This window comes from Microbulbifer maximicatervae (SeqCode), from assembly GCF_052467695.1.
Map to the genome: position 1 here is coordinate 3,590,573 of NZ_CP174320.1, position 230,686 is coordinate 3,821,258.

197 protein-coding genes and 1 pseudogene (1 of these 198 only partly in view) are annotated in these 230,686 nt (G+C 45.9%); 133 read left to right on the forward strand and 65 right to left on the reverse strand.

All coding sequences use genetic code 11. From position 1 onward, the window contains the following. Nucleotides 1–195, forward strand: the 3' end of a protein-coding gene (locus ACJJI8_RS15840) for a hypothetical protein (RefSeq protein WP_444932960.1). The gene continues 2,349 nt to the left of window position 1, outside the view; only the last 195 of its 2,544 coding nucleotides appear in the window; the start codon falls outside the window, past its left edge; its stop codon occupies nt 193–195. Here ACJJI8_RS15840 and yciH read toward each other — a convergent pair. Next, nucleotides 192–515, reverse strand: a complete 324-nt coding sequence (gene yciH, locus ACJJI8_RS15845) for a stress response translation initiation inhibitor YciH (RefSeq protein WP_444932961.1) — start codon at nt 513–515, stop codon at nt 192–194. The genes ACJJI8_RS15840 and yciH overlap by 4 nt on opposite strands. Before the next feature lie 166 nt (nt 516–681). Between yciH and ACJJI8_RS15850 the strand changes: the two genes are divergently transcribed. Next, the gene (locus ACJJI8_RS15850) at nt 682–1,515 is read left to right on the forward strand and encodes an ion transporter (protein ID WP_413665480.1); all 834 of its coding nucleotides are present in this window, start codon (nt 682–684) and stop codon (nt 1,513–1,515) included. A 63-nt stretch (nt 1,516–1,578) separates the two neighbouring features. Here the strand turns inward: ACJJI8_RS15850 and ACJJI8_RS15855 are convergent, their stop codons facing one another. Beyond that, complete coding sequence (locus tag ACJJI8_RS15855; RefSeq protein WP_282933171.1) at nt 1,579–2,043, reverse strand: PaaI family thioesterase; 465 nt, start codon at nt 2,041–2,043, stop codon at nt 1,579–1,581. Nucleotides 2,044–2,153: 110 nt separating this feature from the next. Here ACJJI8_RS15855 and ACJJI8_RS15860 point away from each other — a divergent pair, with 110 nt between their 5' ends. From ACJJI8_RS15860 to gad, 11 genes are all read left to right on the forward strand, one after another. Then, nucleotides 2,154–3,296 (forward strand): serine hydrolase domain-containing protein, encoded by a 1,143-nt coding sequence (locus ACJJI8_RS15860; RefSeq protein ID WP_444932962.1) that lies wholly within the window; start codon nt 2,154–2,156, stop codon nt 3,294–3,296. Next, nucleotides 3,296–3,523: a SlyX family protein gene (locus ACJJI8_RS15865; RefSeq protein WP_282933169.1), complete on the forward strand. Its 228-nt coding sequence runs from the start codon at nt 3,296–3,298 to the stop codon at nt 3,521–3,523. Before ACJJI8_RS15860 ends, ACJJI8_RS15865 begins: the two co-directional genes overlap by 1 nt. Before the next feature lie 615 nt (nt 3,524–4,138). After that, entirely contained in the window at nt 4,139–4,786 is a 648-nt protein-coding gene (locus ACJJI8_RS15870) for a YiaD family glycine zipper/OmpA-like lipoprotein (protein WP_413665482.1), read from the forward strand. A gap of 2,169 nt (nt 4,787–6,955) precedes the next feature. Next, complete coding sequence (locus ACJJI8_RS15875) at nt 6,956–7,969, forward strand: GlxA family transcriptional regulator (protein ID WP_444905544.1); 1,014 nt, start codon at nt 6,956–6,958, stop codon at nt 7,967–7,969. 150 nt (nt 7,970–8,119) lie between these two features. After that, nucleotides 8,120–9,205 carry a PQQ-dependent sugar dehydrogenase gene (locus tag ACJJI8_RS15880; RefSeq protein ID WP_444932963.1) on the forward strand — a complete coding sequence of 362 codons (1,086 nt, stop codon included), beginning with the start codon at nt 8,120–8,122 and terminating at the stop codon, nt 9,203–9,205. A gap of 199 nt (nt 9,206–9,404) precedes the next feature. Beyond that, nucleotides 9,405–9,869 carry a netrin-like domain-containing protein gene (locus ACJJI8_RS15885; RefSeq protein WP_413665485.1) on the forward strand — a complete coding sequence of 155 codons (465 nt, stop codon included), beginning with the start codon at nt 9,405–9,407 and terminating at the stop codon, nt 9,867–9,869. A 309-nt stretch (nt 9,870–10,178) separates the two neighbouring features. Next, on the forward strand, nt 10,179–10,745 hold the full coding sequence (locus ACJJI8_RS15890) for a hypothetical protein (RefSeq protein ID WP_444897586.1): 567 nt from the start codon (nt 10,179–10,181) through the stop codon (nt 10,743–10,745). Nucleotides 10,746–10,826: 81 nt separating this feature from the next. Continuing rightward, complete coding sequence (locus ACJJI8_RS15895) at nt 10,827–11,195, forward strand: SpoIIAA family protein (protein ID WP_413665487.1); 369 nt, start codon at nt 10,827–10,829, stop codon at nt 11,193–11,195. Nucleotides 11,196–11,231: 36 nt separating this feature from the next. Beyond that, nucleotides 11,232–12,035, forward strand: a complete 804-nt coding sequence (locus ACJJI8_RS15900; protein ID WP_444932964.1) for a class I SAM-dependent methyltransferase — start codon at nt 11,232–11,234, stop codon at nt 12,033–12,035. Between the two features lie 220 nt (nt 12,036–12,255). Beyond that, the gene (locus ACJJI8_RS15905) at nt 12,256–13,776 is read left to right on the forward strand and encodes an amino acid permease (RefSeq protein ID WP_444905540.1); all 1,521 of its coding nucleotides are present in this window, start codon (nt 12,256–12,258) and stop codon (nt 13,774–13,776) included. Nucleotides 13,777–13,790: 14 nt separating this feature from the next. Then, nucleotides 13,791–15,164, forward strand: a complete 1,374-nt coding sequence (gene gad, locus ACJJI8_RS15910; RefSeq protein WP_444932965.1) for a glutamate decarboxylase — start codon at nt 13,791–13,793, stop codon at nt 15,162–15,164. 53 nt (nt 15,165–15,217) lie between these two features. Here gad and ACJJI8_RS15915 read toward each other — a convergent pair whose 3' ends face one another. After that, the gene (locus ACJJI8_RS15915) at nt 15,218–16,786 is read right to left on the reverse strand and encodes a multicopper oxidase family protein (protein WP_444932966.1); all 1,569 of its coding nucleotides are present in this window, start codon (nt 16,784–16,786) and stop codon (nt 15,218–15,220) included. A 129-nt stretch (nt 16,787–16,915) separates the two neighbouring features. Further along, on the reverse strand, nt 16,916–17,602 hold the full coding sequence (locus tag ACJJI8_RS15920; RefSeq protein WP_444905537.1) for an alpha/beta fold hydrolase: 687 nt from the start codon (nt 17,600–17,602) through the stop codon (nt 16,916–16,918). Nucleotides 17,603–18,400: 798 nt separating this feature from the next. On the opposite strand from ACJJI8_RS15920, the gene ACJJI8_RS15925 reads away from it, so the two are divergent. Then, nucleotides 18,401–20,203: an aconitate hydratase gene (locus ACJJI8_RS15925; RefSeq protein WP_444932967.1), complete on the forward strand. Its 1,803-nt coding sequence runs from the start codon at nt 18,401–18,403 to the stop codon at nt 20,201–20,203. Between the two features lie 302 nt (nt 20,204–20,505). Here the strand turns inward: ACJJI8_RS15925 and ACJJI8_RS15930 are convergent, their stop codons facing one another. Further along, nucleotides 20,506–21,519, reverse strand: coding sequence for an ELM1/GtrOC1 family putative glycosyltransferase (locus ACJJI8_RS15930; protein WP_444932968.1), 1,014 nt, complete (start codon nt 21,517–21,519; stop codon nt 20,506–20,508). Between the two features lie 648 nt (nt 21,520–22,167). Here ACJJI8_RS15930 and ACJJI8_RS15935 point away from each other — a divergent pair. Next, on the forward strand, nt 22,168–22,917 hold the full coding sequence (locus ACJJI8_RS15935; protein ID WP_444932969.1) for a sporulation protein: 750 nt from the start codon (nt 22,168–22,170) through the stop codon (nt 22,915–22,917). A gap of 296 nt (nt 22,918–23,213) precedes the next feature. Here the strand turns inward: ACJJI8_RS15935 and ACJJI8_RS15940 are convergent, their stop codons facing one another. Continuing rightward, the gene (locus ACJJI8_RS15940; protein WP_444913539.1) at nt 23,214–23,573 is read right to left on the reverse strand and encodes a winged helix-turn-helix transcriptional regulator; all 360 of its coding nucleotides are present in this window, start codon (nt 23,571–23,573) and stop codon (nt 23,214–23,216) included. A 110-nt stretch (nt 23,574–23,683) separates the two neighbouring features. Here ACJJI8_RS15940 and ACJJI8_RS15945 point away from each other — a divergent pair, with 110 nt between their 5' ends. Further along, nucleotides 23,684–24,094 (forward strand): GFA family protein, encoded by a 411-nt coding sequence (locus ACJJI8_RS15945; protein ID WP_444894122.1) that lies wholly within the window; start codon nt 23,684–23,686, stop codon nt 24,092–24,094. 413 nt (nt 24,095–24,507) lie between these two features. On the opposite strand, the gene ACJJI8_RS15950 is transcribed toward ACJJI8_RS15945, so the two are convergent. Next, nucleotides 24,508–24,837, reverse strand: a complete 330-nt coding sequence (locus ACJJI8_RS15950) for a winged helix-turn-helix transcriptional regulator (RefSeq protein WP_444927584.1) — start codon at nt 24,835–24,837, stop codon at nt 24,508–24,510. 87 nt (nt 24,838–24,924) lie between these two features. On the opposite strand from ACJJI8_RS15950, the gene ACJJI8_RS15955 reads away from it, so the two are divergent. Next, nucleotides 24,925–25,224 (forward strand): YciI family protein, encoded by a 300-nt coding sequence (locus ACJJI8_RS15955; RefSeq protein WP_444905530.1) that lies wholly within the window; start codon nt 24,925–24,927, stop codon nt 25,222–25,224. 381 nt (nt 25,225–25,605) lie between these two features. Further along, entirely contained in the window at nt 25,606–25,899 is a 294-nt protein-coding gene (locus ACJJI8_RS15960) for a YciI family protein (protein ID WP_444897576.1), read from the forward strand. Between the two features lie 54 nt (nt 25,900–25,953). Here the strand turns inward: ACJJI8_RS15960 and ACJJI8_RS15965 are convergent, their stop codons facing one another. Continuing rightward, complete coding sequence (locus tag ACJJI8_RS15965; protein WP_444932970.1) at nt 25,954–26,688, reverse strand: SDR family oxidoreductase; 735 nt, start codon at nt 26,686–26,688, stop codon at nt 25,954–25,956. A gap of 108 nt (nt 26,689–26,796) precedes the next feature. Here ACJJI8_RS15965 and ACJJI8_RS15970 point away from each other — a divergent pair, with 108 nt between their 5' ends. Then, a complete protein-coding gene (locus tag ACJJI8_RS15970; RefSeq protein ID WP_444932971.1) occupies nt 26,797–27,399 on the forward strand; it encodes a TetR/AcrR family transcriptional regulator in 603 nt (200 codons plus the stop codon). A 49-nt stretch (nt 27,400–27,448) separates the two neighbouring features. Here ACJJI8_RS15970 and ACJJI8_RS15975 read toward each other — a convergent pair whose 3' ends face one another. Further along, nucleotides 27,449–27,997: a DUF934 domain-containing protein gene (locus ACJJI8_RS15975; protein WP_444897573.1), complete on the reverse strand. Its 549-nt coding sequence runs from the start codon at nt 27,995–27,997 to the stop codon at nt 27,449–27,451. Further along, the gene (locus tag ACJJI8_RS15980) at nt 27,981–29,642 is read right to left on the reverse strand and encodes a nitrite/sulfite reductase (RefSeq protein WP_444905527.1); all 1,662 of its coding nucleotides are present in this window, start codon (nt 29,640–29,642) and stop codon (nt 27,981–27,983) included. Before ACJJI8_RS15980 ends, ACJJI8_RS15975 begins: the two co-directional genes overlap by 17 nt. Nucleotides 29,643–31,333: 1,691 nt before the next feature. On the opposite strand from ACJJI8_RS15980, the gene ACJJI8_RS15985 reads away from it, so the two are divergent. From ACJJI8_RS15985 to ACJJI8_RS15995, 3 genes are read left to right on the forward strand one after another with little or no spacing between them, the layout of a single operon-like run. Further along, nucleotides 31,334–32,329, forward strand: coding sequence for an ATP-binding protein (locus ACJJI8_RS15985; protein WP_444932972.1), 996 nt, complete (start codon nt 31,334–31,336; stop codon nt 32,327–32,329). A 15-nt stretch (nt 32,330–32,344) separates the two neighbouring features. Then, nucleotides 32,345–33,526, forward strand: a complete 1,182-nt coding sequence (locus tag ACJJI8_RS15990; RefSeq protein ID WP_444932973.1) for a vWA domain-containing protein — start codon at nt 32,345–32,347, stop codon at nt 33,524–33,526. Nucleotides 33,527–33,528: 2 nt separating this feature from the next. Beyond that, nucleotides 33,529–36,600 carry a hypothetical protein gene (locus ACJJI8_RS15995; protein WP_444932974.1) on the forward strand — a complete coding sequence of 1,024 codons (3,072 nt, stop codon included), beginning with the start codon at nt 33,529–33,531 and terminating at the stop codon, nt 36,598–36,600. Between the two features lie 377 nt (nt 36,601–36,977). Here ACJJI8_RS15995 and ACJJI8_RS16000 read toward each other — a convergent pair whose 3' ends face one another. Both ACJJI8_RS16000 and metH read right to left on the reverse strand, forming a co-directional pair. Then, nucleotides 36,978–37,196, reverse strand: a complete 219-nt coding sequence (locus ACJJI8_RS16000) for a DUF2970 domain-containing protein (RefSeq protein WP_413665506.1) — start codon at nt 37,194–37,196, stop codon at nt 36,978–36,980. Nucleotides 37,197–37,200: 4 nt separating this feature from the next. After that, complete coding sequence (gene metH / locus ACJJI8_RS16005; protein WP_444932975.1) at nt 37,201–40,896, reverse strand: methionine synthase; 3,696 nt, start codon at nt 40,894–40,896, stop codon at nt 37,201–37,203. Between the two features lie 220 nt (nt 40,897–41,116). On the opposite strand from metH, the gene ACJJI8_RS16010 reads away from it, so the two are divergent. The 8 genes from ACJJI8_RS16010 (at nt 41,117) to ACJJI8_RS16045 (ending at nt 48,122) form a co-directional block, all read left to right on the forward strand. After that, a complete protein-coding gene (locus tag ACJJI8_RS16010) occupies nt 41,117–41,710 on the forward strand; it encodes a TetR/AcrR family transcriptional regulator (RefSeq protein ID WP_444932976.1) in 594 nt (197 codons plus the stop codon). 119 nt (nt 41,711–41,829) lie between these two features. Continuing rightward, nucleotides 41,830–42,861: an NADPH-dependent curcumin/dihydrocurcumin reductase gene (gene curA / locus ACJJI8_RS16015; RefSeq protein ID WP_444932977.1), complete on the forward strand. Its 1,032-nt coding sequence runs from the start codon at nt 41,830–41,832 to the stop codon at nt 42,859–42,861. Nucleotides 42,862–42,894: 33 nt separating this feature from the next. Then, nucleotides 42,895–43,575 carry a type 1 glutamine amidotransferase domain-containing protein gene (locus tag ACJJI8_RS16020; RefSeq protein WP_444932978.1) on the forward strand — a complete coding sequence of 227 codons (681 nt, stop codon included), beginning with the start codon at nt 42,895–42,897 and terminating at the stop codon, nt 43,573–43,575. Between the two features lie 108 nt (nt 43,576–43,683). After that, on the forward strand, nt 43,684–44,274 hold the full coding sequence (nfuA, locus tag ACJJI8_RS16025; protein ID WP_282933143.1) for a Fe-S biogenesis protein NfuA: 591 nt from the start codon (nt 43,684–43,686) through the stop codon (nt 44,272–44,274). 256 nt (nt 44,275–44,530) lie between these two features. Then, the gene (locus ACJJI8_RS16030) at nt 44,531–45,403 is read left to right on the forward strand and encodes a patatin-like phospholipase family protein (RefSeq protein ID WP_444897566.1); all 873 of its coding nucleotides are present in this window, start codon (nt 44,531–44,533) and stop codon (nt 45,401–45,403) included. A 316-nt stretch (nt 45,404–45,719) separates the two neighbouring features. Beyond that, nucleotides 45,720–46,589, forward strand: a complete 870-nt coding sequence (locus ACJJI8_RS16035) for a patatin-like phospholipase family protein (RefSeq protein WP_444932979.1) — start codon at nt 45,720–45,722, stop codon at nt 46,587–46,589. 239 nt (nt 46,590–46,828) lie between these two features. Then, nucleotides 46,829–47,704: a patatin-like phospholipase family protein gene (locus ACJJI8_RS16040; protein ID WP_444932980.1), complete on the forward strand. Its 876-nt coding sequence runs from the start codon at nt 46,829–46,831 to the stop codon at nt 47,702–47,704. Then, nucleotides 47,688–48,122: a nuclear transport factor 2 family protein gene (locus tag ACJJI8_RS16045; RefSeq protein WP_444932981.1), complete on the forward strand. Its 435-nt coding sequence runs from the start codon at nt 47,688–47,690 to the stop codon at nt 48,120–48,122. The genes ACJJI8_RS16040 and ACJJI8_RS16045 overlap by 17 nt, the downstream gene beginning before the upstream one ends. Nucleotides 48,123–48,155: 33 nt before the next feature. Here ACJJI8_RS16045 and ACJJI8_RS16050 read toward each other — a convergent pair whose 3' ends face one another. Together ACJJI8_RS16050 and hrpB are read right to left on the reverse strand one after the other, a co-directional pair. Next, nucleotides 48,156–49,151 carry an endo alpha-1,4 polygalactosaminidase gene (locus ACJJI8_RS16050; protein WP_444932982.1) on the reverse strand — a complete coding sequence of 332 codons (996 nt, stop codon included), beginning with the start codon at nt 49,149–49,151 and terminating at the stop codon, nt 48,156–48,158. 202 nt (nt 49,152–49,353) lie between these two features. Beyond that, on the reverse strand, nt 49,354–51,918 hold the full coding sequence (gene hrpB / locus ACJJI8_RS16055; RefSeq protein WP_444932983.1) for an ATP-dependent helicase HrpB: 2,565 nt from the start codon (nt 51,916–51,918) through the stop codon (nt 49,354–49,356). A gap of 125 nt (nt 51,919–52,043) precedes the next feature. Here hrpB and ACJJI8_RS16060 point away from each other — a divergent pair, with 125 nt between their 5' ends. After that, nucleotides 52,044–52,508: a cupin domain-containing protein gene (locus tag ACJJI8_RS16060; RefSeq protein WP_444897561.1), complete on the forward strand. Its 465-nt coding sequence runs from the start codon at nt 52,044–52,046 to the stop codon at nt 52,506–52,508. 200 nt (nt 52,509–52,708) lie between these two features. Continuing rightward, complete coding sequence (locus ACJJI8_RS16065) at nt 52,709–53,659, forward strand: D-alanine--D-alanine ligase family protein (RefSeq protein ID WP_444932984.1); 951 nt, start codon at nt 52,709–52,711, stop codon at nt 53,657–53,659. A gap of 153 nt (nt 53,660–53,812) precedes the next feature. On the opposite strand, the gene ACJJI8_RS16070 is transcribed toward ACJJI8_RS16065, so the two are convergent. Next, on the reverse strand, nt 53,813–54,931 hold the full coding sequence (locus ACJJI8_RS16070) for a KamA family radical SAM protein (RefSeq protein WP_444932985.1): 1,119 nt from the start codon (nt 54,929–54,931) through the stop codon (nt 53,813–53,815). A 996-nt stretch (nt 54,932–55,927) separates the two neighbouring features. On the opposite strand from ACJJI8_RS16070, the gene ACJJI8_RS16075 reads away from it, so the two are divergent. The 5 genes from ACJJI8_RS16075 (at nt 55,928) to ACJJI8_RS16095 (ending at nt 59,265) form a co-directional block, all read left to right on the forward strand. Then, nucleotides 55,928–56,257, forward strand: coding sequence for a DMT family transporter (locus ACJJI8_RS16075; RefSeq protein WP_444913555.1), 330 nt, complete (start codon nt 55,928–55,930; stop codon nt 56,255–56,257). A gap of 315 nt (nt 56,258–56,572) precedes the next feature. Next, a complete protein-coding gene (locus ACJJI8_RS16080; RefSeq protein ID WP_444932986.1) occupies nt 56,573–57,079 on the forward strand; it encodes a DoxX family protein in 507 nt (168 codons plus the stop codon). Between the two features lie 95 nt (nt 57,080–57,174). Beyond that, a complete protein-coding gene (locus tag ACJJI8_RS16085; RefSeq protein ID WP_444913556.1) occupies nt 57,175–57,612 on the forward strand; it encodes a cupin domain-containing protein in 438 nt (145 codons plus the stop codon). Nucleotides 57,613–57,785: 173 nt separating this feature from the next. Beyond that, nucleotides 57,786–58,532 (forward strand): putative adhesin, encoded by a 747-nt coding sequence (locus ACJJI8_RS16090; protein WP_444932987.1) that lies wholly within the window; start codon nt 57,786–57,788, stop codon nt 58,530–58,532. Between the two features lie 220 nt (nt 58,533–58,752). Then, complete coding sequence (locus ACJJI8_RS16095) at nt 58,753–59,265, forward strand: DUF2059 domain-containing protein (RefSeq protein ID WP_444932988.1); 513 nt, start codon at nt 58,753–58,755, stop codon at nt 59,263–59,265. A gap of 95 nt (nt 59,266–59,360) precedes the next feature. On the opposite strand, the gene pcp is transcribed toward ACJJI8_RS16095, so the two are convergent. Continuing rightward, nucleotides 59,361–60,029 (reverse strand): pyroglutamyl-peptidase I, encoded by a 669-nt coding sequence (pcp, locus tag ACJJI8_RS16100; protein ID WP_444913559.1) that lies wholly within the window; start codon nt 60,027–60,029, stop codon nt 59,361–59,363. Nucleotides 60,030–60,124: 95 nt separating this feature from the next. After that, on the reverse strand, nt 60,125–60,544 hold the full coding sequence (locus tag ACJJI8_RS16105) for an ester cyclase (protein WP_444932989.1): 420 nt from the start codon (nt 60,542–60,544) through the stop codon (nt 60,125–60,127). 277 nt (nt 60,545–60,821) lie between these two features. Between ACJJI8_RS16105 and ACJJI8_RS16110 the strand changes: the two genes are divergently transcribed. The 3 genes from ACJJI8_RS16110 (at nt 60,822) to ACJJI8_RS16120 (ending at nt 66,049) form a co-directional block, all read left to right on the forward strand. Beyond that, nucleotides 60,822–62,189: an efflux RND transporter periplasmic adaptor subunit gene (locus ACJJI8_RS16110; RefSeq protein ID WP_444932990.1), complete on the forward strand. Its 1,368-nt coding sequence runs from the start codon at nt 60,822–60,824 to the stop codon at nt 62,187–62,189. Further along, on the forward strand, nt 62,186–65,311 hold the full coding sequence (locus ACJJI8_RS16115; protein ID WP_444932991.1) for an efflux RND transporter permease subunit: 3,126 nt from the start codon (nt 62,186–62,188) through the stop codon (nt 65,309–65,311). Before ACJJI8_RS16110 ends, ACJJI8_RS16115 begins: the two co-directional genes overlap by 4 nt. A 291-nt stretch (nt 65,312–65,602) precedes the next feature. Continuing rightward, nucleotides 65,603–66,049 (forward strand): GNAT family N-acetyltransferase, encoded by a 447-nt coding sequence (locus tag ACJJI8_RS16120; RefSeq protein ID WP_444932992.1) that lies wholly within the window; start codon nt 65,603–65,605, stop codon nt 66,047–66,049. Nucleotides 66,050–66,077: 28 nt separating this feature from the next. On the opposite strand, the gene ACJJI8_RS16125 is transcribed toward ACJJI8_RS16120, so the two are convergent. After that, nucleotides 66,078–66,950, reverse strand: a complete 873-nt coding sequence (locus ACJJI8_RS16125) for a LysR family transcriptional regulator (protein WP_444935173.1) — start codon at nt 66,948–66,950, stop codon at nt 66,078–66,080. 141 nt (nt 66,951–67,091) lie between these two features. On the opposite strand from ACJJI8_RS16125, the gene ACJJI8_RS16130 reads away from it, so the two are divergent. Further along, the gene (locus tag ACJJI8_RS16130; protein WP_444932993.1) at nt 67,092–68,033 is read left to right on the forward strand and encodes a peptidyl-alpha-hydroxyglycine alpha-amidating lyase family protein; all 942 of its coding nucleotides are present in this window, start codon (nt 67,092–67,094) and stop codon (nt 68,031–68,033) included. A gap of 31 nt (nt 68,034–68,064) precedes the next feature. Continuing rightward, nucleotides 68,065–68,421, forward strand: a complete 357-nt coding sequence (locus tag ACJJI8_RS16135; RefSeq protein WP_444932994.1) for a 5-carboxymethyl-2-hydroxymuconate Delta-isomerase — start codon at nt 68,065–68,067, stop codon at nt 68,419–68,421. Between the two features lie 111 nt (nt 68,422–68,532). Here the strand turns inward: ACJJI8_RS16135 and ACJJI8_RS16140 are convergent, their stop codons facing one another. Next, on the reverse strand, nt 68,533–69,297 hold the full coding sequence (locus ACJJI8_RS16140; RefSeq protein WP_444932995.1) for an SDR family NAD(P)-dependent oxidoreductase: 765 nt from the start codon (nt 69,295–69,297) through the stop codon (nt 68,533–68,535). 139 nt (nt 69,298–69,436) lie between these two features. Here ACJJI8_RS16140 and ACJJI8_RS16145 point away from each other — a divergent pair, with 139 nt between their 5' ends. Further along, nucleotides 69,437–70,357, forward strand: a complete 921-nt coding sequence (locus tag ACJJI8_RS16145) for a LysR family transcriptional regulator (RefSeq protein WP_444932996.1) — start codon at nt 69,437–69,439, stop codon at nt 70,355–70,357. Between the two features lie 19 nt (nt 70,358–70,376). Here the strand turns inward: ACJJI8_RS16145 and ACJJI8_RS16150 are convergent, their stop codons facing one another. After that, nucleotides 70,377–70,529 carry a hypothetical protein gene (locus ACJJI8_RS16150; protein ID WP_444932997.1) on the reverse strand — a complete coding sequence of 51 codons (153 nt, stop codon included), beginning with the start codon at nt 70,527–70,529 and terminating at the stop codon, nt 70,377–70,379. Between the two features lie 72 nt (nt 70,530–70,601). Continuing rightward, entirely contained in the window at nt 70,602–71,300 is a 699-nt protein-coding gene (locus ACJJI8_RS16155; RefSeq protein WP_444932998.1) for a hypothetical protein, read from the reverse strand. 164 nt (nt 71,301–71,464) lie between these two features. On the opposite strand from ACJJI8_RS16155, the gene ACJJI8_RS16160 reads away from it, so the two are divergent. The 3 genes from ACJJI8_RS16160 to ACJJI8_RS16170 all read left to right on the forward strand — a co-directional run bounded on the left by ACJJI8_RS16160 (nt 71,465) and on the right by ACJJI8_RS16170 (nt 73,740). Continuing rightward, entirely contained in the window at nt 71,465–72,340 is an 876-nt protein-coding gene (locus ACJJI8_RS16160) for a metallophosphoesterase (protein ID WP_444932999.1), read from the forward strand. A gap of 8 nt (nt 72,341–72,348) precedes the next feature. Next, complete coding sequence (locus tag ACJJI8_RS16165) at nt 72,349–72,783, forward strand: metallophosphoesterase family protein (RefSeq protein WP_444933000.1); 435 nt, start codon at nt 72,349–72,351, stop codon at nt 72,781–72,783. A 243-nt stretch (nt 72,784–73,026) separates the two neighbouring features. Continuing rightward, nucleotides 73,027–73,740 (forward strand): ion transporter, encoded by a 714-nt coding sequence (locus ACJJI8_RS16170; RefSeq protein WP_444933001.1) that lies wholly within the window; start codon nt 73,027–73,029, stop codon nt 73,738–73,740. A gap of 54 nt (nt 73,741–73,794) precedes the next feature. On the opposite strand, the gene ACJJI8_RS16175 is transcribed toward ACJJI8_RS16170, so the two are convergent. The 4 genes from ACJJI8_RS16175 to ACJJI8_RS16190 all read right to left on the reverse strand — a co-directional run bounded on the left by ACJJI8_RS16175 (nt 73,795) and on the right by ACJJI8_RS16190 (nt 78,128). Continuing rightward, on the reverse strand, nt 73,795–74,403 hold the full coding sequence (locus ACJJI8_RS16175; protein WP_444933002.1) for an OsmC-related (seleno)protein: 609 nt from the start codon (nt 74,401–74,403) through the stop codon (nt 73,795–73,797). 150 nt (nt 74,404–74,553) lie between these two features. Then, entirely contained in the window at nt 74,554–75,009 is a 456-nt protein-coding gene (locus ACJJI8_RS16180) for a hypothetical protein (protein WP_444933003.1), read from the reverse strand. A gap of 250 nt (nt 75,010–75,259) precedes the next feature. Next, the gene (locus tag ACJJI8_RS16185) at nt 75,260–76,333 is read right to left on the reverse strand and encodes a 3-deoxy-7-phosphoheptulonate synthase (protein ID WP_444905494.1); all 1,074 of its coding nucleotides are present in this window, start codon (nt 76,331–76,333) and stop codon (nt 75,260–75,262) included. 1,069 nt (nt 76,334–77,402) lie between these two features. After that, on the reverse strand, nt 77,403–78,128 hold the full coding sequence (locus ACJJI8_RS16190) for a YoaK family protein (RefSeq protein WP_444905493.1): 726 nt from the start codon (nt 78,126–78,128) through the stop codon (nt 77,403–77,405). An 892-nt stretch (nt 78,129–79,020) separates the two neighbouring features. On the opposite strand from ACJJI8_RS16190, the gene ACJJI8_RS16195 reads away from it, so the two are divergent. Together ACJJI8_RS16195 and ACJJI8_RS16200 are read left to right on the forward strand one after the other, a co-directional pair. Next, entirely contained in the window at nt 79,021–82,509 is a 3,489-nt protein-coding gene (locus ACJJI8_RS16195) for a sialate O-acetylesterase (RefSeq protein WP_444933004.1), read from the forward strand. A 774-nt stretch (nt 82,510–83,283) separates the two neighbouring features. Further along, nucleotides 83,284–84,585: an MFS transporter gene (locus ACJJI8_RS16200; RefSeq protein ID WP_444897543.1), complete on the forward strand. Its 1,302-nt coding sequence runs from the start codon at nt 83,284–83,286 to the stop codon at nt 84,583–84,585. Nucleotides 84,586–85,019: 434 nt separating this feature from the next. On the opposite strand, the gene ACJJI8_RS16205 is transcribed toward ACJJI8_RS16200, so the two are convergent. Together ACJJI8_RS16205 and ACJJI8_RS16210 are read right to left on the reverse strand one after the other, a co-directional pair. Next, nucleotides 85,020–85,313, reverse strand: coding sequence for a hypothetical protein (locus ACJJI8_RS16205; RefSeq protein ID WP_444897542.1), 294 nt, complete (start codon nt 85,311–85,313; stop codon nt 85,020–85,022). Further along, nucleotides 85,274–85,843: a nitrogen fixation protein NifB gene (locus tag ACJJI8_RS16210; protein ID WP_444897541.1), complete on the reverse strand. Its 570-nt coding sequence runs from the start codon at nt 85,841–85,843 to the stop codon at nt 85,274–85,276. The genes ACJJI8_RS16205 and ACJJI8_RS16210 overlap by 40 nt, the downstream gene beginning before the upstream one ends. 804 nt (nt 85,844–86,647) lie before the next feature. On the opposite strand from ACJJI8_RS16210, the gene ACJJI8_RS16215 reads away from it, so the two are divergent. After that, complete coding sequence (locus ACJJI8_RS16215) at nt 86,648–87,364, forward strand: aspartate/glutamate racemase family protein (RefSeq protein ID WP_444933005.1); 717 nt, start codon at nt 86,648–86,650, stop codon at nt 87,362–87,364. A 196-nt stretch (nt 87,365–87,560) separates the two neighbouring features. Here the strand turns inward: ACJJI8_RS16215 and ACJJI8_RS16220 are convergent, their stop codons facing one another. Beyond that, nucleotides 87,561–88,457 (reverse strand): fatty acid desaturase family protein, encoded by an 897-nt coding sequence (locus ACJJI8_RS16220; RefSeq protein ID WP_444933006.1) that lies wholly within the window; start codon nt 88,455–88,457, stop codon nt 87,561–87,563. A 23-nt stretch (nt 88,458–88,480) separates the two neighbouring features. Then, nucleotides 88,481–89,284, reverse strand: a complete 804-nt coding sequence (locus tag ACJJI8_RS16225; protein ID WP_444933007.1) for a hypothetical protein — start codon at nt 89,282–89,284, stop codon at nt 88,481–88,483. A 712-nt stretch (nt 89,285–89,996) separates the two neighbouring features. Here ACJJI8_RS16225 and ACJJI8_RS16230 point away from each other — a divergent pair. From ACJJI8_RS16230 to ACJJI8_RS16240, 3 genes are all read left to right on the forward strand, one after another. Next, nucleotides 89,997–90,353 carry a VOC family protein gene (locus ACJJI8_RS16230; RefSeq protein ID WP_444933008.1) on the forward strand — a complete coding sequence of 119 codons (357 nt, stop codon included), beginning with the start codon at nt 89,997–89,999 and terminating at the stop codon, nt 90,351–90,353. A gap of 151 nt (nt 90,354–90,504) precedes the next feature. Then, a complete protein-coding gene (locus ACJJI8_RS16235; protein ID WP_444933009.1) occupies nt 90,505–91,047 on the forward strand; it encodes a hypothetical protein in 543 nt (180 codons plus the stop codon). A gap of 392 nt (nt 91,048–91,439) precedes the next feature. Then, nucleotides 91,440–91,625 carry a hypothetical protein gene (locus ACJJI8_RS16240; RefSeq protein WP_444933010.1) on the forward strand — a complete coding sequence of 62 codons (186 nt, stop codon included), beginning with the start codon at nt 91,440–91,442 and terminating at the stop codon, nt 91,623–91,625. Between the two features lie 66 nt (nt 91,626–91,691). Here the strand turns inward: ACJJI8_RS16240 and ACJJI8_RS16245 are convergent, their stop codons facing one another. From ACJJI8_RS16245 to ACJJI8_RS16265, 5 genes are all read right to left on the reverse strand, one after another. Further along, complete coding sequence (locus tag ACJJI8_RS16245) at nt 91,692–92,726, reverse strand: IS481 family transposase (RefSeq protein ID WP_444932638.1); 1,035 nt, start codon at nt 92,724–92,726, stop codon at nt 91,692–91,694. Nucleotides 92,727–93,102: 376 nt separating this feature from the next. Further along, a complete protein-coding gene (locus tag ACJJI8_RS16250) occupies nt 93,103–95,346 on the reverse strand; it encodes a xanthine dehydrogenase family protein molybdopterin-binding subunit (protein ID WP_444933011.1) in 2,244 nt (747 codons plus the stop codon). A 2-nt stretch (nt 95,347–95,348) separates the two neighbouring features. After that, nucleotides 95,349–95,807 carry a (2Fe-2S)-binding protein gene (locus tag ACJJI8_RS16255; protein ID WP_444933012.1) on the reverse strand — a complete coding sequence of 153 codons (459 nt, stop codon included), beginning with the start codon at nt 95,805–95,807 and terminating at the stop codon, nt 95,349–95,351. 157 nt (nt 95,808–95,964) lie between these two features. Continuing rightward, complete coding sequence (locus tag ACJJI8_RS16260; protein WP_444933013.1) at nt 95,965–96,651, reverse strand: nucleotidyltransferase family protein; 687 nt, start codon at nt 96,649–96,651, stop codon at nt 95,965–95,967. Further along, nucleotides 96,648–97,679, reverse strand: a complete 1,032-nt coding sequence (locus tag ACJJI8_RS16265; RefSeq protein WP_444933014.1) for an XdhC family protein — start codon at nt 97,677–97,679, stop codon at nt 96,648–96,650. Before ACJJI8_RS16265 ends, ACJJI8_RS16260 begins: the two co-directional genes overlap by 4 nt. A gap of 870 nt (nt 97,680–98,549) precedes the next feature. On the opposite strand from ACJJI8_RS16265, the gene ACJJI8_RS16270 reads away from it, so the two are divergent. Next, nucleotides 98,550–100,877, forward strand: coding sequence for an N-acyl-D-amino-acid deacylase family protein (locus tag ACJJI8_RS16270; RefSeq protein ID WP_444933015.1), 2,328 nt, complete (start codon nt 98,550–98,552; stop codon nt 100,875–100,877). Between the two features lie 375 nt (nt 100,878–101,252). Here the strand turns inward: ACJJI8_RS16270 and ACJJI8_RS16275 are convergent, their stop codons facing one another. Further along, nucleotides 101,253–102,305: a DMT family transporter gene (locus tag ACJJI8_RS16275; RefSeq protein WP_413665550.1), complete on the reverse strand. Its 1,053-nt coding sequence runs from the start codon at nt 102,303–102,305 to the stop codon at nt 101,253–101,255. Between the two features lie 429 nt (nt 102,306–102,734). Beyond that, nucleotides 102,735–103,229 (reverse strand): DoxX family protein, encoded by a 495-nt coding sequence (locus ACJJI8_RS16280; RefSeq protein WP_444933016.1) that lies wholly within the window; start codon nt 103,227–103,229, stop codon nt 102,735–102,737. Between the two features lie 2,847 nt (nt 103,230–106,076). On the opposite strand from ACJJI8_RS16280, the gene ACJJI8_RS16285 reads away from it, so the two are divergent. After that, nucleotides 106,077–107,339: a M12 family metallo-peptidase gene (locus ACJJI8_RS16285; RefSeq protein WP_444933017.1), complete on the forward strand. Its 1,263-nt coding sequence runs from the start codon at nt 106,077–106,079 to the stop codon at nt 107,337–107,339. Between the two features lie 1,059 nt (nt 107,340–108,398). Here the strand turns inward: ACJJI8_RS16285 and ACJJI8_RS16290 are convergent. Beyond that, nucleotides 108,399–109,226, reverse strand: coding sequence for a DUF2306 domain-containing protein (locus ACJJI8_RS16290; protein ID WP_444933018.1), 828 nt, complete (start codon nt 109,224–109,226; stop codon nt 108,399–108,401). 188 nt (nt 109,227–109,414) lie between these two features. Between ACJJI8_RS16290 and ACJJI8_RS16295 the strand changes: the two genes are divergently transcribed. From ACJJI8_RS16295 to ACJJI8_RS16320, 6 genes are all read left to right on the forward strand, one after another. After that, the gene (locus tag ACJJI8_RS16295; protein ID WP_444933019.1) at nt 109,415–110,698 is read left to right on the forward strand and encodes a sensor histidine kinase; all 1,284 of its coding nucleotides are present in this window, start codon (nt 109,415–109,417) and stop codon (nt 110,696–110,698) included. Beyond that, nucleotides 110,686–111,360 (forward strand): response regulator, encoded by a 675-nt coding sequence (locus ACJJI8_RS16300; protein ID WP_444933020.1) that lies wholly within the window; start codon nt 110,686–110,688, stop codon nt 111,358–111,360. Before ACJJI8_RS16295 ends, ACJJI8_RS16300 begins: the two co-directional genes overlap by 13 nt. Further along, complete coding sequence (locus tag ACJJI8_RS16305; RefSeq protein ID WP_444933021.1) at nt 111,347–111,796, forward strand: hypothetical protein; 450 nt, start codon at nt 111,347–111,349, stop codon at nt 111,794–111,796. The genes ACJJI8_RS16300 and ACJJI8_RS16305 overlap by 14 nt, the downstream gene beginning before the upstream one ends. Before the next feature lie 706 nt (nt 111,797–112,502). After that, complete coding sequence (locus tag ACJJI8_RS16310) at nt 112,503–119,618, forward strand: FG-GAP-like repeat-containing protein (protein WP_444933022.1); 7,116 nt, start codon at nt 112,503–112,505, stop codon at nt 119,616–119,618. A gap of 2 nt (nt 119,619–119,620) precedes the next feature. After that, nucleotides 119,621–120,016, forward strand: coding sequence for a hypothetical protein (locus ACJJI8_RS16315; RefSeq protein WP_444933023.1), 396 nt, complete (start codon nt 119,621–119,623; stop codon nt 120,014–120,016). 374 nt (nt 120,017–120,390) lie between these two features. Next, nucleotides 120,391–120,546 carry a hypothetical protein gene (locus tag ACJJI8_RS16320; RefSeq protein WP_444933024.1) on the forward strand — a complete coding sequence of 52 codons (156 nt, stop codon included), beginning with the start codon at nt 120,391–120,393 and terminating at the stop codon, nt 120,544–120,546. Between the two features lie 1,075 nt (nt 120,547–121,621). Here ACJJI8_RS16320 and ACJJI8_RS16325 read toward each other — a convergent pair. Continuing rightward, nucleotides 121,622–122,760, reverse strand: a protein-coding gene (locus ACJJI8_RS16325; RefSeq protein WP_444933025.1) for an IS3 family transposase whose coding sequence is annotated in 2 segments (ribosomal slippage) — nt 121,622–122,511 and nt 122,511–122,760 — 1,140 coding nt in all. Because the reading frame shifts where the segments join, the coding sequence is not laid out codon by codon here. Between the two features lie 120 nt (nt 122,761–122,880). Between ACJJI8_RS16325 and ACJJI8_RS16330 the strand changes: the two genes are divergently transcribed. The 13 genes from ACJJI8_RS16330 (at nt 122,881) to ACJJI8_RS23145 (ending at nt 133,032) form a co-directional block, all read left to right on the forward strand. Then, complete coding sequence (locus ACJJI8_RS16330; RefSeq protein ID WP_444933026.1) at nt 122,881–123,447, forward strand: undecaprenyl-diphosphatase; 567 nt, start codon at nt 122,881–122,883, stop codon at nt 123,445–123,447. A 595-nt stretch (nt 123,448–124,042) separates the two neighbouring features. Then, nucleotides 124,043–124,384 carry a hypothetical protein gene (locus ACJJI8_RS16335; protein ID WP_444933027.1) on the forward strand — a complete coding sequence of 114 codons (342 nt, stop codon included), beginning with the start codon at nt 124,043–124,045 and terminating at the stop codon, nt 124,382–124,384. Nucleotides 124,385–124,624: 240 nt separating this feature from the next. Next, the gene (locus ACJJI8_RS16340; protein ID WP_444933028.1) at nt 124,625–125,224 is read left to right on the forward strand and encodes a dihydrofolate reductase family protein; all 600 of its coding nucleotides are present in this window, start codon (nt 124,625–124,627) and stop codon (nt 125,222–125,224) included. Between the two features lie 99 nt (nt 125,225–125,323). Continuing rightward, nucleotides 125,324–125,749 (forward strand): N-acetyltransferase, encoded by a 426-nt coding sequence (locus ACJJI8_RS16345; RefSeq protein ID WP_444933029.1) that lies wholly within the window; start codon nt 125,324–125,326, stop codon nt 125,747–125,749. A gap of 76 nt (nt 125,750–125,825) precedes the next feature. Then, nucleotides 125,826–126,152 carry a hypothetical protein gene (locus tag ACJJI8_RS16350; protein ID WP_444897070.1) on the forward strand — a complete coding sequence of 109 codons (327 nt, stop codon included), beginning with the start codon at nt 125,826–125,828 and terminating at the stop codon, nt 126,150–126,152. Between the two features lie 947 nt (nt 126,153–127,099). Next, on the forward strand, nt 127,100–127,906 hold the full coding sequence (locus tag ACJJI8_RS16355; protein WP_444933030.1) for an AraC family transcriptional regulator: 807 nt from the start codon (nt 127,100–127,102) through the stop codon (nt 127,904–127,906). A gap of 86 nt (nt 127,907–127,992) precedes the next feature. Continuing rightward, the gene (locus ACJJI8_RS16360) at nt 127,993–128,352 is read left to right on the forward strand and encodes a YbhB/YbcL family Raf kinase inhibitor-like protein (RefSeq protein ID WP_444933031.1); all 360 of its coding nucleotides are present in this window, start codon (nt 127,993–127,995) and stop codon (nt 128,350–128,352) included. Continuing rightward, the gene (locus ACJJI8_RS16365) at nt 128,250–128,552 is read left to right on the forward strand and encodes a YbhB/YbcL family Raf kinase inhibitor-like protein (protein WP_444933032.1); all 303 of its coding nucleotides are present in this window, start codon (nt 128,250–128,252) and stop codon (nt 128,550–128,552) included. Before ACJJI8_RS16360 ends, ACJJI8_RS16365 begins: the two co-directional genes overlap by 103 nt. Before the next feature lie 657 nt (nt 128,553–129,209). Next, on the forward strand, nt 129,210–129,695 hold the full coding sequence (locus tag ACJJI8_RS16370) for a GNAT family N-acetyltransferase (RefSeq protein ID WP_444933033.1): 486 nt from the start codon (nt 129,210–129,212) through the stop codon (nt 129,693–129,695). Between the two features lie 474 nt (nt 129,696–130,169). Next, the gene (locus tag ACJJI8_RS16375; RefSeq protein WP_444913601.1) at nt 130,170–130,874 is read left to right on the forward strand and encodes a hypothetical protein; all 705 of its coding nucleotides are present in this window, start codon (nt 130,170–130,172) and stop codon (nt 130,872–130,874) included. 97 nt (nt 130,875–130,971) lie between these two features. Then, nucleotides 130,972–131,682 carry a DUF4386 domain-containing protein gene (locus ACJJI8_RS16380; RefSeq protein ID WP_444933034.1) on the forward strand — a complete coding sequence of 237 codons (711 nt, stop codon included), beginning with the start codon at nt 130,972–130,974 and terminating at the stop codon, nt 131,680–131,682. 576 nt (nt 131,683–132,258) lie between these two features. After that, a complete protein-coding gene (locus ACJJI8_RS16385; protein ID WP_444917002.1) occupies nt 132,259–132,504 on the forward strand; it encodes a hypothetical protein in 246 nt (81 codons plus the stop codon). A 351-nt stretch (nt 132,505–132,855) separates the two neighbouring features. Next, the gene (locus ACJJI8_RS23145) at nt 132,856–133,032 is read left to right on the forward strand and encodes a DUF4279 domain-containing protein (protein WP_507021829.1); all 177 of its coding nucleotides are present in this window, start codon (nt 132,856–132,858) and stop codon (nt 133,030–133,032) included. 415 nt (nt 133,033–133,447) lie between these two features. Here ACJJI8_RS23145 and ACJJI8_RS16390 read toward each other — a convergent pair whose 3' ends face one another. Further along, nucleotides 133,448–133,615, reverse strand: a complete 168-nt coding sequence (locus tag ACJJI8_RS16390) for a carbon storage regulator (RefSeq protein WP_444917004.1) — start codon at nt 133,613–133,615, stop codon at nt 133,448–133,450. 772 nt (nt 133,616–134,387) lie between these two features. On the opposite strand from ACJJI8_RS16390, the gene ACJJI8_RS16395 reads away from it, so the two are divergent. The 5 genes from ACJJI8_RS16395 (at nt 134,388) to ACJJI8_RS16415 (ending at nt 140,422) form a co-directional block, all read left to right on the forward strand. Further along, nucleotides 134,388–135,716 carry a hypothetical protein gene (locus tag ACJJI8_RS16395; protein WP_444913605.1) on the forward strand — a complete coding sequence of 443 codons (1,329 nt, stop codon included), beginning with the start codon at nt 134,388–134,390 and terminating at the stop codon, nt 135,714–135,716. An 8-nt stretch (nt 135,717–135,724) separates the two neighbouring features. After that, nucleotides 135,725–136,795 (forward strand): immunoglobulin domain-containing protein, encoded by a 1,071-nt coding sequence (locus tag ACJJI8_RS16400; RefSeq protein WP_444933035.1) that lies wholly within the window; start codon nt 135,725–135,727, stop codon nt 136,793–136,795. A 140-nt stretch (nt 136,796–136,935) separates the two neighbouring features. Continuing rightward, complete coding sequence (locus ACJJI8_RS16405) at nt 136,936–138,006, forward strand: hypothetical protein (protein ID WP_444933036.1); 1,071 nt, start codon at nt 136,936–136,938, stop codon at nt 138,004–138,006. Nucleotides 138,007–138,146: 140 nt separating this feature from the next. Then, the gene (locus ACJJI8_RS16410; protein WP_444933037.1) at nt 138,147–139,217 is read left to right on the forward strand and encodes a hypothetical protein; all 1,071 of its coding nucleotides are present in this window, start codon (nt 138,147–138,149) and stop codon (nt 139,215–139,217) included. A 125-nt stretch (nt 139,218–139,342) separates the two neighbouring features. After that, the gene (locus ACJJI8_RS16415; protein WP_444933038.1) at nt 139,343–140,422 is read left to right on the forward strand and encodes a hypothetical protein; all 1,080 of its coding nucleotides are present in this window, start codon (nt 139,343–139,345) and stop codon (nt 140,420–140,422) included. Nucleotides 140,423–140,847: 425 nt separating this feature from the next. Here ACJJI8_RS16415 and ACJJI8_RS16420 read toward each other — a convergent pair. The 3 genes and pseudogenes from ACJJI8_RS16420 to ACJJI8_RS16430 all read right to left on the reverse strand — a co-directional run. Continuing rightward, nucleotides 140,848–141,363, reverse strand: a pseudogene (locus tag ACJJI8_RS16420) (IS3 family transposase); the annotation flags it as partial. A gap of 53 nt (nt 141,364–141,416) precedes the next feature. Next, the gene (locus ACJJI8_RS16425; protein WP_444933039.1) at nt 141,417–142,703 is read right to left on the reverse strand and encodes an NRAMP family divalent metal transporter; all 1,287 of its coding nucleotides are present in this window, start codon (nt 142,701–142,703) and stop codon (nt 141,417–141,419) included. Beyond that, nucleotides 142,675–143,580 (reverse strand): LysR family transcriptional regulator, encoded by a 906-nt coding sequence (locus tag ACJJI8_RS16430; protein ID WP_444905454.1) that lies wholly within the window; start codon nt 143,578–143,580, stop codon nt 142,675–142,677. The genes ACJJI8_RS16425 and ACJJI8_RS16430 overlap by 29 nt, the downstream gene beginning before the upstream one ends. A gap of 183 nt (nt 143,581–143,763) precedes the next feature. Here ACJJI8_RS16430 and ACJJI8_RS16435 point away from each other — a divergent pair, with 183 nt between their 5' ends. The 4 genes from ACJJI8_RS16435 (at nt 143,764) to ACJJI8_RS16450 (ending at nt 147,738) form a co-directional block, all read left to right on the forward strand. Further along, entirely contained in the window at nt 143,764–145,431 is a 1,668-nt protein-coding gene (locus tag ACJJI8_RS16435; RefSeq protein WP_444933040.1) for an amidohydrolase family protein, read from the forward strand. A gap of 18 nt (nt 145,432–145,449) precedes the next feature. Further along, nucleotides 145,450–146,586, forward strand: coding sequence for a dipeptidase (locus ACJJI8_RS16440; protein ID WP_444905452.1), 1,137 nt, complete (start codon nt 145,450–145,452; stop codon nt 146,584–146,586). Between the two features lie 16 nt (nt 146,587–146,602). Next, complete coding sequence (locus ACJJI8_RS16445) at nt 146,603–147,187, forward strand: hypothetical protein (RefSeq protein WP_444933041.1); 585 nt, start codon at nt 146,603–146,605, stop codon at nt 147,185–147,187. 116 nt (nt 147,188–147,303) lie between these two features. Next, nucleotides 147,304–147,738, forward strand: coding sequence for a hypothetical protein (locus ACJJI8_RS16450; RefSeq protein WP_444905450.1), 435 nt, complete (start codon nt 147,304–147,306; stop codon nt 147,736–147,738). Between the two features lie 95 nt (nt 147,739–147,833). On the opposite strand, the gene ACJJI8_RS16455 is transcribed toward ACJJI8_RS16450, so the two are convergent. After that, nucleotides 147,834–148,256: a PACE efflux transporter gene (locus ACJJI8_RS16455; RefSeq protein ID WP_444927630.1), complete on the reverse strand. Its 423-nt coding sequence runs from the start codon at nt 148,254–148,256 to the stop codon at nt 147,834–147,836. A gap of 113 nt (nt 148,257–148,369) precedes the next feature. Here ACJJI8_RS16455 and ACJJI8_RS16460 point away from each other — a divergent pair, with 113 nt between their 5' ends. Further along, entirely contained in the window at nt 148,370–149,275 is a 906-nt protein-coding gene (locus ACJJI8_RS16460; RefSeq protein ID WP_444933042.1) for a LysR family transcriptional regulator, read from the forward strand. On the opposite strand, the gene ACJJI8_RS16465 is transcribed toward ACJJI8_RS16460, so the two are convergent. Then, nucleotides 149,270–150,151: an SDR family oxidoreductase gene (locus ACJJI8_RS16465; protein ID WP_444905447.1), complete on the reverse strand. Its 882-nt coding sequence runs from the start codon at nt 150,149–150,151 to the stop codon at nt 149,270–149,272. The genes ACJJI8_RS16460 and ACJJI8_RS16465 overlap by 6 nt on opposite strands. A gap of 698 nt (nt 150,152–150,849) precedes the next feature. Here ACJJI8_RS16465 and ACJJI8_RS23150 point away from each other — a divergent pair. Both ACJJI8_RS23150 and ACJJI8_RS16470 read left to right on the forward strand, forming a co-directional pair. Beyond that, on the forward strand, nt 150,850–151,203 hold the full coding sequence (locus ACJJI8_RS23150; RefSeq protein ID WP_507021828.1) for a DUF6559 family protein: 354 nt from the start codon (nt 150,850–150,852) through the stop codon (nt 151,201–151,203). A 107-nt stretch (nt 151,204–151,310) separates the two neighbouring features. Next, nucleotides 151,311–151,553: a hypothetical protein gene (locus tag ACJJI8_RS16470; RefSeq protein WP_444933043.1), complete on the forward strand. Its 243-nt coding sequence runs from the start codon at nt 151,311–151,313 to the stop codon at nt 151,551–151,553. 197 nt (nt 151,554–151,750) lie between these two features. On the opposite strand, the gene ACJJI8_RS16475 is transcribed toward ACJJI8_RS16470, so the two are convergent. Then, complete coding sequence (locus ACJJI8_RS16475; RefSeq protein WP_444933044.1) at nt 151,751–151,903, reverse strand: carbon storage regulator; 153 nt, start codon at nt 151,901–151,903, stop codon at nt 151,751–151,753. Between the two features lie 583 nt (nt 151,904–152,486). Here ACJJI8_RS16475 and ACJJI8_RS16480 point away from each other — a divergent pair. The 3 genes from ACJJI8_RS16480 (at nt 152,487) to ACJJI8_RS16490 (ending at nt 155,709) form a co-directional block, all read left to right on the forward strand. Then, entirely contained in the window at nt 152,487–153,794 is a 1,308-nt protein-coding gene (locus ACJJI8_RS16480) for an AAA family ATPase (RefSeq protein ID WP_444933045.1), read from the forward strand. Between the two features lie 242 nt (nt 153,795–154,036). Beyond that, nucleotides 154,037–154,816 carry a hypothetical protein gene (locus tag ACJJI8_RS16485; RefSeq protein WP_444933046.1) on the forward strand — a complete coding sequence of 260 codons (780 nt, stop codon included), beginning with the start codon at nt 154,037–154,039 and terminating at the stop codon, nt 154,814–154,816. Between the two features lie 374 nt (nt 154,817–155,190). Further along, on the forward strand, nt 155,191–155,709 hold the full coding sequence (locus tag ACJJI8_RS16490; RefSeq protein ID WP_444933047.1) for a hypothetical protein: 519 nt from the start codon (nt 155,191–155,193) through the stop codon (nt 155,707–155,709). A gap of 121 nt (nt 155,710–155,830) precedes the next feature. On the opposite strand, the gene ACJJI8_RS16495 is transcribed toward ACJJI8_RS16490, so the two are convergent. After that, the gene (locus ACJJI8_RS16495) at nt 155,831–156,064 is read right to left on the reverse strand and encodes a carbon storage regulator (RefSeq protein WP_444933048.1); all 234 of its coding nucleotides are present in this window, start codon (nt 156,062–156,064) and stop codon (nt 155,831–155,833) included. Nucleotides 156,065–156,232: 168 nt separating this feature from the next. Between ACJJI8_RS16495 and ACJJI8_RS16500 the strand changes: the two genes are divergently transcribed. The 4 genes from ACJJI8_RS16500 (at nt 156,233) to ACJJI8_RS16515 (ending at nt 159,366) form a co-directional block, all read left to right on the forward strand. Continuing rightward, nucleotides 156,233–156,655, forward strand: a complete 423-nt coding sequence (locus ACJJI8_RS16500; RefSeq protein ID WP_444933049.1) for a hypothetical protein — start codon at nt 156,233–156,235, stop codon at nt 156,653–156,655. A 999-nt stretch (nt 156,656–157,654) separates the two neighbouring features. Further along, nucleotides 157,655–158,626, forward strand: a complete 972-nt coding sequence (locus ACJJI8_RS16505) for a 5'-nucleotidase (RefSeq protein ID WP_444933050.1) — start codon at nt 157,655–157,657, stop codon at nt 158,624–158,626. 48 nt (nt 158,627–158,674) lie between these two features. Further along, complete coding sequence (locus ACJJI8_RS16510) at nt 158,675–159,208, forward strand: hypothetical protein (RefSeq protein ID WP_444901484.1); 534 nt, start codon at nt 158,675–158,677, stop codon at nt 159,206–159,208. Next, complete coding sequence (locus ACJJI8_RS16515; protein ID WP_157954055.1) at nt 159,205–159,366, forward strand: hypothetical protein; 162 nt, start codon at nt 159,205–159,207, stop codon at nt 159,364–159,366. The genes ACJJI8_RS16510 and ACJJI8_RS16515 overlap by 4 nt, the downstream gene beginning before the upstream one ends. 204 nt (nt 159,367–159,570) lie before the next feature. Here the strand turns inward: ACJJI8_RS16515 and csrA are convergent, their stop codons facing one another. Beyond that, complete coding sequence (csrA, locus tag ACJJI8_RS16520; RefSeq protein WP_282932586.1) at nt 159,571–159,759, reverse strand: carbon storage regulator CsrA; 189 nt, start codon at nt 159,757–159,759, stop codon at nt 159,571–159,573. A gap of 947 nt (nt 159,760–160,706) precedes the next feature. Further along, nucleotides 160,707–161,657: an IS5 family transposase gene (locus tag ACJJI8_RS16525; RefSeq protein WP_444932661.1), complete on the reverse strand. Its 951-nt coding sequence runs from the start codon at nt 161,655–161,657 to the stop codon at nt 160,707–160,709. 96 nt (nt 161,658–161,753) lie between these two features. Here ACJJI8_RS16525 and ACJJI8_RS16530 point away from each other — a divergent pair, with 96 nt between their 5' ends. Together ACJJI8_RS16530 and ACJJI8_RS16535 are read left to right on the forward strand one after the other, a co-directional pair. Continuing rightward, the gene (locus tag ACJJI8_RS16530) at nt 161,754–163,136 is read left to right on the forward strand and encodes an AAA family ATPase (RefSeq protein ID WP_444933051.1); all 1,383 of its coding nucleotides are present in this window, start codon (nt 161,754–161,756) and stop codon (nt 163,134–163,136) included. Then, nucleotides 163,137–163,802, forward strand: coding sequence for an HNH endonuclease (locus tag ACJJI8_RS16535; RefSeq protein WP_444897104.1), 666 nt, complete (start codon nt 163,137–163,139; stop codon nt 163,800–163,802). Between the two features lie 257 nt (nt 163,803–164,059). Here ACJJI8_RS16535 and ACJJI8_RS16540 read toward each other — a convergent pair whose 3' ends face one another. From ACJJI8_RS16540 to murI, 3 genes are all read right to left on the reverse strand, one after another. Further along, a complete protein-coding gene (locus ACJJI8_RS16540; RefSeq protein ID WP_444933052.1) occupies nt 164,060–167,518 on the reverse strand; it encodes a UvrD-helicase domain-containing protein in 3,459 nt (1,152 codons plus the stop codon). After that, entirely contained in the window at nt 167,515–170,214 is a 2,700-nt protein-coding gene (locus ACJJI8_RS16545; RefSeq protein WP_444933053.1) for a PD-(D/E)XK nuclease family protein, read from the reverse strand. Before ACJJI8_RS16545 ends, ACJJI8_RS16540 begins: the two co-directional genes overlap by 4 nt. 98 nt (nt 170,215–170,312) lie before the next feature. Continuing rightward, nucleotides 170,313–171,146, reverse strand: a complete 834-nt coding sequence (gene murI, locus ACJJI8_RS16550) for a glutamate racemase (RefSeq protein WP_444933054.1) — start codon at nt 171,144–171,146, stop codon at nt 170,313–170,315. A 155-nt stretch (nt 171,147–171,301) separates the two neighbouring features. On the opposite strand from murI, the gene ACJJI8_RS16555 reads away from it, so the two are divergent. The 9 genes from ACJJI8_RS16555 to ACJJI8_RS16595 all read left to right on the forward strand — a co-directional run bounded on the left by ACJJI8_RS16555 (nt 171,302) and on the right by ACJJI8_RS16595 (nt 178,321). Beyond that, nucleotides 171,302–172,780, forward strand: coding sequence for a DNA recombination protein RmuC (locus ACJJI8_RS16555; RefSeq protein WP_444933055.1), 1,479 nt, complete (start codon nt 171,302–171,304; stop codon nt 172,778–172,780). A 6-nt stretch (nt 172,781–172,786) separates the two neighbouring features. Next, the gene (locus ACJJI8_RS16560; RefSeq protein WP_444897109.1) at nt 172,787–173,716 is read left to right on the forward strand and encodes an AEC family transporter; all 930 of its coding nucleotides are present in this window, start codon (nt 172,787–172,789) and stop codon (nt 173,714–173,716) included. Next, on the forward strand, nt 173,716–174,180 hold the full coding sequence (locus ACJJI8_RS16565; protein WP_444933056.1) for a DUF2489 domain-containing protein: 465 nt from the start codon (nt 173,716–173,718) through the stop codon (nt 174,178–174,180). The genes ACJJI8_RS16560 and ACJJI8_RS16565 overlap by 1 nt, the downstream gene beginning before the upstream one ends. A 232-nt stretch (nt 174,181–174,412) precedes the next feature. Then, nucleotides 174,413–174,766, forward strand: coding sequence for a hypothetical protein (locus ACJJI8_RS16570; RefSeq protein ID WP_444933057.1), 354 nt, complete (start codon nt 174,413–174,415; stop codon nt 174,764–174,766). 870 nt (nt 174,767–175,636) lie between these two features. Beyond that, on the forward strand, nt 175,637–176,086 hold the full coding sequence (locus ACJJI8_RS16575; protein ID WP_444933058.1) for a hypothetical protein: 450 nt from the start codon (nt 175,637–175,639) through the stop codon (nt 176,084–176,086). A 204-nt stretch (nt 176,087–176,290) separates the two neighbouring features. Beyond that, nucleotides 176,291–176,692, forward strand: a complete 402-nt coding sequence (locus ACJJI8_RS16580) for a hypothetical protein (protein WP_444905420.1) — start codon at nt 176,291–176,293, stop codon at nt 176,690–176,692. An 87-nt stretch (nt 176,693–176,779) separates the two neighbouring features. Then, complete coding sequence (locus tag ACJJI8_RS16585; RefSeq protein ID WP_444905419.1) at nt 176,780–177,037, forward strand: hypothetical protein; 258 nt, start codon at nt 176,780–176,782, stop codon at nt 177,035–177,037. 132 nt (nt 177,038–177,169) lie between these two features. Continuing rightward, nucleotides 177,170–177,709, forward strand: a complete 540-nt coding sequence (locus tag ACJJI8_RS16590) for a hypothetical protein (RefSeq protein WP_413665608.1) — start codon at nt 177,170–177,172, stop codon at nt 177,707–177,709. A 138-nt stretch (nt 177,710–177,847) separates the two neighbouring features. Then, entirely contained in the window at nt 177,848–178,321 is a 474-nt protein-coding gene (locus ACJJI8_RS16595; RefSeq protein WP_444933059.1) for a hypothetical protein, read from the forward strand. Between the two features lie 436 nt (nt 178,322–178,757). On the opposite strand, the gene ACJJI8_RS16600 is transcribed toward ACJJI8_RS16595, so the two are convergent. Continuing rightward, nucleotides 178,758–179,444, reverse strand: a complete 687-nt coding sequence (locus ACJJI8_RS16600) for a sterol desaturase family protein (RefSeq protein WP_444933060.1) — start codon at nt 179,442–179,444, stop codon at nt 178,758–178,760. A gap of 119 nt (nt 179,445–179,563) precedes the next feature. Here ACJJI8_RS16600 and ACJJI8_RS16605 point away from each other — a divergent pair, with 119 nt between their 5' ends. The 3 genes from ACJJI8_RS16605 (at nt 179,564) to ACJJI8_RS16615 (ending at nt 182,239) form a co-directional block, all read left to right on the forward strand. Beyond that, entirely contained in the window at nt 179,564–180,475 is a 912-nt protein-coding gene (locus ACJJI8_RS16605; RefSeq protein ID WP_444933061.1) for a LysR substrate-binding domain-containing protein, read from the forward strand. 211 nt (nt 180,476–180,686) lie between these two features. Beyond that, the gene (gene lepB, locus ACJJI8_RS16610) at nt 180,687–181,334 is read left to right on the forward strand and encodes a signal peptidase I (protein WP_444933062.1); all 648 of its coding nucleotides are present in this window, start codon (nt 180,687–180,689) and stop codon (nt 181,332–181,334) included. Between the two features lie 101 nt (nt 181,335–181,435). Further along, on the forward strand, nt 181,436–182,239 hold the full coding sequence (locus ACJJI8_RS16615) for an amidohydrolase family protein (RefSeq protein ID WP_444933063.1): 804 nt from the start codon (nt 181,436–181,438) through the stop codon (nt 182,237–182,239). A 69-nt stretch (nt 182,240–182,308) separates the two neighbouring features. Here the strand turns inward: ACJJI8_RS16615 and ACJJI8_RS16620 are convergent, their stop codons facing one another. The 3 genes from ACJJI8_RS16620 to phhA form a co-directional block, all read right to left on the reverse strand. After that, nucleotides 182,309–183,478 (reverse strand): cation:proton antiporter domain-containing protein, encoded by a 1,170-nt coding sequence (locus ACJJI8_RS16620; RefSeq protein ID WP_444933064.1) that lies wholly within the window; start codon nt 183,476–183,478, stop codon nt 182,309–182,311. A 96-nt stretch (nt 183,479–183,574) separates the two neighbouring features. Then, the gene (locus tag ACJJI8_RS16625; RefSeq protein WP_108733441.1) at nt 183,575–184,045 is read right to left on the reverse strand and encodes an Lrp/AsnC family transcriptional regulator; all 471 of its coding nucleotides are present in this window, start codon (nt 184,043–184,045) and stop codon (nt 183,575–183,577) included. Between the two features lie 268 nt (nt 184,046–184,313). After that, entirely contained in the window at nt 184,314–185,117 is an 804-nt protein-coding gene (gene phhA, locus ACJJI8_RS16630; protein WP_108733440.1) for a phenylalanine 4-monooxygenase, read from the reverse strand. Between the two features lie 112 nt (nt 185,118–185,229). Between phhA and ACJJI8_RS16635 the strand changes: the two genes are divergently transcribed. Next, nucleotides 185,230–186,741, forward strand: coding sequence for a TyrR/PhhR family helix-turn-helix DNA-binding protein (locus ACJJI8_RS16635; RefSeq protein WP_444933065.1), 1,512 nt, complete (start codon nt 185,230–185,232; stop codon nt 186,739–186,741). Nucleotides 186,742–186,746: 5 nt separating this feature from the next. Here ACJJI8_RS16635 and ACJJI8_RS16640 read toward each other — a convergent pair whose 3' ends face one another. Then, nucleotides 186,747–187,064 (reverse strand): Mpo1-like protein, encoded by a 318-nt coding sequence (locus ACJJI8_RS16640; protein ID WP_444897123.1) that lies wholly within the window; start codon nt 187,062–187,064, stop codon nt 186,747–186,749. Nucleotides 187,065–187,204: 140 nt separating this feature from the next. Here ACJJI8_RS16640 and ACJJI8_RS16645 point away from each other — a divergent pair, with 140 nt between their 5' ends. The 4 genes from ACJJI8_RS16645 to ACJJI8_RS16660 all read left to right on the forward strand — a co-directional run bounded on the left by ACJJI8_RS16645 (nt 187,205) and on the right by ACJJI8_RS16660 (nt 190,942). Next, a complete protein-coding gene (locus tag ACJJI8_RS16645) occupies nt 187,205–188,428 on the forward strand; it encodes a CaiB/BaiF CoA transferase family protein (RefSeq protein ID WP_444933066.1) in 1,224 nt (407 codons plus the stop codon). A gap of 65 nt (nt 188,429–188,493) precedes the next feature. Next, complete coding sequence (locus tag ACJJI8_RS16650) at nt 188,494–188,859, forward strand: VOC family protein (protein ID WP_444933067.1); 366 nt, start codon at nt 188,494–188,496, stop codon at nt 188,857–188,859. Nucleotides 188,860–189,166: 307 nt separating this feature from the next. After that, the gene (locus ACJJI8_RS16655; protein ID WP_444913636.1) at nt 189,167–190,054 is read left to right on the forward strand and encodes an AraC family transcriptional regulator; all 888 of its coding nucleotides are present in this window, start codon (nt 189,167–189,169) and stop codon (nt 190,052–190,054) included. 504 nt (nt 190,055–190,558) lie between these two features. After that, complete coding sequence (locus ACJJI8_RS16660; protein WP_444933068.1) at nt 190,559–190,942, forward strand: hypothetical protein; 384 nt, start codon at nt 190,559–190,561, stop codon at nt 190,940–190,942. A 197-nt stretch (nt 190,943–191,139) separates the two neighbouring features. Here ACJJI8_RS16660 and ACJJI8_RS16665 read toward each other — a convergent pair whose 3' ends face one another. Next, on the reverse strand, nt 191,140–191,961 hold the full coding sequence (locus ACJJI8_RS16665) for an alpha/beta hydrolase (RefSeq protein ID WP_444913637.1): 822 nt from the start codon (nt 191,959–191,961) through the stop codon (nt 191,140–191,142). A 558-nt stretch (nt 191,962–192,519) separates the two neighbouring features. On the opposite strand from ACJJI8_RS16665, the gene ACJJI8_RS16670 reads away from it, so the two are divergent. The 4 genes from ACJJI8_RS16670 (at nt 192,520) to ACJJI8_RS16685 (ending at nt 198,693) form a co-directional block, all read left to right on the forward strand. Then, nucleotides 192,520–193,212 carry a TetR/AcrR family transcriptional regulator gene (locus ACJJI8_RS16670; RefSeq protein ID WP_444905407.1) on the forward strand — a complete coding sequence of 231 codons (693 nt, stop codon included), beginning with the start codon at nt 192,520–192,522 and terminating at the stop codon, nt 193,210–193,212. Beyond that, nucleotides 193,202–194,563 carry an efflux RND transporter periplasmic adaptor subunit gene (locus ACJJI8_RS16675; protein WP_444933069.1) on the forward strand — a complete coding sequence of 454 codons (1,362 nt, stop codon included), beginning with the start codon at nt 193,202–193,204 and terminating at the stop codon, nt 194,561–194,563. The genes ACJJI8_RS16670 and ACJJI8_RS16675 overlap by 11 nt, the downstream gene beginning before the upstream one ends. Next, complete coding sequence (locus tag ACJJI8_RS16680) at nt 194,560–197,697, forward strand: efflux RND transporter permease subunit (protein ID WP_444933070.1); 3,138 nt, start codon at nt 194,560–194,562, stop codon at nt 197,695–197,697. Before ACJJI8_RS16675 ends, ACJJI8_RS16680 begins: the two co-directional genes overlap by 4 nt. 603 nt (nt 197,698–198,300) lie before the next feature. Then, nucleotides 198,301–198,693, forward strand: a complete 393-nt coding sequence (locus ACJJI8_RS16685) for a DUF3224 domain-containing protein (protein WP_444913639.1) — start codon at nt 198,301–198,303, stop codon at nt 198,691–198,693. A 287-nt stretch (nt 198,694–198,980) separates the two neighbouring features. On the opposite strand, the gene ACJJI8_RS16690 is transcribed toward ACJJI8_RS16685, so the two are convergent. Next, the gene (locus ACJJI8_RS16690) at nt 198,981–201,098 is read right to left on the reverse strand and encodes a TonB-dependent siderophore receptor (protein ID WP_444933071.1); all 2,118 of its coding nucleotides are present in this window, start codon (nt 201,096–201,098) and stop codon (nt 198,981–198,983) included. Between the two features lie 224 nt (nt 201,099–201,322). Here ACJJI8_RS16690 and ACJJI8_RS16695 point away from each other — a divergent pair, with 224 nt between their 5' ends. Beyond that, on the forward strand, nt 201,323–201,823 hold the full coding sequence (locus tag ACJJI8_RS16695) for a GNAT family N-acetyltransferase (RefSeq protein WP_444933072.1): 501 nt from the start codon (nt 201,323–201,325) through the stop codon (nt 201,821–201,823). Between the two features lie 37 nt (nt 201,824–201,860). Then, a complete protein-coding gene (locus ACJJI8_RS16700; RefSeq protein ID WP_444933073.1) occupies nt 201,861–202,415 on the forward strand; it encodes an RNA 2'-phosphotransferase in 555 nt (184 codons plus the stop codon). Between the two features lie 167 nt (nt 202,416–202,582). On the opposite strand, the gene ACJJI8_RS16705 is transcribed toward ACJJI8_RS16700, so the two are convergent. Next, nucleotides 202,583–202,837: a DUF1330 domain-containing protein gene (locus ACJJI8_RS16705; protein ID WP_444933074.1), complete on the reverse strand. Its 255-nt coding sequence runs from the start codon at nt 202,835–202,837 to the stop codon at nt 202,583–202,585. Nucleotides 202,838–203,457: 620 nt separating this feature from the next. On the opposite strand from ACJJI8_RS16705, the gene ACJJI8_RS16710 reads away from it, so the two are divergent. Further along, the gene (locus tag ACJJI8_RS16710; protein ID WP_444933075.1) at nt 203,458–204,141 is read left to right on the forward strand and encodes a hypothetical protein; all 684 of its coding nucleotides are present in this window, start codon (nt 203,458–203,460) and stop codon (nt 204,139–204,141) included. A gap of 83 nt (nt 204,142–204,224) precedes the next feature. Here ACJJI8_RS16710 and ACJJI8_RS16715 read toward each other — a convergent pair whose 3' ends face one another. Then, a complete protein-coding gene (locus ACJJI8_RS16715) occupies nt 204,225–204,602 on the reverse strand; it encodes a hypothetical protein (protein ID WP_444933076.1) in 378 nt (125 codons plus the stop codon). A gap of 682 nt (nt 204,603–205,284) precedes the next feature. On the opposite strand from ACJJI8_RS16715, the gene ACJJI8_RS16720 reads away from it, so the two are divergent. Next, nucleotides 205,285–207,246, forward strand: coding sequence for a GMC family oxidoreductase (locus tag ACJJI8_RS16720; protein WP_444933077.1), 1,962 nt, complete (start codon nt 205,285–205,287; stop codon nt 207,244–207,246). Nucleotides 207,247–207,292: 46 nt separating this feature from the next. Here the strand turns inward: ACJJI8_RS16720 and asnS are convergent, their stop codons facing one another. The 3 genes from asnS to ACJJI8_RS16735 all read right to left on the reverse strand — a co-directional run bounded on the left by asnS (nt 207,293) and on the right by ACJJI8_RS16735 (nt 209,842). Beyond that, on the reverse strand, nt 207,293–208,699 hold the full coding sequence (gene asnS / locus ACJJI8_RS16725; protein WP_444933078.1) for an asparagine--tRNA ligase: 1,407 nt from the start codon (nt 208,697–208,699) through the stop codon (nt 207,293–207,295). A 199-nt stretch (nt 208,700–208,898) separates the two neighbouring features. Further along, the gene (locus tag ACJJI8_RS16730; protein ID WP_444933079.1) at nt 208,899–209,372 is read right to left on the reverse strand and encodes a L,D-transpeptidase family protein; all 474 of its coding nucleotides are present in this window, start codon (nt 209,370–209,372) and stop codon (nt 208,899–208,901) included. Nucleotides 209,373–209,545: 173 nt separating this feature from the next. After that, entirely contained in the window at nt 209,546–209,842 is a 297-nt protein-coding gene (locus tag ACJJI8_RS16735; RefSeq protein ID WP_282932628.1) for a hypothetical protein, read from the reverse strand. Nucleotides 209,843–210,106: 264 nt separating this feature from the next. Between ACJJI8_RS16735 and ACJJI8_RS16740 the strand changes: the two genes are divergently transcribed. The 5 genes from ACJJI8_RS16740 (at nt 210,107) to ACJJI8_RS16760 (ending at nt 215,523) form a co-directional block, all read left to right on the forward strand. Then, complete coding sequence (locus tag ACJJI8_RS16740) at nt 210,107–211,741, forward strand: alpha/beta hydrolase (RefSeq protein ID WP_444913647.1); 1,635 nt, start codon at nt 210,107–210,109, stop codon at nt 211,739–211,741. 51 nt (nt 211,742–211,792) lie between these two features. Next, nucleotides 211,793–213,034 (forward strand): lipoprotein-releasing ABC transporter permease subunit, encoded by a 1,242-nt coding sequence (locus tag ACJJI8_RS16745; protein WP_444933080.1) that lies wholly within the window; start codon nt 211,793–211,795, stop codon nt 213,032–213,034. Between the two features lie 62 nt (nt 213,035–213,096). Continuing rightward, complete coding sequence (gene lolD, locus ACJJI8_RS16750) at nt 213,097–213,849, forward strand: lipoprotein-releasing ABC transporter ATP-binding protein LolD (RefSeq protein ID WP_413665861.1); 753 nt, start codon at nt 213,097–213,099, stop codon at nt 213,847–213,849. Beyond that, entirely contained in the window at nt 213,842–215,101 is a 1,260-nt protein-coding gene (locus ACJJI8_RS16755) for a lipoprotein-releasing ABC transporter permease subunit (protein WP_444933081.1), read from the forward strand. The genes lolD and ACJJI8_RS16755 overlap by 8 nt, the downstream gene beginning before the upstream one ends. Nucleotides 215,102–215,151: 50 nt before the next feature. Then, nucleotides 215,152–215,523 carry a hypothetical protein gene (locus ACJJI8_RS16760; RefSeq protein ID WP_444933082.1) on the forward strand — a complete coding sequence of 124 codons (372 nt, stop codon included), beginning with the start codon at nt 215,152–215,154 and terminating at the stop codon, nt 215,521–215,523. Here the strand turns inward: ACJJI8_RS16760 and ACJJI8_RS16765 are convergent. Next, a complete protein-coding gene (locus tag ACJJI8_RS16765) occupies nt 215,520–216,044 on the reverse strand; it encodes a DUF2062 domain-containing protein (protein WP_413665638.1) in 525 nt (174 codons plus the stop codon). The genes ACJJI8_RS16760 and ACJJI8_RS16765 overlap by 4 nt on opposite strands. A 312-nt stretch (nt 216,045–216,356) precedes the next feature. Here ACJJI8_RS16765 and ACJJI8_RS16770 point away from each other — a divergent pair, with 312 nt between their 5' ends. The 8 genes from ACJJI8_RS16770 to ACJJI8_RS16805 all read left to right on the forward strand — a co-directional run bounded on the left by ACJJI8_RS16770 (nt 216,357) and on the right by ACJJI8_RS16805 (nt 228,659). Beyond that, nucleotides 216,357–217,037, forward strand: a complete 681-nt coding sequence (locus tag ACJJI8_RS16770; protein ID WP_444933083.1) for a GntR family transcriptional regulator — start codon at nt 216,357–216,359, stop codon at nt 217,035–217,037. A gap of 3 nt (nt 217,038–217,040) precedes the next feature. After that, nucleotides 217,041–217,919: a methylisocitrate lyase gene (gene prpB, locus ACJJI8_RS16775; RefSeq protein ID WP_444933084.1), complete on the forward strand. Its 879-nt coding sequence runs from the start codon at nt 217,041–217,043 to the stop codon at nt 217,917–217,919. A 110-nt stretch (nt 217,920–218,029) separates the two neighbouring features. Continuing rightward, nucleotides 218,030–219,157, forward strand: coding sequence for a bifunctional 2-methylcitrate synthase/citrate synthase (prpC, locus tag ACJJI8_RS16780; RefSeq protein WP_444933085.1), 1,128 nt, complete (start codon nt 218,030–218,032; stop codon nt 219,155–219,157). Nucleotides 219,158–219,283: 126 nt separating this feature from the next. Next, complete coding sequence (gene acnD / locus ACJJI8_RS16785; RefSeq protein ID WP_444933086.1) at nt 219,284–221,881, forward strand: Fe/S-dependent 2-methylisocitrate dehydratase AcnD; 2,598 nt, start codon at nt 219,284–219,286, stop codon at nt 221,879–221,881. 3 nt (nt 221,882–221,884) lie between these two features. Continuing rightward, on the forward strand, nt 221,885–223,063 hold the full coding sequence (gene prpF, locus ACJJI8_RS16790) for a 2-methylaconitate cis-trans isomerase PrpF (RefSeq protein ID WP_444933087.1): 1,179 nt from the start codon (nt 221,885–221,887) through the stop codon (nt 223,061–223,063). A gap of 626 nt (nt 223,064–223,689) precedes the next feature. Next, the gene (locus ACJJI8_RS16795) at nt 223,690–226,329 is read left to right on the forward strand and encodes a TonB-dependent receptor (RefSeq protein ID WP_444933088.1); all 2,640 of its coding nucleotides are present in this window, start codon (nt 223,690–223,692) and stop codon (nt 226,327–226,329) included. A 386-nt stretch (nt 226,330–226,715) separates the two neighbouring features. Further along, on the forward strand, nt 226,716–228,269 hold the full coding sequence (locus tag ACJJI8_RS16800; protein WP_444933089.1) for an alkaline phosphatase D family protein: 1,554 nt from the start codon (nt 226,716–226,718) through the stop codon (nt 228,267–228,269). Between the two features lie 144 nt (nt 228,270–228,413). Continuing rightward, nucleotides 228,414–228,659 (forward strand): DUF2164 domain-containing protein, encoded by a 246-nt coding sequence (locus ACJJI8_RS16805; protein ID WP_444912950.1) that lies wholly within the window; start codon nt 228,414–228,416, stop codon nt 228,657–228,659. A gap of 58 nt (nt 228,660–228,717) precedes the next feature. Here the strand turns inward: ACJJI8_RS16805 and ACJJI8_RS16810 are convergent, their stop codons facing one another. Then, nucleotides 228,718–229,650, reverse strand: coding sequence for a DMT family transporter (locus ACJJI8_RS16810; protein WP_444933090.1), 933 nt, complete (start codon nt 229,648–229,650; stop codon nt 228,718–228,720). A 103-nt stretch (nt 229,651–229,753) separates the two neighbouring features. Here ACJJI8_RS16810 and ACJJI8_RS16815 point away from each other — a divergent pair, with 103 nt between their 5' ends. Then, nucleotides 229,754–230,659: a LysR family transcriptional regulator gene (locus ACJJI8_RS16815; protein WP_444933091.1), complete on the forward strand. Its 906-nt coding sequence runs from the start codon at nt 229,754–229,756 to the stop codon at nt 230,657–230,659. Nucleotides 230,660–230,686: the final 27 nt, after the last annotated feature.

Sequence of the window (230,686 nt, forward strand, 5' to 3'; positions counted from 1 at the left end):
GAGCCTTTCAGGCAGCTGCCACAAGGGCGACAGGAAGTGCTGGATTCTCTGCAGGTTATGGAATCGCGTTGCAAACACATTCGCGCTGCGATTCTGGAGCACTATCATATCCAGCTAGCCGCCTTGCTGAGTCAGTGTTTGGAGCGGGAAAAGCAGTTGCAGTTAAAGCCACTGCGACTGCTTAAGGCCGGCTAACCGCCGGCCAGTTTTACCGTGTGGTTGCGAGATTCCAGGAATGTTTTGATCTCAGTACGCTTGTCACCCTGAATCTCAATCACCCCATCTTTGAGGGCGCCACCGCAGCCACAGCGCTTCTTGAGCTCTGCCAGGAGCAGCTTGAGTTCGCTGTCAGTGCCTGGCAGCCCGCGCACGCAAGTCACCCCTTTTCCTTTGCGGCCCTTGGTTTCCCTTTGGATTCGAACTATGCCATCTCCATCACGGCGCTTCTCTGTCCTGGATTCCTCTTTAATTCGACCGAGGTCAGTTGAATAGACGAGACGATTCTCCTTAGCCATGGCTGGGAATACTCCGTTGGTATTTGCTGAAAATGCCGGGAATTGTGCCCGAGGTGCGCAGGATATCAAAGCCGCTGTAAACGATGTTGAAAATGGGGCGACCCCTGGGGCTTGAGAGGTTAGAATTTTGCCGCAATATGAAACAGCAGCGTAGTTGAGGTGATAGATGGCGTTGACGGGACGTCGCAAACTGCTCAATGAGGTAATTTTCGGAACCGAGACCCGGGCAGGGCGGAATTTTGATGTTTTTTTGATCTGGGCGATCCTGATCAGCGTGGGTTTGGTGCTCCTGACCTCCATAGGTACGGTGCGCGACCGCTATGAGCACTTACTCATCGGCCTGGAATGGGTATTTACTGGTCTCTTCACCATTGAATATATCGCCCGGATATATTGCACGGTGAATCGCCGCAAATATATTTTCAGTTTCTATGGGATTGTGGACCTGCTCGCAATTCTCCCCAGTTACTTGGCGCTTCTCTATACCGGCGCCACTTATCTTTTGGTGATTCGCCTGTTGCGGGTGCTGCGGATCTTCCGAATCCTGAAGTTGGTTCGCTACTTACGTGATGCCAACGTCTTGTTGCGAGCCCTCGGGCTGGCCCGGCGCAAAATCCTGGTCTTTTACTCCAGTGTTTTGGTTATGTGCATTATTTTTGGTTCCCTGATGTTTGTGGTGGAGGGGCCAGGCCACGGATTTACCAGTATTCCCACGAGTGTTTATTGGGCCATTGTGACCATCACAACCGTTGGTTATGGCGATATCTCTCCGCAAACGCCTTTGGGGCAGGGCATTGCTGCAATGACCATGCTGATTGGTTACTCAATTATTGCAGTGCCTACCGGCATTCTAACGGCGGAGTTGGCTGGAGAAATGCATCGGGAGCGAGTGCAACAGCGCTGTGATAACTGCAGCCGTAGTGCCCATGACCCAGATGCGGAATACTGCAAATTCTGTGGCCATCGCCTGGAGGATATGGAAGAGAGCGAAGCACTGTAAGTTATTCGTACTTTGTCACTGCCGGCCAAAACAGGGCCGGCAGCCATTTATCAGCTTATGGTTTTACCATTCATCAGGGACGCGGACTGCTATGACTTCTGCCTTGGCGCAGAGGCGTCCATTGCTGGTGAGATTGCAGTGCAGAACAGTTTTCTTGGAGGAGCGCTGAACAATAGTGGCTTCGAGAATGACTGGTTTATCGATGGCAGCCGGTGCCAGATAGCTAATATCCAGTTTGCCGGTGGCATACCAGATCTTGTCACCAGTGCCGACAGCTCGTCCGGCTTGCAGGTAACCATCGGCGATGGCTGTGCATACGGTATGGCAGTCGATAACCGTAGCGATAATTCCACCGTTTAAATATTGAGCAGGTCCAGCATTGTGATGGGAGCTGGGAAGGAACTCGCAGCGGGTTTGATCCTTCTCGGTCCAGTAGCTTTTAATACGCAGGCCCTGGTCATTGTCTGGGCCACAGCCGAAGCAATGATTGCCCTGGATCTGATCTTGAATTGCGCTTTCCTGAGTCATATTTATCCCTCGCTATGAGCGCGCAATACTACCGATTTGCGCCGCAGAGTGGAAGAAACTACCCTTGCGGGCTTGCAACAGAGTTATCCGAATTATCTGGACGTAAATACATGGACATATACGGCTTTTGTGCCCCTGGTTTAGAGGCTCTTTACGATGCTTTTGCCAGAAATTTTCGCGAGTGCGGTGATACAGGAGCGGCCTTTGCCGTGCGCCAGCATGGAGAATTAATCTGTTCCTTATGGGCGGGAAGTGCGGATCGGGGTGCAGAGAGGCCATTTACTGAAGACACATTGGCCAATGTCTTCTCATCTTCCAAAGGCGTTCTTGCAGTTTTGGCGATGCAGCAAGTTGCCGCAGGCAAACTGGATTTGGATCGCCCGGTAGCGGATTACTGGCCTGAATTTGCCCCAGGCAAAGAAACTGTCACCGCACGCCAATTGCTGTGCCACCGCAGCGGACTTGTCGCTTTCCGTGAGCGGGTAAAAGACAGTTTGATTTACGATTGGCAGGCGGCTTGCGACCAGGTGGCTGGCAGCGAGCCTTGGTGGAAGCCCGGAAGTGCACAGGGTTACGCCCCATTTTTATACGGCTGGAGCTTGGGTGGATTAATTGAAAGGGTTGCCGAAAAACCCTTGTTGGAACTTTATCGGGAATTGCTAGCCAAACCCCTCAATCTTGATGGGGGCTTTGGGGCAAACGGACACCTCTCGCAGAGAATTGCCGATGTCAGCCCGCTGAAACAACCCTTGCCAGAGCTTCGAGAAAATGCCATTGGCCGCGCCATAAAAGAAGACCGCAAAGGGCCTGTTGCTATGGCATTTAGCAACCCGGTGAGCTTGATGATGGGTACCAATAGCTCCGAGTGGCGCGGTGCTTTAATTCCTGCAGCCAATGGCCACTTTAGTGCGAGAGACCTGGCAGCGGTTTACGGTGAACTCACCTGTGACGAGCCGACTATTTTGCCCAAGCGGTTGATAGATGAAGCGGCAAAGGAGCAGAGTCATGGCCGCGATAAAGTATTGCAAGCTGAGGTGAGTTTTGGTTGTGGTTTTATTCGCAGCAGTTCCGCTGCGGACTTGCGCTTTGGGGGTAGCCAGGGCTTTGGACATCCGGGAGCGGGTGGTAGTGTCGGCTTTGCTGATCCGGAAAGAGGGCTGGGATTCGGATACGTGACAACTCGTTTGGGGCAGAGCTTATTTATGGATCGTCGAGCGGTCGGTCTGGTAGATGTTCTTTACGGGTTGTTGTGATGACTGAAGAAATAAAGGCTCTGGTAGAGCGGGTCGATGAACTGGAGAGCCGTTTGGCTTTTCAGGAAGACACTATAAGCCAATTAAATGATGTGATTACTCGTCAGGATACGGATATTCGCACTCTACTCGCACATATGCGCGAGTTGGGCGAAAAGTATCGGACGATTGCTTTTGAGATGCAGGGGGCCGGCAAGCCGCTGGATGAAAAACCTCCGCATTACTAATTCAGTGGTTACAAAAGGGTTTTTATAGAAGTCCACAGGGGCTGGCATGAAAATCTTTTTTGTTACTAAGTGACAGACATAGAGGTATTCGCTGCCTCTTGGGGGCGTCTTTAAAAACAAAAGCGTCTAAAAAATTGCCTCAGTGGAGTGTGGGGCTATTGACAAACTTTTCCACATACGCAGTTGGTAAAATTTGCCCTCAAACAAGAAGATATCCACCGTTATTTTACGTCAAGGCAAATTTTTAACTTGTTGTTTTTTAAAGGAAAACTGAAGAGTTTAAAAAATGTGCAAAACGCTGTAGGCGAGAGTTTACGCCGGCTGGCGCCATGGATAGCTTATTAGTGCACAGTTTTATCCACAGATTTTGTGGAAGACCGGAAAGCTGATCACTTCTTGCTCGCTACTTTGTCCGTCATTGGTACGTAGTTATGAATAGTTAGTACGTAATGGGGACTAGTCAGTAGAACTGACAATAAATTCGCTTTAGTCTATGGAAAATTTCATTGGGTTGGTTCAGCCGCCAGTCAGATAGTGTGTTGAACAATACAGAGATTGCACAAGACATGTGTAGCTCAATACCCGTTACTTAAAAATGCGTTAGGAGAGCCAATAATGAAATATTGGGTAGCAGCCCTGGCACTGGGTTCGATGGTTGGTTGTTCCACATTGGACCCTTACACAGGTGAAAGTAAGACCAGTAATGCCGCCAAGGGGGCTGGAATTGGAGCTGTAACTGGAGCGATCGTTGGTGTCGCTACTGCCAGTAAGAAAGACCGTGGTAAGGGAGCCTTGACTGGTGCCCTGGGTGGCGCGGCGATCGGTGGTGGCATTGGTTACTATATGGATCGTCAGGAAATGTTGTTGCGTCAGCGCCTGGAAGGTACCGGCGTACGTGTTGAGCGTGAAGGTGATAATATTCGCCTGATCATGCCTGGTAACATTACCTTCGGTACTAACCGCGCAGATATTCGTACAGACTTCTATGACACTCTGGAATCGGTCACTGTTGTATTGCAGGAGTTTGATAAAACTGCAATTCGAGTCAGCGGCCATACCGATAGCACTGGTTCAGATGTGTACAACCAGAGCTTGAGCGAACAGCGTGCTAATTCCGTTGCTGGCTTCTTCAGCGGTCAGGGCGTTTCTGCAGGTCGGGTACAGGCGGTAGGTTACGGTGAGCGTTATCCTATTGCCAGTAATGACTCTGAAGCTGGGCGTCAGGCCAATCGCCGAGTTGAGTTGGAACTACTGCCTTTATAACGATCAGGTCAGATAATTTCTACCTTTAGTCGTTCTTTTGTTGATAGTGCCCAGATTGTTCGGTTTGGGCACTACACCCCTTCATAAATTCCCTTTATTATTCTGCTCAATTTCTTAACTATTCCCTTAATCCGCAATTTGTTTGTCCCTGCAAAGAGTTTCCGGCTTTGATCCCTGATTACTCAGAGGATGACGTATTGAGAGAAAGCTTTCTCACTTATCCTCTTGCCATCTTCAGAATCTTTTCCGAACTGTTTTTGTAGTTGCCGCTCAAACCATTCTATTTAGATCAAGGCTCATCTTTGGATTTCCGTGTTGTCTTGTTTTCAGACTTATATAAATCTAGCGACCCTAAGATTTAGCATTAGTTTGATTTCAGTAAATTTTTAGAGAATGTTTTGTGAGCCAAACGAGAGTGGTTATCAGTTCTTTGATGTCTCAGTTTGTTCGACTGCTAAAAATTAGACGTGCCAACATTTTTATAGAGATCATTTGCCAATCATATTTTCTACCTATGAATAATTGATTTTGTGGCCATGTATGCAGAGATAGATTTGCTTGCTTTTTGATTTTTAGAGCATTGGCCGTCAAGTAAGCAGGAAAGTCCGAAAATTAAGTTGTCTAGGGTTGGGTTGGCGCTAATAATAATTTCTTAGTTTTATTATTTTCTGGATTTGTACTTTATGTGATTTATATTTTTGACCAGCTTTTTATGTTGGTACACCTGTGCAAGTTGAGGTGGTGTGAGTCGTAAGTTTTTATTGTTTTTTCTGTCGCGGATATTTTTAGGTGTTTAGTTGGTGGAATCAGTTTTGATTGGTACCCCCAGGCAAAGGATCGCATAAATACTTCTAATTCGAAGGGTGTAGCGCCAGATTTTAGGGCTGTGTTAATAGTGGAGGTTGTTCCTTCCCTCATTCGCCACTTCGATTGGTAATTTAGTTGATGGATGGATGGATGGATGTTTGTGTCTGTCTCGTCGGAGAATCAATTCGACACATTGAGATGGGTAAAGAATTCCATAAGTATTGTTTTTCATAGTTTCACTGCTGTAAATAGCTGATCTATACGCTGCAGAAATATAATAATGGTGATTGTGAACCTGGCTGGTTTTAAGAGACGATAAAGTAAAATTTTTCAGGAAGCTTGTCCTTTTGGTTGGAAATGATGAGTCTTAAGATGTGGGCCTGTGATGATCGTCAAGCTTCATTACTTAAATGTTTTGTGAGATTCATATTGGGGCTGAGGGCTTCAATCTCTTTTTATGAAGGTCTATGTCATTTTCAGTTCTTCACTAAAAGATTTTATCCATAAGATGGAAAGGCTATCTCGATAACTTTTGGTTGGTAATTAATAAGGGGTAGCGATGATCTTGGCAGAAGGTGTTGGCTAAAAGTAGGTTCTGAGAAGAGTACACAATGAGTTCTTAACTTAAAGCCTTGACTCTCTTCTTAAGGGAAGAGTTTAGAATTTTAGTGGCTCAGGTAAAGATAGGGGTCAAACTTAACATGCGGTAGATGTAGTAGCTGCGCCTAATTGTTGAATCGATCGTAAAATTATTGATTGAGTGGTTGGATGTTAGAGTTGGTAAATAGTTCTTAGCTTTAGTGTTTTATTGCAATTTTATTACATTTAAATTTTTCTAGTAGGTTTTTGTTCTTTTTTTGTTTGTGATTTGGAGTTTTTTTAATTTTGGGTGATTGTTTTACACCCAGGCCAGGTCTGTGGGGCGGGGTGGAAAAATTGAGGCAGTGTTGTGGGTCCTTAATTGGCATTTTATTTAGATGTGTCAAAAAAAACAGTCTTCAATCATTTGCTGGTGTGCATGCAAAAGACGCCAAAATTTTTAGGGTGGAAAATACTATTTATCGTTGTATGAGCGAAATAATTATTGGTTCATCTGTACCAATTGAGGTTGTTAGTTTTATTGGTACAGCTTGTAAGTACAAGTGGGATGAAATTTGATCAGTTAAAAGGCCCCAAATTTTGGGTGACTGGTTATTCTTTAAGGTAATATCAATATTACTTTACAGAATATGTAAGGTTAGTACATCCTAACGCAAAGTCACTTAATTCCATCGAGTTATTTTGCCTTTTTACGCCAAGTTAGATTTGCGAGAAAACATAAAGAACCCTTCTGGGTTGATAAGTTAGTTGTAGGTGTTTGCCGTGAAAAGTAGTCTTCTATCGCCATACCAGGGCCTTAAAGAAAGTAAAAAGAGAACGATATCGATCATTATTTGTTCTGGTGCCCAGTGCCTGGATATCACAGGTCCAGCTGAGGTGTTTACGTTTGCTAATAAACAAATGGCCGATTTTGGGTATGGCGAAGATCAGCTGTATAAAATTGAATTTTTGGCTGCAAGCAAGGAGCCGAGGCAAGTAACTACTGGCCTGAAAGTACATCCAGATAAATGTTTTTACGAGGCCGATTCCATCCATACTCTTTTAGTTGGAGGTGGTACTGCGAAAAGTTGCCTTGATTTAACGGATGACAGTCTGTTTCTTGAGTGGTTGAAAGTTAAGGCAAAGGAAGTTGAGAGGATAGGGGTTAGCGGAAGTGGTACATTGGTACTTGCTAAGGCTGGAGTTTTATCAGGGCATCGGGCTACAACCCATGAAAAATACATCGGTGATCTAAAAAAATATAAAGATATTGAAGTAGATGACAAAGCGATTTTTGTGAGAGATAAGAAAATCTACAGTTCTGTAGGGCGAAGTGCAGGGATAGACTTGGCCTTAGCTATGGTTGAGGAGGACTTCGGTCGAAAACTGGCCCTTTTAGTTGCTCGGGAAATGATTTTGTACCTGAAGCGTGATGGTGATCAGAGTCAGTACAGTAGTTATTTACAGGCACAATTAAAAAATAATAGGTTCTCCCCGTTGTTGGAATGGATAAACCTTAACTTAGAGCAGTCTCTCAGTGTTGATTTTTTGGCCAAAAAACAAGCAATGAGCCCCCGAAATTTTTCTCGCTGCTTCACAAGCGAGATAGGTGTAACTCCGGCTCGGTATTTGGAGCAGGTTAGAGTTGAGAAGGCCTGTCAGTTAATCTTGGAGGCAGGGATTAGTCAGGATGTAGTGGCAACCCAGTGTGGCTTTTCGTCGCAGGAACAAATGAGAAGGGCGTTTCTCCGGCAGAAAGGTATTCTTCCCAGTAAATACCGCAAACAGTTCGCTTGAAAATGCTGGATTTCGTTGATTTTCGGCTTATCTTCGATATGGGAGGCGGCTTTTCAGGGTTTAAGCATGAGTGCTCATGTATGTCTGAACCTCTGAGTTGATCAACATCTTCACTTTTAGTTAATATTTATATTTTGCAAGAATATAAATATGAAATACTTACTTTTGACCAGTTTGCTATTTGCAGCTTCTGCAAGTGCTGAGATAGACCTTGATTACCTCAAGGTACCCGAGGGCTTTAAGCTCAGCTACTTTGCAGAAGATGTTGAGACGGCTCGTCAATTGGCACGTTCTGAGTCGGGTACAGTATTTTCTGGTTCTTTCAGCGCGAAAAAAGTTTATGCTTTCAAGGATACAGATAATGATGGTGTAGCTGATCAGCGTTGGCTATTGATGGATGATTTAAAAGCGCCGACAGGTATTGCCTATAAAAATGGCGATTTATATGTGGCTGATGTCAATAAGATTATTCGCTTCCCCCAGATTGATAAAAATCTTGACAAACCGAAGTCTGAGGTTGTTTACGATCAGTTTCCAGCGGACAGGCATCATGGTTGGAAATTTTTGCGTTTTGATAGTGAAGGGCAGCTGATAGTGCCTGTCGGCGCACCTTGTAATATCTGTGATGCCAACGAAAATTACTCAAAAATATTTTCGCTGGACTTGCAATCTAAGAAAACAAAAGTGATTGCAAATGGGGTGAGAAACTCCGTTGGCTTTGATTTTCATCCGCAAACTAATGAATTGTGGTTTTCAGACAATGGTCGGGACATGATGGGTGATGATATCCCACCCTGTGAAATCAATAAGGTAAGCTTTGCAGGAGAGCATTTTGGCTATCCTTATTTCCACGGTGACGATATTGCGGATCCGGAATTTGGTCAGGGTAAGAAGGTCGCTGATTATTCCAAGCCGGTATTAAATTTAGATGCCCATGTGGCGCCTCTTGGAATTCACTTTTATCGCGGTGGGCAGTTTCCCAAGGAATACCAACAGAACTTGTTGGTTGCTGAGCACGGGTCCTGGAATCGAAGCAAAAAATCAGGTTACCGAGTAATGATGGCGACAGTTAAAGATGGTGAGGTCACGGATTACAAGCCGCTGGTCACTGGTTTTATGCGGGATGAAACCACCTATGGGCGCCCTGTTGCATTTTTAGAAATGCCTGATGGCAGCGTATTAATTTCTGATGATTTTGCCCATAAAATCTATCGCTTAACCTATACCGGTATTTAAATGGCCGATTGTATAGCTATCAGGGCTGCTCATTGAGCAGCCCGCTTGGTTATCCACTGTATTGGTTTTCACGCTAGAGGAATTTCTGCCAAATTTCCTCACCTCTTAGCTATCCTTCAGACTCTGTAAAAAAGAGTAAGCCGATCCTAATTACTTGTGCTATGTCTACTGCGATAAGAGCATAAGTAAGGAGAGGGTTGTGACGCAAAAAATATCCTGTGAGACATTTTCCAAAATCGTGAGTGTTATTTTATATCTCCTAGTGAGTAGCACGGCGCATGCGACTGAGGACATAGCTTCGGCATCTACTGCTCATTTGGAATTACGTTTTGCCCAAGCTGAGGTTGTGGCGCAAGTAGAAATTATTGATGTTCACAGGGATGTGGATAGCGCACTGTCTGAGGAGGGAATTACAGCCATATCAGGCTATATCTACTCTGCCGTTCCCAGCCAGGTTTGGAAGGGGCCAATGGGTGGAGAGATCACCTTCCGCCTGGGATTTGAATCCTGCGATTTAAAGCTGGAGCAAGGTGAAAACTATCTGATTTTTGCGAATTTGGATAGCTACGGAAGGTTACACCTGAGGAGTTGTGAGGCGGTTATTGCTGAGTCAGACGCCACCGCGATACTTGCCCAACTTAATAAGTTTATTAAACAGGGCTAAGAAGTTGCTTTCTTGCAGACCTGTTAGAACTATCAGTTGTAACTGGTTCTTTCTTTACAGCAATCCAACCTGCTACGAAGTGGCTCTCCCCCTTGAAGAACCCCAAAGGAGGGTTATTCTTATCAGTATTGGCGCGACCTTCTTTTACAGGCGCTGCATCTCATTAAGTTGCGCACCGTTGTAAACAGGCTGGAGTGTCAGGGTTTGGGATTGTTATCGAGAAAGTACACCGACCAGCACTGTGTAACCGGCTCGATTTTAATGATTAATGTCTTCTTTTGAGTTTGCCTGGGGTCGAGAGGTCCAGATATGAAGAAGTTACTGATTCCCCTGATCATTTTATTACTGATCATCGGTTATTTTATGTCGCGCAGCGGCGAGCATAAGGCTAAAGAAGCCTATAACTCGATGGAGCAGGAGCAGAAGAGTGAACAGATGAGGGGATCCTCTACCCCCTCTAGTGGAGGAAGTAGCGGTGGCTCAATGGCCCCAGCAGATACCTCGGATTCCCCTGATGGTATGGGTAATCCCGATTCCCAAATGCCCCAGGACTCTGACTCAACCGATCCCGCTCCTCCGGGGTCTTCAGATAACGGGAGCTCACCTGACGCTACTATGTCTGGGTCCGACAATATGGGTGCAGATGGCAACATGAGCCCGGATGCTAATGATTCTAGCGCCATGCCAGACGCGAGCAATAACTCGGGCGGCGACCTAAATCAGCAAGCGGATAAGGTCGTAGATGATGCTACGAAGGAAGCCAATGATGCTGTAGAGGGAGCGACTAACGATATGGATGCCTCTGCCGATGGCACTGAAACAGATACAGAGGCAGATACCGGTCAGGATGAGGGAATGGAAAGTAATGATAACTGACCAATAGTAATGACTCAGCTACATCGAGCTAAGCGAAAAGCAGGGCCGCACAGAAGTGTGGCCCTGCCGCATTCTCAAAATATGATTGAGCATATCTGGCATCAGGGTGATCGAATACTTGAGGTTAGACCAGTTGGGAAGTTAACCGTTGAGGACTTCCAGTTGCTAGCCGCGCAAGTTGATCCGATCATCAGTAAGCGGGGACGTATAGAAGGGTTGCTAGTCAATGCGGGAGATTTTGCTGGCTGGGAGAGCTTCGTCGCAATGATCTCTCATTTTCGCTTTATTCGAGAGCATCAACGACATATCCGCCGGATAGCCGTGGTTACCGATAATCCTATCCTCCGCTTTATGCCCAACCTTGCCTGTCACTTCATCAGTGCTGAGGTGCGTCCCTTTCCCGAAGAGGAGTCCGCTCAAGCTCTGGAATGGTTACAAAAACCGGGTTAGCATCGCCTCCCTTTTTCAATGTTACCTGGAGGGCAGGTGAGTCCATCGTTGGCTATTGTCGCTGCGGCGCCAGAATATGTTTCCGCAGCGGAAGAACTATCCGCTCAGTTAGATTACCCCCTCCTTGGAGCTATTTCTCCTGCTGATGTGGTCGACTTTCCCCAAGTGTTGTGTCTCGGAGAGCAACTGCAGGTATGTGCGACCGGGCGCAAAGCAGCCGGGCCAGTATGGGTGGATTTTGTTGCTGGAACACTTGCTCATCGCCGCAAGTATGGCGGCGGTAAAGCTCAACCGGTAGCAAAAGCTGTTGGTTTGCGTTCTGGCTTCCACCCCAAAGTCCTCGATGCCACCGCTGGTTTGGGTAGAGATGCCTTTGTTCTGGCGGCGCTGGGATGTGAGGTGCAGATGCTGGAGCGCAACCCGGTTGTTTTCCAATTGCTGAAAGATGGAATACGCCGGCTGCGACAGGCGTCTATCGGGGATGCTGAGTTGGCTGCAATTTCTGAGCGAATGAGCTTGGTGGATTGCTGTACGGCGGCGTCAGAGTGGCTCGCGCTGCAATCGGAGGAATCCATCCCTGTTATTTATCTGGATCCAATGTTCCCTGCGCGGGGGAAAGCTGCCAAGGTCAAAAAGGAAATGGCTGCCTTCCATCATTTGGTTGGGACTGATGAGGATGCGGATAGCTTATTGAGCCCTGCCTTGGCGGCCTGCTACTACCGCACAGTAGTTAAGCGCCCTAAGCTTGCCCCCTATTTGGCTGATATGAAGCCCAACCTTTCCTTGGAGGGGAAATCCGGACGCTTCGATATCTACACCAAACATGGGGTTCCAGGCTAACTGCCACATACCACTGCCCTAGCCGATTTCTCCTTGGGTGAAAGATGGTGTGGGCACCGACTTGCTATGAATTCTATGTTTCCATAAGTCCGTTGCTAAAAGGGCGGCTTATGCCTTGGTAGCGGCACCTCTGTTATCCCATCTATCCCGCAGGCTCCCACGATAGGCTTTGCTTCTTTGTACTGCCGCAAAAATATTGCACTCCAGGGAGGTCCCATCAGTGCGACCAAAAGGGAGCAGTGCATCGAGCACCCCGGATATTGCCAACAGAAAGATGTTTTCTGTGGCTGCTCTCGGGCTCCTAACTGCCGCAACGGTCGTTACCAGCTTGCGTACCCTGCCGATGATGGCGCAAGAAGAACTGACGATGTTTTTCTATATCGGCTTTGCGGCATTGTTGTTCTTGATTCCTGCAGGGCTCGTGTCGGCAGAACTTGGCAGCGCCTTTTCAGAGCGCACTGGGGGTGTCTATACCTGGGTTGGTGAGGCCTTCACCCCGAAGGTGGGTTTTGTCGCTATATGGTTGCAATGGATCGAGTGCATTGTTTGGTATCCCACAGAGTTGGGTTTTGCCGCAGCGGCGGTGGCTTATGCGGTGGGCGATAATACCATCGCCCAGAATACCTACTATATCGGTGGGTTTTGCATCCTTGCCTATTTGCTAGCGACCCTGATTGCTCTTACTGGAACCCGCTTTCTGGTAAAAGTGGCACAGTTTGGATTTCTGGTGGGTATCGTATTTCCCTGTTTGATTTTGATTATCCTGGCTGTTTGGTGGGTGGTGAGTGGTAATCCTATTGGCTGGGAGACCTTGACCGACCCGGAAGTAGCAGTGCGTCGGGATGGTTATGATCACCCGCGCTGGTTTCCCCATATTAACGGTTTGGGGGCTATTGCTTTTCTCGGGGGTATTTTACTTGCCTTTGCTGGGGTGGAAGCACAGGCCACGCATGTGTCGGAACTACGTGATACCCGTCGAGGATATCCAGCTGTAATCGCCATCGCCGCCGTTATTTCCATCCTGGTGTTCACTCTCGGCGCACTCTCTATTGCTGCAATTTTGCCCTATAAAGAGATATCTGTAGAAACTGGCTTATTTACAGCTTACGAAAGAGCTTTTGGGCAGCTACTTGGGGTTCAATGGCCCGTGCAAGCACTTTCCTGGCTAATTGGCTATGGTGCACTAAGTGGTGCCTTGGCATGGTTGGCTGGCCCCAGTCGAGGGCTACTGGCTACGGCCCAGGATGGGATGTTGCCGCCCTGGTTTCAGCGAGAAAACCGGGTGGGTGTACAAAAAAATATTCTCCTCGCACAGTTTGTAGTGGTAGCGGCAATCTCGTCCATTTATATTTTAATGGATAATGTATCTACAGCTTTTGTTTTGATTTCAGTGATGGCTATTAGCTTATATATCATTATGTACATAATGATGTTTGCTGCGGTTATTCGGTTACGGATCACGCAACCAGACTTACCCAGAAGTTTTCGTATCCCCGGAGGGCTGCCAGGGGTTTGTATTGTTGCTGGAATAGGCTTAATTTCCGTTGTTTTTGCCTTGGTAGTTTCATTTTTCCCGCCAGAACAGCTCACGATAAAAAATCCTGTAACTTATGTTGCTCTCAACCTGGCTGGAATTGCTATAGCGATCACCGTTCCCTTGTTAATTTTCTATTTTCACAATCCCTCCTGGCGGGGGGAGGGTGGCCATCAACAGCAGTCATTTTCTGATATTGATGAGTGAGCCGGAGGTAGGTAGTGAAAGAGCAATCTCCATTTGATAGGTTCTTTGACGAATACAATGAAGATATTCCAGAAAAGCACTTTCCCCGGTGTAGTATTTCAGCAGAGGCTGCCGAGGCTATCGTAACCAGTGAAACCTGGGCTGACGCAAAGCCTGCGATGAACTTATCTTCGTTTGTCACAACTTTTACTGAGTCAGAAGCATTTGAGGTCGCCAAGAAACATTATCTGAAGAACTATATTGATCACGACATGTATCCTCAGCTGTTTGCGATGGAAGCGCGAATGGTTCGCTGGTTACACAACCTCTGGAATGGACCTGAGGGAGTAGAGCCATACGGCGCAGCGACCATAGGCTCGTCAGAGGCCTGCATGTTGGCTGGTTTGGCGCACAAGTGGAATTGGCGTAAGAAGAGGCAGCAAGCCGGCAAAGACGGCTCAAAACCTAACCTGGTTACCGGAGCCAATGTGCAGATCGTTTGGGAAAAATTTATGCGCTACTTTGATGTGGAGCCGCGCATAGCACCGTTAAAGCCTGGTCATTACCGCTTTACCAGTGAACATCTGGATGAATTGGTCGATGAGAATACCATCGCTGTTGTCGCTATCGCCGGGCAAACCTTTACCGGTGAGGATGATGCATTTAGGGCGATTCAAAACTGGTTGGATAAGTATGAAGAGAGAACAGGAAACGATATCCCTATGCATATTGATGGGGCGTCGGGAGGATTTGTTAATCCATTTCTCTATCCGAATTACAAATGGGATTTTCGTTTGCCAAGAGTGAAATCTATCAATGCCTCCGGGCACAAGTTTGGCTTGGTGCCGCCGGGATTGGGGTGGATAATTTTTCGTGAAAGAGCAGTTTTTGATGAAGACTTGATGTTCTATGTTAATTACCTGGGTGGGGAGATGCCTACAGCCACATTGAACTTTAGCCGAAATGCATCGCCGGTTGCCTACCAGTATTACAACTTTATACGTCTAGGCTATGAGGGTTACAGGCAGATTATGCAGCACACCTTGGAGAATGCGCAGACTCTTCGTCAACTTCTGGTGGCCAGTGGGTACTTTGAAATAATGAATAAAACCCAGAGAATCCCGGTTGTTGCCATGACCCTGAATAAAAAATATAAGAATTTTAATGAATATGATATATCCAATAAAGTACGTGAACGGGGATGGGTTCTTTCTGCCTATTCGATGCCGCCAAACGCTCAGTCTGTAAACTCTCTGAGAATTGTTGTTCGCCCTCATCTCAATCAGAATGCAATCAGTGGCCTTGCAAAGGATATTATCCATGCTTGCGATTGGTTGAGTAAGCATTGTGGTAATGCAACTCCGCCCAAGTTACATGACCCGCAAAAAGTGGCCCCCAGTAAGTGTTAATTCTTACGGGACTTTAACGATCCTTGCATTCAATGACTGGATAGATAAGTGGGCTATTTTGGAATCTCAGAGGCATCTTTGACAACTCTAACATGCTGCATCATGCCCCCATCCTCATGATAAAGTAAGTGGCAATGCAGAGGATACTTTCCGGTAAAATCCTTGAAACGAGTACGGAATTTGACATGTCCATGGGGCGGTACTTGAAAGGTGTCGCACCAAAACGGTAGTTTGAGTGTGTGGTGCATGGGATCTTCTCCAGCCACCTCGATAACATAATACGGATTAACATGTATATGGATTGGGTGTGGGAATTCACTCTCATTAACCAAGGTCCACTCCTCTACTGCATCAAGCTCTACGTAATGATTAACCACTTCACATCCTTCGAATGGTGAATGATCAATACTGACATTCAGCCCGCGATAATATTTTTGGGGGTCATCAAGCGTGTTGGCCTGGAAAGTGAGTCGACGTGTATTGGTGATCTCATCATCTGTAATAGGTTTCAGTAAGTCCACTTTAAAACTGCTGGGAAAGGGTGGGGGTGCACATCGGGCGGGTGGTTTGCTGGGAGCATAGATTGCCGTTCCGATTTCCTCTCCCTGGGCAATAGCGATAACAAAAAGAGGACTGTTGTTATGGTACTTATAATGCGGCATTTGTTGGAACTCAATCGCATTATTGTAAATGTAAAAATGAGCTCCCGGAGTGGCGGCTTCACTGACTTTTAAGAAAAGGGAGGCTCGATTAGCGGGGCCCAGGCTTACTCCGTCTTGTAGGCGGTAGTCATCAGTAGGGTTTCCATCAAACCCGTAGATGTACATTTGCGCGAACCAAGGGCAATCGATATCTATCGATGTCCTTGTGGTAGCATTGAGAAGTCTCAGATTGAGAAGCTCACCCACCGTTGCATGAATGATAGGGCAGTATTGTCCGTTAACGGTAATACAGTATTCACTATCTGGGAACTTAGCGACCTGGTGTTGATCCTCTACTTTTCCGTGCTCATCTACGGCAATATTCTGGAAGACAAGAATATGTTCCTTAACTCCCATTGCCTCAAGTTCATTGTCAAATTCATCCCTTACGATTAGGGCACCTGCCATCCCGCTGCCGACTTGTATAGCGACAGAGCCGTGCTTATGGGGGTGATACCAGTAGAGTCCTGGGGGTTGGTCCTTGGGAATGTCGTATTCGTAGGTATAACTTTCCCCTGGTTTGATCTTCATGCAGACATTGTCGGCCGGAGATTCTGGGGAGACGTGGAGCCCGTGAGTATGTAAGTTGTAGGTATTGAACTCATGGGGGAAGTTTATTGTAGCGGGTGTATTGAGGGGGTCTTCCTCTGGCAGCAGGTTGTTTGTCTGGATAGTAAGGTGGCTATCAGCGCGAATTTCAATGGTAGGGCCTGTCAGTGTGAAACCTGCTTCTTGAGTGATTGATGATGAAAATACACGGGTCCAGGTTGGTGTGTCATGGGTTTTGTAAAAACTGAAAATGTTATTCTTTTCGTACTGTACATCAAGTTTAAGTTCTAGTTTTCTATTTTCTTTATCCATTGAGTAAGCGGGTGGATTTTTTATGGGTTCTAGAAAGGAAATATGCTCTCTATTGCTCACTGTTAACTCCGAGGATTTTGTGGGAAGCAAGATTGGTAAGGGGTATTTTATGAACGAATATCAGTTTAGATTCTAAGGCTGGATTATTTGTGGATTTGCTCGCCATATGATTGTTAATTGATAGGCAAGTTAGGGTAGCAATAATCCTTCTGCAAAATTCATAATAATTCTCGCGACTTTGTTGGGGTGTGCCTGAGCAATAAAGTGCCCACCTGGAATATCAATGACATTAAGGTTGATGTATATCGCAGATATATCGATGACAGCTTTTTTACTTACAAGTCGATCTCTATCCGGGCGGATATAGACGGCAGGGATTTCCAATTTTTGGGATGGTTTGGAGATAGAGGCGATATTATGAAGCCTTTGCTTTAGTTTGCCTCTGTTGGTATTTAGTAGGGCGTTATAGGTGCTGTCAATGAGTATGTCACTGCCTTTGCCATTGAAACCAAAGAAATTTAGTGTGATTTTGGTTAAAGATGGGCAGTCTATAAGCGAGATTGGAGCTAGTTGTGTCGCCTTGGATAGCAGCGAAGGAGAGCTTATAAAGCTAGCTATAAAGGTAATGCCTAAAATTTTCTCGGGAGCTAAAAGGGATAGCTCATATGCAACTCTTCCTGAATAGGATTCAGCAATAATGTAAGTCTTCTCATTGAGATAGCTCTTGGCGATTGATTGAGCTTGAGCCAGGTAACTATCCCCTGGGAGCTTGGAAAGGCAGATAGTTTCGGTTGTCCATTGTTTTGGCAGTGCCTTAATCAAACCTGAAAACAGTGTTCCTGTTCCATCAAGTCCTGGTAGAAGTAAAACTTTCAATTCCGAATATCCTGTTGGAATTTCCTATTAATTGAATATTAACATGCTTATGTTGAGTATTTCTCTATATATGACATTCAGCCAGGGTAATTCTTCTTGATGTTTGTACGGGACAACCAATCTGGTAGTGCCAAAAGGTGAAGTTTTCTATCGTATGAGGCGGTTTGAGTTGCTGTGAAAGCTGTTGGGTGTACATGTTTTAAATAGAAATAGTTTCTTTGATTTGGGCTTCTAAATATATTTAATTATTCTAATGGATATTTATTTATACTAATACGTTATTTCTAGTTATGTCGATAACGAAAACAGAATTGCTAGGCCAATAAGTTGTCCAGGTAGGTAAGTATTAGTGTTCGATAGTGTAACTTAATGACAGGCCTAAACGTAACTAGAAAGTTAATTGAAAGTCATTTGGTCAAGGGGAATATGGCTCCCCAAAGTGTTATCGAGCTTAAAATTGACCAAGGGAGCCTCTGAATAACTCCGTAATGCCTCTGCGGGTCTTGAAGGCTGCAGATGTTAGGCGCAGCTCGCCGCGAATGGCCGTAGCCCTTGGCAAGAGCTGCAACGCAGCAGCTGTGGCCTTCAAGGCCCGCCCTTCGGGGCTTGCAGAGCGATTCACACTCCGCGTTGCGACTTCTTGAAAGGTCTAGACATTCCTGCGAAGCCGCGCCTTGATTGTGAACCGCTCTGCATGCCAGAGGTATCATGGAGTTATTCAGAGGCTCCCAAGTCCTCAGTGAGGATGCCACCGGCACGTTAGTGATGTAGGAGCTTGAAGCTTTGGGGGCGAGGCAGGTGAAAGCAGAAATCTGTGCTCAGTATGTGGATCACAATGTATTGAGGGCAGACCATAAGAATGGTGATGACCATGTGTTCCTGCAAAGTTCCTGTCGAAACTACGGGATATGGTACTCGCGACCAGGAAATAGTATTAGTCATCCTGTCCATATGGCTTGTTTTGGTATCCCCGGTAAAACCCTTTTGGGTGGGGATAGCCACTCATGTGCTGCGGGCTCGTTAGGTATGTTAGGAATAGGAGCCGGAGGAATTGAGGTTGCGCTTGCAATGATGGGATTTCCGCTTTCTCTGGTAATGCCAACTATTTTGGGGGTGCGTTTAGAGGGGGAGCTACAGCCATGGGTAAGCGCTAAAGATGTTATTTTGGAGCTTGTACGTAGATATACATTGAGAGGTTGCTGGAACAAGATTGTTGAATATCACGGCCCTGGATTGGCAAACCTTACAGCAATGGATCGTCACGTAATCGCCAATATGGGGCAGGAAATGGGGGCCGTAACAAGTGTCTTTCCTGCTGATGATCAAGTGAGGCTTTTCTTGCGGCAGCAGTCGCGCGAGAACGACTTTGTCGAGTTGCTTGCCGATAAGGATGCAACCTATGATGAGGTTGCAACTTTAGACCTATCGAAAATTGAACCGATGATCGCTTGCCCCTCGCGGCCGGATAAGGTTGTTAAAGTTCGTGAAGTTGAAGGTAGGCCAGTTTCTCAGAGCTATATCGGTTCTTCGGCTAACCCTGGGTTGCGTGATTTTTCTATTCCCGCCCGGATGGTAAATGGTCTCTTTGTACCGCACGAGGTTTCTTTAGATATTAATCCCGCGTCGCGCCAACTACTTCATGAGCTGACTCATAATGGTGACCTTGAAAAACTGCTTGGTGCAGGGGCTTACTTGCATGAAACCGGCTGTGGTGGCTGTATCGGTATGGGGCAAGCCCCAGATAGCGGGCACAATAGTCTTAGAACTGTGCCGAGAAATTTCCCTGGGCGTTCGGGAACTAGAGAAGATAGCGTCTATTTATGCAGCCCAGAGACTGCGACGGCCAGCGCCCTGAAAGGAAAAATAACTGACCCCAGAAATTTAGACATGGATTATCCGGTATTTGAAGAGCCTGAACATCTAATGGATATGCGATCACTATTGGAGCCACCGCAGGAAATACCAGTGAAAGTTGAGGTGAGAAAGGGCCCCAACATCAAGCCTTTGCCAGTTCTGGAAAAAATGTTAAGTGTGATCGAAGGCCCAGCTCTTTTAAAGCTGGAGGATAATGTCTCAACCGATGATATTATTCCCGGAGGTGCGGATGCTTTGCCTTATTGGTCAAATGTCCCAGAGTTAAGCCGCTTTGCTTTTTCAAATGTAGATGAATCTTTTTATCAGCGGGCTTTGAGCACCAAGGAGGATATATTTCTTATTGCCGGCAACAGTTTAGGTCATGGGTCGAGCCGGGAGCATGCCTCAATTACACTGCGATACTTGGGAGTGCGCTGCGTCATAGCCAAAAGTGTAGCTGGACTCTATCGCAAGAATCTTATTGACCACGGAATTCTCATTTTAACATTTTGTAATCCAAGCGATTTTGACGCCTTTAGTAAAGATGATCAACTTCAATTTTATGATCTTTCAAGCTGTACAGGGGGTAACAAGATACTAGAGCTGAGAAATGTGACTAAAGGTATTAAGATTTGGTTGGAAAATGACCTTTCTCAAGAAGAAATTGAAATAATTAAATTTGGAGGCCGCATCAACTATATTAAGGGGTTGTTGAGAAGGTCTCTGGAAGATATGGGCTCATTTTAACAGTGTGCAGGGTGGTGTGGGGTTGGCTCTCCACGCAAAATACTTGCTTGTATTTTTTAGAACGGTATTTTTAATTGTGAGTTGGCAGTTGATGTATAGATTAAAATTTAGGTTGGCTTTTGATGAAGTTCTACTCGCTTGGTGAGGCTAGAGAGAATATTATTTTCTGCTAGTAGTTTTTGCTACTGCAATTGACTAGTTTGAATATATAGGGTCTCTTGCTGTTAAAAATTTTTATGTCAATAGATCTTTGTGTTGAAATCTCTGTCGTTATGATGGTCAATTTGAGGGGTTGAGATCGCTCACCTACCATTGCTACTGATGTTAAGCGCAGAGATAATTTCATCGTATCTTGCTTTAGAATGGTATCCATAATCTAAGTTGAAATCTTTTGATAGAGAATCATTAAAGGTCTTGGCCAGTTCGAAAATCTCCATTCTCTTTATATAAGTTTCACTGTAAAGTTTATTAATGAGAGTTTTGTGGGCTCCGTAGATTTTATTCTCTTGGGGGACTAAAGTATATATAGGTTTAGATAGGGCAAGGGCCTCAGAAATCATTGATGAACTGTCTTCGGTTATAAAGACAGCTTCACTTGCACCGAGTATTTCTTCGAGGCTGGCATTGGGGGCCTCATAATCTAGCAAGTTGAAGCATGTATCAAATGGCATGTTGCTTTCAATTAGCTCAGCCACATATTTAGGGGTTCTTCTTGAGGTGCTAATTAGCCATGAAATATTTTGATAGATCGCTATTTTTTTTAGCTCTTCTATCAAGTCTATATAATCCTTTCGTGTGTATTTATAGCCGCTTCCATTGCCTCCGATAAGTAAAGTATAAAAGGGTTTGTGGTGTTTCTTCTTTAAGTTGTCGCCCAATGCTTTGCATAAATTTACATCTATGCGGCTAAATGGAAGGTATTGCCTAGATTTCTTAATATCCTCTTTGGTAGATAGGGTTAGAGAGAAGTCGGTTTTCCTGAAGCTGTAAATATTTCCTATGGCAATATTCATGCATTGTGTTTTTTTGGTTAGTGCAACGTTCGCAGCAACGCTATTTCCACCAAAGGAAATAATTAGATCTGGTTTTCTTTTGAAGGAGGGGTTTCGGTGAAAGAGCATGATAAATTTGTGTGTGTTTCTGGCGAGATGCCTAGTCAATAGTCTTATTGGTTTGTTTAGGGCCTTTAAAGCTGGTTTACTGGTGGTGATTTCATAAGAGTAATTGCCCTTGGAGTAGCGGGACAGCAGTTGATATAGCCCCAGCGAAGGACTGAGATGGCCCGGTTTTCCATCGTAAATAATTAAAATGTGCATAACCTTGCTTAATGGTTTGAGAAATGTTTCTAGGGGATTTTAAGTGAATAGGAGTACCCTAAATTGATTATTCTCAATTTTCTGTAGATGGAGTTTCTATACGTAGTTGTTGAGATTGAGCACCTCAATCTGAAGGCTTAAGCCCACAGGCAACCTTTGGTTTGTTATCGACTTCTGGTGCTACGGATAATGGTCTCGCCCTTGCAGCATGATGTAGGTATGAGAGGGTGTGATTTTGAAATTATCACTGATCATATTTTTACTTCTTCGGTATAAATAGGACTCAGATACTATGGTACTGCTGGAATTTCCTTAACAACAGTTAGGATTTTGCCGATATTCCAACGAAAAATGACACATTTAGAAAAGTAAGTGGCCTTATTCAAGCATTAAATTTTTTACTGTTGGGGAGAAATATGTAATAAAAATATCTATTTTTAACCCGGCAAACTCTCCCTGAGTCTGGTAGGGGTAGGTATGGGTGTTATCAATTATTTATGTGGAAGTTCCAGATATAAATGAACTTATTGGGTCTGGTATTACCTAAATTGGATTTATGTTAATGTTGGACTCTATTTATTGGGCTAAGAAATAGGTTAAAGTTCATATTTTAAGGCTAGGTTGTTTGGTTAGGTGAGTACCCCAAGTATGTCTATGTTTCAAAAACTCAAAGCGTCAATAGGTATTGGTGCAGCTAAAGTTGATACAGTTCTACAAAACTCTGAGCAAGTTCAGGGTGGAATCATTGAAGGGGCTATCCATATCATTGGTGGTGATATCGACCAGCAGGTGGATGCTATAAGTTTAAAGCTCTGCACCGAGATCAAGGTGGAGACTGATGAAGGGGTAAGCCATGAGCGTTTTGTACTGAATGAATTACAGGTACAGGACCCTTTCACTATCGACGCTGGAGAGAGCCGGGAAGTTCCTTTTCAGTTGGCGTTACATGAAGAGACGCCAGTTACTGTTTTAAACACCCGTAAAAATAAAAGCTATGTATGGCTGGAAACCTCCTTGGATATTGATTTTGCGCTGGATCCGAAAGACAGGGATCCCTTGCGGATAAGACCTTTACCTGTTGTAGAGAAGGTACTTTCCATGATCGAGGAAAGTGGCTTTAAAATGGTAAAAGCGGATGTTGAAAAGGGGCATTTGCGTGGAAGCAATTTTGTCTCCCGGTCTGGTTGCTACCAGGAGATAGAGTTTAAGAGTAGTGGCTTATTGACTTCAAAAGAGATTGAACTCTCTTTTATCGTTGAAGGTGAGCAGGTGCACTGTTTGGCAGAAGTTGATCGAAGATTTGGCCTGCGGGGCGATGAATATCATTCGTTTTCATTAGCGCATGATGCGAGTGATAATGAGGTTGTCGCAGCGGTTCAGTCTATTTTGTCTCTATAGTTGAGCTGATCCATAGAGTCTGGCGGCACTGAGCTGCCGGGCCCTTAGGGGCAAAAGTGTTCAAGTAAAATAGTACACTCTTAGTATCAACTGCCGCCAGGTTCGTTAGTGATTCAGGAGGGTTTCTTAATGAGATTGGGGGGGGAGCATAACAGGCAGAGTCAATATCATAAGCTTCTGGCCATTTATAGAGAGCAATTACAAAGTAAAAATGCATAACAGTTGCTGTTATCGCTAAATTTTCAGCTTAGCTCGGTCCTGTGGAATTGTTGCGCTTCTGGCCCCGAATCAAAGGGTTAGGTTTCCATAAACCACTTCGGGGGAATCCATGAGCCTTCAAAATATGTATTTCCCCATTTGGCGATTGCCTGAAGAATCGGTAAAACATCCTTGCCTTTCTGTGTTAGCAGGTACTTATATCGCTTAGGCTTTGATTGATATTGTTCCCTCACCAACATTCCCTCTGCTTCTAGCATTTTTAATCTTTCTGCGAGTCTATTGGTTGGTATTTTCTCTGGTGAGTCAGCTAGCTCGCTATAGGTCTCTTTACCACACAGTAAGTCTCTTAGAATAACTAATGTCCATTTATCGCCGAATACGTCCAGTCCGTTCACGATAGGGCATCCGGAACGCATAAATTGATTATCAGGGCTCATGCTCACACTCTTACTGCCAGAAAATGAAATACTAGCCTAGCTACTTGCGAAATTGAAGTTATTGATTTAGGCTAAGGTTACTTCAACTTCGTAAGTAACAGGAGAAATTTATGTCCAAAATATCTGGAGAATGCCTGTGCGGTTATATTAGTTATTCTTGCTCCGAAGAGCCGGTAATGGCGGGTCATTGCCAATGTACAGATTGTCAGAAAATTAGTGGGGCTGGACACATCGCTAACATTGCTATTCCTCGCGGAAGCTTAACCATTAGTGGCGATCTTGCATTTCATGAGAAGCAGACAGATAGCGGCAATACAGTAAGGAGAGGTTTTTGCCCTCGCTGCGGTTCGCATATTTATGCGGAAAATAGCGGTATGCCGCAGTTTGAATTTATCCGCGCTGGAAGTCTTCATGACCTGGAGCAATTCAACCCGACAATGGTGGTATATGCTGGTAGTGGTGCATCTTGGGACTATATGGACCCGGAATTACAAAAATTTGAAAAAATGCCAGAAATGTGACCTTAACAATCAAAAGTAGGGGATGCAGCGCATAGCTGTTTTTGGGCTAAGGAAACTTCTGAAAATCACATTTCTCTCAATTTATCTCCCTGCAATCCCCATGACTCGCTACTTACGGGCACAAAAAGGTAACTCATAAGAGTGCCCTTAAGAGCAGTGGTTTGTTGACTTCTAAAGAGATTGAACCCTCCTTTACCCTTGATGGTGAGCAGGTGCATTGTTTGGCAGAATTATTCGTAGATTTGATTTGCGCGGCGATAAATATTATTCGTTTTCGCTAGCGCATGATGCGAGTGATAATGAGACTGCCCCATCGGTTTAGTCCATTTTTTCGCGATTGTTGACCTGCCTCCAAGAACCCAGCGGCATCTAGGCTGCAAGGCTCTTGGGTTTTGGCTTTTACAGAGTGTCTATTAGGCCTTGAGGGATTCCTCCCAGTTATTAGCCCATTCCCTCAGTGGATCAAGGGTTTCCATTAACGAAACTCCCAGATCTGTCAGTTGATATCCGTTCGTACACTTATTAATCAATTTAGCTTCACTCAACTGTTTGATTCTTGTATTTAGTACCGAAGGGGACATGGCATCACACTGGGCTTGGAGTTCCCTGAAGCTCCGGGGTGTGTTCCTCAGTTCCCACAGTATTCTCATATTCCATTTTCGCCCGAGCAGATCGAATACAGCCATAATGGCTATGCCGCTAGTCGAGCCTCTGACAGTTTTTTTCGGTAGAGGAGTTGCCATAGTTCTTGCGCTTCTAAATTAGTAGCGTTACAGTTGCTACGAAATCAGTAGCAATTTTATGGTATTTTTAGAGAAGAGGGAATGGGTATGTTTTTAGTGGATATGCATTTTAAGGATATGAAAAAGCTAACCCCAGAACTGACTGCGGAGCATAGGCTTTATCTGGAAGGAGAGTACAAGTCTGGAAGTTTGCTCTTTGGAGGAAGGAAAAACCCCAGGACTGGAGGGGTTATTGTTTCTCGCCACAACAGTGAAGAAGCATTGCGGAGAGTGCTTGATGAGGACCCTTTTATAAAAAGTGGAGTGGCAGTTTATTCGCTAACCGAATTTGAGCCTGTTATGGCCTCTGAACAGTTTTTACACCTTCTAAAGATGAGTTCGCATTAACAGTCTAAAGAGTGAGCTCAAAGAGGGAGTGCCATCGCATTAATCCCCAAATGTTTTGAGGGGAGTTTGGTATGTGGCTTTGAGGGGGATACCATAGCCTGGAAGGCAGATGAAGCTCTTCAGGCCACATGTAACTTGATTAATCTGAAGTATCGTCTATTTAGCACTTTTGCCTAAAGAAAGGTACGTGATGGCACCATTAAATTAAATGATGCCCGATCATCAATCTCCGATGGTTTCCATTTAAACTACTGCTTGGGGATTATCCTCTACCGCCAAGATGAAAAGATTAGCTATCTATTAGTTTGGTGGAGGTTATTTCTGCAAGCTTAAAGTGGTGTAAAGAGTTGATATATAGCCCCTAAGGAGGGGGGAGACGTTATGTTTTTAGTGAACTTGAATTTCCCGGATATTAAAAAACTGACCCCAGAGTTAATGGCGGAGCATGTGAGCTACCTGGAGGGACACTATAAATCGGGAGACCTGCTTTTTGGGGGAGCGAAAGAGCCTAGAACTGGCGCGATAATTATTTCACGTCATCCCTCTGAGGAAGTGCTGCGAAAGGTTCTGGAAGAAGACCCTTTCACAAAACATGGGGCGTCGACTTTTACGATCACTGAGTTTGTACCCGTTATGGCTTCAGAGGAATTTTCCAGCCTCTTGAAAGAACCCTAGATCGGGTTCCTTCGAGGCTTGTGTTACTTCTTACTCAGACAATCTTCGGCCGTGTTATTCGCTAAGGTCTGCGGTGATCACCGAATCAGAGAAGCTCTGATAAGCGGCTTCAAAAGTCTGCGACATGGCATCCGGGAAGAGGTGAAAATCCCCATTTTCTAGCGCGCCAACAATTTCCTCAGCCACTGCACCGGGGGATTCTCCGTCCTCCAGCCCAGCCTGTTTGGCCATATCTGTTTTGATGGGGCCGGGGTGAACACTCAATACTTGTACGCCTCGCTCCTGAAGCGTTTCTCGAAGTGCCTGGGTAATTGCGTAGCTGGCGGCTTTGGATGCGGAATAGGTGCTAACGTGTGGGAAGGTACGCAAGGATACTACCGAATTCATTTGTACCAGGGCGCCTTTGCTCTTTTCCAAATGCGGGGTGAATGCTTTGGCTACACGGACAAGCCCAAAGGTATTCACTTCCAGTTCCTGCTTAAGAGAGTCCTCTACATGGTCGCTAAGCGGGTCTGCGGGCGCAAGTACCCCGGCATTGTTCACCAGAATATCCAATTCCTGAATCGCCTTTGCCGCCGCCCCTACACTTTGGGCATTTGCCACATCGAGTTTCAATGTGATTACTTTGTCGCCATATTTTTCTGTCAGCTCCGTCGTTGTCTCCGGGTTGCGAACGGCTAGATAGACTTTTTTTGCGCCACCGTCGAGAAAGCGCTCAACAATTGCCTTGCCAATTCCGCGATTCGCTCCAGTTACAAGGGCAGTTTTTCCTTCGATTGAAATGCTCAATTCTGTTCTCCTGTGAAGGGTTGATCAATATTGTACCGATCGGTAAGGTTTGAGCTAAGTCTTACCGATCGGTACAATATTGTCAAAACAATTTTTGGGAGATTGCCAATGGCGGGTCGCAAGCCGGAGTTTGATAAGGCGCATGCGCTGGAATCAGCAACGAAAGTCTTTTGGAAAAAGGGCTATGTGGGCGCCTCAATGGCCGACCTGACCAAGGCTATGGGGATTAATAAGCCAAGTCTGTATTCTTCTTTTGGCAATAAAGAGAAACTGTTTGTTCTTTCATTGGGGCAGTACCTGGATAGATATGCCAAAGATCGTATGCAGTTCCTGACGGAAGAGGGAGTGCCGTTGCGGCAGCGATTGCATAGTTATTTGCTGGCTACCGTTAAAGGACAGGGCGGGGAGGGAACCCCGAGGGGTTGTTATCTGGCGTTTGGATTATCGGAAACTGCCGGTGATGCTTTGCCTTCTGATGCCATTGACGCTTTAAAAGCTGCTGACGCAGAAGCGGTAAAGCAACTGGTTGACTTGTTTCGTTTTGATAAAGAGTCCCAGGCTATAGGGCTGGATCGGCGTGCCGAGGAGTGCGCTATGTACCTGATTACCTTGTTGCATGGCACAGCATCGGTATTGCGATCCGGGCGGGAACTCAAGGAGGTGGAACCCTCTTTGGAGTTTGCACTTAATGGATTGGGGTTGGAGGCGTGATGGAAGTGGAAATTTAGACCTCTGAGTATTCAGAGGTCTAAATTGAGCTTTAGAAGCGGCGACGGAACATGGGCAGCGGTTGGTCTACCCCTGTTTGGTAGCTATCGCCAAAATCGCTCATCGAGTCTTTAAGGCTTGCCAGAGGCTGCTCGCCTTCAAATGCGTAGGCATTGAAGCCGCAGCGTTGTAAATAGGTCAGCTGGTCTCGCATAAACCCGCCTACTGCGCGTAACTCTCCGGTAAAGCTGTAGCGCTCGCGCAGCATACGGCCTGCGGTAAAGCCTCGACCGTCGGCAAATGCCGGGAAGTGCACGGCAATTACCGGCAATTTGGGAGCTTCTTCCGCAATTTGCTCGGCACCTTCTTCACTGTCCAGCCAAACACCGACTTCGTCACTGCGGGATGACAGCGCATCGCGATGCGCCAGCCACTGTCGCAGTGGCAGGATAATTTTGCCGGAGGGCAGGGTGCTTGGGTCCAACTCCTCTCCCGCTTCCAGTTGGGGTACCAGCTGCCATTCGTTGGTCTTTACTTCACCATCGATGATCAGTTCTGCGGGGTTGCCCGGCTGTGGGCCCAGTTTAGCTGGCTTTGGCATAAACTCTCTCCTTGAAGGGCTGAAGGCCGATGCGGTTGTAGGTGTCGATAAAGGGCTCTTCCGTTTGGCGTTGCTCGACATAGAGGTCGAGGATTTTGCTGATCACGTCTGGCACTTCAGCGCGGGAGAAACTGGGGCCCAATACCTTGGCCAGGCTGGCCTCGTTGGATGCACTGCCGCCCAGCTGAATCTGGTAGAACTCTTCCCCTTTTTTGTCGACGCCGAGGATGCCGATATGTCCCACGTGGTGGTGGCCACAGGCATTCATACAGCCAGATATATTGAGGTTGAGATCACCCAGGTCGTACAGGTAGTCCATATCGTCAAAGCGACGCTGGATGGCTTCGGCTACCGGGATGGACTTGGCATTGGCAAGTGAGCAGTAGTCACCGCCGGGGCAGCAAATCATATCGGTCAGGGTGCCGATATTCGGTGTGGCGAAACCGTGCTTGCGGGCCTGTTGCCAGAGTTCAAACAGTTTGTCCTGTTCGACGTCTGCGAGTACCACATTCTGGTCGTGAGTTACCCGAGCTTCACCAAAGCTAAAAGTATCGGCGAGATCGGCAATAGCCTCTAATTGGGCATCGGTTACATCACCTGGGGGGACACCAGTGGGTTTGGTGGACAACTTAATCGCGCGATAACCGGGTACCCGGTGCGGGTAGGTGTTGCGTTCAAGCCAGCGGGCAAAGGCTTTGTCGCTGTCAGCTTGTTGTTGCAGTGCAGCTTCAGCAGCTGATCCGTCAAACTCGCGATATTCCGGGGCTGTGAAGAAGGATTTAGCCCAATCCAATGCTTCCTGGGTTAACTTTTCAGCGCCGTCTTTAATATGTTGCCACTCTTCTTCCACGCGGCGGCCGAACTCTTCCGGGCCGAGGGCCTTGACCAGAATTTTAATGCGCGCTTTGTACTTGTTGTCGCGACGACCCAGCTGGTTGTAAACGCGGACAATCGCTTCAAGGTAAGAGAGCAGGTCTTCTTCCGGCAGGAAGTCGCGGATGGTCTCGGCAATAACCGGTGTGCGGCCCTGACCGCCACCTACCAATACCTGGAAGCCAATCTCTTCACCGCGCTTGACGATCTGCACACCGATATCGTGTACACGGATGGCGGCGCGGTCCTGCTCTGAACCACTGACGGCAATCTTGAACTTGCGCGGCAAGAAAGCGAATTCCGGGTGGAATGTAGACCACTGGCGAATCAGCTCGCAGTAGGGGCGGGGGTCGGCAATCTCGTCGAGCGCAATGCCGGCGTAGGGGTCCGAGGTGGTATTTCGGATACAGTTGCCGCTGGTTTGTACCGCGTGCATTTCCACTTCCGCCAGCTCATCGAGAATAGCGGGTACATCTTCCAGCTGCGGCCAGTTGTATTGGAGGTTCTGGCGCGTAGTGAAGTGGGCGTAGCCTTTATCGTAGTCGCGGCTTACGCGGGCGAGACGGCGTAACTGGGCACTGTTGAGTAGGCCGTAGGGAACGGCAATACGCAACATGGGGGCCAGTCGCTGAATATAGAGGCCATTTTGCAGGCGCAGCGGCAGGAATTGTTCCTCGCTCAACTCGCCGGCAAGGTAACGTTCCGTTTGGCCGCGGAACTGGGCTACGCGATCGTTGATGATGGCGCGGTCCCGGTCGTCGTATCGATACATAACAGCTTGATTCCATTGCCTTTGTGCGCTGATGGTGGAGAAAGGGGCAGGCCCCGGGCGATTCTCCGCTGGCGCATAACATACCAGCGCTCTTATGCAATAAATAACAATATTTTCCGCTATATCTGTAACCAATAGTTATAAGGGGTACTTTCTGTGGCGCTGGTTTGTGGTGTCGGGCGCTTAGAGGCTAACTGCCTTGTATTTGATAGTACTTTGATGGCGGGCCTATATGTTGATTATAGCGGCTTTGGTTTCCCGCTCTTTGGGTCGTGACCCCTGGATTTGTTTTGGCTACTATCGAGAAAGTTCTTGACGACGTGTAAGCTGGGGCCAGCCGGTAAGCTAACAGATGTCGCTATAGCTAACCTTTAAAGGCAATGAGATCAGCAAACGTCTCCAAGCCCAAGGGCCCTATGCAGCTGGGCATTACTTATCGGTTTGTAGTGGTGAATTAGCCGTTTGACTCTTCGTAATTAGTTCATAACTTATGTACTTTGGGCATCGATTCTGTAGCCTGCTTGGTTTCTAAAGTGGTGGGGGACGCGCATTCACTCAGGTGTTGGTGTGTAGAAATGAAAACTGTAATTTTGTGGTTGGCTGTAAAGATAATATTCACATAAGGTAGCCAATTGTCGTACGCTAACTTCGATTATTAATGATTATCTAAGAAGTCTCCTCAAGCCTTGGCGGAGGTGCTAGTGAGAATCAGATGGCTATTGCTGTATTATCGAAAGTTCTCCTTTTTTGCTACTATCTCTTGGGAATGATTCTTCACTAATTGTTCAGATTATGATGTCTGCAGGACCATTGGACCAATAAAGATAAAGGGCTTTTTAGTTATTAAGTTTGTATGACTAAATAGAAGGTTATAGCGTTATTTTCTTATCCTTTATTGTCGCAGCTCTTTGGGGGAGGTAAGGCCACCCATTAATGTGAAGTTATTATCTACTGATGTCTATGTGTCAATTGGAGGCCGCACTTTATTGCTATCTCTGGTTGATTATACCTGCGGGCAAAAGAGCTTTTCTTTAATTGAGATACGAAAATATGATGGGCTAAGAGCGCATTTTATGAACTTTTAGCTAATTCCCAGCCCAAAGCCTTTTTGTGAATTTTCGGTTGATGGTAGGAATGACGTAAATATGGCTCGATTAGGTTTTGCCTATTATGAACCACGAAAGAGAGCATAGTCTGCGTGTAATGATTCTTGGTTTGCAATTCACATGGTCGGTTTTCGCTGTAGACTTGCGCGGCCGACATCTTAGTTAGGCGTTTGCGGGTAGTGATGGTTGTGATAATGCAAAAGTGTCGCCTATAAGTTTTGGAAAAGTGTGAGATTTTTAATAGAAAAACATTTGCTGCCGTCCATCTGCTAGTGCAGATTTCATATGGTGAGAATGTAATTCTCTGTAATGGGGGTTTCTCTTGTATTCACTTCTCCGTTCAGGCTAAATCCGTCGGCTATATATTGCGTCGAATTCAACCGGTAGTTCCCGGAAGTAGGTCATGACGACTTCAGTATTTTAAGTATTATTGTCGTCGTTACTCAGGCTCTTTACCTTGGATCTGCTTTCAATTCCTCATCCCCAAAAATCTCTTGAGGGCAAAGTGTTACCCAGTTGTTAGCTATTGGAAATGTAGTGCGTGCGTGACAAAGGTTTAGAACATTAAGGATAAGTAGTTAGCGAATGACCCCCTTAGCATTAAAAAATTATCTATCACGCCTCCTTGAGGCTCGGTTGCGTCATGCGGTCATGATCTGGGGCAAGCCTGGTATTGGTAAATCATCTATCGTACTGAACCTCTGTCAAGAGAGGGGGTTGGACTTCGTCGATTTGCGACTGAGCCAGTTGATGCCAAGTGACTTACGCGGTATCCCGGTTCCCGGCAAGGGGGCCACTCATTGGTTTCCGCCGTCATTCCTTCCCACTCAAGGAGCTGGCGTTTTGTTTATGGATGAGCTAAATATGGCTCCGCCTGCACTGCAGGGTGTGGCTCAGCAGCTGATCCTTGATCGGCGAGTTGGCGATTACCAGTTACCTGAGGACTGGGTTGTTTGGGCTGCAGGAAACACAAAGAGTGATCGTGCTGCCGTATATGAGATGCCAGCTCCGCTGGCCAACCGTTTTTTGCATCTCAATGTTGCAGAGTCGCTGGATGACTTCAAGCAATACGCCTATCGCCAGCGTCTGTCTGCAGAGATTATTGGCTTTCTGTCGTTCCGCCCCGATTTGCTACACAAGCCTCATCCCAACGAACCTAACTGGCCGTCACCTCGAAGTTGGGAAATGGCCGCTAACCTGCATACCGCAGGCGTCAGTGTTGAGCCGGCAGTGGGCGCTGCAACCGCAATGGAATTCGATGCCTTTGTACAGTTAAAAAGCCAGTTGCCGGATATCGAGGCTATCTTCGCTGGAAACGGCCCGGAACAGCTCACGGTGGAACCCTCCGTTCGTTATGCCACTATATCGACGTTAGTGAGCCGTGCGGAGCAGGTGTCGCATTCAGTTAATGCTTTTAAGTGGCTGATTGATCGAGTCGGAGAGGAGTGGGTCCACCTCTATGCAAGCGACCTGTTCCCACGCTTGCGAGAGACAGGCCAGTATCAGGAATTTGCACGCGACATAATACAGGATGACAACGCAAGTCGTTTCCTGCGTGACTTTGTTGCCCTGGCATCCTGATTTTGCAGGCGCTTTATGAGTAATGCGGTAAGTCTTGAGAAGGGCTGGGCACGATTTATTTTGGCTTTGCAGCGAGAATTTCCGTTCTTCGCTGTGCTGGCGATGTTCGCGCGTTTGCAGTTCGATAATGAAGTAGAGATTTCGAAAATTGACGGTCGCGCACTGCGGGTGTCGCCACAGTTTTTTCTTGGTATGGAAGAGCACGAGCGTCACGGCTACCTGCTACATCAGGTGCTACATCTAGCCTTGGGCCACCCCCATCGCGGCACCGGTCGAGACCCGTTGCTTTGGAATATGGCTGCGGATATCGTCGTCAACAACATCCTTACTGAAGAAACATCCTGGCCAGTGCCGCCCACGACGGCGTGGGATGGGCGTTTTGCAGGGTATTCTGTTGAGCGGGTATATGCCCGTTTATTAAAAGATCGTCCTAAGGATGGCGGGCAGGGGGGGGATGGCGTTGGGGACGACCCTATTGCCAATTATGCTCGAGTTCTGGTCCAGAGATACCGCTGCCATGACGATTTTAGTCCTCAGTCTGGCAGCCAAGCCACGGCTGAGCAGGCCTACTGGCAGGGGGCTTTGGTCAAGGCGCGACAGCTACCCCAAAATAGTAAATCTGCGGGCACTAAATCCAGCTCCCTAAAGCGTGAAACAGAAATTGTTATCGGTGGTCAGTTGGATTGGCGTTCGTTGCTGTGGAAGTACGCCACACCTGCAGCGAATGATTATGAGGAATTTGATCGCCGTTTTTTACACCGTTCCTTGTATCTGGAGCATCTACAGTCCGAGGATTTACCGGTAGAGGTGGTGGTGGATACTAGCGGTTCCATCTGCGGTCGTACTTTGTCGCGCTTCTTGGAGGAGCTATTTGCTGTTCACCAGTGCCACCCCAATACCCGTATTAATTTTTATTACGCGGATGTTGCACTACACGGCCCCTACGGAATACCACAGGACCTGTCCGATTTTCCGGTACCTATTGGGGCTGGCGGGACAAGTTTCACCACGTATTTTTCGGATTTGGAAAAGCGTGACTCGCTATTGGAACAGCCGGTGGCCGTCCTCTACTTCAGTGATGGTTTTGGTACTTTCCCAAATACCTCCCCCTCAATACCAGTGCTGTGGTTGCTAACCGAAGATGGCCAGGAAGATGAGCAAATTCCCTTCGGAACTGTTGTAAGAATTAAGGTATAGATATGGAATTGACCGAACTGTGCACCCAGGAGGATCCCGCCTATAAATCGCGGATTAAACTGATTCGTCAGGCGCAGTCTGAGGTGCTGGAGGCATGTCTGGCCTTGCCGGATTGTCGGAGCTGGTTTTTGGAAGCGGCTTTTAAGTTTCGTAAGGACACGAATTTAGAGCGGACTAAGCGCATCATGGGGCATATAAACTGCCCCTTGGAGCTGATTGCGTTAGTAGACGCTATTTACCCGGAGATGGTCGCAGATGTACCGGCAATGCGTGAGGTACAGTTGGCCATGTTGGAGCCTGGCGGCGGGCAGAGGTGGAATTGGTTGCAAAGCCTTACTCGCAAGGCAAGCCTTGAAAGCCTTGTGGAGCACTATCTCTATAAAGGGTACATACGATTTATTAGAACTACAGCAGATGGAGTTGAGCTTAACAGCAGCCAGACTCGAGGAGAGTTACTGTGTCTCACCCCCGGCTTTGTTATTGAGCACTTCCTGCAATACCCAGAAAATGAGGGGTATGTCGCGGCCTATATGGGATTTGATCAACTTGAGCACTATGTAGAGCGCTTAAAACCAAAGAATGCCGCACGTGCTTTGAAGCGGGAGGGAGCCCCTCAGGAATGGTTTGAACGTTTCGCGCTGCATAAGTCTGTGGTGGTGCGAAAAGCTGTAGCTGCTGACATACGCACACCGCAGACGATACTGCGTAAGTTGGCGCTAGATAAGCATGCTGGCGTTAAGGCGACTGCCTTGGACAAGCTGCCCGAGGATGTCCGCAGCAGTATGCTTGGAGAGAGCTTGACGGATACCCAGCAGGCCTCCAAAGCTGGCCCTGGTGATGCAGGCTTTCTCACAGTTTTGCGCCTGGCAGGGGCGGATGACAGTCAATTAGCGACAGTGGCCTCGAAAGCCGATGATCTGCTAGCTTGTGCAGCTTCCTTGCATCCGCAGGCGGGTGAAGCGGTGCTGCAGGCTTTGCGCCAGCGGGCCGATTTGCCTCTGTGGGCGCGGATTGGCCTAGCGATGAAAACGCAGCTGCCGGAAGAGATTGATGGCTTGATTGCTGAGGGCGATTACCATCTGTGGATTGGTCTTAGCGATAACCCGCATCTGAGCCTCGACCAGGCTATGGCATTGATGCAAAAGCTACCGGAAGAACGGGTTCTGGCTAATCTGGTAAATACGTATATCGATCAGCCGGAGGCGATTGACGCCCTGTCCAAATTGGCGGTAGATAAGTCGCCGCTGGCGACGGCCCTTAAGAGCCTACTCAAGGACACGACAAGTGAGAAAAAGTTGTCTAGCATCCACGGTTCACGTAAATGTCGTGCTCGTGTGATGCACCGCTTGGTCGCGCGCCATCAAAATTGTCCAGAGAAATTGTATCGTCGCTATGCCTGCTACTTGTCGGAAGATTTGGCCCAGAATCCAGCTTATAGCTTGGCTGTGCTGGAGTCGGCAAAGCCTATCAAGCCTGAGGCTTTTGATGAGTGGAAGTACGATGACTATTTGGATCGTGGTCATGCGCCGGAGTTTTTATGTGACTGGGTGCTGCGTAATGGAGAGCGAAGCTGTCAGCGCAAAGTAATTGCTTGTTCCGAAGTCAACCCGAATAGTGTCCGTCATCTGGCAGTGCTAGATGATTCCCATGTGCACCGCCGCTTTGTACATTATCGTACGATCAGGTTTAGCGAATACGAATATCGGATGCTGGCACGTATTGGTAGCGCATCGCTTCGCAAGAAGTTGGTGGAGGAAGGTTATGTCTACAATGGCATGCTACAAGAGCTGGCACAGGATAAGGATAAATCCGTTGCTAAGGAGGCTCAGAAGTTAGCGCGGAAACGCGGTGTGCCACTCGCAGCTATAAAACCCGATAGCAAACCGCGCAAAAAAGGACTGGGAAATAAAGCTGCGCGGCTAGAGTTGGCGGAAATAAGCCAGGATTTTGAGATTTTGTCCCTGTTGGCAAAGGATAAATTAAAGGATGTACGCCGTGAGGTGGCACGGCGGAAGGATTTGCCACCAGACCTGATTTTACAGCTTTTGGATGATCCCGAGGAGCAAGTATTGTACTCGGCGCTTTCACAGCTGTGTCGTCGTAATTTTTCTGAGGCCGATCAGTCGCGTCTACAGCAACGATTACTAGCTCTGGTGGCCGATATTCACAAGGGTGAGCAGTTGCGTAGGCGTGCTATGGAAAACCTTCCCGACCCGACCGCAGGAGATGCCTGGTACGGGAGGGAGAATGGGCGCTTCGACAGTGCAATTTTTACGATCACTGCGGACTCTGGGATTATCGACAACCTCCTGTTTCGGCTCGAGCGCGGAGAGAAGGTTTGTGGTTGGAGTAGTGTTTTTAATAACCCTAACCTCTCTCTCGAGCAATGCGATGCCCTGTTATTGAGCTTTAAAAGAAGCGGCACTCCTGAGAGGGAGCTGGCAAGGTTGATTCGTCAACACCCGAATCTCGACCTAGTTGTTGCATTAATCAAGAAGTATCGCAAGTTACTCGATGAGTACCACTTTTGGGAGCGAGAACAGGAATGTTCTCCGGAGCAGGTGTTGGCGCTGAGTACTGACTCAGATATTCCCCTAGGTACGCTAATCTCCGTCTGGTCTGATCAGCTGTGGAAACTGCCCGAACCTGAATATAGGCAATTGTTTGAGCGGGCATTGCAGCAAGGGTTGGGCAGACGTATGTCATTTGACAGTAATATGCCTCCTGTGCGACAGGCATTTATTCTCAAACGATTGCTGGAGGTGAATGATGACGATTTGCTCCAATCTTATTTCTACCGTGTTAAGTTAACAGAAAGGGAGGTAGATAATTTCCTCGAAACGGGTGGTGAGCCCATACGCCACGGGATCGCAGAGGGACAGGATTTGAGCGATACACAGATCCGCCGAATCGAGAATGATGAGTCGAATATTGTCAGGACGGGGCTTTATTACTCTTGTAGGACGTCTCGTTCACGTCTGAGTAGCGATTTTCTTCGAGGCTTTGTCCGTATTGATCGCACTGCAAGGTCAGGGGTTATAGAGGAGTTGCGGCTGCGAGGAGAGGAGCTTTGAGGCAATAGCCACTTAGCAGTTTAGTTTCACTCTAATTTAGGTTTTCGGTCGGCTTCCGGGCCAGCCTTGCAACTGCGGGCTCAATTTGCTCTACTTGAGTGGCCGTTTATGACGGCCCAACTACTTTAAATAACAATAAAGAACGATCGGAGAGATTCGATGAATGATGAAGTAGCTGTAGTTTCTGAAGACGATAATGTAGTGGATGCAATTGCTGCTGTAGCACTGGTCGCAATTTTCGTAGCCACCTGTATTTTTTGGGTGGCCACGCGCTAGCCCGCCGCTGGCCCGGAGTTGTGTAGTCCCGGGCATTAGCGATAGACATTTCGCTCGGCTTATTTGTGTAGCTGCTAGCTGATGGAAAGCACTCTGCGCTTTTAGCCCATATTGCCGAGTACTATTTTCACAATTAGAGCCAATCCGATTACAAATACGGCGGTAAAAACAACGCCGGCAATAACGTACGTCATAATACTGCCACTTTGAAAATCCCTTTCGCGGTTTTTATCACTCTGCACGCCAATCGCGGCGGCCAGGGTACTGACTACCACCTGGCCGAAATTGGGCTTTTTCGCTTTCTTATTATTATCTTCCACAGGCTCACTCCTCGAGGTTGGGACGTAGCCAGCGCTCCAATTCCGGTTCGCTGACCCCTTTTCGTTTAGCCAGGCTTTGCAGCTGATCCCTGCCGATCTTGCCCACATTGAAGTACTTTGCCTGGGGGTGGGCGAAGTACCAACCGCTCACCGCAGCTGCGGGCATCATGGCAAAGTGCTCGGTAAGGCTGACGCCTGCATTTTGCTCCGCTTGTAGCAATTTGAACAGGGTAGCTTTTTCCGAATGATCGGGGCAGGCGGGATAGCCCGGGGCTGGGCGGATGCCCTGGTAGGCTTCCTTGATCAGCTCCTCATTGCTCAGAGTTTCGTCTTCGGCATAGCCCCAATATTCTTTTCGCACCAAACGGTGCAGTGTCTCAGCAAAGGACTCTGCCATACGGTCTGCCAGGGCCTTTACCATAATGGCGTTGTAATCGTCGTGCTTGGCTTCGTAGGTGTCTGCCAACTCGTCTGCGCCGATGCCAGTGGTTACTGCGAAGCCGCCCACATAGTCTATTTGGCCTGACTCCAGCGGCGCGACGAAATCTGCCAGGGAGCGGCACAGGCCATCGCCACCGCGTTTCTGTACCTGCTGGCGCATATGGTGAAGGCGAGCCAGCTCCTCACTGCGGCTTTCATCCTTGTAGACGATGATATCGTCGCCGACGCTATTGGCGGGCCATAGGCCGAATACGGCCCGTGCGCGCAATAGCTTTTTATCGATAATCTCTTTCAACATACGCTGGGCGTTGTCGTAGAGATCGGTAGCGGCTTCTCCCACAATTTCGTCTTCAAGGATTGCCGGGAATTTACCCGCCAAATCCCAGGAAATAAAGAAAGGTGTCCAGTCCATAGTGTCGAGCAGTTTCTCCAGAGGGAAATCGTCGATCACGGTAAGGCCCAGCTTGTTGGGTCGTGCTGGCTGGTAGTTTTTCCAATCAAATTCCGGGGCAGTATCCCGCGCTTCCTCGTAGGTTAAGCGGGTGTCATTGCGCTTGCGGTTGGCGGTGCGGGTGCGTACCTTGTCATACTCTGCCTGGATTTTTTCCACAAAGGCTGGGCGCAGCTCATTGGAAATCAGGCTGCTGGCCACGCCTACGGCGCGGGATGCATCGGCTACATACACCACCTGGTTGCGGTGGAATTGGGGATCAATTTTTACGGCGGTATGGGCTTTGGAGGTAGTGGCTCCGCCGATCAATAATGGGATATCAAACCCCTGGCGCTCCATCTCGGCGGCTACATGAACCATTTCATCCAGGGATGGGGTGATCAGGCCGGACAGGCCGATAATGTCACACTCCTTTTCCTTTGCAGTTTGCAAAATGGTTTCCGCTGGCACCATCACGCCGAGGTCGATTACTTCATAGTTGTTGCAGGCCAGCACCACGCCCACAATATTTTTGCCAATATCGTGCACATCCCCTTTAACAGTGGCCATCAGGATACGGCCGTTGGAGCGGCTGTCTTCGGTTTTTTCCGCTTCAATATAGGGTTGTAGGTAGGCTACCGCCTGTTTCATAACCCGGGCGGATTTCACTACCTGGGGCAAGAACATTTTCCCTTCGCCAAACAGGTCTCCGACGATATTCATACCGTCCATCAGTGGACCCTCGATCACATCCAGTGGGCGTGAGGAACTTGCGCGGGCCTCTTCGGTATCTTCCTCGATATAGTTGTTAATGCCTTTCACAAGGGAGTGTGCCAAGCGCTCCTTCACGGGCAATTGGCGCCAGCTAAGGTCCTCTTTGCGTGTGGCACCGCCGCCATCCCCTTGGTATTTGGGGGCAATTTCCAGCAGGGCTTCAGTGGCATCCGGGCTGCGGTTGAGGATCACATCCTCAACTTTTTCCCGCAGCTCCTCTGGGAGTTCGTCGTAGACCGCCAGCTGCCCGGCGTTCACGATACCCATATTCAGGCCGGCTTTAATAGCGTGAAACAGGAATACTGAATGAATGGCTTCACGTACCGGATTGTTGCCCCGGAAAGAGAAGGAAACATTGGAGACGCCGCCACTGATCTGGGCACCGGGCAGGTTTGCGCGAATCCAGCGGCACGCCTCAATAAAGTCCACCGCGTAATTATTGTGTTCCTCAATACCGGTGGCGACAGCAAAAATATTTGGGTCGAAAATAATATCGGTGGGATCGAAGCCGACTTCATCGACCAGCACATCGTAGCTGCGCTTGCAGATCTCAATTTTGCGCTCGAAAGTATCCGCCTGGCCATCTTCATCAAAAGCCATCACCACCACAGCTGCACCGTAGCGCAGGCACAGTCGAGCCTTTTCGATAAACTCCTCTTTGCCTTCCTTGAGGCTGATGGAGTTCACAATGGGCTTGCCCTGGATGCATTGCAGGCCGGCCTCGATCACCTCCCACTTGGAGGAGTCCACCATAAATGGCACCTTGGCGATATCCGGTTCGGTAGCGGCAAGGTTGAGGAAGCGGCGCATAGCGGCGAGTGCATCCAGCATCGCCTCATCCATATTGAAGTCGATTACCTGCGCCCCATCTTCCACCTGGGCGGCAGCCACTTGCAGGGCGGTGTCGTAGTCCTCTTCAAGTATCAGGCGCTTAAATCGGGCGGAGCCAGTGACGTTGCAACGCTCGCCCACATTGACGAATAAGGCGTTTTCATCGGCGACAAATGGCTCCAGTCCGGACAGGCGCAGAGCAGGTTTTATTTCCGGCTGCTGTCGTGGGGGTATATCGGCCACTGCGTCGGCAATTGCACGAATATGATCGGGGGTGGTGCCACAACAGCCGCCGAGGATATTAATAAATCCGCTGCGGGCAAATTCCGCTACGATTGCGGCGGTCTGCTCAGGGGTTTCGTCGTATTCGCCAAACTCATTGGGCAATCCCGCGTTGGGGTGGGCGGAGACATTAGAGGTACAGGCGCCCGATAAGGCTTCCACATAAGGGCGCAATTCGGTGGCGCCCAGGGCACAGTTGAGCCCCACAGAAATTGGCTTTGCGTGGGCAACGGAATTGTAAAAAGCTTCAGTCGTTTGGCCGGAAAGGGTGCGGCCAGAGGCATCGGTAATGGTGCCGGAAATCATAATTGGCAATTCGAAACCCAGCTCCTCAAAGAGCTGCTGCATGGCATAGATAGCGGCCTTGGCATTGAGGGTGTCGAAAATGGTTTCGATTAAGATCAGGTCGCTGCCGCCTTCGACCAAAGCGCGGCCCGCTTCTACATAGTTTTCTACCAGTTCATCGAAAGTGACATTGCGTGCCCCTGGATCATTGACGTCTGGTGAAATACTGGCGGTGCGGGAAGTGGGGCCGATGACCCCGGCTACCCAGCGCGGGCGCTCTGGGGTAGAGAGTGCATCTGCTGCACGGCGCGCGATCTCTGCGGAGGCCCGGTTGATCTCTACTACCAAGTGTTCCATATCGTAATCAGATTGGGACAGCTGGGTCGCGTTAAAAGTATTGGTTTCGATAATGTCCGCGCCCGCCTCAAGGTACTCCCGATGAATCTTTTCGATTAGCTCCGGGCGGGTCAGGCTGAGCAGGTCGTTATTGCCTTTCAAGTCGCGTGGGAAGTCGGCGAAGCGCTCACCCCGGTAATCGGCCTCTTCCAGCTTCTCCCTCTGGATCATCGTCCCCATAGCGCCATCCAGGATCAGGATACGCTGCGCAAGCGCGGCATTAATTTGCTCGAGACGTTGGTCGCGGGACTGCTGGGACATTTACCAATCCTTATGTTGTCGATCTTTTGCCGATGGTGGGAATGGCGCCAATCTTAGCACAGTCACGCCCACTCACTGGCTGCGACTTACGCCTTTTTGGTTGATCCACCACAATAACAGAGCAGTTTTGATTAAAGTTGAGCAATTTATAGATACTTCACAGCGCCTAATCACTATAAATCCCTAGACGACCGGTCTAGTTTTGCGTAGAGTGCTAGGCATGAAAAGCAGCTATGAAGATACTCGCCAACATTTGTTGGATACCGGTTATACCGTGATGGCCGTAAAAGGTTTCTCCGGTGTGGGTTTGAGTGAAATTCTCAAAACCGCCGGTGTGCCAAAGGGATCCTTTTATCACTACTTTAAGTCCAAGGAGCAATTTGGCGAGGCTCTGCTGGAAGATTATTTTCGCAGCTACCTGGAACAGATGGACGTTGGCTTTTCCTCCCGGGATCAATCTGCCGCCGATAATTTATTGGCCTATTTTGATGCTTGGCAGAAGAGTAGTGGGGAGCGTTACGATGCACACCGCTGCCTGGTGGTTAAGCTTAGCGCTGAGGTGGCAGACCTGTCTGAATCGATGCGGGTTATCCTCAGAGATGGGACTGAGCATATTATTCAGAAGCTCCAGAATTGTATCGAGTTGGCGGGGGAAGACGGTTCTCTGCCGCCTAGTACCCTCAATGCCCGTGCCACCGCAGCTTCCTTGTACCAGCTGTGGCTGGGAGCCAGCCTGTTGGCCAAGTTAAACCGCAACGATACGCCAATGGCAGAGGCGATGCTGGCGACCCAGGAGATACTGGGGAAACACTGAGTTTTTTACTGAGCCCGCGAGGGGAAAACCGTTGCGGGTATTTTTATGGCGCCTTTCTAGACGACCGGTCTAATTTGGTGACTTTGACTTCCGTTTTATGAAGTTATGGAGAATAGAGAATGCAATCGAGCGATATAAACCGCCGCCTGGTATTGGCATCCCGCCCTGAAGGCGCCCCGACGACAGATAACTTCCGCCTGGAGCATGCCCCGGTGGTCAAGCCGGAGGTCGGCGAGGTGCTGTTGCGCACAGTATTCCTATCGCTCGATCCCTATATGAGGGGGCGAATGAGTGATGCGAAGTCCTACGCAGAGCCTGTTTCACTGGGAGAGACCATGGTTGGAGGGACGGTGAGCCGTGTGGTTGAGTCCCGATTGAATGGATTCGAGGAGGGGGATTGGATACTCGGTTATAGCGGCTGGCAGGACTACGCCATTTCTGATGGTACTGGGCTGATTAACTTGGGTAAAAATCCGGATTACCCCTCCTTCTCCCTGGGAGTGCTGGGTATGCCGGGAATCACCGCCTACTTTGGCTTGCTGGAAATTGGGGAGCCAAAAGAAGGGGAGACTCTGGTAGTTGCAGCTGCTACCGGTCCTGTGGGGGCAACAGTTGGACAAATCGGCAAGTTGCAAGGGTGCCGGGTAATCGGTGTTGCTGGAGGTGAGGAAAAGTGTCGCTATGCGGTAGAGGAGTTGGGCTTCGACCTGTGCCTGGATCACCGCGCCGAAGATTTTGTCGATCAATTGGCTGCGGCTTGCCCTGAGGGTATCGACATCTATTTTGAAAGTGTTGGTGGCAAGGTCTTTGATGCGGTGCAACCGCTATTAAATGATTTTGCGCGGATTCCTGTATGTGGGCTTATCTCTCAGTACAACGCAACCTCATTGCCGCAAGGCCCGGATCGCACCAGTTTGCTAATGCGGGATGTACTGACCAAACGCTTGAAAATCCAAGGCTTTATTATTTTCGATTACTACGAACGTTTTCATGAAGCGGTACGTACATTAAGTCAGTGGGTTGCGGAAGGCAGTATTAAGTATCTTGAGGATATGGTCGAAGGGTTGGAAGAAACACCCAATGCATTTATCGGGCTTCTGGAAGGAAAGAACTTCGGCAAGTTAGTTGTGCGCATAGGAAATGATGATTGAAGCAAAGCTGACAAAGTTTATAAGGACAGAAATATGAAAATACTGATGGTTTTGACTTCCCACGATGAACTGGGGAATACCGGCAAGAAAACGGGGTTTTGGCTGGAGGAGTTTGCCGCACCTTACTACATCTTCAAGGGCGCCGGTGCTGAAGTGACCCTAGCCTCTCCAAAAGGCGGGCAGCCGCCTCTCGATCCCAAGAGTGATGAACCGGATTTTCAGACGGAGGCGACTCATCGCTTTCAGGATGACGCCGATGCTCAGCAGGTTCTGGCCAATACCCACAAATTGGCTGATATGAATGAGTCTGATTTTGATGCAGTCTTTTATCCCGGTGGCCATGGTCCCTTGTGGGATCTTGCGGAAGATCCGGTCTCAATTGCACTGATTGAGAACTTTTTTGCCGCAGACAAGCCGATCGGTGCTGTGTGCCATGCTCCGGGCATTTTCCGTCATACACGCCGCCAGGATGGCGCTTACCTGGTGTCGGGAAAAGGTGTGACCGGGTTTGCCAACTCGGAAGAGGCTGCGGTTGAACTGGTGGATGTCGTGCCTTTCCTGGTTGAGGATATGCTCAAGGGAAATGGTGGAAACTACTCCAAAAGTGGTGATTGGGCACCCTACGTAGTGGTAGACGGCAAACTGGTAACTGGTCAAAATCCGGCCTCTTCAGAGGAAACCGCCCAGACTCTTATGGGATTTATCCCCACCTAGGAGAGTGGTGAGGCCGGTCGGTCGAAAGGGTTCCAACTGACCGGTTTCCCTTGAGTCTTTCTGAGAGTAGAATACCCGACAAAGAAGCTTGGTTATTTGAGAGCCTATATGTCTGATTTGAATGTCACTATTACTGAACCCGCTCAGGAATACCTGAAAGAGCTGTTGGCCAAACAGGACTGTGAGGGAATTGCCATTCGCATGTTTGTTTCCAGTCCCGGCACGCCTAACGCCGAGACCTGTATCGCCTACTGCCGCCCGGGAGAGGAGGAAGAAGGTGATGTGATGTTGGAAATGAACGGTCTCAAAGCTTACTTCGAAGGGCGCAGCGTTCCCTATCTGGATGATGCTCGGGTTGATTACTCTTCGGACAAGATGGGCGGGCAGTTGACGATTCGCGCGCCCAACTCCCGTATGCCGAAAATTACTGACGACAGCCCTATCCAGGATCGTATTAACTATGTTTTGTACAACGAGGTTAATCCGGGCCTGGCAGCTCACGGTGGCCAGGTAAGCCTGGTAGAAGTGACCGAGGATATGTTTGCTGTGTTGAAGTTTGGTGGCGGCTGTCAGGGTTGTGGCATGGTTGATATGACCTTAAAGGAAGGCGTGGAAAAGACTCTCAAAGAGAAAATCCCCGAATTAGCAGGCGTGAAAGATATTACTGACCACACCGACAAGTCCCAGGCTTACTACTGAGTTCCTGAGACCATTCTGAGTCGGCCAAGTGGCTCAAAAGAAAAAGGCGAACCTTGTGTTCGCCTTTTTTATTGCAGTGAACCTCTCAGGTTAGATCCCGCGTAAGCCTCCCTACGAACTACTCCCACACTGTATATATTTGAAATATTCCTCGGTGCTTTTGAGGCGCTGGGGCAATGTAAAGTGCCGGTGCAGCGATCCAGTGATTGGTCATGCTAGTGATTGCTTGTGCGCCAACTCCAGGGAAGAACAATCTATGTTTGACCAAGTGGTGTTTGCCGGTGGCGGCGTGCGCTGTACCTGGCAGATCGGCTTTTGGGAGTCGGTTGCAAAGGAAATTGATCTGGCACCTCGGGTGGTCAGTGCAGTATCCGCTGGCTCCCTGGTTGCCAGCCTGGTTCTGATGGACAGGTCACTCGACGGGGTGGATTACTTCGTTTCGGCATTTAAGTCCAATGGGAAAAATATCCATTGGGGCAATATGTTTCGCAAGGACCCAGTATTCCCGCACTATACAATTTATCGGCGAGCATTAAGCGACTTATTTTCTGGAGGCTTTGATCAACTTAGGGAAGCCGCAGACCTACGTATAGGAGTCAGTACTTCGCCGAAATGGCTGCCTGGTCCAATCGCATTAATGATTGGAGCTGCGATTGATTACTCTGATACTTATATTTTCCCGAACCTTCACCCCACTACTGCACTTAAATTGGGCTTCCGCCAATCTTTTTATAAAGTTCGTCACTGTTCAGATCCGTCCCAGTTAGAGAAGTTGGTTATTACTTCATCCTGCACGCCACCTCTGACACCGCGTCTGAAGCAGGGCGGTGCAGAGGTATTGGATGGAGGGGTTGTAGATAGTGTGCCTATTGGTGGGCTGGATACTGGTGAAGGACGGGTGCTTATTTTGCTAACCCGACGTTTCCCGCAGCTGCCGGACCGTTTTACGGTACAAAAATTTAACCAGGAATGGACATATGTTCAGCCCTCTGGACATGTTCCACTTAATGTTTGGGATTTTGCCAGTCCGGAAGAGGTGAAAGATACTTTCCGTATGGGGATTGCAGATGGCCGTGCATTTTTAGCGGCACTGAGTGGCGAAGGGCGGTTAATTGAGAGTCCTCCCTGATGTGACTGGGGATATCTTGAATTACTGATTGGAAGGTTACGATCTTAAAGTTACTCATAGGTTTGCACTGAGTGTTGAGATAAAGACACCTTTAGTCTCAATGCCTAGTTGGTTTGAAAAGTGAAGCCTTTTTTATATCTATTTGTATCAAGGTGGTTGGCAGGTTCGCTGATTGTGATGCGTAATAGTTGGGAGAGAGCCATTAACTGTGATCTCGCTTTAACGCTTGGTGGCGATAGAGACAAAAACTCCTGCCTAAAATTAAAATCAAAAATACCCGTATCTATTTCGATAGCCTTTTTTAGAGGGTGTCGTCATGTTTGATCAAATGGTTTTTGGTGGCGGTGGAAGCCGTTGCACTTGGCAGCTTGGTTTTTTGTTATCCCTAAGTCGCGAATTACCGATCCGGCCGAAAGTTGTTTGTGCTGCATCCGGAGGCAGCATGGTAGCGGCACTCATGCTTACGGATCGCTGCCGTGAGGGTGTTAATTACTTTCACTCTGTTTGCAAAAAAAATGAAAGGAATTTCTACTGGAATAATTCATTCCGCAAAGAACCAATTTTTCCGCACTTTGAGATCTATCGCAAAGGGGTACACGAATTTTTTCACGATAGTCTTGAGCCTCTACGTCAATCTGCCGACCTCAGAATTGCAGTGACTTATCCCCCGGAATGGTTGCCCGTGCCTCTGGCACTGACGCTGGGGCTGGCAATTTTCTATTCTAACAAACACATCTTTCACGACTTGCATCCAAATACAGCGTTACATCTTGGGTTTCGCCAGATGTTTCACCCCGTGAGTAAATGCAAAGATGGGACAGATCTTGAGCAGCTTATTTTGAGTTCCTGCTGTGCCCCCCCCATATCCCCAAGGTTGTCGCTTGATGGTGCAGAGGTGCTGGATGGAGCTCTGGTAGGTAATGCTCCGGTCGCCGGATTGGATGCTACCAAAGGGCGGGTTCTGATTTTGGATACAGGGAGCTTTCCACACCTACCGAACAGTTTCAGTGTGCAAAGGGGGGATCAGGTGTGGACTTATGTTCAGCCTTCCAGTCCGTTGCCCATCGGGATGTGGAATTTTGCTGACCCCAGTGCGATGAGGCACACCTTGAAAATTGGGGTTGCAGACGGTTATGCCTTTCTTGATGCGCTTGTGTCCGGTAAGGAACGCCTGGTGGAAATTTGAGTATTCAGTGAGTTCAGGATCAAGACGATCAGTTGCACAATGCTTGTGATTCGATTAGCTTATGCAATTAGTTGCATATTGTTGTCGTCATCAATATGTCATCATGAAGGCTGAAACTAATTGGTCAAAAGTGTCGGCGGTAACGCAAAGGGCGGCCTGAAACTGCACTTGAGAGGATGTAAAACACAGAATGGACTCAGGAAGTTCCAGCCGGAAGGCTGCTGCAGGGAAGCGCGATCATGTTTGACCAAGTTGTTTTTGCCGGTGGTGGTGGGCGGTGTACCTGGCAGATTGGCTTTTGGGAGTCCATAGCCAACGAAATTAGTCTTTCTCCGAAGGTGGTTACTGCGGTTTCGGCAGGGGGCCTAATGTCGAGCCTGGTGCTGATGGGTAAGACGGAGGAGGCTCGAGAGCATTTCTGGACTGCGTTCGAGACTAATGAAAAAAATGCTTATTGGGGAAACCTTTTTGGTAAAGAACCTGTGTTCCCCCAATATGGAATCTACCGCAATGCGATGTTAGAGCTGTTTCGCGATGGACTGGAGACCCTTCAGCAGGGCGCAGAGTTGCGAATTGCGGTTGTTCACCCACCAAAAGGCCTATCTGGAGGTTTGGCTTTTGGAGTGGGGGCCATGGCCTACTATGCCGATAAGCATTTTTTACGCAGCCTTCACCCCAAGATCGCCCAGCGCTTAGGTTTTAAGCAGCAATTTTATCGAGCCCGGGATTGTTCCAGTATTGAGGAGTTGGTGGACCTGATTTTGTGCTCCTCCTGTACGCCGCCATTCACTCCAAGACTTAAGTTGCGGGGGCGAACAGCGCTCGATGGTGGGGTGGTAGATAACATCCCGGTGGCAGGTTTGGATGATGGAAAGGGAAGGGTGCTGGTGTTGTTGACCCGTCGTTACGATCAGTTCCCAGACATATTTACACAGCGTAAAGGCGATCAGGATTGGACTTATGTCCAGCCCTCGAAACCGCCATTCATCAGTGTTTGGGACTACACAAATCCTGAGCTGGCCCAAAAAACTTACGAGTTGGGGTGTGCTGATGGGAGAGAATTTTTACAAAAACAAGTGAGTGAAGAGGAAATCTCCAATGAACAATTCCAATAAAAAAATAGCGGAATCGATTGCCCTATGGCACGAGATGGTCGCTGCGCGGGATCTGAGTCGCTTACCAGCGATCGTTGCAGAAGATGCTGTTTTCCGTTCACCGGCATTTTTTAAGCCCTACCACAGCTCCGCTGCTGTGTGTCTGATTCTCAATACAGTGATGCAGGTTTTTGAGAGCTTTGAATACGACCGTGAATTTACTACCGAATCGGGACACGATCTGGCTCTTGAATTCGCAGCCTCCATCGGTGATAAGAGCCTGAAGGGATTGGATATTATCCGCTTTAATGATGAAGGCAAGATTATTGAGTTTGAGGTGATGATACGCCCGCTCAACGCCCTGCAAAAATTGGCAGAGGAAATGTCCGGGCGGCTTTCCCAGTATGTGACTCAATATAAGGAAACTCAGCAGGCCTGATGCCTGCTAAGTTAAAGCGTTGGGGCCTTGTGATTACTCATCGTCGGAATCGAAGTATTCAAATGCATCGATTCCATCCATATAGGCCCCATCGAATCCTGCATCAACGATCATATAAATATAAGAATCATCGTTGCCGAAGATAATTTTTTGCCAGCCCTCCTGCCAGTACTTCACGTAGTAATTACCTGGCTCGTCGGATATTTCCCCCAGTAGCCATTCGGGAGGGGTGTTGTACCAATAGGATTTCCAGTAATAGCGATCGTCTTGTGCCTCGCCGACATTGACATAGGCCAGCACTAGGCGGCGCCCACCATTTTCTTTTACCCTGAGCTGCTCAATTTGTTCTTCTGTGTAAGGTTCACCGTCAAAGAAAAAGTCGATTATCAATATGTCGTAATCGGTTTCACTCAGTTTATCGATGAAATCTTGAGGCGTAGAGTAGTTGCTGGTATTGGTGATATTGATAAAGTTTTTGGCTTCCTCAAGGTCATCAATGTCCAGAGAGTTAACATTGAAGGGCTCATCGTGATATAGCGGTACATCGTTCAGGAGTTCGCTATCTGCGGCAAAAGAAATATACCCAGCTTCTTCGTTATTCTCATATGACTCTTGAATATCCCGCTCAATATTGGTGAAGTCCGTGATTAGGATTGTATTCCCTTCATCTTTCGCCAAATCAAGGTATGTTTGCAGGCGCTTGGTTTCTGACTCGCTGGTGGGCTCGTTGACAACACCATTTGCGCCAAAGAAGAGGGCCTCCTGTGCAATGCCGTCTGTGGCATCAAGGTAGGCTTCATCGACGGGGCCAGTGGTAGTGGTTGTCGTAGTAATCAACTCAACCCCATTCTGGGGTACGATGAGAAAGTGACGGTTGATGCCCTTGGCGTAGGCGCTGATATCTTCTACCAGGTAACGCATTTCCTTATCGTACTTGATAGTTGACTGATTCAAATCATCGGGAAGATCATCGAGGCTACAGCCAAATATCAGTAATGGGCTGAGAGCGGCTAAGAGTATTCGGCGCAAAATACATCTCCATTGCTACGAGTTAGAGTTTGTTCTGGTTTTGGGGCGTCGCTGCGGGCCAAAATAATTCAGACTATCTCTATTGGCGCGAGTTCCTATCCCTTGCGGCAGCTTATGCTATCCGGTTGTTGCTGAATGTTAACTTAACCGCCGCCCAGAAAGTAATTTTGCTGCCTCAGGGGCAGTGAATCTAAAAAAAGAACTACCGTCCCATGTCCATTCTCTTCTTCGTTTTAGTAGTAGCCTCAGCCGTCAGGGGATCATCGGGCCAGTAGTGTTTCTGGTATTTGATACGCAACTCCTTCTTTACCTCTTGGTAAGTATTGGCCCAGAAATTCACCAGGTCACGGGTAATTTGAACGGGGCGCCGTGCCGGAGATAGCAAATGAATCATCAATGGATAGCGGTTTTTTAGAATTGTTGGAGTTTGTGCCAATCCAAATAGCTCCTGCAGGCGCACAGCCAAAACAGGTGGGGTTTCTCCGTAGTCGATTCTTATCCGGGAGCCACTGGGAACCAGGTAGTGACTGGGGGCCAAGTCATCGAGTTTTTGTTGCAAGTCCCACTCAAGCTGTCCGCGCAAGATGCTTTGCAAGTCAAGCTGCCCTAGCTGCTCAAGTTTGCTGAACCCCTGCAAATGAGGCAGCAGCCAATCCTCCATGGTCTCCAATAGAGCCTCATCACTCCAGTTTGGTACTCGAGTGTCGCCGAGCAAATCCCCGCACTCTTCATTTTGGCGTAAAAATTCCACTCGAAAACGTAACTGGTTAGCTTCTGTGTTCCAGGGGAGGGAGGAGAGACCTTTCTTTCGTACGGCTTCTAATAATGCGCGACTGAGGGTCTCCGGTGGAATATCTGCTGCAGGCCGCTGGTGTAAAACCAGCGCCCCCAATTGCGTTTGCTGTAGGGCGACAGCGCGGCCGGTAGTCTCGTCCCAGCGAACTGAAATCTCTTCCTTGATCTGGGCGGCGAAATGCGACTTCAAAGCGGGCAGGGAAATCTCTGCTGCCAGCTGGATACTTGCATCTCGGCCCTGGCCATCCAGTTCGGCAATGACCAGGTATTCGCTTAAAGCTAGGGCGTCATCATGGGAGAAATGTGCGCCTCGGCCACTGGAGAGTAGAAACCGGCGGCCGGTATCACTGCGCGATTTCGCAATACGGTCTGGGTAGGCGAGTCCAAGCAGGGCACCAGTTTCATCGGAGTGATCGATACTCTGTGGTGCAGGACTTGAACTTGACTCAAATTTCTTTAATTGAGAGAGCCAGGTTTTAGACTGCTGGCGTACTCTGTGAGCAGTACCGCGATCTACCCGCCGATCGTTGCCTTGGGACTGCAGAGCCTGAATCCGTTTGCTAATGTCCCTATCCCATCGGGCTTCGCCACGAAAAATATCCCGTTCAGATAGTAGCGCTGCCAGCAGGCAGGCCTGTTCCTGCAATCCCCAGCTGACACTGGCAACTAACATATGTGCGAGGCGAGGGTGGGCGCCAAAAGCCAGCATGGTATTCCCGTGAGGGGTAATACGCAGTTTGTCATCCAGTGCCCCCAGTTGCTGCAAGAGCTGTTGGGCCTGGGCCATAGGTCCTGGGGGTGGTGTGTCGAGCCAGTTGAGCTCGCTGACATCGGTAACCCCCCATTTGGCTAATTCAAGTGCCAGGGGAGCCAGATCACTGCGGGTGATTTCCGCTGTATTATTGGTGCTCAATGACCGTTGCCGGCCCTCACTCCAGAGTCGCAGACAGTAGCCGGCGCTGAGGCGCCCGGCACGCCCTGTGCGCTGGTTAGCTGAGGCCTGGGAAATCGAGCTTGTCACCAAACGATTCATGCCACAGTTGGGATTAAAGCGCGATTCACGCATTAATCCTGAGTCGATAACTATTCGGATGCCCTCAATCGTCAGGCTGGTCTCGGCCACATTTGTAGCCAGTACGATTTTTCTCGTGCCTGGTGCCGTTGGTGCTATCGCCTGATCCTGCTGCTCACGGCTCAGATCCCCAAAAAGCGGTGCAATAATAATGCGGCCCTTTTCGGTTTCCTCAGATAGTCGCTCCCCCAATAAGCTCTCAACCTGTTTGATTTCGGCGACACCAGGAAGGAAGGCGAGAACACTACCTTCTTGTTTGCCTAAGGATGCGACAACTTTACTTGCCATCAAAGCCGGGATTTGTCGTTTGTCCTCGGGCTCTTCTCGTTGGTTTAAGTATTCAATATCGACGGGATAGCTGCGTCCTTCACTGGATATGATGGGTGCGTTATTTAGTAGTGAGGAGATGCCGCTGGTATCCAGGGTGGCAGACATCACCAGAATCTTGAGATCCTCGCGAAGATACTCCTGGGACTGAAGACATAAGGCGAGGGAGAGGTCGGCTTGCAGGCTGCGCTCATGAAATTCATCGAATATGACCAGAGCACTGGATGCCAATTCAGGGTCAGCCTGTAAGAGGCGCGTGAGAATTCCCTCGGTTACAACCAGGATGCGAGTCTTCTTGCTTGACTTCCGCTCGCCCCGGACCTGAAATCCAACGGTATTACCAACTTTCTCACCCAGCTGGTTAGCCATGCGCGCCGCTGCCGTTCTAGCGGCCAAACGTCGCGGCTCCAGCATAATAATATTCTTTCCGCTCAACCAAGGCTCATCTATTAATGCCAGTGGTACGGCGGTCGTTTTACCCGCTCCGGGGGGTGCCTGGAGCACGACATTACTATGCCCTCTCAAGGCCTGGAGCAGTTCGGGGAGGATACTGTGAATAGGTAACTCAGACATGGGCGCGATTATAGTGATTTCGCAACATCGGTGATACCAGCACTGTCCGGTAAGCTGGCTAGCTGCTGGCTGAACTATATTCTCCCGTAACTAGATGGTTGCTTCCCAGGAGAAAGGAGAGTGCGATGAGTGTGAATGTCCGGCGAGTTGTTACAGGGCACGACCCAGAGGGAAAGCCAGTAGTGCTCATAGATGATCAGGGTTTGCATACCAGTAGTTGGCGGCCTCATATGGTTCAGCAGCAGTTATGGACTACTCAGGACTTGCCCGTAGAGCTTTGTGAAGATGGTAGAGACAACGGCGGGAGAAAATTTGATGGAACTACGATTCCGGGAGGCTCGGTTTTTAAGGTCGTAGAATTTGGGCCGGGAGTTACGCCACGATCTCACCAAACTGACAGCATTGATTATGCGGTAGTGATGTCTGGGAATATCGAGATGGAAATGGGAGATGAGGTTGTTGTGAAGCTGTCTGCGGGAGATGCACTTGTCCAGCGGGGGACAGTTCATAATTGGGTCAATCGAGGTGAAGAACCTTGCGTGATAGCTTTTGTGCTAATTAGCTCTACGGGCAATACGGCATTTGGTTAGTTGTCTTTATTAATGGTTACTTGCAAGTACTTTCGACTTCAACCCTATCCAAAACTCAGTACTAATGAAGGTTATTAACTTCTTTTTTACGTTCACTTTTCCGGGTAGGGGCTGGGGGGCGTTAAAGTGAAAATCAGTTGCGTAGCTAATATTCCAGTCCGGCATTCGATAGATTGTGTAGTGGCAGCGGAGCATGATTGATGCGTATCGGTATAGTCTACGACCTTCGTGATGATTATCTCGGGATGGGGTTTAGTGAAGAGGATGTCGCTGAACTTGATCACCTGGAGACGATAGATGCGATTCACAATGCGCTTACCAGCGCTGGCCACCATATCGAACGGGTCGGCAATATTCACAGGTTGGCGCAGCAACTGGTTGAAGGTAACACCTGGGATCTAGTCTTCAATGTTGCTGAGGGCATATACGGAACCGGGCGCGAAGCACAGGTTCCCGCTTTGTTGGACGCCTGGAAGATACCGTACACATTTTCTGATCCATTTGCCAACACAGTGACCCTTAATAAGGAAATGACCAAACGCATATTGCGGGATATGGGTATACCAACGGCACAGTTTGCAGTTGTTCGAAGCGTTACAGATGTCAATCGAGTGGAGCTTGAATACCCTTTGATGACAAAGCCGCTCAGGGAGGGAACCAGTAAGGGGATATCGCCTGAATCTAAAGTTATCGACAAGGCAGCTTTGAAAAACCGCTGTGAATACCTTTTGAGTCGGTTTAATCAGCCAGTACTGGTTGAAACATTCCTACCTGGCCTAGAGTTTACTGTGGGCTTTTTGGGGACGGGTGCAACTGCCGAGTGCATTGGGGTGATGGAAAAGTTATTGGGCGATGAACCTGTGTATTACAAGTATGATGGAGCTTTCCCCGGCCGGCTGGTTGACGATGATCAGGCGCTAAAGGTCCGAGCAATTGCCCAGAAGACTTGGGAAGTACTTGAGTGTCGTGATGGTGGTCGAGTTGATATTCGCTTTGATGCACAGGGGGCCCCCATGGTTATGGAGGTCAATGTCTTACCGGGTTTGCGGCCTGAAGTTTCTGAACTGCCCGTGATGTGTGAATTGGCGGGTATTCAGTATGGGGCCATGATCAACCGCATTGTGGAATCAGCTATAAGCGGTTATCTATAGATATCCTGGGTTCCGAAAAATTTTGCGATATATTTCGGTGCATACTACCGTTGCCAAACACTTGGTGTTTTGGATATCTCAGGAACATCCAAAAAGGCATCAGCGCAATAAATTTATGATTTTTGATGACCCTCTCTGGTAGTTAGCACTTTGTTACTCCAGATAAATACCCGTGTGCCCTCTGAAATTTCGAATGTGCCATTCGCCTTCGATATCACCTTGTTTTACATATTCGTAGGGCATGACCGGGTTTTTGCCCAGCTCGGTAGTAAGTACATATTGAGGGACCGCAAAACCCGTGATGTGCCCCTGCAATGATTCATAAATCGCCTGTCCTTCCTTCAGGCTTGTCATAAAGTGAGAGACACCGACCACATTATCACAGTGATAGAGGTAATAGGGCCTGACTCGTATTTTTACCAGAGCGAGCATCAATTGGCGCATAACATCCGGTGAATTGTTCACGCCTTTTAAAAGCACTGTTTGATTTCCTACCGGAATGCCTGCTCTCAGCAAGCGGTCGCATGCAGCGGCGGCTTCTTCTGTGACTTCTTTGGGGTGATTAAAGTGTGTGTTCAGCCACACCGGATGAAATGATGCGAGCATTTCGCACAATTCGTCGGTGATACGTTGGGGGGCCAGTACGGGAAAGCGTGAGCCAATACGAATAATTTCCACATGATTTATTGCCCTCAGCTTCTCCAATAGTCTGGCCAAGCGGTCGTTGGAATACATCAGTGGGTCGCCACCGGTGAGTAATACATCGCGAATCTGTGGATGTGATTCTATGTAAGCAATATCCTCATCCCAGCTGGTTGCTTCGCCTTGTTCAAAATAACTTTCCGGGCCCACCGTTGTGGTGTGAAATTTCCTTGTGCAATGACGGCAATAAACAGGGCAAACAGACGTTACCAGAAAGATGACGCGATCTGGGTACTTATGTACGACGCGGTTGGTTTTACGAAAGTACTGATCACCTACAGGGTCAACGTCTGCACTGTCGGGTACGATGGTTTCCTCTAGTGAGGGAACTGCCTGCAATCTAATTGGACAATTAGGGTCCTCAGGGTCCATTAAAGAGGCGTAGTAGGGTGTAATACTCCACCGATAGATTCCTTTGAGCTTTTGGATAGCGTCAGATTCAGAAGTAGAAACATTGATCCATTGCTTCAGGCCATCTAATGTGCTGATGCGATTGCGCATCTGCCAGCGCCAATCAGACCAGGCCTCGTCAGAGTTTCCCGTTACGGAACGGACTATAATGTTGCGCATAAGTATCGCCGCTTTGTTGTGCATTCATTTGTTGCTGATGGTCTGCCTCGATATCCGAGATTGCCTGTAAGGGGCTTGAACATGGATTGCCTGTGAAGCAATCATTATGTGTAATGAAATCTGTGGAAGGATTTGATCTTCGTAATGCCTCAAATCTCTGTAGGACTTTCTGCGATATTTTGAGCAGCCAACTTCTGAGCAACCAATTCCAGTGCATTTTGAGACCATACTACTTAGTTTCTTCAATACCCTTGTGAAGTAGGGGGGTGTATTTTATCTACCGCCCTTCTAATAAAAATAGAAGATACGATTTTCAGCTGGTAGGTGCTAAGAATACTGCTCTGTCGATAGCTTGGTAGAAAAGTGTTTTGCGATCTAAACGCTAAATCGAGAAATTTGTAATTATCGTGATTGTATGCCTGTAGTAACACAGGTCTAAAAAGGGGTACGTCATTGGCGATATAGGGTGTAACCACAAAAATTATACCAAGTATCGGTTTCACGATATTTCAATCCTATATCCCAAATATCGTTTAGTTGTTGCTCGATGCAACTTGCCTGCTACGTGAGGTAGATGTTATTTGGTCCGCACTCCTCTGTTTAATAAATATTTGCACACATTGAGTATTTTTCAACAAGTCAGTAATCGCAGGTATGGGGCCAATATGAGTGTAAAATTAGTCACGATTTTTTCTGGAGGAGTATAAGAAACAGCTGTAATACTACAATTAGATCTATTGGTATCGATAGGCTAGGTAGTTGTCGGGGCTGAAATCTAGCTCTTCTTTTATTGCTGATTTGTCAATGGGAAGACATGAGTTATCTTGAGTAGCCAGAGGGCTGACTGTTGACTGTAAAGTCCAGCATTGTATTTCGTACAGCCGCATAGTAAATAGCAGAATCCCCGCTATTTTCCAATAGCGCTATTCGTCATAAATTTGATAGTATCTAGCTGATCAAGTGATTTGACTACAATAAATTCTAATGGAGTAGAACTTGACCTATTTGTTTTTATTTTTTGCAATCATTACCGAAGTTACAGCTACCCTACTACTTAAGGCCTCCAACGGTTGGGAAAAGTGGTGGCTGGGAATGGCCTCTATCTTTTTTTATTCTCTGGCGAGCCTATTTCTTGCGTTTGTACTAAAAAATATGAATGTGGGAATGACTTATGCCATCTGGTCAGGCGTCGGTATTGCTCTTGTTTGTGCAGCTTCTGTGGTTATTTGGCAGCAGAAGTTTGACGTATACGCTGTGAGTGGTATTACTTTGATATTTATGGGTACGGCTCTAATTACTATAAAATCCACTGTGTTTGAGCAGTAGCTTTTTCCTGAAGCTTTTATAGGGCGGCTTTGCTCAGAGAAAGGCTGGTGAATTTGGTTTTACGGTGTAAGTGCATCGATGAACTGCTGGCCTCCTCTAGAGAATAGGTTTGAGGCACTCTTTGAAGGGTGTCTCTTGTCATTTAGGTAAACCTGGCTTACCGCAATAATAAATACGGCGTTGCGAATTAGGCAATTTTTGCGGCTCAACAGGGTGGGCTTGGCCTATTATTATAGATAACTGTAAACCCTTATATGATATCTCTTAAAAGGGAAGGTATGCCTGTGGTTGAGTTGTGTGTTAAGGAAGTGTTATATGAAGCAGAGCACGCACGAAAGCTATGAGACTGCAGCTGATTTACAGTTGGCCTTGATTCGAATTTATATCGGGCTCAATTTTACCCATCACTTTGCTGAGAAGTTTGGTCTGCTGGGCGCAGACGCTTACAATTTTGTTGTTCATTATTTTGAGGGGATTGGATACTCATCCTCTATGGTGATTATCTCTGGTATTTGTGCGTTCTCTGCATTTGTTGGATTTACTTTCGGTTTGTTTACGCGGTTTGCCGCTGTTGGGACTGCTCTTTATTTGATGATTGCATTATTTGAAGGGCGGCATTATCTCGCAGGTTTTTCATGGGCAAGTCATGTCAGTGGTATAGATATTAGTGGAAATATACAAACCGTTTATGGTGGGTGGGAATACCCTCTTTTTTGGGCTTTTATTTGCTTGTCTTTTGTGTTAACTGGTGGCAAAAAGTGGTCTGTAGATCAATATTTGAGGAAGACAAATTCTTCGGTGTTACAGTTTCTAAGTAGGTGATCTGGATTGTCTGAAACTAGGGGTAACCTATGGATAATTAGTGATTTATCGATGAGGCAATTTTTAGCTTTTGCTGATGAGGTGAGATACTTGTAGTGCAAGAAGAAATCGTTCGCCAAGATTTTTATCATCTTTGGTATGATAAAAGAGGAAGGTCAAGAACCACTGTAGGACATTTTTCAGATTTTGAATTGATTCAATACTCCAATCCTGTGCCCGAATATCACTATCGTGATTTGCCTAAAGTTATTCGAAGTGAGTTTGCAATTTTGCCTCCTTGGTGGAAAAGCGATTTTCACTCTACTCCGAACCCTCAATGGGTTATTACATTATCTGGCTGTTGGCGTACGACAACTCGGGACGGTGTTGAGGTGACATATAGGCCTGGAGATGTTCATTTTGGGGGAGATACGCCTGTTAATGGTATAGCTATTGACCAGCAGGGGCATTGTACGATTAATCCCTCCAAAACAGATCCCGCGAAATTACTTATATTAACTGTCGACTCTTTGCTTCCTGCTCCTGAAGAGTGAGTATCTGATAGTTTGCCTAATAGACTCCGGATCATATTTCCTGTAGCTATTGAAAGCTATTTTTGATTAAAAAACGCATATTTTAAACATTTACTTTGGCTGTTGGGTGGAATACGATTTTTCTCGAGATAATTCTATTTGTTAACTTAGGCTTTGAAAGCTGGGGAGGGTTTATGCCTGCAAAGGAGTTTATCAGTAATGTCAAAAGTGCTTTAAAGGATTATTTTGGTAATAAGGCAACAGCGCTTTGGCATACCTTTGATGATTCTGAAGTGGCGGTGGCAGGGAACTATCAGTGTATAGATCTTGATGGTCGTGCTTGGTTGTGGACTCCTCGTGGAATGACAACGAACCGGTTAATTGTAACTGCTCACGGGTATCGCAGAACTACATCCAGTTTCAAAATAGAGCACAATGTTAACCTGCATTTTTACTCGCGTGATAAATTCAGTGTGAATGATCCTGGACTTGGGAGGTTTTATGATCGGGGGGCCAATTCTGTTGAAGATTTAGGTTTAAATGATACTTGTTTTAACTACATCCTGACGAAGTATACCAGTAGCGCTACTAATAGACACAATACTAACAATGAAACTTATACTTCGATTAATGCGATTATGTCTCACAATGATAGTGATAGTCGAAGACGCAGAATTCAGAATGCTAATAATATCGGAATGGTTGCCAAGGCAAATAGCATTCAGTCCTTTCAGCCGCCCAGTATTCTAACCATAAGAAATAGACAGTTTATGGCAGCTGTAAACCTGAAGTGGGTTTTGGATACCTTGGCGAAAAAGGGGCATCACTTTAATGACATTGATTGTCTCTTCTGTAGAAATACTCTTTGGACTGGCACGGTAGCTGTGATGTCGGGTCTATCTGGAGGGGACAAATATAGTGATGATGTTGCTATAAATTAGTAGTACTAGAAGGGTTTGATTTATAGTGTCGATATAGCCTTTTTTTGTGCGGCAAGAGCATTTATTGATCTACTTGGTACTTTGAAATATCTCGTTGATATTTCCTTCTTTTCTGGATCTGCAGGTTGATTGCATAAAAGTTACTAGTAGGGTTAATATGACCTTACTTTCTTCGTCGAAAGTAAGGTTTATATTTATAGAATAAAATTAGGACGATTTAATGAAGAAGTTGTTGTTGGGCGTTGTTTTAAGCATTTTTTCATCTGGGGTGCTGGCAGAAGATAGTAAACGAGAAAGTGTTGAAGAGCTGCTGGAAGCCTCAAATGCTGAGGCTATGGTCGATACGATTTATGCGCAAATGGATCAGATGTTTGTAGGTATGTCTGGTCAGTTGGGAGTAAAGCCTTCAGAGCGGGAGCTTTTTGATCAGCATATGAAAAAAGTTGTAGCTTTAATGAAGGATGAAATGAATTGGGAGAAAATTAAGGAGCCAATGATTGATGTTTATCTGAAGCATTACTCCGAAGAAGAGGTTCAAGATATGCTGGCATTCTTCCGTACTGAAACTGGCCAGTCGATGCTGGTTAAAATGCCTGCGGTGATGAATGACTCAATGGCTATTTCGCAGCAGATGGTGCAAAGTTTTATGCCAAAGCTGAGGGAGCTTTCTCTAGCCTTTAAGGCGGATTTAGAAGAACAAAGAGGCGCTGTGAGTGAGACAGTACAAAATTGATACTTCAACGTTCTCTAGTGGCTTATAAAAGTGGGGCCCTAGAGAACCAGTGAGGGGAACCCCCTCACTTTATACCCCTAAACAGTTCAATTTGATTAGATTTGTAAGTGAGAAGGGATCGGATCGTCAGTGTCCCGCGGGTTAGCTAGTGCGGCTTCAATGGCAGCCTGTATCCCAAGGGCGGCAGTTTCTTTTGACATGCTGGGATTGCCGATATTTTCGGGTAGTGCGGCAATCTGGGGTAGCTGAGGAAGGTGTATCCAGCCGGCGGGGATATTTAGTTGATTAGTCGCGATATAGTGAAGCGCGCCATACATCATATGGTTGCAACAAAAAGTACCCGCAGTATCAGAAATGTCGGCAGGAATACCAATATTGCGCATTGCCATAACCATTGCGCGGATAGGGAGTGTGCTGTGATAAGCGACAGGACCATTTTGTACAGTCGGCTCACCCTGCATTTCAACTCCCCGGTTATCTTTCAGGTTATATCTGGTGGAGTCATTATAATTTTGTGCAATTCTCTCAGCCGTAATGATTGCACGGCCACTGTACTCTCCTAACATCACCACTAATTGCGGTTCTATTTCTTCAATAGCATCTGTGACAACTTCAATGCTTTCAAAGAAATTGTTGGGTATCAAAAGACCATGAATATCACCATTGGCTATTCGTGTTCCGTCCAGCATACGCATAACTGACTCAGCTGGATTTATCGGTGTGTTACCAAAGGGCTCAAAGCCAGTCAATAAAACTTTTGCCATAGAGATATTATCGTAAATAGATACAGAAAGATTGATATATTGTTAGTTGTCAAAGGTAGCGTTGTGCAGGCTACCTTTGACTGGTTCGTGGTCGGCTATTCAACTAAACCTAATTGCTCCAGGAAAGTGTATTTATCCCAGTCCACCCAGCTTTCCACCATTTTTCCATCTTTATATCTATCGGTATGCACGCCAGTCCAACTGCTGGTTTTTCCTGTTGCGTCATACTGTAGGAATTTTCCCGTATGGGTGGCGGTTATCCTCCAGCGGGTGCAGACGTAATCTCCCTCAGAAATTTGCAGCAGAATTTCTAACTTTGTATTGGAGAATCCCTGGTGAAAATCTGCGACAAGTTGCTGCCATCCTTGTACTGTTAGCGCTGAAGTGTCGCCTCCAGCATAAGGCATTTGGTGGTTTTTATAATCCGGTGATAAATAATCTGTCGCTTTGTCGGGGAAGTTGTCCCCCCACAATTCCAGTATCGCTTTTGATGTCTCTTTGTGATTGTTCGTCATTTTTGTCCCACTGTCAGTTAGGTCGGAATTTGGTAGCCCAAGCATAGTTCAGTGAATTTAAGGGGGGAGTGAATCGAAGTGGGATTGAATTCAATATTGATAGTCGATTGATATGAGTTGGCGCAGATTACATGATAAATAAATATATTGAGTAACTACTTTAAGCTTTATAGGGTGTTGTGCGTTCTGCGAACTTTAATAGAGTATTCAACTGCTGGGTTTTAGTGGCACTAGGCTTTTTAAGGTCTGGTTCGGCCAGTTCTTTATGGGTAAAACTATGACAAGTAGCGCAATCAAAGCCTTACTAAAGCGTCGTCGAATGCTACCCGTTTTGATACTTGGTGGAATTTTAATGGCTGTGTCGCTGGTGGCCAGTCGACAGAAACCACAAAGATACGAAGGGCAAGTTCCGGAGCTGCTGGTGGAAGCTATCGAAGTGAAGCGAATGCCTATTCGAGCTGAAACTGTTGCTTTTGGAGAGGTGATGCCGAGCCTTACCCTTGAGGCAAACTCTGAAGTTGGTGGTCGTGTGGTTTCAGTGTCGGCTGATTTGGAACCTGGCGCAATAATATCTGCCGGGGCACCAATCCTAAATATTGACGAAACCAGCTATCAATTGGCCGTTGCTCAAGCGGAGAGTGACCTGGCTGTTTATCGCGCAAAATTGCAAGAACTGGAGGTTGAAAAGGCTAATAGACAGCTTTCGTTGGAAATAGCTCAGAGGACACTGGAATTAGGGGAACAGGAATTACAGCGAAAAGAGCAGTTGGCGGTTAAGGGGATTGTTTCTCGCTCAGCGGCTGATGCGGAGGAGCAACGGGTATTGAAGTTGCGACAAGAAGTTGAACTTCAAAAGGGTAATCTCTCCCTATTTCCCACTCGTAGGCAGGTGATAAAGGCCCAGATAAGTCGTGCTGAAGCGCTGCTTGGTGAAAGTCGCTACCAGTTATCGCGAACCCGGATAAGCCTGCCCTATAACGTGCGGATCGGTGATGTCTATGTGGAGGCTGGCCAGTCTGTTGCCCATGGGACTCGGCTTTTTGTCGCTTATGGTATGGATCAGGTGGAGGTTTCAGCCGAACTGACGATGGCTCAAATAGTGCCTCTTTTTCGGAGTATTGAATCTCCCAGTGATCAAACTCTCTCGCCTGACGACTTCTCAGATGCCTTATTGGGATTGGAGGCCAGGGTTGGGCTGGTAGGTGGTATTAAACCGGTGGAATGGCGGGGCAGGGTAGTGAGAGTTGGAGGTACCATGGATACCACAAGCAGAACTCTATCCGTAGTGGTTGCAGTGGATAACCCTTATCGAAATATAGTAGCCGAGGGTCGGCCGCCCCTATTTCGTGGTATGTATGCCCGGATTAAGCTTGTTGCACCTCCTTCGCCAGCTTTGGTTATCCCTCGCAGAGCCATGCATGAAGGGCGGGTCTACTTGGCTGAAAATAATCAATTGAAGATTCGCACCATAACGGTGGACTACTACCTGGGTGATCTAGCTGTTATCCGCTCTGGCTTGGTGCCTGGAGATCAGGTGATAACTACTGATGTTATCCCAGCAATCAGCGGGACGGCAGTATCTGTCATCGATGTCAAAAAGGGAGTTTCAGACCTGGCCGTGGCAGCAGAGGAAGTTGGCGAGTGATTCGCTTTTTTGCGATCCACCCAACTGCTGCCAATTTGCTTATGGTGGGTTTAATGCTGGCTGGCTTTTTCGTATTGCCGACGATGAAGCGAGAGACTATGCCGGAAATCGACAAGTTCGAAGTACAAGTCTCAGTATTTTATCCTGGTGCAGCTACCGCTGAGGTCGAAGACAGTATCTGCCTCCCCCTCGAAGAGGCAACGGATGGCATCCCATTTATTGATGAGCGCCGTTGTGAAGCTGCAGACAATCTTGGCGTGATGAAACTGAAAATGCAGGAAGCAGGTGATATGGGGCAGTTTCTTGCCGACATTGAATCTGCAGTAGATGCGATAGACTCCCTTCCTGCTGAGAGCGAAAGGCCAGTAATAGAAGAGCTGGGACGTACCCAGCCGGTGGTGAGTGTTGCCCTAAGCGCAGATTTGCCTTTGATCCAGCTCAACCAATTGGCCGAGCACTATCGCCGAGAGTTACTTCGTCATCCGCTGGTGCCCATTGTCAAAATTTCCGGTTTTTCAGACCATCAATTGCAAGTGGAAATTTCAGATTACAATTTGCGACAGTATGGACTGAGTGTTGCCGATCTTGCCGCAATTATCGATAAGCAGGCAATTGATATGCCCGCCGGTAAGGTAACTGCACCTGATCGGGAGTATCAGGTTCGTTTTACCGAAAAGCGGCGCACCGCAGCTGAGCTTGAAGCACTTATTGTTGTAAAAGGGGTGGCTGGCGCAGAGGTGCGCTTGGGCGATATTGCCACTATCCACGACAGTTTTGAAAAGGAGGAGGACAAAATCACTTTTGATGGGCAGCGAGCCGCATTGCTTGTTGTTCAGAAAAACAGCGTGGATGACAGTTTGAGGGTGTTGGAAGCGGTTCGCGAATTTGTCCAGGCGGAAAATGCCCGTTTACCGGAAGAAATGCGGTTGATTCTTACTCAGGATAGCGCCTCAATTGTTGCTGATCGTTTAAGGATGATTATTACCAACGCCTGGCAAGGGCTTATTCTTGTTGCGCTGACCCTTTATTTGTTTTTTAGCGGGCGATATGTGTTTTGGGTGGTGATGGGCTTGCCCGTTTCATTTCTCGGCGCCTTTGCTGTGATTACTGCTTTGGGTATATCCATCAATATGATCAGCTTGGTGGGGCTGCTGATTGCAATTGGCATCTTGATGGATGATGCCATTGTGCTTTCGGAAAGTATCGCCACCGAATACCGAGATGGCCGTACACCTCTTCAGGCGGTGGTTATCGGAACCAAGCGTGTTGCAAGGGGGGTTATCTCCTCATTTGTTACTACCGTGATCGTTTTTTCTGGATTAGCTTTTATCAAAGGGGACATGGGGCAGGTCCTCAAAGTTTTGCCAGTTGTTTTGATCTCTGTACTAGTGGTTAGCCTGATTGAAGCCTTTCTTATTCTCCCCGCCCATTTGCGTCATGCCCTTTCGCACAAGGAAAACCCATCAGCCTGGAAAGTCGCTTTTGCTCAGCGATTTGAGTTGTGGAGAGAGTATGTCGGGCGTGTCGCTGATAAAGCGGTTGAATACAGATATGCTTTTGTCGGCGGCGTAGTGGGACTATTTTTTGTTACGGTGAGTTTACTTCCTGCGGGGTTAGTTAAATTCCAAGGGTTTCCTACATTGGAGGGAGATTTACTACAGGCCCGAATTCTAATGCCCCAAGGAACCTCCCTCGTAGAAATGGAAAAGCTGGTGGCGTATCAGAAGAAGGCCCTGTATTTAGCTGCTGGAAACCTCTCAGGGAAAGAGGTAGCGCCACTTATCGAGCACATTAGTGTTACTTACGGTGTGAATGGCGATGCTTTTGAGAGTGGAGCTCATGTAGCCACAATAAATGTCGACCTACTGGCTGCAGAGGTTCGCCATACAAGTATCAGTGAGTTACGTCAGGCCTGGAGTAAGGCTGCTGGCGATATACCTGGTGCGATCGCGATTTTGTATAAGGAGCCATCGCCTGGTCCAGCTGGACGAGCTATTTACCTTCGCTTGGCCGGGCTGGATATTGATCAGCTAAAAGGAATATCTATACGTCTACAAAACTGGCTGCGCAGTTACGAAGGAGTGGTGAATGTACTGGATGACCTGCGTCCTGGTAAGCCACAGCTGACGGTCCGAATGCGGGAGGGGGTTTATGCTTCTGGTATTGATGCCAGTGTTGTGGCCACTCAATTGAGAGCTGCCTATCAGGGCACAGAGATTGATGAAGTGCAGTATCAGGGAGAGACTTACGAAATTCGTGTTCGAATGGATGAGCCATCTCGCAGTGCGCTGTCACGATTTGACGAGCTTGTCATTATCCACCCTGAGACAAGGCAGCGTGTACCCTTGATGGCAATTGCCGATATTGAAATGCACCGGGACTATGCGCGTATCCAGAGAATAAATGGTGAGCGTGTTGTTACGGTCTTTGCAGATGTTTTTACAGAGAGGGCCAATGCCAGTGAAATCCTGCTGGATACCCAACAGAACTTTTTTGCACCATTGGAGCAGGAATTTCCGGGCCTAAGGGTAACCATGAAGGGAGAGATTGAAAATAGTCTCATTACAGGTCTATCGATGGGTAAGGCCTTGTTGATCGGGGCAATAGGAATCTATTTACTACTGTCGCTTCAATTTCGTAGTTATACCGAACCTGTAATTGTGATGATGGCGATTCCCCTGGCTTTAATAGGTGTAGTCTGGGGACATATTATTATGGGGCAGAATATGACGATGCCCAGCATGATGGGATTTGTCTCTCTCACTGGAATTGTGGTGAATGATTCAATCCTGTTAGTAGAGTTTGTGAAGCTTCGCGTCCGAAAGGGAATGGACGTTCACACGGCGGCAAGTCAAGCCAGTCGCGACCGGTTCAGGGCTATTTTTCTTACCTCACTGACAACAGTAGCCGGCTTGCTGCCACTGATGTTCGAAACCAGTCTTCAAGCCCAGATACTGATTCCACTGGTAACCAGTATTGTATTTGGGATAAGTAGTTCAACCGTTTTGATTCTGTTAGTCCTGCCAGCCCTTTATGGCATTCTCAAGGACTTTGGCTTAACTGAGCGAATTCAGGAGCCGCTAGACCGATTACCTGAAGATATCGCCGCTTCTACGACTTAAATAATCTTAATTGTTGAAGTGAAAAAGTAGCTGGAATGAGTGGTAGAAGAAGGAAGATAAAGAGAAAGCAGTGGTAATACTTTGAGCTCCGGGAAGAATTATTCATCAATTCTTAATTAGCGCACTTGTACGAGTATCCAACATAGGGTTTCGGAGTTGTTTTAAGTAGTCGAATGTTTCATGTACGTCACGGAATAAGTAGCGAATAGTCCTTGTTGTCCCCTTTACTTCAATTGATAATCAGGAAGATAAATTTGAACTTGCCTTCTTTTGTACAGATTCACGCTCAAAATGATTAGAAAATACAATGAAAATGACTATCCACGTGTGCTGGATATATATGCCCGTTCAAAACTCGATGAGCTACGGTTTGAAAACCGGAGTTTCAATCTGCTGCCGCTGGATAAAGATCAAAAACGTTTGGCCCAGCTGATGGAGTCGGATATTTATGTGTACGAAAAAGGTGATGTTCTTGGCTATGGTGCGCGGTATAAGAATGAGATTCGTGCACTGTTTGTGCATCCTTCGTTTAGAGGTCAGGGGGTAGGGCGGGAGTTGCTGGAGTACCTGTTAGGGGAAATCAGTGGCGCTGTACACCTGCAGGTTGCCAAGACCAACGACCCGGTGAAAAACCTGTATCGCAAATATGGCTTTGTGGTGACCAGGGAGCTGCAAACTACCTACAGCGGGGTCCCAGTACTTGCCAATGAGATGGTTCGCCCCCCCAGCGCCAACTAAATACACAAACACCTATGCTACAGGAGTGTCAGCAGGCGTTGTTCTGAAAACATTCCTCCAGAGATCTCCAAAAGGCATCCAGCTTGGCGGAGGCGGCTCTTCTCTGCTGATACACCGCAAAAAGTGGCCTGCTTGATTGCTGCCAATCCGGCAGAACCTGAACCAAGTTACCCGCCGTCATATCCCGCTCTACCAAATAATCGTAAAGGCAAGCTATACCGGCGCCAGACAGGGCTGCTTGGTAGAGGGAATAGTAGTTATTACTTGAAAAGTAGGGCTTGGGGGCAATCGTGATCGATTCCTGCCCCTTTTGAAAAGTCCAGGAAAGTGGATCGCGGCTGTACTTGTAACACAGTAGTTGGAATTTATTGAGTTGGTCCGGGGAGGAAAAAGACTTAATCCTTGCCAGGTATTCGGGAGATGCTACCAGGAGCCGATCGTGCCGGCCGATTTGATGAGAGTAGAGTGTTGACTGGGGCTGCGCAGGTTGGGAGCGCAATGCCAGGTCAAACCCTTCACCGGTAAGATCCCGAAGCTGATCATCCAGAATCAGATCCAAACGGATATCTGGGTGCTCAGTTGTAAACTTCGGGAGCCTAGGTGCCAGCCAGAACTGCCCCAGAGCCGTTGGGGCGGTAATCCGCAGCAGTCCAGAGGGCTGCCCCTTGGAGCTGGTTAGGCGCTCTTCCACTTCCCTTAGATCATTAAGGACGCGCTCTGTGGTTTCCAGGTAGTCCCGCCCCGCATCCGTAAGGCTTTGGGATCGGGTAGTACGGTGAATTAGCCGAGTACCCAGTCGCTGCTCTAGCTGTTGGATGGCCTTGCTCACAGCGGACACCGTGGACCCCAATTCCCGAGCAGCACGGGTAAATGACCCCAATCGCGCCACCGTAGTGAACACCTGAATTAAGTGGAACCGGTCCAGAGGAACCTCCAATACTTTCCTGGCAGGAAAAAGTGAATATCAAATTTATGCTATTAACGCATTTATAGGAAAAAGTCACAATATCTTGGCAGATTGACAAGTTAAGAAGGGTTTCTGATGAGAGTGATTGTATTGCTATGCCTGATTTTGGTTCCCAGCGCCTTTACGCTGGCCGAGGCACCGCCAAACAGCCAGCCATTTCACGTCAAGGGGGGTGATTTTAAGTTGCCAGTGGGTTGGCACTTTGGGGAGGTTGCGGGGGTGGTCCGCAGGGAGAATGGCCACTTTGTTGTGTTTCACCGAGGGTCTCATTCGCTGTTGGAGTTTGATGGACAGCGGCGCTTTGTTCGCGAAATCGGCGCGGGACTGTTTGAAAATCCGCATGGTCTTCGTATAGACCATAAGGGCAATATTTGGACTACCGATACTGCCACGCACCTGGTATTGAAATTTGCACCTGATGGCGAAGTAGCCATGGTATTGGGGAAGCGAGGAGCAGCCAGTGAAGGCTGGTTTGATCGCGACTACAACTTGGTGCTGTTCGATCAGCCCCAAGATGTTGCGGTGGATAGAAATGGATTTATTTATGTGGTGGATAAAGGCAACAGCCGTATCGTAAAGCTGGATAAGAATGGCCTTTTGGTAACCACCTGGGGTGGTCAGGGGGAGGCCCCTGGAGAGTTTAATTTCCCTCACTCCATTGTGATTGATTCTGAGGGGCAGTTATATATTGCCGATCGTGAAAATCGCCGGGTACAGATCTTTGATTCAAAGGGTAAATATTTAACTCAATGGAGTGGAATAGGTTACCCCTATGTCCTGTTTCTCAAAGGTGATGCTTTGTGGATGACAGATGCACGGGCCGAGGAAGTGCGACAGTACGACCTGTCTGGTGATCTCAAGATGCGCTATCAGGGCCAGCCTGGGCGGGGACAGAAGCAATTTGGCTTTGTACATGGGATCTATGTGGATGACGACGGACTTTGGGTGTCCCATATCTTGAATTGGACCATCAATCGCTTACTGCCAGCGGATACACTACCCGCTCCGGTCATGTAGCTTTTCTTTCAAAATTCACCTGGGAGTATTTATGCCTCACTGTGTTATCCAGTATCCTTCTAACCTATTTGAGTCGGTAGATGTTGATAGCTTACTGACTTCTATCCATGCCGCTGCAGATCAGTCTGCACTCTTTGAGTCGGGGGATATTAAAGTTCGTTTGTTACCTGTCGAGCACTATTTGGTTGGACCTGAACCAGCACCGTTTGTACACCTGGAATGCAGTCTGCTTTCTGGTAGAAGTATTGAGCAGCGACAAAGCTTGGCTCGTTTACTAGCCAAGGCCCTGTGTGAAGCCGTGCCCGATGTGGAGATGGTTTCTGTAGAGGTCCGCGAGATTGTGCGAGCTACATATTGTAATCGCGCTGCATTGGAGCTTGCAGTGTAGCTTATTTCCCGTGTTTAAGAGTGCCGGGGTGAACTACAAGAAAGCTTCGGCAAAAGGTACTCATTCGCACAAGTGGAGGGCTTGGCCCCCACTTGTGCACTTTCAAGCCGGTTAGAGGCAGTAGCCCCCATCAACCTTCAGGTGTGCATTTCGCATACCGACTGAGTGATCTGTGGCCAGGTAGTGGATTGCTGGCACTATGTCATCTACCTCAAGTGCCCGGCCCAGTGGCGTTACCATCATACTCTCTGTGAGATTTTGAATGTCTGATTGGCTCATGCCGGCTTTTTCCTGGATTTCGGTCAGTGTGACTCCAGGGCGTACGCTATTTATACGAATACCCCTCACCGCTAACTCTGCATTCAGGACCTGGGCATAACCTTCAATGGCAGACTTACTCGCGCTATAAGCGGAAGTTCCCGAGAAGGTTTTCTCTACGGCAATACTTGAAAGCAAAACCACGCTGGAGGGGTTATTCATCACCGGTAGTAATTTTTGCAGCGTGAAAAAAGGTCCCTTCACATTGATATCAAAAGTGTGATCGAAGAGGGCTTCATCGGTTTCCTCAAATATCCCAGGTTTGAAAATACCGGCATTCAAGATAAGGGCATCCAGTTTAACCTCATCGTTTTGCAGTTTGTTTCCCAGTTGATCAATTTGGTCGAGTTTTCCGCTATCACATAGGTGGCAGGTCAGCTGGCCGCCACTCCCAAAGAGTCCCCCGATGTCCTCGGCTGTTTGTTCCAGTTTTTCTGCATTTCGGCCCGTGATGATGACTTGCCAGCCCTCAGATAAAAAGTGCTTAGCTGTTGCAAGTCCAATACCGGCAGTGCCACCAGTGATTGCGATGGTTTTTGTTTTCTGCTGGTGTCCCATAGATCCTCTCTTGCGATTGTAATGGTGCAATGAATGGCAGTTGCCAAGATTAGGCTTAGGAGGATATGTTGTTAGACTGGTATCAATAAGGCACCGTTAGGGCAACACTTTGGTTCTATTTTGGAAACAATGAGACAGAATGCAGCATCTACATCAATACTTGGGACATTTGTACGTCTTCCGGTTGGTCATTGAGCAAGGCAGTTTTCAGGGGGCTGCTAATCAGCTGGGCTTACCTCGCTCATCAGTCAGCAAGAAGCTGGCACAGCTGGAGGGGTTTGTTGATCAGCGTCTATTGCACAGAAGTACGCGGCAATTGCGCCTTACGGATGCCGGTGCTGCTTTGTTGGAAGCAACGGAGACTATGGCTCAGCTAATGAGCAATACCGAACACCTGATCCTCTCCCATCAGGATGAAGCTGTTGGTAGAGTTAAGATAAGTTGCTCTACCTTAATGGGGCAGCGGTACTTATTGCCATCCATACCATTACTAAAGCAACGCTACCCAAAAATTACTTTTCAAGTGAACTTAAGCGATAGGGTTGTGAACTTACTGGATGAAGGCGTTGATATTGCCATTCGCACTGGGCACTTGCCGGACTCTTCATTGGTAGCGCGCCGAATAGGTGAAAAGCGTTGGGGGTGGTTTGCCAGCCCGGATTATTTGGCTAGTTGGGGTGAGCCTAATTCTCCAGATCATTTAAGCCAGCATCAATGCTTAGTGTTTAGTAACCAAACAACAACCATTGACCACTGGCACTTTTCTAACGATGGTAACGAAATAAAGACTGTTGCCATTGATCCGGCGATGGTAGTCGATGATGGCCGTACATTGGTTGAATTAGCTACAATGGGTCAAGGTATAGTTATGATTGATCCTCTTCTGGTGCGCAGGGAATTAGCGGAGGGCAAGTTGATGCCTATCTTTCAGCAATGGAGAAGCCCTGAGCTGCAACCGATCCATCTAGTGTGCTTGGGAAGGTCTATAAGAAGTAAAGCGGTAGAGGTAGCTTGGCAGGCATTGGTTGAGGGCTTGCAGAGGGATTTAATTCAGCCTTAAAAGCAAATATGGCAGGGTTTTACGTATCATCTCTTTTTTTCTTTTGAATTTCCTGAAGCTTCTTTCTTTTTAATTCTCTTTTCTCTTGGTAGTAGCGCTTGTCGACATATCTAAGCAGTAGCCATAAGACAAGCGCAGCAACAATGCCAATCAGGTATCCTTTCCCGTACATACTATGTGCGCCCCGCTGCTGGCCAGATTGATACTCTGTTCAACCAATCTGGTCTTTTTAGAAAACTGGTTATTAGTAGGCAAAATAGGGCAGGTAGGAACTCCAGTCGGTCCATACGAGCTGCTGGACAGTTCTGTTCACACCATTGGTTTGCATGTAAAAGTTCCACTGGCCAGTTTCCTTAACACCTATTACGTTTTTATTTTGCAGATTAATGGCCGCAAAGTTTGATTGAATCAAAATGTAACGATTAGGGTCCAGGCCGCCAACTTTAGAGGCATCGATTAGCTGAGTGACGTCTGTTCGTAAGTAGCTTCTCTGCGTGCTGGCAAATACGCTGAGAGGCGTATTATTGATAATAGTTTGATTTACCTGGTTGTAACTATTAAAGGGATGGGGTTGCAAGTGTCCCATAGAGAGCTGACCACCACCCCAGTCAAGAATGATTAAGCTACAGCCAGTTTGACGCTCGGTTACCCAAAAATCCGCATTTGCCGTATTGGGCCGTAATAGCGCGGTATACCGATTCACAGAACTGTGCCCTCGTGTTGGGGTTGTGAGAGCCTGAATATAGATTCTACTGTCGTTATTTGGTGCTCCTGGGCCGATATTGATATTTCCCAAGTTGAGTGAGAATGGAACTCGAGCCAGCTGCGTTTGATGTCCAGGTTGGAGGCCGACTTGCAACCGATAATTTTGTAGTGCAGTTTGCGGGTCAGCTTTCAGTTCTCTCAATGCATTACGCGAATTTAGTTGATCTTGCAGCGGCATAGTTTTGAACTCCATTTCATTTATGCTTGGCATAATACCGCATATTTTTGGCTGTTTTCACAGTATTTTTCTTTTCAAATTTACTCGACTTGTATTTGGCTGGTAGAGAGTTTCTATCGAATTAATTTGTACTGAGGTGCAGGTTAAATTTTGCCATGAGTTGAATGATTTTGACTCAGAAAATCTTTGTCTTGATAATGTTCGAATTGATTCAGGTTATGTTAAAGGTTTTTTTTGTGGTCGGAACGGTTGTTAAGCGAGATATCACCTTATTTTTCGTCATATTTATTTTTGGGGCAGCAGGTATAACCTACCTGCTAAGTGGTAGTGAGGTTATTAAAACTACAGGACAAGTCTTTCAAGGGATTAAGATTTCTATTGGTGATTCGGTTATTAGATGGCGTGCCGACTTGAGTAGAATTGCTGAAAACCCGCTTCTAGAAAGGATGCAGGGGCCGGTGATCATTCAAAGCACAGATGGTTATATTTCACGGTGGTTCTGTGACGATAAAGTTAAAGAGCAGAGGTTCCTTTCTAAGGAAATTGTATTGGAATGTGGGGGCGATCAAAGAACTTATTCTTTGAGGGGTGGTGAGGTTGAGTTTGTCCCCTATGATGGGGTAAGCCCTATTGCTGTGGTGAGTGACTTGGAAGGAGATCTAGACTTCTTTAAAAATTGGGCGAGAAACCTGGGTATTATTGATGCCGATGGAAAATGGACTTATGGCTCAGGCCAATTAGTGATTGTAGGTGATGTCTTTGACCGGGGGCGATATGTTTATGATTTGCTCTGGTTTATCTATCATCTTGAGGAGCAAGCGGCCAATAGTGGTGGAGCTGTACATCTTCTACTAGGAAATCATGAACAGTATGCATTTACTTATAGAATTAAATCTGTAGAGGCTGAACACTTATGGGCTATAGAGCAGTTGAGGCCATATGATCAAGCTTTGGCAGAAGATACAGTTTTAGGAGCTTGGCTAAGGAGTAAAGATGTAATACTGAAGCTTGATCAGTACTTTTTACCCATGGAGGTATAAGCCCTCAGGTGCTCAAGCAGGGGCTGAGCACCAGCGAATTTAATGATGCCCATAGAGCCTATTTAACAGAGGCCAAGATAGATAATAGCCTGTTAGTTGGGCCACACTCTCCAACGCAATATCGTGGCTATGCCTATGCGATGGATCAATATCCGGAGGCCGATCAGCAGTTAGTTAATGCTACTATGGAGCACTTTGACGTAAGCTATATTGTGGTAGGTCATAGCCATCAGGAAGAATTGGCTTCCAAGTTCCAGGGTAAGGTGTACTTGGTGGATAGCACTTTGTATGTACCAAAAGCACTGGTCTTTGAGTCGGGTAAACCAGTAATTCGTAATACTGGCGTAGTGCGTAAAAGTTTTATTGACAAAGATACAAAGGAAGAGCCATTTGATGTTCTAAATACTGTACATTGGATGGCTTTTTTGGGGATATTTTTGTAAGTATGCCTGTATAAAAAAAGAGCATTTGAGGTCGTTGTTGGGAGCTGAAATAGAGTGTTTAGACCGACTTTTTGGTATTGGCATGTTTCAACTCCATTAAGCAAATTGCCTCTCTAATCATGATTTTTATTGTTTGGTGTATCGCTTATAACTTACAAAATGATAAAGCCAAACATGTATGTACATTAGTAGGTGGTGTTAAAATACGGTATATATTCAATATGATACGAGCTGGGTGATTGTGTGGAGCAGGGTATTAGAAAGCTGGTTGATAATTATGAGAGCAAAGAGGGGCGATTTTTTTCCATATTTATTCAGTGTCTGATAGTTGTATCGCTAATTTCTTTTTCTGTGGGTACTATCCCTGATTTAACACCAGAACAGAGAGCTGTATTGGATCACTTCGAATTGTTCTCAGTGATTGTGTTTACTTTGGAATATATATGTCGCGTGTACGCGGCGAGAAATAGACTGGGCTTTATCTTCAGTTTTTATGGTTTGATTGATCTTATGGCGTTCTTGCCATTTTATATAGCTTCGGGAATGGATTTAAGGGCGCTTAGAATTGTTCGCTTATTTCAAGTGTTTAGGGTTTTAAAGCTGTTGCGCTACAGTAAGGCAGTTGCTCGATTTAGCCGTGCATTTCGTATGGTTAAAGAGGAGCTGGTATTGTTTGGAGTAACAGCTCTGATCTTGCTTTATTTGTCATCTGTAGGTATCTATTATTTTGAGAGCGCTGCTCAGCCGGAACAATTTAAATCTATCTTTCACAGTTTGTGGTGGGCAGTTACAACCTTAACCACTGTGGGTTATGGTGACATGTATCCAGTTACTCTCGGTGGGAGAATATTTACTTTCTTTGTGCTTTTGATTGGTTTGGGGGTGGTTGCAATTCCGACAGGTCTTGTCGCTTCTGCCTTATCTAAAGCCCGGATTGAGGATGTAGAAAACGATTAGTAACAAGCGCTATTAGGCTATGGCCTCTTCATCTGTGAGGCCATCCCAGGGTATTTAATTGAACTCAATCGCTTTACTATTGATAAAGAGCTGGGTATCAACGGGTGTAGCACTGGAAACGGTTTGAAGTGACATACAGGCCTGTCGGCAACAATGCATAAATTTTACAAGTTTTTCTTCTGGCTCATCACTTTCAACAATCAAATGTATTTCCACTCTATCCCCCTTGCCAAAGACTTCTTCCGGTTTGATACCCCCAAAATTCAAAGTGGTTGAGAACTCAGTTTTTTGCTCTAGCCTTACACTTTTTAATTTGATCCCGCCAAGTTTAGCCAGCATTTCGATGTGAGACATCATGCAAAGGGCTAGCCCAGCAGAGAAGTACATAATTGGAGATGGGGCGCTGCCTCTACCGCCAACGGCTGTGCCTTCATCACAGATAAGCTCCCATGTTCCACCATTAGGAACGTTGGAAAATATGGTGGCTTTTTTTAGGTGATGCCCCTCAGGCATTTGTTCGACATTAATGTGAGCGTGAAACTTCAGCAGCTCGCCTTGTTTCACCTTATCGAGGTGAGGGGGAGGGAAGGTTACTTGGTGCGCATTCTCGTCCAACTTGCGAACGATGGTAGAACTCGACATTTCCCATTGAATTGGGTCCATTTCGAGGCTCCTCTGTTTTTGTGTCTCGACTGGAGGGTCGAGTAGAGTTGATTTGTGCACCCCTGCGGAGTTGGGTGGCAACAGCTTTAACAAAGGAGGTTAGGGTGAGAAGGGCTATATCCCCACTTGTGCCTTAAGAGTACTGGCTCTTTAGTCCAGTAGGGGGAGCGCGGTAAAGAGCGCGAGTTCATGCGCGTAGGCCAGCGCATCTTTCTTGGAGTGGAAGGCCTGGGCCTGGACACTATTGCTACCGTTACTTTGGCGGGGGACCAATATTACCTGCCAGCTGGAGTGGCTACTTTTACGGTCTGTGGTATGGGATGAGTAGGAGACAACCTTTATCCCCTTGAACGCCGCTAGCGATTGCCTCTCGGTCCAGCTATGCCAGAGGGCTTGTCTCTTGGAAACATAGCTTTTTGATTCTCCATCAATGTAATGTGTTGCCCGAAAGGAGAATGTGATTACCGCGAGAAGAGTGCAGAGAGCGGTGGCCAGCCAGGAGATGGTGGAGCCCCCATCGAGAGCAAAACTTAGGCTTACAAGTAGCCAGGTCAGAGTAAACCCACCAAAGATATAGATTGGTACTTTGTTGGACTGCAGTTCCATATGTGCTGCTTTCCTATTTCCCATAAATGAAAAAATTAGGTGCCAGATTTCAACCTCAATCTAGTAGGCCGCTTATTTTTATTTAGCTGATTGAAGGAAGCATACGACAGCTATCTGTTACGGCAGGGCAAAAGTACTCTTTTTGTAGGGTCTTTATCAAGTGAATAGCGTAATTTGTAGGGAGATCAAGCTGTGGCGGTTATCTTTTCGGCAGGAAAGAGGCCCGCTATGGGCCTCTCCAGGGGGAGATCTAAGAGGAGCGTGCTTTAAGGGGCTCGCGCAGCTGTTCGGCCATGCCTAACAGCAGGGACTCAGTAGTTTCCCAATCAATACATTTATCGGTTACCGAAACGCCATACTCCATATCGCTCAGGTTTGGCAGAATTTTCTGGTTGCCGGCTTTCAGGTTACTTTCCACCATAATGCCAATAATCGACTGATTGCCATCGAGGATTTGGTGAGTCACATTGTCGACCACCAGGGGCTGTAATTCGTGGTTTTTATTGGAGTTGGCATGACTGCAGTCGACCATAATGTTTGGCACGATATTGGACTTACGCAGCTCCTGCTCGCACATTGCAACACTCACTGAGTCGTAATTTGGCTTGTCATTGCCCCCGCGAAGTACAACGTGACCGTATGGGTTTCCTGCGGTGTGGATAATCGCAACTTGACCGTGCTTATTGATGCCGAGGAAACGATGGGGGTTGGCGACTGATTGCAGGGCATTGATAGCCACCTCCAGGCCACCATCGGTACCATTCTTGAAGCCCACGGCAGAGGATAGGCCGCTGGCCATTTCCCGGTGAGTCTGTGACTCTGTGGTTCGCGCGCCAATGGCAGACCATGAAATTAGGTCCTGCAGGTACTGAGGGGAGATTGGGTCTAGTGCTTCTGTTGCAGTAGGCAGTCCTAGCTCGGCAACATCCAATAGCAGCTTGCGGCCAATATGCAGCCCCTCCTCAATCTTGAAGGAGTCGTTCAAGTGAGGGTCGTTGATCAAGCCCTTCCAGCCAACAGTGGTGCGGGGCTTCTCAAAATAGACGCGCATTACAATTAGCAGGGTATCGGAAACCTTGCCCGCTATCGCCTTCAAGCGCTTGGCATAATCCATTGCGGCGTTCACATCGTGAACGGAGCATGGCCCGATTACCACCATCAGGCGGTGGTCTTTGCGATCTAGGATGTCGCGCACGGCGGCGCGTCCTCCAGCGACAGTCGCCTCGGCGGCATCGCTAATGGGGAGCTCTGCTTTCAGCGTCTCCGGGCTGATCAGTACTTCCTGGGAGACAACATTTAAGTCGTCGAACTGCTGTGTGGTCATGGCGTCTTCTGGTTTCTCTATTCCTTAGTGCCGCGCTGCACCTGCAGGCGGAGTACCTATCCTACTTTGCCATCAAGAATAGGGCGAGGGTTTCATTTGCAACCAAATAATTGGACTTGGTTTGGGATGTTCATTTGTATTCACCCTTTAACAGTTTGGCACTTTCAAAGCGGTTGAGGTGGCTCTGCTGGGGCGGGCTGAGTGATGCGGGGTGCTACTTATCCATCGGTGAGTAGGTCTTCTGGCGTGTTTAGAGAGGCTTGATGTTACGAAAGAAATACGGATAACTGACACTGCAATGGCCTGCTGCCATGATATAGAGATCCCTTTAGACAGGGAATCCTTTCCAGGCGCTATTGGAACAATATATGAGTACGCTCAAAGTTCCGCAAAAGAAATTGTTGGAACAAGATTCCTGATCAATAATTTTTGTCAGTCACCAGCGGGGGTGGTAAACGGGGGGGCTCTATCCAATGAAGGAGTTTGGTTTAACTGATGCGGGGCTTTTATTTCAACATAGCGAAGGCTATCTCCTAACACTAGGGATCATGGTATTCAATTAATTGTGACATGTGCAAGGGGAGATGTCAGTTTAGACTAAATAATTGTATTTGATGAAGGCTTGTTTAATACGGATATTTCATTGTGAGGTGACTATTTAGAGCAGATGAAGTTATGGCGAGCTACATAGCTGTGTTTTTTGAGTAAAAAGTAAGAGCTCATGTACAGTGCTTTCTTATGGATTGTTTATGATAAAGACTTGTACTAAAAAAGGTCGTTTTACGTAACGATTTCTGAGTTACCACAACGGTAAGATATACGGTGGATTGAATTTTTGTGTGGACTGGCCTTTTGGATTTACCTGTTAAAAATTAGTGCGGATTTTTTTGCGTATCTATACAGAATATAATAAGCAGGGTATTCGAGGCTATGGTGTTCTGAGGAAGCATGCTTCCGTCTAGGCTTAAGCACAACCGATAGTAGTTTAGATGAGCATTCCCATACTGAATTACACGTAGATCCTAGCCCTTTGTTTGATATCTTAAAGTGAGCTTCATATTCATTAATATCAAGAATCGGTCGCGGGAGGAGGGTCGTGTCGTTGAGTCGATACAGCTGTGAACAGTGTCATGACTACGGGTAATGCAAGAGAGAGGAACCCCCAAATTTTATATCCAATAGTGCCAAGAATTACACCAGTTATAAACCCCATAATTACCCCCAAATAGTACTTAGCTCTACGAGAAGCCTTAGGATAGGGCGGAGCGTTCGTGCTTTTGTCAACACGATAGTTATCCAGCATTTCGAAAGCAGCAGCGAAAAGATTAGTAGAGTTTCCTGTCATAAAGTGTGTAGGCGCCTTCTTATTAAGTACCCTGAAGAATATTGTACTGTGAAGAGACATGGTTGCAATTGCAAAAAAAGAGATGATGAAGGTATTTGCAGCATAGGGAGATGAAAGTTTTCCTATATAGCTGCCACTAACAAAAAATAGTAGCATTAGTCCACTCTCTAAAAATAGCATGATAGTTGCTGGGTTTCTCTTTTGTAAATGTAATCTTCTGATGAAATAAATCCAAAATATTTGAAGAAGGATAAAGGCGAAGAGGATAAAAGTTTTTGTGATGTAGTTTGGATTGTTGCTTGCAAAATCGGTGATGGCGAGAACAATTGTGCCGGTAATAAAAGTTGTAAAGCTTCCGAATAAACCCAAAATGCATACAGCTTCAGAAAAGCCGGCAACTAATGCCAGGGTGTACTCTATATTTGTCTCTTTATTGGACCTTTGATTCATGGCGTATAATCTACCCTATACTGTGATAGCTTATCTAATTGACTATTTGGTATTTAGATGATTATGAATGATAGTTTATCTTGATTTTGGATAATAAACGTTACTGGAAAGAGAGCCTCAGTTATCAGAGATATAATCCAAAGTATTACCATTCGGTAGTGGTCTTGAATTCGCTTGCCATGAAACGATTGCGGAAGGTTTGAAAGCTGACGTTTAATTTATCCGCTCACTCATTTAGACAGGGTGGTTAATGCAAATGCTAGCGGCCTCATTCAACCATATTTCCCATAGAGTACTGGCTTTAACGATGTAACAGGCGAGCAGGTTAGATTTGTGACGGGTTGCTTGGATAGTAGACCAAGAATGAGTCGAGCTGGGCAGTCACCGAAAGGGTTCTTTGTGGGGCTGCAAGTGATTTGCTTGTAATATTAAGAATTGCAGCTATTACTTGAGGTCAATTTATAGCCCCTAAATCACTAGATTAGCGCTGGTAACTTTGTCTATTCGCTTGTTTATTGATGAGTTTTCTCAAATTTCAACAGATTAAAGTTATCTACTTAATCGAGCAATTGCCGAGCAGTTGCTCATGAGCGATGTTAATTTTATAGATTTCTGTGATATAGCAAGCGAATATTGAAGGGCAGTCGCATAGTTTGGTTATGTTTGCTGAATTGGAGCACATGGTCTCATATTCACATCCAGGCCAGATCCTTTGCTTGAAAAATCACTTTAAGATCAAAGAATAAATCAAAGAACTGGTTCACGGCATTTGTTTTTATATCTCTCTAAAATTTCTGGTTAATTTCAGCTCTTTAAATGACTACTAATGTTTATAAATGCTAATGAAAATCTTCAATCAAAAAAAATATTGAAGGCTCCGCTTTTAATACTATTGAGTGCACTACTTTTTGGCTGTGGGGGAGGTAGTAGTAACGATGAGACGACACCGCAAGAGAACACTGGCGGTGATAACTCGGGCGGTGGAAATTCGGGTGGGGGAGTGGTAGATACCCCGGATGAAGGTGATGATTCTAACACTTTACCCATTGCCAATGATCAGTTGGTACAGATGGCCGCACACGGCCGACTTGGAAAATCTATATTTCTTGCTGCGTATGATGAAGATCTGGATTCTCTAGAATATTCTATTCAGTCGGAGCCGGCGCATGGCACTTTAACAGGAAGTGGGCGTCGCTGGGAGTACCTCCCTGCAACAGACTTTACGGGTACTGATAGCTTCTCATATCTAGCGTCAGATAGTAGTGGTGCTAGTAATATTGCGACAGTTACTATTGAAGTTGCGGCAAATGATTGTGCCAGCGATTTCCTGGATGGACCAGCTGACAGCCTTCTGGTGCATGTTCCGTCTCACTTGGAATTCCGTGATGTAGCGGGTGGAAATTCTGTGATTGTTGAGGGCACTGCGCTAACAGAAAGTGCATCTTCGGATCCAGATGTAGAAGGGCGCACAATGTTTGTCAGTCGCAACGACTTTAATAATGCAGACATGACGGTGGCTCTTCCTGAGAAAGATGGCCTCGCGCATTTTAGCTTGTCTTTTAAGTTCATCCCGGATAGTACTGAAGGCGATGAAGTGATGGTGAGATCAATTGCTGATCCTAATGGTGATAATAACTCCGGCAGCTTTTATATAGGCATCAGTGATGATGTTGTTGTAGGGCAATTGGGTGGCCAAGACAGCCAGCAGTTTTCTAACGCAGAAAGTACTTTAAAAACCCGTAGCTGTAATCATGTCGCAGTTACGGTGGACAATGGCACGTTAACCGTGTACGTAAACGGTGAAGCTTCTTCTTCGATATCTGTTGATGGTGATAGCTATCCTTACTTGGGCGACATGCTGCAATTTGGGCCCTTTGCGGGAAAAATCTGGGATGCGCGACTCTATGAGCGTGTGCTGACATACGATGAAGTCATGGACCTGGGTGGCAGTAAGTGCAATGAATCCATGATTGCTACCAGCCCCTATGATGGTTACAACAACTATCTTTGTTCAACGTACCAGTGCCAATGGTGGTCGGATGATACCGACAAAACCATGGCTAATTTTGAGCATTATATTGTGGCTCAAGAGCGGGTATGGGAAAGGAATATCTTTGAAGCCGGCATGTATGGAAAAGGCGAGCTTTGCACTTACTTCAGTGATGAAGGTTCCACCCGTGATTTAAAACTCAATGACTCAATCAGTAATACGTTCGTTAAGAATTACACCCTGGAGGATAACCCGCTTACCCAATCTAACGCTCAGCACTGGATGCATGAGAACTTCCACTCCTATCAGGGTAAGCTAAACAGGGTTACAGGTGAGTCCAGTGGTAAGTACACCCTGGAATCCTCCGCAAGCTGGGGCGCGGATCACAATATCCCGGGCGTTAAAGATAGCTTGCTGGGTTACTACACCCTCCACCCACATATTACCCTTTGGGCCATTCAAGACTCTCCCGTCGATCACCAATATGGTTATGACTTTAAAGGTGGGCATCAATACGGCGCTTATATTTTCTGGTCTTGGCTGACTAATTATGCTGTGAGTAAGGACCTGATGGGGGGGGTATTCCGTGACTCCAGGGATGGACTTAACGACCTGGAAGCAGCCGATGCTTATCTAACAGCCCAAGGGCACGACATGAAGGCCCTGTTTGCAGATTTTGCCGCACAAATCACGACCTGGGATATGGTTGAGAGTGAGGCCTACCAGGTGTCGGAGGCGGCCTCTTTGAGTCGAATGTTGAGTGAGCACCCTGATGCCAGCACCCACGATAATAAGTACACTCAAACATTTGACCAGGAAGGGACGGGTAACAGCTGGACTGATATGGATACCGGTTTTGTACCAGGCTCTTGGGCTTTTAATGCCTTTAAGGTAGAAGGTATTACTGAAGACAGTAACTACACCATTGCGGTTAGGGTTGATGCTGAAAATAACCCAGCTCATGCGGACTTCCGTGGTCGTGCAGTGGTTTACAACCCATCTACCGGCTCTCGTAGTTATTATCCATTTGATATTGATAGCTCCGGGGAAGATTCAAGTACCGTAGTACCGGTACCTGCCAATCATGAACTCTATGCTCTCGTAGTCACAACTCCTGACACCTTCAGGGATTTTGAGTTTTATGATTATGATTTTGCTATCTATCCATCTGGTGGCGACGTAAATACCGATCCAGTGGGTGATACTTCAGATGAGGATGTTGTAAAAGTTGTGGTTATGGCAGGCCAGTCCAATATGGAAGGCAACAACACCCGGTTAGATCGCTTGCAAGAGCTGATTTGCCATGCCAATGCAGATTACACCTACGGCGATGTCGACTGTGGTTCTACGGCGATTAGTGATGACCAGATAACAGAGCAGTTTATCAATAATAGTGATTCGCTAGCCGATTATAACCAGAGACTTAGCGATGATAACGAAGATCCTGTGGTGCAGAAGCTCGGGCAATTCCTCTGCCGTGCAGGCAGTCTCGACTCTCATACAGGTGAAACCTGTGATAGCCGTAACTTTGATCTGACTGACCGACTCTTTGCCACCATTAGTAGATATTACTTCTCCTCTAGCGAAGGCTCCTATGGGTACAACTACGATGCCTGGATGCAAATGAGTACTGCTATGGAGGTAGCTGAGATTTATGCTGATGGCCACCTGGACGCAGCTCTTGAAGGTACACGAGACGATATTACTGTACTGCAGTATCAGGGTTCATTGAATGATACCGGTTCTCTCTCCTTCTCTGAGCGCCATGGTGAATTGTTCCCCAATTATGGCGTGTCTACTAACCGCTATGGACCAGAGCTCACTTTAGGGCACTACCTCGGTGAAGAGACTGAGAACGATCTGTTACTTTTAAAAGTGGTTCAGGGTGGTACTGACCTGAGAGTAGACTGGAAGGTCCCTGGCTGCCATGACTCCGCCGCTAATGAGTGGACCCAAGATGAGGAAAATCAGGAGTCTCTTTACACTGCGATGTTGGAGAAGATTGAGGCCTTGCGCGACCCTGAAGTCTTGGCTGGTTACTTTCCGCAGTATGAAAATAAGTCGATTGAAATCGATAGTTTTATCTGGTTCCAGGGTTGGAATGATGGAGGGCAAAGTGTAAATGAAAACAACTATGAGGCGAATTTGACCTGTCTGGTGAATGGCCTACGGGAAGCGCTAAATGATTATGACTTGCCCATTGTTATTGCTAAAAGCCACTATGGTGATGCCAGTGGAGCTATCCAGTCTGCCCAACAGTCTGTTGCAGACAACCTCTATAATGTTGAGGCTCATGAAACAGATGATCTCTCAGGTTATTACCATTTTGATCCAGCGGCGCATTTAGCGATAGGTAAGAGAATGAAAGAAGAGATGGATAACTTACATTGATTTAGGACTCATTTACAGGGGTTAAGTAGTGGATAAAACCATCATTCTTAAGGTTTTATCCGCTCTGGCTTTGCCTTAAAGGCTTACAAGTTAACTCCAATATACTCTCAGGTTGCCTTGCTTTGGTATATCGCTTTGCCTAGGCCAAGCGAGGTACCTAAGACCTAATTTAAGTCGTTCATTCCTCACATTATTACAATTCCTTCAACTCATCGCTGCCTTTTTCTGGACCGGGAAAGGTGGTAGTGCTACCAGTAGAATTTTCCCTGATTAATGGCACTTACTACTCGTAGCGAAGCAAAACAAGCTTTACTTTATTTTGTGAAAACGCACAGCCCGACTAGAGTTTAATCTTTATATATGCGGCTAATTATTTACTTCTACAACTGGAGGCGAATGACATATGGGAATTTTGTTAAAAATTTTCGAATTACTCACCCTCTTCAGATATTCAAGTTGATACTGTGAGCGTTGGAGTATTGAATCACAAGGGGCAAATTGATCTTTAACATCTCGTGAGTTGTATTTTAGGAATCCTCACTTCCTAGGTGTGAAGAGTTAATAGTTTCTATCCTAATAGAAAGTTATGAATATCATTTGTGAATTGATCTAATCGCAACCCTTAATACCTAACATGGATTCGTGAGGTTGTAATTGTACTTGTATGTAATCGTGCTGACCCATCACAGTAGGTTAGAGTATGAATTTTAGCTAGGCATAGCCATAATTTATTGCTATGCGATGGCGGCGTTTCAACCAGGAATGGTGATAAAGATGAGCAGGTCGGTACATGCTTTAATAATTAAGTTTGGTCTTGTTCAGGCTGGAATATCAGCTATAAGTGGGATGATTGCTCCGATTATATTCTTGTTGTTTATGAGTAAAGGAATCGAGCTTCATGAAATGGGTATATTGTTGGCAGTAGCAACAATATCCACTGTTGCTTTAGAGGTCCCGTTTGGAGCGCTTGCTGATAGATACGGGAGAAAAAAGACCTTTATAGCTGGCGAGCTGGTTCTACTGTTTGTAGTGATAGGTTTTTGGTGGTCGTCTAGCTTTGCGGAATTGATTGTATTTATGATTCTTAATGGATTGTCTATAGCTCTTTTCTCTGGAACTATTGATGCACTTTTTGTTGAGCAGTTTAAAGTGGTTTCTAGAGATGGTGAAACAAACTTGATGGAAGCCCAAGCTTCAGTAAATATTTTCCAGATGATTGGCTTAGCTGTTGGGGCAGTATTTTCAGGACTTATCCCAGTATGGTTTTCATTTGTAAGTGATAGCTACGATTTTATAGGGTTTTATGAGGTGGGTTTTGTCTTTCTTGTTCCTTTAATATTAATACATATGCTTTGTACTTTCTATTTTGTTGGTGAATCAGATTCTATGGGGGAGCCAGTTGGTTCGAATTTTTTCCGCGAGGTTCACAGTACCATTAAGAGTGCTTTTGATGTGATTGTTGAGAATCCAGTCTTTAAACCACTTTTATTAATTGACTTCATAAGCGGGGTCGCGTTCATTAGTTTAGAGCAACTTTGGCAGCCAATGCTTTCTACTTTAGTCGACAGCAAGGAAAGTCTTTGGTTGTTTGGTATTCTATTTGCGTTAAATTATGTTTGTATGGCGGTAGGGCAGGGATGCTCCATTCCCTTGTCAAGAGTTTTTAAAAATAATTATTCGAATATGCTATTGGTGCTTGAGTTCTGTACAGGACTACTATTTTTTATATTTGCAATTCAAAGTGATTTGTATGGTTTTATAGTTGTATATTTACTATTGCATGTTGTTGTTGGGATTTCGATGGCTCCAGGATCGGCAATGTTTCACGAGAAAATTCCAGAATCTAGAAGATCAACAATGCTATCAGTGAAATCTTTAATTGCACAAGGGGGTGCGACGGCAGGGGCTTTAGTGGCAGGGTATACAGCTCACTATTTTAGTATTTCTATTGCGTGGTCTATTGCTGGATTTGTGTTTATTATTTCCTCTTTCCTTTATCTATTGCCGTCTATCTCGAACTTGTCAAAAGATATGGCTATTGTGCTAAACAAGAGGTTTCAGCCACAACCCGAGTAGTACTTTCTGCGCTCAATAAAAATCTGAGTTGATGGTATGTAAATAGCTATCAATATTTTATTGATATGTGGGTTCTGAAATCTGGAATGTGCATTAATTGATGATGAGAATCTTCCTATATCCAAGTTGTATATCTCGTGCGTATAGCAGTTCATTGAATCTAGTGAGTCTCTGAATAATTCCTCAAATTAATCCAGGAATTAGAAATTAATCCAGAGAAATTAATCCAGGACATCCAAAGAACATCCAAAGAATGGAGAGTCGGAAGCTAGACAAGAATTTTTTCGCCACCACTTGGTAGCCGGTATATCTGTCTCAAAATAGATGGCAATTTGACGTTAAAAGATCATTTTGGGAGTCCATAGGGAATCAGGTGGGGTGTAGAGTCGGGAGCGATGGAATCTAGGGGCAGCTGATAAGCGGATTTCTGTAATCTAGCAGGGGGCGGGGCAAAGAAAGCGCTGGCAATCGGGCAGCCCGTGTACCCAGCGTTTATTTTGCTGCGCACAGACCTGGCGTACCGCTTCCGCCGAGCCCACCAAGCGTTTAAAGCGGCTTTCAAAATTGCGGTTTAGGTAGAGCCAGTGTTTTGGCGAAATACCCAGCCGATTTAAAATAGGTGGGATGTTTTCGGGAATAGCGCCGCGCTTTTTAGGGTGCAGCTGCCGGCCACTCCAGTCTACCAGCTCTAAATAGTGATCCAGCTGAAAAGGCAAGCCTTTAGGCATATCCCGGCGCTCTCCGCCCACCAGCGGCAGTAGGCTTTTGGGCTGCTGGCCTGAGATGGCTGTGTGGATGCGTTGCTGGATCGAAGTGTAATCGGATTAGCGATACTAGCACGGATAGGGTTGAGGTCCACGTAAGCCAGGCAGGCGGCAAGGGCTCTTTCATCCAGCAAGGCCTGAGACTTGAAAAGCCCTTCCCAGAAACGACCGGTGCAGCTGTCCTCGGCATTGGCCTGGCGGGCGATGGACTCGTTCAGGCAGCGCATAAACCAGCTGATATCGACCAGGCGTTCGCGCCAAAGGGATGTCACCTCCTGAAGTTTTTCCAGCTCGACGGCATCCAGGGCTTCACCGCGAAGATAACGTTTGCTTAGCGCAGAACCTTTGAAAAGTTGTTGCCAGCGTTCAATTATCTCGATAGTGGACCATGAGTTTGCTGTGTAGGTATCGATATAGAGCACAATATGGGTGTGATTACTCATTACCGCATAGGCAGCGATATCGAGAGCAAAGATTGAGGCCAGCTTATGCATCCTGGCCTCAATCCACCGGCGTCGGTGCTCATAGTCTTTTTCGGATTAGCATCCCTACCGCAAAGGAACGCTCTACGCACACAGCGGGAGACACAGTGATAATAGGGTGTCGCATCGAGAGAGATTTGCGTGCTGCGCGGAAGAGTCATGGATTTTTATCTTTGACTCCAGTATTTTGATCATTCTGCCTGTGTTGTGTCAATTGACTTGACGCTTTAAGCTTCTACTTTGGTGGGTGTCCAGAATTGTCTCGATACCACCTACAATGTTGAGGCTCATAAAACAGATGATCTCTCAGGTTATTACCATTTTGATCCAGCGACGCATTTAGCGATAGGTAAGCGCATGAAGGAAGAGAGAGATAACTTGCGCTGATTAAAAATCATACTCGATAGCAAGTGCGTAGATAAGGCCTCCCTGCTGAAAGTCTTATCTACGCTCACCTAGCCCACAAAGCCAAAAAACCAGTATTATCCCTTCCGTTTATCTTGTCAGATTTTTTCAAACCATACTGTATCTCGCTCTAATAGCGTGATATCAATAGCGCTATACTCAAGTAATTAATTTGCCCCATCAAAAGGTGCGTACTTTAGCGTTTGAGATAGGCGTTACATTGATTAGCTGTGTCTTCAAAATTACTTTTGCTGAAAAGTTATGTGAAGGGAATATTGATATCGGTAGAGATATAGCCTTTGGGTTTTAAGTTTAGTTACTCTAAAGTGAGTATCGATAGTAGTGCGTATCATAAGGGACCGCCGCAATTCTAAGTGGCGGATTAATTCTAATAGATAGAAGTTTAGTAATATGAAAACCTTGCCTAAACATATAGGTATAGTTGGATGCTCCGCAGAAGGGGCCGCCCTTTGCTATAGAACAATATGTACTGAAAGCCCCAAAATTTTGGGGGAGTATGCACACCCGGAAATCTCCATGCATACTCACTCTTTGGCAGACTATGTGGATCGATTGAATAACAGCGATTTGTTGGGTGTTGGTGACCTAATGCTTTCTTCAGCTAAAAAGCTCAAAGCGCAGGGTGCTGATTTCTTAATTTGTCCAGATAATACCATTCATCAGGCGTTTGAGTATGTAAAAGAGTTATCACCGCTACCTTGGCTCCATATTGCTGAAGCTGTAGCAGAGAGTGCGAAATCTCGCGGTTATCAAAAGCTTGGTATTTTAGGCACCAAATGGCTGGTGGAAAGTGATGTTTACCCAAAGAAAATTGAAGGGCAGAACCTTGCTTGGCTGCGACCTACAAATGAGCAGGTACACAATATAGACCGCTTAATTATGGAAGAATTGGTCTGTGGTGTCTCGACGCCAGATTCAGTAACTTACTTTCAAGAGGTAATTCAAAGTTTGAAGGCTAATGGTTGTGATGCCGTTATACTTGGGTGTACAGAAATACCACTAATAATTAGTGACTCCAACTCCCCTCTGCCTACCTTGAACTCCAATCATTTATTGGCGGAGGCAGCAATTAGGTTGGCTGTTGGATGTGCAGAATATTCCTGGTAAGCGCAATAGTGGGTGCTCGATCGGCATTTATCATATATAAAGCGAAGCTCTAATGTATGGATTTAGATGGCAGCAAAGCAAAAAACCATTTCACGGATAGGTTAGCATGGCTTTTGCTGCTGCCTGTATGGAAAATACGGCGGAAGTATCATTCTTATCTTAAGCTGTTTTGCCGCGAAGTATTCAGTTTCAGTTGCTATCTTAACACCTGTCTTAACACGCCAAGGTAGTTATCAGCCAGCTCTACATCATCATAGTACCCGCGGGCCTTAAGAAACTTATGGAGTGCCCTTAAGTTATAGGTGGGCACACCCATAAAAGCGTGATGCTCACAATGGTAGCTTAATCCATCGGTGGGGCTGACAAAGAGTAATCCTAAAATTCCCCTTGGAACCGATCGTGTATTATATTTTGGTTCCAGATGATAGAGATCTTTAACCCCGGCATGCTCAGCGATTTGACGCATTCGAATGATGGCCATATAGACTGTGAAGTAGGCTATTACCCATAGGATATACAACTGCGGAAAGCCAGAGGCCCACAACGCCGCAAACATGATACCGTTAACAAACAGGCCCCGTGTCAACTGATAATTAACTCTCTTATTTCTGCTCAACAAATCTCGACCGCTTAAAAAAAGATATAGGTTTGCCTTTAAACCAGTGATTCCCAAAAAATCTCTAATGAATTTTCTCGCTAGACTCCTTTTACTTACAGGATAGTCTTTGTAGTTCTTCAGATCCGGATCTTTATCTGTGCCAGCATTTCGATGATGTTTTAGATGGCTCTTAATATAGGTATCACCATCCATCAATAAAAATGGTGAAGATAACCACTTGGCAATGAATTTATTATAGGCCCGGGTTGCGAAAAGCGTTTTATGACTGGCTTCATGCATGATTGCAGCTAAGGCCTGTTGACGCCCAGCAAGCAAGAATACTGCTGCAATATATACGTACCAATACGGTAATAGTGCTGCAATAACAAAAATACTAACGATGCCAATCCAAGCGCTTGCTACTATCCACCAAGCTCTGGCATCACTACGCTGCAGAAAAGGCTTTAGTTCTTCTTTGCTAATTGGGATATTCATTGAGGAGTACCTTGTTGTGATTATTAGTCAACACCTAACTTCTTCAACTGTTCCAGCCAAATGTTACGGCCAACACGATCGTACTTACGCACGATATTCTTCAATTCTTGGTACTTCTCTTGCGGTCTTATTATCTTTGGGAGTAGAGGATCAATCGCTAGGCGATGAATGGCCTCACCACCCAACCGGCATGTTTCTGATAATGTTGTATAAATAGGTTTATTTGACAGAGTCTTAAGGCTGTTCTCAAGGGACTGTACGAGATCGTCATATTCGCTATCAAGCCTTCCGATATCCCATAGCTGGTGAGCCCATTGAGAGACTAATGAATCGGGAACCTCATGCAATACAAAACAGTTCGCCCCTACCTCAAGTCCAAGAGTATCTAATGAAGCGATTATTTCAGAATGGGCGAGTTTTAGATTGTTGGGTCGTACCCACAGGTGGTCGAGGCCTACGGAAAAACCATACCATTGGAGAACCGATAATGACTTTCTACGAACCGTACGTGATATTCCTTTAGGTAAGTGACAAGTAAGCCAACTACCGTCCCAAGTTTCATAATGAAAAGTATCATGTTGCCAGCGGTTGATAAAAGCACGTTTGGCGATCGCTTTTTCTGTTAAACGGTACACCCCCCGCCCATCATGGCTGACCAATTCGGTACTTACCAATCTATTTAATGTTACTCGTAGACTATTGATAGAAATGTCAAATGCATCAGATATAAAGCTGAGCTGACTGGTTCCAAGCTCGTGTCGCTTGTTAACGCCCATCAGGTCCAGTAGGACATTTTTGGGGGTAGGCTCATACGTAAACTGATACATAATGATATTTCTGACAATAATCCTGGTTTTTGTTCTACGTGATATTACAGAGTAGAGCATAACTTGCAAGACATTGTAATCTTTGGGTTAAACAAATAGACGCTTAAATCCACGGTAATGCCATCTACTGCTATCCGATATCCTTATCATCGTGAGAGAAATCTATTGGGGAGGATTATTTCAAGTGCTTATTAAGTGCTTGATAAGCTCTCTGTGCGAGGATGAGATGATAATTTCAAGCTTTGTTGCTAAGGCAGTTAAAGTTGTAGATGTTAATAGCTAACACAGGTGTAACTTGTACAAATTATGTGTTCTAGAAATTCTAACAGAAGCAATTTTGTATATTACTTTAACAATATCCCTAAAGCAAATGCCTAAGAATAGGTGCTTTTTAGCACTATCTAGCAGTTTAATAGTTGCTGTTGATATAATGATCGATAGAGGAATCCCATAATAATAAGGGAATGCTATGTATACCTCTAGATTGTCTTTTCGCTAGATTGATAACTGTTCTTTTGTGTGGGCCGGGAAGGAACTGGATATGTCAATTGCTATATGCCACTAAAAGGTATTTCTATAGTTCGGCATCCTTTAATCTAGGGGAAAATATATGGTTGCTTGACTTGTTAACAATTTTTTGTGCTTGGGTAACATTTGTTTGTGCAGTTTAGGTTAAAATGCTTGGAAGTCTTACAAAAAATGGTGGTAGAACATGAGTGAAATATCAAAGTTCGGAGTCATAATATATGTAAGAGATATACAGGGTCTCTCCGAGTTCCATCTAAAAATGTTTGATTTTCACGTACTACATAAAACAGATAAGTTAATCAATATAGGTAAAGACGGATTTAATATTGTTGTACATGTCCCGCCCATAGAGCTCCCTGAGCGAAATTTCAACACAATTAAACTATTTGTCATGGTGGAGTGTCTTGAAGATGCAAAGAATAAGGCTGAGACACTTGGGGGCAGGGCTATGGAAGGTGAGTGGTCAAATCCAATTTTCAAGGTTTGTAACGTAGCTGATCCTGAGGGGAATCACATTCAGCTTAGGCAAGTTAAATCTTAGTAATAGAGTCAGTTTTATCTATATTGGTAAAGCATGACCTTCAGTGATGCTGCTTGGTGGCGAGTATATGTTTCTTTACAGTTTTGTATTTTAAAGTTTGATTTCCAAAGTAACTCTTCAATGTGGTGCGTAATAGTGATTTGGAGGATAGGTGGATTTAATATTAAAAGATTTAATTTCTTTATCATGTAAGGCTCTGCAGGAGGATCAGTATCTTCAGGAGTCACTTTCCAATAATTCTTGCTACTCGTGTGACCAAGCTGGGATTCTGAAAATAAACAATGAGAGATATTATCAGTTCATCATTGCCAGGTACCTTTTTAGATACTTCGCCAGAAGGATTCAGGTCGAGTATGACTTAATTGATCTTGTTGTTTTCCGGGAAGATGTGCCATCAGAAATAGAAGTGGTGGTGAAAATGAAGAGGTGGATGAGCTCAACAGGTAGTCCTGAAATACCTAAAATTAGAAGTGACTTTGATAAATTAAGCAAGTGTAGTCCGGCAAAAGGACTGGCTCTAATAATGTCTTCTAATCCAAAGGGCGTATCAATTAAAGATAATATACAGTATCTTTCTGATGAGCTAGATAGAAATTTAGATTCGGACCTATGGGTATATGAGTCGTTCGATACAATAGGTATAAATGGTGAAGAAAATGTATTTTGGGTGGCCGGTTATAACCCTGCTTATTGATAAGAGTCAGTTGTAAAAAGACATGATTGTTTTCTGTAATTTACTATTTGAGTAATTCTTCTAGCTTAAAATCGTTTATTGTGTATATAGGCTTTTTTTATTTAGATGGTTTTTATTTGGTGGTCATCAATCATTCGTATAGTTAAGTCGAATTTAGATGATTCGGAACCAGTTGGTTGGAGATTAATATGATCTATCCTGCTTGTTGGTTGTAAGCTAGTCATAACTCTCAATAGAGGTAGTCTTCAATCAGGTGGGCGAGAAAATAATTTTCAAACTTGTTGGCAGAGTATAGGTTGGCTCTACTTACCTTTAGTGGTTGAAGCACATTTAATGCAATAAGCTACTATGATTGGATGCTAATTACTTGAGCGAGAAAAGGAGAAGTTGGTATGGACGCTGCTTCCGTTAAATTCCCAACGCATTCTGAGCTTCAGAAAGTGCTTAAAGATATTGTGAGCGAAAAAATGGTGGATTTAACTTTAGGGCACCTCTATAAATTCAGAGATAAATTTACGAATTATTGGACTGCTATTTTATGGTTGATTTTTAGCTGCAAAACTGAATTTATTGAATAAATTGTAGTAGTTCAGACTTGATCTGACAGTTACCGGTTTTTCAGGAGGTGCTCTGTCAGGTCAAATTCAGTTTACGAGCTTTTCCTTCCAGATGCTTTTTCCATCTTCAAGAGTGGCTAACGGTGTTCGACCGCAACACTTCTTACCCTGATGGGTTCTCTCATTATTGTAATATGTGAGCCACTCGTCCAGATCCTTTTGTAACTCTTCTATTGATCCATAGATCTTGCGGCGTAATGAAGGTTGGTAGAACTCTTGTAGAATAGTTTTATGGAAGCGCTCACAGATCCCGTTAGTTTGTGGGTGTCTGGCTTTTGTCTTGGTGTGTTCTATTTCGTTCACACTTAGATATAACTGGTAGTCGTGCTGTTCCAATTTGCCACAATACTCTGTACCGCGATCAGTTAGGATACGCAGCACCGGTAGATCATGTAAGGCATAAAACGGTAGTACACGGTCATTCAGGAGGTCTGCCGCAGTGATTGGCGTTTTGGTGGTGTACAGCTTGCAATGAGCCACCTTCGCATAGGTATCGATATAGGTTTGTTGGTAGACACGTCCGACGCCCTTAAAGGTTCCTACATAGAAGGTATCCTGCGAGCCCAGATAACCAGGGTGTTGAGTATCAATTTCACCACAGGCTTCATCATCATGCCGTTTTCTCTCCAAAGCCTGAACCTGTGACTCCGTGAGGATCAGTCCCTCCTCAGCGACCTTGGCCTCAAGTGCCTTTAATCGCAATTTGAAGTTAGCTAGGTCATGCCGTAACCAGATACTCCGAACGCCACTAGGGGACACAAATACACCGCGTTTACGCAGTTCATTGGAAACTCGAACCTGCCCATGGGCAGGCTCTTGGAGGGCATAAGTTAACACTGCCTCTTCAATGACTGTGTCAACACGGTTCTTGTGGTTGGGTACACGCCGGTTCTTCTCAAGAAGGGCGTCCACGCCACCACTTGAAACGGCTTCCTTGTACCGATAGAAAGTGTCTCTCGATACACCCAGCATCTTACATGCTTTGGAGATATTTCCGAGTTCTTCTGCCAGATTTAGCAATCCGGTCTTGTGTTTGATGATGCGATCATTAGTATGGATCATGGGGTTTATCCTTGGTTTTGCTTTTAGGTTTAGGCACCTTCATCAAAACCGGTAAACCCCTCTTTTTCAAGAGGATGTGTCAGATTTGGTCTGAACTAATACATATGAGACTTCAGTGTGAGGAAGTCGAAAAAGTGAAAATTTTTAACCCTGTATCCCGTTGCTATGTAGCAATCCATGCTTTTATTAAGAAACTTTTTAGCGATTTAATTTTTAAGTTGTATATCGAGACAAGTTTGATGAGTCAATAATGGAATTGCATTATATTCAGTCAGTTCTGTGGGTCTTTGTCTACGCTGTTTTCTTTTATATATCCCCCTTTACGAAGAGCGAGTAGGGGGATATAAAGCTCTACTTTTGCGATTGTGATTATAACTTAAACATTAAGTTTTTTGTTTACTGGCAGATTGCGAATTCTGGTTCCTGTTGCTGCAAATATCGCGTTGGTCAATGCAGGGGCTACGGGTGGCACACCAGGCTCACCAACGCCTGCTGGAGCAGAATTGGCACTCACTACCGTTACCGAAATATCAGGGCACTGCCCCATACGAAGTACAGGGTAATCATGGAAGTTGGACTGCTTAACCTTCCCATCTTCAAAGGCTAACTCTCCCATCATCGCCAAGCTTAAGCCAAAAATCACCGCGCCTTCGGTTTGTGAGACAACTCTATCAGGGTTAACAACAAGTCCAGCATCAATAGCTGCAATTGCTTGCAGTACCTTAAGGTTTGTGTTTTTCACCTCCACCAGAATCGCTATAGCTACATAGCTATTAAAGCTTCGATGAGCGGCAAAGCCCCAGCCTTGATTTGACTGGTTAGGTGCAAATTCAGCCATATTCCTTTCAACAATATCAATTACCTGATGGTAGCGACCAACATCGACTGGGTGGCGTGATAGATCTTCTCCGTAGTTTCCGTATTTGAACTGTTGACCGGAAAAGTCGATATGCCTAGGTTGGCCCAACATTTCTTTCCACATCTTTGGGCATGATACTTTGGCATTGTGTGCCAGTTCATCCACGAAACTACCAATACCAAAGGCGTGCTGAATATTACTCACTGAGCGCATCCAGCCGATACGGGTATGCGCCAATGCTTTAACCGCTTCACAACGATGACTTGGCACAGTAAATGGAATGTCGACGAAGCCAAGGTCCAGCTCTCCAGCTGAGGGGTACTCCACGTTCTCGGCAAAGGTAGTGCTAATAGATGGAAAGGCGGTACGTTGTAGTATTGCCGTTGGCATTTGATCGCTATCAAGTTTTGCTTGATAAAATTGGGCACTAATTGCGTGCATGTAGCCGTTTTGGATATCGTCCTCGCGGCTCCAGCTAACTTTAACCGGCCGTCCAAGCTTTTTAGACAATAGTGCCGCTTCCACACTAAAGTCAGGCTTTGACTTCCTTCCAAAGCCGCCCCCTAATAGCGTGACATTAACTTTCACTTGTTCGTCATTGAGCCCGAGGTTTGCTGCTACATTTTGCTGCGTACTTTGCGGTGTTTGTGTTGATGCCCAGATTTCACAGCCATTTGGTGTAACTGAAGCTACAGCAGCAGGAGCTTCCATCGGTGCGTGGGCCAAATAGGGCACTGTGTATATGGCTTGCTGGGTTGAGTCCTCCGGCCAATCGGTGTTTTCAACTCCTTGTTGGCGAACTAATTTACCAGGCTCCTTGACCCCCTGAATTAACGACTCCATGAAACTTGTGCTGCTGTGGCTATCATTCTTACTGGCAGTCCAAGTTATTTCTAATGCTTTACGCCCTTGCAAGGCACTCCAGGTGTTAGTAGCAATAACTGCTACACCACCTAAAACTTGAAACTTAGGTGGTCCTTCGGGCACAGGTAATTGAATCACATCCAAAACCCCGGGAACCTTGCGAGCCAGGGTATCATCTAAACTTTCTACATCACTACCGAGAACCGGGGGCCTGCTTATACTGGCATACAGCATGCCATCTATTTGAATGTCGTAGCCATATCTAGCTCTTCCGGATAGCATATTATCCATGTCGACAATCTTGTGAGATTTGCCGATATGTTTAAAGTCCTTGTTTTCCTTCAGTTTCACGCGGTTCAATTCTGGTATGGGAAGTTTCGCAGCAGCAACTGCTAGCTCTCCATAACTAGAGCTTCTGCCCGACTTTACGTGCACGACTTTATGATTCCTGGCTTCCACTTCTCCGACAGGCACTTGCCATGAGTCTGCTGCAGCTTGTTCCAGCATGGTCCGAGCTATTGCCCCCATTTGTCGCATTTTGTCATAATGCTTACGAATACTGCGTGACCCATCGGTATTCTGGCTTCCATAGCGCTTATCGGCTAACCCTTGAATCACAACGACATGTTGCCAATCAGCCTCAAGCTCATCAGCGAGTATCTGAGGTATCCCGGTTCTAATACCTTGGCCCATCTCTGAACGATGACAGGTAAGATAGACTTTATTGTCTTCGCCAACAGCAACAAACAGGTTTAACCTCGGCTCCTTTCCTTGTGCTATGGCCATCGGACTCCAGCTCATTCCACTTGCACCTAAAGCTAAGCCCCCGCCAGTTGCTCCAAATAGTTTAAGTACATCCCGGCGGCTGAAATTTTTTACGGCTGTAAAGCTACTCATTATTAAGTTCTCTTTTTAGCGGTGTCTTGAATAGCAGCTCGAATTCGTGTGTAGGTACCACAACGGCAAATATTTCCAGCCATGGCAGAGTTAATCTCTTCATCACTTGGTGATGGGTTTTGGGTCAATAGCGCGGCAGCAGTCATAAGCTGGCCAGACTGACAATAGCCACATTGTGGAACGTTATTGTCGCTCCATGCTTGCTTCAATTTAGCAAATTGCAGCCCCTCGATGGTAGTTACTTTCTTGCCTTTGGCTTGCGAAACCGTCGTTAAACATGCTCGCGTCGGCGTTCCGTCCAAGTGGATTGTGCAGGCTCCACACAATCCAGCACCGCAACCATATTTAGTGCCTGTTAATCCAAGTAAATCTCTGATTGCCCACAAAAGTGGCATCTCAGGTGCAACATCTAGTGCGTAACTTTCGTCGTTGATGGTTAAGGTTAACTTCTTATTAGACATTACCCGCTCCTTGATAATCCCGCTAGTAATTGCGTATCGGTGGCGAAATCGCCTCTTTCCGTTAACTGGCTCTGACTTAGAAATCTGTGTATCGCACAGCTAGTTTTACGGAAGTAATTAATTATATTGATACTCTCACTAAAAACTGAAAATAAGCCTAACTGAGATTCTCCACAATCATTTTTTGCCATTTTTCTATATCAGCTCTACGATCTATATCTATGGCGACACCCTCGATCTCAACAATTGATAAAGCATCAAGATTAGATTTCTTTTTCAATAAGTGCTTTGCGCCCGTATCGCCTGTGAGAGATGCGAGATCAGTAAAATCTGAGGAGTTAAATACTGCAGGTACGCCAAAACTATTTTGATATTGGGCGCAGCAAGTTTGCCCATATGACTGCCACACAGTAATTAATTTTTGATAATCATCCAAAGTTACGCCTATGTGATCAGCCAAGGCAATTAGCAAACCATCTACCTTAAGGGCCTCGGCTTCGATAACTGCTTCTTTAATAGAGCTTGCAATACCACTTTGCCAGTTAGTGTTAAATCGTCGGTTCACATCGGAAGACAACAAATTAGCCAGCTTCTCTTGATGCGCTCCCAGAACTACCAATAACTCTACTTTTAGCCCGGTTGATGTTTTTGTGTTTAGGCTGGTTAGTTTATCAAGCGTTTGCAACAGCAGAGGCTGACTCTTAATCTTCCCATTTGAGTCAATCACATCTACTGTTGCTTGTAATTTTATACCATTAAATCTACGACTTTCTCCGGCAGCAAGCAATGCTACCAGTATCCGTTTTGAAGGTTGTCTAGCTGTCTCCCGGATAAATTTATTCACGTTGCGACCTTGTCTAGGGGTAACAATCTAGCTTGATGCAATACTCCGTGACATTGAGCCAGGATGCTCAAAGCAATGGACTCAGGTAGCTCACCACCTAATGCTAAACCTGCCGGTGCGGAAAAGACACCATAGAAATCACTTACTTTTATCCCCGCTCTATCAAGAACTTTATCACGTCTATGTGGAGGGCCGAGCAGCGCAACATAGTGTAGCTTCGTCAGGCTTACGGCTTGTAACGCCTTCGCATCCAAGTCCAAGTTGTGGTGCATCACAATCGCCGCATCAAACTGATTCAGCAGCGATGTAGTCAGCTGTGAATAGGGTTTCTTTAGAATACTTGCACCAGGGAAATCGTAATGACGGGCAAAACTTGCGCGTTCATCAATCACCGTAATGTGCCAGCCTAGTTCTTGAGCAATTTTGACTACTGGCTGAGCATCTAACCCGCCACCAAAAACAGCAATATGGAAGCGGGGTAGGCAGGGAATAATTAATCTCGGATGCAGAGCATCTGCTTTTCCATTTTGTAGTGATAGGGTAGCTTTGGTAGTGCTATCAATCTGGTAGCCCATTGCTTCTGGCGCAATAACTCTCGCAACAAGATCTCTTGAATTGGTATTTTGAATAGGTAACTCCAGTTCGTAGAAAGCGGAGTTTCCCGAGTTCAAATATTCTAAAAGGCAATGCAACTGAAGATATTGGTTTCTATGCGTTAGGGGAAATAAAATTAGTTCTACAATGCCGCCACAGCCTAATTGATAGCTAGCATCCGACTCATCACTGGCATCGTAAATCACTTTAATCGAAGTATCATACTGAATAGCGCGTTGAGCGTATCGTTTTAAATCAGCCTCTAAGCAACCACCACTGACTAGGCCAATACTCTTACCTAGTGGGTGAAACAACATCATCGCTCCCGCCTTACGATAAGCTGAGCCCTGAACTTTGGTGATTACGGCTAGTACCCAATCATCCTCAGGCGATGCCTGCCATTCACTTAATAGGGCTTCAATATGGTGCGACATAACTCTGTGCTCGAATACATGAAAAATGACCTACAAACCTACTTGGAACCCAGTAAACTGTAAAACACCACAATTTAGCGATACTCCAAGAATGTGAATAAAATGCAAGGTCGTTCCCAGAAAAAGCGGCAGCTGTGCTGTTAAGTGCGATAGTCGGAAATTGATGCGTGCTTTCGTCTAATAATGGGCTGCTTCTATAAGGGTAGAATCTGAGGCGAGGCAGTGGAGTTTTGTCCTAAATGGCTCTTATTAGATTATTTTCTATTTTGGCCGCCTCTGAAACAGTGGTACCAGCTCACTAGCTTGTTCTGAGTCGAATCAGTAACCTATTTCCTAGTGATCCTTTGGGTAAGGAAAGGCTTAGTGCGTAGAGGTTCTTGTAATTGATCTTTGGTAGAAGAGTAAAGCAAGGCAAAAGGGTAATAGATGTAGAATGGAAAATTAGATATTAAGCTGCTAGTGCTGGGAAGCCATTGGTTACATCAATATTTATAAGGTTAACTAAACGTTAGTATTGCAATGCCAGGAAAATTTCGAGATCCGTATGAAATTCTATCGATAGCCGGTCTTGTTTAAGCGATAAGTAGTGTTTGATTCAAAGATTGTAACAGATAAGGTTAGAGTACGGTGAATTTTAAGTCCGTTTAGTTGTGTTTTGTGGTGTGCCATATAAAGATAAATTGATAAGGATGATTATGAATGCTAAGTCGATTCTCAATTTTCTCATCGCAGGTATCATATTATTTGGTGTTTCAATTTTTGCTGAGAATAGCGGTATTCTAAAGCATGGAGTATTAAAGGTGTGGAATTATCTATTTCGCCGTATCATGAAATTCTTGGTTTGAGTTATGTAGTTAATGGGGAGTAATTGTGAAATTTACACAGAGTTTATTAGTTAAGTATTGCCTTATTCTATTGTTCCTTTTCTACAGTGCGGTAACTCTGGCACAGAACAATAAAATAGATTATTTGGACATTTTGATTCTTGATGGAAAAGTTATCGATGGTTCAGGTAATCCATGGATAAAGCAAGATGTAGGAGTGGTCGATGACAAGATAGTCTTTGTAGGGAACGCTGATAGTCTTAGGAGTAAGGCTAAATTAACCATTAATGCTGAGGGGTTATATGTTACTCCTGGGTTTATTGACATGCATAGCCATGCAGATCTCAATGACCCGCAGGGTAAAAAAATGTTACCCCAGATCTTTCAGGGCGTGACCTCGGTAATTATTGGTGTAGATGGCTTTGGGAAAAATGATGTTCTAGAGCAATATAAAGTCGCTGAGGAGGGAGGCGAAAGGCTCAGTGATACCGGCGTCAATATAGGAACTTACGTGGGTTTCAATCAGGCTCGCTTGAACGTTATGGGGATGAATGATAGACCTGCCAGCAATGAAGAGCGTTCAAAAATGACGCAGTATCTTGAAAGTGGTATGCAGCAAGGTGCTTTTGGGGTCTCAACGGGTCTTTTTTACCGACCGGCTTCTTATGCCTCAACAAAAGAAGTGATTGAATCCCTGTCATTCTTAAATAAGTATAAAGCTATTTATGATACCCATGATAGGGATTTGGGGGCAGTTCTAAACGGTATAGGATACGATGCTTCTGTTGCTGAAGCTATCAAAATTGGTTCAGCAATAGATGCAAGAATTATCTTTAGCCATTTTACTCCACAGGGTAAGCATAACGACGGACGAGCTAACGTAGGGATAGATTTGATCAATAATGCCAGGGCGGATGGTGCTCAGGTATTTGCTGCACAACATCCATATACTGCAACGCAGAGTTCATTGCTGGCTTATACTATTCCAGACTGGGCCTTAGCTGGAGGAATGACATCTTTACTTGAACGGTTACAAAGTAAAAATCTCCTAAATCGTTTACATTCAGAACATAGGCAGATGCTTGACATTCGTGGTGGTCCGGAAAAATTATTATTTACTGATAATAATAAAGACCTCAATGGCAAAACGTTAGCACAAGTATCCGAGGAATTAAATCTAACAACTTTAGATACTGTACTTCATATTGCTAAGGAGCAAAGAGATGCTTCTGTGATGAATCTTGAATTATATGATATGGACAATATTCGCTTATTAGCAACACAGGAATGGATGATGACGAGCTCGGATGGAGGCTCACACGCTGTGCCAGGCCAGCGTGCACATCCTAGGACATTTGGAGCGTTTGCTAAGAAGATAAGGCAGTTTGTTGTTGATGAATCTCTGATTTCTTTACCATTCTTGATTAGGGGGGTGACAGCATTGCCTGCGAGTTTCTTAGGCATTCAGGATCGGGGGCGATTGGCTCCTGGATATTATGCCGATATTGCTATCTTTGATTTGGATCAGGTCAATGATCGAGCAACCTACGAAGATCCGCAGCAGCTCGCAGAAGGGTTTATTCATGTATTAGTTAATGGCGAGTTGGCCTTGTACCACGGTGAGATAAAGAGTACAGATTTAGGACAGGTTTTACTTAGGCACCAGCCGCTAGTGAATGAAATGCCAACTGCACTACAAGTTAAAGAAAATCTCTTAGGTGCTTTTGGAGGGAAGGATTCATTACATAAGATTGAATCTTTAACGTCTACAATAGAGTTATCTTCAGAAAGCAATCCGTCGCGCACAAAAATTCAATATTTAAATTTTTTAAATGAATCCATCGCTGAATATTCAGGTCGTGAAAATGTAATTCACTTTGGAGTAGAAGGTCAATACGAACTATATCAAGGTGGCAATTCAATTGACCCTGAGTCAGCTGCCTATATTAGCTTAAATAAGAAGGATAATTTACTTCAGGGATTATGGCTTAATTTCCTTTATTTTCTACGTGACCCATCGATGGAAGTGCAGGGTCCATTTGATGTGCCTGAGCACAGAAGTGAAATCTGGTGGAAGCTCGTCTCAGGGGGAAGGATTACCCCTTTACTTGGTATAGACCCTGATACTGGGTATATAAGAAAGGTGCTTTATAAAAATGGTGTTTATGTTGAGGAGTTTGATTATAGAAGGATTGAGCCAGGCGTCGTTTGGCCACATCAATTTAAAGTAATAAATAATGGTAAAGTTAGCCTGAGCGGTCGATACAGCACTTTAAAGGTTAACTCAGGTTCAGGGTTTGTGGAATTACCATCTTGGTTCCCTGAGAATAAGTTTACTAGGAAAACACAGTGCTACTCGCCTATGAATAGATAGTTGGCTACGGTTGGCCCGAGGGTGAGCCTTGCTTGTATTAATTCGGATTTTGATTGGCAGTGTGTTTTCCACAACAGTGGTAATTGGAAGGTCAGGATTGAATTGGTATATGTGAGTGTTTGTCGTCTTAAATTATAGTTTGGGCTTTTGCCTTATAGTCAGGATTGGCTAATTTAGAAGTCCAACCTCAGGTAAGTCAGCCTCCTTGTATGAGAAATTATTCACCAATATTTATTAGCTATAGCTCCATGCGAACAGAGATTTCTCTCAATATAGGCGATAGCTTTGAGCTTTCGCAAAGTCCACTACCTAGCCATGCAAAGCCTAAATCGTCACCTATGTCTCCACTTTAGTATCTGTTTCATCTACTAAGCTCTATACCCCTTTAAAAGAGCATGGTTTTTCATACTTCATTTCGATGGCTTTTTGCTCGCGATATTGGCCGAGTAATGAGATACCTATTCCGGACATAATAATGATACCCCCAATGATTTGAGCGAAGTTGGGAACCTCTTGCAGGATAAGAAATGCGAAGAAAGTACCGGCTACGGGGGTAATGGCTGTCGCGATAGAGATATCAGCAGAGCTCGCCCCTCCTTGGAGTCCTTTAAACCAGGTGATCTGCCCAAAGACAATAATGATTGCTCCGTATACAAGCATCCATACCCAGAGGAAAGGAGAGAAAAGGTCGTCAAAGTGGTGGGGGCCAAATACAGAGAGGACAATAATCGAAAACAGTATCACCCCTGCAAGCATACGAAAAACTGAGAACACGCCAATAGGGACGCGATCCAGCAGTTTCCGGCTTGCCTGAACCGCAATGACCCCTAAGAGTGTGGCTAAAGCGGTTAAAATTTCTCCAGCTTTGGGGAGGTCTTGAAGAAATTGGTTCATGGCTGGATTTCCAAGATTAAGCATTTTCATACTCATTGGATCGTCCATCGGGGGTTGGTGTAGGGCAAAAATTGCAATAACACCAACCGTTACCACAAGGGCGCCCACTATTGAGAACACGGTAGGCCTCTCCCGGAACATCAGATAAGCGAACAAAAGCCCCAAGGGAGCATCTAGAGTTGCAATTAAAACGACATTGGTCACTTCTGTGAGCATCAGAGCAATAAAGAAGAAGGCGGGGGCAAGAACTCCAGACATCAAAATAAGCACGAACATGTAAAACCAGTCTTTGAAAGGATACTGCTTTAAGATGCTGAGGCGCCAATCTTTTCTATAGATAATTAAAAGGGTGATACCCGCCAAGAGATTTCCAGCGAACAAGAGGTTGCAAAAAGAGATAGGGTTGTTTCCATTAATGGGGTGGCTGGCACCTAACTCCCCAATTTTCGCAACGACCGCGTTGGAGGCAGCAAAAATAAGAATCGAAATCCATAACCAAAATCGAGTACTTTTTACGGAGGGCTGATTTTCCATCTCATATCCCTTGAGCGCTATGGTAAGCCTTAATGAGTTTACCTCACCCAAAGCAAATTGCGCCTTTACTATCTGGTTGTTAAGGGGAGCTAACTCTGATCTGGGTTAGTTTAGACCAAATCCAATAGTTGTCGGGAAAAGAGAATTTTATTGTATATAACGATATTGGAGTTTTTTATCTAGAATGCAGACGTTGGTAGGTATTATCTTTGTTTTAGCAACTTACTGGATAGAGTGTGTCTATGCAATTCATCCTGAGTATATGGAAGTAAGATCTTTACCTACTTTACTAACATTGAAGTTCTATAAGTTTACCGTATGGTGAATTAGATTGCGCATTTACTGCTCTATTGGCATGTTACTATTAGGTATAAATATAGTGATAATACCTCAACGCAATGAATCTTTTCTTAGGCTGTCATTCCATTTTTACTTGATCCTGTTAATGCCTAATTTACTTGCGATTAAATTGTCTAAACTGAATTTTCCAGGGCCTGTAATTATTAGCCATATGAATAAAATAATATATAAAACTTGAGGTAAATAAAGAAACCAGCTCATCCAATCTAATGGTCCAATATCTTTAGGGATGACACTTTCTATTTCAACGGTAGTAATGGCAACAATCATTACAATAGACAGGACGACGATGACAGGTGTTGACAGTAGGCCTACCATTAAAAGTAACCCTCCGAAGAACTCCACAGAAGCTAAAAAAAATGCCATAAATTCATGAAAGGGAACTCCTATTTCATTCATTAAGTTTATAAGGTCTGCATGCCTCTCAGGGATAAATAGCTTGTTGTATCCTGATACTGAAAAAAATAATCCCAGTGATACTCGCGTAATTAAAATAGGTAACCACTCCCATCCGGGATTGCCGACAAGTATTTTTTTAATTAGAGGAGAGGATTTTGTAAGCATCTTTACGCTCCAGTAGGGTGTTTTTGCCAATATCTATTTCGAATAGATTATACCCATGATCTGTGTGTTGCTCCCGATATTAGGTTGTATATATTTCTATATTGCATATAAGCAGAGTGTAAGTGAACATCTAAATCAATTATTATTACGGTACGCATTATCGATAGTAGTGGTTATAATCGACGTTTCTTCATTAAGTAGAAAAAATGCTGGAGGTGACACTTTGCTTGAGTATAACTTATGCATTCCTCTCTCCAGATAAACCATTTGAATTTATGCTCATATTGGTGCATAAGGGCGAGCAAAATATTTAAACAAAAAAAATTTGATACCATAATAACTAAAACATCATAGCTTACTTATACACCATCGTAGGTGAATCCACATTTGATTGTAGCAATTATACATATTGCTATTTCGCGACAATTTGGCTGACTCCCCATCCATGCTTAATAGAAATGGTGAGGCGACTTTATATACCTGAACCGTATCCGCTGTATGGTAACGGTAAATACAGCGCGCAAGACTCTAAAATAATACTTAAGTATTGTAGAAGTGAGCTTGAAGTCTTCTGATTAAGCTAAGTTTATTATAATTAGTTGATTTACATGTTAAATGCTGAGCTTTCTATGTCATGAAGAGAGGGGGCTTTATGATGTGCTAGCCACTATCATATAATTTTATGTTTCTCTCTGGACACCTTATGATAAAAGTGAAGTCGATATCATTAAAAGTTCTACCTATAAAAGCTTATCAGATGTTTTTTCTTTTGCACTGCGGAATTATTCTAGTGGTTTAGGTAGAAAGAGCTTTCTGTTTGTTTGATTTATTAGGTTTTCGATTCATGATGCTGTAAAAACCTATCTTACAATCATTAAAAACTAAGATTGACTGACGGGGCGTAGAGTTGTGCTTATGCATTTCATGGGGCTAATCGAAATAAGCAGGAAATAATATGATGATCAATTAGCTTCTCAGGATTGGCGATATGGGACTTTACTTGTGGATTTTACAAAAGAGTTTTCGCACCAAGAATTAAGATGATATATAGGGGGAGGTGCAAGAGCTGACATTTTCAAGTTTAGAAACATATAGCTGAAATGTACATCAGTGCCACTGACTCAAAGGCAGTGAAAACTTTGATTCCTAAGGGCATCAGGCCGCCTACAGTCCTTCCATTATCTACTTTTTGTCCCAATCAATACGTACTTTGCTCTACGTACTACAGTGGATGATTGACTTGTGGGCGCGCATGTCTAATTAAATTTTATTACTGAGATTGAGGTGGTCACACAGATACTGGGGCTCGCTCTGTTTAGTTGAGCGATGAAGAATTTTCGTTCTTGACTGTAAAGTTGGAGGTAGGTGAGAGGCTTGGTGAAACCTGAATGCAGCAGCATAAGGAAAGGATGTACTAGACACGTGGATGCTGGGTATTATTTACTTGGGTACTGGATTGTCGTAGTACAATAACCGAAAAAATTTCGCCATCTCAATCAAATTATCTATAGCAGCCAGAAGTTGAATAAGGCAATCATCAAGGCTGATTGCTTCAGTAGTACAGTTTCAAGCTTTAGGTGTTCGAAGTGGAAAGGTTGCGTCACACTTGTTTTGTCTAGTAATTTCGATGATAGATATTATGTATAGTTCACCCGTTGAGTGATTTTTCCTGAATTCAGGGGTAAATCTTTACCAAAAAAATATCTATAGCTTGCCTAAGAGTGGATATAGGGACTATTAACTTGGAGGCTTTGGAGAGGCATCCGGACATATCCTTCATTCAAGAATGTTTTAGGTTGGCGCATTTTATGTTCAGACACTTTTGAGTTTCTTCAGGAAAGTCTTTCATTCGTAGAACACTTCATTGCGAGAGTGTTATTTTTGTGGTTGGTGTATTGAAATATTGGCTAGAACTCTGGGTAGCCTGACGCCACTGAAGTGAAGTCCCTTCTGAAGAGGCATGAAATTGTTTTTCTTGCTGTTTGCCGGATATGTTGAGTGATTTATAGGAATATTTTGTTACGTAGATAAGTCGTTATTGACTGACTGAGCTGTGCATTCAGTTTAAATACGGGGATATTCATTTATATTATGTTATACAAGTTATTTTATTTCGCTTTTGCCCGCACTATAGCTAGAAGGATAATATTTATGCTTACTAAGAGGGATGCGTAGCCAAAGCTATGAGTGAAGCCTGTGCAGACACCTCTTGCCAAAATGAAGTTGAACTAACCACTTGGCTTGATAGTACTTTAGTGCAGTTTGGTGAAGGATGTAGAATGGTTCCGCTTTAAGCTCTTGCATGAATAGCAACTGCTTTATGCCTTATCGAAGTGGGGTAACTCTACTTAGAGCGCCGTCTATAAGTCAGGGCAGGATTTATCGGAAGATGAAGATAGATACTAAACCTAATATTAATACTTCATTAATAGGTTTGACTAAAGAGATTAGAGATGTATATTTGAAGCGTCAAATAATATCTATTGATACAAGAACAGGGAATGTATGTGCTACAAAGAGAGTGAAATCTTTAACAAAGAAAGAAAATCGAATAATGTGTAATGATTCAATATCTGAACCCAGGTACAAGTTCAGTTAACAACGTTTCTTTATTGCGGGTTAGTTTATGTCATAAGTTTTATGAGGTCGATAAACCTGAATAATGTTCGATCAAGGTCGATATAATTTTCGCTGCTATGGTGAAAATACATCTTTTAAGGGCGTTCTTCTAGGAGGATAGTTTCGCAGCAAGGGAAGGTGCTAGGTGTTAAGGCCTAATCCTTTATTCGATTTTTGTGTGCGCTTTTAAGTGTTCTAAGGTAATAATTAATCTTGAAATGAGAATGTATGATGAAAAATATAAAATGGATTTTTTGGGTGTTTTTAATGCTAGGTGCCCAGGCTTTTTCGGAGCAGGATGTTTACGAATTGTTTATTGAGCGTGGAGATGATAGTCAAATTACCTCTAGGGCAGCCTCTCGTGCTGACAACAAAACCGTAAAGCGAACAAAATATAATCCACTTGTAAGGAAGGTAAATGCCGGTTCAAAAATTAAATTAAATATTGATGATAAAACGCTTCTCTTTGATGTAAAAAGTGTTAATAGAAAATCTGATAATAGATTGTCATTTTCTGGGTTTACCGGTAATAGAAGTGACTTTCTAAATGTCGCTGAAAATGATGGGCGTGTCGTTGGGTCACTCTCCTATGCTGGCAAGTTATATAAGATTCGGCCAGATAAGAATGGGGACAGCATAATATCTGAAGTGGATCAAAGTGCGCTTATTGACCATGATGAAAATTATTATGCCAATAGTAGTTATAATTTTACTGACATGGATGGTAGTATAAGTAACGATAGTGTACACCTTGATAGTAGCTCTGAATTTACCGTTATAGTTGCCTACACAGAGGGTTTTTTAAATGAGGCGGTTGATGTTGATGCCTATATGGATCTTCTTGAGCAAGAAACCAACACCGCATATATAAATAGTAGTATTGATACTCGTGTCAAGATTATTCATGCATACCAAACAAGTTATTCGCAAAGCGGTAGTTTTTCTACTGATCGTGAATATTTTTCTAATACAAGCAATCCAGAAACGCAGGAACTGTTGAGCCTAAGAGATAGTTTTAATGCAGATGTTATGATGGTTCTTACTGGCAATGATGGTTATAGTTATTGTGGTATTGCCAGGGAAATTGGTGCCAGTGAAGATACCGCTCTAGCTCTGGCTAAGGAAAGTTGTGCAGCAGGTTATTATAGTTTTGGTCATGAGTTAGGCCATCTATTTGGGGCTAGACATATTATTGACAATGACCCAAGTACGACTCCTTTTGTATATGGTCATGGCTATTGTAATACAAGGTCCAACACATGGCATACAGTTATGGCTTATAATTGTCCTTCGGATACAGGAGGGCTGAGAATTCAGCAATGGTCTAACCCTAATATTAGTATTAATGGAGAACCGACTGGAACGGTGGATCTTGAGTTTAATGCAAGAGTCATAAATGAACGAGCGCAGGAAGTGGCCAACTACAGGCAGTCGTCAACTGAAGAGAATTTATCGTGGCTGATACCTGTTATCAATTTAGTTCTGTTGTAGTCCATTGATATGGATCAGTGCTGGAGGAGAAATTATTTTAACTGTTCCATTGTCCTTGGTATATTGTGACAGTGACGAAGAATTTGAAATATCTGGTGATAGATTAGTCATTGTAAAAACTCTAAATGGGACTGTTTAGTATGAGGTGATTCAATGCTGGAATTACCGAAAAGTGAACAAACACTTATCGAGCAAAGTATTGAATCATCGTATTAGAGGGCATTAGATTATTGGATAAATATTGCTAAGTTAATGTGAAGGAAGTGGGATGTTAGGTCACAAAGATTTTTTATGAGTATGCCGGGTTAATAGTTAGTGAGCAGAAATTCTCAGTAATAGATTCGCCTCTTTATTGTAATTTTTTATTAGTATTTACGGTGTTGTAAGGCTATAGGAAACTTAAAGGTTCTTATGATTCCTTATGATTCCTGAGGTGTGATAGGTTATAAATTGTCAACGGTGACTCTAATTGAATTTTGATTTAGTGGTAGACTGTTGTTTGTGTCGAAGCACAACATGAAAAGTAGGGTGATTTTCTTTGTTGCCTATTATGAAGCTTTCTTACCTCGAAAATTGGCACTGAAATGCTTTGCTAGTCTGGAAGACCGGCCGTCAACTCTTTTTCCTGTGGATCTAAACTTAACGCCTTTGATAGCCTGCTATATACTTCTCTTCAGTGTTCGCAGAAATTTCTTCACTACGCACGAGGCAGTTTAGAGCGTCGATTCCTATCTTTACTCGACTGCGACCATCTCTGGTATTGTGATTGAGATACTTATTCAAGTTTATAGTTTTTGTCGGTTCGGTACTTTTTGTTAGCCTGTTTACTTCCTGTCGATATTTGGCTTGTGGGTGGATATTCCATGGTGGGAAGTTAGAGGCTGCTTGAGCCTTCAGTTCCGGGCATCTTGTTTGACTTTTTTCTGGGGTCAATAGTATTGGTGATTTGTATATTTATTTGAGGAGTGGCCATAATTACTTCAGCAGCGGAATTTCCAAGTCGTGAACCTCTAAAGCCAAATCAGCACAAGAAGTTCACGATAACCAGCCCAAGTAGCCTTAGATCCGTGGCAACCACATTCCCATCGTAGCGGCAAAAATACCAATGGCCATAAACACAGTCAGGGGTATCAGGGCACTGACAAAAGCAATCTGGGTACCCTGTGCGGTTCCACGCTTTTGACAGTGAAAATACCATTCCAGCATTGCCAGCGGGAGCAGGTATTGACCGAAGCCCAGTGCATACAGGAATGGCCCGGTAAAAGATTCCCAGTCGACCCCCCAGCCGCCGGTGAGCATTGCCCAGCCCATCAAGGCCACGCGGAAGAACCACACCGCACTGGCAGCCATAAATAGGCGCAGGGCCCAGCGACGGTGCTCAGCAAAGCGCCTGGCCATCGCGGTACGCACCGCCAGAAAGGCAAACACCAAAATTAGTATGCCGTCCATGGTGATACTGATCTGCGATACCAGATTACCAATAGTGTGCCGCGTCCAGGTCATGTAGAGCCCCGCAATACTGGCTATGACAGCGGTCAGCAGATAGCTGCGTCCCAGCCAGCGGTGGAAGTTAGGGGCATGGCGCCGCACCGAAGGGATTAGCTGAAGTGGACCACCGCCAATGACAATCGCAGCCAATAGCACGTGGCTCACCGAAGCCAGGTTGCCTAATATATCTCCCTCGCGGAAGCCTGCCGGTAGGTGCAGCCCTTTCAAGCCATGCACTCCTGATTCGGCAATGGGTGGGTAGAAGACGGCCAGGATATAGGCGAAGAAGATCGCATGGCCGATAGCCGCGATGCAGAACCAGGTTTTTACCGACAGGTTAACTGCCCGCCGGGTATCGAATGGTCGCGGTAGTGTTTGGCTGAGTACAGCGTCGTTCATGGGGTTCTCCAGGCGATTATGGTCCGTATTGGGTCTTAATGTGCTTGCCGGACATGTTCTGCTTTTTCAGACCTACGCACATCGGCCGCAGGCAGGAATCGAACTCCTCCAAAAGGTGGAGAGTTTGCCGTATCCATCTCCCCCGAAAGTCCCATGACAGCTGGTTGCCCCTGGTTTAGCATGCGGAAATGAAATCTTCGTCCCTAAGTACGCCTGCGCCGAATCCGCCCAATACCAGCACGGAACTGCCCAAGCTCCCTATGTGGCGGCCCTTACGTGGGCCGTTTGAGCGATGGCCGCACCTGACCGACTTGTTTATTGCGTTGCTTATGTTCTTGCTGACGCTTTTGATGTGGTCGCGCAACGGCTCCCCCGAAGTACTATCCATGCAGAGCCTGTGGGATGTTGTTGCTTTCCAGTGTGCATTCGTTGGCTCCTTCGCTCTGTTGTGGCGTCGCACTCACCCTTGGCAGGTACAGGCCGTTATTCTCGGCGCAACAATATTGCTGGAGCTGGGTTTGCCGGCAGATGGCATCGTGGCTATGGCGATTTCGCTGTATAGCCTCGGTCGTTACGAGGCCAATACCCGGGCTAGCTTTTTTGGCGTTATCGCGACGCTGGTTTTTGTGGCGCTTGACCAGGGTATTCCGGTTCAGCCAACTGCAGCAGGCACAGTAACGGTGATGCTGGTATGGGCGCTGTGGTATATCGGCCGCCGGCTGCGCTTTCGCGGCGAATATCTGCGCTTGTTGGAAGAGAGAGCCAAGTATTTGGAGCGTGAACGCAATGCCGAATCCGAGCGTGCAGTCGCGGCTGAGCGCACTCGAATCGCCCGTGAAATGCATGATGTGGTAGCGCACCAAGTGAGTCTTATGACTGTGCAGGCCGGTGCCGCCAGGGCTATCAGCCGCAATAACCCGCAAGCTGCCAATGAGGCTATGGCTTCTGTAGAGGCGGCTGGCCGTCAGGCCATGGCAGAAATGCGTCATTTACTCGGTGTACTGCGACCGACTAATAACGACACTGCGCTCACTCCGCAACCAGAACTCGGCGATTTGCCAGATCTGATTGAAAAGGTCCGACAGGTGTTAACCCAGGTTGACTACGAGGCCAACGGCGCACTGGAGAAAGTGCCAACCAGTGTCGCGCTCGCCGCCTATCGCATTGTTCAGGAATCCCTCACAAACGCTATCAAGCACGTCGGTGCCGCAGTGCGGGTGCAAGTGAGTGTGCGCGCAGACCACGGCACTCTCACAATTCGAGTGCGCGATGATGGAAATACTCACGGCGAGCGGCCCATGAGGGAAATAGCTATTGATGGGCAGCCAGGCGGTGGGCACGGCATCGCGGGAATGCGCGAGCGTGCGGAACTGCTCGGTGGCTATCTGTATGCGGGGGTAGTCGGTGGTGGCGGTTTTGAGGTATATGCACAACTACCTACAGGAATGGTGAAAACAAAATGTTGCGAGTGATGGTAGTGGATGACCAGGCTTTGGTGCGACGCGGTTTTGCCCTGATTCTGGATAACCAGCCCGATATCGAGGTGGTCGCCGAGGCCGGTACCGGTGTCGAGGCAATTGAAGCCGCGCGAGTGTACCAGCCGGATATCATCCTAATGGATATCCGTATGCCGGAGATGGACGGGCTGGAATCCACAGCGCGCATCCTGGAAGCTAGTGATGCAACTTGCCGTGTCATTATTTTGACCACGTTCGATCCTGATGAATATGTGTTTCGTGCGCTGCGGGCTGGCGCCAGTGGCTTTGTGCTCAAGGATATTCCCCCAGAGGCGCTGGTACAGGCAGTGCGCACCGTAGCAGAGGGCGGTGCCATGCTCGCACCGGGCATCACCCAACGCTTGATCAGCCAGTTCGCACAGAAACTGGGAACTGGGCGCAACCTGGCAAAGCGGCTGGAGCGCCTGACCACCCGGGAGCGTGAAGTACTGGAAGCCATCGCCGCAGGCAAGAGTAATGCAGAGATTGCCGAGACCCTGTTTATTGGCCCAGCTACCGTGAAAACCCACGTTTCCAGTTTGCTGTCAAAATTAGAGCTGCGCGATCGTGCGCAGGCAGTCGTATTCGCTTACGAATGTGGCCTGGCCACCGTGGGGGAGCGCGATGTCGGCTTCTAGATCAAAGCCCGCTTTGCAACGCAATGCACTTTATCGCCTTGCCGCCTGTGGCACTGTGGTTCTGGGGCTGTTTCTCTTCCTTGGAGCCCAGGGCCACTTTGTTGCCATCTGGCCTTTGGTAACCAGCGATGGGACTGGTTTAGCCCGTCGTTTGTTGTTGATGTTACCCGGAGTGATGCTCGCCGGAACGGCGGTGTTGAACCTCCTGCTCTGTAAGCCACTCTGGCAAGAACGTCGCTATGCCCCCAACGTTTCTCTCGCGGTAAATTTGCTTACTACAAGCTATTTGTTCTACCTAATGATACGCGGGGTTCCCAATCACCCTATTGGTATATTTCTCGCATTGGAGATGTCTTTTGTATTATTGCTCCTAGTAACAAGAGCTGGACTGGTATGGCCTGTGTCAGCAGAACCGCCGGTTGAGATGGACATGTAGTAATACACGATCTTGGGAGCCATGCACTAGGTTGAGGGCACAAGCGATACATGCGTACACACCAGAAATACCAACGTACTCCAAGAATTCAACGTAGCTGGTCACCAATAAGAAATACCCTATCATTAATCTAATCTTTAGATAACTTGCCAATTTCCACTCTTTTATCGAAGAAGTGTCTTATTTGCCTATTGGTATTTTCGTTTAATACGTATTCTGATGAGTGACACTGCCTGACCAAAAAAATCTTGCGGTCTATTTTTTGTGTGATTGACTGGTGGCCCATGAGTTTATCGCCAGTGCGAAGATTATGATCTCACATACTGCCTGATAAGACTTCAACGAGTTACTTCCTTTTGTTGTTGCTAAGTCCGTCAGTTGTTGTGGGAATCTAGGAGTCAATAAATAGCGTGTGGGCGCACTTGGTAAGCATGTCGAACGATTGAGGATGCCGAGTTTGGTGTTTTTTGATTTCATGGGGGGGAGGGTGGAATCTAATGCATAAATTTGTAAATTATTTTTTCGGAAACTTCTTGTTAAGAGTTTCTGGTGATGATCAATTGCTTGATTGTTAAACGGTGGTGCCAGTTGTAGTGCTGGCTTGTAACAGTCTGTAAAGTTGTGTAAATTTCTGACACCCTTCTCTCAGTTAAATATTGAGCGAAGCAAAAATAAAATTACATCCTTCATCTTGGGGCCTCTTCGGATGCGTATCACTGTTGTTTACGTCTGTCTCGCTGTTGCTGGGCTATTCTCCTCATTTGCTAGTGCTTCGTCTGGTATTTGGGGGAATGGATACGAAATTTATAGTGGTGATATCAATAATGATGGTCTTAATGATCTTTATTTTGAGTACCATCGTCCCTTTATTATTTTGCATGGTGAAGTAGCTACCCCTGTAGCAATGCCAGAGCTACCTAATTTTGTATTGTATGGCACGAGAGACAATGGTGGTCTTGGGTACGGAGCGCCACAAAGCGGCACTCTCACAGAAACAATACTAGCGACTCTAGAAAAAATAGATGGCAACCTGTCTTTTTCCGGGGACTTTAACGGAGACGGCGAATTCGATTTATTGGTGTTAGCCGCCACCCCCCTGGTACTACAAGCTAGTGGTAATGGTTTTCCTACTCTATCTCAGGTGTTTCCAATTGGGGATAACACGGAGGAAATTGCTCTGATTCTTTCAGGTGCAGACCCTGAAAGTTTAAGAATCGAAGACGTCAATGGCGATGGTCGAGATGATATTTTAGTTCAAGGTGTTATCGATGCGACTCTACTTGCCAGTATATCAGGCACCTTTGATAGTCATGGTACGCCCTTGGTCACGAACAGCACTAATATGGCTGGAGCCTCTGGAGGAGAGCTTCGGGTAAATGAGATGGGTGCTGTAACTTACTCAATACCCATTATGGCAGCCTCAGGTACCGGTGGAGTTACTCCTCAATTATCTCTCACTTACTCAAGTAATGGAGGTAATGGATTACTGGGCAAGGGATGGACGATCGGTGGTTTGTCAGGCATTTCCCGATGTCGCCAAACATTAGCAATTGATGGGCGTGTAGCTCCAATTAATTGGACTGATTCTGATCGATTCTGTCTTGATGGACAGCGCCTAATTAAAGTGAGCGGCTCAGCATATGGCGCAGTTGGAGCCGTTTACAGAACTGAGATGGACTCCTTTGCAAAAGTTACATCTGTTGGTGGTTCTCTAGGGAAGCCCGCTTATTTTACGGTTGAGCGAAAAGATGGGTCATTGAGCTATTACGGTAACAGCAGTACCTCAAAGTTGTTGGCCGGAAGTCATGTGTTGGTGTGGGCGCAAAATCAATTTGAGGATAGTGTTGGAAATCATATCGACTTCCAGTACGAGGGTAATGCTGATAGTGGTCAACGTATCAAAAGAATTCGCTATGCGTATGGCTCGGGTAGCTATGGGGGAGAAGTAGAGTTTAGTTACAATACTCGCCCGGATTACATGCAAAGTTATACCTCTGGGTACGAATTTATTACCACAAAGCGCTTGGAAAAAATCATTTCTAGGTCGAATGGTAGTGTTATTCGCGAATATAACTTGGGGTATAAGCCCGTTGGAACTTTTGGGTCTGGGACAGATTATTCTGATAGAACTTCTCTTCTTTCCAGTTTTCAGGAGTGTGTTGGTTCTAGCTGCTTACCTGCTATGAGTTTCGAGTGGCTGCAGTCCCCTTTGCTTCATGATGGTACAGTGCACGAGGCTATCGATTTCTCTCCTGCCAGCAGCCGTTTCCTCGTAAATTATAAATATGCTGATATTAATGGCGATGGCAAGCAAGACCTTGTATGGATTGAAGGAGATGCTGATGGTGATGATACCGATACCAGGGTGAAATACGCAATTTCAGATGGTACCAAGTTCGTCAAGAAAAACTTCTCAGGTTCAACATTTGATTTGGCGTACTTCTCAGGCATTAATATTGATAAAGACTTTGCCATCCGGGTGTTGGACTATAATGGCGACGGCCGTCAGGACTTGGCTATCTTCAATGCCAGGCAAGCTTATCAATTTTCCGGTGGTTACTGGCATGTATTCCTCAGCAGGTATAGCAATGGCGCCTGGAGGCTGGATTCAGATGGTATTTATACCGGCCTTAATGATAAGGATGCAATATTTGCTGACTTTAATGGTGATGGGTTAGCAGATTACATTTCTACCGCAACGGCAGGTAGCGTGAAAGTACGTCTTCTGGTACCTGCGGGTTTGTCTGAATCTTCGGACCGCTACTATAAGTTTAGCAGTATTGTAAAAACCTACGATTTAAATGTCACTGGAGCCACAGTTGGTACACCGGATAAACGAGTGCCAGATACTCTGGGTGATTTTAACGGTGATGGTTCTATAGATCTGCTGGTGGCCACTTATACCAGTAGATTCGGCTGTGTAACGGTAAATCCCCCTGGTGGTGGTGGCCCACCTACTCATGAACCATTTTTGCCACGACAATTGGTTGGAGGGCCTGACAGTTGCGGAACTAATCAGCAATGGACATTCTTGGGTAATTACTTTGATGGTTACCGTGTGGCAGTATTTGATCAGGAAGAACAAGAGTTCAATTCATCACACCTTCTCTCTGCTAGTAGTGAGCCGGAAAGCGACCCTATTGCCATAGATATCAATGGGGATGGGTTAACAGATATTGCTTATATAACTGGTAGTGCTAACAACCTTGTAATTAAGCTCAGCACCGGATCAGGCTTTGTTAGCCTGGGCTCATTCCCTGATGGTGAAAAGGCAACTTTTGCTGATCTCAATAATGATGGTTTCCCGGATTTGGTACGTGCGGACTTTGATGCTGGCTATGCCAAAGTCCGGTATTTTGATCAAAATACCGGTAATTTTGTTAGTACTGAAAGAAGCTGGAAATATATCGGAACCGACAAGAGAGATTTTATCTGGTTTGCCGATACCAATGGTGATGGTCAAGTTGATTATCATAGGTATGACCAGTCTTCGGGTAAAGTTCGAACCCAGATTGCCAATGAAAAGTATGCCGAACATAAAAATAAGCCAAGTAAGGTAATCAATGTAATTGATAATGGTCTTGGCAATTTGACCGAAGTTACCTATGAAAATATGGTAGATGGTGATGTATATACCCGTTTATCCATGTCTTCCACCCATGAGGAAAGGTGCGTTAGGATTTTCGATTCGGAAGATGGGTTCGGCGGTGGAAGTATCGGAGGGGAAGTGATTTGTTATACTGTCTCTACTCCAAACCCTTCTTCTCTTTACTCCGAATTAAATGGTGACTGGGAGCTTCCTTCAGGTAGTCACACATTGGGCAAAAGTAAGCCAGTGTTTGATATCCTGGCGCCGATCTTTCTTGTGTCCCAGGTTGAAAGTTCTGCGCCTGCAGCCGGAATTAACTCTGGATCAGTAGCACAGCTGGCTAAAAGCTCAATTTCTTACCACTATCACCAGATGAAAATACAGGCTGCTGGCCGAGGTGCACTGGGCTTCCAGAAGGTAAGTAGTACAGACAACCAGACTGGGGTAATTACTGAAACTACATACCGACAGGACTTCCCCTTCATCGGAGTGCCCCTGCATACAGTAACTCGCACTGCCCAGGGAAAAATATTAAGTCAGGCCACCAATAATTGGCGACTTCAAGGGTGGAGCGGGAGTGGTACACCATCGGCGCCTTATCAACCTTATATTTATAGTGCAGTTGAGAATACTTACGACCTAAAGGACGGAGGGGAAAGTGTTGGAGATCTGCTACAGACAGTAGCAACAACTAATAGTTACGATAATTACGGGAATGTCCTCACAATTAATGTAACTACGACAGATGCAGCAACTAGTGAGCAGTTCGTTAAAAAGGTAGTAAATGTTTATGGTAACAGTACCTGGGAAAAAGAGATGGGACGCCTTAGCAATACCAGGGTTACCAATACTCGTCCAGGAATGACTAGCCATATACAGGAGTCATCTTTTACCTACTACACATCCGGAATACATAAAGGGCTTTTGCGAACAGAAGTTGTTGAACCGAACAAATCTGCATACAAGCAGACAACCACCTATGATTATGACAGTTTCGGCAATGTTTCGAAAAAAACTTTGAGTGCTTCCGGAGAGGCAAGTCGATCTGTCAAAACTGTATACGATCCCTCTGGTCGCTACGTTACAGAAACTTATAACGCATTAAATCACTTGGTTGAAAAAGTGGTGTCCCGCAACCATTTTGGAGCTCCTTTAATTGTTGAGGGTGTAAATGGCCTGATGAGCTACTTCGCCTATGATGCTTTGGGGCGTGAAGGTTACTCCTGGAACAATGCGGGAGTGGATAAGGAAACCAAGTATGAGCGTTGCACGAGTGGATGTCCTAGCGGGGCAAAATACAGAATTACCACCAGTAGTAGCTCTGGAAAATGGGGAAGGGAGTACTTTGATGTATTAGGCCGGTCGATTCGCACGGAAACACAGGGCCTGTATCATAAAATCTACATGGATAAGGAATACGATAATTTAGGCCGAGCCAAATTCATCAGTGAACCTTATTTCTCCGGCGACACCCCTATGTGGACAGAGGCTGAGTATGACCTACTCGGCCGTCCAACTCGTGTTATAGCGCCAGATGATTCGGATTCCACTATGGTGTATTCGGGTCTGAAAACCATTACCACCAATGATAAGGTTCAGAAAAAGACTGAAATCAAGAACATTGTTGGTGAACTGGTTGAGGTTCTAGACGCTAATAGTGGCCGCCTTACCTATGAATACGATAGCCAGGGTAATTTACACAAAGCCAAATCCTGGGGTAAAACCAACTCCTCCGGCAGCCATATAGATGAAGGTGACGGAATCAACTATCCGATTGTTGTCACTATCAATCACGACCACTTGGGCCGTAAATTGAATATGGATGATCCGGACAAAGGTTTCTGGGAATACGAATATACCGGCTATGGTGAACTGGAGAAGCAGACAAACGCCAATGGGCATACAGTAGCGTTCACTTACGATAAGCTGGGACGCCAGCTCACGCGAATTGAAAAGGAGGGCGGTACAAGTATTACCAGCGATGTGAGCTGGTTCTACGATAGTGCTCATAATGGCCTTGGTCAGATAGAGATGACCATTGATAGCGTCACTGGTTATCAGGCGGTATATCAGTACGATTATCTTGGTCGGAATAACACTCAAGCAGTAGACTTCGATGGTGCTGGCCCCCAGCCTACCTATATCACAACGAAGACCTTTGATGATTATGGGCGCGTAGAGCGCAGTTACGATGCCTTGGACAGCCTCTTGAGTACTGGGCAGTCCGGTATCCGCAACTACTATAAACATGGTTTGTTATACAAGAGTGTTGACTTGGCAACTGGCAATTTGATTCAGGAAATCAAGGCACATACTGCTCGAGGGCAGCTAAAGGAGCAGCTTCTTGGCAATGGTGCGACTACAGTATACACCTATCAGGACTCTACAGGCCGGTTGCTTAACCAGACTTCTACGGTGCTAGGCACTTTTGGTATTCAGAATATCACTTATCAGTGGGATACCCTTGGCAATCTTGTCAGCCGCCATAATCGAAGTGGTAGCAAGAACCTGCGAGAGAGCTTCTGCTATGACAACCTAAATCGATTGATAAAAAATCATATCGGTAGTAGCAACTACAACTGCAGTACTCTGAGTATTGGTAATCAGGATGTTAAGTACAATGCCATTGGCAATATTACTTACAAGGCTGGAGTTGGTTCATATATCTATGGCCAAAATGGTGCAGGTGCTCATGCGGTAACTACAGCCGGAGGCATTCGCTATAACTACGATGCCAATGGCAATATGACATCTGATGGTTTTGATGGTGGTCGTAGCATCCGCTATACCACATTTGACAAAGCCTCCTGGATCAAGAAAGGTAACCATACTACTGAGTTCCTATACGGACCCAGTCATGGCCGTTACTATCGTAAAGATACGAATAGCAGCAACGGAGAGGTGACTGAGACTTGGTATATCGGTGGTGTCGAGCGCATCCAAAAATCGAGTGCCCCCAATGAGATTCAGTGGAAGCGCTATCTGGGAGGTAGTGTCTTACACACAGTTAAAACCGACGTAGATTATGTGGTGCATTCCACAGAAGAGACGTTCCTGTACAAAGATCACCTGGGATCAATGGATCTGATTACTGATGAGTCGGGGACAGTGAAACAGGAAATGGCCTTCGACGCCTGGGGGCAGCGCAGGAATGCTGGAAACTGGAATGCATTGTCAAATACCGCCTTGACGAGTTTTGACCATGGGCGTACCACGCGCGGTTATACCGGGCATGAAATGCTGGATGAGGTAGGGTTGATTCATATGAATGGGCGGATTTATGATGCGAGGGTTGCACGATTTATCCAAGCTGATCCGTTTATACAGGCTCCAAGTGATACTCAATCTTATAATAGGTACACATATGTAAGGAATAACCCATTATCTCAAGTCGATCCTTCAGGATATTTTTTCAAAAAAATATTTAAGGGAGTTAAGAAACTTGGAAGTAAAGTTAACCAGTGGAGAAAAAGCTTCCAAGAAAAAACGCTTCAGAATCATCTTCATTTTCGTCAGTATAATCCAATCAGTAGAGCTGTTGATAAGGCGCTAGTAAGGAACAAAGGGTTAAGGATAGTAGGACAAATTGTTGCAGCTGTTGCTGATGCTTATGGTTGCTCAGGCTATTGTTCCGCGGCGTACAGTGCACATTTAACTGCGATTTCGGGTGGTAGTCCGGGAGATATCGGAAGAGCAGCAATTTCCTCCTATGTTAGCTATGCGGCATTTTCAAGTATCAATGCATATTATGGTGATACATGGACTCTTGGCCGTGTAGGGATTTCAGCTACAGCCGGTGGTTTGTCTGCTGAGATGGCAGGTGGTAATTTTAAAGATGGGTTTATATTTGCCGGTATATCGGCAAGTGCGAGATATTTATATTCAAGTATTAGTAGGGGCTACAACCCGTCGGGAGAGCCACATATGTTTCAGGAAGGACAGAGTGATGTAGGCAAACAGTTAGATGCTGAGACTCTAAGAAAAGTGCAAAGTGGTGAAATGAAAGCTCCTTTGGCATCAGATCAATCGGCTTTTATGAAGAATGCAGCAAAAGGCCCTTACATGGATGCTTTTGCAGAATTTCATGATGGCTTACATAATTTTAGCTTTGTTCCAGCTGATCAATTGTCTTTGATTCTTACAATGCCCCCATCATATGCTATAACGATTGTTGCGGCTGCACAGCCATATGCGCACTTGTATGCTATTGAACGAGAGCGGGAAACATATTAATTATGAAACGTAAGTATTATTTTTTTTCTATTTTCATTCTATTTTTGGCGATTTTGTCAGGGTGCTATAGTGTCGGGCATGATGATTTTAAACGATACAGAGATGCAGAGGTTGGTTCGGTTATGGATTACACGGAGCCATTTAAATATGAAAATTCAGGAAAGTTAATAAGAGCCGACTTTCTTATATCAGGACAAGGTCTTACGGAAATCACAAAGAATGCTCAAGGAGATTTTGTTTATCATTTAAGTGTTCAAGAGGTCCTGCCCAATTTTCATAATAAGGATTGGGTCGGAAAGTGCCTTATCTATGTAGTGGTAGATAGTGAAAGTTATATAATTAAAAGTTGGGGCTTTCAGGAGATGTCTAATCCTTTGAGTTGTAGAACATGGCCTTGAAGTTATACCATTTTATAAATCCATCGGGTCAGATGGAACTTAAGGCGCGTCAAGCGCCTTTTTTGCACAAGTTTGCCAGTAGGTTATTTAAATCAAGTTGGCACTCCCCCTTCAGGTATGGCAAGCTAGCACAGTGCGCAAATCCGTCCGGTGCACACAAGTGTGTACTGCAAATGCACTGTTAAAACTTGTCTGCTTGTGCTGCTTTATTCTGCAGGGTTTGCTGATGTAACTGAACAATCTTATGGGGACTAAGATCAAACTGGGGATCTGATGTATTCAAATGAATTCTTTTGAGCTGAAATCGATGCAGAAACTTCAGTTGATCTTGGGGCCGTCTGATATGTACCCTTGCTGCATGGCTGCATGGCTGCATGGCTGCATGGCTGCATGGCTGCATGGCTGCATGGCTGCATGGCTGCATGGCTGCATGGCTGCATGGCTGCATGGCTGCATGGCTGCATGGCTGCTTTGATGGTGAGCGCCTTTTAAATAGCCTTTCGTTGGATGTCTTTCTTGTCGACAAGTGACGTATTCTTGCTTTTGACACGAGTGTTGAGAAATTATTCGATAATCGATTCGGACAGTGATTCAGAGATGGCGCTATAAAAGATGAGTGAAGATAACCTTTCCAACAATTCTAAAATCTCTCACTAGCACTCCAGATGATAATTATATTAGTTGCTAAGTTTGGCTTCTCGTAGCAACAAAAGTAGGCCTGAGAGAGGCGCTAGGTTACTGGTTCTGACTACGTTTTCGATTTGAAAGGGAGTTCTTAGGATTGGTCTCGGGGAAGGTCTATGCCATGCTTACAAGATTTCTGAAATAGACGGCGGCACACATTGGATTCGAGATCCCGTATTATGGATATTGAATGACGCGTTTGGTGTCCGGTATCTTGCTTTCTACCGATTAATGAACTTCTTACCTAGTTTTTTAGTTCCCACTCAAAATCGGTAGCAACGGCGATCTCCACTTTTCGAAATGGAAAAAAGAAGAGGCAAATTCGTATATGCGAAGGATATTGTGCATTACTTAGCGCAATAGAAGGTAACTACAGCAACGGACACAGACAGTGGAAATTGATAACTTCCAGTTCTCTCTGCAGAGAGTGGCTTTTGTGCAAAACTCATTCTCAAAGCTCCTCACTGTCAAGAGGACGAGGTTTGTTACAGAGCCCAATTATTTGGCAGATTTACTTAGTAAGAGAATTTAGGGATACGCCAAGATAAGGTTTGATATGGACGGTCAGGGGTGCACATACAACCATCGAGTACTGGAAGCGTACTCAGAACCTGATTTTGATGAGCCTGCAACAACAATATTACGGGCGTACCAATACTCAGGCAAAGCTAAAGCGCTGGAAGAATTGTTCTCCTACAAGATTCAAGAATGAGCTTAATAAATGAAAATGGACGGCTAAATTCTGTTTTGTTTATTTGAATAACTAGAGCACTATAGAGGCGAAAGTCTATTACAGTACTATGCCTTCCTGGTACAAAAGCAGTTGTCAACATACACTAATGGATTCCAGCCTAAAAGCTACTGCCTGTACAATTCTGGATACACGTTGTTTGTTGTGGTCAACTCCAACCGGACGCTTCTTTAAGCACATTTCTCAAATTCGATAGGGGCTAGGTCTCCCAGTGTTGTGTGTATTCTGCGTGAGTTGTAATAAGCAATATAGGCTCTTACATCCGCTACCGCATCCTCCCTTGTCGGATAAAGGTTTCCTGTTACCCACTCCCGCTTCAGGCTGCTGAAGAAACGTTCAGTCGGTGCGTTGTCCCAACAATTTCCCTTACGGCTCATTGAACACACCATCCCATGCTGACTCAATAACGTTTGGTAGGTATGGCTGGCATACTGACTGCCACGATCAGAGTGATGCAGGAGACCTTTTGGGGGCGAACGCAAATTGACAGCCATCATCAACGCACGAGTTACCAGGGCCGTTTCCATCTTCCGATCTAGATGCCAACCAATAATCCGGCGCGAATAGAGATCAATCACTACCGCCAAGTACAACCAGCCCTGCGAAGTCCAAATATATGTAATATCAGTCGTCCAAACTTGATTTTTAGCACTCGGTGAGAACTCCCTATTCAGAAGGTTCTCTGCGACCGGCAGGTGATGTTTACTGTCTGTCGTCAGTGTAAATCGCTTCTTGCGCTTTACTGCCAAGCCTAGCTTTTTCATGAGCTTGCGGACTCGATAGCGCCCGACTTCAAAACCTTCTTTACGTAACAGCTTCATTAACCGACGACTTCCGAGGCTCTGTCTAGATTCTGCAAATAGGGCCTTCAAACGATGGCATAGTTGCCATGTTTGAGCATCTATTGAGCTATTACCACGGCAACACCAATCGTAATAACCAGTCTTACTTACCTGCATTACCCGGCAGAGCACCCTAACAGGAAAGCTGCCTTGCTGTTTTTCAATAAAGCTGTACTTTATTTCATTTCTTTCGCAAAGAAGGCGCTGGCCTTTTTTAGGATTTCTTTCTCCATCCGCAACTGCTTATTTTCACGTCGTAATCGCTCTAATTCTGCGCGCTCACCTACATCCAACCTTACACCGTCTTCTTCCTGCTTCAGTTCCTTTATCCAGCGTCGCAGATTATTGGCTGTTGTTCCTACTGCCTCTGCTGCTTTAGAAATTGAATACCCTTGCTCAGAGACTAGCGCTACGGCGTCTTTCTTAAATTCCGGCTTGAAATGCCTACGTGTACCTTTTGTTGTCATACTTCACCTCGCTTGGTAGTTTTACCATCTTAGCGAAGTGTCCGGAAGGATTAGACCACTACAGTTTCGCCTGGATAAAGGCTTAATGTTAAGGTTTAGAAAGAATTCAGAGTTTGTTAAATGGAAAAGTTCAACGAAACAACTTTTGTTCTTATTAATCAATTTGCAGGAAAAAGTGACATTTTAGATACTGTTTTAATAGCTGCAGCAGAGGCCATGCCTTATATTTTTATGCTTGTGATGCTCCATCTATGGTTTGATCCTAGTATAGAAAGAAAAAGGTCCAGCATAAATTGCGGTTTGTCTGTGTTGCTCGGTATGTTAATGAGCTATATTATTTCCATTTTTTACTATCATTCTCGTCCATTTGTGAATAATCTAGGTACGCAATTAGTAGATCATGCGCCTGACTCTTCATTTCCTTCAGACCATACTACATTTATTTTTTCGATAGCTATAGTACTTCTATTTAACAAATCAACTAGGGTAATCGGTGCTGTTTTGTGCCTGTTGAGTGTTGTCAGTGGCTTATCCAGAGTTTTTGTTGGTGTTCACTATCCTTTAGATATACTAGGTGCCATTTTGGTAGCATTTTTTTCATCAGTTGTAGTATTTAAAATGCAATATAAAACTCAATTCCTTTTTAATTTCCTGGTTAAAAAAATACCTGGAAAGAGAGTGGGTTAGAACTAAAAGTAGTTGATACTTCTCTTGCATTTATAATCTTTACTTTCTATTTATATTTCATATATTAGGTTAAGGGGCTGTTAGGGAAGGTGCTGTCATTTTATAGTGAAGAAATAGAAGTGGAGTTTTTATTGTTCCTCTCGATTAATGGTATGCTGAACTGGATTGATGGAAACGATGAGGTTGTGCTAATCTCAGGTAGGAAATCATGAGGGTTTGTGTTTTTGAAGCTTGGTTAACAGTCGGTTGATATGGATTCTTCCATTTTGTGGTTTCTCATTCCAGTCTCTTTCCAAGTTAGTACGGTTGAGTGTTACACAAAACTTGTTCTTACTTAATTTTTACATCCATAGGGGAGGCCTGCTTTAGCTCCTTAAATAAGGTATATATCTTACTTGTTGACTCTCAAAGTAAAGAGTGGGTATGTGTAAAAATTGGAGAGAGATAGCTCGTTTCTGTTGGTAAACATAGGTACCGACTTAATACGATCCCTTTATCTTTCACTCTTTTTACTGCAGGGACGAGAAGCTTTAGAATTATAGGTAGGCTTGGTATATAGATACTGCTTTTTAGTTAACGGTTGTAAGAGGACTATATGAATAAGGAATTTCTAGACCACATAATTTCGTATATATATTTCCCGTCTTTAGGAGCGTTGCTGTTAGCTACGCTTTTTTCTCCGATAGGACTGAAGGGATTGTCAAAATTCTCTAAACTCGCCCGTTTTTCGGTTGGTGTTTATTTAAGTATCACAATTGCCGCTTGTTCTGCTTTGCTCGCATTTTCATATGGAGGTTGCTTCGAGAACTGTTCTGAGAGCGTAGACGATGAGATTGGTATTTTTATTGCTAGTATAATCAATTTTATAGGTGCAGTATTTGTATTTCGCTTCCTTTCAAAGAACTGGCCTAATAAGCAAAAGCAAGGTGCTGCATAAATGTACTCAGGCTTAAGACATTAGCTGTATAAGGTAAGCTATCGCTGCGTTACTACTTGTGTTTGTGATTCATGTCGCTATTGAACTCATGTATGGTAAATGCTTGCCGTGTTTCTTTTTCTAGTTGTTAGTGGTCTTTATAATCCAGCGCTATACTCGCTTCCGGCATATTCGTGCCTATATAGCTGAGATTGGCGTTATTCGGCACAAATTATTCATCTCTTTCGCGAGAATCAACCAATGAGAAACTTAGCCATATTAGTATTTCAAACACTTGACGGAGTAATGCAAGCACCGAGTTTGCCTGAGGAAGATTTTTCAGGTGGCTTTAGTCATGGAGGCTGGGCCAAGGATTATTGGGATGAAGTCATGGAGCAAGTCGGAAGGGAGGCCATGGCGGAACCTTATGATCTGCTATTAGGACGTAATACGTACAATTTATTTGCCACAAGTTTTTCAAATGCCAAACCTGGAAACCCAGCTGCAGACAAACTTAATCAAGCAAAAAAGTATGTCGTAACATCAGGTAGTGATGATCTCACATGGAATAATTCATTCAAGCTAAAGGGGGCAGATGCGGTCGTCGAGATAACCAAAATTAAGAAAATGAATGGGCCTTTACTACAAGTTCATGGACGTTGGCAGTTGGTGCAGTCACTTCTAAAGCATAACTTGGTAGATGAGCTTAGGCTTTGGACGTTTCCAGTAGTTGTTGGAGAAGGAAAGCGACTGTTCGAAAGTGGTGAAATTTCATCAAAATACAAACTCATCAATTTTGCGAAGTGCCCCTCAGGGGCTTTTATGCATTTTTACAAATCACTAGATGGCAGGGCTATTTAAAGAGCGTTGTTAAATAGAAACTCACTCATGCGACTATCCTTACTGAGATTGTTGTTGAAATAAAAGCAATATTATCGAATTTACTGCGAATTTATCAAAATGATTAGGTTATATAACCGTAACGATCTGCCTACCATATTGGATATTTGGTTGCAAGCTTCTATTCAAGCTCATGATTTCATACCTTCAGATTTCTGGGAGGCACAGTTAAGTGATATGAGAGATGTTTACATTCCTACATCGGAGACATATGTTTATGAGATGGAAAGTAAAGCAGTAGGCTTTTACTCACTTAGTGGCGATACGCTTGCAGCTATATTTGTTTCTCCCTCTCTACAGGGAAGAGGAGTAGGCAAACAGCTCCTTAACCATGCAAAGTCAAAAAGAGATAGGCTGATACTTTCTGTTTACAAAGAGAACGTTTCTAGCTATCAGTTTTACTTGTCTCAAGAATTTAAAGTAGTAAAAGAACAAAGAGATGAGCATACTGGTCATCCAGAATACTTAATGAGTACAAAAATATAAAAAGGAGTTCAAGTCGGCTTAGCTTCTGTCGTCTAGCGCGACGTTATGCATAAGGCGAGAATAAGATATCTCAAATATGAAACCTGAAGAGAAGAATTGTATAGAGAAAAGAGTCAGGAATAGGATCATAGAGGTTCTAGAACTTTTCTCAGATGAATTTAGATTTGATGTTGCAATCGCTAACCTTGAGTTCTGGAGTGATTGGTTTGATGCTAATTCAATAATTCAATTTGATAAAGAGGTATTTGTGAGAGAAGAAATTGAATCTTTATTAGCTGTAAATAAATTCTGGGAGAGAGTTCAGCCAGATTCGAAACCGTCCTCTCAAGAGTGGTGTGATCTGCTTTTTGAGTCAAAGCATGCTTTAAATATATTTCTCAAACGTGGTAAATTTTATGAGTAATTCTTTTAGTTTATTGCTGCTAACGTAAGTTATACAGCTTACTTAAGGTTAAAGTAATAATACATGAAATATATACTAGCTTTATTCGCTTTGGCAATTTCACTTGATGCCTATTTCTACGAGTTGTTGGATATCGTTCCATGACAAGGTAGTTCAGGTGAATGAAATAGAGTTTGTTGTTGATAGAAGCAGAATCATTTTTATAGGTAGCGCTGAGAGTATTGGAACAGAAGTAATCGCAGAGGGTAGTGGTTAGGGCGGACATGTTTCAGAAGTACACATTTTTTCGATGTTGAAGAGTCAATAAAGGGAAATATCGCAGGTAAGAAGCTAGTTACTTCTGGTAATATTTACTCTTGCAAATATGATTTTGAGGCTGGAGTGAGCTATATAATCTTTTCTACTGATAGAAAGGGGATCCTGTACCTGGACAGTTGTGTCTAGCAATACTTAGTCTCTAGCCTGGTCTCGACTACATCCTTATATATGACATCTGTTCACAGATGCCTCGTGTTAGCTATTATTTGGTCTCATTTGGTAAATTCGCAGATATCTTCACTTTGGACCAGCAGGGAATTGTGGGGCGTGGTTGTATACTATTACTTGATTTCTATTGAATTTCTGCTCTATGACAGATACATTTGTACCGACTCTTCAGCTTTTACTAGTTCGCTGCTTTGTACCAAAGTATTCGATACCGGATGCTGCTCCAGCATACAATTGATCTTGCTTTGACAGACAAGCTTGGTACGTATGCAATAGGTGTACCTGGAAGATAGTAAGCGGAGAATAGGGAGGTCTCATTTCGAAATCGCTACTAATGCGTTTTTGATGGTTGTGATCTGGGCGATTTTATTGTGTGCGATTGGGTAGGCATATTTTGTAATTATTGATAATCGTGCTATATAAACTCTGCTTTTGAATTTACTATTGGGCTCAATCAGCTTATGCATGAACTTAAGCAATTAGCAAAGCAGATACTAAAGGGGAGTAAGAACTTACCTTTTTCAGTATATTCCTCATATAGAGAACAAAATATTTTTAGTGCTCCTATTGTAAATCCGACCTTGATATGTGTGCTTGATGGATGCAAAGAGATGGGTGGTGACAGGCAAAAGAGTTGCTCAACAGGGGAGTTTATATTTTTATCTAATAGCCCTAAAATTGATATGCGAAATATCCCAGGTGATTCAGAATACTTCGCATTGCTTATTGAGTTTGAATACAATGATTTCGATAGATTAACGCCTGTAAGAAACAAAGAAGAAAAATATTTTACGGGAGATATAGATTCTACTTTAGAGTTAGCCCTTCATCAGTTTATGGAATGGAGTTCTTCCGTTCCTTTTGATCTATGGCATATTCGAAGACAGGAAATATTACAAACATTACTCTATTTGGGATACCAGGAAGTAGCTTCTGTTTTTGAATTGGCAAGTGTAAGCCAAAAATTATATAAAATTATCAGTGAAAACCCAGCTGCGGACTTAAGAGTGGATATGTTGGCTTCAAAATTGTCAATGAGTGAGTCAACATTAAGAAGAAAGTTAAATAGCGAAGGTACGAGCATTAAAGTCATTATAGATGACATCAGGCTTGGATTGGGGTTGCACTTACTTCAAACGACTTTTGAGCCAGTAGGCCGTATATCAGAAAGATGTGGCTATAAATCCCAGTCTAGATTTTCAGATAAGTTTAAAAGATCTTTTGGTATAACTCCTATAGAGCTGAGAAAAACACGAGTGAACGTTTGAGGCGAAAGTTTGCCTGTTTTTGATATATTACTCTGAACATAATGCTCCTATGATAAGTAATCATTTTTAATATGTTTGGAGTAAATATGTTTAGCCTAATTAGTAAAATTAAATGTGCCGTCTTTACAGTGCTTATATCCGGCGTAGCCTCTGCAGAATCATTTTTGCTCTCGAGTAATGATATAGATACTGGAAAGTATATGAGTAAAGAGCATGAGTTCCAGGGGTTCGGTTGCACTGGTAATAATATTTCACCCCAATTATCTTGGGCAAATGCCCCAAAGGGGACAGAAGCTTTTGCTGTTTTTGCATATGATCCTGATGCACCAACAGGCAGTGGTTGGTGGCATTGGCAAATTGTAAATATTCCCAAAAATATAAGTTCACTGGAAGCTGGCGCAGGAAACTCAGAAAAAATCGCACTCCACAAGGTAGTGTACAAATAGTAAATGATTATGGAGTAAGAGGTTATGGTGGTGCTTGCCCACCGAAAGGGCATGGTGCGCATCGGTATCAGTTTACCGTTTTTGCGCTATCAAAGAAACTAGATTTACCTAGCGATGTATCAGGGGCACTAACTGGCTATATAGTTAAGGCTAACTCTTTGGGGGAAAGTACTATTGAAGCTTTATACATGCGGGAGTGACTCTCCAGCAAGCAAATTCAGATGAGGCTTTGGCGGATCTGATCTGTGCGAGAGCGAAATAATCGAAGCTCGTTGTTACTTGTTATCGCATAAAGTTAAACCTCTTAAGAAAAAGCTGCACTAGGCCTCCTTTGGTGAGGCTGTTCCCTTAATACTTCATTTATATGTGCAGTAAGATTCTATCCGTTTGATGACGGTGGTGAAGCGTGGATGCCTATCTTTAATTGGCATCCATCCACCAATAGTACTTTGATTGACAGATTGATTCCAAATCTTAGATTTCGTAAGTTCGGATCTCTTAGGTCAGCATATTTTTTTACTGATATGCAATCTATGGGTACAGAATCTTTGAAAGACAAGCTTGGAAGGCGGCTTTTGGAAACGGAGTAGCTGGGTTTACCGGTGTGGATTAGAGGGGGGCTAAAATACCTCAAAAATATGGGTAAAAGCTGTTTCGTTGATTACGCTACGATATGAATATCAAAATTCAATAGACGCTGCTCTACATCTTGCTTTGATTGCTAGTGCCACCTAACGGTAGCTTCTTTATCATTTGTCTCTTTTTTTCCGATCAGGCTGATAAGCTTAGGAAATATAGAGAAGTGTGATATATAGGTGTTACTTGTCGATTGATTATTAGATCTTTAAGGTTAGACCATGGAAGTATCACTTCGTCAGATTACCAAACAGAATTATGAAGCAGTATGTGATCTTGATGTTGCACCGGATCAAGAAGATTACGTTGCCTGCAATATGTGGTCACTAGTTGAATCGATGTTTAACGAAGGCTATGAAACTCGTGCTATTTACTTGGACAATGAAGCCGTTGGATTTCTAATGTGGGTACAAGAAAGCTTAGAAAAAATCTCAATCTGGCGGTTTATGATTGATCAAAATTACCAACAAAAAGGTATTGGTCGCATAGCTCTGGATCTTGCTTTAGGAGAAATTCAGGACGTCCCGGGACTTCAAGAGATTGAAATTTGTTATAACCCTAATAATCCCGTTGCAAAAGCTTTTTATTCTAGTTTCGGCTTTGTTGAGGTCGGAATGGATGATGATGGAGAAGATATGCTCGCCGTAATTGACTTAACCAAATCTAACGGCAGTCACGAGATGAGAAAAAGAGCAGCTTTTCTGTAAGTGGTTAATAAAATTATAAAACGATAGAATGTAGTTCTATTATTTATTTCTGATATCGGGTTTACTGAATAGCAGCCTCCAAATCTGGTATATGAGATAATCTTAATGGGGTGGTTTAGTAGGTGATTCTTGGTTACGGAATAGGAAAGGAATTCATATTTGAAGTGCTAAAAGACGTCTTTTAGGTGGTTTTATCATCAGAATATAAGCGCAGCTACCGTTGTTTCTTGGATAGGACGAGTCTTTCCATAACTCGTTGAGCGTCATCATAAGATATAAAGTTGGGTGGTCTCAGGATTATGGATGTCTCAATCTATATTTTGTGTTGAACATTTGTACCAGTTAAAGGCTATTCTTTGCTCCTCCTGATTTTATCTCATTGGGCTAGCTTTGGAATTCTAGAGAAGCGTGATATATAGATGCTGTACTTGAATAAACTATTAAGAGTTAATAATTGCCACCTAAGGATTACAAATGACAAAGTACTTGATAGTTATAATTGCGATACTTGTTACAGGTTGCGCTACTGTAGCTACATCTCATCGACCAAGCGATTACTATAAGGCTGGGGGTAATGAAGCGAATAATGAGCCTCTATTTGGCTCCACTGGTGAATCGTTAGGGGATATAGACATAGACCGCATCCTCAACTATGAGTTAAAGCTTCCTGCACAAAATAGAATTGCAATACTCAAGTTGTCCAATGATAGCTACTGGCGCCATTACTCTAATGATTTTACGCAACTAAATGAAACTATTGCTAGGGACTTTGTAGGGCAGTTGAGAGAGTCTGAAAGGGTTTACGATGCTTCATTCTTACCAAGCATGCTCGTTCCAGAGCAACGTACAGTGCCTTATCTTCGAGAAGCTGCTGCACGCTACCAAGCTGATTTACTATTAGCCTACCGTTCAAGTTGCCGTACTTTTGAGAAGTATAAGTTTATTGATCCGAATGAAACAAAGGCATACTGTTCAGTGGAAGTAGTCTTACTTGATGTTCGGTCGGGTATAGTGCCATTTACGGTTGTGTCAAGTAACGAATTCTCTGCCCGCAAAGAACTCGGTGATACTAATTTCAATGAAACCATAAAGAAGGCAGAGATCGCTGCCGTAGCCGAGTCATTAAAGGATTCCGCAACTCAGCTAACGTCATTTTTAAGCAGTATTGGCACACTGTAGCAAGAACTCTAACTACTATATTCAGGTGGCGCCAGCTTCGCACCTGAAATAAAGATTAGGACTTTCGTCGTATGCGAGAGCCAAAGGATAATTACTGATGGATAATACACAATCATCACTTAGCCTATATGCGAAGCATCTAGGTGCTGCATACTTAATTTATATCGTTTTAGGGATGCTCAATTCATTACTTGTCAAGAAAGGAATATATGATTTTGGGGCTTTTGCTGAGACAGAGGTGAGATTCAGGTTCGCTCAGATTATAGATATAATTATGTTTATCGCTGTTATTTGGGCATCTTGGGCGCAGTACTTGGTTACAAAAACAATCAACAAAAATGTTGCTTTTTTGGCATTGCTTTTCAGGTTTGGAGAAGGGCTTCTTGGCTTTGTAGCAACAATTATTACATTGACGGTTATAGTAGTTTTAAGAAACCAGGAATATTCGAATACATTTCAAGAAGAGCAGCTACATGCGTTAGCGAGTATATTTGTGAATATGAGTGGTTCGATGTGGGATGTTCTTTTAATCATAATGGGCATAGGCGCGACTATTTTCATGTACTTATTTTACGTTTCAAATTACGTGCCTAAGTGGTTGGTTCTTTGGGGGGCTTTCACTTATATGTCGATGGTGGTTTATGGGTTTTCAAATATTTTGTTACTCGAGCCGCCCCAAATACTGAAACACTTCATGCTTCCAGGCGCGTTTTTTGAAATCACATTTGGGCTATGGTTATTAATCAAAGGAATTAACATCAAACCTAGTTCAATCGATGCTCCAGGTTTATACAAAAGTAATGCCTGAGTAAGCATTAATGCATGACTGACAAGGCTGTGCAGTTTTTGTACAGATAATCGTATCTTGTTACCAAGCAAAGTTTAATTTCACCAGAGGGGGGGGTAGGGCCTCCTTTCTTGGGGAACTTGCCTTTAACGTCCAATTGTCTAATATTTGGTCGATTCTGATATGAACATAGATCTCTTTTCTTTGGACACGGAGGGGGTTGGAGATGCCAATGCCTAACGTGACTTCTTTTCATCTCTATTGTCTTGACTGAGGCATGCTCTCAAACTGTTAGACGTGCGCCGGTAGTGCTCTTTGGGATCAAGCTATTTGTTTCCTATTGAAATTTGAGCGTAGGTGAGTATTCCTGAATGGGAAAGACTGATAAGTTAAGTTTGATGGAGGAATGGGGTACGGGGTCTCAGAATAGGAAAAAGCAAATGCCAAGCTGCAAGAGACTTGGGAACCCCTCTATTTGCTAACTTCTGTGAGTCATCGGGCTGACTAACTTTTAAGTTATGGGAAAGTGTGATATTTAGCTTGTGCTATTGAACAAACTGCTATCACTTATAGTGTTTAAATACTGGGATTCAGCTTATGTTTCATTTACTGGATCAAGTCCAATGGCTGTATGAAAAACGGACTACGAATTGCCCTCACTGTGGAGCTGCACACGAGGAGCGTAGATTTGATTGCCATATTTGCGGTACTGATTTCAGCAGCGAAGAAATTGAAGCAATGGATGAGCAAAGGATAGCAAATTTCAGGCGTTCGGCAATTTTTGGTTTGCTATTCTTTCCTATATTTATTGCTTTCTTGATTTTACTTTTGTTGAATTATTAGTAGCTTGTGATATTAAGTTCACTTAGACTCGTTCCTGGAAAAAATTGAGATTCCTTTCGGGCAGTCTATTTGTGTTCCGGCTGCCGTTTATTAAAGCTTTGGGTGTTTATAGCAATGGCACAGGTAAGTCGGTCTAAAGCTACGTTGAGATTGATTGGAGATAAATTGCAACCACAAGTGATTTCAGTGATATTGGGGTGTGAGGGTACAACTATGTACTCCAAAGGTAACTTAAAAGTTGTAAAAAGAAGTGGTAGAGAATATGTGTGTAAAAGTGGGCACTGATCTTTGGCAGCAAAGGAATGCAAACCTGAAGGCTTAGATGGACAAGTGAAGTAAATTCTTGATCGTTTGACAGATAATATTTCCATTTGGGAGGACCTCTCACAAAAACATAGTATTGACCTTTTCTGTGGCATATTTATGGATAAGGGCAATGAGGGTATGAATGTTTCCCCTAAAACACTGTTGGAACTTGGTAGTTGTGGGATAGTGCTTTCACTTGATATTTACGATGGTGCTGATTAGCCCATGCCTAGCAAATGTTCCAAAAATTATGTTTGGCGAGGCATCTTAAGTAGGCCCTATAATTGTAGGGAAAAAGATGGTAATTTCTGAAGAGGTTGTTAAGAGTATCATCAACGAAACAATGGGTTATGCAAATTATCCATACGATAAAAGTATCAGGCGTGATTTTTGAATATTGAAAACGTAGTAAATAATAGAAGAAAATAGTTTCAGGAAAGCCGTTGATTTTGTCATGGAGTTTTATAAAAAGTATGACCAGGAAGCCCCGTTTTTGTCCGTTCGCCACTCTTAATCGATCGCTATACAGGGCCCTATTGGGGTAATTAAAATCTAACATCTAATTAAGTTAAGCTCGCACCGAGCGTATGGGCCACATTCCTTCGTTATAGAACCAATTAGTATCCCCTTGAACTGGCTACTTTTCTTCTCTCCTGATGCGCACGTTGGTCACTTCGCAGTGGAGATGGGGGGACCTGGGGACGCAGATGCCTATCTTTACTTGATTGCCGTTCATTTTCAGCACTGTGATTAAGATATTCGTACCGATCCCCAGCCTTTTGCCGGTTTTGTGCTCAATATTCAACCTGCTTACTGATAATTAAGCTGGGCTCACGGCTCAATTTTTGTGCGTGGCATAATTACCGCAGAATTGTTATGGGCCGGTGCTCTAGGGTTAACCTATCTGTTTTTTACTGACACTCAAGCCGAAGATAGGTATTCCTTGAAGGGGAAGTTCGGTGGCGAGTGGTGTTGGGCCCAGAGTAAGGAAAGGCGGGTGCTGGCCTCCTAGAATTTAGGGCATCACTCCAAGCTGTTGAATGCACCTTTAATTTGTGACGTTCATTTAATTAGTAAAATTGGCTCCCTTTATTCATTTAACGCTTCGATTCAACCACTTATTTTGGGCAGGTTATACTTATTTGGTGTGTGTCCAGTATTGCTGACAGAATTTACGGAAAAGGTACAGTTGAACAATGTGGTTGTCTTGTGTTATTGATTTGGTACAAATCTCTCGTTTGTGGCTAAGGGACTTCTCGCAGTGGGAAGTGCTTCTCAGAAATAGCAGGAAACCGATTACATATGATTACACTTCGGCAGTAGACAGCTGTTGGTTTTTTGACCAAAAAGCAGTTTAAGTAAAATTCCACTCTGGCACCAATTTTACAGCCCGCAAAATCTTGCCGCTCTGACCAGACGGTCTACTTAATGGCAAAATATAATCGATTTTTAGTGATCTCTCTCAAAATGTACTTAGAATGGTCTCACTGGTAAATTGAGGCGCAAATTACCATGCAGAATATCTTTATGTGACTGACTTCACAGGAGAAACTGCGCCTACTGAATAAGGATGATCAATGAACTCTTTACCTTCATCAGCTACGAGCTTGGGACTTAAAACCTTTGGTCAATCTGGTTCTGGTCGTTCGATAGTGGCTAATGACCAGCTCCATCATATGCTGGAAGGGTTTCAGGAACTCAGTCGTATTCCTAGTAGTGAGGGGTATCACGCATTAGCGTTGACTAATGCTGTGAACGGGTTGAGAGGCGGGGCTGCACCGGTTAACTCATATTTGAAGAATGGCAGTGCAACTCGCCGCTGTATTGTTGGAGATGGTTTTGAGATTGAATATGAGTTAATCAATTACTATGGTGGGCCGCAGACTGATGTTGTGATTCTTGATATTCGGTTATTAGGACGGGAAGCGCAAAAGGAACAACGAGCTGCCCTTTGGGAAGTTGAGTGGGAATCTGAGCGTAGTGAAAGTAAATGGTCGCCAAAAGAACGACCAGCTATGTTTTTACGTACAAATGGGGCTATGACGGGCAAGGAAGATTCACGGTTAAAAATCGGTATAAATGGATATTGTGAAAACTTGGCTCATGCGGCAAATATGATGCCTTCGCATATAACCCGAGGGGATGAAGGGGCGCTTGAAAAATTGAAAGGGAATGGATATACCCTCTTTTACGTTCCTCAGCATGGAGCTCTTAAATCAGGCTGGCGATGTGTGAGAAATTTAGGAAGAAGTTCCACTAGAGAGGATATGGAGGCTGCAAGGATTCTTGCTGGATACATGAAAGAAGCCCATGATAAAGGGTTATATGTAGAGTGGACTAGCCATCGGGGTGGTTCAAAAGTTCTAACAAAGGCAATGGAACAACTTGCGCTACGACAAATAAATCTTGATGGCAAGCAAACAATATTTTTGAGTGATGCTACATCCAGTCACTATTTGGCAGATGACGCACGACGTAAAATTGGAATGAATACTAATGATTCGACATGGTACAAGGCCACTCCGGGTATTGCACAATTGGCTGGCGGATCGGTTATTGGTACAGCAAAACCTGTGATGTCAGTGAATACATTTATAAAGTATACATCGAAGGAAGATCGTATCAATAAACTAATTGATACTGGATATCACACTTTGAAGTTTATCAAAGGGGCTAAAAAAGTGGCAATGGGAGGATTTTCTATTTACGGAATGGCAACGGCTGCTACAGCTATGGGTATTTCATTCAGTACAGCTAAATTACTTCTTGGGGTAATGACTGTAAAGGGTGTACAGGTTGCAGCTGAAACAAGTTTAGCAAGTATTCCTAGTTTAAACGAGGGTTACCATAGTAGTCCAACAGATCCATTCAAGCAGTTGGTTCAGCGAACTCGTCTAAGAAAATAGGTAATATTATGAAATTGCTAAAGGACGCTTTTCCGCGAGCTCCCAGTTTTCGTCGAGCAAGAAGAATTGAGAAAAACTTATCCGGCTCTAAACTTACCTTTATGGTCCCTCCTCCAGCGGACCCATTTCCCTCTGCTCAAAAATGGGAGGCAGAACCAGAGGAGTTTGATATTTTTGAGGCTAATAATTTTTGCCCAATTTCTTACCGTTCGAGTGATAATTTGGACGATAAAATCAAATTTCCAGATATTACGTATCTAAGAGTGTTCTCAAGTTGTTGGGGGTTTAAGGGGATGCCCATTATAGGGGGGTATGGTGGTGACATTAGGCTGATTGCCGCAGTTACTTCTATAGAAGATCTCCCTGTTAATGAAAGTTTATTTGATACAAGGGTGTTAGCAAAAGAAGTTTATCGCAGTTATGAGTTAGAAGATCTTCATGATTTTCACTCAGGATTGAAAGACGATCCATTTGATTTAACCCAGTATCGCTGGCCTAACTATTTGGGACCTATTAATTGCCAATGGGTAAAACAGGCTGATAAGAGTTGGCTCTACTTTGAAAGTCAACCTCTTCGTAATAAGCCTGATAAGATTAGCTGGCATACGGCATTGGCAGATAGACTTTTTTTAAGCTTTAGCTTTACTATTACACGTGCACCTTCGCATACAGCTAATGCTTACCGAGCAAGCCAACGTACTTCGTGGGGAAACTACATTAGTTTTGCACAACGCATTGTGAACTCTTTAGATTTACGTCTCACTTCTGATTTATCTGAACGCCTTTTTCAAGTTCAGAAGCAGCCAGGAGCTAAAGATAAGCAGATTTTATCCTTTACTTCCAAGCAAGTTAAAGACGCAAAGTATGTGATGAGAATGTGGAGTGATTCTGGATATACAGCTCCAGGTAAAGGGGTGGATGAGGATCATAGAGCTTCTATTGGTGAGGTTTCTAGTTTTATCGACAAGCGTATTCAGCATAGACCTTTACATAATAGCTATCCTTTGGGGGATAAAATAGAGGTTGTGTCCAGAATTCCCACGGAGCATCTCAGCCAACCCTTAATTTATCAAGGATGATGAATTAAATAGCTTTTATAGGCCATTAAAACACTACTTTAGGCTCCAGGTTGTTTTCTGCGGGGTAACACTCCGCAGATGAGCTTCTCTATTCTTGCGATATCTTGCCTAGATCAGATTACTTTTAAGATTATTTCCATATGGATTTTTCGAAAGATGTTTTTCCTCGTGGGCCAAACTTTCGTAGTGCGAGAAGGATAGAGAAAACTCTATCCGGCTCTAAGCTTTCTTTTATGGTGCCTCCTCCAGCAGATCCATTTTCCTCTATTCAAAAGTGGGAGGTAGAGCCTGACGAATTTGATGTTTTAGAGGCTGAGAATTTTCGCCCAATTTCATATTGTTCGGGGAAGGATTTGGATGAAAAAATTGAATTCCCAGCTATTAGGTATCTAAGACTATTCTCAAGCTGTTGGGGTTTTAAGGGGGTGCCCATTATAGGGGGGTATGCGGGCAAAGTTGGGCTGGTAGTTACTGTTACTTCAATAGAGGATCTTCCAGTCAATGAAAGTTTATTTGATACAAGAGTACTGGCAAAAGAAGTGTATCGCCGATATGAATTGGGAGACCTTCATAACTTTGATCCAGGTTTAAAAAGCGACCCATTTGATTTAACCGAGTATCGCTGGCCTAGTTATTTGGGGCCCATTAATTGCCAGTGGGTAGAGCAGGCGAACAAGAGTTGGTTGTACTTTGAAAGTCAGCCTCTGCGAAATAAGCTTGATAAAGTTAGCTGGCATACTGCACTTACAGATAAGCATTTTTTAAGTTTTAGGTTTAATATTACTCGCTCTGCTTCGAATGCCGGTAATGCATATCGAGTAAGTGAGCGTGTTTCGTGGGAAAATTACATTGGGTTTGTGCAGCGTATTGTAGATTCTTTAGATTTACATCTCACCTCTGATTTGTCTGGTCGTCTTGTTAAAATTCTGGAGCATCCTGAGGCTAATAGTAAGCCGATTTTGTCTTTTACTTCCAAGCAAGTAAACGATGCAAAGTATGTGATGAGAATGTGGAGTAGTTCTGGATATATAGCTCATGGCAAAGGAAGGGATGATGATAATAGAGCTTCTACTGACGAAGTTTCTAGTTTTATCAATAAACGTATTCAGCCAAGGCCCTTACACAATAGCTACCCTTTGGGGGATAAAATAGAAATTGTGTCAAGAATTTCCACGGAGTATCTTAGTCAACCTTTAATTTATCAAGGATGATAAATTAAATAGCTTTTGTAGGCCATTATAATACTTCTTTAGGTTCCAAGTTGTATTCTGCGGGGTAATACTCCGCAGATGAGCTACTCTATTATTGCAATATCTTGCCTTGATCGTATTTCCTTGAAGATTAGTTTCATATGAATTTTTTGAAAGATGTTTTTCCTCGTGGGCCGAGCTTCCGTAATGCGAGAAGGGTTGAGAAAAGGCTTTCCGGGTCTAAGCTTTCTTTTATGGTACCTCCTTCTGCAGACCCATTTTCCTCTATTCAAAAATGGGAAGTAGAACCTGACGAATTTGATATTTTTGAAGCTGAGAATTTTTGCCCGATTTCATACCGTTCGAGTAAGAACCTTAACGAAAAAATAAAATTTCCCGATATTACATATCTAAAACTATTCTCAAGCTGTTGGGGATTTAAGGGGGTGCCCATTATAGGGGGGTATGGTGGCGATATTAGGCTGATTGTCGCTGTTACTTCAGTAGAAGATCTTCCTGTTAATGAGAGTGTATTTGATACAAGAGTGCTAGCAAAAGAAGTTTATCGCCGATATGAATTGGGAGATCTTCATAATTTTGACCCGGGTTTGAAAAGTGACCCGTTTGATTTGACTCAATATCGGTGGCCCAGCTACTTGGGACCAGTTAATTGCCAATGGATAAAGCAGGCTAATAAGAGTTGGTTGTACTTTGAGAGTCAGCCTTTGAGGGATAGATTTGATAGAATCAGTTGGCATGTTGCATTAACAGATAAACATTACTTGAGCTTTAGATTCAATATTACTCGCGCACCCTCTAATACTGGTAATGCATATCGAGTTGCTCAATGCACATCATTGGATAATTATGTTGGCTTTGCGCAGCACATTGTAGATTCTATAAGTTTAGATCTTACTTCTGGTTTATCTGATCGCCTTAGCCTAGTTCAGGAGCAACCCGGAGCTAAAGATAAGCCCATCTTGTCTTTTACATCCCAGCAGGTTAATGATGCAAAGTATGTAATGAGAATGTGGAGTGGTTCTGGATACGTAGCTTCTGGAAATGGAATCGGTGATGATAATAAAGCCTCTGCTGATGAAGTTTCTAGTTTTATGGATAAGCGTATTCAGCCCAGGCCTTTACATAATAGCTATCCTTTGGGGGAAAAAATAGAAGTTGTATCAAGGATTCCCGCAGAGCATATTCGTCAACCTTTAATTTATCAAGGGTGATAAATTAAATAGTTATTTAGACCATCATAACACTTCTTTAGGTTCCAAGTTGTGTTCTGCGGGGAAATACTCCGCAGATGGGCTGCTCTATTATTGCAATATCTTGCCTTGAAGATTAGTTTCATATGAATTTTTTGAAAGATGTTTTTCCTCGTGGGCCGAGCTTCCGTAATGCGAGAAGGGTTGAGAAAAGGCTTTCCGGATCTAAGCTTTCTTTTATGGTGCCCCCTGCTTTTGATCCATTCTCCTCAATTCAGCAGTGGGAAACTGAGCCGGATAGCTTTGATATAGAGGATGTGCAGTCCTACCATCCTCTTGAATACCAATCTGGGGTTAGTATTAAAAATAAAGCACAGTTTAATGCTATCAAAGTTTTAAACTTGTTTTCTACTCGCTGGGGTTTTAAAGGGGTGCCTTTGCTTCAAAGTTATGGGGGGCATATAAATTTCTTTATAAACCTTAATTATATTGATGATCTTCCTGTTAATGAAAGCCTCTTTAATGATGAGGTTTTAGTTCGTGAGGTTTATCGTAGATGTTGCCTTACGGATCTGCAAAAAATGCATGAAGGGATTAAAAGTGATCGTTTTGATTTAACACAATATAAATGGCCGGATTATCTATCCCCCCTTAACTGTCAGTGGGTGAATCAAAAGGGCAAAATCTGGTTCTATTTTGAGAGTCAGCCACTCGCAGATGGTGTAGATAAGGTGAGTTGGAATTTGGCTGTCAGTGATAAAGTTTTTCTTTGTTGCCGATTTATTATAAGTCGTGCGGGCTCGAATGCTGGAAATGCATATCGCCTAAATCAAAGAACACCTTGGGATAATTATATTGGGTTTATACAGCGTATAATGGATTCCATGATGTTTGAGTTTTCTCCTGGTCTATCTTGTCGTTATGAAGAGGTTCAAAGTGAGTTGTCGAGATATAGAAAACCAATTGTGCAGTGTACAGCGCAGCAGCTTGAAGAGGCTAAACATGTAATGCAAATGTGGAGTGACGTTGAATACCTAGAGCCTGGTAAAAGCAGGGATGAGAGTCATCGTGCTACAAGGGAGGAGGTTTCAAGTTTTCTTGATAAACGTATTCAGCCAAGACGCTTGCATAATAGCTATCCTCTTGGGGAGAAGATAGATGTTGCTTCAAGGATATCTTTCGATCAAATTGAAAAACCTTTTGTGGCTTCGGGAAAGTTGGGATGAATATTTAGCTTTCATTGGTACTTTTAAGAAGTGCTTTCTGTCAAAGTGATTTTTCAGAGGTTATAGGTTGAGGGGGAGTGTAGGTAGCTATTCTGCTTTTATTTCACTAAAGGCTGAGCTTGTTAATTGGGATGTGTTTCATAGGAATCATAGGGGCCCAATTACATATAATTACACTTGAACATGAAATAGTTGATTGTTATTTGATCAAAAATCGGTTTTATAAAAATTCCACTCTGGCACCAACTTTACAGACCATAAAATCTTGTTGCTTTGACCGGGTGGCCTCAATAAAAGCAGAATATAATCGACTTAAGAAAATCTCTTCAAATGTACTTAGAATGGCCTGTAAGCCATCAAGCACCCCCCTAAAATGCCAGTCAACTTTTTTCTACTCTCCTGATTTTTAACGATCAGTGTAGTGGTCAACTATTGCCGGACAGTAAGTTAAGTTTTTCTTCCGCTTTTGCAGGCGGTAATATGTCATTGTATTGATGGGGACTCTCTCAGTTGTAGTAAATCATCAAGTAATGGCTGATGTCTCGGCTCGCTTCTGTGATAGAGTTGTAACCGAGAGGGAGTATCCATTCACTTTTCAGACTCCGAAACAGTCTTTCCATTGGTGCATTATCCCAACAATTTCCACGTCGACTCGTGCCCTGGGTCATTCGGTAGCGCTACAGCAGTAGGCGGAACTGATGACTGGTATACTGACAGTCTTGATCCGAGTGGAACATAACTCCATGGGGCTTTCCTCGCTGCTCCCAGGCCATTTCCAGTGCTTTTGTAGTTAATGCCGTATCTGGGTGACCTGAGAGAGCCCATCCAACGATACGGCGAGCATGTATAACGGTAGTTAGGTAACACCAGCTTGAGCCAGCCCAGATATAGGTAATATCGCCACACCAAGCTTGATTGGGTTTCTCTACATTAAACTGGCGGTTACAATATTATTTATAGACTTTTCAAGTCAGCTGATTTTGCAAAGGAATAGTTAGTTACTCAAGAAACGCCAATAAATAAAGTAAAAGCTAAAACCTATCATTAGGCACAGGCAGGCATAGGTATAAACTAAGTACCATCCCTTTAAGTGATGCTCTTTTGGTACCCACTTCCCGTTCATAACAAGAATATTGAGTAAAGCAAAGATTGGAGCACAAACGAAAGATAGAGTAGTTACAAAGTCGATTAAGTCCTTTAGCTGGTTGGCAAATAGGGAAATAATAAACCAGCTTATGAGGCTTAGTATAATAAGAGTGGATACGTAGACTCTATTTTCGGGAATCTTAATACTACTCGATGACCTCAAGGCACTTCGCCAAACTTGAGGAAACCCATCGGAGACTGCAAAGGTAGTTGAGAAAAGCGCAATAAAGCAGATAATACTGATTGTTAAATGGCTCCAGTCACCTAGAGATTCGGTATAAATATTGATTAGCTGACCAGCAAATATGCCTGCAGATTGAGATAGTTCAATATCTTTCCCAAACATTACTAATGCGCCTAGCCATACAAATACAATAGCTAGAATCAAGCTGGTGAAATAACCAACCTTAAAGTCAAATACGAGAGATTTCTTGGCAAAGCCTCTATCCGGTCTCTCCTTTATCCTTCGCTCCGACCAAATAGAGTGCCAAACAGAAACTTCAATTGAAGTTGGCATCCAGCCGACTAAGGCGACAACAAATGCGATGCTCACAGCTGGTGCTATATCAGCTGTTAAATAGGATTTAGAGGGAAGAAGCCCATATTGACTTATTGCGGCAATGAGAGTGATCAAGCTGGCAATTGCCAGAATGAGGACCATCCACTTTAAGCTTTCATTCAGCCATTTAAATTGGCCAGCAATCAATATTGCACATGTAATGACCAAAATGATGGCAGACCACTCTGAAACATTTAAGATATCGCCAAATAAATTGAGGGCTAAAGCAGCTGTGACGATCGTAACCGCAGCTTGAACAAAGAACATTGTTAGAAATGTGAGAGCCATATAACTATAAAAACCAAGTCGACTGTGTTTTTTATAGCCTTCCAATAAACTCTCACCGGTGACAGCAGCGTACTCTGGTCCGATTTTGAAAAAAGGGTATTTGACTAAATGAGCCAGGAAAATAAAACCAATCAAAGCGAAAGCGTAATCTGCACCAGCGCGAGTAGACTGCACGATATGAGATACGCCAATACTGCTTGCAGCCCAAATAATACCAGGGCCTAGATTTGAGAAAGTACGTTTGAATACATCCATTGAATCAGAACTGCTCGGAATGATTTTGCTCAAAATAGCTCTTAGCCATATCGATAAAGGTTTTAACCTTCAGGGAAAGTTCGCAGCGATGAGGGTAGAGCGCAAAAATAGTTAGTGGCTTTATTGTGAATCTAGGTAGAATCTCAGTGAGATGGCCAGAGTCGACATAAGATTTGACAGAGTAAAAAGGGGCTTGGATTATTCCTTGTCCTTCAGCAGCCGCCTCATTTAATAGCCTCCCATTGTTAGATTGCCAGGCCCAGGGAAGTTTGATCTTTCTTGTTTCTTCTTTGTCTTGAAATAGCCAATGATCCCCTCGAATACTGTGGTTAAAGAAGAGTAATTGATGCTTCTTTAATGACTCTATGCTTTCAGGGAGCCCATTCTTCTCTATGTAAGAGTCACTTGCCCAGAGTGCTAGCTTAGTTTTTGCGATAGATTGGACGATATAGCTAGAGTCTGGCAATTCTGGTGCGATTCTAAAAACGAGATCAATTTTATTGTCGAGTAAATCGAGTGGGTCATTGCTGAGATGAAAATCCAAGAATACTTGAGGGTATAGATTACGGTAATTGGCAATCAATCCTGAAAAATATTGACTGCCTAGCTCTATACTGGTCGATATCGATAGTCTGCCTCTAGGCTCTTGATTGTATTCTGACATCGCCTGGTCGACGGAGTGGAGTTTTTTTAGTATTGGTGAAACCTGTTTATAGTAATTTTCGCCCGCTTCGGTTATGGATACTTTGCGTGTATTGCGCATCACCAATAGGCAGCCCAGCTCCTCTTCTAACTGCTTAATGTACTTACCAACCATTGCTGCTGAAATGCCGAGCTCGCGAGCAGTAGCTGCAAAGTTTTGCTTTTCGCACACTAAACAGTATGCCTCAAGGGCGTGTAACTTGTTCATTGACTCCCCTGATGGCTAATCCGCTTCTCTTCTTACGGTGGGCATTAGCTGGAGTATACAGACAAACATAATAAACAAATAGTTTATACACTATAAACCTAAATTACATTTAAAGTGCATCCTAAATGACGCAAAATTTTGCTAGTAGATTAAAAGTCCCACGGTCTCACATTAGATAAGTACATGAAAATAAAACAAATTTTTATTCTGGCGGTTCTACACATTGCTACCAGCGGCGTTGTATCAGCAGAGGATGGAAAGCTAGAGCAAGTTTTGCTCATTAACGCCAATATAGTGGACGTTAATGCGCTTAAAGTTGATGAAAACCAGTCGATTCTTATCGAAGGCGATAAGATCAAGAGAATTTCTTCAACGAAAAAGCTCTCCAAGGTGAGGCGGGCCAGTGTTGTCGATTTAAAAGGGAAGTTTGTAATCCCTGGCCTGATAGATGCGCATGTCCACCATGCGACAGATCCGGATAGCTGGGATAATTTGTCTATCACTACTGAGCGACTTCGATACCTGCTTCGTGGTGGTGTCACATCTGTGAGAGATATGGGCGGTGATGCACGAGCATTGGCCTACTTAAAACGTCAAGCAGAGGTCGACTCCATCGCTTCGCCAGACATCTACTTTTCAGTCATTATAGGTGGAGAATCCTTCTTCTCGGACCCGAGAACCATTGCCTCAGCTAAAGGGCGTACTCCAGGCCGCACAACATGGATGAGAGCGGTAGATCAAAATTCAGATATGGATTCAATAATGCTTCAGGCCATAGGTGCTGGTGCAACAGGCATCAAAATATATGCTGATGTTGAGGCTGAGACGGTGCCATTACTCGCGAGTGCAGCCAAGAAACATGGTTTGAAAGTCTGGTCGCATGCTTATATAGGCCCCTCCAAACCTTTGGATATTGTCAATGCTGGTGTTGAGACTATTTCACATGCCTCAGATATGTCTGCTCAGCTAGTTGATAACTTCAAGGCGTGGCGCAGAAAAACTGCTGAGTTCGATGATTCAACCTGGGGAAAAATGCTGCAAAAAGATAGCTATTTAGACCTTTTTGATGCAATGAAAGAGAACGGTACAATTTTAGATGCGACGCTTACAGTATTTGAAAGAAGGAATACCTTAAACGAAAAGTACAGGAAACTTGATCAGCTCAGTACACAAATGACACAATTTGCCTATCAAAACGGCATCACTATTGCTGCTGGCACGGATGCATTTAGTGACCTTGAAAATGACACTACACCGATGATTCATCATGAGCTTAAGCTGCTCGTAGATGAAATTGGTATGACACCTCTTGAGGCAATTCAAGCTGCAACTATAAATGCTGCGAAAGTGATAGGGATAGAAGGTTCTGTTGGTAGTATTGAAGAGGGAAAGAAAGCAAATATTGTTGTACTTTCAGAAAGTCCAGAAAAGAATATCGAAAATAGCCAGTCGATAGCTCATGTGGTTAAGAACGGTCGCTTTATTTTTATTGGCGACGATCCACAGTTGCCTTTCTCCTCTTCACGTGAAGTGAATGGAACCATTTGGTTATCTGGGCAGATCGGTAATCATCCTTCAACTTTAACCATGGCAGGTGAAAGTCTGGAAGCTCAGATGCATCAAACAATGAAGAATATTGGCCAAGTTCTCGAAAGCAAAAACCTGGATTTTGACGATGTGGTTAAGTGTACTTTGATGCTCGCTGATATTGATGATTGGCCTGCGGCGAACGAAGTCTACCTCCAGTACTTCAACGGAAAGAAACCTGCGAGGAGTGCTTTTGCTGCGAGCGGCCTGGCACTTGATGCCAAAGCTGAGGTGGAGTGTATAGCTTCACGAAGCGCTGATTAATTCTGGAGTAGGGGACTTATGAACGATATAAATAGAAGAGCACTGATTAAATCTCTAGTATCAGGTAGTGTTGGTTCATACTTGGCTATTAACTCGGGTATATTAAATGCCTTTTCCGGGGTTAACGCAGGTAAAGCAACGTGGAATCCATACAGTTCATCGATTGTAATTGATGGCCTCAGCGGAGCATTCTCACTCAGGGAGCCAGTCTCTGAAGAAGTCCTGGGAATATTCAAGAACTCGGGGATTAGTGCCTTGAATATGACAGTCCCCTATCCAGGTGATGACTACACAGAGACTTTAAAGAAGGTTGAAAAAACCAAATCTATCATCGAGCAGAACTCAAACTACTTGAGCTTAATTCATTCTGCATCAGATATCCTGAAAGCGAAGCAGGAGAGTAAGCTCGGTATCATAATGGGTTTCCAATCAACTGAAATGTTTGATGAGTCACTTTCAGGTATTTCAGAATTCGCCAAAATGGGCGTCAAGATAATGCAGGTATCCTACAATGGGCCCTCTATCCTTGGCAGCGGCGGTCTCGTAAAGGAAGATTCAGGGATAACTTCCCTTGGCAAGAAAGCCCTAGAGATCATGGAGGCGGAGAAGGTTTTGATCGACCTCTCGCATTCTGGAAAGAAGACAGTGTCTAGTGCAATCAGTCAATCAAAAAGACCGATTGTGATCTCTCATACTGGCTGCAACGCAATTTATTACCACCCTAGAAATAATGACGATACCGAATTAAAAGCTGCTGCAGACACCGGTGGCTTGGTTGGAATCTATTTAATGCCATTTTTGGAGGGTGGGGAGCATGAAATAAAGGCCGATGTGGTGATAGAACATATACTGCATGCCTATAAAGTATGTGGTGAAGATCATATTGCCATAGGTAGTGACCAAGGCGTAGTACCGGTCAATGATGGCCCTGAGTATCGAGAAAGTATCCGTAAGGAAGTTGAGCGTCGTATTGCGGCTGGAATCTCCGCGCCCGGAGAAACACCAAATCGTCCACCGTTTATTCCTGAGCTGAACTCTGAGCGGCGGATGGAGCTAATTGCCTATAGGCTAAGCCAAAAGGGAATTCCTGATCGAGTGGTAGAAAAAATAATTGGTGAAAACTGGTTGCGTGTTTTTGCTTCGGTATGGAATTAAAGGAAAGTAAGATTAAATGGATAATTATCTAAGGCTTGATGGCGTTCTAATTCGATTGGTGGCTTGTATTACTTTCCTCTTTTCACCTTTGCTTTTTGCTGAAGGACTTAATACTTATTCCGAATTCCCAAAGAGTTCAAAGACTGAAGTGATTCCTTTCCCGATCGAATTTGCTTCAGATATCACCTTGAATGGTGTTGAAGAGCTTGTGTTTCTGCCTGGTATGTATAAACAAGAAAAAGAGGATTTCTTTAGTTATGCTTTTTCATGGACTCACAAGCCAGAGAAGAACCAAGTTTTTGGGAAGGTCGAAATACAGGATTTTATAGCCTCCTACTATAGGGGGTTGTACAAGGCCGTCACTCAAGGCAAAGAATATAAGCCGGCTATTACAATTGAGTGGGATGATGGCAAGTATACTGGTCAGATAAAGTGGATTGAGCCATTTGTAACCAAAAAAGAGCAGACCCTCTACTTTAAAGGGAATCAAGTTAACTGTGAAAAAACTGATGAGCTTCGTTGGTACTTTATTGCTTCTCCACAAAATTCCTCTCACCCCGTATGGGTGGAACTCCAGTCGATAAAACCCAAAAACTGTTAGTGATAGAATCCAGTTGCTCTCAACTCGGAAGCCTTACCATTCAACTTAAAATTATCACAAGTCCTAAATCAATCTGTTTGAATAAGTATCAGTCCTGTGCCTGCTACATTAGGTGAGTGTCCAGAATTTCTGTTAACTGTCAGATCAATCCTGAACCACTTCACTTAAAAAGAGGTCATATCCAATCGATATGCTTAGTTTTAGTAGGCACGTATGCTTTCCCAGGCATCTTCAAAACCATTAATAAGCATATAGCCAGAAAGTTTGTTAAAGAGTTAATGGATGTTGGCATTATCCTGTATGTGGTAGCCTTGAGTTGGGGGGCTCCTGTTTACTTAGAGGATGGTAGTGGCTCTTTCCAGATATGTAGCTGCGGATTTGAGTTTGGTTTCGATGATGAACCATCGGCATCCGGTACAAAAATTGACTCTGTCATTGGTAATTGGGAAGTTAAAAGGCATCGTAAGTTACAATACTTATCTTCCAAGTCCGATCAATATAAAGAACTGCTAACAAATTTAAGATGTATCGGTATTGAGCTAAGCACATAGTAAAAGTATGTATCTCTGCCCCCATCGGGTGATTCCGGCGATGTGTATCTTAACTGGTCCTGCATTTCATCTAAAATAGAAAGTGGAGAAGACCTTTAACGTTTGTGTTCAGTAACTTGAAACGAGCTATGCAGCTTATCGAACCAATAGTTGAATACATAGGTATATATCACGATATAAATCACCATGACTATCTCAAGCATAAATGCTTCTAGGATAGTCAGATTAAAGCCCCAGGCGATTACTGGCAACGTCAGTACCAACATACCCCCTTCAAACAATAACGCATGCATGGCTCTAACGATAAACGTCTTCTCCGGGTTTTTACGTATATTCAATAAGTACCAGTCAAAGGCGTGATTGAAAACCATATTCCAGACCAGCGCAAACAGTGATAGTCCAGCCGCAAGTACTAGCGATTGGTGTACCTCCAGATCAAACACTGGCACCACCAGTAAGCCACCTGTCAGCAGCAGAAAAAACTCGTAGGAAACCGCATGGAATAAACGATTCTTCAATGATTTAGTCATCAGCCATACTCACCCTGGTTGAGAAAATATGCCTGAATGATATATAGTTATTTTAGGTGGGATAAGTTAGATACTATACCTTAAACAGATAGGTTGGGCGCGTGGCAGTTTCTATTGAGCAACTGGAAGCATTTGTAGCAACCGAGCAGGCTGGCTCGTTCTCAGCGGCTGCACGTAAATGTGGAAAGGCACAGTCGGTAATCAGCTCACTGGTATCGAATCTGGAGGTTGACTTGGGAGTCAATCTATTTGATCGTAGTCAACGATACCCGCGATTGACGGACGCTGGTGAGTCACTGCTGGAACGCGCACGGAATCTTATCGAGCAACGCGAGCGTTTGATGGCGATCGCACAGGGGTTGTCTCTGGATGTCGAGGCCCGGTTGACGTTAGCTATTGCCCAGCATGTGCGGATTAAAAACCTGGGTGGACTCTTTCAAGAGTTTGAGACCAAATATCCAAATGTTCAAATTACGCTCAGAGCGGGAAGTGTTCAGGATGTACAGACCTGGGTCGAACGGGATGTGGCCCAACTCGGGATTATCACGCAGCAAGAGGATGTGCCCACTGGGTGCGATTTCAGAGCCCTGGGCCATCTGAAGCTCACTGGCGTCGCCTGTGCTGAGCACCCGATAGCACAACTTACTGAAGTAACCTGGGAAGACCTGAAACAATACCGACAAATCTTATTGCAGGAGTTTGAGATATCCAGCCAAACTCGCTGGCTGGTGTCTCCCGACGTGTGGAGTGTGTCACGTGTCGATGATGCACTTGACCTTGTCGACGCCAATTTGGGCTGGGCAGTATTGCCACTACACGTGGTTGCGAAGGGGATAGCGGCGAAAAAACTGATACAGCTCCCTCTGGTATTTGAGCAGGAGAAAGAGCTGTCACACGGTGTAGATATTATCTGGTCCAGTAAGCGTCCACTGGGTCCCGCAGCCACTGACTTGATGAAGCGGCTGAGCACAGAGGACGCAATACTGAACAAGGATCAGTGGCTATGAAGCGTTTGACAGATCTCGGGCAAAATCTGTGATAGTTGTATCTGGCTTACCTAACACCTGCCAAGTTTTTTGACTCACTGGTTGCTCCTTTAGCTGTTCTACGTAAGTCAGCATATGTTCCATGAATACTGCCTGCTCCTCGGGCAGTCCCATTTCTGCAATGGCTGCGATAGGATAGACGGCAATTTCTGTTCCCGGAGAATATGCCTCTACGAACGTTCTGGCCGCCTCTGGTAAAGACATACCTTCTGTACCCTGAACTGAAAAACTCTGGTTGTAGGCCATCTCATTACCGATAGCATTACCGATCATCTCTGCCAGGTCTGTTGTATTGGTGTAGTAGATAGGGTGGACATGATCGCCGATGATAGAAAATTGACCGTTCTCTATAAATGTGGGGAAAGAGTCCAGGAAGAACGAGCAGAAGAAGAAGGTGAAATCAATGCCCGAACTTTTAATGGCCTCTATCCCTGGCTTACGGATTACATTGGTCTTGTACTCAAGCCCCTTGTCCGCAAACTCTGGGTGGAGATAATCAATACCAGCAATCTGCATGATGTGTTGCACACCATTGATCTTTGCAGCCTCCACGATATTAATCACACCTTCACGCTCACTATGAAAGGGTAAAGTCGGGTCGAGTGACGTGGTATTCAGGGTGATATAAAGTGTTTTGGTACCAACTAGTGCAGACACCAGGCTCTCTTTATCCGAGACATCTGCTTCGACAAGCTGGATACTCTCTGGGAGGATAGTGCGAGCGCTAACCGCGTCCCTTACGAGCGCAGTTACCTGGACACCTTTAGCGTCCAGTTTTCGTGCTACCTGACGACCTAAATGGCCTGTGGCACCAATAATCGTAATAGTTTTCTGCATGATTCAACCTTTAAAGCAATGAATGGGATATCCCATACTTTGCCCAAGTTCTAAAAAATCCTACAGTTATGTACCATCTATCAAATAGATACTACAGCAGGGCTCTCTAGTCCTACTTTTTGTTCATGTTTGATGCGCACGTAAATGTCTCCTCGATAGATGACAAGGGGTTTGGGGTAGAAGGCATATCTTTACTTATTTTCCATTTACTTCAACACTGTGAGTGAGGAATCCGTAACAATTTTTAGGTTTTTGCCGGTTCGTTATTTGTGGGTAACCTCATTGCTTTCTACTGATACTCAATCCGAGAGGGTGTTCCTTAACAGGGTACTAAGTGACTTTTTATGGGGGGCGGTGGGTGCAGGGGAGAAATGACTTTTTATCTAATTCTCCCAGAATAGGCAAGTAAGATGGTTTTGCATTGTTCTGTATATCAGAGTTGAAAAACAGCTTTTCTTATTTCTTGAAGATAAGCAATAACTCATTGACTCATAAAGTATTTCTAAAAATATACAGAGCAAAGAAAGTACAAGAATATAAAAGGTTGCTCTATATCTTTATTTGACATACTTATCAGTTAAAGGTGGTTTCTTGACTCTCTGTATTTTTTTGTGTTGTAGGATATATGATCTTTAGAATTAGAGAGAAGCATGATATACAGATGTAGATTTTGAATTAATCGGTAAAGGTACCCGATCGTGTGGTTTTTAAAATTGTCAAGTAAACGCAAGGCCATACGGATCTTCAAAAGGGATTTAAGGCGTAAATTATCAAATGATTGGGGGAATAAGAGAAAATATTTAGCCTCTGAGGTAGCTAATAGTGTTCAAAACCACTATCCCAAACTGACTAAGTATCAAATGTACGCAATATACATGTGGTCAGATAAAAAGCAGTATGATAAATATTGTACAGAATCTGGCGTAAGTCTTAGCTCAATCGAGGCCAGGAAAGAAATTGATTCTGTTGTGATTTCTATGAATAGAAGTGATTCATCCCTAGTAGAATCCAATTGTAGCAACGAATTTTCTGACTCAGAAGGTTCGGATTGAGCTCACATTTAAAACGAAAAGGCATACGGTGTAAAAACCGTTGCTTCGATTTGATTTTGCTGTAAGTGCTTTAGGCGTCAAAAATCCTGAGTTCGGAGAGAGAATTAGTGGAAGAAGTAATAGGCGGTGTATTTAGGTTTCTCGGTCGATTTATTGTTGAGACTATATTTACAATCATTGTCGAGGTCATGTTCCATTTCCCTGGTAATCTAATTTGTAAACCTTTCACAAAGAAAGGGAGAGAGCCAAATGGGTTTCTGGTGGTGATTGTCAGTATTTCATTTTGGTTGTTAGTAGCTGGATTAGCCTACACAGCGTACTTCCTTCTTTCTGGTGAGCCCGGTGCCTAACAAGCACAAGTAGTATGCTACGGCTCTTCGGGCCTTTTTGGAACAACTTACTTCATGTACATTTTGTACAGTTTACTCAAGAAAAGGCTGGAGCAGGGCGTGGAGATATGTATCTCGTTGCCAAATAAAGTTTAACTTCTACAGAGAGGGGTAGGGCCTTCTTCCTTGGGAAGCCTGACCTGGACAACCCCTATAGCCTAATTTTCGTTCGCTTTAGATATAGACATAGATCTCTCACCTGGGCCGTGGATGCCTATCTTTACTTGATTTCCCTTCACCCCCAGTACTGTAATCGAGACACCTGTTCCAATTCTTAGGTTCTCGCCTGTTCGGCGCTTTAGGATCAGCATGTTTTTTTCCTAGCGATACTCAAACTGTGGGTGGGCCTTCCTTTGTGGGGAGGCTTGGTAAGTGATGCCTGTAGGTAGAGTGGGGTGGGACGCGGGGGCGGTGGGCGCAGAATAGGAAAAGTCGGGTGCTAGGCTCCCAGAACTTGGGGAGTCGATCCAAGCTGATAAATGTACTTTATCTCCATAGTGTCTATGCCATTTTAAGTAGCTAACTCCTATTATTTTGTTTGACCCTCCTCTTCAGTCAATAGCTTTGGCGGTTTATACTTGCTATTTAGTGGGTGTCCAGAATTACCTTTCATTGTAACCTCTTGAATTTAAATCATTTTTGTAGAACCAATGCTATTTTTCTAATCGGGCTTCTGCTGCCCTGCTCGCCACTCTATTTGTTGGGTGTCCAGAATTTTTCAGTCCTATGCCAATTTTCTCATCTGGCTTCTGCTACCCAGCTCGTCACTCTATTTGGTGAGCATCCAAAATTGCTGCTTTAGCTAATAGTTTTGGCGGTTTATACTTTTACTTTGTGGATGTTAAGGGTATTACTCCCCTCCTGAAATATTAAGAATGCATCTAAAGGGAATTTATGCAAATAGTATATGATCAAGACCAAATGTTAGCGATTCAGCTAATTGAATCTACTATTCAAAACTCGTCCTTTAATCAACACATACTTATAAAGGGCGAGGCTGGCAGTGGTAAGAGTGCTGTAATAAAAGCAGCAATTGCTAGGCTTTGTATTATCAACCATCCTATATCGGTTACTGCTTTTACAAGTCGTGCCACGAATAAGCTAAGAGATGGCATTAGTGGGATATGTCCGGAATCTTCAATATCAACGACGGGCCGTTTGTTTGGTTTTTGGTTCGACAAATTTGGTTATATCAATTGGCGCGAGATAACACCAAAATTCCAGGCCGGGCACGTAATTTTTATAGATGAGTGTGGGATGCAAGATGGAAAGGCAGCCAAGTTTATTATAGATGTTGCAAATGCCCAGAATTGCTTGTTGGTTATGGTTGGTGATCCTTATCAAATACCATACATAGAAAATAATAAATATGTTGAATCTCCAGTTTTTGCTGATTTATCTTTCACGCAAATTGAACTTTCAGGCTGTTATAGGCAAGATGCTACAGAAAAAAATGGTTTGTATCAATTGGCTAAAGGTATTAGGGCATCTGTCGATGGAGGAAAGTTTCCAGATTTTTTATCATTCAGCTGTGTTGAAAAATTACCGTTTACATCGTTTATAGACGCGGCCTCTAAGCGTTTTAAAAATGGAGATTCAGTAAAAATAATTTCAATTTCTGGATCTAACGCAGAGGTTGATGGGCTAAATAGGGGGGTGAAGAAAAAGGTTCTTCCTAGTAGGTCTAATTCTGCATTTCAAGAGCATGAAATATTGATTACGCTAGCCGATATGGAGACTGCTCAAGGTTTTATATCAAAAGACACTGATTTAATTGTTGAGTCTGTATCTAAGCCCAAAAAATCAAGTCTCGGTATTAGGGTTAATGACTATGTTTGTCGATCAATAACTGATGATAAGCGTGTAGAGTTCTCTGCCGCTCTTAATGTAGAGGAGGCAGTTGTTGTGCACCGCAATCTCAAAAGTGAATTAAAACAATCACTGGAATCAGGCAATAAATTAGGCGCTAATGAAATAAGAAAGAAGATTAGTGACTATGAGCGTTTTGCGGCTCCAGTTAATTCAGCTTATGCTGTTAATATAATAAGCTCCCAGGGCTCAGATTATGATCACGTGTTTCTTGATTTAACAGGGTTGCGAAATAAATATGACCGTAATTTACTTTTGCGAAAAATATATGTGGGAGTCACTCGTGCTCGAAAATCTTTAACAATCACCGGAAGCTTCCCTAAAAATCTATAATTTTTATATTACTTGAAACCAAGGCTTTATAATGTCTTTATCAAAAAATAAAGAGTGGGAAAGCTAAAAAATTATAGCGCATGGCTTTATGTCTTGTTTTGAACACATGTGCCGGCTAAGGTTGGTTTCTTTGTGCTCTACTTGTTTTAGTGGTTCTTGCTAGTTGGTATTAAAGCTAAAAAAGCGTAATACATAGATGCCGATTTTGAATTAACTATTATGTTTCTGAGGAGAAATAATCATTGTCAGATCTTTCAGAAAAGAAAGCTAATCAGATTAATCTATTTCTGGCTTACCTTGCTGTTTTAACGCCTGCAGGGTATTTGGTTGGTCTGAGCTTTTATCAGGGTAAGCTTGCTGCATTAGGTGTAAGTACAGAAGTTTTTCCCTTGGCAGTTCAAGATGCATATGTTTCAGCCTATTACGCAATTGGATATTTATTGATAGCGGTCAGTTCTATATGTTCGGATTTTTTAAAATTAATATTCTCCTGGCCTAGAATAATTTACACATTAATTGCCTTCTGTAGTTTTATTGGTCTGTGCTATTGGATAATTAAGAGCAAGAAAAGATCTAATTCAAAACTTAAAAGATTCTTATGGCTGCAAATCAAGAAAATAATTTCATATCTCCATTGGAAAAATAATGACTTTACTAAAGCAGTTGGTATAGCAGGTCTTGCATCCTATGGAATTTTATCAATTTTGTATGTTCTAGCTTTTATAGCAGTTTTTTGGTTCGCAATACCTGCAGCTTCCTATTATAGAGGCTTGGACTATGGTGCAAGCATCAGGTCTAACTACTTAGAGAGTGGCTGTCACATAGGCGATGATGACTTCTGGGGTAACTGCCACACAGTTAATAGCAAGGATGGAAAGTTAATTTTTAAAGGAATTCTAGTCGTCCATGCAAAAGATCATGTTGCATTTTTCCATGATGGTGGATCTATAGTAATGAAAATTCCAGAAGGGGCTAATATCACAAAAGATTTTCGTCAAAGGAAGATGACAAGTGTGCCCTGATGACACCTGCCTCGCATTTGATGCAAACATTACACCTTACATAGGGTTTTACATTGAGCGGAAATTGGACAGATGAAGAATTAAAGACGGCGTAGAAGCTTATCTTGATATGCATTCCAAGAGGCTAGAGGAATATCTTTTGCAAAGAGGAACATTTCACTATAACCTGTTGAATTCAAATCATTTTTATAGACCAAATACCAATTTCCCCATTTCTCTTTTACTTCCCTGCTCGCCACTCTATTTGGTGGGTGTCCAGAACTGCTAGTGTCTAATATTATTCAGTCACAAGGCTGACAGGAGTTGAAATTATAGAAAAGCGTGATATAAAGTTGTGATGTTGAATTAACTGTTAAGTATTCTCGGAGGTTTATTTGGATATCAAATCAACTTACGCATTGATCGCCGCATGCTCGGCCTTGTCTGGTGCACTGCTTAGCGGGGTGCTTCAAGCATATTTGATCGAGAAAAAATCCAAAATAGATCGAGAGTTATCAAACTATGAAAACAGACGTAAATTGGCTGAAAAAATTCACTTCAACTTGTCAAGCCTCTCGTTGAAGTTATCTTTAGCCAAAGTAGATATGGCAGAAGGCGAAGATAAAATTCGCTATTTTGATAAAAATTACGGCGAAGCACATGATCTTATATCAGAAGTACTAATGATTTCATCCCTATACTTTCCCGGCGTGAAAGAAAAATTACTGACTATAGAGGACCAAGCTAATCTATATTGGGGTTACTTTAAAGCAACTTTAAAAATCGACATCGCAGAGAACCAGGAGGGTTGGCAATTCAACTGTGACAAGGCTACCTCAGCATCAATCGACTGCCTCGAGCTAATAAAAAAGGCAAAAGCACAGCTAGAGCTCGAAGTAAAAAATACTAAATAAGCACATCAAGTACATTCTTTCCGTAAAAAATGTACCACTTACCGGATAAGCTATGTTTGCTATTTATAGAAACTTAAATCAGCTTAGGCCTCTTTTCTTGAATCATCTATCCTAAGCGTCTTCAAATGTCGACTTTTTGTTCATTTTTGATGCGTATATAGATCTCTTCTCGATGAGTAGAGAGGTATTTGAGGGCGTGGATACCTATCTTTACTTGATTGCCTTTCGCTACCAGTATCATGACTGAGACATTGGTTCCAATTCCTGGCGTTTTCCAACTCGGTGCTTTAGGGGCAATATGTTGTTTCCTACTGATATTAAAGCTGTAGATGGATACTGTTTGATTGGGAAGCATGGTAAGTGATTATTGGAGGAAGAGTGGGGTGTGGCGTTGGGTGATGGGCTCAGAATAGGAAATGGGAGGGCAAGACTTCCGGAGGTTGACGAGGTTTCGTAATAAAGTAGTTTACTTAACAGGTGCGTGATTATAGCATTATGTAAAAGCGATATATAAGGATAAACTGTGAGCCTGGAAGTAATTGTCACATCTTTTGTAGTTTCGTTTTTCGCTGGAATAGCGTGTATCAAATATATTCGTTTTAGGGAAGATCAGATCCGAAAGAAGATTGAAGAGATAGACTCTCATCAAGAGTTTGTCGAGAAGCTGAGCAAAGGAAATACTAAGCTGCTGAGAAGTTCACTTACGCTAATTTTTATTTGTTTCTTTCTTCTTTTTATTGTAATCGTACTTCTATTAATGGTTCATTTTTTAAATCCACCTTTGTTGCTTCGCAGTGTAATTTATGGTCTCTGTCTTGGTGGGCTTGGTACTGGAGTAGGTGTATGTTTTTACTTTGCGAGAGCTATTATCCAGAGTAATGACCTGCAGAGTACTAAAGCCAAGTTGCATGAAAAACGAGAAAGGCTTGAGCGCAAGATTACGTAGCAAGTACGTGTTGTAGAACTTAATTTATAAGCTAGTAACCTTACGCTGGGTGATCCACTCCTAAAAGTAGATGTCATGTGGTTTGGATTGGAGTATTCGTGTTATACACTAGTGATTCTGATTTTGAAGTCGTAAGAGACTAAGCCCTTTCACTACCAGCTTATGTGATTGTTATCCAATAGGGTTACACCTATACCGAGGGTGATGGGCTTCCCGTCTCTTATATGGGAAGCCGGTTCCGGGGACACGATAATACTTATTTCAAAGTTGGCTTGCCATGCCAGCCCCCATAGTCATGATTCATGGAAGTGAAAGCTTGCGTTCGGACCTCCTTCCTTAGCGAATTTGCCCCCAGCTCTTTTCAATGTCCACTTTTTGTGCGCGCATAGGTCGCTTCGCAATCGATAGGAAGGGAATTGGACGCGTGCATGTCTATCTTTCCTTGACTGCTTTTCAATTCCAGTGCAGCAAATAGGACATTAGTTCCAGCTTAAAGGCTTTCGCCGGCTCAGTGCTTTATGGTCAACTTATTTGCTTCCTCGTGGTATTCATACCATGGGTGGGTATCCTTTGTTGGGGGAGTTTAGTAGGTAATACTTTTCGGGTAGGGAATGGCCACAGTGGTGCAGAATAGGGAAGGCTGGGGGCTATTCTTCCTGAGTTGGTACTTCACTATAACCTGTTGAATTTAAATCATTCTTGTAGGAGCAATGTCAATTTTCTAATCTGGTTTCTGCTGCCGTGCTCGCCACTCTATTTGGTGGGTGCCCAGATTTGTTGAGTACACACAGAATATAGAAAGATAAATACAGGCTAATTAAATTATTTTAAATAATTTGTTTGGTTTATATTTCTTAATACATCTTTATTTTCTGCGCTATTTCCCTGTTCAATTATGAATCTTGCCGGTTTATACTTTTATTAGTGGATGTCCATGGTTGCATGGTACCGCTTCTGCGGTGGCTGCGCAGGACGCCTAATCAACCTGAAGGATAGTTGATGCCATATCCAATCGAAAGTAAGCTTGTGATAGCAGTATCGTCGAGTGCATTGTTTGACCTGTCAGAATCAAATGCCGTTTTCGAAAATCAAGGCCCAAAAGCCTACAAAGAATTTCAAGAAGCGAATCTGAATAATGTTCTTAAAAAAGGTGTTGCTTTTCCATTTATCCGACGGTTCCTTCAGGTAAATCAGCGATTTAGAGATGAGGTCCCGGTTGAAGTGGTTTTATTATCGAGGAATTCTGCTACCACAGGCAAAAGAGTATTCCGCTCTATTAAACACTATGAGCTTGATATTTCTAGGGCAGCTTTTGTCGAAGGGAAGTCTCCTTATGAGTATGTTCCAGCGTTTAATGCATCACTCTTTCTTTCAGCAAATGAAGTGGATGTCCAAAATGCAATAGATGCAGGATTCCCTGCTGGTGTTGTATTACCTAGTAAGATTGTAAACGATGATGGTGATGATGAGTTAAGAATCGCATTCGATTTTGATGGTGTGATTGCTGATGATGAGGCGGAAGCCATATTCAAAGATGGGGACTTACCAGAGTTTCATGAATATGAAGTAAAAAAGTCTGCAATTCCTCATCAACCGGGGCCGCTGGCAGATTTATTTAAAAAGTTATCCTCTCTACAAGAATTAGAGGATAAAGAGGTTGAAAGAGACCGAAACTATAAGCGTATACTTAGGACTGCGATTGTAACTGCCCGAAATGCACCTGCACATGAAAGGGTCATTACGACTCTTGAAGATTGGGGGGTAAGTGCTAATGAAATGTTCTTTTTAGGTGGGATGGTAAAAGAGAGAATATTAACCAGGCTTAAACCTCACATGTTTTTTGATGACCAAAGAAGTCACCTTAAATCAGATACTGGTGATATACCTATGGTGCATATTCCGTTTGGCATTGCTAATAACTCAGATCTTAAACACGAAAGTGCTGGTGACCAGCTAGAGTTGGTTACCTAAAGCTGAATGATTATCATTAGTCTCAGTAAGCATATTTAAGGAGGAAACATGCAACCGTCACATAAGGAAACGTTAGAACGGTATGATGTATTTCGAGCGCAAGCAAGAGATATAGCAAAAGAAAGCCTGCCCGGAAACCTGAAGGGCGTTCTAAATGTTGAAGGTATAGATCACAAAACCTTAAATGCTTTCCAGGCTTGGAAGGATACCGCTGAACGAAAGGTTTCATGGGATTGGGAGTTTTCCCGGAGCTATAAGATTTTCTATCCGAAGTCATTCGATATGTCAGTTTGGTTAGGGAATACTCTATGTTCAATGTCCCTTGGTCGCCCTACATTCAAGGGCACCGAAATGCGTTTAGATTTTATAGAGAGAGCGCCTAAGAATTGTCCATACGCCGGTGAAATGTTCAGTATTTCTCTATTGGCGTATGAAATTTATGGGGATCTAATTGGTGCAAAGAAAATTCGCATCATGGAGCCTATGAATGACAAGATCATAAAGTACTATATGTCTCATGGTGGGTTTAAATTGGTTGGTTCAAAGAAAGGCAATCCACATTATCTGGTAAGAGACTTATGAACGATAAAGAAAGATACGAACAGGCAAAAAAGAAAGCCGAAGAGAGGGCAAAAGAGTTGTTCAAGCCACTTCCTGAAGATATTAAGGAAGAGCTTGAAAAAGATAGCACTTTGGGCTCACCGGAAAACCTGATAGATCGTAGTGATGAAGAAGAATAGGTTAAAAAACGACCACAGTCTTCTGCGAACTAGTTATACTGCTTGTTCGATCGAATTTGTGTTGACTTTTACCTTTCTGTGGAGAGGTGAATTTTTGTAGTTGTAAAGAGGGCTATGTAAGTTCACTGCCCTATACCTCGAAGATAACTAGCTATTAATAGCGACTTTATTGAGGTGGAGCCTCCTTCCTTGGAGAACCTTTCTTCAACGCCTTCCGTTGCTTATTTTTCGTTCTCTCTCGATACGCACATAGATCTCTTCACGATGGACGGGGAGGGATTTGGGGGCGCGGATGCCTATCTTTACTTGATTTCCCTTCACTTCCAGCACTGTGATCGAGACATTCGTTCCAATTCTTAGGTTTTCGCCTGTTCGGCGCTTTAGGATCAACATGTTTTCTTCCTACCGATACTCAAACTGTGGGTGGGCATTCCTTGGTGGGGAAGCTTGGTAAGGGATACTTGATAGGAGAGTGGGGTGGGGCGCGGGGGCGATGGGCGCAGAATAGGAAAAGGCGGGCGCTAGGCTCCCAGAGCTTGGGCGGGCGCTCCAAGCTGCTGATTGTGCTCCACTTTATTGAAGACGAGCGGGTTTCTAGCGTAGTATGCATACAGCCATCTTGATAGGACTCTTATCAATTTGGTTAGCTGGCCCCTGGTGTTGCAGCACCTTGGGTCAGCGCCTTCTCTCTACTCTTAATTCACGTTGTGGTTCTCTTATTGAAAGTATGGACTCTTCAGAAATTTGGAGATCTTTGTTAGAGGGCAGCAACCGTAGAAATTTGCTTGATTGCAACCCTCCATACTGATTGATATCTATCAATTCTACTCAGCTGTGACACTTAATAAAACTTAATATATTCCAATAAGAAAATTTACGCGCCTATATTTCTCTGAGCCTCTGTGTTAGAAAGCTGATTTCCTTGGTTGCCCCTTTTGCTCCCGTAATTGAAGTTGGTTAACGCTTTAGTTGATAGGGTTGGCGGGTTATACTTTTTAATTAGTGGGTGTCCAGGATTGCTCACAGGTGAGCTTCGTGTAATAGAGTTAGAATATTTTTGGGGTTCTCTAGGTTTGAAACGAAAAATATTTAACGGACCAAGAAATAGTTGATTGGGGGTGAGTTTTGGGTTTTAGGATTACCAAATCTATTTATGAAGGTAGGCATCTTCCCCTTGCCAAACCTTCCTTAGGGACCCTCTGATCAACGAAGCATTTTTCTAGAATTAAGCTACACTGCTTGAAAAATTCACTTTATTACGCTCAAACGCGTAATTTTCGCGTAATAGTCCCCTAATTTTTCATCTGAAATCCTCAATAGGCGGATTTCAGGCGCCCCCCCTAGGTAGCCAAGTATTTTCTCCCTATTAATAAGTTGGTAAAGCCTGCCAGTAAGCACAGCCTCTCAGTATTTTTTACCAGTCCCCGATAGCGGACCTTGTCATAACCAAATACCTGTTTGATGTAGCGGAAGGGGTGCTCGACCTTCGCTCTTATCTGCGCCTTGATCTTTTCCGCTTTACGGAGTGCATCACGCCCTGGAAGAGTTTTTAGCTTGCTCGGCTTCATTGCTATATACCAATCCGCCTCCCGCTCTTTCAACTCTTCACGTTTCTCCGCACCAATGTACCCAGAGTCTCCCCAGATTCTTTTCTCCTCCCCGTGGAGAACTCGCTCTGTGGTTGTGACATCATGCGAATTCGCTGCTGTTGTATCTATGCTATGTATTACTCCGAGCACATCATCAACCCCGATATGCATTTTCATCCCAAAATGCCATTGATTGCCTTTCTTTGTTTGATGCATTTCCGGATCACGTTCTTTCTTTTCATTCTTAGTTGAAGTTGGCGCAGAGATAATAGTGGCATCTACAATCGTGCCTTCACGCAGTACCATGCCATTCTCAGCAAGATGTTTGTTGATTTCATCAAAAAGAGCTGCACCTAGCTGATTGAGCTCCAGTAAGTGGCGAAAGTTAAGAATCGTTGTTTCATCGGGAATTGGGCTACTCAAAGTCAATCCAGCAAAACTACGCATGGATTCAATTTCATACAGTGCATCTTCCATAGCGGGATCACTGAGATTGTAAAATAGCTGCATGCAATGAATACGAAGCATGACACTCAATGGATATGGCTGTCGGCCACGTTTGCCTTGTGGGTAACAAGGAGTGATCTGAGCTTCTAGTCGCTGCCATGGGATGAGGATTTCCATTTGAGAAAGAAACTTCTCTCGCCGAGTTATACGGCGCTTTAGCTTATATTCTGCTTCGGCAAAGGTGACTTGGTGCATGATTCATCGTAGTCTTGATGGGTAGGTGAATATTACCAAATTGACTCAGAATTATTCAGAGGTTCCTTAAATGGAGGTGAAGAAAACTGCATAACCGTGATAGTCGGTAAAAATGGCGTCGGGAAAAGTCGTTACTTAAGTGCCATAGTCGGTTCACTCAATTCATGTTTTTATGATGGTAGAGTTGATAAGATTCGAAGCTATAGAAATCAACGTATTAAAGCCTTAGATGGCTTCCACTTAGATATAATAAGTAACATGAAAAGCTGTAATCTAAGTGTAAGTATGGGGCATAGTGAATTTACGAGTGAGATCTCAGATCTTCCAAGAAAAATAATTGCGGTATCATCTACTCAGCACGATAAGTTCCCAATCCCCAGAAAGCACCAGAGTGGTGAAGGTGGTGTGGACGGTCGTTATTTTTACCTCGGTGAAAAGAATTTTAGACCAGCCTTAACTGCTGGGCCAACAACCATCCTTGATAGGGTGGCTGGATCTTTATTTAGAAACATTACTGATAACAGAGGGAAAGAAGGTAGGTTGTCGAATGTTTTTAGTTTTCTCGGGTATAGATCTACCATTACTATCACCTATAGATTTGAAATTTCTATTGACAGACTGGTTTCCGAAATTGAGAAATCCTCTCTGGAAGAAGATTATGTTGATCCAAAAAGAAAGTATTTTGAGCTTAAAATTAAAAATATAATTGAAGAAATTAATCGTGTTAGTTCTATAGATGAGGTTTTGGATGCGATCGATTTTATAAAGTGTAGTGTACCTGAGTTTAGGAGGCAGAGAGATGTTGTTTTTGATATGAATTTTGATTCGGGAATCATCAATTCTGGTTCTATAGAGCTTTTTAGGCGTACCTATTTATTAAGGCAAATAGGATTGATGCGACTGGAAGACGTGATCCTTTCTCCGATGGATGAATATAGCAAAAAATTCTCAATTAGAGAGGCTAGCTCGGGTGAGCAGTGTGTTATTTCGACAATTTTAGGGGTGGCCGCTGAAATCGAAAATAATTCATTGATTTGTATTGATGAGCCTGAAATTAGCCTGCACCCGGAGTGGCAAGAGAGGTACATTGATCTTTTGCTTAAGACTTTTTCAACCTATCAAGGTTGCCACTTTATTATAGCTACTCACTCGCCTCAAATAGTATCCCAAATGCGTGGTGAGAATAGTTTCATACTCAAAATGGAAACTGGTGAACTGGCTTCAGCTAGCGAGCATTACAATAAATCTGCTGATTACCAGTTGGCATATATGTTAGATGCACCAGGGTTTTCAAATGAATTTCTAGCAAGGGAGTGTTTGAGCCTCATATCCAAGATTGGTAAGAAAGACCTGGATGACTTGGATGATATTTACAACAGGGTTTCTAAGTTGTTGAAAGTAAGGGAGCTTGTAGATGATGCTGATCCCATTGCCAGCTTAATTGATGGTCTAGAAATGGCAGTAAAGGAAAGGACTTAGATGGCTATAATACAATCCCCTGTTGTTTATTCAGATGATGGCGCGCAGCTAGTAGAAGAATATGAAAATACAAGTGAATTGCATCACCAAAATTATTGGGCAAGGGAAGAGGTGTCCTCGATAAAGAATGAAATAAAAGAATTTTATAAAAAAATACAGAAGTACATTTGTGTTTATTGTAATAAAAAATATCCTGTTAAGCACTCATCTGTTTGGGATGCTGAGCATATAGTTCCAAGAGAAAAATCCCCTCAGTTTATGTTTGTTCCAAGAAATCTTTGTGTGGCGTGTAAGGACTGTAATGGGCCTAAAAGTAATCATAATGTGCTTGTAAATAGTAATAGAAAAACATACCCAACAACTAGTGATGATTTTTTAATTGTCCACCCACATTTTGATGACTATAGCGATCATATAGCTATATTTATGGGAAGTATTTATTCACCCAAAACAAAGAAAGGACAAAATACAATAGAGTTGTGTAATTTACTGAGGTTTTCTTATGAGGCTGTTGGTTGGGAAGCGGGATTAGCTGAAACCCCAGATGTAATTGAAACTGCCTCGGCTCTTTTATCTAGTGATAAAGATGAGCAGGAGAAGTTAACCATGGAGCTGTTAATGAAACTGCAAATAAATGCCAGTAATACCCTTCTTAAGAGAAAGTGAGCTACTTGGGTCTTTAAGCTGAGCGTAGCTATCCATTTTTAATTGGATAAGCATGGCATTTTATATAAATGAAGATATGCAAACTGGGCTGTTGCTGTGTTGCAGAGATCGTAGCAAATTAGCCCACACAGTATACCGTTTATTGTGCATAGAGCACTAGGTTTCATTGGATGTCTCAATGGTTTATATGGGCTATAAGTAATGTGTAAGCCTTCTTTACGAATAGATTAATACCTCGTCACTACGTTCCTTTTATCCTAATCTAACTCCACCAACCTCCGCATTAACGGAAAATACAGTGCACACCGAATATTCCGCTCCCCCCGCGCATAAAAGAGCTTGCGGTAATTCTCCAGCTGATTCCGGTACTGCTCCAGTTGAGCCGCAATAAATTCTTCCTGGCTTTCCTCACCACTGGGCTCAGCCGTTTTGTAGTCGACAATCCAGCGGGTGCCTTCGTTATCGATAAAGGTGCGGTCCACAATGGAGCGTCGTAACTGCCGGCCACCGCTGTGGAGTTCAAGCTCGCAGGCAGATTCCCTTAGTGAGCCATCCAATAGCCAACGGCCGGTGGAGCAGTTGAGGCTGTTGCGTACGGCGATCTCCACTTTCTCGGCGGCGCGGTCCAGGCTGGTGGCGGATAGCCCCAGTTGTTTCAGGCGCAGTTGCCATAGGGGGCGCTGGGCTTCCAGTTTGCTGGGTGTCCAGTCGTTGATATTGCTCTCGGCAATGGTGGCGAGGGTTTCGTGGGCTACGGTGCCGGCGTGTTTTAACCAGCGCAGGGCTACCTGGCCCAGTTCGGGAATATTGTCTTCTTCCTCGGTTTTGGGTTGGTAGTCTGGCATACGGTATTGGGCCAGCCATTCCTGCCGGGGCATGGCCTGGGGTTGCCATTGGTTGGGCAGGCGCAGCAGGTAGTCGTGATCTCTGCTGGCTTCATCCTGGTTGAGCAAGGGTTCTTCCGCTTCCAGCCAGTGGCACCAGTCGCTTTCCTGATGGTGCAAAACACTGGGCCAGATGCCGGCGAGTAGGGCGGCGCTGCCGGGGGCTTTTAGGTGGCCCTTTTTTTCATCCCGGTTGATACAGGCCAAAAGATGCAGCGAGCGGATGGCGCGGGTGCAGCCTACATATAACAGGCGCGTGCCTTCAAGGCGTTCGCGTTCGCTGTTGTCGTGCTTCAGGTATTCAAAAACCGGGTCGCGGCCGCCGCGCGCATTTTTGGGGGCGAGCAGGAAGCGGCTTTCGCCTTCGCGGCTGAGCCATTCGCTCCAGCGCAGCAGTTGGTCGCTGCCGGGTTTGCCGCCTTGGTCGAGGCCTGGGATCAGTACGTGTTCGAACTCCAGCCCTTTGGATTTGTGAATGGTCATCACCTGCACTTTGGCATCCTGGGCGGGGCGGGCGTAGAGCTGTTCCAGGGCCAGGGTGAACTGTTGCCAGTCGGTAATGGCTCCGCCGGTATCGAAGGCTTCTAATAATTGCAGAAAGTCCTGCACATTATTCAGGTCGGATTTTTGGGCAACGGTGGCGGGGCCGCCCAGTTCCAGCCAGAGGCCTTCAATCCAGGTGCGCAGGGGTTTGCGGCCGCGCTGTTGCCAGGCGTGCAGCAGTTTGGGGGCCGCTTGGGCCAGGCGTGTGCGCCCTTCATCGCTGAGCAGGGCGATATCGTCTACTTCCTGCAAGGCCATTAATAGTGGGCGTGCGCTGGTATCGGTTACGGTGATATCTCCATTGCCCCAGTTGGCCAGGGTGTAGAGGTCTGGCAGTTGCAGTCCGCACCAGGGGGCGCGGAGTACGGCCAGCCAGCTGATGCGGTCGCTGGGGTCGAGCAGGGCGCGGGTGAGGCTGAGTAAATCCAACACCACCATTTTACTGGCGAGCGGTGCTAGCTCTGGGGCCTGGAAGGCGATATTGGCAGTACTAAGGGCCGGCAGAATTTTTTGCAGATGTTTTTTCTTGCGCACCAGAATGGCGATACGGCTTTCCGGATCTTGCGCTTGCAATTGCTGCACCAGTTCAACCGCTTGGGCGGCTTCGCGGTTGCGGTCTTCGTCATCAATGCATCCGTAAAAATTCACCGAGGGCTCGGCCCATTTGCTGCCTTTAAAAGCTTCGGATTGCAGATAGCGCACGGCGCCGCGCCCGATATTGTCCGCTTGCGGAAAGGCCCTTTGGAAAGTCTCGTTGACCCAGTTCACCACTGCGCTTTCGGAGCGGAAATTTACCTGGAGGTCGAGGGCTTCCAGGGGCACTTCACCGATACCGCGTTTGCGCGCATCCAGGAAAATACCCACGTTGGCATTGCGGAAGCCGTAACAGGATTGCATGCCGTCGCCGACAATAAATAAGGTGCGGCCGTCTCCCTGCTGCCAGCCGGCAGTGAGTTTTTCCAGCAGTTGTAGCTGGGTGTGGGAGGTGTCCTGGAACTCGTCCACCAGAATATGCTGGGATTGCAGGTCCAGTTTTAGGGCCAGGTCTGTGGGGTTATCGCTATCGCCCAGTGCGATCAGTGCGGCTTGGGCCACTTCGGTATAGTCGGTGGCGCCCAGTTGCTGGAAGACCAGCTTTAATTCTGCGACTAACTTGGGCAGTACCTGGGCGAGCCCTTGCAGCAGTTGCCATTGGCTCTGTTGCAGTCCGCTGGGGAGCTTGCCTACTTCTCGCAGTGCGGAGAGCAGCGGTTCGTTGCCGGCCAGTTCCGCCAGCAGGTCTTTCATGCGCTGTTTGTATTCTTCGGCGATGGGGCGCTCGGGATCTTTTTTATCCGGCAGGCCAAAACCGAGTTTTTTATTGATGCCGCCGCCTTTGCGCAGATCACCAGTGGTGGTGAGGAGCAGGCTGCCGAGGGCGAGCCAGGCGGGTAGGCCGCTGCTGTCTGTGCTGGGAAAATCGTCCTGTTCGGCGAAGAGGCACAGGCCGTGGCTGGGGTTTTCCTTTTGTAAATTGCTGCCTGCATAACTGGCCAGCTCCAGCAGTTCCCCGGCGTAGCTGCCGAGGGCTGTGGTGAGGTCTTTCAGCTTTTCTGCCACCAGTTCGTCGATAACAAAATGGAAATAGTCCTGGGCGCCGTCAAAGTTAACGCTCAAAAGTGGGCCGAGCCATTGCTCGCGCTTATCCAGCAAAATACGCAGCAGTTTATTGAGCTGGCCCAGGTCGTTGTCCAGGTGGAGCAGTAGTTGCTGCAGGTCTGCGTCTGGGGTTTCGCCATCGAGGTGTTTGAGCAGGTTTACTACCGCCAGTTCGAAGGCAATTTGGGTGCGCTCCAGAGGTTCACCCGGTGCGCCAAGGCCGCTTTCGATCGGCAGTTGGCTGGCGAGGCTGCGGCAGAGGCCGTCGATGGTTTGAATGCGCAGGCGCTGGGGTGTTTGCAGCAGCTCCCATTCCAGTTCGTGATCCCGCTCCAGTAGGGCGCGGGCCAAATCCCAGGTGATGGCATCGTGGGGGTTGTCTGGCCGGGCTTGGTCGCGGGCACTGTGCAGGGCGTCGATCAGGCGCTCGCGCATTTCACCGGCGGCTTTGCGGGTGAAGGTAATGGCCAGCACTTCTTCCGGCTGCTGGCAGGCGGCGAGCAACTTTAATACGCGCTGGGTAAGCAAGCCGGTTTTACCGGAGCCCGCCGGGGCAGATACGGCAAAGCTGCGGCTGATATCCAGGGCTTGGCTACGGGCGTCGGCATCGATGGGGCGGCGCAGGGCGGGAGTGGTCACGACTTCGTTCATTCGGTTATTTGCTCCCTTTCCGGCCAGCGGTTCAGGGGCCAGAGTTCACTGTTGTTATCGGTGGGGCGATCAAAGGCGAGGGTGGCTACACCACTGCGATATTCGGTGGCGAGGGATTCCAGGCTATAGCGCCAGTGCTCCACCAGATTGCTCCAGGTGCCGTAGGGGGATTCTTTTTCCGTATCGCCCACGGCTTTTATGCCGGCGATGGGGTGCTCCAGATCTCCGCAGCCATTCCATTTGCAGTCGCCGTTGCGCACTTGGCCGAAGGCGATGGCGTGGGCGTCCGGTTGGAAGAGGGCGTAGAGCGGCAGCTGGGGTTCGCGGATACGCTGGGTAAGCCAGTCGCGAATACTGGGGACGCCAGTTTTGTAATCGATTACCAATTGTTCGCCGCTGGCGAGTTGGTCCAATCGGTCCAGGCGCAGGTTAAAGTGCAGCCCGCCGATTTCCACGGCTTGTTCCCATTCGACTTTTTCTACGGAGAAATTGGGCCTGTCCAGTTCCACGGATAGCCATTGTTGCAGCAGGCGCTCCAGGCGCTGCTTTTCCATGGCCCAAAATCCGATCGGCAGGTGATTGTATTTTTTGCGCACACTGACGAGGGAGCGCTCCACCGCGCGTTCGATTTGCGCTTGGCGTTGCTCGTCGTCCATAGCTTGCAGTTGTGCGAGGGTGCCGCACTGTTGCCAGAATTCCGCTAGCACCTGGTGCACCACATTGCCGCGCTCGGCGGGGCCGAGGCCGATATCCGGTTGGGTAAAATTGCTGGCGCCGAGGCGGAAGCGCAATTGGGCATTTAACGGGGACAGGGCCTGGGCCTTGAGCACCGAGGCACCACCGCGCACCCTTTCGCATTCAGCGGGGGTGAGTGGCGGTAGCTTTTTGTCTTCGATTTTTTCCAGTTGGCAGGCTTGCGCCAGTTGGCTGTAGTGATTGTGCAGGGCGCCTTCGGCAAAGTGCTGGGCTTGTTGCGGGCTTTCAAACAAGCTGCTCAGGCCCTGCTGCACACCATCTTCTTCGCAGGTGTAACTCACGACGATATCGCCGCTGGCATTGAGCAGGTCGGCGGTGAGTTCGCGGGCCAGTTCCAATTCCCGCTCGGCACTGGCGCGGGGCATCTTCCAGTGTTTTTGCCATTGAATTGGCAGCAGCGGATTGGGCGCCGGTGCTGGCGGCCATTGTTGTTGGCCGAAGCCGACCAGGCGCAGGTGATCGAAGGCGAGGCCGCCAGCTTCCAGTACCCCGAGAATTTGCAGGGGGCCATCGCGGGTTTCCGCCTGGAAGGGGGTGCGGCTGGCAATCTGACGCAGCAATTGCAGGGCCTGGGTGAGAGTAAGGTTGCCACCGCAGGCACTGAGTGCGGCGAACTCTTCCAGGATGGATTCCCACTGCATCAGCTGCTGGTATTCCTGGCTGTCCGGGTTGCGGTTGCCGGGCCAATTTAATGCGCTAAGTGTTTCGGAAAAACGCGCGGCCCAAATTTCTGCGGGGGCTCGCTGCCATCGCCGGGCGCGTTCGGCCACTTGTTCCAGTTGGCGGGGCAGTTGCGGTGATTCCAAGTGGAGGACTTCTGCGGTGCGCTCGGCCCAGTAGCGCAGGGTTGCGCCGTCGATACGGCGCAGTTCCAGTTTTTGTAGGCGGCGGAACAGGGCACTGCGCAGCCAGGTTTCACTGTCGTCACCCCAGAAGGGGCTGAACAGGATGTTTTGCAATTGGGGGTAATCCCATTCGTCTTGCAGTAGCGATAGCAATTGCAGGGCGGCGCTGCCGATCGGTGTCTGTGCCAGGGGCGTACCGGCGGAGAAGTTAAACGGCAGTGTGTAGCGCGGTTGTTGCGGGTCCAGGTATTGGGGTTCGAGCACGCGGGAAAATACCGCTTCCACCTGGGCGCGGCACTGGCCCAGATTATTCACCACTATGCCAACACTGTGGCCGGGGTTTTCGGCGAGCTTTTGCCCGGCCCAAAGGGCCGCCTGATAGAGTTCTTCATCTAAATCGGCGCAGGCGGCTACGGACAGTTCGCTCTGCTGGGTAAGTCCCGGCCTTTCATTAACGGCTGTTGCACCGGCGTGAATCAGGGCATTGGCGAGGGGCGAAATCTGGGCGAAGCCGGCGGTATCAATTTGCGCGACGGGTTCCAGAATGCCTTCTTGGAATGCGAGCAGGATCAATTGATCGCGCTGGTCTGGCGTGATGGCGCTGTGGGCCTGAAGCTCAGTGGCAAAGGCTTTGATCATTGCGCACAGCGGCAGCTCGTCGCTGCGCATAGAGAGTGCGAACTGTTCCAGTAGGGGAGTTAGCGCTTCATCTATTTGCGAGAGGTCGGAGATCAGTTGCCATTGGAGTAGCTGTGCCAGGGCGCTATCGGCATCCCGGCATAGTTGCTGACTGTTGAGCAGTTGCCGGTCCAGGGATTCATCCAGGGCGCGCTGCCAGAGTAATTGCCGCTGCTCGCGATTCAATACCTGCTGCAAGGCGGGCTGCCAGTTGCGCTGTTGCAGCTGGAACCAGAGCTTGTCCAGCCAGCTGCGCAGGGATTCCACCGGCGGCGGCATCCAGCAGGCACCGGGCGACTGCTGCGCGGCAAACACCTGTTGGCAGCGGTTGCGCAAACGGTTGTTGGGGGTGAGCAGCAGTCCGCCGGGGGGCAGCTGCGCCAATATTTCGAGAGCGGGAAATGCCGGCTTCAGCATGAATTCGGGTACCGGTTAGGGCTTGTTATTCGGGGAACGGTCGCGGTTTGTGACGGAGCTGTCAACTCTGTTGCGCGGTTCTCATCATTTTGGCGATCTTAGGTGTTGGGTTCGAGGGGTTCGGCAACAGGGGCGAACTCGCGGAAGGCCTGTTCTATATTGCCGGTTAGGTCAACCGTGCTGGTGATCAGGCGGCCAGTGTTTGGCGCATCCGGCAGCATCAGCTCGAGTTCTTCCAGCCACCAGCGCACTCGCCGGGCGATGGCTTCACCGGAATCCAGCCACTGGATTGAGCGAGGGGCGAACTGGTCCAGTTCTTCCCGCAGCAGGGGAAAGTGAGTGCAGGCCAATACGGCAATATCCACTTGGTCGCCACCGGCGGTGTGGAATACGCGGTGTAATACCGGCTCCAAATCCTCTGCGGTGATGGCTTCGCCGCGCAGTTTGCTTTCCGCCAGATGCACCAACTCCGGTGCGGGCACATTAATTACCCGGTTGCCGTTGGCAAATTGCTCGATCAGCTCGCGGGTATAGCGGCGATTGACGGTGCCTTCGGTGGCAATCAGGGCAATAGTGCGGGAACGGCTGGCGGCAGCGGCGGGTTTCACCGCGGGCACAACGCCCACTACGGGTTTCTTCAGTGATTCGCGCAGCTGGGGCAAGGCCAAGGTGCTGGCGGTATTGCAGCCCACCACTAAAATATCGGCCCCGCAGTGCTGCATCATGGCTTGGGCCTGCTGGACGATCCGCGGGCGCAGTTCCTCTTCGCTTTTGTTGCCGTAGGGGTAAAAGCCGTTGTCCACACCCAGGTGCAAGGTCAGGCCCGGCATCAGGCGGCGGATTTCCCGCGCAATGCTGACGGCGCCCACGCCGGAATCAAAGATCAGGGCGCTGGGGGCTGGGCTATCTGGGTGGGCGCTGTGTTTGTGCATGCGTTCTGGAGTACCAACATCGAAACCAATCCTCCAAGAATACCTAAAACCCCGTAAAAATTCCCGCTGGGTCTTCTCGGGCGCAAACCTATCCCTTGTTACTGAGGTTATCGGCCGGGCTGGCGCGGGGTACTTTCCAGGGGCAAGCTGATAGAATGGCGCCTTCGCCTGGGTGGTATCCCGGGCAGGCCAGCGGGCGAGGCCCCTGGCAAAATCCTGATTTATCCATCTCTTTCCAGGTCTGGGAGTACCACTCTATGCCAGCGTTCCCGCTGCAATTGAATGCCGATCATGCGGTGATGGCGGCTGTTGCCATCTTGTTTCTGTTGGGCTTGGTGTTTTGGTTGGCGCGAGCCAGTAGCCGCCGCGCTTTATTACAGAGCGAAGCCGCATTGCAGGTGGCTCAGGCACGTATTGATAGCAGCCGCGAGCGGGAATCCCAACTTGGGGTTGAGGTGGAATCCCTGCGTACCGAGTTGGCGGATAAGTTGCAGCAGCTCACCCGTAGCCAGGTGCTGGTAGAAAAAGGGGAGGCGGCCCTGGCGGAGCAGCGCAAGCTGATGGAGCAAATGCGTATTGCCATGGGTGAGCAGTTCGAGAATCTGGCCAACCGGATTTTTGAAGAGAAGCAGCAAAGCTTCGTGCGCCGCAGTGAAGACAGCCTGCGCAAAAGTCTTGATCCGCTGGAGCGTCAGCTGGGGGATTTCCGCAAGCGGGTGGAGCATGTCTATGATCGCGAAAATGCTGAGCGCAACAGCCTGCTGGGGCAGATTAAAGCGTTGCGCGAGCAAACCCAGCGCATCAGCGATGAGGCCCTGAACCTGACTTCGGCCCTGAAGGGAGATCGCAAGATTCAGGGTAACTGGGGTGAAGTGGTGCTGGAGCGCTTGCTGGAGGAGTCCGGCTTGCAGAAGGGTCGCGAATACGAAACGCAAGTAACGCTGACGAGTGATGGCCGCAGGCGCCAGCCGGATGTGATTGTGCGCCTGCCGGAAAACAAAGACCTGATTATCGATTCGAAGGTCTCCCTGGTGGATTACGAGCGCTACAGCTCGGCGGAAACCGATGAGGAGCGCACCCAAGCCCTGAAACAGCATGTGAATTCCCTGCGCGCCCATATCACCGGCCTTAACAAGAAAGCCTACGAGCAGCTGGAGGGTGTGCGCACCCTGGATTTCGTCTTTATTTTCGTGCCCATTGAAGCTGCGTATATGTTGGCTATGCAGGCGGACCCGGACCTGTTCCGTTTCGCGTATGAGAAGCAAATTGTCCTGGTGAGCCCCACCAGCCTGATGGCGACCCTCCGCACCGTCGAGAATATCTGGCGCTATGAGAAACAAAACAAGAACGCGGAAAAAATCGCCGACGAAGCCGGCAAGCTGCACGATCAGTTTGCTATGGTGCTGGAGTCACTGGATGTTCTTGGTGACCGCCTGCGCCAAGCGGATGACGCCTACCAGCAGACCTACAAGCGACTGGCGACAGGGCGTGGTAATGCGGTGAAGCGTATTGATAGTCTGCGTAAGCTTGGTGCTAAAACCCGTAAACAAATATCCGCCCAGCTCCGTGACAGGGCTGAGGATTCAGGACAAATGGCGCTTCCTCAGGAAGAGGGAGTTGCTGCGGAAGACTAATTCCCTATGGAAAATATTTCCTTTGCTCTGCTAGTTACAGGCCCGATCTTTTTGATGATTATCGGTGGATACTTGCTTACCAGGCAGGGCATGTTGCATAAATCCTTTATCGACGACGCAACGGTGCTGGTTTTCAACGTGATGCTGCCTGCACTGTTGTTCGATAGTATTTATTCATCGAATGCAAAACCCTCAGAAGAGATTCCCCTTTTAACAGCGGGAATTTTGGGTACCTTCGCGATAATCCCCATATCTTGGCTGATGGCTCGGCCCGTTACTGTGAAGGATCGCAGTGCGTTTATCCAGGGGGCATTTCGTGGAAACGTTGCCATTGTGGGGCTCGCCTGGGTTGAGAAGGCGTTTGGTGAGTCGGGCGTTTCTCACTCGGCAGTGCTGGTTGCAGCGTTGACGATTCAGTTCAATGTGTTCGCAGTAATACTTTTTGTTTTTTACAACGAAGAGAAGAAATTCAGCCTGGGCTTGTTGCTGAAGGAGTTGGCAAAGAACCCATTAATCATCGGGGTATTCCTGGCAATTTTGTGCCGGGTGCTGGATATCAAAGTGCCACAAATGGTGCTTGATACCGTTAAAATACTGGGCTCTGCAAGTTTACCAATGGGGCTGATTTGCATTGGTGCGAGTATGAAGCTAGGCCAGCTACTGCGTAGCTCGCCAACAGCGCTGACCTCCTCAGTGCTCAAGTTATTAGGAGTACCAATACTCTCAGTGCTGATTGGTTGGGCCCTGGGTATGAGTCCGACCTATTTGGGCTATTTAATGCTGATCACTGGCTCGCCTTGCGCGATATCGGCCTTTGTGATGGCTCATACCATGGGTGGTAATAGCCAATTGGCGGCCAATATTGTTGGTCTTAGTACAGTGCTCTCTGTGATTTCGGCCAGCATCGGGCTGGCGTTACTTAAGGTGTATATTTAATGACTGTGTTTTCTACTTGGCTGCTGATTGTTGCGGCTTTAGTTATCTTCTCCCTGGCGATTGTAGCTGGCTACTATCTGCGCAAATTATCGATTGCACAGAAGAAGCAGGCCGCGCAGCTAGCTGAGCTAGAGCAGGCTGCAGAGGATCAGCGACAAAGAGTAAATGACAGTATTCAGATTATTGCTCGCACGCTATTGGATGATGGAGTCGGGCTTACCGAAGCTTCGATTCGTATTCGCGTTCTTTTGGATGCACTTCAGGTGGAAGATAAAGTGCGTGAAGAGTTTGTGGCCTTTTACACCATCGCAGAGAAAACCAGTCATATCCCAATTCTCAAAGACTGGAAAGAACTGCCGCGTAAAGAACAGTTCAAGTATGAATTGGAGATGGCGCAAGTAGAGGCGGACTATAAGGATTTTGCGATGGATGCCGCCAAGCGGATTTTGGGGCGTTCTTTTTAGAGCTGAGTCATTTCCTGTTTGGGGGTGGCTTTTTGGATCAGCGGGTAGGGGACTGCCTGCTGATTGAAGAGTATCGTATCGCCAGCTTTCCTCCTGGCCCCTTCATATCACTTACCCCTCGCCTGCCCACTTTTTGAATGTTATAAATATCGACTTATAGCATTGTTTTTATCGAGTTAGCTACCTGCCTAACCATTACCCCTTCAACTAGCTTCGAATAGAAGCCTGACTTATGACGGAAGAAGTTGGATCGAGAGAGGATCGGTACTGGAAGTATATTTATTCCAGCAAGCTGAGAATTAAGCGACGAGTGCTGCGAATGGAGCGGCTGGCAGCAAGGAGACTTAGTCTGCTGCTGGTTAAGGAAAGATCACTTGATGATTGGCGCTTTGCGACCAGTCTTGAATTTCTACTTACTTGGAAGCTAAAAACAGGATGCTGCCCTGATATCATGTGGTGTGATGGGGTTGAGTTCGAAGATATACATATTGCTGGTAAGAGAGCTATTCGCTTCAGCGGCTCAGCATGGATAGGTCCTGAAGGAGCTGATAATTTTTTCCAGGTGCCTTTGGAGGCTTATATCTAGCTAAAACCGAGTGGTAAAAAAATCAAGACTTATCATTTTAGGGTTAACTACGGTGGGTGTTATTTTGACCTGAAAAGACCCTAATCGATATAGTCACTGAGGTGACAATTATAAATAAATAGATATGGCAGGTGCGACGTGGTTTGTGTGAGCATGCGCAGGAATCAGAGAGCCAATAACTGCATAAGTATGAGAGTAGATAAGCGAACTATATCGGGCAGGTATGAAAAACTTTACTATTGTATTTCCAGGATACTGTTTGAAAATGATATAGAAGGTATCAACTTCGGGATAAATCAAGATGAATATGAGTCAGAAGTTGGGACAATATTACCACCGCCTACATGAAACTGAAACGATAGAAGATATTCAGCAGGTGTTATTAGAAGAGTTCAGTTATTGGTTTGGCTGCGATAGGGATCTTATTTTTTGATTGGATATTGTTTGGTAGCTATCGGATGGTGAGATGATAATTATAATTAGAGTTATACGTGCCGCTATAGGTTTATTTGGCATTAGCCAAGCTGTTGGAATCTTTCAATTTTCTCCCGATGGTATGAGCGTGGTTGTAGGGGTGGATGAGCTTATTCTGAGACTTGCTGTTTTGCTTGTATGTCTCACGTTATTTTTACTTTCGAGGCGAATGATAAATCATCTGTATCGATTGAAGCGTAATAATGATAAGGTTTGTATAACTTCCTTGTGGAATTTGTAGTTGTTTGGTTGCTAGAGTTTATCACGATAAATTCCTGTAATATTAAATGGGCTTGTCTGAGGTTAAGTGGAATGTGAGTGCTCGCTGGGAGACGGCGTAATCCACACCGAAAGATAATGTTTAGAGTTAAATGCGCGTTGAGTAATATGGGAAACATGAAGAAGATATCAGGATCTACATTCTATTTTAAGAAAATTTTTCCAAGTATATGGTTTGGTTTCTTGGTGCTTTTTGTGGCTGCCTCTATATCTGGAGGTGCAGTTAAAGATTCGTTTATGTTTTTAGTCATGCCGATTTTTATGGCTGTATTTGGCTTTTTCTTTTTTAAAAAGCTGTTGTGGAGTTTGGCTGATGAAGTATACGATGAGGGAGAATCATTGCTCTTTCAAAAAGGGAGTAAGCGGCAAAGAGTTCAGCTTAAAGATATTATTAATGTCAACTATGCGCAAATGAACGCGCCCGAGAGAATTGTTTTGCAAGTGCGCACGGAGGGGGATATTGGAAAGGAGTTGGCTTTTATTCCCCCAATGAGGCTTAACTTTTTCTCTAAAAGTCCTATTGTTGTAGATTTAATCGATAGGGTTGATCGTGCTAGGGAGGTCTAGCACAGGTTCTGCTATGTGTTTAACAAGGATGGGTTAGATGGTCGGGAAGCTTCGAATGATTCCCGTGCCTTTTGTAAGTAGTGTTGTTGGTTCTTGGGAGAGGGAGCCTCCATGTGTAGGAAGAGGGTTTTAGTTGCTTTAGTGATATCTCTACTTCTTGTTGGTTTTGGTTTCAGCTTTAAGCCACTAATAGAATCGTGGAGTATGCCTGCCAATGCTGGTGAGCATTTGATAAGGTTCGACATAGGTGAGCTGAAAGAAAATCGCTTTGTAATTATAGATAGTGGCTTTGATGGCTATTGGGGGCACTCGTATTTGATTTTAAAGGATAGGGGCGAGGTAAGAGCATTTCTTTTGCTTACACGAGAAAATAGATATCTGATGCCGTCAAAACATCACTTATGGAGTGCTTCCGGTTATTGCCAAAAGCTTCAGATCAAAGATCAAGTGATTTCTTGCGAAGATGAAGATATTTATGATTGGCAGAAAGAGGGCTGGAGGTGGAACTTGAAGGGTGAGAGTCTTTCAGGTGAGTTTGGAGCATTAGAAGTTATAGATTATGCCTATGAAGGGCGTTTCATCGCTATAGGTAAAAGCAGCAGATAAGTCGTGGTCAGACGAGCCTCTTTGCTGTTTCTATCATTTGTGAGAGCGATTAAGGAATGATCAATAGAGCGGGTGTGGGGGCGATGAATGATGCCTAGATATGTTAAGCTGCTTAGCTTAGAGGAACTTGAGCAGCTTTCAACTGAGAGACTTCTTGCCTACCTTTGTAAGCTCCATCAATGTGAAGACTCAGTTGACGCTTCCGATTTTTGCGAGAGTGAGGCTCATATGCCGGGAGTGGTATTTTTTAAAGAATCAGATCAGTGGCGGAGCCAATACAAGTTAGTAAAAGAAATTTTATCGGCAAGGCCTCATATTGATAAGGTGATAAGAGTAAATGGCTAATGGATTTAGGTGCCGAACTGCAGGGTTGAGTCAACTACCGCTGTAAACTTAATCTCTCAAGGGGGGAGTGGAGCTAAAGGCCCTTAGCTGTATTTGCTTGATAAAGAGTTGTGTAGAAATGGAGTGCTATACGTGACAGATGAAGAGTTAATAACATTTATAGGCAAGAGTGTTGTTAATAACTGGGAATATATTGTAGGTATTTATTTTGCGTTACTAAGTGGCGGGGTTGCGTTATCCTGGATGATTTCCAATCTGATCCACAAAAAGGAAATTAAAGTCCTACAGTTAGAGATTACCCATCAAAAAGAAAGGTTTTCTCAATTTGAGTCAATTATGGAGCAGCGGATAGCATCCATCCAGTCAGAGGCTGAAATGCTGCAAAGGAAGATCAGCTTTGCTAGCCCGGCAGTTCCTGCGGCAATGCCACTGAGTGATCCCTTTGCTGATATTGAGCAGAGCGTTAGTCCTGATGTTGATTGTTTAGAATCTATGCAAAGACGGGATATTGAATATCTGGATATCCCTGCGCCTTTGAAGCGGTCAGCTCCGCTTGAAGTTCGAGAGAAGGGCTTGGAGAAAGGGGATGTATCTGATTATAAGATGTTGTCCTTGTTGGATAAAACTGATGCTGTTAATAGGACCCTCCGGGAAATAGAAGTTCCCTCTTAAGCCCTTACTTTGCTGGTTGGCAGCTTCATTCGTTCTGTTGGTATTTTTTGGGGGTGGCTGCCACTACTGATACCGGTTTTGGGCATGTATAATTGGTGGATGCCTTTAGTAAGTAACGGAATGATTTGAGAGGGATGTATGGAAAAAATTTATAGAAATGGACTCAGTTCACGTGAGTCTGCCAAAAAAATCTTAACTGTCAATCTTGGTGTTATAGGTGTTGCATTACTAGTTGCTCTTATCTTTACGCGCATGTTTGGCTCTTCAGCCGAGAGCGGTGAGTCAGATCTTACCTTTTGGACTTTTGTGATTTTAGGTTCTTTAGGTGTTATCGTTTATATATACCTTTCTTTGATACGATTACTTCCACTTGCAGAAATTAATGGGAATACACTAACGGTTTATACCGGAGTCTTTATAAAGAAGACTGTAGACCTTGATAAGGTAGAGAAAATAACGTTTCAATATAGCTCAGAAAAAGATCAAAGGATGAAGGTTAAGTATCCGCGAAAAATTGCAGAAGAGTTTACGATCAAGCAGTCAAATTGTTCAGTTAAGCAACTTTCCGAGTTTATTACCAATCGCTTTGATGTGAATGTTGCCTATACATAGTGGTACGAGCTTCTATGGTCCCTCTATTGCTGTATAAGCCTACAAGGCGGAACACCTTTTGGTGAGGTGTTCTGTCCAGTGTAGGAGCAACTCAATGCTTAATTATCACAGCTCTTAGTTTCTCAGAATTTATTGTTGAATTTCTTGGCTGGTATAAGAATGCCGGCCAAGTCAACGCTGTATAATGCGATTGTCCTTTTGGTATTTATGGCTCCCTTTTGTTTGGTGCGGATGTGCTGTAAATAGAGTAATCAGTTTTAGTGGTGCGTTGTCCTGGGAAAAAGTTTGATCTCAAGGCCTTCCATGAGGAGTTTCTAATTTTGATAATGCGCCAGTGCCAATTATCCGAGAGTTAATGCTGGTAAGATTACAGGAAGAAGATCAAGATCAAAGACAGAGCCTAGTGCGTAATAAGGTACAAGTAATCTACAAGCTATCAGTCGTGAAAGTCGTCAAAGGAATCCTGCGGCTCCCAATAGAAAGTGCCTAATAAAAGGTCGAATAGCGGAAAAGTTAAATTGAAATTATAAACTTTCATTAGTTTACGGTGATGATGAATTCTGTGTAAATGGGCTAACTCACGAAACACAGGCACTTTATGAAACCAGTGACTCTTGGGTTGGTGATAGCCGATATGCATTAGCTCATAAGCCAGGTGATTTAATATCATGGTTGCCGCTGTGATATATCCCATATTACCTGAAGCCATCCAGGATAGAAAAAAACCACAAAGTGGTGCCAGAAAAAAAGTGATAACAGCTGTTAGATAGATTGGAAACAGTACTATACGCCAATCACGAGTTGATTCAAAAGACAGCAAAGGTGCAGAAAAGAAACTGTGGTGATCGCCAGTATGCCTCTTGTAAAACAGTTTGGTAAATCTCAACTTATTATGCCCAGACCAGCGATGGGCGGCATACTCTATAGCGTTGTAAGCAAGAATTCCCAGTGGAATTATTAGCAGTTCATGCGCCCTCAGCTCACTTATCTGAAAAATACAGTAAATAGCACCGATTAGGCTGATCAGTAGAATACTCCCTAAATGGAACCAGCCGCTATAGCGGCTATGGGCATAGGCTCTATATTGCTCTCTGAAAGCCGCCGTATCATGCATATTCGACATATTTCACCTGACTTTTTATAGTATTTACGGTTTTTCATGCTATTGACGATAAATATAATTAGGGACATCATGTATCGTCTAATAAATAATTATTAAATGCATTATTCATCAGGTTGATAATGTCTACGCATCTTAGATCACTGGATTTAAATCTGCTTCCCGTTTTTGAAGCACTTATGATTGAGCGAAACCTGACCAGAGCTGCAGTAAAACTGCATATGAGCCAACCGGCCGTCAGTGCTGCCCTCAAGCGGTTGAGAGCTACTTATGAAGATGAGCTTTTTATACGGACCGCTAGGGGATTGCGCCCGACTGAACGCGCACTGGTACTGCACCCCTCTATTCACCAGGCACTCAACACCGTCCGTTCAGGCTTCCAGCAAACGTCTTTTGATTACCGGAAAGCAGAGCAGGAATTCTCCATCGTTATGCCCGATGTGGTGGAAACTCTGATGGTCCCCGGCTTCAGCAAATGGCTTCGAGAATTTGCACCCGGCATAAGGCTTACTGTACTCCCCGATGAGTCAGAAATGACAGCCAGAATGGTGAGTAATGGGGAAGTAGACCTAATCATTGACTACCTACCAGTCAATTCCCCCAGCTATGTTAACCAGCCTATCGCAGAAGAAGAGCTTGTGATTATTGTCAGCAAACATAATAAAAATGTGGGTGAGACAATCAGTGAAAAAAAATTCCAATCGCTGCCACAAGTATCCCTATTAAGAGGAAACCCTATGGGCTCTCCAATGGAAAGGCTAGCCAGGCCCAGAAAGTTACAGCGTAATATTTGTTTACGAGTCCCACACCTCTCGTCTTTCCCCTATGTGGTTTGCACAACCGATTTAATTGGCGTTGTACCAGCAAGAATGATGATTTCAAGCTATTATAAAGAGCTTCCCATACGTATGCTCAAACTGCCAATGGCATTTCCAAAGGTAGTACTTCAGCTCACCTGGCATAAGTCGCAGACAACAAATCCAGCTCATCGCTGGCTAAGGGAAAAGATTTTGGAGCTTTATCCGAGTTTATAAACACCGTGTAATACGAGTGCCCTTTGATATTTATGGCTCCCTTTTTTGGTACGGATGTGCTGCAAATAGGGTGATCCTTTTCGAACGTTCTGATAAGAATAATGTCCCACCTAATGAAATCTAAAGGCTGATTTTTTAGTTTTCAGAGGTTCTGTTATTTCTGAGTGATCAGTTTTAAGTGGTGCGTTACCCTGGGAAAGGAGTTTAGGGAATGAGCAGGTATAGTTTTAAGAGTGCGGTAAGAAACAACCGCGGTGCAATATTGTTTCTATTTCTTATGTACTTTTTCAAGTCAGCGTATGCCGACTGGTCTCCAGTACCAAGTGGGTCTATGGAGCCTACTATTCATCCTGGTGACTTTTTGTGGGTAGATAAGACGAGTTATGGGCCAACTTTATTTTTCTTCAATAAGCAGGTTGCTCAATGGGGGAATCCTTCCAGAGGAGATGTTATTACCTTTTTGCCACCTCACACTGATCAACTATATGTTAAGCGTGTAATAGGCGTCCCTGGTGATAGCTTACGTATTGAAGGGGCGAATGTGTTTGTTAATGGAGCTCAGCTTGAGTATCACCTGGAAAGTGGGGTGGGTTCGGACATCCTGGGTAGGGAAGTCATTGATGGCAGGGAGCATCAGTTCAAGCTTAGTGGTAATAAGAAATTGCCATATATTGGGAAGACTATTGAGATCCCTGAAGGTAAGTACTTTGTCATGGGAGATCATCGCAACGATAGCTTGGATTCGAGATATTGGGGCTTGGTTGACCGTGATAGGGTTATGGGCAAAGTTACATCTTTAGCGTTTTCCTTTTCTAAGGAGAGAGATTTCTTTAGTAGTGTGGCGATGCCTCTCAAGTAAATAGCCAATAAATTTTCTTTAAAAGGGTGCAGCTGTTCACTGGTAATACTTGTGCTACCAGAGAATAGAGGGAAGGCTTGCAATAGCAGGGAGTTGCTAACATGAAAGTGATTGATGTTTGGGCCCAGCATCCTACAGAGCGTTTTCTTGCTGAACCTTTCTTTGATACTTTGAAGCGTTGGATGGGGCAGGATTTTAAAGAAGTGCCCCTTGAGTGGACCCTGTCAGCTATGGATATGGCAGATGTGTCCAAGTCATTGATTTCTGCTTGGCATGGGCCGAGCGGAGCCTTGATAAGCAATGATGAAGTACTGGATCTTACTTTAACTCATCCTGACAGGTTTTGCGGTCTGGCATCAGTGGACTTGCGAAAGCCAGTAGAGGCTGTGCAAACCCTGCGCAAGTACGTTTTGGAACATGACTTTAAAGGGCTGCGCATTGTGCAGTGGCTCTGGGAGTTGCCTTGTACTCACCCTTTGTATTATCCGCTATATGCGGCTTGTGTTGAGCTGGGGGTGCCAGTTTGTTTGCAAGTGGGCCTTACCGGGCCGTTGCGTAGCTCTGATTCTGGCCGTCCTGTCCATATTGAGCGGATTGCTCTCGATTTTCCCGATCTAAAGATTGTCTGCGGCCATATTGGGTATCCTTGGCACAATGAAATGATTGCTTTTGCGACCAAGTTTCCCAATGTCTACATAGATACTTCTGCTTATAAGCCAAAAAGATACCCCCGTGAGTTGGTTTCATTTATCAAGTCTCACGGTAAGAATAAGGTGATGTTCGGGACTAATTATCCCATGCTGACACCGGAGATGTGCTTAAAGGAAATGCACCTTCTGGAGTTGGAGGATGAGGTTGCGGAACTCTTCTTGTATAAGAATGCAGAGAGAGTGTTTAAGCTTTAATAAGCTGTCACCATTGTTAGTCGATTGCAGTGGTCTGCTAAATCCCGCTACAGGAAGAGACTAAGAGGTTTAGTCTCTTCGCAACTCATCCTTGATTGCAATGGGATTGGGAAAGTTCATCACCACAATGTAAGACGACACCAGGAATGTAAGGATCGCGGTTGCCTGGATTAAATGTGATGCTGCGCTGCCAATCAGGTTTTGTGTATAAGCGAGCAGGGCGATTAACAGGGAAAATTCACTAATTTGCCCAAGTCGAAATCCAATATCCCACGAGAGCACTTTGTGCTCACTGCGATTTCCAAGCAGGAAGTGAAATACAATGGGTTTTATTACCAGAACTGCGGCGGCTGTGACCAGGGCAGGAAGTAGAATTTCGGGCAGCATGGCCAGCTTGAATTGCGCTCCGAGGCTGAAAAAGAACAGGATCAGGAAGAAGTCTCGCAGAGGTTTAAGGCTGAGGGCGATGTACTGTGAAATCCGGCTGGCAGCCAGCGTGATACCACCAATAAATGCGCCGATCTCTCTTGAAAGGCCAACAACTTCCGCCAGCTCTGCCATTCCCATGCACCATCCAAGTGCCATTAAGAATACGTATTCGTGAAAGCGGTCAAAGCGGGTAAAAAGTGGTAATAAAATATATTTTACTATTAGCCAAGCAAAAAGTATCAGCAGTGGTAGCGATCCAAAGGAGAGAGCCAATTGCCAGATCTGTTCGTCGCCGGTGTTATCACTCAGCAGTACCATTAGGCAGACTATTGCCACAAAGTCCTGAAAAAGAAGAAGTCCCACCATAAGTTCACCCAAGTGCTTGTGGTGAAGTACGGTCGTGGGAAGCAGTTTGATACCGATAATGGTGCTAGAGAACATCAGCGCCATGCCGATTACCCAGGATTCAACGGTAGTAAATCCAAACAGCAAGCCTATGCCAAAGCCAAGGCCGAGGAAGATCGCACAGCTTACAACTCCCACAAATGTAGCTTTGCGCAATACAGCTACCAGCGCTTGAGGTTGCATATCCAGCCCCAACAGGAAGAGCAGGAAGATAATCCCAACGCTGGACATATCGGATAGAAGTTGCAGGTTATCGATTACTGCAAAGCCGGATGGGCCGAGTAAAACACCGAGAGCGATGTAAGCGACCAGAAGCGGTTGTCGTCCAAAAAGAGCCAGTGAGGCAACAATTGCTGCGCCACTAAAGATCAAGAAGAATGATTGGAAAAGGGAGCTGTCCGCCACAGGCCATCCTTGTGTGTGAGCGAGATTTAACCATTATCCATAGATGTGCGAACAGCTGAAAGAGCTATGTGCCTACCAAGTGGTTGTGCTGAGACCTTATTCACCGGATGGAATCGGTAACTCGGTAGTGCTTTTGATCTGTTCCAAGGCAAAGTTGGAGACAATATCGCTGATGCCGACATGCCGGATTAACTCCTTGTAAAAGCGGTCGTAGGCCGTGATATCGCTAACTACCACTCGCAACAGGTAATCGTAGTCGCCTGCCATACGGTAGCAAGCCACTACCTCTGGCAGCTGTGCCATATGTTCGGCAAAGTTGTCGGCCCACTCCGGTGTGTGCTGGTCAGTTTTAACCTGGGCAAACACTGAGACCGGAAGTCCTAAAATCTCGGCATTAAGCAAGGCGACTTTGCGTCGAATGATGCCGCTCTTTTCCAGTTTCTGCACCCTGCGCCAGCATGGGGTTTTTGTCAGGCCCACACGCTCCGCCAGCTCCTCGATCGAAAGGCTGACGTCAGATTGCAGAATCGCAAGAAGTTTTCTATCAATCGCGTCAAGTGAGGACATAGTGCTATGCGCTCCCTATAAGGTAGGGGTTTTGTGTCCTTGCGCTGATTGCATTGCCTCCCTGGCTACCCCTAACGGTATTTGGGCGAGTGGGTGTGGGGGCTATTGGATGAAAGTCATCGAACTACCATCACACCTACTGCAGATACGATAGGCTCAGGGGGAGAGTGCTGGTAGTGGAATTTCCCTAGATGTGCAACGCTTCTGGGGGAGCTTTTTAGTAGAGGTAAGATTGGGCGGAAGTTGGCCGCCCAATCTTGAATGCAGATCAGGCTGCGTCTTTGGGCGGGAAGCGGGGTTCGAATAGTCCCAGCTCAATGGCCTCGCGGACCTTGGCCATAAGGTCAATTTCTGTCAGTTCCTGCAGCTGTTGCAAGCTGTTGAGAACATAGTAAATGGGTTGAACAATATCGATGCGATATGGGGTGCGCAGTGCGGTAACCGCGTCTAAATCGTAGCGCTCTGGTTGGTGACTCAGTGCGTAGAGTGTCTCTTTCGGGGAAGACAGAATGCCGCCACCGTAAATGCGCAAACCATCGTCGGTGTTCAGCAGGCCGAACTCCACTGTAAACCAATAGAGGCGGGCTAAATAGGCGCGCTCTTTAGGTGAGGCTTTAAGGCCCAGTTGTCCGTATTTTTGCGTGAAGTTTGCAAATGCTGGGTTGGTGAGCATGGCGCAGTGGCCAAAAATCTCGTGGAAGATGTCTGGTTCTTGCAGATAATCAAATTCTTCGGGAGTGCGTATAAAGGTAGCAACTGGGAATTTGCGATCCGCTAGAAGGCCGAAAAAGGTTTCGAAGCCGATAAGGGCGGGAACCCGGGCGACTTCCCAGCCAGTTTCCCTGCGCAGCACGCTGGAGATTTCTTCGAGCTGGGGGATGCGGTCTTTCGGTAGGTCCAACAGCTCCAGGCCGTGCATATATTCATCGCAGGCGCGGCCAGGTAAGACATCCAGTTGGCGTTCAATCAGACGCTGCCAAGTTTGGTGTTCAAGGTCGGTATACTCGATAAAGCCGTCTTCATTGGGCTCACGGGCAACGTACTTGCTTGCCTTCTTTGCTTCTTTCTTCATGAATGTCTCTCCTGCGGCTCGGTAGCTCTCGCTGATTCCCAGTGCCCAGCACCTGCCGCTGAACCTGTTGTTGTTATGTTTCGACCTCTATTTTTAGCCAGGCGTGCCCTTGGTGGGGAGAGGTAGCGGCGAGCTATTGCGCCTTCCGGGGAGTTCAAATTACACTTTCTGTAAATATTTCTTTACAGGTGACGCTGTGCGGGTAGAGATTACTTGTGCAAATCGTGTCGGCATTTTGCACGAAATAATGCAAATTTTCGGAAAATATCGGATAAATGTGACCTCTGGTGAGCTCGGGGGGGACAGTGGAGATAAGGTCTATCTGATAGCGCCCGGGATGCTTGCCACTCAATACCAGACTATCGAGAAGTCCCTGCACCAGGTTCCTGGAGTTAAGCGGGTGCGGAGGATCTCTCTATTGCCTCTGGAGCGACGTCATTTCGAGTTGGACACTTTGCTGAGTCATGTGACTGATCCGGTTCTTAGTGTGGATCGCGAGGGCAGGGTGGTCGCTGCGAATCTGGCAGCCGCAAGGGCTTTCGGTGTGAGCCTGGACAAGGTGCCAGGTCTACAGCTGCAGAGATTCCTGCCGCTTATGCAGGTCGCAGAATTACTGCGGGATTTTGCAGTACCTCGCTACGGACTGCCTCTGGTGGTAAGGGGGCAGAGTTTTCGTGTGGACTGGTCCCCGATCACTCTGGAGGGAAATCCCGGAGCGGTTGACTCACTGGCTGGGGCGGTACTGCGTTTACAGCCTTGGGATAGCAGCGAGTTTGTCACTGAGCTGCCAAGACCGATGGTGTTGTGGGATTTTGATTTGCGTCGAAGGAGTTGCCTCCAGTTACAGGACTTATCTGAACTCAGTGCACCTCTGTTGATACTGGGTGAGCGGGGCACAGGAAAGACAACGTTTGCCTGTGCGGTGCATTACCTCTCCCCGTCGGCCTCAAGGGCTGATTGCTATCGAATTATCCCACGTGACGGCACTATGCAGCTGCCTTCACATCTTCGTCGAACGGGTACTTTGATTCTTGAGGATATACATACTCTCAAAACAGAAGCTCAAGTTGATTTATTGAGAAAACTCCGCAATTTGCCGGCATCGCTGAGATTGGTGGCCACCGCTATTGATAGGGAATCTATTGCGCCGCCACTTGCACAGCTCTTTTCGTCGTTAGCGATGTCCTTGCCCCCGTTGCGAAATATGCGACCGGCTCTGCCGCGCTATGCCAGTACTTTAATGCGCCAGGAGTCTCCAGAGGCAAGTGAGCTCAATTTTGATCGCGAGGTGATGGAGTTGATCAAACTCCACGACTGGCCGGATAACTTCAACGGCCTCAGGGACTATTTAATGGCCGCATCCAGTCAATGCTTGATTAGAGGGGCTGCGTCGATCAGTTGTGCGGATGTGCCGGATTTAATGGTTAAGGCGGAACTTCCCTGGCGGGACTGGAGCCGTGGACTTACCTATAAGGAAATGATGGAGCAGCTGGAGAGGGCGTTGTTGGCGGACATTATCAAAGGTCACTCCTCAACCAGGGAGCTGGCTAAGGAGCTGGGTATTTCTCATACCGCTGTGGCCAACAAATTGCGGAAATACGGCTTGTCGGCCACTAAAAAATAGTTTGTTTAGCGTTCGATTCGCCCGATCAGCATATCTTTAAACATAACAAAGTCTCCGATAAAACTGTAGAACGGATACTTAAAGGTTGCCGGGCGGTTGTTTTCAAAGAAAAAGTGCCCGATCCATGCAAACCCATAGCCCGCGACAGGAGTAACTGCTAGCCACAACATATTGGAAGTTACTACAGCCGCAATTATTGTCGCGAACACCAGACTGGTGCCGAAGAAGTGCAGCCGACGACAGGTGAGGTTGCTATGTTCCTGTAAGTAGAATGGATAAAACTCGCGAAAAGATTCAAATTTTTGCGCTTCTATTGCGGCCATGCTGTGCCTCCTTATTTTTATTGCACAGTAAAGTATATGACGAATACCTAACCCGGCCAATCAAAGCACGGGCGCAAATTATCTGTTAGGCTGCCGCAAAAATATGCGGTTAACCCGCAAGTAAGCGATATGAGGAAGTTATGGCAGGTCCACTCGCACACTTAAAGGTACTCGATTTAAGTCGTATTCTCGCCGGACCCTGGGCTGGGCAGGTGTTTGCTGATTTTGGGGCTGAGGTTATTAAAGTAGAGCGCCCGGAGCGAGGGGATGACACTCGCCACTGGGGCCCTCCCTACCTAAAGGATGAGAAGGGAAATGACACTGCTGATGCCGCTTACTACCTAAGTGCCAATCGCGGAAAAAAATCAGTTACCGTAGATATCACTACTGAAGATGGCCAGGCCTTGATCAAGGAGATGGCAGCCCGATGCGATATTCTTCTTGAAAACTACAAAGTAGATGGGTTGAAAAAGTACGGCCTGGATTATGAATCCATCAAGGCGATCAATCCTGGTGTTATCTACTGCTCGATCACAGGTTTTGGGCAAACTGGCCCGTACAAAAATCGCGCAGGCTATGATGCGATGATCCAGGGGATGGGTGGCCTGATGAGTATTACCGGTGTGCCGGAAGGGCAACCGGGTGCGGGCCCGCAAAAGGTGGGGGTGGCAGTAGCCGACCTGATGACGGGGATGTACGCAGTATCTTCTGTATTGGCAGCTGTTGTTTACCGGCAGCATACGGGCGTTGGCCAGCATATCGACCTCGCCTTATTGGATACCCAGGTTTCATGGTTGGCTAACCAAGCTCAAAATTACCTTACCTCCGGTAAAAGCCCTGAGCGACAGGGTACCGGCCATCCCAATATTGTCCCCTATCAGGCGGTCCCTTCAAAAGACGGCTATTTTATGTTGGCAGTGGGTAATGATGACCAGTTTAAACGCTTCTGCGGAATCGCGGGTGTAGAAGAACTGGCAGAAAATCCTGCCTACGGGACTAACTCAGCGCGGGTAATGGCCCGTGAAGAATTGGTGCCGCAGATTGAAGCTGCGACTCGTAAGCACGAATCCGCTTGGTGGCTCCAGCATCTTAGTGATGCTCATGTTCCCTGTGGGCCTATCAACACATTGGAGGAGGTTTTTGCTGATCCTCAAGTGCAGGCTCGGGGTATGGTGGTTGAGCAGGATCATCCGGAAGCTGGAAAGGTGAAGACTGTGCGCAACCCCGTAATCTTCTCCGAGTCCGCACTCGACTACACTCAGGCGCCGCCAGTATTGGGTGAGCACACTGAGGAAGTATTGCGAGATTTGCTTGGTAAAAGTGACGAGCAAGTAGAAGAGTTGCGGAACAAGAGTATTGTGTAAGTTATAGACAGATAACTTGCTGATAATCAGGCACAAGGATGTGCCTTGTAAATTAGGGAAAACAGATGGAACTCGACCACGTCAATATTACTGCTCCTATGGAAACCCTAAAGCGGGTACGGGACTTCTATGCCCAGGTTCTCGGTCTGACCGAGGGTGAGAGGCCAAATTTCAAGCGTAATGGATTTTGGCTCTATGGCAATGGTAGGGCTATTTTGCATTTAATAGATGGTGAGGTGAGTGGTGACCAGCCTGAGAAACCCTACCTGGATCACATAGCTTTCCGTACAGATGAGCTTGAGCCGGTTAAGCAGCGTCTGGATGCGTTGGGAGTCGCCAATCACCTAATGGATGTGCCCGGACGCAATGTACGGCAATTGGTATTTTTTGATCCAGTAGGGAATAAGGTGGAAGTTAACGCGGTGGTGTAGCAACTTCTTGAAAGGTCTAGACATTCCTGCGAAGCCGCGCCTTGATTGTACCGCTCTGCATGCCAAAGATATCACGGAGTTGTTCAGAGGCTCCTTAAATTGTTTTATTCCTTTCAGAGGCTTTTGAGTCTCTTAGGTTTAGAAGATGCTTTGTAGAGTATGTTCTTTATAGCCCCTGGATTTAACTTGGTCCCCTGCCGGAGAAGCTATGGTAATCACTTCCGATTGGTCGTTTTCTCTGATTGAAAAGTTGATATGCTTCATGTTTTATTGCAAATGACTAGGTCCCTGATAAAGATAATAATTTATGCCAGATAGTGAAGAATCAGTTGTATTTAAAATACAAGGGAAAATGGTAATTGGTCAGCGTAAATTCAGGGCACCGTTAAGTTATCAAGACCGCTTGGTTGATGAGGCAAGGTTGGTTTACGTTATCAGTGGCTGTTCAACCCTGGTTTGCGGTGATGAAACCCTTACCTTGAGCCCAGGTGCCACTGTGCTAATGAAGACAGATAATTTTATTAATCAGTGGCATGAAGATGGACTAAACAATGAAATTAATTTCATCGGTTTTCGGCTAACGTCAGAGCTATTACAGCGACTCTACCCAAGTGGTATGCCTGATGCCTTTGGTAATAATGGCGAAAGTAGGACTGCTGTTAAGGAGGATAATAAGTCCATTAATCAGCCCCCCTCGGCTGAGCGCCTGCAGGAATCCGTACTGCTCTCCAATTATATGCGTAGCATAATTGACTATATCCAGCAGCCAGAAGTATTCAGTGAGCCACTGGTGGTATTAAAAGTTCGAGAATTAGTAGAGCTTATCCCCAGGATTGATAGTAGTGGAAGAGTCGCGAAGATGTTGGGGCAGTTGTTCATCAGGCAACAACCTAAGCTACAGGAAGTGGTGCAAGCTCACTTATACACCCCTCTTAAACTGGCGGATTTAGCTTTTCTATGCCATATGAGCGAGTCAACATTTACTCGTAAATTTAAGCAAGTCTATGGCAGTAGTGCCACGAAATATATTACCTCGAAACGGATGGAGAAAGCACAGCAGCTGATTCTCAATAGCGATCTTAGCCTGACTGAAGTTGCTTTGGAGTGTGGTTTTGATGAGCTTAGTTACTTCTCCCGGGTGTTCAAGCAACACTATCAAGTAGCCCCTTCCCAAATGCGTAAAAAGGCGATTTGACGGATTTGTACAAATCCTTGACTGGATGTTCCAAGTAAAGTGTTGGCTTGCTGGTTAATCTAGTCCTTGTCTTAACAGCGTACTTTTCTAACGATATGTCGTTATATTTAAACCCTCTTGTTATTGAGGGGCTAAAGAATGAATACATGCTCATTGCTGGTGCTAATGGTGATGTTGGTTTTACGTTTAGTCCGACGAGCATTAGTTATCGTCCTGGTGGTTTGATTAGAACCCTCCTGGGGCAAACTATAGCTGATACCGCTGAAGACTATAAACCAGTCACTTTTATTACTTGCTCATGTTTGCTGGAAGCCTGAATGCTAATCACTCTGCCCCCTGCGCAATCAAAAATAGTGAGACTTGATACAGTCAATTAGTAGCACTGCTTTGGTCTGTTATCCGGGCTAAGTGCCTCTTGAGGTCTCGCAGAAATGATAAGGAATTTTTCAGGGGATCTTTGAGTTCTCATTCTGTTCATTTAATCAACCAGATGGAATATTTAATATGATTCGTTTCGCACAATTTCTTTCCGGTATATTTGTACTTATATTGGGTTCGGCTGGCTTAGTGACCATGCTTTTCCCGGAAGTTATTAATGGTCCAGCAGGGTTTGATGCCACAACTAACTACGGTTTCACTAACCTACGTACTCTCGGTGCCCCCACGCTTAGCTTAGCGATCATTACGGCAATTGGTGCCTTTCGCAAAGAGTGGTTATTAATACTTCCTGCCTCGATGTACTTTCTATTTAATGGTTCTTCGCGGCTTATTTCTGTATTGGTTGAGGGCTACGAGCCAGTAATGCTGACTGGCTTGGTAGTGACATTTACACTATTTATTCTGTCTCAGGTGGCTGTGTACAACTTCCGTCGTGCAGCTTTGACGTAGGTTTAGAAAATGTAGGGTGTTGGCGGTGTTTACTGTAAATGTCACACCGCCTCTCTTTCAGAACGTCGCTGAAATGAGGTTGACGCTATGGTAATTGTGTACTTGATTGATGGTGAGGTAAGTGGTGTGTTGCTCCCGCAGGTTTTGTATTCTATTTCCTGAAACGAAAGCAACCAGTTTTAAATTGAAAAATGTTTCTAGTTTTTAGGGGCTTTGTCTGAAAACAGCTTTCCAAACGCATCGTAAACAGCAAGATGCAGAGTGTCACCATGGTCTAGTTGTTCAAAGTAGCCGAAGTGTATTTTTGTGTTGCTCTTCTTATTATCTAGCTTGTTGTATAGTGTTCGCGCTAGGCGCTCCATCACTTCCCCCTCTTTTCCAACTCCAATATAGATCTGTTTGTCCTCACAGCAGTCTTCAGGGATGCTTGTCAGAAGAGATTCTCCACTCCACCATAAGCTTGGGCTGATAATAATATAGTTGTCGAAAAGGTCCGTATGCTTTATCAGGATTTCTGTAGCTACAAGTCCTCCCAGAGACTGACCTATCAGTGTGGAATTTTCTTTTGTACGGAAATTGCTCGCAATAATGGGTTGAACCTCTTTGTCCAAAAAATCAATAAATTCCTTTGATCCGCCTGATGATGGAAATTCTTTTTGATCTAAAGCTATTTTGGATGGAAATGTATAGTCGCGTTTTCTATCAATATTTTCTATGCCTACAAGAATGGATTCTGGAAGCATATTAATCCATGAGAATGAGCCGAATTGGAGCACTCCCGCTATATGGATAAAGTCTTCGGATAAGGAGCCATCTAAAAGATAGATTACGGGGTAGTTTCTTTCAGGTTCACGATGGTAGCTCTCGGGTAAGTAGACATTTAAGGTGCGCTTTTCCTTTAATATCTTTGACTGAAAACTAATTGAGTCGCCAATTACCAGGGGAGAACTCTTAAGGTCTGTAGCCTTTGCGAAAGTAGCCATAAGAAAAAATGAGATGAGAGCCAAATACTTGACCATAAGTTATATGCCCTTTGAAGGTTAAATTATTCTTGAAATAGATAGGGTCTGTAGAATATTCATATTGAAACGGCCTAATACTAACATTGAGGAGGGTGTTGGTTGTAGTAATGCTTTATTTAAAGCTTAAAATTATTCATCACTCATCATTTATACAGAAAGTCTTGTTGGGATTGGCGTTCGGATATGGAAGAGGATGAGATTGCGACGTTTTTCTTCTGCTCTAGCTGAATGGCTTTCCTGGTTTCGCATTCAGGCCGCTTTAAGTAGAAATTTGGATATTTGGCCTGAAAATGTACCAATCTAAGTGGTTGGAATTTTCCCGGTAAGTACTGCTGAATTTAGTAAAGGTGGCCACTTGCAGGAGGTCAATTTTACAACCTATTTTGCTAGCCCCGTCAAACCCTTGATCATTGGCACGTATTGCGTCCCGAGATGCTTAGCTTGTGAATCAGAAATTAACCCGGCACAACCTGACTGACTGGTCGGATTATGGGGTTGTTGCATGGGTGTAATTCCTATTTAATTAATCAGCTGATTAATTAAGGGTAAATGCCTGTGACTGACAATCCATCCACTCGAGGCCGCGGGCGCCCAAAAGATCCTGAGCGTGAATCCCAGGTGCGTGAGGCACTTATGCACTCAGCCTACTCTCTACTTCGGAATAAGGCCTTCCGTGATATTTCGATTCGGGAGATTGCTCAGGGAGCAGGGGTGAATTCTGCGATGATCAGTTACCACTTTGGCGGTAAGGAGGGGCTAATTATCGAGGTGGTTCGGAGCCAAATCATGCAGTATGGCCCCGCGTTTGTTAGTGCAGGGCTGGATGGAGGGGAGCCCTCTTTAGAGTTGCTGAAAGAAGCAATGAGTCGAATGATACGCCTATACATCAAGGAGCCCTGGATTCCGCGCCTGATTGCTGATGAAGTGGCTTCCAAATCTGGTCGAATGCGCGAACTCTTTGTTGACAGGTTAGCCTCACAACTGGTGCCAAAGCTGCGCGGGTTGCTGGGAATTCTCCAATCCAGCGGCCAGTTGCGAGAGGACCTGGATATTGACCTGATGCCAGTCTCTTTTATCAGTCTGATTGCCTTTCCCTTCATCGCTGGCGACCCCTTGAAGGAGGGGTTTGGCTTTGCTCTGGGGGAGGAAAACCGGGAGAGATGGATTAACCATACCGTTCAACTCTTACTCCGTGGCGTTTCCAATAAATCTGTGACCAAAGGCGAGGAAGTCGGCAATGGAAATTAAGACTCATATGAAAGCACTGATGAATCGCCGGCTGGCATTACCAGCTTTGATAGCGGCGGGGGTGTTTATATCTATGGCATTGGTCGTCACTAAAGGTGAGCCTAAACACGATGCTATTGAGGCTCCTATAACGGTGGTAGACGCAATTAAAGTGCAGGAGTTACCGCTGCGAGCTCAAGCTATTGCATATGGTGAGGTGAAACCCAGTACTTTCCTGGAAGCCAATGCAGAAGTCAGTGGTAGGGTGGTGTATACAGCTCCGGAATTGGAGCGGGGAAATATTATCTCTGCCGGTACACTGGTGTTGAAGATCGATGATACCAGCTACCAGCTTGCCCTGGCGCAGGCTGAAAGTGACTTGGCTGCAAATCGCGCTAACTTGCAAGAGCTGGACGTGGAAGAGGCCAATAGTAAACGCTCTTTGGACATCGCCGAGCGCACCCTCAAATTGGGTGAGAAAGAACTCGCTCGCAAGCAAAAGTTAGTTGCCAAGGGAACCGTCTCCCGCTCGACCGTAGATACTGAAGAGCAAAATATGCTGCGTTTGCGCCAGGAAGTGCAGAACCAGAGCAGCCAGCTCTCCCTTTTCCCGACCCGCCGTAAAGTGATTGAAGCCCAGATAGCTCGCTCAGAAGCTCAGGTACGGGACAGTAAATACAACCTGGAGCGCACCCAGGTGATCCTGCCATTTAATGCTCGTATTGGCGAAGTTCATGTTGAAGAAAACCAATATGTTGCTGGCAATGCCCGTTTATTTGATGCAAGCGGCCTTGCCCAAGTAGAAATTGCAGCAGAGCTTCCTATGGTTCATGTGGCTCCACTTTTGCGCAATTTAAGGCCTGGCATCGATTCCAATCCGACTCCTGATGATCTACCCAAAATGTTGTTAGGGCTGGAAGCTCGGATCACCCTGGTGGGTGGCCCGGGGAATAGTGAGTGGCAGGGGAGGGTAGTGCGCTTGGGTGGAACCCTGGATAGCACCAGTCGAACACTCTCCGTTGTTGTAGCTGTGGATGACCCCTACGGCAAAGCGGTGACCGGTGAAAAACCACCGCTATTTCGCGGTATGTATGCTCGTGTAGAGTTATTGGCTCCCGCCGCACCAGCACTCGCCATACCCCGCCGTGCCCTCCATGAAGGCAAGGTTTATCTGGTAGAAAATGGTCAACTAAGAGTGCGCCCCGTACAGATTGACTACCACCAAGGCGACACCACTGTGATCCGCGAGGGATTGAATCCCGGTGAGCAGGTTATTGTGACTGATGTAATTCCTGCGATTAATGGAATGGCAGTTTCCGTCGTCAGTGATGAGCAATCCGTTGCGGCGAGTGCTAGAGGTACCCAGCAGTGATACGTTATTTTGCCGGTCACCCAACGGCGGCCAATTTATTGATGGTTGCGCTGATGCTAAGCGGGCTTTTTGTTCTGCCCAGCATGAAGCGTGAAACAATGCCGGAAGTCGATAAGTTTGAGGTTCAGGTTTCGGTACCTTATGCCGGCGCTGCGGCAGCCGAAGTGGAAGATAGTATTTGTCTTCCCTTGGAAGAGGCCACCGATGGAATCAGCTTTATTGATGAGCGATTGTGTGAGGCAAAAGATAATCTGGGCCTGATGACCCTCAAGATGCAAGAAGCGGGTGATATGGACCAGTTTGTTGCTGATGTGGAGTCCGCAGTAGACAGTATCGATTCGCTTCCTGCAGAAAGCGAGCGCCCGGTGATCGAAGAACTGGGCCGCACTCAGGGGGTGGTTAGTATTGCTATCAGTGCTGACCTTCCTTTGCCCCAATTAAACCAGCTGGCGGAGCACTACCGCCGCGAATTACTCCGCGATCCCGCTATTCCTATTGTGCGCATTTCCGGTTTTTCTGACCACCAGCTTCAGATTGAAGTTTCAGATTATAACTTGCGCCAGTACGGACTCAGCGTGATGGACCTGGCTAATATTATTGACCAGCAAGCGATCGACATGCCCGCCGGCAAGGTATCCACGCCGGATCGAGAATACCAGGTGCGTTTTACCGAAGAGCGCCGCACGGTTGCAGAATTGGAAAACCTGGTGGTGATTAAAGGTGGTGATGTAGCGGAAGTTCGACTTGGGGATATTGCAAAAATTTACGATGACTTTGAGCTGGCTGAAGACAAAATTATTTTTGACGGTCATCGTGCAGCGCTTCTCAATGTCGAGAAGAATAGTGTGGATGATAGCTTGCGTGTGCTTGAAGCCGTACGCGACTTTGTCGACCGTGAAAATGAAAATCTGCCTGAGGGTATGAAACTCACTCTAACCCAAGACAGCGCCTCTATCGTTGCGGATCGCTTGCAGATGATTATGGCTAACGCCTGGCAGGGCCTGATTTTGGTAGCGCTGGCTCTCTATCTGTTTTTCAGTGGCCGCTATGTCTTTTGGGTGGTCATGGGCTTGCCAGTTTCATTCCTGGGTTCGTTTGCACTGATCACGGCCATGGGCGTGTCCATTAATATGATCAGCCTGGTGGGACTGTTGATTGCCATTGGTATCCTGATGGATGACGCCATTGTGTTATCGGAGAGTATTGCCAGTGAACACCGAGAGGGAAGGTCGCCGTTGGAAGCGGTTATCAATGGCACCAAGCGGGTGGCTCGTGGAGTGCTGTCTTCATTCGCAACTACGGTAATGGTGTTTGGAGGGTTGATCTTTATTAAGGGGGATATGGGGCAGGTCCTCAAGGTGCTCCCCATTGTATTGATTTCTGTATTGCTCATTAGTCTGATCGAGGCTTTCCTGATTTTGCCGGCACACTTGCGTCATGCCCTTGAGCATAAAAGTCGGACCCCCGCCTGGAAGCAGGCTTTTGCCAAACGTTTTGATGGTTGGCGAGAAAATATGGGGCGCGCAGCAGATTGGGCTGTTAAATATCGCTATGCCTTTGTCGGGGGTGTATTTGGCTTGTTCCTGGTCACTATTAGTTTGATGACATCGGGGATCGTCAAGTTTCAGGGGTTTCCCACCTTGGAGGGCGATTTATTGCAAGCTCGGATCTTAATGCCTCAAGGCACGTCTTTGGTCGATATGGAGAAATTAGTCGATAAGCAGTTGAAGACGTTGGATCAAGTTGCCTCAGAGTTTTCTGAAAATGAAAGAGCACCTTTGGTAAACCATACGAGTGTCACTTTTGGTGTTAACGGAGATGCCTTTGAATCGGGGCCCCATGTGGCCACAATTAATGTCGATCTGCTTGCCGCTGAAGGCCGCAATACCAGCATGGATGAATTGCGCCATGCTTGGCGTGAGGCTGCCGGCGACACACCAGGGGCAATCGCTATTCTTTATAAAGAACCGGCCTTAGGCCCTGCCGGCCGTGCTATCCACTTGCGACTTGCCGGTTTGGAGTTGGATCAGCTAAAGGCAGCGTCCATTCGCTTGCAGAATTGGTTGCGTGGATACGACGGCGTAGTGAATGTGGTGGATGACTTGCGTCCTGGCAAGCCGCAACTCACTGTCAAAATGCGTGAAGGCGCTTATGCCTCTGGCCTGGACGCCAGCAATGTCGCTAATCAGTTACGAGCTGCTTACCAGGGGATGGAGATAGATGAAATTCAATATCGGGGGGAAACCTACGAGATTCAGGTTCGTATGGATGCAAATTCCCGCGGTGCACTGAGCCGTTTCGATGAATTAGTCATTATCCATCCAGCTACCAAGCAACGAGTTCCGCTGATTGCCGTTGCCGATATAGAAATGAATCGGGAGTATGCGCGAATTCAACGTATTGACGGCGAGCGGGTAGTAAGTGTGTTTGCTGATGTCTTCACTGAGAAAGCGAATGCTGGACAGGTACTAGGTGACACCCAGGAGAAGTTCCTGTCTGAGCTTACCCGTGAGTTCCCAGGATTGCGCGTTGATATGCAAGGGGAAATGAAAAATAGTGAGGTTACAGGTAAGTCCATTGGTCGCGCCCTGTTAATAGGTGCCATTGGTATCTACCTTCTCCTATCCATGCAATTCCGCAGCTATGTGGAGCCGTTGATTGTATTGGTGGCTATTCCTTTGGCGCTGATTGGTGTTATCTGGGGGCACCTGATCATGGGGCAGAATATGTCTATGCCAAGCATGATGGGTTTTGTCTCTCTCGCCGGAATTGTGGTCAATGACTCAATATTGTTAGTGGAGTTTGTGAAGCGGCGAGTGCGTGAAGGAATGGATGTGCATAGCGCGGCGAGCCAAGCCAGCCGCGATCGTTTCCGAGCCATCTTCCTTACCTCGCTGACCACAGTTGCAGGCCTGTTGCCACTGTTATTTGAAACCAGTCTGCAGGCACAGGTGTTGGTGCCGCTTGTTACCAGTATTGTATTTGGTATCAGCAGTTCTACTATTCTGATCCTTCTGGTGCTACCGGCGCTCTACGGAATACTGGAGGACTTTGGGTTTACTGAACCTCAAGAAGAGAGTGATGGCGAAGACGTATTAGTACCGGCGCCTATGGCAACTGCGCCAAGTAGTTGATCGTTTTATGTGAAGGGAAGCTGGTTTCCTGGAATATGCCTAGCTTATTACACCTAATAATGGTGCTAATAAGTTAGGCAGTAAGTGTTTTGGGCTAATCAATCCACAGATCTACGATCTATCGTTTTGCCAATACTAGTGTAGAAAAAATAATAACTCATAGTCTCCAAAATAGTTTTGGGGGCATCGTCATTTCGGCTTTGCTTCACTGAACTCTTGTAATCCCGTTTTACCGATTTCTTTAATTTCTCTCTGTGTAGAATCGACAAGCGTATTTCCACCTGGTCCCAAATAATAATGAACTATATTCTCGACGAGATTGGAAGTGCTAAAAGCCCATACTGCTTCGGTGGGTTCCAATATTTCTCGCTTATGTCTCTTAACCGCTTAATGGACATTAGTACTTTTGAGTGTTAATTGCGCACCTTCATAAACATCTCAACCCATAGTCACTTACTATGCTATCTTGGGTGTATAAATATACAGTTTTGTATATTAAAATGGAAAACCGATAAGTAGCACTTTAGACTCCCTTAGAGCCTAAGTTGTTACTGGTAAAGCCAGACACGTACTACTTCAATCTAAATTCGCAAAGGAGCAAATATGAAAATTTCAGGAAAGTTCGAGGTTACTGTAAAGCCGATGGATCCGTATGCGAAAGGTAGTGAAGGAAACAGCTTGGGGCGTATGTCAATTAATAAAGTCTTTTACGGTGATCTTTCAGGAGAAAGTCGAGGAGAAATGCTAAGTGCAATGACTCCTGTAAAAGGATCTGCGGGGTATGTAGCCATAGAGCAAGTTGCCGGTACTCTAGGTGGTAAGCGAGGCACGTTTGTTTTACAGCACTTTGGGATCATGAAGAAGGGAGAGGACTTCCTTATTTTAGAAGTTGTGCCTGATTCTGGCACTGGAGAACTAGTGGGAATCTCTGGGAAAATGTCTATTCAGATGGATGGTGGAGTTCATTACTACGACCTTGAATACCAACTTGATTAATCGTAGTTTTTGCCTGTATAGCGTCAGGGAAAGATTGTTCGATCGAAATTTATATGGCCTGTGCTCGTCTTGATTGAAGGTGCTACCTCGGATTGAATATTTGCTAATAGAAATTCAATCTGGGGGATCAGTGTCATTTTCATAATATCTAAGTTTAGAAGAAGGGCTGAATAGGTGGGTAAGTCTGCGGGAATATATTGATGAGTGTATCGCCAAAGAACTTCCTTTCTGTATAGAACAAGATGGTATCGCCAGTGGAAATCCGCTGACGATAAATTGCTGGGTCGCTAAAAGTCATAGGATAGCTGGGCGATTAGCTCTCGTGGTTGGCCGGGAAAATGTCCTTGCCGCTCATTAAAACCGCTCACTGCATACGTTTTATTCAAAAGGTTTTTTACGTTGATACTCAGCTGAATATCATCCCAGCGAGTTGCCCAGCTGGCATCGAGTACAGTGTAGGCCTTTACTTTTTGATCATCGAAGCTTATTTGATCGCTCACATAGTCGGCACCAATAGCAAATGCTGAATCCCATATACTGAGGTCATAGCGGGCCCACAAGCCTGCTTGGTGCTTGGGTGCATTTACGAACTGACCTGAGTCTGACACATTGCGTGAGTCACCCTCAGCGATATACGTATCGTTGTACGCATAATTAGCTGTTATGCTGAGTCTCTGAGTTATGTCACCGACTAAGGTGAACTCGCTTCCACCACTTTGAACCTGCCCGAGGTTGATAATTTCGGCTTCATTCGGGGTCTCATCGGCACTGATATAGGCGGGGTTACTTTGGGCCATATTTGCTTTTTTTATCTGATAGAAGGCTAGAGTGGTCAGGAAACGCCCATCCAGCCATTCCTTCTTCACACCAATCTCCACTTGACTGCCAGTACTGGGTTCAAGCTCCTCGGCGCCGCCCTCAAAGTCGTCTGCGCTCACCGGATTAAAGCTCTGGGAGTAATTTGCATAGAGGGATAGTGTATCTACGGGCTTATAAGTGATGCCTGTACGGTAGCTTGCATCATTATCTTTGTAGCTATTGCCGCTTTCTTTTTCAGTTTCGTCGAACTGATCAAGGCGCGCACCTATCATCCAGAACCACTGATTGGTCAATTCCACAGTATCCTGGATATAAATGCTGGTACGGATGCTGGCCGTACCATCCTTATTCATATTGATAAGGTTGTAAGTTGACGGGTCAGTTATCCCGTAGTTGAGTTCGTAGATGTTGAGGTTTGTAACACCGTCTGCTCCAGGGCGCGCTCGCCAATAGTCATATTTTGTATCAACATCATGATAGTCACCACCAAGCAAAATCTGATGATTCATACCTGAAATGTCTGTGTCATACACAAAGTCCAAAGTAAGGCTCAGCTCTTCATTTGCCCGGTACTGATCGCGGTACTCACGGCGGATGGTTCCATCTTCAGTATTGGCCGTTCCATCACCATTGATGTCTACCCAACCGCGCGATTCGTGATAAGCCTGCTCCCTTTCATTTTCCATGTAACGCACTGTTGCGTTAAAGTTCAGGCTATCTGTCAGCTTATGCTTGACTTTGGTTCGTAGAACCAAGGCTTTTAGGTTTTGATAATCAGATTTTTCGTTGGTGTTGTAGGAAGGATCCACCAAGAATTTCCCGTCATCATTAACGGGCACGCCGCGCAGGCGGTTACCGCCTAGATTTTGTTCTATGTGCTCGAAGGTGGTTGTCAGTTGAGTGTCTTCTGAGAGGTCAAATAGTAGTCCCCCAGCAAGTTCAATGTTCTCGCTGTTCGCATTATTGCGAAAGCTATCTTGAGATTCATAGAAGCCTCCTAAACGATAGGCGATATTTCCAGTTACACTGCCTGTTAGCTCGATAGAAGCTCCTTTAAGCGATTCGCTTCCGGAGGTGACTGTTAATTCACGGCGCTCATCGAAGGTTGGCCTCTTGGAGGTGTAGTTAATCATCCCTCCGGGCTCGCCGCCGCCATAGAGGGCGGAGGATGGCCCTTTTAGTACCTCGATGCGCGCTACATTTGATACTTGAGGAACACTAAACCCCGAATAGGGATCGCCGCGGACTCCATCGTAAAATATATTTTTATTGTCTCGAAATCCCCGAAATGTGACTCCGGAATAGCTGAATTCACTAACTCCTGCGATGGAGCGGTACAAGTCAGTGATATCGCGGGCAGCCTGGTCTTCAATAAGCTGTTCACTTAGTACCTGAGCAGACATCGCAATATTTAATAAGTCTGCGTCTGCTTTAGTTCCAACTTGTGTATGAGAGTCCAGATAAAATTGTTGGGCTCTACCAATAACTTCAACTTCTTCTACCGTTTGAGTTACTTCCTGGGCAGACACCAACGCAGCAGGGGCTAGTGAGGCCCATACTGCCAAGTTGAGTTGTTGAGGGTACATATTGATAGAATTCCGTACAAATAGGGTCGATTATAATTGATAATGGCTGTCATTTTTGAGATGTAGTAATAAATGTGAAGCAGTCGCAGGAAGCTAAAAAGCTATTGTGTCGATTAGAGGGTAGGCAGGAATAGTTGATAGCTGAGAACCCTAGCTTTCAACAAAGCATTGATTTTCATTGAAAGGGTGTCAGTAATAGGTTAAGGAATTGATGGTTTGTCCGAATGATTGAATTAAGAAACATTGAAAAGAGTGATGAAGCACTACTGGTTGAGTACTTAAATGATGAGTCAGTGCTTAAGTATTTGTCATCGAGAATTCCTCACCCTTATACATTGGAAGATGCGGCTTGGTGGGTTGATAAAGGTTGTGGGAAGGATGGGGTTGTAAAGGCAATAGAGTACAGAGGGACCTTTTGCGGGATTATAAGTATGCGTGAGCAGCTGTTTGAGCATTCTCACTCCGGTGAGGTTGGATATTGGGTTGCGCGAGAATTTTGGGGGAGAGGAATTGCTACTATTGCTTTGACTCAGTTTACTCGTGAGATTTTTTCTTCACAAAATATTGTCAGGCTTTATGCCTCTGTCTTTTCTGGAAATGTCGGATCAATGAAGGTTTTACAGAAGGCGGGGTATAAGCATGAAGGGACTTTAAGCTGCTCAGTAAAAAAAGGGGGTATTTATTTTGATGAGTACATTTTCGCCAAGGTGAATGTCCCATCATAAAATTTCGAGTTAAATTCTTAGTTGTGGAATATTAGAATTGAATAGAGATACTGAGTTCAGTAGAGAGCTGAGTAGGATATCAAAATACTTCAGCTACCTGCTCAGGCATAAGCCTGAAGCCATCGGCTTGTTTATGGATGAGAATGGATGGGTGGCAGTTGATGAGTTGATTCAGAAAACTGTAGACTTTGAGCTAAACAGGGATTTGGTTTCTGTCGTTGTGGAAACCAATGATAAGCAGGGGTTTTCTATAAGTGATGATGGTCTTTCTATCAGAGCCAATCAGGGACATTCTGTAGATATTAATTTACATTTAAGCCCCCTTGAACCACCAGGTGCGCTTCTCCATGGCACTGCAGAGCGTTTTGTTGAAGATATCCTCGCGCAAGGGCTTAAGAAAATGCAAAGGCATCATGTTCACTTGTCAGAATCTGAGGCTGTTGCTCGATCTGTTGGTGCCAGGTATGGCAAGCCCGTACTGTTAAGGGTGGAGGCTAAATCCATGCATCGAGATGGTTTTGATTTTTATCGCTCGGCTAATAATGTGTGGCTGGTTGATCATGTGCCAGTCAAGTATATGAAGTTACTTTAAAGGCAGGGGTTATCAGTATTGTTATATGGGTACTGTTAGTGGAGGGATACTCTAGAGTCAGCTTATTTATAAAGGAAGAGCCATTGATCAAGATACACCCTTTGAATGGATAGGCCTATTGGGGGTGAGGATAGCTTTATAAATTTTTATGCCATAATAAGGAATAATTATAATTTTTCTGTATACCAAATTTTTGGAGTTACAAGCACGCCAGCCTTTTTTCTAGATTCTTCAAGCTCACTACTATTGACAAACTTGATAGCATGCTCCTTCGAAGGAAACTCATGGATCACTGTTACATTGTGATGGTTGTCAATTTCTCGATATACAGATGTAGCTGTAGCGCCCATTTGCTTCACTATAGGCATAAACTCTTCTAGCACTCTGTGCCATTCGTTGAAGTCCTTAACATTCGCGTGCATAAATAGATGTATCATATGGATACCAGTTGGTCAGTAGATGTTGCGTGTTATACAACCTTGTGAATAGTTATAGTCGTTAGCTATTCAGGGTCAAGTTTTAAAAAGGTTCCCTATAGTAGCCTTTGGGTCGCAAAGGAGATGTTCGGCAGGTAGTTGGGGGTCGGTTGTTATAATAGCCCTTTAAATTTATTAATTGTATGGAGTCAGGGGATTTGAATTAAATAGTGTGGTTAGTTAAATGCTATCTTGTGAGTCAACCTTTGCCCCTTATTGCTTTGCCTGCTTTCTAATTAAATCCACGGGAAAAGTTCAAGCTCTGTATATTGCTATTTAATTGTGTGCGACGAGGTGAATCCAAGTGGGTACGATTGTTTTGTTTTGTTTTGGGTTTCTTATAAGGCTTCCATCTAAAAATAGTATTTTTAACTTATTGATTAACTTTTCTGAGTAAGTGTATCTTTCTATTTGTTTCTGCCCATTAATGAAAATAGATAGTTTGGCGGTAATTTTCGCAATGTGGCGTGTATCTACTGTGTTGAAATTTTCTGGTATCGGTAGATAGTGATACCAAGATTTGATTTTTAGTGCATATTGAAATTTGATTTTTTCTGGGGGAGCTTATGGATCTGACTATTTCTATTTTAGGGCATGCACTTACAGCTATCGCGGCTCTTTTGGCAATTCATGGGAAGACATGGGATGAAACCCAAATTGGCCTGAAAAGGGTAACCAGGATAGGCGGTGTTGCAGCCGGGGTGGCAGTTGTTGGTCTGGCGCTTTCAATCTTTCAGACTATCGATAAGTATCAGGAAAAAGCTGCTTATAAGGAATATGCAATTTCAAAAATTGAAAAGGGGTGGAGCAATCTTTTTGTTCCCTTTGAGGCGCTCCACTACCAGGTGACAGGCTTGAAACCCAAAAAGGGGGAGCACCTGGAGTTTGCCGAGTTGGTATTGAAGGAAAATCTATTGGCCAGCTTTGATAAGGTGGACTTTAAAGAAGTTCATCGATTCCCCAAGTTTGGGACAGTTGGGAATATGGTTTGTGCACAAACACTTTCAGGTATGGGGACGGTTTCCAGATATATTGAAGAGTACTCAGATCATTTGGGTTTAGAAATCAAGGCTTCGGTAGAAGAGTTGCAGTTAATGCCTGCTTTTTCCACACTAATACGATTTGGCGGCTGTCCCGGTATTAAGGGGCGCTCAGTCAACGATCCTGATCGTTATCAGGGGAAATTTGATACTCCGGAAATGCGAGCTTACATCAGGAAGTTAATCGCATTTCAGAAATTAATAGGCTAGGGGGTAAGTACTTAGTGGAGAGATAGCAAAATGGCAGCTCAATAGCATACCGTTTTGCAGTCGGCTGTGATCATGGTCATATATCAGACGGCTCGACCTTGCTTCTTGAATATTGTGATGGCGCTGATAGTGAGTTCCTTGACTAAAGCTTCAAATTTTTGCAACGGCATATTTCTAGCCGGAGCAATATTCAATAGGTGCTCGCTGACCTGAACGAGTTTCAACCCTTTGGGGGGGTGAATGTGGGCGGGAAATCTACAAACCCATCCTGTTAGTGGTAGTTTGTTGATAGCTTCTCTATCGAGAGCTTGAATTCCTTTGCCGTTAGCAATGATTACTTCGATATCATCAAGGTGGGTGGTATCAATGTTTTGGGGTTTTCTTGGTGTTGAGTTAGGTTTTCTAAAACTCTCGAGTTTTAAAAGTTCTTCGTAGGTGATATAGAGCCCTTTTCCAGACATTCTGATCTCCTTCTCACGGTCATCAACTAAAACTTGTGTCCGATGCTCCTGAGGATTTTGGGTTGAATCGGATCGCTTTTATTTTTTAGTGTTTATTAATCTAGTTGTTATTCCAAGAATCGCAATCAAATTCGATGATTGCATCATATAGACAGATTGATACTTTGGGCAATGTTTTAAGCTCTCAATAGGTGGGCTAAGAATATTCCAGCGACTGATTGTGTAGAAAATTCACGAAAACCGCCGTTGTGATCTGAGTTTGTTACTTGCCGGACTGGGTGATTTATTATTTTAAGCGTTGGCGTAATTCTTAAAATAATAAACTGCCTTGCAGTTATTCAAATTTATTTATGTTTCCTTTTTGAGGTGGTGTTTGAAGGTTTATCTGGCTGATTGAATTTTGAAGCGTGACGTTTGATTTTGGCCAGCTTAAAAACTCGTTTTCCTTTTATTTGATGCCTCACAGGTGCTTCTCTTCTGGGGTCTCCAGGTGGAATGGGAGAGGTTTATTTAATTTCATTTAAGAAGTCTTGCGTCGATATATCTTTTAGGCATGTGATACATCCTCGCGTTGGTAAGTAGGTCGAGTTTTAGATTAAAGCAATTTCTGTAAGACAGAATTGCAAAATCTGGCGTGCATAATGCTTATCTTGGATACAACGTATAAAAATGGATAAGCACTATGGAAGAGAAGGATTCGATTGACAAGAAAGTGTCGAGCAAAAAAATTAGTCGTAGAAATTTTACTAAAGGAGCGGTGCAACTGGGTATTGCTGCCAGCGCGGCTTCGACAGGATTGGTTTCCGCTCTCTCAATGTTGGATCGGAATTTCTATGATCAATATGACTACGTGATTGTTGGGTCCGGTGCGGGTGGGGGGCCATTAGCGGTAAATTTAGCAAAGGCGGGGTTTTCTGTTTTGGTGTTGGAAGCTGGTGCTGATGACCCCAGTGATGACACCCATAATATTCCAGCATGGCACCCCTTTGCGTCTGAAGACCCAAAATTGAGCTGGGACTTTTTTGTTAAGCATTATGCGGATATCAATCAGCAGAAACTGGACGAAAAATATGTTTCCGAGAAGGGAATCCTCTACCCACGGGCGAGTACTATCGGTGGTTGTACCACGCACCATGCATTGATTACAGTCTATCCACATAACAATGATTTTGACCGCATAGCTCGGGATACAGGGGATATCTCCTGGGGTAGCGCAAATATGCGGCGATATTTTGAGCGATTAGAGCGTTGTGAATATGTGCCCCGCCCAATTTTCTCCAATCCATCCCGCCACGGTTTTGATGGTTGGCTGCCTACGAATCGCGGCAATCCCGCTTTGTTGCTGGAAGACCCGGCGATCTTGAAAGTTGCGCAGGCTGCGCTGGCCAAGTATGGGCTCGAAGGGGCTCTGGAAAAAATTATCAGCGGCAATCTTCGCCTGGATATCAATCATTGGGACGTGGCCAGTGGCCAGGAAGGGCCTTTTATCGCCCCTATGGCAGCAGATAGCCGAAACCGCCGTACCAGTGTGCGCGAATACCTCTTAGATACCCAGTCAGTTTATCCAAACTTGCTTCATATTCGTACAAATTCACTGGCAACTCGTGTGTTGTTTGAGGGGAATACTGCTGTTGGGGTGGAGTTTTTAGAGGGGGCGAGCCTGTATAAGGCAGATCCTTACCATGACGAAAGCGGTACTGCCGGAGTCTTGAGGCAAGTGCGGGCAAATCGCGAGGTTATCTTGTCTGGAGGGGCCTTCAATAGCCCGCAACTTCTCAAGTTGTCGGGAATTGGTCCCGCCCATGAGCTCCGAGATCACGGCATAGAGCCCTTGCTAGATCTGCCTGGGGTAGGAGAGAATCTCCAGGATCGCTATGAGGTCGGAATCGTTAGTGAGATGAGTGAGGATCTTGCCCTTCTTAAAGATTGCACTTGGGGGGAGGGGAATGATCCCTGCTTAAATCGCTATCGCTATGGCTGGTTCAATCAGGGGCCCTACAGTGGAAATGGTCCAGTATTGTCTCTGGTCAAACGTTCCAAACCGGAGCTGGAAGATCCCGACTTGTTTATTTTCGGAGTGCCCTCCGACTTCCACGGCTACTTTCCCGGGTACTCCCAGGCATTGCGGGACTACAAAGACCGTTTCTCCTGGATTGTACTGAAAGGCCATACGAACAATACCGCCGGGCGTGTGACCCTGCAATCTGCTGATCCCAGGGACACACCGGAAATCAATTTCCACTATTTTGGTGAGGGTAATGATGCTCTGGGGGAAGACCTTCAAGCCGTTGTTGAGGGGGTAAAAATTTCCAGGGATATTATGTCGGGCCCTATTGTGAGCAAGCAGGTCTCCAGGGAATTATTGCCCGGTAATGAGGTTCAGTCAGATCAGCAAATTGGCGATTTTGTTAAGAACCAAGCTTGGGGACATCACGCTTCCTGTTCCAATAAAATGGGGCCTGCCAGTGATCCTATGGCAGTTGTCGACAGTAAATTCCGGGTTCACGGCACCAATAATTTAAGGGTGGTGGATGCTTCGGTGTTCCCCCGAATCCCCGGTTTTTTCATTGTGGTGCCGGTCTATATGATCAGTGAAAAGGCGAGCGATGACATCATTGCTACAGCAACTGGGCTGAGCGCTTGAAGATTGGTATGTGAAATAAAAAGCCCCGCAACGCGGGGCTTTTTATTTAGAACGAGATGTTCTTCGGTGTGCGCGGGAAGGGGATTACATCGCGGATGTTGCCCATGCCGGTCACGTAGGACACGATACGATCAAAGCCCAGGCCAAAGCCCGCATGAGGCACGGTGCCGTAGCGGCGGAGGTCGCGGTACCAGTCCAGGTGTTCCTTGGGTACATTCATTTCATCCATACGCTCATCGAGCTTCTCCAAACGCTCTTCACGTTGGGCGCCGCCGATAATTTCGCCGATTCCCGGTGCCAGAACGTCCATTGCGGCAACAGTTTTACCATCGTCGTTCATGCGCATGTAGAAGGCTTTAATATCCTTCGGATAGTTCATCACGATAACTGGTTTTTTGAAGTGCTTCTCTGCCAGGTAACGCTCATGCTCAGAGGCCAGATCAATACCCCAGGATACGGGGAACTCGAACTTCTCTTTGCAGCTTTCCAGGATTTCAATCGCTTCGGAGTAGTTGATGCGGGCGAAATCGTTGTCGATGATATTCTCCAGGCGGCTGATAGCCTCCTTGTCGATGCGCTGAGCAAAGAAGGCCATATCATCGGCGCGCTCTTCCAGTACCGCCTTGGATACAAACTTCAGCATTTGCTCGGAGAGATCGGCTACATCTGCCAGGTCTGCAAAGGCAACTTCCGGCTCAACCATCCAGAACTCTGCCAGGTGGCGAGTGGTATTGGAGTTTTCTGCACGGAAGGTAGGGCCGAAGGTGTACACCTTGGACATGGCCAGGCAGTAGCTCTCAACATTCAGCTGGCCGGATACAGTGAGGAAGCTCTCTTCGCCGAAGAAGTCCTTGCTGTAGTCCACCGCACCCTTATCTGTGCGCGGCAAGTTCTCCATATCCAGGGTACTGACCCGGAACATCTCGCCAGCACCTTCACAGTCAGAAGCGGTGAGAATTGGGGTGTGCACGTAGAGGAAGCCGTTCTCGTGATAAAAACGGTGAATCGCTTGGGCGATACAGTTACGTACGCGGGCTACGGCACCACTGACATTGGTGCGCGGGCGCAGGTGAGCGTGTTCGCGCAAGTGCTCCATAGTGTGGCGCTTGGGGGACATGGGATAGGTATCCGGGTCTTCCACCCAGCCGACAACCTGGACTTCGGTGGCGAGCAGTTCGATAGACTGACCCTTGCCTTCGGATGGTTTGATGGTACCGAGGATATCTACCGCGCAGCCGGTAGTCAGGCGCTGCACTTCTGACTGGTAATTGTGCAGGTGATTCTCAGCAACCACCTGGATCGGATCAAAGCAGCTGCCGTCATGTACGGCCAGGAAAGAGAGGCCGGCTTTGGAGTCGCGGCGGGTTCTGATCCAGCCTTGAACGCGGACTTCTTCGCCCTCGCGACCGCTGGATTTCAATAGGCTATCTACGGATTCGACTTTTACTGTCATTTTCTATCGGTTTCTCATTAGTCCGGAAGGTGGTGTTCTGTCAGCTTGCCTAAAAGTTGACCACCCCACCAAGGTGAAGTTACGGCGGGCATATTGACTGGTTGTAGAGGGGAAATCCAGTCCCTTGGCTATCGGGCAGCTCTTCAAAATCTCCCTAAGGACTTTGAAGAACTGTTATGGCCTCTATATTGGTGATGTCTCACCAGCGGATTGCAATGGGGGTGCCGATTTTTACGAGAGCCATAAACTCATCCATCTCGTCATTGGTAAGGGCAATACAACCATCGGTCCAGTTAAAACGTTGGGTGATTGGAGCGAGCCAGCCCAGTCGATTGCGCTGGCCATGGATCATAATGAAGCCACCTGGCGAGACTCCCCGAGCCTCAGCTTGAGCGCGGTCTTCGGCATTGGGGTAGGAGATATGCATTGCCCGATAATAAGAGGAGTCTTCTTTTTTGTAATCCAGCGTGTAGTGTCCCTCAGGGGTTTTTTCATCGCCTTCCTGCTGCTTGTGTCCTTGGGGTTGCCCGCCGAAGGCTACATGGTAGCTCTTTATAACCTTGTCGCCATCGAGCAAGTGCATTTTGTTTTCGGACTTAATCACTTCCACCAGGGTGACTTCAGCCTGGGCAATAGTGGTTAATGCAAAAAACAGAATGGCGATATAGCGCACGGCTTGTAACTCCGGTTGGAGGTGGTTGCTTCAGGTTGCTGTGATCTTAAATTTCCGAATCAGCAAAAGGGTGGGGCTGAATTATCTTGCAGCTGCAGCTGCAGCTAGAGTGGGGTGCTTCACTTTGGGTGAGGCAGGCAGCTTCAGTTGAGCGCCTGCCAGGATGTGCTAGATCAGCCGCTGGGTTTTTTCACTGTGTGTAGGACGGTGTCCTGTTCAAAGAAAACGTAGAACTCGCCGTATTCCCAGCGCGTGATAGCGGGTTCGCCAATTGGCCCTTCAATACCAAGGGGTTCTCCCAGGCGTGAGGTCACATCATGTTTTTTAAGCCCACGGACTTCTTCAATGGTGAGCTCCCCACCCTGGGTGCCTACGGGTACTTCAATGGTTGTCGCCTGGGCGCCAAAAGTAAGAAGTAGTGCCATTGAGCCAGCGAGACAATTCAATCCGCTGCGGAGTCTGCTGAACATTTTTTGTTCTCCGATGTAGATGTTCCATTAGCCGTCCCATTAAAACAGAATTTCCGCCAATGCTCCTGTTCTTCTTCACGTTTTCGCGTCAAGAATAGAAATAAATGCGCCTCTTTGGGATGTTTGGTGTCATGGATTGACGCCTACATTCTTGCAGCGTTGCTACTTCGAGTTTTGAATTGACGGAGCAGAAGAGGGCATGGCTGGTTGGCCAGGGGCCTATGCTAGGCTATTAGTTATGCTTGGCTTGTCGAGCGGACAAGAATGAGGCTGGTTAAAACCTTTTCAATTCTCGGCCTTCTGATCGGCTCCATCTGCTTTGCGCTTTCCCTTACCCCCTCCCTTGTTCCTCGCAGTGACTTTATGCAAGGAATATTGGCCGGCGTTGCGTTCTTTGTTGGCTATGCTTTCGGCGTCTTTCTTAGTTGGCTCTGGAAATACCTGGGTATTCCAAATCTGGCGGTTTCTCCATGGCAGAGGCGCTTATTTGATCGGAGCGTATTGGCTGTATGTCTCTTGGTTATCCTTTTATCTCTTTGGCAGGGAGTGAGGTGGCAGAACTCGATCCGTGCTCTTATGAGCATGGAGCAGGTGGGGTCCGTAGGACCGATTACTGTAGCTATGACCGCACTACTCATGTTCCTGGTTTTGTGGTGCCTGGGAAAAGGGTTTCAGCGAATAGTCCTCCTGGTGGCCTGCTATGTAGAGCAGCATGTGCCCGAGCGAGTGGCGATGCTTGTGGGTGTATTAGCGGCTGTGCTTCTTTACTGGGCTGTTTTTAATGGTGTGCTGTTAAAAGCAGGATTGCATGTAATTTCATCGACCTATCAGCGGTTAGATAATTCTTATGCAAAAAGTATTTCTCCACCGGCCGACCCCAACCTTCCTGGCGGCGCCAATTCGCTGATCAAGTGGGATGACATTGGCAATCAGGGGCGCCGGTTCTTAACGCTGGGGCCGACAGTGGAGGAGATAAGAGAGGTAGCTGGTTCTGCAGTACAGCCTATTAGGGTTTTCGTTGGGCTTGATAGTGCTTCGACGCCTATGAAGCGCGCTCAGTTGGCGCTGGAGGAATTAAAGAGGGTTGGTGCATTCAGGCGTGAGATCTTATTGGTGGCAACTCCAACCGGCGCCGGCTGGGTTGATCCCGGTGCTGTAAATTCTTTAGAGTTTTTGTATCGAGGTAATACCGCCACTGTTGCGGCGCAGTATTCCTATTTATCCAGCCCGATAGCGCTGATGGCGGATGATTCTGAGGGGCTCGAGTCGGCGCGAGCACTGTTTAAGGTCATTTATGATTATTGGGCTGAGTTGCCAGAAGATGAGCGGCCCCGAGTTTACTTGTTTGGCCTCAGTCTTGGCGCTCAACTTTCCGAAGACTCCTTCGACTTCTATGACATTATCGATGACCCGATTGATGGAGCCCTTTGGGCTGGGCCGCCCCTCGGTGTAGGCATGTGGAGCCGGATTGTCAGAAATCGAGATCCGGGCACTCCCGCCTGGCTGCCAGAGTTCAAAGGGGGGGAGGTGGTGCGCTTTGGTAATCAGTACGGAGGCTATATTGGTCGTGAGCCATGGGGTGAGTTCAGGATTGCATTTTTGCAGCACGCCAGTGACCCGATTGTCTTCTTTAGTGTGCGCTGGGCACTGGAAAGGCCTGACTGGTTGAACCATCCCAGAGGGCCTGATGTATCGCCGGATCTCCAGTGGTATCCACTGGTCACTGGCTTGCAGCTGCTGGCAGACTTAAATGTAGGGCTCGCTCCGTTATCTTTTGGTCATCGGTATACCCCGTGGGGATACACCTTAGCGTGGCTCGCCCTTACAGAACCAGAGGAGTGGGATGAGGAGGCGTTGAAGCGCCTGAAGGCCCAGCTCAAGACTTACAACGTTCGGTAAACTTGCCTAAATCTTTGGATTTCCTGACGTTTTTCCGTTTAAATCGACCCTATGTTAAAACCTGTTCCCCTATTTATTGGTCTGCGCTACGTGGCTGCCCGCCGCAGGCAGCAGTTTATTTCCTTTATCAATGGCTTTTCTCTACTGGGAATGGCCCTTGGTGTTTTTGCGTTGATTGTTGTCGCTTCTGTTATGAACGGCTTCGATCGTGAGCTTAAAACCCGAATACTAAGTGTTGTACCTCACGGCTTTATCGAGCGGGAAGGCGGTCTTGTGGACTGGGAGACACCTGCACGGCAGTTGGAAACTCAGCCACATGTCGAAGCGACCAGCCCTTTTGTGAATGGCTACGCCCTTTTGAGTGCTCATGGCAGCAGTCACGGTGCCCAGTTCCAAGGTGTGGAACCGCAAGCGCTGCGCAAGGTGTCTACCGTCGGTGAGCATATGGTGATGGGTAACCTGGATTTGCTCGAGCCTCGCAGCTATGGGGTGGTTCTGGGGCGAATCCTTGCCCATCAGCTCAATGTGATTCCCGGAGATTCGGTAATACTGACCCTGCCAGAAGTCAGCGTTACCCCCGCTGGTATATTCCCGAGAACAAAGCGTTTCACGGTTGCCGGTGTTTTCTCTGTGGGTGCGCAGGTGGATCAGAATGTCGCGCTGATCAATATTGAAGATGCTGCGCGTCTGACCCGGATGACGGGTAAGGTCCAGGGGCTGCAGTTGCGCTTTGACGATATGGACAATGCGCTGGGGCTTGTTTCTGTTTATGCAAATGAGCTGGGCGAGGGTTTTCAGGGTGAAGATTGGGGGGATTCCCAGGGAAGTCTTTTCCAGGCAGTTAAAATGGAAAAGACCGTTGTCACGTTGATGCTGATGATCATTGTCGCCGTGGCCGCATTCAATATTGTCTCCGCATTAGTACTGATGGTTGCGGATAAGCGCTCCGATATTGCAGTGTTGCGAACATTGGGGCTGACCTCCCGTCAGATTATGGCGGTATTTGTGATTCAGGGCAGTGCCATTGGTATTATCGGCGCTTTTGCCGGTGCTGTTTTAGGCATCGTGATAGCGATGAACCTGACTGAAATGGTGAGCTGGATTGAGTCGGTAGTAGGCGCCAAGATATTTGATCCTCGTGTTTTCTTTGTTAGTTACCTTCCTTCTGAATTCCGTGTCGGCGATGCAGTGGTGGTGTTAACGGCGGCAATTTGTATGAGCCTGCTGGCAACGATATTTCCTGCCTGGCGAGCGGCACAGATTGAGCCGGCGGAAGCTTTGCGTTACGAATAATTTATAGTAAGTCGGCCTGTTTTGGTGTGATTTATAGATGTTGAGAGACAGCGAATAATTTGATGAACAGTCGAGTGGAAATAGATACGGAAAAAGCGCAGCCAGCTCCGGCCCCGGATGGTGCTGTTTTGGCTTGTCGGCAATTGCGCAAACATTATCGCCAGGGAGGTCGGGATCTGGAGGTTCTGAGTGGTGTTGAGCTTGAGGTAAAGCGGGGCGAGAAATTGGCCATCGTCGGCGCTTCGGGCTCTGGTAAATCGACACTGCTCAACTTGCTTGGTGGCCTCGATACTCCAAGCTCCGGTGAGGTCTGGGTTGCGGGTAAGAATCTCGCTGAACTCAACGCCAATGAGCGGGGTTGGTTGAGAAATAGCAGTCTCGGTTTTGTATACCAGTTTCACCATTTGCTTAACGAGTTTTCCGCCCTGGAAAATGTCGCCATGCCATTACTGATCGGCAAGCGTTCAGTTGCCGAAGCTCGCAAAGAGGCCGAGGCCATGCTCACGGCGGTAGGCCTGGGTGAACGCATGGGGCACAAGCCATCACAGCTTTCTGGCGGTGAACGGCAACGGGTGGCCATTGCCCGGGCACTGGTGACAAGACCCGCCTGTGTTTTGATGGATGAGCCCACCGGCAATCTGGATCGGGCTACGGGGGCAGAGATCCACAAATTGATGGATCGCTTGAATCAGGAGATGGGAATTAGCTTTGTGATCGTTACCCATGACCCGGATCTGGCGGCGGCCCTGGATCGCTGTCTGCATCTGATCGATGGGCGGCTGACCGCTGACTGGCACCAGGGTGATCATGTTTAAGCCACTTCCCGCTTATATTGGGCTTCGCTATGCCGGTGCCCAGCGCAGAAATGACGATTCGGCCGGTTTGGTCTCGTTCATTTCCGGTTTATCGATGATTGGTTTGATCCTCGGTGTTGCCTTGATGATTGTGGTGATGTCGGTGATGAATGGTTTTGACCGGGAGTTGCGCGAGCGAATCCTGGGAATCATGCCTCATGTCACTATTTACAACGGGAGCCCTGATGTGGATTGGGCCCAGTTGCGCCAACAATTGGTTTCCGACCCTGCGGTTCTCTCCGCGGCAGAAGTGTGGCAGGTCAATGCGCTTGCCAGGCGTGGGGCTGAAGTGACGCCGCTGTTGGTGCAGGGGGTCAACCCGGAGACAATTACCGAAGTCTCCAATATCGGGGACTTCCTTGAATCCTCATCCTTCGATGCCTTGCTTGACCCGTCTGAACCGGGTGTGGTTCTGGGTAAAGCGCTTGCTGAAAAGTTGGGGGTTGAGGCGGGTGATTACCTTTCCCTGATTGTGCCAAATAACGATAGTGCCACCGGTGCACGCAAGGCAGCCAGGGTTGCTGGATTTAAAGTGGCACAGGTTTTTCACTCTGGCACTGTATTGGACCAATCTCTCGCCCTGGTTGCCTGGCAGCAGGCCAGGGCTCTGGCTGGAGGTAGCGGTGGGGCAGGGGTCCAGTTACGGGTCAATGAAATGCTCGAGGCCAACTGGATTATGCGGCGTCTTCTGCAAGACCTGCCTCGGGGCAATTTCTACGGCACTGATTGGAGCAGAACCCACGGCAACCTCTACCAGGCTATTCAGATGTCCCGCAACCTGGTGGGGTTACTGGTTTTCCTGATTATTGCGATTGCCGCTTTTAATGTGGTTTCCACTTTGGTGATGGTGGTTATCGATAAGCATACTGATATCGCCATCCTCCGTACTATGGGTGCCAGTACCCGGCAGATTTTGCTGACTTTTGTGAGTCAGGGGGCGTTGGTCGGGCTTGTGGGGGCTGTAGTTGGTGGTGCGTTGGGGGTGTTGGGCTCGCTGACGGTGACCAAATTGGTAGCGGGGCTGGAATCAATGCTCGGCATCCAGTTCCTAAAGTCTGATGTCTATCCCGTGGATTATTTGCCGTCCCAGTTGGTGTGGGGAGACGTGGCACTGGTTGTGGCGGCGGGCTTTCTGCTTAGCTTGCTGGCAACTTTGTATCCGGCGCTTAAGGCCAGTCGGATTCAGCCGGCAGCGGCCTTGCGCAATGAGTAAGTCGGGCCGGGCTTTTGGGTAGGGTCTCAATTTTTAGAAGATATCTGCCGGTGCCCGCCGCAATTTTGGCTTGGGTGCTGGCTGCCTGTTTTACCTTGATGCTGGATGGGTGGTACCTAAGGGTTTTTTGTCCCCCAGGCATGCGTAGTGGTTCAGTTTGCTACGCAGAGGGGTGGGAGATCTGGCCCATTTGGATTGTTTCACTGGGAGCGGTACTTTCAGCATTTATGGTGGTGTGGGCGGCAGCGTTGGCTACGGCTACCGCCAAAATTAAGGTGGCCCGCAAAGCTTTATTTGTTGGTGCTATTGTAGCTCTGGTGCTAAGTACTCTTACCGAGTATTGCCTGCAGGCATTGCTGGCAATTGCCTCAGGGGCTTTTGCCTGTTGGTGCCTGCAGAGGGTTTACAGTGGGAAAAATTAACTGACCGCTGATCGCCTTTGGATTCGCAATTTCCATCTTTTCACAACGTGCCAGCGCCAGAGGGCACGCATGGCAAAATAGGCCACTGTCGCAAAGAATGCCCCGGCAATCAGAGAGCCGGTAAATAGTGGCAGCCAGATCTTCCCGACTTCACTGGTCAGCCATTCCCACGACAGTTCGATGCTGAAATCCACCGGTGGCGCCCCCAGAACCCAGGCGCCGAGCTTGTAAGTGCTAAAGAAAATAGCCGGCATGGTGATCGGGTTACTGATCCACACAAGAATCATCGACAAAGGTAGATTGCAGCGCAGCCAAAGTGCGAGCAGGGCGGCAATAACCATTTGCCCTGGCAAAGGGAGGAAGCTGGTAAATACGCCAACCGCAAATGCGACCGAGACTGAGTGTCGGTTCAAATGAAAAAGGTTGGGGTCGTGGAGAAGAGTCCCCAGAAATTTGAGGCCGTTGTTGGCTCTAACTTCTTCGGGGCTTGGCAGCCATCGCCTGATAATACTCTTCGGCATAACTCTGTCTGTAACCTGGGTGGTGGCAGCCTAAAACAAGCGCTGTTCCGAGGCCTGGATATTCTTTCTGTGGGATTTTCCCTAAGCCCCAAATAAAGCATAGAGCGCTCGCGTTAGTCGAACAGGCTCATCTGGCGCGGGCGCTATTATGCCCACTTAAACATGGCAAGACTACTGCTCTGTTGAAAGTCACCTATTTTGCCCTATTGTCAACAATCCTTAATGTTTAATCGGGGATGCCTGCTGTTGACGAGAGAATGCTGGTGATTTAATGTCATGCCCCATTAAGATTGTCGACAATCTAGGTCTTGCATGACTGTAGTTGGTACTGCCGGTTCAGCTTCAGAGGAGCGTCAAAGCCTTGCTGAACGCTTATTTCTGACTTTGCGCGCTGAAATTGTGGAGGGGCAAATCGCCTCTGGCAGCAAAATTAGCGAGCCGGAACTGGCGCGCCGCTTTAATGCCAGTCGCGGGAGTTTGCGCGAAGCAGTGATGCGCCTGGAGTCTTTGGGACTGCTGGAACGTAAGGTCAATATTGGAGCCCGGGTTGTAGAGTTAAGTGAGCGCGGCTTACTGGAACTCTATGAAGTTCGCGAAGCCCTCGAGGGTATGGCTTGCCGTCTGGCAGCGGAACAGCGCACCGAGGAAGACCTGGTCGAGCTGCGCCAAATGCTCTATCACCATGAGCAGCAGGAAGAGCTGCAGGCCGGTAAGGCGTACTTCCAGCCGGAAGGGGATTTTGATTTTCATTTCCGTATCGTGCAGGCATCAAAGAATGATCTTCTGATCGATACCCTGTGCAATCGACTTTATTACCGTGTTCGTATGTATCGCTACCAATTGGGGATGGCCAGTCCCCGGGCCCAGCGGGCTTTCCGCGAGCACAACCATATTATTGAGGCCATTGAGGCCGGGGATGGTGAGCTGGCGGAGCTATTAATGCGCCGGCATATCCGCGCCTCGAGAATAAACATTGAAAAGAAACTGAGGTAGAGCATGAGCCAAAAGCCTTCTGCTGGCGCGCGTTTCCGCGCTGCACTCGCCGAGAATCAACCGCTGCAAGTGGTTGGTACCATCAACGCCTATTCCGCCATTATGGCCGAACGTATTGGTCACAAGGCGATTTACCTTTCTGGCGCCGGTGTTGCCAACGCCTCCTACGGTCTGCCGGACTTGGGTATGACCAGTCTCGATAATGTACTGGAGGATGTGCGCCGCATAACTGCTGCCAGTGAGTTGCCGCTTTTAGTGGATATCGATACTGGTTGGGGTGGCGCTTTCAACATTTCCCGCACCATTAAAGATATGATCCGCGCTGGTGCCGCTGCGGTACACATCGAAGATCAGGTAGCGCAGAAGCGCTGTGGCCATCGCCCGAATAAAGAGATTGTTTCCAAGCAGGAGATGGTCGACCGTATCAAAGCGGCAGTAGATGCCCGTACTGATGACGATTTCTTTGTAATGGCTCGCACCGATGCCTTTGCACAGGAAGGGCTCGATGCGGCTATTGAACGCGCCCAGGCTTGTATTGAGGCTGGCGCTGACGGCATTTTCGCGGAAGCAGTTACTGAACTTGAGCACTATCGTGCCTTTAAGGACGCGCTAAATGTGCCGATTTTGGCGAATATTACCGAGTTTGGTAAAACCAAGCTGTATAACGCCAAAGATTTGGGCGAAGCGGGCGCAGATATCGTACTGTATCCACTGTCGGCGTTCCGTGCGATGAACCGCGCGGCGGAAAATGTTTATACCAGCATCCTGCAAAATGGCGATCAGCAAGCGGTTGTCGACACCATGCAGACTCGTGAGGAGCTGTACGATTACCTGAATTATCACGAGTTTGAACAGAAGCTGGACGAACTTTTCAATAAGTAGGCATTACGGAGTTATTCAGAGGCTCCCAAGCTGCCCGGTGTGAAAGCCGGGCGCTGCGCTTTCAATTGGATGAACACAGCAAATGTGTATACAACAGGGGAAATAAGAAGATGGTAGAGAAAGCATTGGGCGGTGCTGGTCTGCGCGGCCAGGTAGCAGGTAAAACTGCACTTTCTACAGTGGGCAAATCCGGTTCCGGCCTGACTTACCGCGGTTATGATATTAAAGATCTGGCCCAGCACTGTGAGTTTGAAGAAGTTGCCTACCTGATTTTCTATGGGGAATTACCCACTGAGGGAGAGCTGGCGGAGTACAAGGCGCTGCTGAAAGCCAAGCGTGGCCTGCCGCAGGCATTAAAAGAAGTGCTTGAGCGCATTCCGGCTGATGCCCATCCAATGGATGTAATGCGCACCGGTTGTTCCATGTTGGGTAACCTGGAAGGTGAAGAATCCTTTGCCCAGCAGTTGGATAGAGCCAATCGCCTGCTGGCCGCATTCCCCTCCATAATCTGCTATTGGTACCGTTTCACCCACGACAATGTGCGCATCGAAACTGAAACTGATGACGACAGCATCGGCGGCCACTTCCTGCATATGCTGCGCGATGAGAAGCCCAATGAACTGCACGAGCAGGTCATGAACGTTTCCCTGATTCTGTATGCAGAGCACGAATTTAACGCGTCTACTTTTACCGCTCGCGTTTGTGCTTCCACTTTGTCCGATCTGTTCAGCTGCATCACCGGTGCTATCGGCACCTTGCGCGGTCCTCTGCATGGTGGTGCCAACGAAGCGGCAATGGAACTGATCGAGCGTTTCGCCAATCCAGACGAAGCAGAGAAAGAACTGCTGGGTATGCTGGAGCGGAAAGAGAAGATTATGGGCTTCGGTCACGCCATTTACCGCGAGTCCGACCCGCGCAATGAGATTATCAAAGGCTGGTCTGAAAAGTTGGCTGAAGATGTCGGTGATACCGTGCTGTACCCGGTATCTGTTCGCTGTGAAGAAGTGATGTGGCGCGAGAAAAAATTGTTCTGTAATGCAGACTTCTTCCACGCTTCCGCGTATCACTTTATGGGTATTCCCACAAAATTGTTTACCCCGATTTTTGTAATGTCCCGCGTTACCGGCTGGGCTGCACATGTATTCGAGCAGCGCGCTGATAACCGCATTATTCGCCCAAGTGCAGAGTACGTAGGTGTTGAGCCCCGTACAGTAACTCCAATCGCTGAGCGCGGTTAATTTTCATTTCACTTTTGAAATGAGGCACACCCGGTGTGCCGGCTCCAGGTTGCCTTTGGTGAGTGGCCTGGAGCCACCCTCAGAAGAGACACGATTTTAAAAAAAGATTCGACTGATTTACCTGCTATGAATACTGATTACCGCAAATCACTGCCCGGTACAGACCTCGATTATTTCGATACCCGAGCCGCTGTTGATGCGATCCAGCCCGGAGCCTATGCCAAACTGCCGTATACCTCACGTATTCTGGCGGAAAACCTGGTGCGTCGCTGCGAGCCGGCAAAACTGACCGACTCCCTGAAACAGATTATTGAGCGCAAGCGCGAGTTGGACTTCCCTTGGTTTCCAGCCCGGGTGGTGTGCCACGACATCCTCGGCCAAACTGCGCTGGTAGACCTAGCCGGTCTGCGCGATGCCATTGCCGATAAAGGCGGTGATCCCGCCAAGGTAAATCCAGTTGTTCCCACCCAGTTGATTGTGGATCACTCCCTCGCGGTAGAGCACCCCGGATTTGAGAAGGATGCTTTTGAAAAAAATCGTGCGGTAGAGGAGCGTCGTAACGAAGATCGCTTCCACTTTATCAACTGGACCAAAACCGCATTTGAAAACGTCGATGTGATTCCCCCCGGTAACGGCATCATGCACCAGATCAATCTGGAGAAAATGTCTCCGGTGGTGCAGGTGCGCGAGGGCGTGGCCTTCCCGGATACCTGTGTCGGTACCGACAGCCACACGCCGATGGTAGACGCTCTGGGTGTGATTTCTGTGGGTGTTGGCGGCCTGGAAGCTGAGAGCGTGATGCTTGGCCGCGCCTCTTATATGCGTCTGCCGCATATTGTTGGAGTGGAGCTCACTGGAAAGTTGCAGCCGGGTATTACTGGTACCGACTTGGTATTGGCTCTCACTGAATTCCTGCGCCGCGAGCGCGTGGTCGGCGCCTACCTGGAGTTTTATGGTGAGGGGGCTTCCAACCTGACCCTGGGCGATCGCGCCACTATTTCCAATATGACTCCGGAGTATGGCGCTACTGCGGCCATGTTCTCTATCGATGAGCAAACCATCGACTACCTCAAACTCACCGGCCGTGATGATGGGCAGGTAGCTTTGGTAGAGAAGTTTGCCAAGGAAACGGGCCTTTGGTCCGACACCTTGAAGGATGCCGAATACGAGCGGGTACTGAAGTTTGACCTGGACACAGTGGGTCGCAACCTTGCTGGCCCCTCCAACCCCCACGCGCTTCTGCCGGCTTCGGAATTGGCTAATCGCGGTATCGCTAAAGCCTGGGAAGAGAAAGCTGGTGAGATGCCCGATGGTGCTGTGATTATTGCCGCGATTACCAGCTGCACCAATACCAGCAACCCGCGCAATATGATTGCCGCAGGCCTGATTGCCCGCAATGCGAACAAGCTCGGCCTAACCCGTAAGCCCTGGGTCAAGTCATCCCTGGCTCCAGGATCCAAAACGGTAAAAATGTATCTGGAAGAGGCCGACCTGCTACCGGATCTGGAGCAGATGGGTTTCGGCGTAGTGGCTTTCGCCTGCACCACCTGTAACGGTATGAGCGGTGCCCTGGACCCGAAAATTCAGCAGGAAGTGATTGATCGCGACCTGTATGCTACTGCGGTCCTGTCCGGAAACCGCAACTTCGACGGTCGTATCCACCCCTATGCCAAGCAGGCTTTCCTGGCTTCACCGCCGCTGGTCGTTGCCTACGCTATTGCCGGCACCATCCGGTTCGATATTGAAAAAGATGCGCTGGGATACGATGCCGATGGCAACCCGATTACCCTGAAAGACATCTGGCCCAGCGATGAAGAGATCGATGCGATCGTACGTCAGAGCGTGAAGCCACAGCAGTTCCGCGATGTGTATATTCCGATGTTCGAAGAGCGGGATGCCGCAGAAGAGCAGGGCCACGCACTCTACGACTGGCGTCCGATGAGCACCTATATCCGCCGTCCACCTTATTGGGAAGGTGCCCTGGCAGGCGAGCGCAGCTTGAAGGGCATGCGCCCGCTGGCGGTGCTGGGTGATAATATCACCACCGATCACCTGTCTCCGTCCAATGCCATTCTGGCCAGCAGTGCTGCCGGTGAATACCTGGCGAAAATGGGATTGCCGGAGGAGGACTTTAACTCCTACGCGACCCACCGTGGCGACCACCTCACTGCCCAGCGTGCAACTTTCGCCAACCCGAAGCTACTCAACGAAATGGTGCGCGATGATAACGGCGAGGTCCGTCAGGGCTCCCTGGCTCGTGTCGAACCGGAAGGGCAGGTTACCCGTATGTGGGAAGCCATCGAGACCTATATGGATCGGAAGCAGCCTCTGATTATCATTGCAGGTGCTGATTACGGGCAGGGCTCCTCCCGTGACTGGGCTGCGAAAGGTGTGCGCCTTGCCGGTGTGGAAGCGATTGTTGCCGAAGGCTTCGAGCGAATTCATCGCACCAACCTGATCGGTATGGGTGTATTGCCGTTGGAGTTTAAGCCGGGCACTACTCGTGAAACCCTGGGTATCGACGGTACCGAGAGTTTCGATGTAATCGGTGAGCGCACTCCCCATGCCACGCTAACCTTGCTTGTCCACCGCGCTAATGGTGAGACGATTGAGGCTCCTGTTACCTGTCGCCTGGATACTGCAGAAGAGGTTTCCATTTATGAGGCTGGGGGTGTTTTGCAGCGCTTTGCCAAAGACTTCCTCGAAGCAGAAGCGACGGCCTGAGTTATGAAGTTTGCTCCTCAAGTAAAAATCCCCGCGACTTATATGCGCGGGGGAACCAGCAAGGGCGTTTTCTTCCGCTTGCAAGATCTGCCCGAAGTTGCACAAGTGCCGGGGCAGGCTCGTGACAACTTGTTGCTACGCGTGATTGGCAGCCCGGATCCCTACGGTAAGCAAACCGACGGTATGGGTGGCGCTACTTCAAGCACCAGCAAAACGGTAATTTTATCGCCCAGCGATAAAGCCGATCACGATGTGAACTACCTTTTTGGCCAGGTTTCCATCGATAAGCCGTTTGTTGATTGGAGTGGTAACTGCGGCAATCTCACTGCCGCCGTGGGTGCCTTTGCGATCAATAGCGGTTTTGTAGAGCCCGCCAGAGTGCCAGAAAATGGCATCTGCACCGTGCGCATCTGGCAGGCCAATATTGGTAAGACCATTGTCGCCCATGTACCTATGATCAATGGTGAAGTTCAGGAAACCGGAGACTTTGAGCTGGACGGAGTGACTTTTCCGGCGGCTGAGGTGGAAGTCGAATTTATGGACCCCGCCGATGGTGAGGGAGCCATGTTTCCTACCGGTAACCTGGTCGATGATCTGGAAGTGCCCGATGTAGGTGTGTTCAAGGCCACCATGATCAATGCTGGAATTCCGACGATTTTCGTCAATGCAGAAGATATTGGCTACACAGGCACTGAATTGCAGGATGCCATTAATGGTGACAGCAAAGCGCTGGCGATGTTTGAGAGCATTCGCGTTCACGGTGCGGTAAAGATGGGATTGGTTTCTACCATAGAAGAAGCTGCCAATCGTCATCACACCCCGAAGGTTGCTTTTGTCGCTAAACCGCAGGATTACACTGCATCCAGTGGCAAGGCAGTGGCATCTTCCGAGGTTGATCTCCTCGTGCGCGCCTTATCTATGGGCAAGTTGCACCACGCCATGATGGGCACGGCAGCGGTAGCCATTGGCACCGCTGCAGCGATCCCGGGCACTCTGGTTAATCTTGCAGCTGGTGGGGGTGAGCGCAGCTCTGTTTGCTTTGGCCACCCATCGGGTACCTTGCGTGTGGGTGCTGAAGCCAAAGAGGTCGAAGGTCAGTGGACTGCTACCAAGGCTATTATGAGTCGCAGCGCTCGAATCCTAATGGAAGGTTGGGTGCGAATACCTGGCGATAGCTTTTAGGACTTTAGTGATTTCTTTATAGGGGGCCTTTGGGCCCCTTTTTATTTTCCTTCTCTAAAAATTGATTAGGAATCGGTTTTAAAATTTTACTCCAATCATGTTTTATATTTCGCCTATATTTAACTTTATAGGCGAATATTAATCTCAGTCATCCTGATATTAACTTTTCTTCCGGTTTTCCTGTGTTTTCCGGTAGGTTTTTTATCTGAAAAAATGCTGTGTTTTTATCATTGTGAGACAGGGCTTGCCTTAATAGTCACATCTAGGTCTGTTTAGATATAGCCTTTATTGCTCAGCGTACGTATATTTAAGGCCTGCTGTTGGGATGCGAGGCGTTGGGTGAGCAAGCAGATAGACTCTAAAAAACTCCCAACATTCGTAGAAAGCTGGTGTATGAATCCTACGCTTTCAGTACTTACTTGACTTGCTGGTCGCAGCTAGTGACAACAAATTGTGAACTAGTCCTCTTTGTCCTAGTCGCGATCCGCTCTATCGTATCTGAGTTTCTTACGTCCCTTCTTTTTGAGATTTTAGCCTAGCCGCCGTACTGCCGACGGCCCTATGGGATGGCCATTCATTAAAAAATAAATGTGGCTTTCCTTTTGCAGCAGATTGGAGAGACATCAATGAGAATTAAAAAACCACTTACCTTTGCAATTGCAATGGCAAATGTCGCGGTAGTGTCGGCTTGGGCTCAGGAAGATAGCCAACAGGATGACGATTGGGCACTGGAAGAAGTAACGGTTACCGCAACCAAACGCGAAACCAATTTGATGGACACCCCCGTAGCGATCAGTGCATTTACGCAAGAAGAGCTCGATCGCCAGGGTATTAAGAATGTAAAAGATCTGGGCAACACTATCCCCAACGTGGATATTGGCTACGATGCTTCCCAGTCCTCCCCAGTAATTTCTATGCGCGGCGTGCGCTCCACAAATACTAGTGAACTTGGCGATCCGGCGGTAGGCTTGCACTTTGACGGTATTTACTCTGCACGTCCTCAGTCCGCAATGGCAATGATGTTTGACTCCGAAAGGGTTGAAGCCATGCGTGGGCCGCAGGGTACCCTATATGGACGCAACTCCACAGTAGGTGCCATCAACGTTATCTCCAAAAGACCGGTAATTGACGAATTTGAAGGTTCTGTCGGTGTTGAACTTGGCCGCTGGAATCAAGAGCTGGTTAAGGGTGTTATCAATATCCCGGTTTCTGACACCTTCGCACTTCGCGCATCCTTTATGGATGAGACTCGGGATTCCTATCTGACTGGTTACTACGACGCTAACCAATATGACAACCGTTATGTTAGTGCAGATAGTCTCGGGGCAACCACGCTTTCTGATGATGCAGATCGTACTTTCACCCAAAATGGAAACTGGTGGGCATCTGAGGATGTTTCCCTGGTAAGGGCTGATGCAGATGACTTCTACGGGAATGTTGATCAGCAAGCCGTACGTATTGGTGCCCTGTGGGAACCAACTGAAGATATTTCCTGGTATGCAGTGGTTGAACATTTCCAAGACAGCAGTGCCGGCGGTATTAACACCATCGACTGTGAAAAAGCTGAGCAGCGAACAGATGGCGTAAACTGCGAAACTTATTATGGTTCTGGGGCCGATGAATACACCGTTGCTGTCAACGTCCCTGGTGAACTTGACCTCAGCATGGACTCGTTCCGCTCCAACTTTCGTTGGGACTTTAGCGATAGCATGGCTTTTGTTTATAACGCGGGCTACGCGGTACAGAATCGCAGTAACTTAATTGATGTTGATGCGGGTCGAAATACTTGGGATATGAGCATGAGCATTACAGATGCAGAAAATGTCTCATACTCCCATGAGCTTCAGCTTCAATCTACTGATGACGGCCCTCTTCAGTGGATTACAGGCTTGTTCTATTTACATGAGACTACTGATTTAAATGGTTACTTCCTGGCCTCACTGGATAATTCAACTTTTTGGGATCAGCCAGAAAGGACTGTAGAAGCTAGCGCAATTTTTGCACAGGGGACTTACAGTCTCACCGATACTTTGCACCTGACGCTTGGTGGTCGCTATACCGAAGATAAAAAGAGTGATGAGGGTGGTAATAACTTAAGCTGCATCCGTGACTGGTCTATCGATACGGACACAACGGGAGAGTACGGTTGTTTTCCAGCATATAGTCAGGCCCTCTTTAACGATTTGTCTACTGATTACTTTGCAGACAGCTCGATATACAGCGTAGTAACCTACAATGACACGAGTAAGACTTGGAGCAATGTGGATTATCGTATCGGCCTGGACTACGACCTGACTGATGATGTAATGCTTTACTCTTATCTAGCAACGGGCTTTAAATCTGGCGGCTTAGGTGATGTTATTTATGAGTATGAACAAGACCCTGATACTGCTGATTATATCCTTGATGAAGATGGTAATCGTGTTGTAGCTGCCACTTATGACACTAACTATGATGAAGAAACGGTTGTAACCTGGGAGCTAGGTGCCAAAGGTACATTTCTTGATGGCCGCTTGAACCTTGCTGGTACATTCTTCTTTTCCAAGTACAAAGATATGCAATTGGCTGCACCGGATACTGCATATACATTCTTAGTACGAGAGGTGGATGACGAGGGTGTACTTACAGGGGATATTGTTTCGGAGCCTGCGGTAATATATCGAACTAAGAATGCTGCTCGAGCGGAAATCAAGGGGTTAGAGTTTGAGTTTGATTGGGCACCTTATCCGAACGGTCGAGTCAGTGGATTTGCAACCTGGATGCAAACCGAAATTACCTCCGACTTTGTGAATCGTTGGAACTTTAACAATCAGGCGCTATTCGAACTTGATGATTGGGCTGCTGCACATGACAATAGCAATGAAGAGCTCTACCGCAACTTGAAAGGTAATGAGTTGCCAGTATCTCCAGAGTTTAGCTTCACTATCAATTACGACCACACCTTTGAGCTGGCTCATGGTGGAGCAATTATTCCGTTTGTCGGTATTCACTGGGAAGATGAGTCTTATCTAACCTACTGGAATGTTGATAAGCATGACTTCCCAGCAGATGATACTTCTGCTTTTGATGACAGCCGCGATTCTTTCTGGATGGTAAATGCTTCCGTGAAGTATGTAAGTCCAGATGATCAGTGGAATGTTGAAGCCTTTGGTAACAACCTTACTGATGAAGTAGTTCCGTACTACGCAGATGGAAGTGATGGCCTCGTATCCGGTCCATTCTCTACCCCAATGAGCTACGGTGTGCGCTTTAACTACAACTTCTAAGTAGTTTTTACTAAGCGAGTATGAAAAAAGCCGGACTGTATTGTGCAGTCCGGCTTTTTTATTGTCTTATGAACCTCTCGCTTACCAATATACTAATTACATGATGTCGCAGATCTAATGATGTAATTAATTCAGCTGTTTTGAAAAAAATAATATTGTGAGCTATCTAGAGCAATAAATAATCTGTTGCTGAAATTACCCCAAAATATGCGTTGTAAGCTATTTGGAGGCAACTGTGAGTGTAAATACTTACATGGGTATTTTAGATTTCCAATGAAATAGGGGCTCGCGTTTTAAAGGGAGTCTGGCTTTAACCTGTTTGTCATCACCGTTTGCTTCACTTGCGCGTCAACATTTATACCGTTGCAAAGGCAAGGCTGCTTACAATGAACAAATTTGATAGACGAACGCTTTTAAAATGGGGTGGGTTGTTAACCGTTATTGCTATGGCCCCACCACTGAGGGCCAGTAGCGATGTACCCGAGTATGAATATGATGGACTCGCCAGTACCTCCAGCCACTTTATACATGGCGTAGCCTCCGGAGACCCAACAGCCAATTCGGTTATTATTTGGACAAGGGTAACCACTGAGGAGGTTTTCCCCCTTGTCTATTGGGAAGTGGCACTAGATGAGGCATTTAGTCAGCTTGTTTCATCCGGGTATCTACAAACGGATGAGTCAAAAGATTTTACGGTTAAGCTGGATGTTACAGAGTTAAATTATGGTAGAGATTATGTCTATCGATTTAAGTACAGGGATCAGGTCTCTTCTGTAGGTCGTATAAAGCTAGCTCCAGCCTCTGGTGAGGAAGCTCCTTTTCTTAAGTTTGTGGTCACTTCCTGCTCACACTTTGAGCATGGAGAGTTTGTGGGTTACCGAGATATGGTGGAGCGGGAACAGAATATAGATGCCGTTATCCACCTCGGGGATTACTCCTATGCATCCTCAAATTCTGGTGACTACCGTAAGTTTGAGCACTCTGACTTTAAGTTTGATCGGGAGAGTTACCGAGCAAGATATTCTGAAATCAGAAGGGATACATTTCTACAGCAAGCTCATCAAATGCACACCTGGATGGTGATTTGGGATGATGGCGACCTGAGAAATGGTGTCTGGAGAGAAGGCCCGGAAATCAATGGGGCAGACTTCGAGGAAGTGATGGAGGCTGCTATGGAAACTTTTTTCCTTTGGATGCCAATCCGTTACATTGCACCGCGGCGCGTATGGCGCTCTATACCTTATGGTGATATGGCCGATATCTTTTTCCTGGACATGTGCTTCTATGATCGGGATGAGCCAATCAATGATATGCCAGATAACCTTGAGAAGCGCCAACCTATATTTGCAGAGCTTGATTACATTGGCCGGAGTATTATTGGTCAGGAACAGGCTGCTTGGTTTGAGCAGACTATAAAGCAGTCTAATGCGCGTTGGCGAATTGTCTGTTCTGGAGCGCCGGTTTTTGAATGGTGGAATAATTATTCACCGAGCGCCTGGAGAGGATACCCCCAATCCCATAAATGGTTGTTGAATCTGTTTAGTGAGCTTGAAGATAATATTGTGGTTTTATCCGGGGGATTACATAAAGCAATGGCCTCAGGGCTAGCTTTAGATCCTTTTGCTGATGATTACAATGCAGGTAGAGATAATGTCGCGATTGAAATAACGGCTCCCTCCCTCACTCGTGGAGATGGTGGTGCTATATGGTACGAAATTGCAGACAACCGGAGCACTGAGACTACGCTAAAGAAAAATCCTCATATGAAGTTCCGTAAGGGGAATAGGGCGGGTTACTTAATTAGTAAATTTGAGAGTGATCAATTTACCGGCCGCTGGCGACTCTATGATACCGTGAGATCTAAAAATGGCCCGAGCGCTGATACTTACGGAGATATTATCAGTGAGTATGGGACATCAAAAATTAAAATAGTGGATTAAATATTGTCGCAGTAAATAGCCGGCAAAGTTTTGATATTAGATGCCGCCTCAGATACCACCATATGGTGGTTCGGTAAGAAGTCTGGGGCTAGGATTGCTGCATCTGTGTCATACTTGCACACTTTCTCTATTGGGGGTGGCGGTATGTCTGAAATACAGTTGGAAGAAAGACGGAAGTTAGAGCTAATCGAAAAGGTTAGAGGTTATCTGTCTAAAGAATTTGAGCTGGAAATTGGCGGTTTTGAAGCGGAGTTCTTTATTGATTTCCTTGCAAAGGAGATGGGGGCCGGCTTTTATAATCAGGGTTTACATGATGCTCAAGTAATAGTGTCCTCCAAGTTGGAGGATATTTCTGATGCAATTTATGAGATAGAAAAGCCTGTCGACTAGAATTATTGCACCTGTTGATGGCAGTGCGATTCTATCTCTTATAAGCTGTTCAGAGATATTATTTCTTAGGTTTTTCCGCCTGGATAAATAGCATGGCTGCAAAGACCAACACTATTCCAGGTATAAAGCTGATATTAAAGTTTGCCATTTCCAATACTATGGCCACTATTAGTACAAATATCGGATTCAAGAAGCTATACGCCGCAACTTTGGTTGCCCCGATCTTTAACGTGCTGAATTGCAGCAGGAAAAAACTAATTAAAGTTGAGAATAGGGCTAAATAGATTAGCCCGCCGTAAGTCTCGGTGGGTATATTTTTCCATTCTATCTGATTCAAATTTGGAAAAGAGAGCAATAGTAACCAGAGTGCGCCAAATAGAATAACCCAGAATGTCATGACCTCTGTAGGCTCCCCTGTGTGAACCTTCTTGATAAGCGGGTTGTATAAACTGAGTGATATAGCACCTAAGGTGAATATCCAATCCCCTTTGTTTAGGTCTAGCGTTATCGCTGTTGAGATACTCCCCTTGAATACAATCCAAGCTGCACCCAGAGTCCCAAGGGTTAGGCCGATAACTTTGCGGGTGCTACTTCGCTCGCCATTAATGATCAAAGTAAAGATGGCAGTCATCGCCGGGACGGTTGTAAAAAGAGCGCCAGTATTCACTGCGGTGGTGTATTTGAGTGCTTCAAACATACACCAGAAAAAGATAACCAATGGGATGCTGAGTAGAGCATACCCCAGTAGTTTTTTGGGTTCTGGAAGCTGAATCCCGTGCTTTAAAAATATGAAGGGTGCAAATAGTCCCGCCGCAATTAAGAATCGAATCAACATCATGGAATCCGCCGGGAGTGAATCGGCGATTAACTCCCCAACAGGAAATGATCCTGCGACCAGTAGTGTACAAAGTATCATCAGGCAGTGAACCCACCAGAGCGAGGTGTTGGGGCTTGTAGTTGATGGGGTTATGTCCCTGGAAAGCTCACTCATGCTTCTTCCCTCTATTAGCGAGAGATAAGTGTATGTCGTTTCTGGTAAACTGATAATCCAGCATTATAGACACTCACTGTTGAGGAGAAGGAAACAGTCGCCTATGGAGACAATTGCAGCAATTCCAATATTTGTGACTGTGGCAGAAACCGGTGGCTTTTCCCCGGCGGCAAAGTTACTTGGCATCTCAAAATCAGCGGTAAGCAAGCGGGTTACCCAGTTGGAGCTGCAGCTTGGGGTGAAGCTTTTGCACAGAACTACGCGAAAGTTGAGCCTGACGGAGGCTGGGGAGCATTTTTATGAGCACGCACGCATTGCTTATAAATCGGCCAAAGATGCACAAGACGCAGTTCTGCAGCTACAGGGGGAGCCTCGGGGGCGCTTGCGGATCAATGCTCCTATGTCCTTTGGTAGATTGCACCTGGCTCCCATAATTCCCGTGTTTATGAAGCGTTACCCTGAGATTAGTATCGACATGATACTGGACGATAAAGTTGTCGATTTAGTGGGGGAGGGCTTTGATATCGCTATTCGCGGAGGTGACCTTCCCGATACCAGCCTGATTGCCCGCAAACTTGCACCTCTGAAAAGTGTACTCTGTGCGTCACCTTCCTACTTGAAGGAATTCGGGGAGCCCACAGAACTGGAGCAGTTGAGCGCCCATAATTGCCTGATTTTTACTTATTCCAGGGATGTGAAAGAGTGGGGTTTTATCAAAGACAATCACTTACATACCATCGAGGTGAAGGGTAACTACCAGGTAAATAATAGTGAGGCACTGAGGGAAGCTCTTCTTCAGGGTGTAGGGATAGGCCGCTTACCCACCTTCGTGGCAGGACCAGACATTGAGGCTGGAAAGCTAATTCCTCTATTTGAGGAGTACCAGATGCCTGCAAAGTCTATCTACGCGGTTTTCCCTGAGCGGCAGTTTATGCCAGCCAAAGTCCGCGCCTTTATAGACTTTGCAATAGAGTACTTTGGCGGCGATACACCTTACTGGGATCAGTAAAATGTTAACCTTTCGTCAACAGTAAGT

Bases quoted from the DNA above. Each gene is read 5' to 3' on its own strand.
- ACJJI8_RS16255 (WP_444933012.1), bottom strand. From the start codon at position 95,807: ATGTCTAATAAGAAGTTAACCTTAACCATCAACGACGAAAGTTACGCA.
- ACJJI8_RS16475 (WP_444933044.1), bottom strand. From the start codon at position 151,903: ATGCTGATCCTAAAGCGCCGAACAGGCGAGAACCTAAGAATTGGAACA.
- acnD (WP_444933086.1), top strand. From the start codon at position 219,284: ATGAATACTGATTACCGCAAATCACTGCCCGGTACAGACCTCGATTAT.
- ACJJI8_RS16795 (WP_444933088.1), top strand. From the start codon at position 223,690: ATGAGAATTAAAAAACCACTTACCTTTGCAATTGCAATGGCAAATGTC.
- ACJJI8_RS16400 (WP_444933035.1), top strand. From the start codon at position 135,725: ATGAAATTGCTAAAGGACGCTTTTCCGCGAGCTCCCAGTTTTCGTCGA.
- ACJJI8_RS16190 (WP_444905493.1), bottom strand. From the start codon at position 78,128: ATGAATCAAAGGTCCAATAAAGAGACAAATATAGAGTACACCCTGGCA.
- ACJJI8_RS16010 (WP_444932976.1), top strand. From the start codon at position 41,117: ATGAAAAGCAGCTATGAAGATACTCGCCAACATTTGTTGGATACCGGT.
- ACJJI8_RS16765 (WP_413665638.1), bottom strand. From the start codon at position 216,044: ATGCCGAAGAGTATTATCAGGCGATGGCTGCCAAGCCCCGAAGAAGTT.
- ACJJI8_RS16095 (WP_444932988.1), top strand. From the start codon at position 58,753: ATGAAGAAGTTGTTGTTGGGCGTTGTTTTAAGCATTTTTTCATCTGGG.
- ACJJI8_RS16665 (WP_444913637.1), bottom strand. From the start codon at position 191,961: ATGGTCAAGTATTTGGCTCTCATCTCATTTTTTCTTATGGCTACTTTC.
- ACJJI8_RS16275 (WP_413665550.1), bottom strand. From the start codon at position 102,305: ATGGAAAATCAGCCCTCCGTAAAAAGTACTCGATTTTGGTTATGGATT.
- ACJJI8_RS16495 (WP_444933048.1), bottom strand. From the start codon at position 156,064: ATGCTTCCCAATCAAACAGTATCCATCTACAGCTTTAATATCAGTAGG.
- ACJJI8_RS16065 (WP_444932984.1), top strand. From the start codon at position 52,709: ATGCGTATCGGTATAGTCTACGACCTTCGTGATGATTATCTCGGGATG.
- ACJJI8_RS16185 (WP_444905494.1), bottom strand. From the start codon at position 76,333: ATGACCACACAGCAGTTCGACGACTTAAATGTTGTCTCCCAGGAAGTA.
- ACJJI8_RS16515 (WP_157954055.1), top strand. From the start codon at position 159,205: ATGAACGATAAAGAAAGATACGAACAGGCAAAAAAGAAAGCCGAAGAG.
- ACJJI8_RS16595 (WP_444933059.1), top strand. From the start codon at position 177,848: ATGGAAAAAATTTATAGAAATGGACTCAGTTCACGTGAGTCTGCCAAA.
- ACJJI8_RS16245 (WP_444932638.1), bottom strand. From the start codon at position 92,726: ATGATCCATACTAATGATCGCATCATCAAACACAAGACCGGATTGCTA.
- ACJJI8_RS15895 (WP_413665487.1), top strand. From the start codon at position 10,827: ATGATTGAGCATATCTGGCATCAGGGTGATCGAATACTTGAGGTTAGA.
- ACJJI8_RS16285 (WP_444933017.1), top strand. From the start codon at position 106,077: ATGATGAAAAATATAAAATGGATTTTTTGGGTGTTTTTAATGCTAGGT.
- ACJJI8_RS16210 (WP_444897541.1), bottom strand. From the start codon at position 85,843: ATGCATAAGCTGGCCTCAATCTTTGCTCTCGATATCGCTGCCTATGCG.
- ACJJI8_RS16695 (WP_444933072.1), top strand. From the start codon at position 201,323: ATGATTGAATTAAGAAACATTGAAAAGAGTGATGAAGCACTACTGGTT.
- hrpB (WP_444932983.1), bottom strand. From the start codon at position 51,918: ATGTCTGAGTTACCTATTCACAGTATCCTCCCCGAACTGCTCCAGGCC.
- ACJJI8_RS15975 (WP_444897573.1), bottom strand. From the start codon at position 27,997: ATGCCAAAGCCAGCTAAACTGGGCCCACAGCCGGGCAACCCCGCAGAA.
- ACJJI8_RS16410 (WP_444933037.1), top strand. From the start codon at position 138,147: ATGAATTTTTTGAAAGATGTTTTTCCTCGTGGGCCGAGCTTCCGTAAT.
- lepB (WP_444933062.1), top strand. From the start codon at position 180,687: ATGAGCAGGTATAGTTTTAAGAGTGCGGTAAGAAACAACCGCGGTGCA.
- ACJJI8_RS15985 (WP_444932972.1), top strand. From the start codon at position 31,334: ATGACCCCCTTAGCATTAAAAAATTATCTATCACGCCTCCTTGAGGCT.
- ACJJI8_RS15950 (WP_444927584.1), bottom strand. From the start codon at position 24,837: ATGGCAACTCCTCTACCGAAAAAAACTGTCAGAGGCTCGACTAGCGGC.
- ACJJI8_RS16720 (WP_444933077.1), top strand. From the start codon at position 205,285: ATGGAAGAGAAGGATTCGATTGACAAGAAAGTGTCGAGCAAAAAAATT.
- ACJJI8_RS16650 (WP_444933067.1), top strand. From the start codon at position 188,494: ATGGAACTCGACCACGTCAATATTACTGCTCCTATGGAAACCCTAAAG.
- ACJJI8_RS16345 (WP_444933029.1), top strand. From the start codon at position 125,324: ATGATTAGGTTATATAACCGTAACGATCTGCCTACCATATTGGATATT.
- ACJJI8_RS15945 (WP_444894122.1), top strand. From the start codon at position 23,684: ATGTCCAAAATATCTGGAGAATGCCTGTGCGGTTATATTAGTTATTCT.
- yciH (WP_444932961.1), bottom strand. From the start codon at position 515: ATGGCTAAGGAGAATCGTCTCGTCTATTCAACTGACCTCGGTCGAATT.
- ACJJI8_RS16565 (WP_444933056.1), top strand. From the start codon at position 173,716: ATGACTGTGTTTTCTACTTGGCTGCTGATTGTTGCGGCTTTAGTTATC.
- ACJJI8_RS16540 (WP_444933052.1), bottom strand. From the start codon at position 167,518: ATGAACGAAGTCGTGACCACTCCCGCCCTGCGCCGCCCCATCGATGCC.
- ACJJI8_RS16585 (WP_444905419.1), top strand. From the start codon at position 176,780: ATGATGCCTAGATATGTTAAGCTGCTTAGCTTAGAGGAACTTGAGCAG.
- ACJJI8_RS16395 (WP_444913605.1), top strand. From the start codon at position 134,388: ATGAACTCTTTACCTTCATCAGCTACGAGCTTGGGACTTAAAACCTTT.
- ACJJI8_RS16715 (WP_444933076.1), bottom strand. From the start codon at position 204,602: ATGTCTGGAAAAGGGCTCTATATCACCTACGAAGAACTTTTAAAACTC.
- ACJJI8_RS16145 (WP_444932996.1), top strand. From the start codon at position 69,437: ATGCAGCATCTACATCAATACTTGGGACATTTGTACGTCTTCCGGTTG.
- ACJJI8_RS16320 (WP_444933024.1), top strand. From the start codon at position 120,391: ATGGCTGCATGGCTGCATGGCTGCATGGCTGCATGGCTGCATGGCTGC.
- ACJJI8_RS15990 (WP_444932973.1), top strand. From the start codon at position 32,345: ATGAGTAATGCGGTAAGTCTTGAGAAGGGCTGGGCACGATTTATTTTG.
- ACJJI8_RS16215 (WP_444933005.1), top strand. From the start codon at position 86,648: ATGAAAACCTTGCCTAAACATATAGGTATAGTTGGATGCTCCGCAGAA.
- ACJJI8_RS16805 (WP_444912950.1), top strand. From the start codon at position 228,414: ATGTCTGAAATACAGTTGGAAGAAAGACGGAAGTTAGAGCTAATCGAA.
- ACJJI8_RS16305 (WP_444933021.1), top strand. From the start codon at position 111,347: ATGTCGGCTTCTAGATCAAAGCCCGCTTTGCAACGCAATGCACTTTAT.
- ACJJI8_RS16200 (WP_444897543.1), top strand. From the start codon at position 83,284: ATGAGCAGGTCGGTACATGCTTTAATAATTAAGTTTGGTCTTGTTCAG.
- curA (WP_444932977.1), top strand. From the start codon at position 41,830: ATGCAATCGAGCGATATAAACCGCCGCCTGGTATTGGCATCCCGCCCT.
- ACJJI8_RS16435 (WP_444933040.1), top strand. From the start codon at position 143,764: ATGAAAATAAAACAAATTTTTATTCTGGCGGTTCTACACATTGCTACC.
- ACJJI8_RS16440 (WP_444905452.1), top strand. From the start codon at position 145,450: ATGAACGATATAAATAGAAGAGCACTGATTAAATCTCTAGTATCAGGT.
- ACJJI8_RS16140 (WP_444932995.1), bottom strand. From the start codon at position 69,297: ATGGGACACCAGCAGAAAACAAAAACCATCGCAATCACTGGTGGCACT.
- ACJJI8_RS16160 (WP_444932999.1), top strand. From the start codon at position 71,465: ATGATTTTGACTCAGAAAATCTTTGTCTTGATAATGTTCGAATTGATT.
- ACJJI8_RS15955 (WP_444905530.1), top strand. From the start codon at position 24,925: ATGTTTTTAGTGGATATGCATTTTAAGGATATGAAAAAGCTAACCCCA.
- ACJJI8_RS15870 (WP_413665482.1), top strand. From the start codon at position 4,139: ATGAAATATTGGGTAGCAGCCCTGGCACTGGGTTCGATGGTTGGTTGT.
- ACJJI8_RS16105 (WP_444932989.1), bottom strand. From the start codon at position 60,544: ATGACGAACAATCACAAAGAGACATCAAAAGCGATACTGGAATTGTGG.
- ACJJI8_RS15930 (WP_444932968.1), bottom strand. From the start codon at position 21,519: ATGCACATTTTAATTATTTACGATGGAAAACCGGGCCATCTCAGTCCT.
- ACJJI8_RS16380 (WP_444933034.1), top strand. From the start codon at position 130,972: ATGGATAATACACAATCATCACTTAGCCTATATGCGAAGCATCTAGGT.
- ACJJI8_RS16265 (WP_444933014.1), bottom strand. From the start codon at position 97,679: ATGTCGCACCATATTGAAGCCCTATTAAGTGAATGGCAGGCATCGCCT.
- ACJJI8_RS16655 (WP_444913636.1), top strand. From the start codon at position 189,167: ATGCCAGATAGTGAAGAATCAGTTGTATTTAAAATACAAGGGAAAATG.
- ACJJI8_RS16480 (WP_444933045.1), top strand. From the start codon at position 152,487: ATGCAAATAGTATATGATCAAGACCAAATGTTAGCGATTCAGCTAATT.
- ACJJI8_RS16405 (WP_444933036.1), top strand. From the start codon at position 136,936: ATGGATTTTTCGAAAGATGTTTTTCCTCGTGGGCCAAACTTTCGTAGT.
- ACJJI8_RS16555 (WP_444933055.1), top strand. From the start codon at position 171,302: ATGGCGCCTTCGCCTGGGTGGTATCCCGGGCAGGCCAGCGGGCGAGGC.
- ACJJI8_RS16815 (WP_444933091.1), top strand. From the start codon at position 229,754: ATGGAGACAATTGCAGCAATTCCAATATTTGTGACTGTGGCAGAAACC.
- ACJJI8_RS16310 (WP_444933022.1), top strand. From the start codon at position 112,503: ATGCGTATCACTGTTGTTTACGTCTGTCTCGCTGTTGCTGGGCTATTC.
- ACJJI8_RS16250 (WP_444933011.1), bottom strand. From the start codon at position 95,346: ATGAGTAGCTTTACAGCCGTAAAAAATTTCAGCCGCCGGGATGTACTT.
- ACJJI8_RS15995 (WP_444932974.1), top strand. From the start codon at position 33,529: ATGGAATTGACCGAACTGTGCACCCAGGAGGATCCCGCCTATAAATCG.
- ACJJI8_RS16355 (WP_444933030.1), top strand. From the start codon at position 127,100: ATGCATGAACTTAAGCAATTAGCAAAGCAGATACTAAAGGGGAGTAAG.
- murI (WP_444933054.1), bottom strand. From the start codon at position 171,146: ATGCACAAACACAGCGCCCACCCAGATAGCCCAGCCCCCAGCGCCCTG.
- lolD (WP_413665861.1), top strand. From the start codon at position 213,097: ATGAACAGTCGAGTGGAAATAGATACGGAAAAAGCGCAGCCAGCTCCG.
- pcp (WP_444913559.1), bottom strand. From the start codon at position 60,029: ATGGCAAAAGTTTTATTGACTGGCTTTGAGCCCTTTGGTAACACACCG.
- ACJJI8_RS15850 (WP_413665480.1), top strand. From the start codon at position 682: ATGGCGTTGACGGGACGTCGCAAACTGCTCAATGAGGTAATTTTCGGA.
- ACJJI8_RS16290 (WP_444933018.1), bottom strand. From the start codon at position 109,226: ATGAACGACGCTGTACTCAGCCAAACACTACCGCGACCATTCGATACC.
- ACJJI8_RS16580 (WP_444905420.1), top strand. From the start codon at position 176,291: ATGCCTGCCAATGCTGGTGAGCATTTGATAAGGTTCGACATAGGTGAG.
- ACJJI8_RS16770 (WP_444933083.1), top strand. From the start codon at position 216,357: ATGACTGTAGTTGGTACTGCCGGTTCAGCTTCAGAGGAGCGTCAAAGC.
- ACJJI8_RS16370 (WP_444933033.1), top strand. From the start codon at position 129,210: ATGGAAGTATCACTTCGTCAGATTACCAAACAGAATTATGAAGCAGTA.
- ACJJI8_RS16385 (WP_444917002.1), top strand. From the start codon at position 132,259: ATGTTTCATTTACTGGATCAAGTCCAATGGCTGTATGAAAAACGGACT.
- ACJJI8_RS16745 (WP_444933080.1), top strand. From the start codon at position 211,793: ATGTTAAAACCTGTTCCCCTATTTATTGGTCTGCGCTACGTGGCTGCC.
- prpF (WP_444933087.1), top strand. From the start codon at position 221,885: ATGAAGTTTGCTCCTCAAGTAAAAATCCCCGCGACTTATATGCGCGGG.
- ACJJI8_RS15960 (WP_444897576.1), top strand. From the start codon at position 25,606: ATGTTTTTAGTGAACTTGAATTTCCCGGATATTAAAAAACTGACCCCA.
- ACJJI8_RS16510 (WP_444901484.1), top strand. From the start codon at position 158,675: ATGCAACCGTCACATAAGGAAACGTTAGAACGGTATGATGTATTTCGA.
- ACJJI8_RS16645 (WP_444933066.1), top strand. From the start codon at position 187,205: ATGGCAGGTCCACTCGCACACTTAAAGGTACTCGATTTAAGTCGTATT.
- ACJJI8_RS16230 (WP_444933008.1), top strand. From the start codon at position 89,997: ATGAGTGAAATATCAAAGTTCGGAGTCATAATATATGTAAGAGATATA.
- ACJJI8_RS16685 (WP_444913639.1), top strand. From the start codon at position 198,301: ATGAAAATTTCAGGAAAGTTCGAGGTTACTGTAAAGCCGATGGATCCG.
- ACJJI8_RS16810 (WP_444933090.1), bottom strand. From the start codon at position 229,650: ATGAGTGAGCTTTCCAGGGACATAACCCCATCAACTACAAGCCCCAAC.
- ACJJI8_RS16560 (WP_444897109.1), top strand. From the start codon at position 172,787: ATGGAAAATATTTCCTTTGCTCTGCTAGTTACAGGCCCGATCTTTTTG.
- ACJJI8_RS15855 (WP_282933171.1), bottom strand. From the start codon at position 2,043: ATGACTCAGGAAAGCGCAATTCAAGATCAGATCCAGGGCAATCATTGC.
- ACJJI8_RS16180 (WP_444933003.1), bottom strand. From the start codon at position 75,009: ATGGAACTGCAGTCCAACAAAGTACCAATCTATATCTTTGGTGGGTTT.
- ACJJI8_RS15980 (WP_444905527.1), bottom strand. From the start codon at position 29,642: ATGTATCGATACGACGACCGGGACCGCGCCATCATCAACGATCGCGTA.
- ACJJI8_RS16600 (WP_444933060.1), bottom strand. From the start codon at position 179,444: ATGTCGAATATGCATGATACGGCGGCTTTCAGAGAGCAATATAGAGCC.
- ACJJI8_RS16205 (WP_444897542.1), bottom strand. From the start codon at position 85,313: ATGCCTAAAGGCTTGCCTTTTCAGCTGGATCACTATTTAGAGCTGGTA.
- ACJJI8_RS16575 (WP_444933058.1), top strand. From the start codon at position 175,637: ATGAAGAAGATATCAGGATCTACATTCTATTTTAAGAAAATTTTTCCA.
- ACJJI8_RS16350 (WP_444897070.1), top strand. From the start codon at position 125,826: ATGAAACCTGAAGAGAAGAATTGTATAGAGAAAAGAGTCAGGAATAGG.
- asnS (WP_444933078.1), bottom strand. From the start codon at position 208,699: ATGACAGTAAAAGTCGAATCCGTAGATAGCCTATTGAAATCCAGCGGT.
- ACJJI8_RS16705 (WP_444933074.1), bottom strand. From the start codon at position 202,837: ATGCACGCGAATGTTAAGGACTTCAACGAATGGCACAGAGTGCTAGAA.
- ACJJI8_RS16710 (WP_444933075.1), top strand. From the start codon at position 203,458: ATGGATCTGACTATTTCTATTTTAGGGCATGCACTTACAGCTATCGCG.
- ACJJI8_RS15890 (WP_444897586.1), top strand. From the start codon at position 10,179: ATGAAGAAGTTACTGATTCCCCTGATCATTTTATTACTGATCATCGGT.
- ACJJI8_RS16150 (WP_444932997.1), bottom strand. From the start codon at position 70,529: ATGTACGGGAAAGGATACCTGATTGGCATTGTTGCTGCGCTTGTCTTA.
- ACJJI8_RS16605 (WP_444933061.1), top strand. From the start codon at position 179,564: ATGTCTACGCATCTTAGATCACTGGATTTAAATCTGCTTCCCGTTTTT.
- ACJJI8_RS16690 (WP_444933071.1), bottom strand. From the start codon at position 201,098: ATGTACCCTCAACAACTCAACTTGGCAGTATGGGCCTCACTAGCCCCT.
- ACJJI8_RS16120 (WP_444932992.1), top strand. From the start codon at position 65,603: ATGATTAGAAAATACAATGAAAATGACTATCCACGTGTGCTGGATATA.
- ACJJI8_RS16155 (WP_444932998.1), bottom strand. From the start codon at position 71,300: ATGCCGCTGCAAGATCAACTAAATTCGCGTAATGCATTGAGAGAACTG.
- ACJJI8_RS16135 (WP_444932994.1), top strand. From the start codon at position 68,065: ATGCCTCACTGTGTTATCCAGTATCCTTCTAACCTATTTGAGTCGGTA.
- ACJJI8_RS15865 (WP_282933169.1), top strand. From the start codon at position 3,296: ATGACTGAAGAAATAAAGGCTCTGGTAGAGCGGGTCGATGAACTGGAG.
- ACJJI8_RS16330 (WP_444933026.1), top strand. From the start codon at position 122,881: ATGGAAAAGTTCAACGAAACAACTTTTGTTCTTATTAATCAATTTGCA.
- ACJJI8_RS16110 (WP_444932990.1), top strand. From the start codon at position 60,822: ATGACAAGTAGCGCAATCAAAGCCTTACTAAAGCGTCGTCGAATGCTA.
- ACJJI8_RS16090 (WP_444932987.1), top strand. From the start codon at position 57,786: ATGCCTGCAAAGGAGTTTATCAGTAATGTCAAAAGTGCTTTAAAGGAT.
- prpB (WP_444933084.1), top strand. From the start codon at position 217,041: ATGAGCCAAAAGCCTTCTGCTGGCGCGCGTTTCCGCGCTGCACTCGCC.
- ACJJI8_RS16465 (WP_444905447.1), bottom strand. From the start codon at position 150,151: ATGCAGAAAACTATTACGATTATTGGTGCCACAGGCCATTTAGGTCGT.
- ACJJI8_RS15935 (WP_444932969.1), top strand. From the start codon at position 22,168: ATGTCTATGTTTCAAAAACTCAAAGCGTCAATAGGTATTGGTGCAGCT.
- ACJJI8_RS16535 (WP_444897104.1), top strand. From the start codon at position 163,137: ATGGCTATAATACAATCCCCTGTTGTTTATTCAGATGATGGCGCGCAG.
- ACJJI8_RS16640 (WP_444897123.1), bottom strand. From the start codon at position 187,064: ATGGCCGCAATAGAAGCGCAAAAATTTGAATCTTTTCGCGAGTTTTAT.
- ACJJI8_RS16240 (WP_444933010.1), top strand. From the start codon at position 91,440: ATGGACGCTGCTTCCGTTAAATTCCCAACGCATTCTGAGCTTCAGAAA.
- ACJJI8_RS15880 (WP_444932963.1), top strand. From the start codon at position 8,120: ATGAAATACTTACTTTTGACCAGTTTGCTATTTGCAGCTTCTGCAAGT.
- ACJJI8_RS15860 (WP_444932962.1), top strand. From the start codon at position 2,154: ATGGACATATACGGCTTTTGTGCCCCTGGTTTAGAGGCTCTTTACGAT.
- ACJJI8_RS16060 (WP_444897561.1), top strand. From the start codon at position 52,044: ATGAGTGTGAATGTCCGGCGAGTTGTTACAGGGCACGACCCAGAGGGA.
- nfuA (WP_282933143.1), top strand. From the start codon at position 43,684: ATGTCTGATTTGAATGTCACTATTACTGAACCCGCTCAGGAATACCTG.
- ACJJI8_RS15940 (WP_444913539.1), bottom strand. From the start codon at position 23,573: ATGAGCCCTGATAATCAATTTATGCGTTCCGGATGCCCTATCGTGAAC.
- csrA (WP_282932586.1), bottom strand. From the start codon at position 159,759: ATGTTGATCCTAAAGCGCCGAACAGGCGAAAACCTAAGAATTGGAACG.
- ACJJI8_RS16035 (WP_444932979.1), top strand. From the start codon at position 45,720: ATGTTTGATCAAATGGTTTTTGGTGGCGGTGGAAGCCGTTGCACTTGG.
- ACJJI8_RS16615 (WP_444933063.1), top strand. From the start codon at position 181,436: ATGAAAGTGATTGATGTTTGGGCCCAGCATCCTACAGAGCGTTTTCTT.
- ACJJI8_RS16070 (WP_444932985.1), bottom strand. From the start codon at position 54,931: ATGCGCAACATTATAGTCCGTTCCGTAACGGGAAACTCTGACGAGGCC.
- ACJJI8_RS16360 (WP_444933031.1), top strand. From the start codon at position 127,993: ATGTTTAGCCTAATTAGTAAAATTAAATGTGCCGTCTTTACAGTGCTT.
- ACJJI8_RS16300 (WP_444933020.1), top strand. From the start codon at position 110,686: ATGTTGCGAGTGATGGTAGTGGATGACCAGGCTTTGGTGCGACGCGGT.
- ACJJI8_RS16675 (WP_444933069.1), top strand. From the start codon at position 193,202: ATGGAAATTAAGACTCATATGAAAGCACTGATGAATCGCCGGCTGGCA.
- ACJJI8_RS16175 (WP_444933002.1), bottom strand. From the start codon at position 74,403: ATGGACCCAATTCAATGGGAAATGTCGAGTTCTACCATCGTTCGCAAG.
- ACJJI8_RS16020 (WP_444932978.1), top strand. From the start codon at position 42,895: ATGAAAATACTGATGGTTTTGACTTCCCACGATGAACTGGGGAATACC.
- ACJJI8_RS16335 (WP_444933027.1), top strand. From the start codon at position 124,043: ATGAATAAGGAATTTCTAGACCACATAATTTCGTATATATATTTCCCG.
- ACJJI8_RS16625 (WP_108733441.1), bottom strand. From the start codon at position 184,045: ATGTCCTCACTTGACGCGATTGATAGAAAACTTCTTGCGATTCTGCAA.
- ACJJI8_RS16800 (WP_444933089.1), top strand. From the start codon at position 226,716: ATGAACAAATTTGATAGACGAACGCTTTTAAAATGGGGTGGGTTGTTA.
- ACJJI8_RS16130 (WP_444932993.1), top strand. From the start codon at position 67,092: ATGAGAGTGATTGTATTGCTATGCCTGATTTTGGTTCCCAGCGCCTTT.
- ACJJI8_RS16220 (WP_444933006.1), bottom strand. From the start codon at position 88,457: ATGAATATCCCAATTAGCAAAGAAGAACTAAAGCCTTTTCTGCAGCGT.
- ACJJI8_RS16525 (WP_444932661.1), bottom strand. From the start codon at position 161,657: ATGCACCAAGTCACCTTTGCCGAAGCAGAATATAAGCTAAAGCGCCGT.
- ACJJI8_RS16375 (WP_444913601.1), top strand. From the start codon at position 130,170: ATGACAAAGTACTTGATAGTTATAATTGCGATACTTGTTACAGGTTGC.
- ACJJI8_RS15970 (WP_444932971.1), top strand. From the start codon at position 26,797: ATGGCGGGTCGCAAGCCGGAGTTTGATAAGGCGCATGCGCTGGAATCA.
- ACJJI8_RS16755 (WP_444933081.1), top strand. From the start codon at position 213,842: ATGTTTAAGCCACTTCCCGCTTATATTGGGCTTCGCTATGCCGGTGCC.
- phhA (WP_108733440.1), bottom strand. From the start codon at position 185,117: ATGAAGAAAGAAGCAAAGAAGGCAAGCAAGTACGTTGCCCGTGAGCCC.
- ACJJI8_RS16080 (WP_444932986.1), top strand. From the start codon at position 56,573: ATGAAGCAGAGCACGCACGAAAGCTATGAGACTGCAGCTGATTTACAG.
- ACJJI8_RS16660 (WP_444933068.1), top strand. From the start codon at position 190,559: ATGATTCGTTTCGCACAATTTCTTTCCGGTATATTTGTACTTATATTG.
- ACJJI8_RS16445 (WP_444933041.1), top strand. From the start codon at position 146,603: ATGGATAATTATCTAAGGCTTGATGGCGTTCTAATTCGATTGGTGGCT.
- ACJJI8_RS16045 (WP_444932981.1), top strand. From the start codon at position 47,688: ATGAACAATTCCAATAAAAAAATAGCGGAATCGATTGCCCTATGGCAC.
- metH (WP_444932975.1), bottom strand. From the start codon at position 40,896: ATGTCCCAGCAGTCCCGCGACCAACGTCTCGAGCAAATTAATGCCGCG.
- ACJJI8_RS16040 (WP_444932980.1), top strand. From the start codon at position 46,829: ATGTTTGACCAAGTTGTTTTTGCCGGTGGTGGTGGGCGGTGTACCTGG.
- ACJJI8_RS16430 (WP_444905454.1), bottom strand. From the start codon at position 143,580: ATGAACAAGTTACACGCCCTTGAGGCATACTGTTTAGTGTGCGAAAAG.
- ACJJI8_RS16570 (WP_444933057.1), top strand. From the start codon at position 174,413: ATGACGGAAGAAGTTGGATCGAGAGAGGATCGGTACTGGAAGTATATT.
- ACJJI8_RS16740 (WP_444913647.1), top strand. From the start codon at position 210,107: ATGAGGCTGGTTAAAACCTTTTCAATTCTCGGCCTTCTGATCGGCTCC.
- ACJJI8_RS16505 (WP_444933050.1), top strand. From the start codon at position 157,655: ATGCCATATCCAATCGAAAGTAAGCTTGTGATAGCAGTATCGTCGAGT.
- ACJJI8_RS16735 (WP_282932628.1), bottom strand. From the start codon at position 209,842: ATGTTCAGCAGACTCCGCAGCGGATTGAATTGTCTCGCTGGCTCAATG.
- ACJJI8_RS16030 (WP_444897566.1), top strand. From the start codon at position 44,531: ATGTTTGACCAAGTGGTGTTTGCCGGTGGCGGCGTGCGCTGTACCTGG.
- ACJJI8_RS16415 (WP_444933038.1), top strand. From the start codon at position 139,343: ATGAATTTTTTGAAAGATGTTTTTCCTCGTGGGCCGAGCTTCCGTAAT.
- prpC (WP_444933085.1), top strand. From the start codon at position 218,030: ATGGTAGAGAAAGCATTGGGCGGTGCTGGTCTGCGCGGCCAGGTAGCA.
- ACJJI8_RS16295 (WP_444933019.1), top strand. From the start codon at position 109,415: ATGAAATCTTCGTCCCTAAGTACGCCTGCGCCGAATCCGCCCAATACC.
- ACJJI8_RS16545 (WP_444933053.1), bottom strand. From the start codon at position 170,214: ATGCTGAAGCCGGCATTTCCCGCTCTCGAAATATTGGCGCAGCTGCCC.
- ACJJI8_RS16225 (WP_444933007.1), bottom strand. From the start codon at position 89,284: ATGTATCAGTTTACGTATGAGCCTACCCCCAAAAATGTCCTACTGGAC.
- ACJJI8_RS16340 (WP_444933028.1), top strand. From the start codon at position 124,625: ATGAGAAACTTAGCCATATTAGTATTTCAAACACTTGACGGAGTAATG.
- ACJJI8_RS16280 (WP_444933016.1), bottom strand. From the start codon at position 103,229: ATGCTTACAAAATCCTCTCCTCTAATTAAAAAAATACTTGTCGGCAAT.
- ACJJI8_RS16315 (WP_444933023.1), top strand. From the start codon at position 119,621: ATGAAACGTAAGTATTATTTTTTTTCTATTTTCATTCTATTTTTGGCG.